Annotated in this window: 222 protein-coding genes, 2 tRNA genes, 1 other RNA gene, 2 pseudogenes and 1 other annotated feature (2 of these 228 cut by a window edge); of the genes and pseudogenes, 132 read left to right on the forward strand and 95 right to left on the reverse strand. The window is 55.7% G+C overall.

The window, feature by feature from the left end; genetic code table 11:
- The 4 genes from hupB to U9O48_RS05340 all read left to right on the forward strand — a co-directional run.
- Nucleotides 1-89, forward strand: partial view of a nucleoid-associated protein HU-beta gene (gene hupB, locus U9O48_RS05325; protein ID WP_010428111.1) — the 3' end only. 184 nt of this gene lie to the left of the window's left edge; only the last 89 of its 273 coding nucleotides appear in the window; its start codon lies off the left edge, out of view; its stop codon occupies nucleotides 87-89.
- A 212-nt stretch (nucleotides 90-301) separates the two neighbouring features.
- Nucleotides 302-2176, forward strand: coding sequence for a peptidylprolyl isomerase (ppiD, locus tag U9O48_RS05330; protein ID WP_324723734.1), 1875 nt, complete (start codon nucleotides 302-304; stop codon nucleotides 2174-2176).
- 148 nt (nucleotides 2177-2324) lie between these two features.
- The gene (locus U9O48_RS05335) at nucleotides 2325-2711 is read left to right on the forward strand and encodes a helix-hairpin-helix domain-containing protein (protein WP_324723735.1); all 387 of its coding nucleotides are present in this window, start codon (nucleotides 2325-2327) and stop codon (nucleotides 2709-2711) included.
- Between the two features lie 98 nt (nucleotides 2712-2809).
- Nucleotides 2810-3208 carry a YbgC/FadM family acyl-CoA thioesterase gene (locus U9O48_RS05340; RefSeq protein WP_095281007.1) on the forward strand — a complete coding sequence of 133 codons (399 nt, stop codon included), beginning with the start codon at nucleotides 2810-2812 and terminating at the stop codon, nucleotides 3206-3208.
- A gap of 42 nt (nucleotides 3209-3250) precedes the next feature.
- On the opposite strand, the gene queC is transcribed toward U9O48_RS05340, so the two are convergent.
- The 3 genes from queC to U9O48_RS05355 all read right to left on the reverse strand — a co-directional run bounded on the left by queC (nucleotide 3251) and on the right by U9O48_RS05355 (nucleotide 6644).
- Entirely contained in the window at nucleotides 3251-3946 is a 696-nt protein-coding gene (gene queC / locus U9O48_RS05345) for a 7-cyano-7-deazaguanine synthase QueC (protein WP_282492621.1), read from the reverse strand.
- 67 nt (nucleotides 3947-4013) lie between these two features.
- Nucleotides 4014-5714, reverse strand: a complete 1701-nt coding sequence (locus tag U9O48_RS05350; RefSeq protein ID WP_324723736.1) for an SgrR family transcriptional regulator — start codon at nucleotides 5712-5714, stop codon at nucleotides 4014-4016.
- 24 nt (nucleotides 5715-5738) lie between these two features.
- On the reverse strand, nucleotides 5739-6644 hold the full coding sequence (locus U9O48_RS05355; RefSeq protein ID WP_282492619.1) for a LysR substrate-binding domain-containing protein: 906 nt from the start codon (nucleotides 6642-6644) through the stop codon (nucleotides 5739-5741).
- Between the two features lie 191 nt (nucleotides 6645-6835).
- Here U9O48_RS05355 and U9O48_RS05360 point away from each other — a divergent pair, with 191 nt between their 5' ends.
- The 3 genes from U9O48_RS05360 to cof all read left to right on the forward strand — a co-directional run bounded on the left by U9O48_RS05360 (nucleotide 6836) and on the right by cof (nucleotide 10172).
- On the forward strand, nucleotides 6836-8038 hold the full coding sequence (locus tag U9O48_RS05360) for an MFS transporter (RefSeq protein WP_282492618.1): 1203 nt from the start codon (nucleotides 6836-6838) through the stop codon (nucleotides 8036-8038).
- Entirely contained in the window at nucleotides 8028-9212 is a 1185-nt protein-coding gene (locus U9O48_RS05365; protein WP_324723738.1) for an amidohydrolase, read from the forward strand. The genes U9O48_RS05360 and U9O48_RS05365 overlap by 11 nt, the downstream gene beginning before the upstream one ends.
- Nucleotides 9213-9353: 141 nt before the next feature.
- The gene (gene cof / locus U9O48_RS05370) at nucleotides 9354-10172 is read left to right on the forward strand and encodes an HMP-PP phosphatase (protein WP_285158304.1); all 819 of its coding nucleotides are present in this window, start codon (nucleotides 9354-9356) and stop codon (nucleotides 10170-10172) included.
- A gap of 42 nt (nucleotides 10173-10214) precedes the next feature.
- Here cof and U9O48_RS05375 read toward each other — a convergent pair whose 3' ends face one another.
- Complete coding sequence (locus U9O48_RS05375) at nucleotides 10215-11261, reverse strand: PLP-dependent cysteine synthase family protein (RefSeq protein WP_282492615.1); 1047 nt, start codon at nucleotides 11259-11261, stop codon at nucleotides 10215-10217.
- A 116-nt stretch (nucleotides 11262-11377) separates the two neighbouring features.
- On the opposite strand from U9O48_RS05375, the gene U9O48_RS05380 reads away from it, so the two are divergent.
- The 5 genes from U9O48_RS05380 to amtB all read left to right on the forward strand — a co-directional run bounded on the left by U9O48_RS05380 (nucleotide 11378) and on the right by amtB (nucleotide 17291).
- Nucleotides 11378-11836, forward strand: a complete 459-nt coding sequence (locus U9O48_RS05380; RefSeq protein WP_012016320.1) for an Lrp/AsnC family transcriptional regulator — start codon at nucleotides 11378-11380, stop codon at nucleotides 11834-11836.
- Between the two features lie 29 nt (nucleotides 11837-11865).
- Nucleotides 11866-13638: a SmdA family multidrug ABC transporter permease/ATP-binding protein gene (locus tag U9O48_RS05385; protein ID WP_285158303.1), complete on the forward strand. Its 1773-nt coding sequence runs from the start codon at nucleotides 11866-11868 to the stop codon at nucleotides 13636-13638.
- A complete protein-coding gene (locus U9O48_RS05390) occupies nucleotides 13631-15412 on the forward strand; it encodes a SmdB family multidrug efflux ABC transporter permease/ATP-binding protein (protein WP_285145201.1) in 1782 nt (593 codons plus the stop codon). Before U9O48_RS05385 ends, U9O48_RS05390 begins: the two co-directional genes overlap by 8 nt.
- Nucleotides 15413-15630: 218 nt before the next feature.
- Nucleotides 15631-15969 carry a P-II family nitrogen regulator gene (glnK, locus tag U9O48_RS05395; RefSeq protein WP_006809867.1) on the forward strand — a complete coding sequence of 113 codons (339 nt, stop codon included), beginning with the start codon at nucleotides 15631-15633 and terminating at the stop codon, nucleotides 15967-15969.
- Nucleotides 15970-16004: 35 nt separating this feature from the next.
- A complete protein-coding gene (gene amtB, locus U9O48_RS05400) occupies nucleotides 16005-17291 on the forward strand; it encodes an ammonium transporter AmtB (RefSeq protein ID WP_324723742.1) in 1287 nt (428 codons plus the stop codon).
- Nucleotides 17292-17374: 83 nt separating this feature from the next.
- Here amtB and tesB read toward each other — a convergent pair whose 3' ends face one another.
- Complete coding sequence (gene tesB, locus U9O48_RS05405; RefSeq protein ID WP_282492611.1) at nucleotides 17375-18235, reverse strand: acyl-CoA thioesterase II; 861 nt, start codon at nucleotides 18233-18235, stop codon at nucleotides 17375-17377.
- A gap of 206 nt (nucleotides 18236-18441) precedes the next feature.
- Between tesB and U9O48_RS05410 the strand changes: the two genes are divergently transcribed.
- The gene (locus tag U9O48_RS05410; protein ID WP_282492610.1) at nucleotides 18442-19011 is read left to right on the forward strand and encodes a YbaY family lipoprotein; all 570 of its coding nucleotides are present in this window, start codon (nucleotides 18442-18444) and stop codon (nucleotides 19009-19011) included.
- 36 nt (nucleotides 19012-19047) lie between these two features.
- On the opposite strand, the gene U9O48_RS05415 is transcribed toward U9O48_RS05410, so the two are convergent.
- Complete coding sequence (locus U9O48_RS05415; protein WP_285145198.1) at nucleotides 19048-19359, reverse strand: MGMT family protein; 312 nt, start codon at nucleotides 19357-19359, stop codon at nucleotides 19048-19050.
- A 208-nt stretch (nucleotides 19360-19567) separates the two neighbouring features.
- Here U9O48_RS05415 and ffs point away from each other — a divergent pair.
- The 3 genes from ffs (at nucleotide 19568) to U9O48_RS05430 (ending at nucleotide 20375) form a co-directional block, all read left to right on the forward strand.
- Nucleotides 19568-19664, forward strand: an RNA gene (gene ffs, locus U9O48_RS05420) — signal recognition particle sRNA small type.
- Between the two features lie 247 nt (nucleotides 19665-19911).
- Entirely contained in the window at nucleotides 19912-20163 is a 252-nt protein-coding gene (locus tag U9O48_RS05425) for a hypothetical protein (RefSeq protein ID WP_014830890.1), read from the forward strand.
- The gene (locus tag U9O48_RS05430) at nucleotides 20160-20375 is read left to right on the forward strand and encodes a hypothetical protein (protein WP_014069144.1); all 216 of its coding nucleotides are present in this window, start codon (nucleotides 20160-20162) and stop codon (nucleotides 20373-20375) included. The genes U9O48_RS05425 and U9O48_RS05430 overlap by 4 nt, the downstream gene beginning before the upstream one ends.
- 63 nt (nucleotides 20376-20438) lie before the next feature.
- On the opposite strand, the gene U9O48_RS05435 is transcribed toward U9O48_RS05430, so the two are convergent.
- Complete coding sequence (locus tag U9O48_RS05435; protein ID WP_324723744.1) at nucleotides 20439-21860, reverse strand: PLP-dependent aminotransferase family protein; 1422 nt, start codon at nucleotides 21858-21860, stop codon at nucleotides 20439-20441.
- 84 nt (nucleotides 21861-21944) lie between these two features.
- Here U9O48_RS05435 and U9O48_RS05440 point away from each other — a divergent pair, with 84 nt between their 5' ends.
- The 4 genes from U9O48_RS05440 (at nucleotide 21945) to U9O48_RS05455 (ending at nucleotide 27305) form a co-directional block, all read left to right on the forward strand.
- The gene (locus U9O48_RS05440; protein WP_324723745.1) at nucleotides 21945-22556 is read left to right on the forward strand and encodes a hypothetical protein; all 612 of its coding nucleotides are present in this window, start codon (nucleotides 21945-21947) and stop codon (nucleotides 22554-22556) included.
- 75 nt (nucleotides 22557-22631) lie between these two features.
- The gene (locus U9O48_RS05445) at nucleotides 22632-23699 is read left to right on the forward strand and encodes a LacI family DNA-binding transcriptional regulator (protein ID WP_324723746.1); all 1068 of its coding nucleotides are present in this window, start codon (nucleotides 22632-22634) and stop codon (nucleotides 23697-23699) included.
- A gap of 104 nt (nucleotides 23700-23803) precedes the next feature.
- Nucleotides 23804-26890, forward strand: coding sequence for a beta-galactosidase (locus tag U9O48_RS05450; RefSeq protein ID WP_324723747.1), 3087 nt, complete (start codon nucleotides 23804-23806; stop codon nucleotides 26888-26890).
- 61 nt (nucleotides 26891-26951) lie between these two features.
- Nucleotides 26952-27305 (forward strand): DUF1428 domain-containing protein, encoded by a 354-nt coding sequence (locus U9O48_RS05455; RefSeq protein ID WP_282492604.1) that lies wholly within the window; start codon nucleotides 26952-26954, stop codon nucleotides 27303-27305.
- A 30-nt stretch (nucleotides 27306-27335) separates the two neighbouring features.
- On the opposite strand, the gene U9O48_RS05460 is transcribed toward U9O48_RS05455, so the two are convergent.
- Entirely contained in the window at nucleotides 27336-28895 is a 1560-nt protein-coding gene (locus U9O48_RS05460) for an EAL domain-containing protein (protein WP_285153367.1), read from the reverse strand.
- A 94-nt stretch (nucleotides 28896-28989) separates the two neighbouring features.
- Here U9O48_RS05460 and U9O48_RS05465 point away from each other — a divergent pair, with 94 nt between their 5' ends.
- Nucleotides 28990-29709, forward strand: a complete 720-nt coding sequence (locus U9O48_RS05465; protein WP_324723748.1) for a GntR family transcriptional regulator — start codon at nucleotides 28990-28992, stop codon at nucleotides 29707-29709.
- Here the strand turns inward: U9O48_RS05465 and U9O48_RS05470 are convergent.
- Nucleotides 29697-30896: an enolase C-terminal domain-like protein gene (locus U9O48_RS05470; protein ID WP_324723749.1), complete on the reverse strand. Its 1200-nt coding sequence runs from the start codon at nucleotides 30894-30896 to the stop codon at nucleotides 29697-29699. The two genes, U9O48_RS05465 and U9O48_RS05470, sit on opposite strands and share 13 nt — an antisense overlap.
- Before the next feature lie 278 nt (nucleotides 30897-31174).
- Here U9O48_RS05470 and U9O48_RS05475 point away from each other — a divergent pair, with 278 nt between their 5' ends.
- The 3 genes from U9O48_RS05475 (at nucleotide 31175) to ykgO (ending at nucleotide 33045) form a co-directional block, all read left to right on the forward strand.
- On the forward strand, nucleotides 31175-32551 hold the full coding sequence (locus U9O48_RS05475; RefSeq protein WP_285145190.1) for a PTS transporter subunit EIIC: 1377 nt from the start codon (nucleotides 31175-31177) through the stop codon (nucleotides 32549-32551).
- 90 nt (nucleotides 32552-32641) lie between these two features.
- Entirely contained in the window at nucleotides 32642-32902 is a 261-nt protein-coding gene (locus U9O48_RS05480; RefSeq protein WP_095281030.1) for a type B 50S ribosomal protein L31, read from the forward strand.
- A gap of 2 nt (nucleotides 32903-32904) precedes the next feature.
- The gene (gene ykgO / locus U9O48_RS05485) at nucleotides 32905-33045 is read left to right on the forward strand and encodes a type B 50S ribosomal protein L36 (protein ID WP_003859006.1); all 141 of its coding nucleotides are present in this window, start codon (nucleotides 32905-32907) and stop codon (nucleotides 33043-33045) included.
- On the opposite strand, the gene U9O48_RS05490 is transcribed toward ykgO, so the two are convergent.
- Nucleotides 33042-33752 carry a GNAT family protein gene (locus U9O48_RS05490; RefSeq protein WP_324723752.1) on the reverse strand — a complete coding sequence of 237 codons (711 nt, stop codon included), beginning with the start codon at nucleotides 33750-33752 and terminating at the stop codon, nucleotides 33042-33044. The two genes, ykgO and U9O48_RS05490, sit on opposite strands and share 4 nt — an antisense overlap.
- A 100-nt stretch (nucleotides 33753-33852) precedes the next feature.
- On the opposite strand from U9O48_RS05490, the gene U9O48_RS05495 reads away from it, so the two are divergent.
- Nucleotides 33853-35310, forward strand: coding sequence for a PLP-dependent aminotransferase family protein (locus tag U9O48_RS05495; protein ID WP_324723754.1), 1458 nt, complete (start codon nucleotides 33853-33855; stop codon nucleotides 35308-35310).
- On the opposite strand, the gene U9O48_RS05500 is transcribed toward U9O48_RS05495, so the two are convergent.
- From U9O48_RS05500 to acrA, 6 genes are all read right to left on the reverse strand, one after another.
- Nucleotides 35282-35749, reverse strand: coding sequence for a YlaC family protein (locus tag U9O48_RS05500; protein WP_324723756.1), 468 nt, complete (start codon nucleotides 35747-35749; stop codon nucleotides 35282-35284). The two genes, U9O48_RS05495 and U9O48_RS05500, sit on opposite strands and share 29 nt — an antisense overlap.
- A 117-nt stretch (nucleotides 35750-35866) precedes the next feature.
- Nucleotides 35867-36418, reverse strand: a complete 552-nt coding sequence (gene maa / locus U9O48_RS05505; RefSeq protein ID WP_285145187.1) for a maltose O-acetyltransferase — start codon at nucleotides 36416-36418, stop codon at nucleotides 35867-35869.
- A gap of 215 nt (nucleotides 36419-36633) precedes the next feature.
- Nucleotides 36634-36852, reverse strand: coding sequence for an HHA domain-containing protein (locus U9O48_RS05510; RefSeq protein WP_012016344.1), 219 nt, complete (start codon nucleotides 36850-36852; stop codon nucleotides 36634-36636).
- A 27-nt stretch (nucleotides 36853-36879) separates the two neighbouring features.
- Nucleotides 36880-37254, reverse strand: coding sequence for an Hha toxicity modulator TomB (tomB, locus tag U9O48_RS05515; protein ID WP_282492595.1), 375 nt, complete (start codon nucleotides 37252-37254; stop codon nucleotides 36880-36882).
- A 514-nt stretch (nucleotides 37255-37768) separates the two neighbouring features.
- On the reverse strand, nucleotides 37769-40918 hold the full coding sequence (acrB, locus tag U9O48_RS05520) for a multidrug efflux RND transporter permease subunit AcrB (protein ID WP_282492594.1): 3150 nt from the start codon (nucleotides 40916-40918) through the stop codon (nucleotides 37769-37771).
- 22 nt (nucleotides 40919-40940) lie between these two features.
- Nucleotides 40941-42134, reverse strand: coding sequence for a multidrug efflux RND transporter periplasmic adaptor subunit AcrA (gene acrA, locus U9O48_RS05525; protein ID WP_282492593.1), 1194 nt, complete (start codon nucleotides 42132-42134; stop codon nucleotides 40941-40943).
- Between the two features lie 142 nt (nucleotides 42135-42276).
- On the opposite strand from acrA, the gene acrR reads away from it, so the two are divergent.
- Both acrR and mscK read left to right on the forward strand, forming a co-directional pair.
- Complete coding sequence (gene acrR, locus U9O48_RS05530; protein WP_285145186.1) at nucleotides 42277-42930, forward strand: multidrug efflux transporter transcriptional repressor AcrR; 654 nt, start codon at nucleotides 42277-42279, stop codon at nucleotides 42928-42930.
- A gap of 107 nt (nucleotides 42931-43037) precedes the next feature.
- Nucleotides 43038-46391 (forward strand): mechanosensitive channel MscK, encoded by a 3354-nt coding sequence (mscK, locus tag U9O48_RS05535; RefSeq protein ID WP_324724379.1) that lies wholly within the window; start codon nucleotides 43038-43040, stop codon nucleotides 46389-46391.
- Nucleotides 46392-46436: 45 nt separating this feature from the next.
- Here the strand turns inward: mscK and rsmS are convergent, their stop codons facing one another.
- Entirely contained in the window at nucleotides 46437-46592 is a 156-nt protein-coding gene (gene rsmS, locus U9O48_RS05540; RefSeq protein ID WP_285145185.1) for a pleiotropic regulatory protein RsmS, read from the reverse strand.
- 12 nt (nucleotides 46593-46604) lie between these two features.
- The gene (gene priC / locus U9O48_RS05545) at nucleotides 46605-47132 is read right to left on the reverse strand and encodes a primosomal replication protein N'' (protein ID WP_282492590.1); all 528 of its coding nucleotides are present in this window, start codon (nucleotides 47130-47132) and stop codon (nucleotides 46605-46607) included.
- A 50-nt stretch (nucleotides 47133-47182) separates the two neighbouring features.
- Between priC and U9O48_RS05550 the strand changes: the two genes are divergently transcribed.
- From U9O48_RS05550 to U9O48_RS05590, 9 genes are all read left to right on the forward strand, one after another.
- The gene (locus U9O48_RS05550; protein ID WP_100777368.1) at nucleotides 47183-47560 is read left to right on the forward strand and encodes a DUF454 family protein; all 378 of its coding nucleotides are present in this window, start codon (nucleotides 47183-47185) and stop codon (nucleotides 47558-47560) included.
- 153 nt (nucleotides 47561-47713) lie between these two features.
- Nucleotides 47714-48265, forward strand: a complete 552-nt coding sequence (apt, locus tag U9O48_RS05555; protein WP_285158294.1) for an adenine phosphoribosyltransferase — start codon at nucleotides 47714-47716, stop codon at nucleotides 48263-48265.
- Between the two features lie 89 nt (nucleotides 48266-48354).
- Nucleotides 48355-50283, forward strand: coding sequence for a DNA polymerase III subunit gamma/tau (gene dnaX / locus U9O48_RS05560; protein WP_282492588.1), 1929 nt, complete (start codon nucleotides 48355-48357; stop codon nucleotides 50281-50283).
- Nucleotides 49613-49677 (forward strand) — a sequence feature (DnaX frameshifting element). It overlaps the preceding gene by 65 nt.
- Before the next feature lie 56 nt (nucleotides 50284-50339).
- Nucleotides 50340-50672 carry a YbaB/EbfC family nucleoid-associated protein gene (locus tag U9O48_RS05565; RefSeq protein WP_052283815.1) on the forward strand — a complete coding sequence of 111 codons (333 nt, stop codon included), beginning with the start codon at nucleotides 50340-50342 and terminating at the stop codon, nucleotides 50670-50672.
- A complete protein-coding gene (gene recR, locus U9O48_RS05570) occupies nucleotides 50672-51277 on the forward strand; it encodes a recombination mediator RecR (RefSeq protein ID WP_282492587.1) in 606 nt (201 codons plus the stop codon). Before U9O48_RS05565 ends, recR begins: the two co-directional genes overlap by 1 nt.
- 110 nt (nucleotides 51278-51387) lie before the next feature.
- Entirely contained in the window at nucleotides 51388-53262 is a 1875-nt protein-coding gene (gene htpG / locus U9O48_RS05575) for a molecular chaperone HtpG (protein WP_282492586.1), read from the forward strand.
- Nucleotides 53263-53455: 193 nt separating this feature from the next.
- Nucleotides 53456-54100 carry an adenylate kinase gene (gene adk, locus U9O48_RS05580; protein ID WP_100777364.1) on the forward strand — a complete coding sequence of 215 codons (645 nt, stop codon included), beginning with the start codon at nucleotides 53456-53458 and terminating at the stop codon, nucleotides 54098-54100.
- Nucleotides 54101-54257: 157 nt separating this feature from the next.
- A complete protein-coding gene (gene hemH / locus U9O48_RS05585) occupies nucleotides 54258-55220 on the forward strand; it encodes a ferrochelatase (protein WP_285145182.1) in 963 nt (320 codons plus the stop codon).
- A gap of 62 nt (nucleotides 55221-55282) precedes the next feature.
- Nucleotides 55283-56587, forward strand: coding sequence for an inosine/guanosine kinase (locus U9O48_RS05590; RefSeq protein ID WP_285145181.1), 1305 nt, complete (start codon nucleotides 55283-55285; stop codon nucleotides 56585-56587).
- 76 nt (nucleotides 56588-56663) lie between these two features.
- Here the strand turns inward: U9O48_RS05590 and ybaL are convergent, their stop codons facing one another.
- Nucleotides 56664-58340, reverse strand: a complete 1677-nt coding sequence (ybaL, locus tag U9O48_RS05595; protein WP_282492583.1) for a YbaL family putative K(+) efflux transporter — start codon at nucleotides 58338-58340, stop codon at nucleotides 56664-56666.
- Nucleotides 58341-58572: 232 nt separating this feature from the next.
- The gene (locus U9O48_RS05600) at nucleotides 58573-59793 is read right to left on the reverse strand and encodes an MFS transporter (protein WP_324723761.1); all 1221 of its coding nucleotides are present in this window, start codon (nucleotides 59791-59793) and stop codon (nucleotides 58573-58575) included.
- Nucleotides 59794-59956: 163 nt separating this feature from the next.
- Between U9O48_RS05600 and ushA the strand changes: the two genes are divergently transcribed.
- Both ushA and U9O48_RS05610 read left to right on the forward strand, forming a co-directional pair.
- Entirely contained in the window at nucleotides 59957-61609 is a 1653-nt protein-coding gene (gene ushA / locus U9O48_RS05605; protein ID WP_282492581.1) for a bifunctional UDP-sugar hydrolase/5'-nucleotidase UshA, read from the forward strand.
- Between the two features lie 108 nt (nucleotides 61610-61717).
- Entirely contained in the window at nucleotides 61718-62875 is a 1158-nt protein-coding gene (locus U9O48_RS05610; RefSeq protein ID WP_324723013.1) for a DDE-type integrase/transposase/recombinase, read from the forward strand.
- Between the two features lie 120 nt (nucleotides 62876-62995).
- Here the strand turns inward: U9O48_RS05610 and ybaK are convergent, their stop codons facing one another.
- From ybaK to copA, 3 genes are all read right to left on the reverse strand, one after another.
- Nucleotides 62996-63475: a Cys-tRNA(Pro)/Cys-tRNA(Cys) deacylase YbaK gene (gene ybaK / locus U9O48_RS05615; RefSeq protein ID WP_285146751.1), complete on the reverse strand. Its 480-nt coding sequence runs from the start codon at nucleotides 63473-63475 to the stop codon at nucleotides 62996-62998.
- A 201-nt stretch (nucleotides 63476-63676) separates the two neighbouring features.
- Nucleotides 63677-64471, reverse strand: coding sequence for a TraB/GumN family protein (locus U9O48_RS05620; RefSeq protein ID WP_324723763.1), 795 nt, complete (start codon nucleotides 64469-64471; stop codon nucleotides 63677-63679).
- A gap of 145 nt (nucleotides 64472-64616) precedes the next feature.
- Nucleotides 64617-67115: a copper-exporting P-type ATPase CopA gene (gene copA / locus U9O48_RS05625; RefSeq protein WP_324723765.1), complete on the reverse strand. Its 2499-nt coding sequence runs from the start codon at nucleotides 67113-67115 to the stop codon at nucleotides 64617-64619.
- A gap of 108 nt (nucleotides 67116-67223) precedes the next feature.
- Between copA and cueR the strand changes: the two genes are divergently transcribed.
- Complete coding sequence (gene cueR, locus U9O48_RS05630) at nucleotides 67224-67634, forward strand: Cu(I)-responsive transcriptional regulator (RefSeq protein WP_324723767.1); 411 nt, start codon at nucleotides 67224-67226, stop codon at nucleotides 67632-67634.
- Here cueR and U9O48_RS05635 read toward each other — a convergent pair.
- Together U9O48_RS05635 and U9O48_RS05640 are read right to left on the reverse strand one after the other, a co-directional pair.
- A complete protein-coding gene (locus tag U9O48_RS05635; RefSeq protein WP_282492576.1) occupies nucleotides 67631-68083 on the reverse strand; it encodes an NfeD family protein in 453 nt (150 codons plus the stop codon). The genes cueR and U9O48_RS05635 overlap by 4 nt on opposite strands.
- Nucleotides 68080-68994: an SPFH domain-containing protein gene (locus tag U9O48_RS05640; protein ID WP_285150535.1), complete on the reverse strand. Its 915-nt coding sequence runs from the start codon at nucleotides 68992-68994 to the stop codon at nucleotides 68080-68082. Before U9O48_RS05640 ends, U9O48_RS05635 begins: the two co-directional genes overlap by 4 nt.
- Before the next feature lie 151 nt (nucleotides 68995-69145).
- On the opposite strand from U9O48_RS05640, the gene fetA reads away from it, so the two are divergent.
- Both fetA and fetB read left to right on the forward strand, forming a co-directional pair.
- Nucleotides 69146-69823 (forward strand): iron efflux ABC transporter ATP-binding subunit FetA, encoded by a 678-nt coding sequence (fetA, locus tag U9O48_RS05645; RefSeq protein ID WP_285146747.1) that lies wholly within the window; start codon nucleotides 69146-69148, stop codon nucleotides 69821-69823.
- Nucleotides 69810-70592 carry an iron efflux ABC transporter permease subunit FetB gene (fetB, locus tag U9O48_RS05650; protein ID WP_324723769.1) on the forward strand — a complete coding sequence of 261 codons (783 nt, stop codon included), beginning with the start codon at nucleotides 69810-69812 and terminating at the stop codon, nucleotides 70590-70592. The genes fetA and fetB overlap by 14 nt, the downstream gene beginning before the upstream one ends.
- A 166-nt stretch (nucleotides 70593-70758) precedes the next feature.
- Here the strand turns inward: fetB and U9O48_RS05655 are convergent, their stop codons facing one another.
- From U9O48_RS05655 to tesA, 3 genes are read right to left on the reverse strand one after another with little or no spacing between them, the layout of a single operon-like run.
- Nucleotides 70759-71613, reverse strand: a complete 855-nt coding sequence (locus U9O48_RS05655) for a co-chaperone YbbN (protein WP_324723770.1) — start codon at nucleotides 71611-71613, stop codon at nucleotides 70759-70761.
- A gap of 59 nt (nucleotides 71614-71672) precedes the next feature.
- Complete coding sequence (locus U9O48_RS05660; RefSeq protein ID WP_282492571.1) at nucleotides 71673-72482, reverse strand: SDR family oxidoreductase; 810 nt, start codon at nucleotides 72480-72482, stop codon at nucleotides 71673-71675.
- Nucleotides 72472-73098 (reverse strand): multifunctional acyl-CoA thioesterase I/protease I/lysophospholipase L1, encoded by a 627-nt coding sequence (gene tesA, locus U9O48_RS05665; RefSeq protein WP_100780759.1) that lies wholly within the window; start codon nucleotides 73096-73098, stop codon nucleotides 72472-72474. The genes U9O48_RS05660 and tesA overlap by 11 nt, the downstream gene beginning before the upstream one ends.
- On the opposite strand from tesA, the gene ybbA reads away from it, so the two are divergent.
- From ybbA to U9O48_RS05695, 6 genes are all read left to right on the forward strand, one after another.
- The gene (gene ybbA, locus U9O48_RS05670) at nucleotides 73066-73752 is read left to right on the forward strand and encodes a putative ABC transporter ATP-binding protein YbbA (protein ID WP_285158263.1); all 687 of its coding nucleotides are present in this window, start codon (nucleotides 73066-73068) and stop codon (nucleotides 73750-73752) included. The genes tesA and ybbA overlap by 33 nt on opposite strands.
- Nucleotides 73749-76163, forward strand: coding sequence for a putative ABC transporter permease subunit YbbP (ybbP, locus tag U9O48_RS05675; RefSeq protein ID WP_324723771.1), 2415 nt, complete (start codon nucleotides 73749-73751; stop codon nucleotides 76161-76163). The genes ybbA and ybbP overlap by 4 nt, the downstream gene beginning before the upstream one ends.
- A 176-nt stretch (nucleotides 76164-76339) precedes the next feature.
- Nucleotides 76340-77491 carry a porin gene (locus U9O48_RS05680; RefSeq protein WP_282492772.1) on the forward strand — a complete coding sequence of 384 codons (1152 nt, stop codon included), beginning with the start codon at nucleotides 76340-76342 and terminating at the stop codon, nucleotides 77489-77491.
- Between the two features lie 283 nt (nucleotides 77492-77774).
- Nucleotides 77775-78608: a MetQ/NlpA family ABC transporter substrate-binding protein gene (locus U9O48_RS05685; RefSeq protein ID WP_285158261.1), complete on the forward strand. Its 834-nt coding sequence runs from the start codon at nucleotides 77775-77777 to the stop codon at nucleotides 78606-78608.
- Between the two features lie 58 nt (nucleotides 78609-78666).
- Nucleotides 78667-79680 carry a virulence-associated ABC transporter ATP-binding protein SfbB gene (gene sfbB / locus U9O48_RS05690; protein ID WP_285158260.1) on the forward strand — a complete coding sequence of 338 codons (1014 nt, stop codon included), beginning with the start codon at nucleotides 78667-78669 and terminating at the stop codon, nucleotides 79678-79680.
- Complete coding sequence (locus U9O48_RS05695; protein WP_282492566.1) at nucleotides 79673-80332, forward strand: methionine ABC transporter permease; 660 nt, start codon at nucleotides 79673-79675, stop codon at nucleotides 80330-80332. Before sfbB ends, U9O48_RS05695 begins: the two co-directional genes overlap by 8 nt.
- Nucleotides 80333-80336: 4 nt before the next feature.
- Here the strand turns inward: U9O48_RS05695 and mnmH are convergent, their stop codons facing one another.
- The 3 genes from mnmH to purE form a co-directional block, all read right to left on the reverse strand.
- Nucleotides 80337-81407, reverse strand: a complete 1071-nt coding sequence (gene mnmH, locus U9O48_RS05700) for a tRNA 2-selenouridine(34) synthase MnmH (RefSeq protein WP_324723772.1) — start codon at nucleotides 81405-81407, stop codon at nucleotides 80337-80339.
- Nucleotides 81408-81505: 98 nt separating this feature from the next.
- Complete coding sequence (purK, locus tag U9O48_RS05705; RefSeq protein WP_324723773.1) at nucleotides 81506-82573, reverse strand: 5-(carboxyamino)imidazole ribonucleotide synthase; 1068 nt, start codon at nucleotides 82571-82573, stop codon at nucleotides 81506-81508.
- Nucleotides 82570-83079: a 5-(carboxyamino)imidazole ribonucleotide mutase gene (purE, locus tag U9O48_RS05710; protein ID WP_324723774.1), complete on the reverse strand. Its 510-nt coding sequence runs from the start codon at nucleotides 83077-83079 to the stop codon at nucleotides 82570-82572. The genes purK and purE overlap by 4 nt, the downstream gene beginning before the upstream one ends.
- Nucleotides 83080-83268: 189 nt before the next feature.
- Between purE and U9O48_RS05715 the strand changes: the two genes are divergently transcribed.
- On the forward strand, nucleotides 83269-83508 hold the full coding sequence (locus U9O48_RS05715; protein WP_324723775.1) for a type II toxin-antitoxin system RelB/DinJ family antitoxin: 240 nt from the start codon (nucleotides 83269-83271) through the stop codon (nucleotides 83506-83508).
- The gene (locus U9O48_RS05720; protein ID WP_324723777.1) at nucleotides 83508-83795 is read left to right on the forward strand and encodes a type II toxin-antitoxin system RelE/ParE family toxin; all 288 of its coding nucleotides are present in this window, start codon (nucleotides 83508-83510) and stop codon (nucleotides 83793-83795) included. Before U9O48_RS05715 ends, U9O48_RS05720 begins: the two co-directional genes overlap by 1 nt.
- A 10-nt stretch (nucleotides 83796-83805) precedes the next feature.
- Here the strand turns inward: U9O48_RS05720 and lpxH are convergent, their stop codons facing one another.
- Entirely contained in the window at nucleotides 83806-84528 is a 723-nt protein-coding gene (gene lpxH / locus U9O48_RS05725) for a UDP-2,3-diacylglucosamine diphosphatase (RefSeq protein ID WP_324723778.1), read from the reverse strand.
- A 3-nt stretch (nucleotides 84529-84531) separates the two neighbouring features.
- Entirely contained in the window at nucleotides 84532-85026 is a 495-nt protein-coding gene (gene ppiB, locus U9O48_RS05730; protein ID WP_095281072.1) for a peptidylprolyl isomerase B, read from the reverse strand.
- Between the two features lie 173 nt (nucleotides 85027-85199).
- On the opposite strand from ppiB, the gene cysS reads away from it, so the two are divergent.
- The 3 genes from cysS to U9O48_RS05745 all read left to right on the forward strand — a co-directional run bounded on the left by cysS (nucleotide 85200) and on the right by U9O48_RS05745 (nucleotide 88791).
- Nucleotides 85200-86585 (forward strand): cysteine--tRNA ligase, encoded by a 1386-nt coding sequence (cysS, locus tag U9O48_RS05735; RefSeq protein WP_285158256.1) that lies wholly within the window; start codon nucleotides 85200-85202, stop codon nucleotides 86583-86585.
- Between the two features lie 365 nt (nucleotides 86586-86950).
- Entirely contained in the window at nucleotides 86951-87415 is a 465-nt protein-coding gene (locus U9O48_RS05740) for a hypothetical protein (protein ID WP_282492543.1), read from the forward strand.
- Complete coding sequence (locus U9O48_RS05745) at nucleotides 87412-88791, forward strand: FKBP-type peptidyl-prolyl cis-trans isomerase (RefSeq protein WP_324723779.1); 1380 nt, start codon at nucleotides 87412-87414, stop codon at nucleotides 88789-88791. Before U9O48_RS05740 ends, U9O48_RS05745 begins: the two co-directional genes overlap by 4 nt.
- 46 nt (nucleotides 88792-88837) lie before the next feature.
- On the opposite strand, the gene malI is transcribed toward U9O48_RS05745, so the two are convergent.
- From malI to folD, 4 genes are all read right to left on the reverse strand, one after another.
- Entirely contained in the window at nucleotides 88838-89854 is a 1017-nt protein-coding gene (malI, locus tag U9O48_RS05750; protein WP_324723780.1) for a Mal regulon transcriptional regulator MalI, read from the reverse strand.
- Nucleotides 89855-89937: 83 nt separating this feature from the next.
- Complete coding sequence (locus U9O48_RS05755) at nucleotides 89938-91437, reverse strand: PTS transporter subunit EIIC (protein WP_324723781.1); 1500 nt, start codon at nucleotides 91435-91437, stop codon at nucleotides 89938-89940.
- 285 nt (nucleotides 91438-91722) lie between these two features.
- Complete coding sequence (ybcJ, locus tag U9O48_RS05760) at nucleotides 91723-91935, reverse strand: ribosome-associated protein YbcJ (protein ID WP_324723782.1); 213 nt, start codon at nucleotides 91933-91935, stop codon at nucleotides 91723-91725.
- 3 nt (nucleotides 91936-91938) lie between these two features.
- Nucleotides 91939-92805, reverse strand: a complete 867-nt coding sequence (gene folD, locus U9O48_RS05765; RefSeq protein ID WP_282492538.1) for a bifunctional methylenetetrahydrofolate dehydrogenase/methenyltetrahydrofolate cyclohydrolase FolD — start codon at nucleotides 92803-92805, stop codon at nucleotides 91939-91941.
- Between the two features lie 306 nt (nucleotides 92806-93111).
- Here folD and fimA point away from each other — a divergent pair, with 306 nt between their 5' ends.
- The 6 genes from fimA (at nucleotide 93112) to sfmF (ending at nucleotide 99130) form a co-directional block, all read left to right on the forward strand.
- The gene (fimA, locus tag U9O48_RS05770; protein WP_282492537.1) at nucleotides 93112-93666 is read left to right on the forward strand and encodes a type 1 fimbrial major subunit FimA; all 555 of its coding nucleotides are present in this window, start codon (nucleotides 93112-93114) and stop codon (nucleotides 93664-93666) included.
- Between the two features lie 65 nt (nucleotides 93667-93731).
- Nucleotides 93732-94277, forward strand: coding sequence for a type 1 fimbrial protein subunit FimI (gene fimI, locus U9O48_RS05775; protein ID WP_324723784.1), 546 nt, complete (start codon nucleotides 93732-93734; stop codon nucleotides 94275-94277).
- A gap of 43 nt (nucleotides 94278-94320) precedes the next feature.
- On the forward strand, nucleotides 94321-95013 hold the full coding sequence (gene fimC / locus U9O48_RS05780) for a type 1 fimbria chaperone FimC (protein ID WP_282492535.1): 693 nt from the start codon (nucleotides 94321-94323) through the stop codon (nucleotides 95011-95013).
- Nucleotides 95014-95027: 14 nt separating this feature from the next.
- Complete coding sequence (locus U9O48_RS05785) at nucleotides 95028-97595, forward strand: fimbrial biogenesis usher protein (RefSeq protein ID WP_324723785.1); 2568 nt, start codon at nucleotides 95028-95030, stop codon at nucleotides 97593-97595.
- A 1-nt stretch (nucleotide 97596) separates the two neighbouring features.
- Entirely contained in the window at nucleotides 97597-98595 is a 999-nt protein-coding gene (gene fimH, locus U9O48_RS05790) for a type 1 fimbria D-mannose specific adhesin FimH (protein WP_390888239.1), read from the forward strand.
- A 10-nt stretch (nucleotides 98596-98605) separates the two neighbouring features.
- Complete coding sequence (gene sfmF, locus U9O48_RS05795; protein WP_416382172.1) at nucleotides 98606-99130, forward strand: fimbria assembly protein; 525 nt, start codon at nucleotides 98606-98608, stop codon at nucleotides 99128-99130.
- 51 nt (nucleotides 99131-99181) lie between these two features.
- Here the strand turns inward: sfmF and fimZ are convergent, their stop codons facing one another.
- From fimZ to U9O48_RS05810, 3 genes are all read right to left on the reverse strand, one after another.
- On the reverse strand, nucleotides 99182-99814 hold the full coding sequence (gene fimZ, locus U9O48_RS05800) for a fimbria biosynthesis transcriptional regulator FimZ (protein WP_324723787.1): 633 nt from the start codon (nucleotides 99812-99814) through the stop codon (nucleotides 99182-99184).
- A 797-nt stretch (nucleotides 99815-100611) separates the two neighbouring features.
- Nucleotides 100612-101121 carry a DNA-binding response regulator gene (locus U9O48_RS05805; RefSeq protein ID WP_324723788.1) on the reverse strand — a complete coding sequence of 170 codons (510 nt, stop codon included), beginning with the start codon at nucleotides 101119-101121 and terminating at the stop codon, nucleotides 100612-100614.
- Nucleotides 101122-101341: 220 nt separating this feature from the next.
- Nucleotides 101342-102076, reverse strand: coding sequence for an EAL domain-containing protein (locus U9O48_RS05810; protein WP_324723789.1), 735 nt, complete (start codon nucleotides 102074-102076; stop codon nucleotides 101342-101344).
- Between the two features lie 285 nt (nucleotides 102077-102361).
- On the opposite strand from U9O48_RS05810, the gene U9O48_RS05815 reads away from it, so the two are divergent.
- Nucleotides 102362-102438, forward strand: a tRNA-Arg gene (locus U9O48_RS05815).
- Nucleotides 102439-102453: 15 nt separating this feature from the next.
- Here the strand turns inward: U9O48_RS05815 and U9O48_RS05820 are convergent.
- The 18 genes and pseudogenes from U9O48_RS05820 to U9O48_RS05910 form a co-directional block, all read right to left on the reverse strand.
- Entirely contained in the window at nucleotides 102454-103611 is a 1158-nt protein-coding gene (locus tag U9O48_RS05820) for a site-specific integrase (RefSeq protein WP_324724381.1), read from the reverse strand.
- Nucleotides 103494-103829, reverse strand: a complete 336-nt coding sequence (locus U9O48_RS05825) for a helix-turn-helix domain-containing protein (RefSeq protein WP_324723791.1) — start codon at nucleotides 103827-103829, stop codon at nucleotides 103494-103496. The genes U9O48_RS05820 and U9O48_RS05825 overlap by 118 nt, the downstream gene beginning before the upstream one ends.
- 642 nt (nucleotides 103830-104471) lie before the next feature.
- A complete protein-coding gene (locus tag U9O48_RS05830) occupies nucleotides 104472-104657 on the reverse strand; it encodes a hypothetical protein (RefSeq protein WP_324723792.1) in 186 nt (61 codons plus the stop codon).
- Nucleotides 104658-104666: 9 nt separating this feature from the next.
- On the reverse strand, nucleotides 104667-104909 hold the full coding sequence (locus U9O48_RS05835; protein WP_282493757.1) for a DUF4222 domain-containing protein: 243 nt from the start codon (nucleotides 104907-104909) through the stop codon (nucleotides 104667-104669).
- Nucleotides 104887-105300 carry an SAM-dependent methyltransferase gene (locus U9O48_RS05840; RefSeq protein WP_324724382.1) on the reverse strand — a complete coding sequence of 138 codons (414 nt, stop codon included), beginning with the start codon at nucleotides 105298-105300 and terminating at the stop codon, nucleotides 104887-104889. Before U9O48_RS05840 ends, U9O48_RS05835 begins: the two co-directional genes overlap by 23 nt.
- A 337-nt stretch (nucleotides 105301-105637) precedes the next feature.
- Entirely contained in the window at nucleotides 105638-105910 is a 273-nt protein-coding gene (locus U9O48_RS05850; RefSeq protein WP_324723793.1) for a DUF5405 family protein, read from the reverse strand.
- A 2-nt stretch (nucleotides 105911-105912) separates the two neighbouring features.
- Nucleotides 105913-106128 (reverse strand): hypothetical protein, encoded by a 216-nt coding sequence (locus tag U9O48_RS05855; RefSeq protein WP_324723794.1) that lies wholly within the window; start codon nucleotides 106126-106128, stop codon nucleotides 105913-105915.
- A gap of 2 nt (nucleotides 106129-106130) precedes the next feature.
- Entirely contained in the window at nucleotides 106131-106280 is a 150-nt protein-coding gene (locus tag U9O48_RS05860) for a DUF1317 family protein (RefSeq protein WP_285158243.1), read from the reverse strand.
- A gap of 18 nt (nucleotides 106281-106298) precedes the next feature.
- Nucleotides 106299-106919 carry a YqaJ viral recombinase family protein gene (locus tag U9O48_RS05865; RefSeq protein WP_324723795.1) on the reverse strand — a complete coding sequence of 207 codons (621 nt, stop codon included), beginning with the start codon at nucleotides 106917-106919 and terminating at the stop codon, nucleotides 106299-106301.
- Nucleotides 106916-107224, reverse strand: coding sequence for a hypothetical protein (locus U9O48_RS05870; RefSeq protein ID WP_251844018.1), 309 nt, complete (start codon nucleotides 107222-107224; stop codon nucleotides 106916-106918). The genes U9O48_RS05865 and U9O48_RS05870 overlap by 4 nt, the downstream gene beginning before the upstream one ends.
- A 5-nt stretch (nucleotides 107225-107229) precedes the next feature.
- A pseudogene (locus tag U9O48_RS05875) lies at nucleotides 107230-107419 on the reverse strand (hypothetical protein).
- Between the two features lie 9 nt (nucleotides 107420-107428).
- Nucleotides 107429-107707 (reverse strand): host nuclease inhibitor GamL, encoded by a 279-nt coding sequence (gene gamL / locus U9O48_RS05880; RefSeq protein WP_324723796.1) that lies wholly within the window; start codon nucleotides 107705-107707, stop codon nucleotides 107429-107431.
- 7 nt (nucleotides 107708-107714) lie between these two features.
- Nucleotides 107715-108719: a hypothetical protein gene (locus tag U9O48_RS05885; protein WP_324723797.1), complete on the reverse strand. Its 1005-nt coding sequence runs from the start codon at nucleotides 108717-108719 to the stop codon at nucleotides 107715-107717.
- 76 nt (nucleotides 108720-108795) lie between these two features.
- Nucleotides 108796-109059, reverse strand: a complete 264-nt coding sequence (locus U9O48_RS05890; RefSeq protein WP_324723799.1) for a hypothetical protein — start codon at nucleotides 109057-109059, stop codon at nucleotides 108796-108798.
- Nucleotides 109059-109364: a hypothetical protein gene (locus U9O48_RS05895; RefSeq protein WP_324723800.1), complete on the reverse strand. Its 306-nt coding sequence runs from the start codon at nucleotides 109362-109364 to the stop codon at nucleotides 109059-109061. Before U9O48_RS05895 ends, U9O48_RS05890 begins: the two co-directional genes overlap by 1 nt.
- Nucleotides 109361-109663, reverse strand: a complete 303-nt coding sequence (locus U9O48_RS05900; RefSeq protein WP_324723801.1) for a superinfection exclusion protein — start codon at nucleotides 109661-109663, stop codon at nucleotides 109361-109363. The genes U9O48_RS05895 and U9O48_RS05900 overlap by 4 nt, the downstream gene beginning before the upstream one ends.
- 337 nt (nucleotides 109664-110000) lie before the next feature.
- Nucleotides 110001-110207: a hypothetical protein gene (locus U9O48_RS05905; protein WP_324723802.1), complete on the reverse strand. Its 207-nt coding sequence runs from the start codon at nucleotides 110205-110207 to the stop codon at nucleotides 110001-110003.
- Nucleotides 110208-110218: 11 nt separating this feature from the next.
- Complete coding sequence (locus U9O48_RS05910) at nucleotides 110219-110473, reverse strand: hypothetical protein (protein WP_324723803.1); 255 nt, start codon at nucleotides 110471-110473, stop codon at nucleotides 110219-110221.
- Between the two features lie 376 nt (nucleotides 110474-110849).
- Between U9O48_RS05910 and U9O48_RS05915 the strand changes: the two genes are divergently transcribed.
- Nucleotides 110850-111056: a hypothetical protein gene (locus U9O48_RS05915; RefSeq protein ID WP_324723804.1), complete on the forward strand. Its 207-nt coding sequence runs from the start codon at nucleotides 110850-110852 to the stop codon at nucleotides 111054-111056.
- Between the two features lie 32 nt (nucleotides 111057-111088).
- On the opposite strand, the gene U9O48_RS05920 is transcribed toward U9O48_RS05915, so the two are convergent.
- Nucleotides 111089-111796, reverse strand: a complete 708-nt coding sequence (locus U9O48_RS05920; RefSeq protein ID WP_324723805.1) for a LexA family transcriptional regulator — start codon at nucleotides 111794-111796, stop codon at nucleotides 111089-111091.
- 118 nt (nucleotides 111797-111914) lie between these two features.
- Between U9O48_RS05920 and U9O48_RS05925 the strand changes: the two genes are divergently transcribed.
- The 23 genes from U9O48_RS05925 to U9O48_RS06030 all read left to right on the forward strand — a co-directional run bounded on the left by U9O48_RS05925 (nucleotide 111915) and on the right by U9O48_RS06030 (nucleotide 122993).
- The gene (locus U9O48_RS05925; protein ID WP_324723806.1) at nucleotides 111915-112133 is read left to right on the forward strand and encodes a helix-turn-helix domain-containing protein; all 219 of its coding nucleotides are present in this window, start codon (nucleotides 111915-111917) and stop codon (nucleotides 112131-112133) included.
- Between the two features lie 109 nt (nucleotides 112134-112242).
- A complete protein-coding gene (locus U9O48_RS05930) occupies nucleotides 112243-112527 on the forward strand; it encodes a CII family transcriptional regulator (protein WP_324723809.1) in 285 nt (94 codons plus the stop codon).
- A 33-nt stretch (nucleotides 112528-112560) separates the two neighbouring features.
- Nucleotides 112561-112809, forward strand: coding sequence for a hypothetical protein (locus U9O48_RS05935; RefSeq protein WP_324723810.1), 249 nt, complete (start codon nucleotides 112561-112563; stop codon nucleotides 112807-112809).
- On the forward strand, nucleotides 112748-113299 hold the full coding sequence (locus U9O48_RS05940; RefSeq protein WP_324723812.1) for a GIY-YIG nuclease family protein: 552 nt from the start codon (nucleotides 112748-112750) through the stop codon (nucleotides 113297-113299). Before U9O48_RS05935 ends, U9O48_RS05940 begins: the two co-directional genes overlap by 62 nt.
- Entirely contained in the window at nucleotides 113299-114198 is a 900-nt protein-coding gene (locus tag U9O48_RS05945) for a hypothetical protein (protein ID WP_324723813.1), read from the forward strand. Before U9O48_RS05940 ends, U9O48_RS05945 begins: the two co-directional genes overlap by 1 nt.
- Nucleotides 114199-114200: 2 nt before the next feature.
- A complete protein-coding gene (locus U9O48_RS05950) occupies nucleotides 114201-115046 on the forward strand; it encodes an ATP-binding protein (protein ID WP_324723814.1) in 846 nt (281 codons plus the stop codon).
- Nucleotides 115043-115342: a protein ren gene (locus U9O48_RS05955; RefSeq protein ID WP_285150090.1), complete on the forward strand. Its 300-nt coding sequence runs from the start codon at nucleotides 115043-115045 to the stop codon at nucleotides 115340-115342. Before U9O48_RS05950 ends, U9O48_RS05955 begins: the two co-directional genes overlap by 4 nt.
- A gap of 310 nt (nucleotides 115343-115652) precedes the next feature.
- Entirely contained in the window at nucleotides 115653-116216 is a 564-nt protein-coding gene (locus U9O48_RS05960) for a hypothetical protein (RefSeq protein ID WP_324723815.1), read from the forward strand.
- Entirely contained in the window at nucleotides 116213-116479 is a 267-nt protein-coding gene (locus tag U9O48_RS05965; RefSeq protein ID WP_324723816.1) for a hypothetical protein, read from the forward strand. Before U9O48_RS05960 ends, U9O48_RS05965 begins: the two co-directional genes overlap by 4 nt.
- Nucleotides 116476-116655 carry a hypothetical protein gene (locus U9O48_RS05970; protein WP_324723817.1) on the forward strand — a complete coding sequence of 60 codons (180 nt, stop codon included), beginning with the start codon at nucleotides 116476-116478 and terminating at the stop codon, nucleotides 116653-116655. The genes U9O48_RS05965 and U9O48_RS05970 overlap by 4 nt, the downstream gene beginning before the upstream one ends.
- The gene (locus U9O48_RS05975; protein WP_324723818.1) at nucleotides 116652-117167 is read left to right on the forward strand and encodes a hypothetical protein; all 516 of its coding nucleotides are present in this window, start codon (nucleotides 116652-116654) and stop codon (nucleotides 117165-117167) included. The genes U9O48_RS05970 and U9O48_RS05975 overlap by 4 nt, the downstream gene beginning before the upstream one ends.
- The gene (locus tag U9O48_RS05980) at nucleotides 117164-117841 is read left to right on the forward strand and encodes a hypothetical protein (RefSeq protein WP_324723819.1); all 678 of its coding nucleotides are present in this window, start codon (nucleotides 117164-117166) and stop codon (nucleotides 117839-117841) included. The genes U9O48_RS05975 and U9O48_RS05980 overlap by 4 nt, the downstream gene beginning before the upstream one ends.
- Before the next feature lie 381 nt (nucleotides 117842-118222).
- Nucleotides 118223-118672 (forward strand): recombination protein NinB, encoded by a 450-nt coding sequence (locus U9O48_RS05985; RefSeq protein ID WP_324723820.1) that lies wholly within the window; start codon nucleotides 118223-118225, stop codon nucleotides 118670-118672.
- Nucleotides 118665-118832, forward strand: coding sequence for a NinE family protein (locus tag U9O48_RS05990; RefSeq protein WP_324723822.1), 168 nt, complete (start codon nucleotides 118665-118667; stop codon nucleotides 118830-118832). The genes U9O48_RS05985 and U9O48_RS05990 overlap by 8 nt, the downstream gene beginning before the upstream one ends.
- A complete protein-coding gene (locus U9O48_RS05995) occupies nucleotides 118825-119412 on the forward strand; it encodes a recombination protein NinG (RefSeq protein ID WP_324723823.1) in 588 nt (195 codons plus the stop codon). The genes U9O48_RS05990 and U9O48_RS05995 overlap by 8 nt, the downstream gene beginning before the upstream one ends.
- Entirely contained in the window at nucleotides 119409-119606 is a 198-nt protein-coding gene (locus tag U9O48_RS23330; RefSeq protein ID WP_350318572.1) for a Lar family restriction alleviation protein, read from the forward strand. The genes U9O48_RS05995 and U9O48_RS23330 overlap by 4 nt, the downstream gene beginning before the upstream one ends.
- Nucleotides 119607-119715: 109 nt before the next feature.
- A complete protein-coding gene (locus U9O48_RS06000) occupies nucleotides 119716-120405 on the forward strand; it encodes a bacteriophage antitermination protein Q (protein WP_324723824.1) in 690 nt (229 codons plus the stop codon).
- Between the two features lie 102 nt (nucleotides 120406-120507).
- Nucleotides 120508-120582: transfer RNA gene (locus tag U9O48_RS06005), tRNA-Asn, on the forward strand.
- A gap of 262 nt (nucleotides 120583-120844) precedes the next feature.
- Nucleotides 120845-121162, forward strand: coding sequence for a phage holin family protein (locus tag U9O48_RS06010; RefSeq protein ID WP_324723825.1), 318 nt, complete (start codon nucleotides 120845-120847; stop codon nucleotides 121160-121162).
- Nucleotides 121149-121625, forward strand: coding sequence for a glycoside hydrolase family 104 protein (locus U9O48_RS06015; RefSeq protein WP_324723827.1), 477 nt, complete (start codon nucleotides 121149-121151; stop codon nucleotides 121623-121625). The genes U9O48_RS06010 and U9O48_RS06015 overlap by 14 nt, the downstream gene beginning before the upstream one ends.
- Nucleotides 121622-121999, forward strand: coding sequence for a DUF2570 domain-containing protein (locus U9O48_RS06020; RefSeq protein ID WP_324723829.1), 378 nt, complete (start codon nucleotides 121622-121624; stop codon nucleotides 121997-121999). Before U9O48_RS06015 ends, U9O48_RS06020 begins: the two co-directional genes overlap by 4 nt.
- Before the next feature lie 218 nt (nucleotides 122000-122217).
- Nucleotides 122218-122673 carry a hypothetical protein gene (locus U9O48_RS06025; protein ID WP_324723830.1) on the forward strand — a complete coding sequence of 152 codons (456 nt, stop codon included), beginning with the start codon at nucleotides 122218-122220 and terminating at the stop codon, nucleotides 122671-122673.
- A gap of 116 nt (nucleotides 122674-122789) precedes the next feature.
- Nucleotides 122790-122993 (forward strand): hypothetical protein, encoded by a 204-nt coding sequence (locus tag U9O48_RS06030; protein WP_324723831.1) that lies wholly within the window; start codon nucleotides 122790-122792, stop codon nucleotides 122991-122993.
- 12 nt (nucleotides 122994-123005) lie between these two features.
- On the opposite strand, the gene U9O48_RS06035 is transcribed toward U9O48_RS06030, so the two are convergent.
- Together U9O48_RS06035 and U9O48_RS06040 are read right to left on the reverse strand one after the other, a co-directional pair.
- Nucleotides 123006-123266 carry a DUF6953 family protein gene (locus tag U9O48_RS06035; RefSeq protein ID WP_416382210.1) on the reverse strand — a complete coding sequence of 87 codons (261 nt, stop codon included), beginning with the start codon at nucleotides 123264-123266 and terminating at the stop codon, nucleotides 123006-123008.
- 23 nt (nucleotides 123267-123289) lie between these two features.
- Nucleotides 123290-123502 carry a YodC family protein gene (locus U9O48_RS06040; protein WP_075262093.1) on the reverse strand — a complete coding sequence of 71 codons (213 nt, stop codon included), beginning with the start codon at nucleotides 123500-123502 and terminating at the stop codon, nucleotides 123290-123292.
- A 27-nt stretch (nucleotides 123503-123529) separates the two neighbouring features.
- On the opposite strand from U9O48_RS06040, the gene U9O48_RS06045 reads away from it, so the two are divergent.
- The 27 genes from U9O48_RS06045 to U9O48_RS06175 all read left to right on the forward strand — a co-directional run bounded on the left by U9O48_RS06045 (nucleotide 123530) and on the right by U9O48_RS06175 (nucleotide 148049).
- Nucleotides 123530-124072: a terminase small subunit gene (locus U9O48_RS06045; RefSeq protein WP_324723834.1), complete on the forward strand. Its 543-nt coding sequence runs from the start codon at nucleotides 123530-123532 to the stop codon at nucleotides 124070-124072.
- Nucleotides 124073-124075: 3 nt separating this feature from the next.
- Nucleotides 124076-125683, forward strand: a complete 1608-nt coding sequence (locus tag U9O48_RS06050) for a TerL protein (protein WP_324723835.1) — start codon at nucleotides 124076-124078, stop codon at nucleotides 125681-125683.
- Nucleotides 125680-127152, forward strand: a complete 1473-nt coding sequence (locus tag U9O48_RS06055; protein WP_324723836.1) for a DUF1073 domain-containing protein — start codon at nucleotides 125680-125682, stop codon at nucleotides 127150-127152. Before U9O48_RS06050 ends, U9O48_RS06055 begins: the two co-directional genes overlap by 4 nt.
- Nucleotide 127153: 1 nt before the next feature.
- Nucleotides 127154-127861, forward strand: a complete 708-nt coding sequence (locus tag U9O48_RS06060; protein WP_324723837.1) for a phage minor head protein — start codon at nucleotides 127154-127156, stop codon at nucleotides 127859-127861.
- A 63-nt stretch (nucleotides 127862-127924) separates the two neighbouring features.
- Nucleotides 127925-129796 (forward strand): DUF2213 domain-containing protein, encoded by a 1872-nt coding sequence (locus tag U9O48_RS06065; RefSeq protein WP_324723838.1) that lies wholly within the window; start codon nucleotides 127925-127927, stop codon nucleotides 129794-129796.
- Between the two features lie 2 nt (nucleotides 129797-129798).
- Nucleotides 129799-130287: a structural cement protein Gp24 gene (locus tag U9O48_RS06070; RefSeq protein ID WP_324723839.1), complete on the forward strand. Its 489-nt coding sequence runs from the start codon at nucleotides 129799-129801 to the stop codon at nucleotides 130285-130287.
- The gene (locus tag U9O48_RS06075; protein WP_324723840.1) at nucleotides 130287-131312 is read left to right on the forward strand and encodes a hypothetical protein; all 1026 of its coding nucleotides are present in this window, start codon (nucleotides 130287-130289) and stop codon (nucleotides 131310-131312) included. The genes U9O48_RS06070 and U9O48_RS06075 overlap by 1 nt, the downstream gene beginning before the upstream one ends.
- A gap of 50 nt (nucleotides 131313-131362) precedes the next feature.
- Entirely contained in the window at nucleotides 131363-131803 is a 441-nt protein-coding gene (locus U9O48_RS06080; RefSeq protein WP_324723841.1) for a hypothetical protein, read from the forward strand.
- 3 nt (nucleotides 131804-131806) lie between these two features.
- Nucleotides 131807-132211: a DUF4054 domain-containing protein gene (locus U9O48_RS06085; protein WP_324723842.1), complete on the forward strand. Its 405-nt coding sequence runs from the start codon at nucleotides 131807-131809 to the stop codon at nucleotides 132209-132211.
- Nucleotides 132204-132650 (forward strand): hypothetical protein, encoded by a 447-nt coding sequence (locus tag U9O48_RS06090; protein WP_324723843.1) that lies wholly within the window; start codon nucleotides 132204-132206, stop codon nucleotides 132648-132650. The genes U9O48_RS06085 and U9O48_RS06090 overlap by 8 nt, the downstream gene beginning before the upstream one ends.
- A complete protein-coding gene (locus U9O48_RS06095) occupies nucleotides 132650-133018 on the forward strand; it encodes a hypothetical protein (RefSeq protein WP_324723844.1) in 369 nt (122 codons plus the stop codon). The genes U9O48_RS06090 and U9O48_RS06095 overlap by 1 nt, the downstream gene beginning before the upstream one ends.
- The gene (locus tag U9O48_RS06100; RefSeq protein ID WP_416382211.1) at nucleotides 133015-133566 is read left to right on the forward strand and encodes an LIC_12616 family protein; all 552 of its coding nucleotides are present in this window, start codon (nucleotides 133015-133017) and stop codon (nucleotides 133564-133566) included. The genes U9O48_RS06095 and U9O48_RS06100 overlap by 4 nt, the downstream gene beginning before the upstream one ends.
- Nucleotides 133567-135045, forward strand: coding sequence for a DUF3383 domain-containing protein (locus tag U9O48_RS06105; RefSeq protein ID WP_324723846.1), 1479 nt, complete (start codon nucleotides 133567-133569; stop codon nucleotides 135043-135045).
- Nucleotides 135046-135695: 650 nt separating this feature from the next.
- A complete protein-coding gene (locus U9O48_RS06110) occupies nucleotides 135696-136136 on the forward strand; it encodes a phage tail fiber protein (RefSeq protein ID WP_227658622.1) in 441 nt (146 codons plus the stop codon).
- A gap of 8 nt (nucleotides 136137-136144) precedes the next feature.
- Nucleotides 136145-136549, forward strand: a complete 405-nt coding sequence (locus tag U9O48_RS06115; protein WP_324723849.1) for a hypothetical protein — start codon at nucleotides 136145-136147, stop codon at nucleotides 136547-136549.
- A gap of 53 nt (nucleotides 136550-136602) precedes the next feature.
- Nucleotides 136603-136761: a transglycosylase gene (locus U9O48_RS06120; RefSeq protein WP_371683003.1), complete on the forward strand. Its 159-nt coding sequence runs from the start codon at nucleotides 136603-136605 to the stop codon at nucleotides 136759-136761.
- A complete protein-coding gene (locus U9O48_RS06125; RefSeq protein ID WP_324723850.1) occupies nucleotides 136761-138524 on the forward strand; it encodes a hypothetical protein in 1764 nt (587 codons plus the stop codon). Before U9O48_RS06120 ends, U9O48_RS06125 begins: the two co-directional genes overlap by 1 nt.
- Before the next feature lies 1 nt (nucleotide 138525).
- Nucleotides 138526-139329: a hypothetical protein gene (locus U9O48_RS06130; RefSeq protein ID WP_324723852.1), complete on the forward strand. Its 804-nt coding sequence runs from the start codon at nucleotides 138526-138528 to the stop codon at nucleotides 139327-139329.
- Nucleotides 139329-139634, forward strand: coding sequence for a phage baseplate plug family protein (locus tag U9O48_RS06135; RefSeq protein ID WP_219346988.1), 306 nt, complete (start codon nucleotides 139329-139331; stop codon nucleotides 139632-139634). Before U9O48_RS06130 ends, U9O48_RS06135 begins: the two co-directional genes overlap by 1 nt.
- Complete coding sequence (locus U9O48_RS06140; RefSeq protein WP_324723854.1) at nucleotides 139631-140485, forward strand: hypothetical protein; 855 nt, start codon at nucleotides 139631-139633, stop codon at nucleotides 140483-140485. Before U9O48_RS06135 ends, U9O48_RS06140 begins: the two co-directional genes overlap by 4 nt.
- Nucleotides 140434-141183 (forward strand): Gp138 family membrane-puncturing spike protein, encoded by a 750-nt coding sequence (locus U9O48_RS06145; RefSeq protein WP_324723856.1) that lies wholly within the window; start codon nucleotides 140434-140436, stop codon nucleotides 141181-141183. The genes U9O48_RS06140 and U9O48_RS06145 overlap by 52 nt, the downstream gene beginning before the upstream one ends.
- 38 nt (nucleotides 141184-141221) lie before the next feature.
- Complete coding sequence (locus U9O48_RS06150) at nucleotides 141222-141548, forward strand: hypothetical protein (protein ID WP_324723858.1); 327 nt, start codon at nucleotides 141222-141224, stop codon at nucleotides 141546-141548.
- A 56-nt stretch (nucleotides 141549-141604) separates the two neighbouring features.
- Complete coding sequence (locus tag U9O48_RS06155; protein ID WP_324723859.1) at nucleotides 141605-141964, forward strand: hypothetical protein; 360 nt, start codon at nucleotides 141605-141607, stop codon at nucleotides 141962-141964.
- An 8-nt stretch (nucleotides 141965-141972) separates the two neighbouring features.
- Nucleotides 141973-143205: a baseplate J/gp47 family protein gene (locus tag U9O48_RS06160; protein ID WP_324723861.1), complete on the forward strand. Its 1233-nt coding sequence runs from the start codon at nucleotides 141973-141975 to the stop codon at nucleotides 143203-143205.
- Nucleotides 143202-143789 carry a DUF2612 domain-containing protein gene (locus tag U9O48_RS06165; RefSeq protein WP_324723862.1) on the forward strand — a complete coding sequence of 196 codons (588 nt, stop codon included), beginning with the start codon at nucleotides 143202-143204 and terminating at the stop codon, nucleotides 143787-143789. Before U9O48_RS06160 ends, U9O48_RS06165 begins: the two co-directional genes overlap by 4 nt.
- 1 nt (nucleotide 143790) lies before the next feature.
- On the forward strand, nucleotides 143791-144963 hold the full coding sequence (locus U9O48_RS06170; RefSeq protein ID WP_324723864.1) for a phage tail protein: 1173 nt from the start codon (nucleotides 143791-143793) through the stop codon (nucleotides 144961-144963).
- Nucleotides 144964-144977: 14 nt separating this feature from the next.
- A complete protein-coding gene (locus tag U9O48_RS06175; RefSeq protein WP_324723865.1) occupies nucleotides 144978-148049 on the forward strand; it encodes a hypothetical protein in 3072 nt (1023 codons plus the stop codon).
- 34 nt (nucleotides 148050-148083) lie between these two features.
- Here the strand turns inward: U9O48_RS06175 and U9O48_RS06180 are convergent, their stop codons facing one another.
- On the reverse strand, nucleotides 148084-149940 hold the full coding sequence (locus tag U9O48_RS06180) for an acyltransferase family protein (protein WP_324723866.1): 1857 nt from the start codon (nucleotides 149938-149940) through the stop codon (nucleotides 148084-148086).
- A 116-nt stretch (nucleotides 149941-150056) separates the two neighbouring features.
- Between U9O48_RS06180 and U9O48_RS06185 the strand changes: the two are divergent.
- Nucleotides 150057-150290, forward strand: a pseudogene (locus tag U9O48_RS06185) (S24 family peptidase); the annotation flags it as partial.
- Nucleotides 150291-150809: 519 nt separating this feature from the next.
- Here U9O48_RS06185 and U9O48_RS06190 read toward each other — a convergent pair.
- The 8 genes from U9O48_RS06190 to U9O48_RS06225 form a co-directional block, all read right to left on the reverse strand.
- On the reverse strand, nucleotides 150810-154613 hold the full coding sequence (locus tag U9O48_RS06190) for an autotransporter outer membrane beta-barrel domain-containing protein (RefSeq protein ID WP_324723868.1): 3804 nt from the start codon (nucleotides 154611-154613) through the stop codon (nucleotides 150810-150812).
- A gap of 1088 nt (nucleotides 154614-155701) precedes the next feature.
- Complete coding sequence (locus tag U9O48_RS06195; protein WP_324723869.1) at nucleotides 155702-159460, reverse strand: autotransporter outer membrane beta-barrel domain-containing protein; 3759 nt, start codon at nucleotides 159458-159460, stop codon at nucleotides 155702-155704.
- Nucleotides 159461-160579: 1119 nt separating this feature from the next.
- On the reverse strand, nucleotides 160580-164086 hold the full coding sequence (locus tag U9O48_RS06200) for an autotransporter outer membrane beta-barrel domain-containing protein (RefSeq protein WP_324723871.1): 3507 nt from the start codon (nucleotides 164084-164086) through the stop codon (nucleotides 160580-160582).
- 1089 nt (nucleotides 164087-165175) lie between these two features.
- The gene (locus tag U9O48_RS06205) at nucleotides 165176-169072 is read right to left on the reverse strand and encodes an autotransporter outer membrane beta-barrel domain-containing protein (RefSeq protein WP_324723872.1); all 3897 of its coding nucleotides are present in this window, start codon (nucleotides 169070-169072) and stop codon (nucleotides 165176-165178) included.
- Between the two features lie 1101 nt (nucleotides 169073-170173).
- Nucleotides 170174-171130 (reverse strand): LysR family transcriptional regulator, encoded by a 957-nt coding sequence (locus tag U9O48_RS06210; protein ID WP_324723874.1) that lies wholly within the window; start codon nucleotides 171128-171130, stop codon nucleotides 170174-170176.
- A 267-nt stretch (nucleotides 171131-171397) separates the two neighbouring features.
- Complete coding sequence (locus tag U9O48_RS06215; protein WP_285153413.1) at nucleotides 171398-172285, reverse strand: EAL domain-containing protein; 888 nt, start codon at nucleotides 172283-172285, stop codon at nucleotides 171398-171400.
- Nucleotides 172286-172366: 81 nt separating this feature from the next.
- On the reverse strand, nucleotides 172367-174304 hold the full coding sequence (locus U9O48_RS06220; protein WP_285149974.1) for a methyl-accepting chemotaxis protein: 1938 nt from the start codon (nucleotides 174302-174304) through the stop codon (nucleotides 172367-172369).
- Nucleotides 174305-174449: 145 nt separating this feature from the next.
- On the reverse strand, nucleotides 174450-174890 hold the full coding sequence (locus tag U9O48_RS06225; RefSeq protein ID WP_282493878.1) for a winged helix-turn-helix domain-containing protein: 441 nt from the start codon (nucleotides 174888-174890) through the stop codon (nucleotides 174450-174452).
- 533 nt (nucleotides 174891-175423) lie between these two features.
- On the opposite strand from U9O48_RS06225, the gene U9O48_RS06230 reads away from it, so the two are divergent.
- The 4 genes from U9O48_RS06230 (at nucleotide 175424) to U9O48_RS06245 (ending at nucleotide 180303) form a co-directional block, all read left to right on the forward strand.
- On the forward strand, nucleotides 175424-176233 hold the full coding sequence (locus U9O48_RS06230) for a transcriptional regulator (RefSeq protein ID WP_324723878.1): 810 nt from the start codon (nucleotides 175424-175426) through the stop codon (nucleotides 176231-176233).
- Nucleotides 176220-176684 (forward strand): hypothetical protein, encoded by a 465-nt coding sequence (locus tag U9O48_RS06235; protein WP_324723879.1) that lies wholly within the window; start codon nucleotides 176220-176222, stop codon nucleotides 176682-176684. The genes U9O48_RS06230 and U9O48_RS06235 overlap by 14 nt, the downstream gene beginning before the upstream one ends.
- Before the next feature lie 290 nt (nucleotides 176685-176974).
- Complete coding sequence (locus U9O48_RS06240) at nucleotides 176975-178054, forward strand: YncE family protein (RefSeq protein ID WP_324723880.1); 1080 nt, start codon at nucleotides 176975-176977, stop codon at nucleotides 178052-178054.
- A gap of 62 nt (nucleotides 178055-178116) precedes the next feature.
- Nucleotides 178117-180303, forward strand: coding sequence for a TonB-dependent siderophore receptor (locus tag U9O48_RS06245; RefSeq protein WP_324723882.1), 2187 nt, complete (start codon nucleotides 178117-178119; stop codon nucleotides 180301-180303).
- A 42-nt stretch (nucleotides 180304-180345) separates the two neighbouring features.
- Here the strand turns inward: U9O48_RS06245 and U9O48_RS06250 are convergent, their stop codons facing one another.
- Nucleotides 180346-181266 (reverse strand): M14 family metallocarboxypeptidase, encoded by a 921-nt coding sequence (locus U9O48_RS06250; protein ID WP_324723884.1) that lies wholly within the window; start codon nucleotides 181264-181266, stop codon nucleotides 180346-180348.
- Nucleotides 181267-181415: 149 nt separating this feature from the next.
- On the opposite strand from U9O48_RS06250, the gene pheP reads away from it, so the two are divergent.
- From pheP to U9O48_RS06275, 5 genes are all read left to right on the forward strand, one after another.
- Entirely contained in the window at nucleotides 181416-182810 is a 1395-nt protein-coding gene (gene pheP, locus U9O48_RS06255) for a phenylalanine transporter (RefSeq protein ID WP_324723885.1), read from the forward strand.
- A 226-nt stretch (nucleotides 182811-183036) separates the two neighbouring features.
- Nucleotides 183037-184275: an MFS transporter gene (locus tag U9O48_RS06260; RefSeq protein WP_285149982.1), complete on the forward strand. Its 1239-nt coding sequence runs from the start codon at nucleotides 183037-183039 to the stop codon at nucleotides 184273-184275.
- Between the two features lie 15 nt (nucleotides 184276-184290).
- Nucleotides 184291-185316 (forward strand): sugar phosphate isomerase/epimerase family protein, encoded by a 1026-nt coding sequence (locus tag U9O48_RS06265; protein WP_285149984.1) that lies wholly within the window; start codon nucleotides 184291-184293, stop codon nucleotides 185314-185316.
- Nucleotides 185309-186451: a Gfo/Idh/MocA family protein gene (locus U9O48_RS06270; protein WP_285149985.1), complete on the forward strand. Its 1143-nt coding sequence runs from the start codon at nucleotides 185309-185311 to the stop codon at nucleotides 186449-186451. Before U9O48_RS06265 ends, U9O48_RS06270 begins: the two co-directional genes overlap by 8 nt.
- Before the next feature lie 75 nt (nucleotides 186452-186526).
- Complete coding sequence (locus tag U9O48_RS06275; protein ID WP_282493868.1) at nucleotides 186527-187504, forward strand: LacI family DNA-binding transcriptional regulator; 978 nt, start codon at nucleotides 186527-186529, stop codon at nucleotides 187502-187504.
- Between the two features lie 3 nt (nucleotides 187505-187507).
- On the opposite strand, the gene U9O48_RS06280 is transcribed toward U9O48_RS06275, so the two are convergent.
- Both U9O48_RS06280 and U9O48_RS06285 read right to left on the reverse strand, forming a co-directional pair.
- Nucleotides 187508-188752: a mechanosensitive ion channel family protein gene (locus tag U9O48_RS06280; RefSeq protein WP_285149989.1), complete on the reverse strand. Its 1245-nt coding sequence runs from the start codon at nucleotides 188750-188752 to the stop codon at nucleotides 187508-187510.
- Nucleotides 188753-188829: 77 nt separating this feature from the next.
- Entirely contained in the window at nucleotides 188830-190257 is a 1428-nt protein-coding gene (locus U9O48_RS06285) for an MFS transporter (protein WP_324723886.1), read from the reverse strand.
- 107 nt (nucleotides 190258-190364) lie between these two features.
- Between U9O48_RS06285 and U9O48_RS06290 the strand changes: the two genes are divergently transcribed.
- Nucleotides 190365-191243: a helix-turn-helix transcriptional regulator gene (locus U9O48_RS06290; protein ID WP_282493865.1), complete on the forward strand. Its 879-nt coding sequence runs from the start codon at nucleotides 190365-190367 to the stop codon at nucleotides 191241-191243.
- Between the two features lie 24 nt (nucleotides 191244-191267).
- Nucleotides 191268-192311 (forward strand): DUF2157 domain-containing protein, encoded by a 1044-nt coding sequence (locus tag U9O48_RS06295; protein WP_285149991.1) that lies wholly within the window; start codon nucleotides 191268-191270, stop codon nucleotides 192309-192311.
- Here U9O48_RS06295 and nfsB read toward each other — a convergent pair.
- The 3 genes from nfsB to U9O48_RS06310 form a co-directional block, all read right to left on the reverse strand.
- Complete coding sequence (gene nfsB, locus U9O48_RS06300; protein WP_285146702.1) at nucleotides 192308-192961, reverse strand: oxygen-insensitive NAD(P)H nitroreductase; 654 nt, start codon at nucleotides 192959-192961, stop codon at nucleotides 192308-192310. The two genes, U9O48_RS06295 and nfsB, sit on opposite strands and share 4 nt — an antisense overlap.
- Nucleotides 192962-193080: 119 nt before the next feature.
- Nucleotides 193081-193449: an MmcQ/YjbR family DNA-binding protein gene (locus tag U9O48_RS06305; protein WP_324723887.1), complete on the reverse strand. Its 369-nt coding sequence runs from the start codon at nucleotides 193447-193449 to the stop codon at nucleotides 193081-193083.
- On the reverse strand, nucleotides 193439-194029 hold the full coding sequence (locus U9O48_RS06310) for a TetR/AcrR family transcriptional regulator (RefSeq protein ID WP_282493860.1): 591 nt from the start codon (nucleotides 194027-194029) through the stop codon (nucleotides 193439-193441). Before U9O48_RS06310 ends, U9O48_RS06305 begins: the two co-directional genes overlap by 11 nt.
- A gap of 191 nt (nucleotides 194030-194220) precedes the next feature.
- On the opposite strand from U9O48_RS06310, the gene U9O48_RS06315 reads away from it, so the two are divergent.
- Complete coding sequence (locus U9O48_RS06315; RefSeq protein ID WP_324723888.1) at nucleotides 194221-195324, forward strand: MBL fold metallo-hydrolase; 1104 nt, start codon at nucleotides 194221-194223, stop codon at nucleotides 195322-195324.
- 35 nt (nucleotides 195325-195359) lie between these two features.
- The gene (locus U9O48_RS06320; RefSeq protein WP_095284206.1) at nucleotides 195360-195701 is read left to right on the forward strand and encodes a RamA family antibiotic efflux transcriptional regulator; all 342 of its coding nucleotides are present in this window, start codon (nucleotides 195360-195362) and stop codon (nucleotides 195699-195701) included.
- A 110-nt stretch (nucleotides 195702-195811) separates the two neighbouring features.
- Here U9O48_RS06320 and U9O48_RS06325 read toward each other — a convergent pair whose 3' ends face one another.
- Nucleotides 195812-197956 (reverse strand): TonB-dependent siderophore receptor, encoded by a 2145-nt coding sequence (locus U9O48_RS06325; protein ID WP_285149995.1) that lies wholly within the window; start codon nucleotides 197954-197956, stop codon nucleotides 195812-195814.
- Between the two features lie 123 nt (nucleotides 197957-198079).
- Here U9O48_RS06325 and U9O48_RS06330 point away from each other — a divergent pair, with 123 nt between their 5' ends.
- The gene (locus tag U9O48_RS06330) at nucleotides 198080-199648 is read left to right on the forward strand and encodes an alpha/beta hydrolase-fold protein (protein WP_285149997.1); all 1569 of its coding nucleotides are present in this window, start codon (nucleotides 198080-198082) and stop codon (nucleotides 199646-199648) included.
- Here U9O48_RS06330 and U9O48_RS06335 read toward each other — a convergent pair.
- Complete coding sequence (locus U9O48_RS06335; RefSeq protein WP_102104226.1) at nucleotides 199634-199882, reverse strand: DUF1158 domain-containing protein; 249 nt, start codon at nucleotides 199880-199882, stop codon at nucleotides 199634-199636. The two genes, U9O48_RS06330 and U9O48_RS06335, sit on opposite strands and share 15 nt — an antisense overlap.
- Before the next feature lie 499 nt (nucleotides 199883-200381).
- On the opposite strand from U9O48_RS06335, the gene U9O48_RS06340 reads away from it, so the two are divergent.
- The 3 genes from U9O48_RS06340 to U9O48_RS06350 all read left to right on the forward strand — a co-directional run bounded on the left by U9O48_RS06340 (nucleotide 200382) and on the right by U9O48_RS06350 (nucleotide 207393).
- On the forward strand, nucleotides 200382-203075 hold the full coding sequence (locus U9O48_RS06340) for a cation-transporting P-type ATPase (protein WP_285149999.1): 2694 nt from the start codon (nucleotides 200382-200384) through the stop codon (nucleotides 203073-203075).
- 130 nt (nucleotides 203076-203205) lie between these two features.
- Nucleotides 203206-204285: an efflux RND transporter periplasmic adaptor subunit gene (locus U9O48_RS06345; RefSeq protein WP_416382175.1), complete on the forward strand. Its 1080-nt coding sequence runs from the start codon at nucleotides 203206-203208 to the stop codon at nucleotides 204283-204285.
- Nucleotides 204286-204294: 9 nt separating this feature from the next.
- Nucleotides 204295-207393, forward strand: a complete 3099-nt coding sequence (locus tag U9O48_RS06350; protein WP_285150000.1) for an efflux RND transporter permease subunit — start codon at nucleotides 204295-204297, stop codon at nucleotides 207391-207393.
- Here U9O48_RS06350 and U9O48_RS06355 read toward each other — a convergent pair.
- On the reverse strand, nucleotides 207380-208501 hold the full coding sequence (locus U9O48_RS06355; RefSeq protein WP_285150002.1) for a YbdK family carboxylate-amine ligase: 1122 nt from the start codon (nucleotides 208499-208501) through the stop codon (nucleotides 207380-207382). The two genes, U9O48_RS06350 and U9O48_RS06355, sit on opposite strands and share 14 nt — an antisense overlap.
- Before the next feature lie 257 nt (nucleotides 208502-208758).
- Between U9O48_RS06355 and U9O48_RS06360 the strand changes: the two genes are divergently transcribed.
- A complete protein-coding gene (locus U9O48_RS06360; protein ID WP_282493853.1) occupies nucleotides 208759-209238 on the forward strand; it encodes a cold-shock protein in 480 nt (159 codons plus the stop codon).
- 54 nt (nucleotides 209239-209292) lie between these two features.
- Here the strand turns inward: U9O48_RS06360 and U9O48_RS06365 are convergent, their stop codons facing one another.
- The 13 genes from U9O48_RS06365 to U9O48_RS06425 form a co-directional block, all read right to left on the reverse strand.
- On the reverse strand, nucleotides 209293-209748 hold the full coding sequence (locus tag U9O48_RS06365) for a hypothetical protein (protein WP_285150004.1): 456 nt from the start codon (nucleotides 209746-209748) through the stop codon (nucleotides 209293-209295).
- A 380-nt stretch (nucleotides 209749-210128) separates the two neighbouring features.
- Nucleotides 210129-210833, reverse strand: coding sequence for an ABC transporter ATP-binding protein (locus tag U9O48_RS06370; protein WP_285146692.1), 705 nt, complete (start codon nucleotides 210831-210833; stop codon nucleotides 210129-210131).
- A complete protein-coding gene (locus tag U9O48_RS06375; RefSeq protein ID WP_324723889.1) occupies nucleotides 210820-211644 on the reverse strand; it encodes an ABC transporter ATP-binding protein in 825 nt (274 codons plus the stop codon). The genes U9O48_RS06370 and U9O48_RS06375 overlap by 14 nt, the downstream gene beginning before the upstream one ends.
- The gene (locus U9O48_RS06380) at nucleotides 211637-212470 is read right to left on the reverse strand and encodes an ABC transporter permease (protein WP_324723891.1); all 834 of its coding nucleotides are present in this window, start codon (nucleotides 212468-212470) and stop codon (nucleotides 211637-211639) included. The genes U9O48_RS06375 and U9O48_RS06380 overlap by 8 nt, the downstream gene beginning before the upstream one ends.
- A complete protein-coding gene (locus U9O48_RS06385) occupies nucleotides 212470-213492 on the reverse strand; it encodes an ABC transporter permease (RefSeq protein WP_324723893.1) in 1023 nt (340 codons plus the stop codon). The genes U9O48_RS06380 and U9O48_RS06385 overlap by 1 nt, the downstream gene beginning before the upstream one ends.
- Nucleotides 213493-213611: 119 nt before the next feature.
- Nucleotides 213612-215180 carry an ABC transporter substrate-binding protein gene (locus U9O48_RS06390; protein WP_324723894.1) on the reverse strand — a complete coding sequence of 523 codons (1569 nt, stop codon included), beginning with the start codon at nucleotides 215178-215180 and terminating at the stop codon, nucleotides 213612-213614.
- 183 nt (nucleotides 215181-215363) lie between these two features.
- A complete protein-coding gene (locus U9O48_RS06395) occupies nucleotides 215364-216011 on the reverse strand; it encodes an anti-sigma factor (protein WP_324723895.1) in 648 nt (215 codons plus the stop codon).
- Nucleotides 216008-216562, reverse strand: a complete 555-nt coding sequence (locus U9O48_RS06400) for a sigma-70 family RNA polymerase sigma factor (RefSeq protein WP_282493845.1) — start codon at nucleotides 216560-216562, stop codon at nucleotides 216008-216010. The genes U9O48_RS06395 and U9O48_RS06400 overlap by 4 nt, the downstream gene beginning before the upstream one ends.
- 42 nt (nucleotides 216563-216604) lie before the next feature.
- On the reverse strand, nucleotides 216605-217168 hold the full coding sequence (locus U9O48_RS06405; protein ID WP_285146684.1) for a fasciclin domain-containing protein: 564 nt from the start codon (nucleotides 217166-217168) through the stop codon (nucleotides 216605-216607).
- A 168-nt stretch (nucleotides 217169-217336) separates the two neighbouring features.
- A complete protein-coding gene (locus U9O48_RS06410; protein WP_285146682.1) occupies nucleotides 217337-217705 on the reverse strand; it encodes a hypothetical protein in 369 nt (122 codons plus the stop codon).
- 14 nt (nucleotides 217706-217719) lie between these two features.
- Nucleotides 217720-217920, reverse strand: coding sequence for a hypothetical protein (locus U9O48_RS06415; RefSeq protein ID WP_285146681.1), 201 nt, complete (start codon nucleotides 217918-217920; stop codon nucleotides 217720-217722).
- A 415-nt stretch (nucleotides 217921-218335) separates the two neighbouring features.
- The gene (gene entD, locus U9O48_RS06420) at nucleotides 218336-218992 is read right to left on the reverse strand and encodes an enterobactin synthase subunit EntD (RefSeq protein ID WP_324723896.1); all 657 of its coding nucleotides are present in this window, start codon (nucleotides 218990-218992) and stop codon (nucleotides 218336-218338) included.
- A 53-nt stretch (nucleotides 218993-219045) separates the two neighbouring features.
- Nucleotides 219046-221298, reverse strand: coding sequence for a TonB-dependent siderophore receptor (locus U9O48_RS06425; RefSeq protein WP_324723897.1), 2253 nt, complete (start codon nucleotides 221296-221298; stop codon nucleotides 219046-219048).
- A 217-nt stretch (nucleotides 221299-221515) separates the two neighbouring features.
- Between U9O48_RS06425 and fes the strand changes: the two genes are divergently transcribed.
- The 3 genes from fes to entF are packed head-to-tail and all read left to right on the forward strand — an operon-like array spanning nucleotide 221516 to nucleotide 226881.
- A complete protein-coding gene (gene fes / locus U9O48_RS06430; RefSeq protein ID WP_324723898.1) occupies nucleotides 221516-222760 on the forward strand; it encodes an enterochelin esterase in 1245 nt (414 codons plus the stop codon).
- Between the two features lie 36 nt (nucleotides 222761-222796).
- Entirely contained in the window at nucleotides 222797-223009 is a 213-nt protein-coding gene (locus U9O48_RS06435; RefSeq protein WP_324723900.1) for an MbtH family protein, read from the forward strand.
- Nucleotides 223006-226881, forward strand: a complete 3876-nt coding sequence (entF, locus tag U9O48_RS06440) for an enterobactin non-ribosomal peptide synthetase EntF (protein WP_324723901.1) — start codon at nucleotides 223006-223008, stop codon at nucleotides 226879-226881. The genes U9O48_RS06435 and entF overlap by 4 nt, the downstream gene beginning before the upstream one ends.
- A gap of 84 nt (nucleotides 226882-226965) precedes the next feature.
- On the opposite strand, the gene fepC is transcribed toward entF, so the two are convergent.
- The 3 genes in view from fepC to fepD are tightly spaced (each overlapping or abutting the next) and all read right to left on the reverse strand, a layout consistent with a single transcriptional unit that may run on beyond the window.
- The gene (fepC, locus tag U9O48_RS06445; protein ID WP_285153462.1) at nucleotides 226966-227760 is read right to left on the reverse strand and encodes an iron-enterobactin ABC transporter ATP-binding protein; all 795 of its coding nucleotides are present in this window, start codon (nucleotides 227758-227760) and stop codon (nucleotides 226966-226968) included.
- A complete protein-coding gene (fepG, locus tag U9O48_RS06450; RefSeq protein ID WP_324723902.1) occupies nucleotides 227757-228746 on the reverse strand; it encodes an iron-enterobactin ABC transporter permease in 990 nt (329 codons plus the stop codon). Before fepG ends, fepC begins: the two co-directional genes overlap by 4 nt.
- Nucleotides 228746-229644, reverse strand: partial view of a Fe(3+)-siderophore ABC transporter permease gene (gene fepD, locus U9O48_RS06455; protein ID WP_282493834.1) — the 3' portion only. Its footprint extends 106 nt past the window's final position; the window shows 899 of its 1005 coding nt (coding positions 107-1005); its start codon lies off the right edge, out of view; it ends in the stop codon at nucleotides 228746-228748. Before fepD ends, fepG begins: the two co-directional genes overlap by 1 nt.

Below are 229644 nucleotides of genomic sequence, written 5' to 3' on the forward strand. Positions count from 1 at the left end.
ACCCTCAGACCGGTAAAGAGATCACCATCGCTGCCGCTAAAGTGCCAGGTTTCCGTGCAGGTAAAGCACTGAAAGACGCAGTAAACTGATCGCTTTCTCGTTCAAGGGAAGTTGAAAAGTACAAGGGCGCATCATTTGATGTGCCTTTTTTGTTTGTCCCGGGCGACTTTATGCGACTTTATGCGAGTTGTGGGCTGACATTTACCCCGGTTTCTTGTCACAATACGACCCTTACGCGCTGCGGTCAGGATATTTCCCAGCGTGAGGTCACAAGTCACCTACAGCGGAGTGTGGTTTCACCATGATGGACAACTTACGCACGGCTGCTAACAGTCTCGTGCTCAAGATTATTTTCGGTATCATTATCGTGTCGTTCATTCTGACCGGCGTGAGTGGATACCTGATTGGCGGAAGCAGCAACTACGCCGCCAAAGTAAATGGCCAGGAAATCAGCCGCGGGCAGTTTGAAAATGCCTTTGCCGGGGAACGTAATCGCATGCAGCAACAGCTGGGCGATCAGTTCTCTGAGCTTGCAGCGAACGAAGGCTACATGAAAACCTTACGTCAGAAGACCGTAAACCGTCTTATCGACGAAGCGCTGCTGGACCAGTATGCCAGACACCTGGGCCTCGGCATCAGCGACGATCAGGTTAAGAAAGCCATCTTTGCGACTCAGGCTTTCCAGAACAACGGCAAATTCGACAACACGCGCTACACCTCTATCGTCAATCAGATGGGCATGACCCCGGATCAGTACGCTCAGGCGCTGCGCAACCAGCTGACGACACAGCAGCTGATCAACGCGGTCGTCGGTACCGATTTCATGCTGAAAGGCGAGACTGACGAGCTGGCAGCCCTGGTGGCGCAGCAGCGTGTGGTTCGCACGGCCACGATTGACGTCAACGCCCTGGCGGCAAAACAGTCGGTCAGCGACGACGAAATCAAAGCCTACTACGAGCAGAACAAAAACAACTTCACCGCTCCTGAGCAGTTCCGCGTCAGCTACATCAAGCTGGATGCCGCTGCGATGCAGGAAAACGCGTCTGACAGCGAAATCCAGTCTTACTTCGACCAGCATCAGGATCAGTTCACTCAGGCTCAGCGTAACCGCTACAGCGTGATTCAGACCAAAACCGAGGCGGATGCTAAGGCGATTGTTGACGAGCTGGCCAAAGGCGCTGATTTTGCGGCGCTGGCGAAAGAAAAATCCACCGACATCATCTCTGCGAAAAACGGCGGGGATATGGGCTGGCTGGAAGATGCTACTACTCCAGATGAGCTGAAAAACGCGGGCCTGAAAGAGAAAGGTCAATTGTCCGGTGTGATCAAATCTTCCGTTGGCTTCCTGGTGGCGCGTCTGGATGATGTCCAGCCTGCCAAAACCAAACCGCTGGCTGACGTTCGCGATGATATCGCAGCGAAAGTGAAACAGGAAAAAGCGCTGGATGCTTACTACGCTCTACAGCAGAAAGTGAGTGACGCGGCAAGCAATGACAACGAATCCCTGGCGGGCGCAGAACAGGCCGCTGGCGTGAAAGCCGTTGAAACAGGCTGGTTCGGCCACGATAACCTGCCAGAAGAGCTGAACTTCAAGCCGGTTGCTGACGCTATCTTCAACGGTGGCCTGGTGGGTGAGAACGGCACGCCGGGCAGCAACTCTGACATCATTACCGTGGACGGCGATCGTGCATTTGTGGTGCGCGTAGCAGAACACAAACCAGAAGCGATCAAGCCGCTGGACGCTGTGAAAGATCAGATTGCAACGCTGGTGAAACACACCAAAGCAGAACAGCAGGCGAAGCTGGATGCAGAAAAACTGCTGGCTGAGCTGAAAGCAGGCAAAGGTGACGCGGCGCTGAAAGCGGCAGGTCTGAGCTTCGGTGAGGCGAAAACCCTGAGCCGTACTGGTCAGGATCCGGTGAGCCAGGCGGCGTTTGGTCTGAGCCTGCCTGCGAAAGACAAACCGAGCTTTGGTACGGCGTCTGATATGCAGGGCAACATTGTTCTGCTGGCGCTGGACGAAGTGAAAGCAGGCACCATGCCGGAAGAGCAGAAAAAGGCGATGGTTCAGGGGATCACCCAGAACAACGCCCAGATCGCTTTCGAAGCACTGATGAGCAACCTGCGTAAAGACGCCAAAATTAAGCTGGGCGATATCATCACGCAGCAGCAATAATTACGGCGCTGCTCGCAGATTTTCGCAACGCTCTGCAACATTCAAAGGCCGCTTTCGCGGCCTTTTCCATTTCTGAAATCTGCTATTTGTGCTTGTTTTGCCGGGGCGATATCGTTCCCTCGCTGTCAACAAACAAGGAGAAAACAGCATGAAACGTGGAATCAAAGCACTCTTTATTACTCTTGCGATTGCCACTACGGGAATGAGTTGTAGCGCACTGGCGGCGACACCGGCGGCGAAGGCCCATACCGTTGCGACAACGGCGGAAGTCGCCAGTCCGGACGCTACCGCTTCACAGCCGAAGGCAACGGTGAGCAACAAAGCGGCCGATGACGAAAGTACCCGGGTCAGCATCAACTCGGCGTCGGCAGAAGATCTGGCGCGCGCCATGAACGGCGTGGGGCTTAAAAAGGCGCAGGCCATTGTCGGCTATCGCGACGAATACGGCCCGTTCAAAACGCTCGACGATCTCAAGCAGGTGCCGGGGATTGGCAGCGCACTGGTTGAGCGCAACCTCGCACACCTGACACTCTAATCACACAATAACTTGCACAGTGGCAAAATTTTGCCAGGATTAAGAGGTCATACCAGTTATGACCTCTTACCCTATAACAACTTCAAGGCTTGTGCGCTATGCAGACTCAGATCAAAGTACGCGGTTACCATCTCGACGTTTACCAGCACGTGAACAATGCTCGTTATCTCGAATTCCTCGAAGAGGCTCGCTGGGACGGGCTGGAAAACAGCGAAAGCTTCCAGTGGCTCACGGCGCACAACATCGCTTTTGTGGTTGCCAATATCAACATCAACTACCGCCGTCCGGCCGTGCTCGGCGATCGCCTGACGGTGACAAGCCAGTTGCAACAGCTAAACGGGAAAAGCGGCGTGTTGAGCCAGGTGGTAACGCTCGACCCGGAAGGGCAGGTTGTCGCTGATGCGCTGATTACCTTTGTCTGTATCGATTTGAAAACGCAGAAAGCGCTGCCGCTGGAAGGGGAATTACGCGAGAAGCTTGATCTGTTAATTGAATAATTTGCGACCGGGTGAAGGTCGTTCACCCGGTCAAACAGCGGCTTACTTCAGCCCGGTCTTTTTCTTCATCAGTGCCATCACCCCAGGCTTATCGGCCAGGTAGTGATTCAGGCCGTTGGCGCGCAGGTTACAGGCGGCGCATTGACCACAGCCATCACCTTTGATGCCGTTGTAGCAGGTCAGGGTTTCGTTGCGAACCAGGTCCAGTTTGCCCCAGTAATCGGCCAGCGCCCAGGTCTCAGCTTTATCGAGCCACATCAGCGGCGTTTCAAAGCGGGTCTCTTTTGCCATACCCAGATCGACGGCGTGATTGAGCGCTTTCACAAACTCGTCGCGGCAGTCCGGGTAGCCGGAGAAATCCGTTTCACACACGCCGGTGATCACCGCTTCGGCTTTCACCTGGTAGGCGTAAATGGCGGTCAGCGTCAGGAACAGAATATTGCGGCCAGGCACGAAGGTATTCGGAATGCCGCTCGAATCCGGCTCATAGTCGGGAACGGGAATACTGTCGCGCGTCAGGCTGCTGACGGCCAGTTCGTTTAACAGCGTGACGTCCAGCACCTTGTGCGCGCGGGCGCCAAGTTTCAGCGCCAGTTCGCGGGCAACGTCGATTTCAGCGCGGTGGCGCTGACCATAATCAAACGTCACGCAATGCACTTCATCATACTGATGCAGGGCCTGAACCAGACAGGTGGTGGAGTCCTGTCCTCCGCTGAACACGACGACGGCACGTTTCATAAATAAGTCTCAACAGTATCGGTAAAAACAATATGGTAACGTCTGGCACGCGTGGCGACCAGCTTCTTCACGCGCTCGGGGCCGGAAGCCAGGCCTGCGAAAAATCAAACCAGCCGCGGGTATTGAGGCGAATGCCGTTCACCCCCGGCGGGGCGCTGATCTGATACTGATAGTTAAACAGCGGCGTCAGCACCGCGTTTTCCATCAGATGGGTGAAAATCGACTGCAGGCCCGAGTGCCTGGCCTGCTCGCTGATCTGCATCTGTACCGCATCCAGCGTCGCCTGCAGGTGCGCAAACTGCGGCGCACTCAGCAGATGCGGCCACAGCGTGTCGCAGCGCAGCCACTGCTCCAGCGTATACCCCGGCGCTTCACCGATCAGCCTGTCGCCCATCATCAGATCGGCTTGTGCAAAATAGCTACAGCCGTCCCAGGTTTTCGCGTCGTGGAAAATGACCGTCAGCGTGCAGCCCTCTTTTGCCAGGTACTGTTTGAGCTGCTCGGCCATGGTGTGTAACTCGACCGGCAGATGGTAGATCAGGGTCAGCGCTTCGGGGAGCGCGACATCTTTCAGCTCCGGCCAGTCAGGGATCGTCCAGCCCGGCAGCAACTCATGCGCAGGGGTGATCAGGTTTTCATCCAGCGGCAGCGTGTGCAGAAGCGTGGTGTGATGGATGATATTGATGAGGCGCTGCGCCTGCCGTTTACTCAGGCGTCCGCTCTGTTTCAGGGTGAGATAGCAAAACCCGAGGCTGGTACTGCTGCTGACCAGCCGCAGATTCGCCAGTTCATCAGGCTCGCCGATGGCGATCTGTACCGGATGGCGACAGCTGGTGCCTAAATCCTGCTCGAAAAGTTGCGGGGTGATCCAGAATTCGATGGCCTTGAGCAACGGGTGGCTGAGATGGTACTGCTCATGACACTCCAGCCGCACCAGATCGGGATCAAATACGGCGAGACGGAATGGGCCGCTGCCGATCAACGGCTGCTCGGGATGGGCCAGACGACTGCAGTAGCTTGCCAGGCGATGCGCCAGCCAGTAATCCGGCTGGTGCAACACGAAGGTCAGGCACTGCGGGTGGGTCACCTCAACGTGAAGCACGCTGCTAAACAGGCGTCGCAGGGCGGGAAGGGCAAAGAGTTCCAGCAGACTGGCGCGCAGTTGCGCTGTTTCGACCTTATCGCCGTTATGCCAGTGCAGCGTCGAGCGAATGTAAAAGTGCCAGCGCAAGCCATCCGCCGACACCTCCCAGTGATGGGCAAGATCGCCAGCCGGTTCGCGGCTGTCGCCGTCAAACCGCGTCAGCCCGGAGAAGACCTGGCCGACCAGGTGCTGCTCCGCGCGCCCCGGTAAAAAGCCCGAATGGAGCGGATCGAGGGAGCGATAGTAGGGGATGCGCAGCGTCGGCGTGTCGTTCTGCCACTGCCCGCCGAGGAAAGGGTGAAGCAACGCGCGCAGTTCCGGGGCGTCGAGCTGTGCCAGCTCTAAGGCATCGTGTTGCAGCCCACGCGTCAGCGCCTGCTCCATCATCTCATTGCGCAGGCTGTCGGGCGTGACGTGAAAAGTTAAGGTGCCGCGTTTGCCGCGTCCGGATTGCGCTTGCCAGCTCAGCCAGCCCGCCTCCTGCGCCTGGCGCAACAGCGTACGCACGTGCCGCTCGCTGCAAAAGCAGCGTTCCGCCAGTTCCGCCACGGTAATCTGCTGAGGCTCACCGGCAGAGGGCTGCCAGAGGCGTTGAAACTGATTCAGTCTGTTGAGTTGACGCATCGTCGCTGCCCTGAGGATGAAAAGTTAATGCCAGTGGTACGCCTGACAGTGTTGACGCAGCAGATCCAGCAGCCGCCGCGCAGCAAAGGTCAGCGGCGATTTTTGCGAATACAGCACGTGATATTCCGCCTGCGGCAGGCTGTCGATATTCAGCATACACAGCTGGTCCTGCAAACCAAACGGGGCCTGCATCGCGCGCGCCACGATGGTCAGATAATCCGACGCTAATACCAGACTCAGCCCGGAGATCATCGAGTCCGTGCGAAGGGGCGTTTGCGCCAGCGGCGGCAGAAGCTCATTCACCGCCAGCTGCTGGTAATACCCCATATCGGTCTCCGGCAGCACCCAGCGTGCATTTTGCAGCGCGTCGAAGGTGGTTGCCTCCGCCAGCGGATGTCCTTTGCGAGCAATAATCCCGAACGAGGCATTGAACAGCGGCTCGCGCACCAGATCGTCCAGCGGGAACCCTGGCCCGGCGGTACCGACGGCAAAATCCAGTCGTCCTTCACGCAGGGCTGGTAACAGCATCGACAGCTGTCCCTCTTTCACCAGCAGCGTGGACTGGGGAAACTGCGCTTTGAAGGCGTCGTTGAGCGCCGGAAAAACCGTTACCGCGAGGAGGGAGGAGAATCCCATCGCCACCGCGCCCTGCGAGAACTGGTCGATCTGACGGATCTCATCGGCCGCCCGCTCCAGCTCCTCAAGAATAAACTGCATGCGCTGGGAAAAGGCCCGCCCGGTTTCCGTTAACGTCATCCCCTGATTCCCGCGCACGATCAGCCGGGTCTCTAGCGTCTGCTCCAGTTCACGCAAGGTTCTGCTGACCGCCGGTTGAGATAGCCCGAGCGCCCTGGCCGCGCCGCGAATACTGCCGCTGCGGATAACCTGTTGAAACACTTTCAGTTGCTGCAACTTTGGCAAATAACGCAACGCCAGCCCCTATCAGTAAAAAGTATCACCTGTACAAAAATTGTATCTTATGGCGGGGTGGTAAAGCTGCTAACGTCGATGAAGATAAAACAAAAAACGTTGTTGTTCAGTCTGTTATGTGATGCATGTCGCATTTTACCTTCACCTGTCGATACCCCTCCGGCGAGGTGATAACAAAAGAGATATCGGCTATGAAGAATCGTTTCCTGATGATTTTCCTGCTCTTTGTCGGCTATGTGGTGGTGTATCTCGACAAAACGGTGATGGGCTTTGCGCTCCTGCCCATCGAACGTGAATTTGACCTCCGTCCTGAACAGCTCGGGTATATCACCGGGATATTTTTCCTCGCCTATTCGCTGTTTCAAATCCCCGCTGGCTGGCTAAACGATAAGTTCGGCTACAAGAAAGTGCTGAGCATGTCCCTGTGCCTGCTCGGCGGCTTCGCGCTCTGCTTCGGCATGCTGGGCTTCGGCCTGGGGCTGCTGGTCACGTTCCGCTTTTTATCCGGCGTCGGCCATTCCGGCTATCCGTGCTCCTGTGCCAAAGCCGTTGTCTCTAATTTTCCCCTTGAAAAGCGCACCTTTGCCCAGTCGATCCTGCTCTCGTCGGCTGGTCTGGCGATGACCGCCGGGCCGCTGGTTGCGGTGTATAGCCTGAATTCGCTGGGCTGGCGCGGCTCCTTTTCGATCCTCGGTCTGCTGGCCTTTGCGATTGCGATCGCGATTATGCTGTGGGTGCCGAATCCGGCGCCGGTGAAAGCGCGTGCCGGAGCCGTGACCGGCTATCGCACGTTGCTGAAAAATCCGATTGTGGTCCTGCTCTTTATCTCGATCTTCTGCATCAACATTCCGTCCTACGGCCTGATGGCGTGGCTGCCGAAATATCTGGTGCAGCAGCGCGGAATGACGCTCGACGTTTCCGGGCTGGTGGTCGCCGCGGGTGGCCTGGGTATCTGGATCTCGTCCCTCGCCACCGGCTGGCTGGTGGGGCGCTATATGCAGGGCAAAGAGCCGAAAGTGATTTTCTGCTGCGCGCTGCTCAGTGCGCTGTGCATCTGGCTGGTCTACACCTCCACGTCGGCGCTGACCGCCGGGCTGCTGCTGTTCCTCGGCTACGTTTTCCTGATGGCCGCTTTCGTGACGGTCTTCACCCTGCCCATGAAACGGCTGCCGCCAGAGGTGATGGGCGCGGCGATGGGGATTATCAATACCGGCGGGACGCTGGGCGGGTTTGTCGCCCCGATTGCGATGGGCTATCTGATCACCGTCAGCCAGGGCTACCTGTCGACGTTTGTTTTTCTGGCGCTGGCAATGGTGGTTGCCGGGCTTGCCATGTTGCCGCTGGCGCTGAAAACGCGCCACGCATTAACTGAGGAGAAGTGTGATGGCATTTAATTTTGAAGCGATGCTGGCTGAAGTCAAAAACGATGTTTTACGCTGGCGCAGACACATTCATGCTCATCCTGAACTCTCATTTCAGGAGCATAACACCGCGGATTATATTGCCGGGGAACTGTCCGGTTTTGGCGGTCTGACGCTGACGCGCCTGACGCCCAACAGCGTGATTGCCGATCTGAAAGGCGCACATGATGGGCCGCGCTACGCGCTGCGGGCCGATATTGACGCGCTGCCGATTCAGGAAGAGAACGACGAAGCCTTTTGCTCGACGGTGCCGGGCGTGATGCACGCCTGTGGCCATGACGCTCATGCCGCGATGCTGCTCGGCGCCGCGAAAGTGCTGAGCCAGTGTCAGTCGATGCTGCACGGTTCGGTGCGTTTTATCTTCCAGCATGCGGAAGAGGTCCCGCCAGGCGGTGCGCAGGAGCTGGTGGATCTCGGCGTACTCGACGGCGTGGAGAAAATCTTCGGCCTGCACGTGATGCCGAACTTCCCGACCGGCGAAGTGGCGCTGAAAGAGGGCGTGTTCTGCGCATCGACGGATAACTTCGATATCACCATTGAGGGCAAAGGCGGCCACGGCTCGATGCCGCATCTGTGTATCGATCCGGTGACCATCGGCGCGGAAGTGGTGATGGCCCTGCAAAACGTGGTTTCACGCCGCACCGATCCGCTGCAGGTGCCGGTCCTGACCATCGCCACCTTCCAGAGCGGAGAGAGCTATAACGTCATTCCGGAGCGCGTCAAACTGGCGGGAACCCTGCGCACCCATCACGCCAGCGTGCGCCAGCAGGTGCCGCAGCAGATGGAGCAGATGATCGCCGGGATCACCGCCGCGCACGGGGCACGCTTTACCCTGACCTGGACGCGAGGCTACGCCAGCGGCAACAACCACGCGGACGCCTGTGCGATAGCCCGTAAAGTGGTGAGCGATGCGCTGGGGGAACAGGCGCTACGCGAGATGGCTCACCCGCTGTTCGGTGGGGAAGATTTTTCCTCATACCAGCAAAAAGTACCCGGCTGCTTCCTGTTCATCGGCAGCGGGAATGAAAGCATCGGCGCGACTTACGGGGTCCACAATCCACGATTCCGCCTGGATGAGGCGGCGCTGCAGATTGGCGTCAAACTCCATGTCGGTTTTATTCAGCACCTGTTAATTAATCAGGCCTGATTTTCACTCCTTTAAAAACGCTGCCCCGGCAGCGTTTTTGTATAAACCCGGAACAATAATCCTCATCTATTCACTATTACTTCCGTATATTGCGGGCAATACTGATCCCCAGATTAACCCCACCACCTTTTTGGAGTCATCATGGCGCGGCTTGCAGCATTTGATATGGACGGCACGCTCTTAATGCCGGATCACCGCTTGGGAGACAAAACCCTGAGTACGCTGAAGCGGCTGCATGAGCGTGATATCACCCTGACGTTTGCCACCGGCCGTCACGTGCTGGAGATGTGTCACCTGCTCGGCAAACTGTCGATGGATGCGTTTCTGATCACCGGCAACGGGACGCGCATTCACTCTGTCGAAGGCGACGTCTTACACCGTCAGGATCTCGACCCGGAAGTGGCGGACCTGGTCCTGCACAGCACCTGGGATACCCAGGCCAGCATTCATGTTTTCAATGATACCGGCTGGCTCACGGGCGAAGAGATCCCGGAACTGCTGAAAGCCCACGTCTACAGCGGCTTTCGCTACCAGCTCACGGATCTGCGCCGTCTTCCTGCGCACTCGGTGACCAAGATCTGTTTCTGCGGCGATCACGACGATCTGTGCCGTCTGCGTATTCAGCTCAATGACGTATTGGGCGACCGGGCGCATCTGACGTTTTCGGCGGTAGAGTGCCTCGAAGTGCTGCCGGTGGGATGTAACAAAGGTTCCGCGCTGGCGGTGCTGAGCGACCACTTAGGTCTGACGATGCAGGATTGTATGGCATTTGGCGATGCCATGAACGACCGCGAGATGCTGGGCAGCGTCGGCCGCGGTGTGATTATGGGAAATGCGATGCCACAGCTGAAGGCTGAGCTTTCGCATCTCCCGGTTATTGGGCATTGCCGTAACGAAGCGGTGTCCCACTTTTTGACTCATTGGCTGGATAAACCAAACCTCCCGTATTCCCCCGAATAGTGAGACCCTTCCAGCAAGCCAGGCACATAGCCTGGCTTTTTTTTATTTTGTCATCTGCGCAATCTGCGCTTTCCACGGCTCAATATCGCCGATATTCGCTCTGACCCATTCTGCATTGTAATAGGTGTCCAGATAGCGCTCGCCGCTGTCGCACAGCAGGGTGACGATAGAACCGGTCCGGCCCTCTTCGCGCATCCGCACCGCCAGCTGTAACGCGCCCCACATATTGGTGCCCGTAGATGCGCCCACTTTGCGGCCCAGCTGCGTTTCCAGCCAGTGCGCCGTGGCAACGCTGGCCGCATCCGGCACGCGCAGCATCTCATCGACCACATCGGGAATGAAGGACGGCTCCACACGGGGGCGTCCAATCCCTTCGATTTTACTGCCCACCGGGCTGCGCAGGCTGGCGTCGCGGTGTTGCCAGTAGTCGAGGAATACCGAGTTCTGCGGATCCACGACCATCAGTTTGGTGTCGTAACCCTGGCAGCGAATATAGCGGCCAATGGTGGCGGACGTCCCGCCGGTCCCCGCACTCATCACGATGTACGACGGCTCCGGGTGCGGTTCATTGTTCATCTGGCGGAAAATGCTGTCGGCGATGTTGTTATTCCCGCGCCAGTCGGTTGCGCGTTCGGCGAAGGTAAACTGGTCCATATAATGGCCGTTCAGCTCGCGAGCGAGCATCTCCGAAGCGGCGTAGATTTCGCAGGCGCTCTCAACGAAGTGGCAGCGTCCGCCGTAAAACTCGATCTGCTCGATTTTGCGTTTCGCGGTGCAGGAGGGCATGACGGCGATAAACGGCAGGCCAAGCAGACGGGCGAAATAGGCCTCGGAGACGGCGGTTGAACCCGACGAGGATTCAATGATGGTGGTGCCTTCTTTGATCCAGCCGTTGCACAACCCGTACAGGAACAGGGAGCGCGCCAGACGGTGCTTCAGGCTGCCGGTCGGATGGGTGCTTTCATCTTTGAGGTACAGCTGAATGCCGGGAAAACCCGGCAGCGCCAGGCGGATGAGGTGCGTGTCCGCCGAGCGTTGATAGTCGGCATTGATTTCGCTGATCGCGTGTTTGACCCAGGTGCTATTCATCGTGTCTATCCGTTTGTCATTTTGTGCCCAGCATAGCGAAAAGCACAGAAAAAATTGTTGCTATCTGGCCTTTAAAATAGAATGTCAGGAGAAAATTATTCTCTGAGAGGTGGGGTATGTTAGATAAAATTGACCGCAAGCTGCTCTCCTTACTGCAAAAGGACTGCACCCTCTCTTTGCAGGCACTCGCCGATGCCGTTAATCTGACCACCACGCCGTGCTGGAAACGCCTTAAAAGACTGGAAGACGACGGGGTTTTGCTCGGGCGCGTGGCGCTGCTCGATCCCGAAAAACTGGGGCTTGGATTGACCGCGTTTGTTCTGATAAAAACGCAGCACCACAGCAGCGACTGGTACTGCCGGTTTGTCACCGAAGTCTCCGAGATGCCCGAAGTGCTTGGCTTCTGGCGCATGGCCGGGGAATACGACTATCTGATGCGCGTCCAGGTGGCGGACATGAAACGCTACGACGACTTCTACAAGCGGCTGGTGAACAGCGTGCCGGGTCTGTCGGACGTCACCTCCAGTTTCGCCATGGAACAGATTAAATACACCACAGCGTTACCCATTGAATAACTCAAACAATACCTTCAGGAATTGACCGCGTGCGATTATTTGCTCAGTTAAGCTGGTACTTCCGCCGGGAGTGGCGACGCTATCTCGGCGCAGTGGCCCTGCTTATTATCATTGCCATCCTCCAGCTGATCCCGCCGAAAGTGGTGGGCTATGTGGTGGACGGCGTCACGGAACAACATTACACCACCGCACGGGTGATGATGTGGGTAGGCACGCTGGTCCTGACCGCGGTGATTGTCTATCTGCTGCGCTACGTCTGGCGCGTGCTGCTGTTCGGAGCGTCCTATCAGCTCGCCGTCGAACTGCGCGAAGATTTTTACCGCCAGCTCAGCCGCCAGCATCCTGAATTCTACTTGCGCCACCGCACGGGCGATCTGATCGCGCGCGCCACCAACGACGTGGATCGCGTGGTGTTCGCCGCCGGGGAAGGGGTGTTAACTCTGGTCGATTCGCTGGTGATGGGCTGCGCGGTGCTGATCGTGATGTCGACGCAGATCAGCTGGCAGTTAACCCTGCTGGCGCTGCTGCCTATGCCGCTGATGGCGCTGGCGATCAACCGCTTTGGCGAGCAGCTGCACGAGCGTTTCAAGCTGGCTCAGGCGGCGTTCTCCTCCCTGAACGACAGAACCCAGGAGAGCATGACCAGTATCCGCATGATCAAAGCCTTCGGTCTGGAAGATCGCCAGTCGGCGCAGTTCGCCGCCGACGCCGCCGATACGGGAGCCAAAAACCTGCGCGTGGCGCGCATCGACGCGCGCTTCGACCCGACGATTTACATCGCCATTGGCACCGCCAACCTGCTCGCCATCGGCGGCGGGAGCTGGATGGTAGTCAATGGCTCCATGACTCTTGGGCAACTGACCAGTTTCGCCATGTACCTTGGGCTGATGATCTGGCCGATGCTGGCCCTGGCCTGGATGTTTAACATCGTCGAGCGCGGCAGCGCGGCGTACAGCCGTATTCGCTCGATGCTGGCGGAAGCGCCGGTGGTGAACGACGGCACCGAATCCGTGCCGGAAGGGCGCGGGGTGCTGAAGGTGGCGGTGACTGAATTTTCCTATCCGCAAACCGAGCGCCCGACGCTGGAAAACGTCAATTTTGAACTGCTTCCGGGGCAGATGCTCGGTATCTGCGGCCCGACGGGCGCGGGCAAGAGCACGGTACTGTCACTGATTCAGCGTCACTTTGATGTCACCAAAGGCGATATCCGTTTCCACGACATTCCCCTGACCCGCTTACAGCTGGACGCCTGGCGCAGCCGCCTGGCGGTGGTCAGCCAGACGCCGTTCCTGTTCTCCGATACGGTCGCCAATAACATCGCGCTGGGCCATCCGGCGGCGACGCAGGAAGAGATCGAGCACGTGGCGCGTCTGGCCAGCGTTCATGACGATATTCTGCGTCTGCCGCAGGGTTACGCCACCGAAGTGGGCGAGCGCGGCGTGATGCTCTCGGGCGGACAGAAACAGCGTATCTCCATTGCCCGCGCGCTGCTGCTCAACGCCGAAATTCTGATCCTTGACGACGCGCTCTCCGCCGTCGACGGGCGTACCGAGCACCAGATCCTGCACAACCTGCGCCAGTGGGGCGAGGGACGCACGGTCATTATCAGCGCCCACCGTCTGTCGGCCCTGACGGAAGCGAATGAAATTCTGGTGATGCAGCACGGGCATGTTGCCCAGCGCGGGCATCACGACCAGCTGGCGGAACAGTCCGGGTGGTATCGCGACATGTATCGCTATCAACAGCTGGAGGCGGCGCTGGATGACGCGCCGGACCTGAACGAGGAGGCCACCCATGCGTAAGTTTACCCAGCTGTGGCCGACCCTGAAACGCCTGCTGGCCTACGGTTCGCCGTGGCGCAAACCGCTGTCGATTGCGGTGGTGATGCTGTGGGTGGCGGCGATCGCAGAAGTCAGCGGCCCGCTGCTGATCAGCTATTTCATCGACAACATGGTGGCGAAAAGCTATCTTCCGCTCGGCCTGGTGGCCGGGCTGGGCGCGGCCTATGTCGGGCTTCAGCTACTGGCGGCGTCTCTGCATTACGCTCAGTCGCTGCTGTTTAACCAGGCGGCGGTCGGCGTGGTGCAGCAGCTGCGCACCGACGTGATGGATGCGGCCCTGCGTCAGCCGTTGAGCGAATTTGATACCCAGCCTGTCGGCCAGGTGATCTCTCGCGTCACCAACGATACGGAAGTGATCCGCGATCTGTACGTCACCGTGGTGGCGACGGTGCTGCGCAGTGCGGCGCTGGTCGGCGCGATGCTGGTGGCGATGTTCAGCCTCGACTGGCGGATGGCGCTGGTGGCGATCACCATTTTCCCGGCGGTGATGATCGTGATGATCATTTACCAGCGCTACAGCACGCCGATTGTGCGTCGGGTTCGCGGTTATCTGGCGGATATCAACGACGGCTTTAACGAAGTCATCAACGGCATGAGCGTTATCCAGCAGTTCCGCCAGCAGGCACGGTTTGGTGAACGCATGGGCGAGGCGAGCCGCTCGCACTATATGGCGCGCATGCAAACCCTGCGTCTGGATGGTTTCCTGCTGCGTCCGCTGCTGAGCCTGTTCTCGGCGCTGGTGCTGTGCGGTCTGCTGATGCTGTTTGGTTTCGGTTCGGGCGGCACGATGGAAGTGGGCGTGCTGTATGCGTTTATCAGCTACCTCGGGCGTCTGAACGAGCCGCTGATCGAACTGACGACCCAGCAGTCGATGCTGCAACAGGCGGTGGTCGCTGGTGAGCGCGTCTTCGAGCTGATGGACAGGCCGCGCCAGACCTACGGCAACGATGAGCGCGAACTGCAGAGCGGGTCAATCGCGATCGATCATGTCTCCTTTGCCTATCGCGAAGATCGCCTGGTGCTGCAGGATATTGATCTTGATATTCCGTCGCGCAGTTTTGTCGCCCTGGTCGGGCACACGGGGAGCGGGAAAAGTACTCTCGCCAGTCTGCTGATGGGTTACTACCCGCTGACGCAGGGTGAAATCCGCCTCGACGGGCGTCCGCTCTCGACGTTGAGCCACGGCGTGCTGCGCAAAGGGGTTGCGATGGTCCAGCAGGATCCTGTCGTCATGGCCGACTCCTTCTTTGCCAACGTCACGCTGGGCCGTCCGTTCAGCGAGGCGCAGGTCTGGGACGTGCTGGAGAAAGTCCAGCTCGCGGAACTGGCGCGTGAAATGAGCGACGGGATCTACACCAAACTCGGCGAGCAGGGGAACAATCTCTCCGTCGGGCAGAAGCAGCTGCTGGCGCTGGCGCGCGTTCTGATTGAAACGCCGCAGGTGCTGATCCTTGATGAAGCCACGGCCAGCATCGACTCCGGCACGGAGCAGGCCATCCAGCAGGCACTGGCGGAGGTGCGCGAGCACACGACGCTGGTAGTGATCGCTCACCGCCTGTCGACAATCGTCGAAGCCGATACCATCCTGGTGCTGCATCGCGGGCAGGCCGTCGAGCGCGGCACGCACCGTGAGCTGCTGGAAGCGAAAGGTCGCTACTGGCAGATGTATCAGCTGCAGCTGGCCGGAGAAGAGCTGGCCGCCAGCACGCGCGAAGAGGAGTCCCTCAGCGCCTGATGCACCAAAATACCGCAAGCCGCTAACAGGGATTTCTGTTGGTGCAAAAATGAAACGCACCCTGCACTGTCATGGTGCGTTTTTTTTATCCATTTCTGCGCAATCGCCATTTTCTGCCTTTCCCGCCTGATTTCCCGCCGGTTTTAAACTCTGGCACATCCCTTGCAATACCTCTGTTGTAAACGCGGGCCATTATGAATTCTGACTGGAGAGGAACTATGAAGCTGGTTACGGTTGTCATTAAACCATTCAAACTCGAAGACGTTCGTGAAGCACTGTCTTCAATGGGGATTCAGGGACTGACGGTTACCGAAGTGAAAGGCTTTGGGCGTCAGAAGGGCCATGCGGAGCTGTATCGCGGGGCCGAATACAGCGTCAACTTCCTGCCGAAAGTGAAGATTGATGTGGCTATCGCTGACGACCAGCTCGACGAGGTGATCGATGTCGTGAGCAAAGCGGCTTACACCGGAAAAATTGGCGACGGCAAAATTTTCGTTGCCGAATTGCAGCGCGTCATTCGCATCCGTACGGGCGAATCTGACGAAGCGGCACTGTAAGTAACTCCTGGCACACAGTGATAGGGATCGAGAAAATGAACAAATCAACAATCAAAACAGCTCTGGGGTCTCTGGCACTGCTGCCGGGGCTGGCGATGGCGGCTCCTGCGGTGGCCGACAAAGCAGACAACGCCTTTATGATGATCTGCACCGCGCTGGTGCTGTTCATGACCATTCCGGGCATCGCGCTGTTTTACGGCGGCCTGATCCGCGGTAAGAACGTGCTGTCCATGCTGACGCAGGTCGCGGTGACCTTCGCGCTGGTGTGCGTCCTGTGGGTGGTGTATGGCTACTCGCTGGCCTTCGGCGAGGGCAACGCCTTCTTCGGCAACTTTAACTGGGCGATGCTGAAAAATATTCAGCTGACCGCACTGATGGGCAGCTTCTATCAGTACATTCACGTCGCGTTCCAGGGCTCGTTCGCCTGTATCACCGTCGGTCTGATTGTCGGTGCGCTGGCAGAACGTATTCGCTTCTCCGCGGTGCTGATTTTTGTGGTGGTGTGGCTGACGCTCTCCTATGTGCCCATCGCGCACATGGTCTGGGGCGGTGGTCTGCTGGCGTCACACGGCGCGCTGGACTTCGCGGGCGGTACTGTGGTGCACATTAACGCGGCTGTCGCGGGCCTGGTCGGGGCATACCTGATTGGCAAACGCGTGGGCTTTGGTAAAGAGGCGTTCAAACCGCACAACCTGCCGATGGTCTTCACCGGTACGGCAATCCTTTACTTTGGCTGGTTCGGCTTCAACGCTGGTTCCGCGAGTGCCGCTAACGAAATCGCAGCGCTGGCCTTTGTGAACACCGTGGTGGCAACCGCTGGCGCAATCCTCTCCTGGGTGTTTGGTGAGTGGGTGGTGCGCGGTAAGCCTTCTCTGCTGGGTGCCTGTTCCGGCGCGATTGCCGGTCTGGTTGGCATCACCCCGGCGTGCGGTTACGTCGGTGTGGGCGGCGCGCTGCTGATTGGTCTCGTCTCCGGTCTCGCGGGTCTGTGGGGCGTCACGGCGCTGAAACGTATTCTGCGCGTGGATGACCCTTGCGATGTGTTCGGTGTCCACGGCGTGTGCGGGATCGTAGGCTGCATCATGACCGGTATCTTTGCGGCCACGTCGCTCGGCGGTGTGGGCTACGCAGAAGGCGTGACCATGGGTCATCAGCTGCTGGTTCAGCTGGAAAGCATCGGCCTCACCATCGTCTGGTCGGGTGTCGTGGCCTTCATCGGCTACAAACTGGCTGACCTGACCGTGGGCCTGCGCGTACCGGAAGAGCAGGAGCGCGAAGGTCTGGATGTGAACAGCCACGGCGAGAATGCGTATAACGCCTAAGGTAAAAGCAAAACGGCAACGAGAGTTGCCGTTTTTAGTGTTTTCTCCCTCTCCCAGTTGGAGAGGGCATCAGACCGCACAAATCACCCCCGATTGCGCATCACCCCTTCCTGCACCGTCGACGCCACCAATACGCCATCCTGAGTATAAAACTCCCCGCGCACAAACCCGCGCGCACTCGACGCCGAGGTGCTTTCCACGCTGTACAGCAGCCACTCGTTCATGTCGAACGGACGGTGGAACCACATGGAATGATCGATGGTCGCGACCTGCATCCCTTTTTCAAGGAAGCCGACGCCGTGCGGCTGCAGCGCCACCGGCAGGAAGTTGAAATCGGACGCGTAGCCCAGCAAATACTGATGGACGCGAAGATCCTGCGGCATCGTACCATTAGCACGGATCCACACCTGACGTTTTGGCTCGGCGATGTGACCCTTCATCGGGTTATGGAACTCCACCGGGCGGATCTCAAGCGGTTTATCGCAGAGGAATTTTTCTTTCACCTGCGGCGGCAACAGATGCGCCAGCGCGCGGGCGATATCGGTTTCGGATTTCAGATCGTCCGGTGCCGGGGCGGGCGGCATCGTTTTTTGATGCTCATACCCGCTTTCCGGTGCCTGGAACGAGGCCGTCATATAAAAAATCGGCTTACCGTTCTGAATGGCCGCCACGCGACGGGCGCTAAAGCTGTTGCCGTCGCGCAGTACTTCGACGTCATAGATAATGGGTTTCGCGCTGTCGCCAGGGCGTAAAAAATAGCTGTGAAACGAATGCACCAGACGGTCTGCGGGCACGGTCTCTTTGGCGGCATACAGCGCCTGGCCGACCACCTGACCGCCGAAAACCTGGCGTAAGCCGAGGTCTTCGCTCTGTCCGCGGAAGAGTCCTTCTTCAATTTTTTCCAGATTCAGTAATGTCAGCAGATTGTTCAGTGCTTGACTCATAGTCGTCCTCAATAAAGCGCCACAGCGAAAGATAGAGTCATTATAACGTAAAAAGGAAAGTGGTCCGATGGGTGCAATAATCTGAATAATCGGTGGAATCCAGGCATATATAAGTGATTTGTGCCACACTTAGTCACGTTATGTTTTTGTTAACGACCCCCTGGCGGGATCGATCCCGCTGGTGCATTGATGATAAGGAGAACTCAATGAAACTCGTGCACATGTTAAGTGGTTTAGCGGTAGCCGTTGCTCTGTCTGCCTGCGCGGATAAAAGTGCAGATATCCAGACGCCAGCGCCAAACCCAAATGCCGCTGGGGCGACGACACAGCCAACCATGCAGCAACCTAACGTTTCCGGTACCGTTTGGATCCGCCAGAAAGTGGCCCTGCCGCCGGATGCGGTGTTAACCGTGACGCTGTCTGATGCCTCACTGGCGGATGCGCCGTCTAAAGTGCTGTCGCAGAAAGCGGTCCGTACCGAAGGGAAACAGTCACCGTTCAGCTTCGTGCTGCCGTTTAACCCGGCAGATATCCAGCCTAAGGCGCGCATCTTGCTGAGTGCGGCGATTACCGTGAATGACAAACTGGTGTTTATCACCGATACGGTACAGCCGGTGATCAACGAAGGTGGGACCAAAGCCGATCTGACGCTGGTTCCGGTACAGCAGACTGCCGTGCCGATGCAGCAGGGCGGTGGTGCCGCGACGACGGTTCCGTCAACCTCGCCAACTCAGGTTAACCCGTCTTCTGCCGTTCCGGCTCCGACGAAATACTAAGCCTGACCTTTGCCCTCTCCTCACCGGGGAGGGCAGTTAATAAATCCAGCGATACTTCTGCATATCAATCTTGCCCTTTCCCGACACCTGAACGCCTTCTGAGAGTAATGCCTGCCGCTGACGCTGCAAGTCAGGTCCCGTCAGAGAAATCTCGCCATGACGATTCACCACCCGATACCAGGGCAGGGAGCTGCCTTCCGGCAGACGTTTCAGCACGCCGCCCACCTGTCGCGCTGCGCGCGGAGAACCTGCCAGACGGGCCACATCGCCGTAGGTGGTGACATAGCCTTCCGGAATCGAGGCGATAATCTGCCATACCCGCTGGGGGAAAGAGTCGTGTTCATCCATGGGAGAACTCCTGTTGAAGAGATCGCGACTGAACGTTAAGGAACATGCGCGGGAATGTCGGGTCTAAAAGGAGAGGTATAATACCTGATTATTTTCACGGTTTGCGCAATAAACCAGCATCCGGTCGCGGTTAACTTGCAATTGCGATCCTGTGCAGTGATAATGCGCCAGCGCGTTGGGGAACAGCCAACGCTCTCAATGGGGGCTCTGTTGGTTCTCCCGCAACACTACTCTGTTTACCAGGTCAGATCCGGAAGGAAGCAGCCAAGGCAGATGACGTGTGTGCCGGGATGTAGCTGGCAGGGCCCCCACCCATTTCTGCCTCCCTGAAAAAATTCTCTCCCTCAAAAAAATATTATCCCTGAATTTAAAAGGGATATGTAATATATCCTTCATTGCACTGAAATAATATTGTCATAAACCTGTAATAATAGACTGGCAAATTAATGTCGGGGTGTTTTTATTGTGTCATAAGCAAAAAATATATCAGTGGATTGCATCCCTAACTTCGTGTATTAAATAAATAACTTATTCCGAAGGGAAGTCACAAACATGGCAACTGCAGTCTTAAACGTAAAAATTGATGAAGCGCTAAAAGAAAGACTTCGCCATTATGCTGAAGTGAATAATGAGAATTTAAGCGTCACGACAGAAAAACTGCTGCTGCTGGCGTTTGAAGCAGCAGAAGAGGCGGGAGTATCGGAAGAGGATATTGATAATCAGCATACGGAAGAAGAGAGTGTATCTCCTTTTACTCCTAAAGAAATCAAAGCTCTACGCAAACTTCTGAAGAAGAGAAAATGAAACAACAACTGTCTACCGCCAATGACTACAAAGAGGCCTGCGACCTGCTGCGTTCAGGCTATGTGAAACACGTACGTCTTGGCTGGAATGTTGGAAGTGATGAGTTCTTTCGCATAGCGTCTGACTGGTGTGATACGGGCGCAAAAATAAAGAAAGAAGGAGAAAATTTCGTTATTTCTCTGAAAGGTTTCCCGATCCCTCCTCAGCACTGATGACAAACCTGTGAAAACTGCTGACTGCAATGTTGCAGCCAGCAGTTTTTATTTCTCACCTGGTTATATAACGCCGCGTTTTAAAAAAATGTCGCTTTTATTCAATGTGGTCCATAAGGGTTTAATTCGCAGCAGCGCATTTTCCAGCTCGGCCGAATCCATTGAGAAAGGCATCCGCAGATAGCGGTCAAAGGCCCCTGAAAGACCAAATCGCGTTCCGGTTCCCAGATGAATCCCCAGCGTCTCCGCTCGTGCGCCAAACTGTGTGGCGACCCTGCCCGGCAGCTCCACCCAATACGACAGTCCCCCTTGTGGCTCATGAAAACGCCATTCAGGAAAATGCTCGCGCATTAACGCGCCGCAGCGGTCGCGGCGTTCCGTCAGCATCTGTCTTCTTGCGGGCAGAAACGCGTCGGAGTGTTCAATCAACCACAGCGTCGCCAGCTGTTCCAGCATCGGCGAGCCCAAATCCAGGGTATCGCGCGTCTGGGCAAGCGTCGCAATGGTGCGCGACGAGGCGCGGATCCACCCCAGCCGCAAACCACCCCAAAAACTTTTCCCCGCCGAACCGAGCGTAATGATATTGGCCTGCGGGTTAAACGCCGCCAGCGGCGGGGGCGGGGGCGCATCAAACCACAGATCGACCATGGTTTCGTCCACCACCAGCGTAGTACGAGTTTGCGCGGCGATATCCGCGATGGTCTGGCGGGTGGCAACGTCCATGCAGCGCCCGGTCGGATTATGAAAATCTGGCATCAGATAGGCCAGACGCGGTGCGGTTTGCGCCAGCGTGGCGGCAAATCCGTCCGTGTCCCAGCCCGATTCCGGGAGCGCCACGCCGACGGGGCGGCAGGACGCGCCCTGGATCGCCGCAATCGCCAGCGGGTAAGTGGGATGATCCACCACCACCCGATCGCCCGGCCCGGTCAACATTCGCAGCACCAGCGCCAGCCCGCTGACGGCGCCGTTGACCACCATGATTTCATCCGCCCGCGTCGGCAGCCCGCGCGAACAGTAGCGTGCGGCGATGGTTTCACGCAGCTCCGGCAAGCCCAACTGGTCATAGCCTGTCTGCGAGAGATGCTGGGTCATGGCGGTGAGCGCGTGGGTGTAGGCCTGGTGAATTTCCGGCCCGGCGCTGAGGGCGGCGGTGGAGAGATCCAGCGCTACGCTTGCCGCCGCCCGCGTCGGGACGGCATGGCTGTCCGGGAGAATAATGCGCGAACCGCTGCCGTGGCGGCTCTCCAGATACCCGGCGTCGCGCAGATGCGCCAGCGCGCTACTGACGGTCGTGCGACTCACCGCAAGCGCTGCCGCCAGTTCACGTTCGCCGGGCAGACGCGTATCCAGGGCCAGCCGTCCATCAAGGATCAGCAGGCGCAGCGCGTCCGCCAGCTGACGCCAGAGCGTAGTGCGGGAAGAGGGCTGTTGCCAGTGGCCTAACAGGCGCACCAGAGACTGACTACCGAAACGACGGGATGACATATGCAGTCCACTATTTGAAAACTGGACATTAATCATAGAGCCATTTTCCGCCAGGATGAAAGCATAACCTGCTGGAGAAAAATAATGCTGCGTCGCTTACTGCAACTTTACGTCGGACTGGGATTTTACGGGCTTTCTACCGCGATGTTCGTCCGCGCCGATCTGGGTGCTGATCCGTGGAACGTGTTTCACCTGGGCGTCGCCCGCCTGCTGGCGATGGACATCGGCACGGTGATGATTTTGACCGGCGCGCTGGTGCTGCTGTTCTGGATCCCCCTGCGCCAGCGTCCGGGGCTGGGTACCATCAGTAACGTGATTGTCATTGGTCTGGCCGCCGATGCATCGCTGTCGCTGCTGCCTGAGATGAGTTCGCTGGTGGCCCGCAGCGCGCTGCTGATCTCCGCCGTGGTGGTGAACGCCCTGGCGACCGGAATGTACATTGGCGCCGGCTTTGGCTCCGGGCCGCGCGACGGCCTGATGACCGGGATCAACGCCCGTACCGGCTGGTCGGTGCGCAGCGTGCGTACCGCGATTGAAGTGTCCGTCCTGCTGATTGGCTGCGTGCTCGGCGGTACCTTCGGCGTCGGAACCGTGCTCTACGCCCTGGCCATCGGGCCACTGATCCAGATCTGCCTGCCGTGGTTTCGTCAGAAGCCACAGGTGATTATCGCGCCAGAGCCGGAGCGAATTGTTTAATTTGCGAAGCGCTCACATGCTTTAACAGCCGCCCTGTGCCAGAATACCGGCATCTCCCGTTGCGATACTGAAAGCATGAAAGCCATCACTCTCTATGACGTTGCCCGCCTGGCGGGCGTTTCCTATCAGACCGTTTCCCGCGTGATTAACGATGCGGAGCACGTCTCCGCCCGCACCCGGGAAAAGGTGCAGCAGGCGATGGCGGAACTGCACTACGTCCCCAACCGTGGCGCACAGCAGCTCGCCGGGAAACGCACCCGCACGCTGGGGCTGATCACTACCGATCTGGCGCTGCATGCGCCGTCGCAAATTGCCTCGGCGGTGAAATCTCGCGCGGGCGAGTGCGGGGCCAGCGTGCTGATTTCGATGGTGGAGCATCCCGAACGTTGTCAGGCGGCCCTTCAAGAACTGCTGGCCCAGCGCGTGGAAGGGTTGCTGGTCAACGTTCCGCTCGACGATCCGCAAGCTGAGCACATTCGTCAGCTGGCCGCGCCGGTGCCGGTTTTATTCTTTGATGTCTCCCCCGAAGCGAAAGTGCATCGCCTGGCGTTTGATGCGGAGCAGGGCGCGACGCTCGGCGCGGAGCATCTGCTTTCGCTCGGGCACCGGCGAATAGCTTTGCTCAGCGGGCCAGAAAGCTCGGTCTCGTCGCGCGCGCGTCTCGCGGGCTGGCAGGCGCGGCTGGCGCAGGATGAAATCGTGCCGTGCGCGATTGCTCATGGCGACTGGAGCGCGGCGTCCGGGTATGAAAAAGGCCATCAGCTGCTGGCGGGTAGCACGCTTCCTGATGCCATTCTGGTGGCGAACGATCAGATGGCGCTCGGCGTGATGCGCGCCTGCGCGGAAAAAGGGGTGGCGGTTCCGGGGCAGATTTCGGTCGTGGGGTTTGATGATACGGCCGACAGCGCCTGGTTCTCTCCGCCGCTGACCACCGTCCGCCAGGCGTTTCGTGTTGCCGGAGAGCGCAGCGTCGAGTGGCTGCTGTCGGGATCAACGGATGCTCTCTGGCAAACGCAGCTCCCGGTTACGCTGGTGGAGCGCCACTCCAGCGCCCGTCACGCCCCGCAGCAGGCCGACCGCGAAGCGCTGGCCCGGCAGCTGAAATCCCTGGCGCTGATGGCCGAGCAGCTGGCCCGGCAATAATCCTTTTGTGATCTGGCTCGCTTTGCCGCCGTCAGATCCTTTACCCGATCTTTCCTCCAGGGCATTGTGACTAAAATTGTGAGCGCTTCGCAAAAGAGGTCATTATGTCTGTCGCATCCCCGTACTCTCTGAAATCTGTTTTAGCTCGTCGCGACTGGGAAAACCCCGGCGTCACCCAATGGCACCGTCTGCCTGCCCATGCGCCGTTTCATAGCTGGCGCGATGAAAATCAGGCCCGCGAGGAGGAGGATCCTTCGCACAAGAAAGTGCTGAACGGCGACTGGCAGTTCCGCTTTTTCAGCGCGCCGGAGCAGGTTCCCGAGAGCTGGATAACCCAGGAGTGTACGGATGCGGTCGTCACGCCGGTGCCATCCAACTGGCAGATGCAGGGCTTCGATACGCCGATCTACACCAACGTCACCTACCCGATTATGGTTAACCCGCCGTTTGTGCCAGCCGAGAACCCAACGGGTTGTTACTCGCTCACATTTGAGGTGGATGAACAGTGGCTGGAGAGCGGGCAGACGCGCATCGTTTTCGACGGGGTAAACTCGGCGTTTTATCTCTGGTGTAACGGGGAGTGGATCGGGTATTCCCAGGACAGTCGCCTGCCTGCGGAGTTTGATCTCACCGCGGTGCTGAAACCGGGCAGTAACCGTCTGGCCGTTTTGGTACTGCGCTGGTGCGACGGCAGCTATCTCGAAGATCAGGATATGTGGCGCATGAGCGGGATTTTCCGCGACGTGTCGCTTCAGCATAAACCCGCCACGCACATCGCTGACTACCACTACGTCACCGAGCTGAATGCGGATTACGATCGTGCAAAATTGCAGGTGGAAGTGGCCCTTGGCGGCGAGGCGTTTGCCGAGTGCGAAGTGGCGCTGACTCTCTGGCAGGGCGACGAATCGATTGCCACCGCGACGGCTCGTCCGGGCTCGGCGGTGGTGGACGAACGCGGCAACTGGGCTGAACGGTTAAACGTCACACTTGCCGTCGAGCGCCCGGCGCTGTGGAGTGCCGAAACGCCCACGCTGTACCGCCTAACCCTCGCCCTGCACGACGGGCAGGGAAACCTGCTGGAAGCGGAAGCCTGCGACGTTGGGTTCCGCCGCGTCGAAATCAGCAACGGCCTGCTGAAAGTGAACGGTCAGCCGCTGCTGATCCGTGGGGTGAATCGTCACGAGCATCACCCTGAAAACGGACAGGTGATGGACGAAGCCACCATGCGTCGCGATATCGAGCTGATGAAGCAGCATAACTTTAACGCCGTGCGCTGCTCGCACTACCCGAACCATCCCCTGTGGTATCGCCTGTGCGACCGTTACGGCCTGTACGTGGTGGACGAGGCGAATATCGAAACCCACGGCATGGTGCCGATGAGCCGTCTGGCGGACGATCCGCGCTGGCTCCCGGCCATGAGCGAGCGCGTGACGCGTATGGTGCAGCGCGACCGCAATCATCCGTCGATCATTATCTGGTCGCTCGGCAACGAGTCCGGCCACGGGGCGAACCACGATGCGCTTTATCGCTGGATCAAAACCACCGATCCGACGCGCCCCGTGCAGTACGAAGGCGGCGGGGCCAACACGGCGGCGACGGATATCGTCTGCCCGATGTACGCCCGCGTCGATCAGGATCAGCCCTTCCCGGCGGTGCCTAAATGGTCGATTAAAAAGTGGATCGGCATGCCGGACGAAACGCGCCCGCTGATCCTCTGCGAGTATGCCCACGCGATGGGCAACAGCTTCGGCGGGTTTGCCAAATACTGGCAGGCGTTCCGCAGCCATCCGCGTCTGCAGGGCGGGTTCGTCTGGGACTGGGTCGATCAGGCGCTGACCAAAAAAGACGACAACGGCCAGCCATTCTGGGCCTACGGCGGTGATTTTGGCGATAAACCCAACGATCGCCAGTTCTGCCTGAACGGGCTGGTGTTCCCGGATCGCACGCCGCATCCGGCGCTGTTTGAAGCCCAGCGCGCTCAGCAGTTTTTCACCTTTACGCTGGTGAGCACTTCGCCGCTGGTGGTGGAGGTTCATAGCGATTACCTGTTCCGCCACAGCGACAACGAATCCCTGCGCTGGAATATCCTGCGCGACGGCGAGGCGCTGGCGAGCGGTGAGGTGGTGCTGTCGATTGCGCCGCAGGGCTCGCAGCGTATCGAGATCGCCCTGCCGGAAATCACCGCCGCTCCGGGGGAGGTCTGGATGAATCTCGACGTCTTCCAGACGGCGGCCACCCGTTGGTCGCCAGCCCATCATCGCTGCGCCTGGGATCAGTTCCCGCTGCCTGCGCCGCTTTACGTGGCAACGCCGGTTGTCGGCCCGGCGAAACCGGCGCTGACCGTCAAAGAGGCGGTTCTGGAAGTGAGCCATCAGGGGCAGCGCTGGCAGTTCGATCGAACCAGCGGGGATCTCGCCCAGTGGTGGAATAACGGCATCGAAACCCTGCGCTCGCCGCTGACCGACAACTTTACCCGCGCGCCGCTCGATAACGACATTGGCGTTAGCGAGGCGACGCGCATCGATCCGAACGCGTGGGTGGAACGCTGGAAAGCGGCGGGTATGTATAGCCTGACGCCGCGCCTGCTGCACTGCGAAGGCGAGCAGCGCACGCACGAAGTCGCCATCACTACGCGTCATGCCTGGGAATTCAACGGCAAAACCCTGTTCCTGAGCCACAAGGTCTGGACTATCGACAGTCACGGCGCGCTGCACGGCGATGTGCAGATTCAGGTGGCGAGCGATATTCCGGAGCCTGCGCGTATCGGCCTGAGCTGCCAGCTGGCAGACGCGCCTGATTCGGCAAGCTGGCTTGGTCTCGGGCCGGATGAGAACTACCCGGACAGAAAATTGGCCGCGCGCCAGGGCCGCTGGACGCTGCCGCTCGATGCGCTGCATACGCCGTACATCTTCCCGACGGAAAACGGCCTGCGCTGCGACACCCGCGAGCTGGCGTTTGGCACACACCTGCTGCAGGGGCAGTTTCACTTCTCCCTCAGCCGCTACGGTCAGCAGCAGCTGCGCGACACTACCCATCATCACCTGCTGGAAGCGGAGCCGGGCTGCTGGCTGAGTATCGACGCCTTCCATATGGGCGTCGGCGGCGATGATTCGTGGAGCCCGAGCGTGTCGCCGGAGTTTATCCTGCCTCATCGCGCTCTGCGTTACGCGTTTAGCTGGCGACAGGACTAAACTTAACCTCGTTATATGCGGTCACACCGGTGGCCGCATCATCACTTCGGAGGTTTGACTCATGAAGTATGTCGATGGTTTTGTGGTCGCTGTTCCCGCGGAAAATAAGGAGGCTTATCGCGAGATGGCAGCAAAAGCGGCCCCGTTGTTCAAAGAGTTTGGTGCGTTACGGATCGTGGAGTGCTGGGCTGACGATGTCCCCGACGGGAAACAGACCGATTTTCGCATGGCGGTGAAAGCCGAAGAGGGCGAAGAGGTGGTCTTTAGCTGGATTGAATATCCCTCGAAAGCCGTTCGCGATGAGGCGAATAAAAAGCTGATGTCCGACCCGCGCATGAAAGAGTTCGGCGAGTCGATGCCCTTTGACGGCAAACGGATGATCTACGGCGGATTCGCGCCGCTGCTGGACGAGTAATCGCTGCGCCCGGCGAGACTGGCCGGGCTTTTACTCGGGATCGAGATTGTTTTCCGCCCACATGATGAATTCCACTTTTGGCATCGCTTTACTGTAGAGCCACCCTTGTCCGTACTGCACGCCGTGACGGCGCAGCCACTCCAGCTGACCTTCCGTTTCAATCCCTTCGGCGACCATCGCCATCTTCAGTGACTTCGCCATCTCGATAATGTGCGGGGTCACGTTTTTGTACTCCAGCGCATCGACGAAGGACTTGTCGATTTTGAGGGTGTCCACGTCCAGATCCTGCAAATAGCTGAGGCTCGAATAACCTGTACCAAAGTCGTCGATATAGACCGGATGGCCGGAACGGCGCAGGCTGGCCACGGCTGGAGCGCTGATTTTCGGGTCGGCAAAGCCGCGTTCAGTCAGTTCCAGCGCGATCTGCTGCGGTTTGATTTGCCACTGGTTCAGGAGACGGCTCAGCAGCGACGGCAGTTCGCCGCAGAACAGATCCGCAGGCGAGAGGTTGATGGAGATATGCTGATCCGGATAGTGGCGCAGCCATTCCCCCATGTCTTCAAACACTTTCTCGATCACCAGCCGGGTGAGGCGGGTGGTGAGCCCGGTCTGCTCGGCCAGTGGGATAAAGATGTTTGGCGACAGCATGCTGCCGTCCGGCTGCGGCCAGCGCACGAGGGCTTCGGCCCCGGTGATTTTGCCGGTATCCAGCGCCACAATCGGCTGATAGTGCACCACCAGCTCGCGGGCGTTGATCGCATCCAGCAGGCGATAGCGCGGGGATTGCAGGCGGCGCAACACGCGCATGATAAACGCGGCGGCCACAATGCTGATTAACGCGCCAAAGGGCAGCCAGAACAGCAGCTGCTGGTGCCAGCTCTCTTTTAACGGGACAAGAGAAGCCCAGGCGACCACGGCATAGCGCAGCTCCGGCACATCTTTCACCACATACATGGACCCTTTATGCTGAAGTTGTGTGAGATGCTGGCCATGGAGTTGACTCCAGACGTCCTGATTCAGTGGATTACTGCTCGCGAAAACCACTCCGCTGTCCTCACCGACCAGGGCCGCTTCAATCGGCCAGGAGCCAAAGGGGATCACATCAATCAGGGAGGCCGGGTCGATCACCACCATGTAGTGACCCTTTCCCAGCACCAGCATAAAACGCTTAAAGCCCAGATCGTTTTGTTGCGTCAGCCAGGCGCTGTAGCCGTCGACGGTGACGCGCGCCGGTGGCGGGAAGCGGGCGGCGTTGCTGACTTGCTCGAGGGACGAGCAGACGGGTTTTTGATCATCGACATACATCACTTCCTGCACATAGCGCAGGGAGTATGCCACCCGGCGCATCTGTAACAGATGTTCGTGGCTGCAGGGGACATCCTGGAATTCGTTAAGCTGGTTGAGGGCTGTTTTACCTTGGCCCACCACGCGCTCTGCGCGGATCAGCACGCGCTCGGAGTAGCGGTCAAGGGCGGCGACAAAAGTATCTTCCGCCTGGCGATGGGCCAGCCAGACGCTCAGGCAGATGGGGATCAGCACGGCAATGATCAGAACACCGGTCACCAGGCTGACCAGTTGGCGAGTTGTCATGCTTGGGTTTCCTTTCTGATCCGCTGATTTAGATTACCGCCGAATAATAATCTTATAGTATGCGGCAGAGTTTGATTTCATTCAGGTAAGGCCAATGAAAAAAAAAGAGTTTGTGACGCAAGACCTGCTGAGCAAAATTTACCAGGATACGACTCCCGGACCCCGAAAATTGTCTCCGGAAAGGCAGCTCGCCGAGGAGTACGGCGTGTCGCGCTTCACCATTCGTCAGGCGCTGGAAAAGCTGGTCAGCATCGGGGTGGTGCGGATTGTGCAGGGTTCGGGGATCTGGATCAACGAGCAAGCGCGTAATAATCCTCTGGTTTATAACTCGATCACCGAGAAACGCTTCGATCAGATCCGATACCGGATGATCAGCCTGCATAAAACGCGGCCCGATCGCGCGGCGCAGCAGATTTTTGGCATCGACGAGGAGAGCTTTATCTGGCACTTCTGCCGCCTGCGCTACGTGGATGACGCGCCGGTACAGCTTGAAGTGTCCAGCATGCCGGTGGCGGATTTTCCCGATCTTAATCAGCAGGCGATTGAGCGTTCCATCCAGCAGTACGTTCTGAGCAAAGGTTTCACCATTTCCCACATGCTGACCACCTATCGCGCGGTGAGCGTCAGCCGTGAACAGGCGATGATGCTGGGCTGCAAGAAGGGCAGCCCGGCGATGCACATCAACAACCGCGGCATTCTGGACGGGGGACGCGTGTTTGAGGTGAGCGATATTATCGACATCAACTACACCTGTACCTACGTCATCCCCTGGAACCGCGACAACCTGGCCTGGCGGCAGAATCAGGGCGTGTGAATCGCGCCGTCGGGCAGGCGGCTTTGCGTCCACTCGTGTGGGCGATAGACCACCGGATGGGCCAGCGCCAGCTCCTCAACGAAGCCCACGCCGATTCCCGCTGCTTCTGGCGGATAGACAAATCCCTCTTTCGCGACGGGGGCACCCGGGAAAACCGCGTCCGTGGTGGCGGATCGGGGAATAAATTCCTGAATCGCCGCATTGTGCAGATGAATATTCAGATGGGTATTCACCGCCACGCCGATCGGGGTCATATCGCCCGGCCCGTGCCACGCCAGACGCACACCAAAAGCCTGACACAGATGCGCCAGCTTGATGGCCGGGGTGATGCCGCCGATTTGCGAGACGTGGCAGCGGATGAAGTCGATGCGGCGATTGACGATCAGGTCGTGCCATTCCGCCGGGTTATTGAATAGCTCGCCCAACGCCAGCGGGACGCAGCTTTGCTGGCGGATCTGCTCCAGCCAGGCGGTTTGCTGCGGCGGTAAAATATCTTCGATGAAATAGGGCTGGAACGGCTCAAGCTGTTTCGCCAGCTGAACGGCCTGCTGCGGGAATAAGCGTTCGTGAACGTCGTGGAGAATATGCAACTTCCAGCCGTATTTTTCCCGCAGCGCGCGGAACATCTCGACGGTATTCGCCATGTACTCCTGCTGATCGAACCAGGCGCCGGGCGTCGGGTTCTCCGGGGCGTGCAACGCCGACGGCGTGCCGCCGTAAAAGCCGAGCTGGCAGCGAATATGGCGATAGCCCTGGGCCAGCAGTTTATCCACCGAAGCGAATAGTTCTTCCAGCGTTTCGCCGCTGGCGTGGCTGTAGGCGGGGATGGCATCACGGGATTTGCCGCCGAGCAGCTGATAGAGCGGCATGTCCGCCAGCTGGCCTTTGATATCCCACAGCGCCATATCGACGCCCGAAATCGCGTTGTTCATTAGCGGGCCGTTACGCCAGTAGGCGTTGACGTTCATCATCTGCCACAGATCTTCGATGTTGTTCGCATCGCGCCCAATGAGCAGCGGCTTCAGGTACTCATCCACCAGGGTTTTGACCGCCAGCGGGCGCTGTTGAAAGGTGGCACAGCCGTGCCCGATAACGCCCTTGTCGGTGGTCACGCGCACCATCACCAGATTATGCCGGTCCGGTCGGGTAATAAAACATTCGATATTTTTAATCATCACAGGCGTCACGAAATAACTCCTTGGGGGCTCTGTGGGAATAGGTTATGGGGAATATCATCACCCTAAAAATGTTGGCGGGTAAACCGTTTTTTTGACTATTTATTTTGGTCAGGTATTTAACGGTAAAGTAATTAAAAACCAGACCAATTTTGGACTTTCATGGTGTTGGTATCTTTTTAAATGGCTAACTGTGAGCGATATCAAATTTTATTGGTTTGTTTTGTTGTGAGGGTTTAATTATCCTCGTGGCAACATTAAAACGACAACAACATCCGGCAGGAGTTTTTATGGGGACGCAAGAAGCCATCAATAATATTATTCGTCTGGTCGGCGGCCAGGGGAATATCAATAAAGTCTGGCACTGCATGACGCGCCTGCGCTTTGATCTGATTGACGATAATAAAGTGGATCAAACGGAGATTAAAAAACTGCCCGGCGTGCTGGGCGCGCAGCTGCAAAGCGATCAGTTTCAGGTGATTATCGGGCCGAAGGTGAACAGCTGGTACGAGCAAATGCTGAACGTACTGGGAAATCACGAGGAGGCGGCTCCGGCGGCGACCAAAGGGCGTAAGAGTCTGGTATCGCTGTTTATGGATACGGTCTCGGGTGTGTTTGGCCCAATCGTACCGGCGATTGCCGGGGCGGGGATGATCAAAGGGCTGCTGGCCGGGCTTATCGCCCTGAAAGTGGTTTCGGCGAAAAGCGACACGGTGATGGTGATCGATCTTATCGCCAGCGGCGTGTTCTACTTCCTGCCGTTTTTCCTCGCGGTCTCGGCGGCGAAGATCTTCAAAACTAACGAATATCTGGCGGCAGCCGTCGCGGCCTGTCTGATGTATCCATCGCTGATCGAGGCGGCGAAAGCGCTGGCGACTCATCAGGAGGGCGCAGTCAGCGCCATCTGGCTGCTGGATGTGATCCCGGTGTCGGTCTTTAACTATGCCTCGAGCGTCATTCCGGTGATCTTCTCTATTCTGGCGCTGAGTTACATTCACCGCTGGGTGGACAGCATCATGCCCGACGTGCTGAAAACGGTCTTCACCCCAACGCTGACGCTGTTCCTCGGCGCGCTGGCGGCGCTGGTGGTGATCGGGCCGATTGGCATCTGGCTGGGTAAAGGGCTGGCGCTGTTTATCGAGGGGCTGTTTGGCGTATCGGCGAGCTTCGCGGGGCTGGTGGTCGGCGCGATTCGTCCGGTGGCGATCCTCACCGGGATGCACCACGCGATGACGCCGATTGCGCTGCAAAACTTTAGCGATCGCGGGTACGACATGCTGATGCCGATGATGTTTATGGCCAACATGGCGATTGCCGGGGCGACCTTTGCGATCTGGCGTTTGAGCCGCGATCGCCAGGAGAGAACGGTCACTCTGTCAGCGGCGATCTCTGCCCTGCTCGGGATCACGGAACCGGCGCTGTTTGGGGTTCTTACGCGCTACAAAAAAGCCTTTATCGCGGCGACGATCGCCAGCTCGCTGGCCTCGGCGTTCATCGCCTTCTTCGGCGTGCGTCTTTACGGCTACATCCTGTCGAGTATTTTCAGTCTGCCTGCCTATATCGGGCCGTACTTTGTCTTTGCCCTGGCGGGGGTGGTGATGGCGCTGGTGCTGTCGTTTGTCCTCACGACCATGCTGGTGGGAAAAGAACAGGCGCAAGAAAAGTAAGCAAAACCCTCGCCTCGCGGCGGGGGTTGTTTTTTGTTCTGGACTCGGATACGATTCTGTTATGTTATAACAAAACATGACGAGTTGACCATGAAAGCAGATATCCATCCGTACTACCGCACCGTCGTTTTTCACGACACCAGTGCCAACGAATATTTTAAAGTAGGCTCGACGATTAAGACCGATCGCGAAATCGAACTCGACGGCGAGACGTTCCCGTACATCACCATCGAGGTCTCGTCGAAATCGCATCCGTATTACACCGGTAAGCAGAAAACCTTCTCGACCGAAGGCAGCGCGGCCCGTTTCCGTCAGCGTTTTGGCGGTTTCATTAATGCGAAGCGAGGTTAATCATGCAGGTACTTAACTCGCTGCGCAGTGCCAAACAGCGCCACCCGGACTGTCAGATTGTGAAACGCAAAGGCCGCCTGTACGTGATCTGCAAATCTAACCCGCGCTTTAAAGCGGTGCAGGGACGTAAGAAAAGACGTTAACTGAACTCCTTTCGCCAATTTTCCAGGGATCTTAACTGCTTGCCGTCGACGCTGAAATTGTCGGCGGCAAGCCAGTTCTGGAAGGCGCGATCCAGGGCTTTCCACTCCGTATCAATAATTGAAAACCAGTCGGTGTCGCGGTTGTGGCCTTTGACCACCAGCGCCTGACGAAAACGCCCTTCATACTGGAACCCTAAACGCAGCGCCGCCCGGCGCGACGGCTCATTCAGGCTGTTACATTTCCACTCAAAGCGACGATAGCCCAGCTCATCAAACACGTAGCACATCAGCAGATACTGCGCCTCCGTGGACATCGGTGTGCGGCTCAGCAGCGGGGAAAAATGCACATGGCCAACCTCAATCACGCCATTTTTCGGGTCGATTCGCATCAGCGCCAGCGTGCCGACTGGGGCATTGGTGCGGTTGTCGATCACCGTGAAATGCATCGGATCGGCGAGCTCGCAAACGCTCTCGACCCAGGCGGTAAACGCTTCTGCGTTCGCATCCGGTTCGCGCAGCAGCCACGTCCAGCTCCGGGTATCTTCCGCCAGCTGGTAGGCGGCAAACAGCGCGGCGGCGTGCTCCGGGCGTAACGGCGTCAACGAGCAATAGTGCCCCTTAAGTTCCACGCGCGCCGGATGCTGTCGCGGCTGCCAGTCGAGTAGTTCCTCGCCCACGGGCTGCCCAAACTGATTGAATTGGTTCATGTTGATTCTCGTTGGCTTAAGTTGAAGCTTAGAGTAAGGAAATTGTGGTCCTGCAAAAAGGTCCACCTGAGTGTGTTATGGTGGTACCACGGAGGACTAAATGAACATTCCAGGCGACGACTTTTACGCATTAATCACTCAGGCGCTGCAAAGCCGCGGGTCCGGGACGCTCCAGCGAGCGCTGTATCGCGCCTTGCGCGAGGCGATTTTGAGCGGCAGATTGCAGGCTGACAGCCGCCTGCCGGGCTCGCGGCTGATCGCCTCCCAGCTGGCGGTTTCCCGCAATACGGTCAACGCCGCGCTGGAACAGCTGACGCTCGAAGGCTATTTGCTTCGCAGTCGCCAGGGGACGCGGGTGGCGCATCTGGGGCATCGCGAGGCAGGGCAGTCGCCGCCCGCACTGGATGTGACGCTCGCCAGCCGGATGGCCTCTCTTCCCGCACCGACACCGCGCGGGACGCCAGTTCCTGCGTTCACGCCCGGTACACCGGCGATTAACTATTTCCCGCTGCCGCTCTGGCGACGACTGTACGATCGCGTGCTGCGGGAAGAGGGCAGCGCGCTGCTGGGGTATGGATCGCCGGCGGGGGAGTTATCTTTGCGCGAGGCGATTGCGCGGCATCTTGCCCTGTCGCGCGGGATTCAGTGCGATGCCAGCCAGATTGTGATCACCGAAGGGGCGCTCGAAGGGGTGAGCCTCTGTACGCAGCTGTTGAGCGAGGCGGGGGATATCGCCTGGACCGAAGATCCGGGTTATGCCGGGGCGAAAAGCGTGTTTGCCAAATCGGGCCTGACGATGGTCGGGATGCCGGTCGACGAAGAGGGTATGCGCCTGGAGACGCAGGAGCACTCGCCGAAACTGATCTTCACTTCGCCCTCGCATCAGTTCCCCTATGGAAGCGTGCTGAGCATCAACCGTCGCCTGGCGCTGCTGGAGTTTGCCCGTCAGCATAACGCGTGGATTATCGAAGATGATTACGACAGCGAGTTCCGCTACAGCGGCGAGCTGGTTCCGGCGATGATGGGCATGCAGGATAACCCGCCGGTGGTCTATCTGGGAACGTTCAGCAAGACGCTGTTTCCGTCACTGCGCACCGGATTTATGGTGCTGCCGAAGGCGCTGGCCCACGCCGCAAACCCGGCGATCGGTTCGCTGCTGCGCGGCGGGCATCGGGCTGAGCAGCGGACGCTGGCGCTGTTTATCGAAGAGGGGCATTACGCGCGACATCTGGCGGCGATGCGTCGGCTGTATCGCAAGCGTTACCGACAGTTACGCGAGGCGCTGGCCGCAGAACTGCACACTCCGCACCGGGTGCTGGCCGGAGAGGGCGGGATGCATCTGACCGTTGCTATTGATGGCGTGGATGATACGGCGATTGTGCAGCAGGCAAAACAGTATCAGCTGGGCCCGGCTGCCCTGAGTGGCTATTACCTGGATACGCAGCGGGGGCAAACCGGTCTGGTACTGGGATACGGCAATACGTCGGCGTCGCAATTTGCGCCTGGGATCAGGCGCTTGCAGAGACTGATTACGCAGTGGCAGGACGAGAAAGGGTAAACACGTCGTAGAACGACAGTTCGCCTTTGGTGGAGATCATCTTCTGCAGTTTGGCCTTTTGCGCTTCTTCCACGTTCGGCGAATGCAAAATATTGCTGATCAGCTCCGACGGCACATAGCGCGTGTTGTACCATTCGCCGTTGTAGCAGACGCGGAAGTCCAGCACGTCGATATCTTCGTAGCGATAGCGAGGATTGACGTCGAAGAAGAAAAAGGCGTTGAAGACGATGAATAACACCACCAGCAGCCAGACCGAGTCGATCAGCGTTTCAGACTGCAGCATGACGACCAGCGTCGCCAGCAGCGCGGCATACATCGCTAAAAACAGGCCAGGGTGTTTACGGATAAAGCTGATGCTAAAGCGCGGGCGATTATCGCGCTTTTCGCGGGAGTTCAGATCGTCGATGGTTTCAGTAAGCAGGCGCTGTATCTCTGTCATTTATAACCTTCATGAATTTTGCAAAATACAGGGGATCTGCCCATTTTAGGGGAGCGGCGGAGGTGAAAGAAGTAACAGTTATGGGCATAAAAACCATAACAGTTACCGATTTCAGGCTTAAAGCGTTTTGATGATCTTAGCCGGGTTTCCGCCGACGACGACGTTCGCCGGAACGTCTTTCGTGACCACGGCACCGGATGCCACGACCACGTTATCACCGATAGTTACGCCGGGATTAATGACCGCGCGGCCACCAATCCAGACATTATGACCGATAGTCACCGGTTTACCCAATTCAGCGCCGCTATTGCGTTCCGTCGCATCGAGCGGATGGGTGGCGGTATAAATATGCACGCCTGGCGCCAGCATACAATTATCACCGATATGAATCGGGCAGACGTCCAGCATCACGCAGTCGAAATTCGCGTAGAACGCTTTGCCGAGGAAAATGTTATAGCCGTAATCGCAGCGAAAACTTGGCTCAATATACGCGCCTTCGGCCTGGCCGAGGAGTTCAGTCAGCAGGGTGCTGCGTTCTGCTTTGGCATCGGGGCCGGTGTGGTTGTAGCGGTGAACCAGATGGCGAGCGCGCAGACGATCTGCCCGCAATGTTTCGTCAGAGGGGCGATATAGCTCACCGGCAATCATCTTTTGTTTTTCTTCACTCATGGGACACCTCACTGGAATACTCTTTGCGCCATAGCGTAAAGAACCTCACCGTGAAAGGGAACGTTCCCATTGGGCTGATGTGATGATAGTCACAACATTGTTGCCGACGTGCACATTTAGAACGATGGGTCTGTCTGTCACACAGGGATCGTAAATCGAAAGGTGAATTCAGCGTAAGAAGGTAACAATACAATCTTAAAAACAGAGTTCTGGAATTAACGGACAAATTTCCACACAGAAACAGGGATTTTGTCATACAGCTTATTCATGGTTAACTCGGCCAGACGGTGGTCGGCGGCTGAATAAAATACAGCCAGTTCATGATCGGGCAGCTCGTATTTATTTTTTTCAATAACACGTTCCAGGGTGTCCAGTGACTGGCAACGTCGCAAGCGCATCAAATAATCTGTCTTTGTTAATGGTTTATCAGACATAAATTCACCTTAGTATTTGTAATAATTTTAACAGGAGTGACTGACCGGGTTAGCTCTGCTCGCGTTGACGAAACAACGGAATAGGCGATTTCCCGATTTACGCCATTTTTGTAAATCCTGTGTGTTAATGCCATAACTGCTGAACAACATAAAGGTGTCGTCCAGATATTCATCAATTTGCTCAATCAATTTATTATCTTCATTGTACTTAATTTTATAATTAAGTGCGAAGGTTGCTATATGCTCAATGAGTTCATTGAGCTGCAAATTGATAGCGGAGGTCGGATCATTAACCCAGCCATGGTTACTTTCATCAAGATTGGCAAGGCAGTCATGGTACAAGGATTCGCAGAGAAATTTCAACTGCGCGATATCATGCCTTTTTGGCGAGTACTCGTCCATAGCGCATCCCCTTTTGAGTGATTCTTTACTCACCGAACATCAACGTCGGGATGGATACAACTAGCTTACCTTAACGGGTGCTTTTTCCTGATGTCTTTAACTATAAACCAGCCTGATCAAGATTTCACCGCGCTATTACGAAAAATTACAATTAAAACTTAAGCCACCAAACGTTGAGCGATTGTCCATCATTAATGGGGCCATTTTTAGCCTAATCAAGGCTGGCAATTTGGCTGCTACCTTAGGATTCATCAAGTTACCTTAAACTTTCGCATGAAATCAGGATTCGGACTTGTTGATTACACGACAAAATTAGCCAGGAATAATCCTAATATTCTTCCGCAGGAGATGAAATTAAAATTCGGCGTTTCATTGATTCACGATTTCATTAAACAACATACGCGTAATGAGGCTGACGTAAAATAAATAAACCAACAATAAGCGTAATTTATGATTTTGTTCAGACAAAGAAAAAGGCCGCAAATTGCGGCCTTTTTAGCATGTGAAACCGGTATCAGTGATGATCTACTGAGTGACTGTGTTCCACGTCTTCATTCTTACGGCTGAAGCGGCGGCGGACCACCACGAAGAACACCGGAACGAAGAAGATAGCCAGTACGGTTGCGGTAATCATCCCGCCCATGACACCGGTACCGACGGCGTTCTGCGCGCCGGAGCCTGCACCGGAGCTAATAACCAGCGGCATTACCCCGAGGATAAACGCCAGGGAGGTCATCAGAATTGGACGCAGACGCATACGTACGGCTTCAAGCGTTGCCTCAATCAGGCCCTTACCTTCTTTATCCATCAGATCTTTGGCGAATTCGACGATAAGTATCGCGTTCTTCGCCGACAAGCCAATGGTTGTCAGCAGGCCCACCTGGAAGTAAACGTCGTTGGTCAGGCCACGGAATGTCGCGGCCAGCAACGCACCGATAACCCCCAATGGCACCACCAGCATGACCGAGAACGGAATCGACCAGCTCTCGTACAAGGCTGCCAGACACAAGAACACCACAATCAGCGAGATGGCGTACAGGGCAGGGGCCTGGTTACCGGACAGACGTTCCTGGTAGGACATCCCCGTCCAGTCGTAGCCGATGCCGGAAGGCAGTTTCGCCGCCAGCTCTTCCATCAGGTTCATCGCTTCACCGGTACTTCTGCCTGGTGCCGCCTGACCGAGGATTTCCATCGACGGCAAGCCGTTGTAACGCTCCAGACGCGGTGAACCGTATTCCCAACGTGAGGTGGAGAAAGCGGAGAACGGAACCATCTGACCTTCGCTGCCGCGCACGTACCAGTTGTTGATATCGTTCGGCAACATACGGTATTGCGCTTCGGACATCACGTACACTTTCTTCACACGACCGCGGTCGATGAAGTCGTTGACGTAGCTACCGCCCCAGGCTGCGCCCAGCGTGGTATTGATGTCGCTAATAGAAACGCCCAGCGCCTGTGCTTTTTCCTGGTCGATATCGATCTTGTACTGCGGGGTATCTTCCAGGCCGTTAGGACGTACGCCGACCAGCAGGTCAGGGTGTTTCGCTACTTCACCAAACAGCTGGTTACGCGCCTGAGTCAGTTTTTCGTGACCCAAACCGCCCTGGTCGATCAGCTGGAAGTCGAAGCCGGTCGCGGTACCCAGTTCCACGATCGCTGGCAGGTTAAAGGCGAACACCATCGCATCTTTAATCTTCGAGAAGGTGCCCATCGCACGACCGGTGATCGCTTCGACTTTGTTCTCTTCGCCTGGACGCTCGCTCCAGTCTTTCAGAGAGACGAAGGCAATACCGGTGTTCTGACCACGACCCGCAAAGCCAAAGCCGTTAACCGCAAACACGGATTCAACGTTCGCTTTCTCTTTGGTGAGGTAGTAATCGGTCACTTCATCCAGCACTTTCTGGGTACGCTCTTGCGATGCACCCGCCGGAAGCTGCGCCATAGTCAGGAACACGCCCTGGTCTTCGTCTGGCAGGAAGGAGCTTGGCAGACGAACGAACAGGAACGCCATGCCGACCACGATGATGATATAGAGCAGCAGATAACGACCGGTGCTGCGCAGGATGTTGCCCACGCTGTCGGTGTAGTGGTGCGTGCTCTTATCAAACATGCGGTTGAACCAGCCGAAGAAGCCTTTCTTGTTGTCGCCGTGATCGCCTTTCGCGACGGGCTTCAGCATGGTGGCACACAGAGCTGGCGTCAAGATCAATGCCACGAGAACCGACAGGGCCATCGCCGACACAATGGTGATGGAGAACTGACGGTAAATCGCACCGGTTGACCCGCCGAAGAAGGCCATTGGGATAAATACCGCCGACAGAACCATCGCGATACCGACCAGTGCGCCCTGAATCTGGCCCATTGATTTACGCGTCGCTTCCTTCGGCGGGAGCCCCTCTTCGGCCATCACACGCTCGACGTTTTCGACCACCACGATGGCGTCATCCACGAGCAAGCCGATGGCGAGCACCATCCCGAACATCGTCAGGGTGTTTATCGAGAAGCCGAATATCGCCAGTATGGCAAAGGTCCCCAACAGAACGACCGGTACCGCGATGGTTGGAATCAACGTCGCGCGGAAGTTTTGCAGGAACAGATACATCACCAGGAACACCAGGATGATCGCTTCAACCAGCGTTTTCACCACTTCGTGAATCGAGATCTTAACGAACGGGGTGGTGTCGTATGGGTAAACAATTTTCAGACCTGACGGGAAGAACGGCTCCATTTTCGCCAGTTCTGCACGGATCGCGGTTGCGGTATCCAGCGCGTTCGCGCCGGTCGCCAGTTTAATCCCCAGACCGGAAGCCGGCTGGCCGTTAAACTTCGCCACGATGTCGTAGTTTTCACCGCCCAGTTCGACCTTCGCCACGTCGCGCAGGCGAACCTGTGAACCATCCTGATTCACTTTCAGCAGAATTTTACTGAACTCATCGGCGGAGGTCAGACGGGTCTGCGCGATGATCGAGGCGTTCAACTGCTGCCCTTTCACCGGCGGCGTGCCGCCTAACTGACCGGCTGCCACCTGGGCGTTCTGCGCTTTGATCGCGCTGATCACGTCCACCGGGGTCAGCTGGAAGTTGTTCAGTTTGTTCGGGTCCATCCAGATACGCATCGCGTACTGCGAACCAAACAGCTGCACGTCACCCACACCAGAAGTACGGCTGATGGCGTCCTTCATGTTGGCGCCCACGTAGTCGGAAATATCCTCCTGCGTCATGGTGCCGTTGGTGTTGATAACGCCGACAACCATCAGGAAGCTACTGGATGATTTCTCCACGCTCACGCCCTGCTGCTGGACTTCTTGCGGCAGTAACGGCATCGCCAGCTGCAGTTTGTTCTGCACCTGAACCTGCGCGATATCCGCATCGGTACCAGACTGGAAGGTCAGCGTGATCTGAACCGTACCGGTTGAGTCACTGTTGGAGGACATGTACATCAGGTTATCGATACCGTTCATGTTCTGTTCGATAACCTGTGTCACGGTGTCCTGCACCGTTTTTGCATCAGCCCCAGGGTAGGTCGCGGTGATCGAAACGGCCGGTGGCGCAATCGTTGGATATTGCGCTACGGGCAGCTTCAGGATCGCCAGTCCCCCTGCAAGCATGATGATGATGGCGATCACCCATGCGAATATGGGGCGATCGATAAAGAAATTAGGCATGTCTTAACGGCTCCTGTTTAAGTTAAGACTTGGTTTGTTCTGACTGGCCACCGGCTGCGGCTTGTTGTTTATCGTCAGATTTGACTTCCTGGGCTTTCACCTGCGCGCCAGGACGTACTTTTTGCAAACCAGAGACAATCACGCGATCGCCATCTTTCAAACCGTCCGTCACCAGCCATTTGTCGCCAATCGCCTGCGTAGCAGTGATTTGACGCGTTTCGACTTTGTCATCCTTACCCACTACCAGCGCGCTGGCATCACCGCGCGGCGTACGTGTTACGCCCTGCTGTGGAACCAGAAGTGCGGTTGGGTTGGTGCCTTCTTCCAGACGGGCACGCACGAACATACCTGGCAACAGCGTGTGGTCAGGGTTCGGGAAGATAGCGCGTAAGGTGATAGAACCGGTGGTTTGATCGACGGTCACGTCAGAGAATTCCAGCGCGCCAGCCTGTGGGAACTTGATACCATCATTGGTGACCAGCTCCACTTTGGCTTTGCCGTTTTCTTGTTTCAGCGCACCGCTTGCCAGCTCTTGTTTCAGACGCAGGAAATCGTTACTGGACTGCGTGACATCCACATAGATCGGATCAAGCTGCTGAACGGTAGCCAGCGCAGTGGCCTGTCCGTTCTGAACCAGCGCACCTTCTGTGACGGAAGATTTGCCAATGCGACCGCTGATAGGGGAGGTCACTTTGGTGTACGCCAGGTTAATGCGCGCCGTTTCAACGGCTGCTTTTGCCGCGAGTACCGCAGCGTTCGCCTGTTGAGAATCGGCCAGCGCCGTGTCGTAATCCTGTTGGCTGATGTACTGCGTGCCGAGGAGTTTTTTATAACGGTTCAGCGTCAGCTGGGAGATTTTGGCAGCCGCTTCGGCCTTCGCCAGATCGCCTTTCGCACTTTCGTACGCGGCCTGATAGGTTGCCGGATCAATCTGATACAGAGACACACCCGCTTCGATATCACCACCCTCGGTGAAGTTACGTTTCAGGATGATCCCGCTAACCTGAGGACGAACTTCCGCAACGCGGTAAGCGCTTGTACGGCCTGGTAATTCTGTGGTGATTTGAAGAGGTTCAGTTTTCAGCGTAACGACACCGACTTCTGGCATCTGCTGTGCTCCCTGTTGAGCCTGTTTCTCATCACATCCTGTAAGCGCTAAGCCGCCTGAGAGCATCAGAACGATCGCCAGAGGCGTTAACCCTCTGTTTTTGTTCATATGTAAACCTCGAGTGTCCGATTTCAAATTGATCAATGGATCAAAAGTCCGCAAACCCATTGCTGCGTTTATATTATCGTCGTGCTATGGTACATACATTCATAAATGTATGTAAATCTGACTCCTGTAAATTCATTGACGTATGGCACGAAAAACCAAACAACAAGCGCTCGAGACACGTCAACACATTCTGGATGTGGCATTACGTCTGTTTTCGCAGCAGGGGGTCTCTTCGACCTCTCTGGCGCAGATTGCTCAGGCCGCTGGCGTCACACGGGGAGCGATTTACTGGCATTTCAAAAACAAGTCAGATTTGTTCAGTGAAATTTGGGAGTTATCAGAATCCAGTATTGCCGATCTTGAGACTGAGTATCGGGCAAAATTCCCTGACGATCCACTCTCAGTATTGAGAGAAATTTTGGTTCATGTTCTTGAGGCGACAGTGATTGAGGAACGACGCCGCCTGATGATGGAGATCATCTTCCACAAATGCGAGTTTGTCGGCGAAATGGCCGTTGTACAACAGGCGCAGCGCAGCCTGTGCCTCGAAAGCTACGATCGCATCGAATATACGCTAAATCAATGTATTCAGGCTAACATGCTCCCGGCAAATTTGCTGACTCGTCGTACCGCTATTTTGATGCGCAGCTATATTTCCGGGCTGATGGAAAACTGGCTCTTCGCCCCCGAGTCGTTCGACCTGAGACAGGAAGCGCGCAACTACGTCGCCATTTTGCTGGAGATGTGCCAGTTCTGCCCGACGCTGCGCGGCGACCCTGATTCCCTTCCGGCCTGACTGGCGCCAGGAATTTTCCTGGACGCTGGCCTTCGCGCTATTCTGCCTGCACCTGCCGTGATATTCTTCGCGCCAGACTATTTCCGGTCATTTCTGACATCAAAATCATCACTATGCTGCACTACACACGCTCGCAAAACCCCGTTTTTGTCCTGATTTTCGCCGTGCTGTTTTTCTTCGCCACGGCTCCCGCCGTCCATGCCCGCGCTGACAACAACAGCGATGGTCCGACGCGGGCGGATATTCAGTCTCAGCTGGACACCCTGAACAAACAAAAAGAGCTGACGCCGCAGGAAAAGCTGGTGCAGGCCGATCTGGCCGAGACCATTGAGACGCTGGATAAAATCGAGCGCGTGAAAACAGAAACCACGCAGCTGCGCCAGAAAGTGACCGAAGCGCCGGACAAAATGCGTCAGGCGACGGCGGCGCTGAACGCCCTGAGCGACGTCGATAACGACGACGAAACCCGTAAGACTCTGGCGACGCTCTCCCTGCGCCAGCTGGAATCCCGCATGACCCAGGTGCTCGACGATCTGCAAACCGGGCAGAGCGATCTCGCCACCTACAACAGCCAGCTCGTCTCCCTGCAAACTCAGCCGGAACGCGTGCAGAACGCCATGTATTCGGCCTCGCAGCAGCTACAGCAGATCCGTAACCGCCTGAATGGCACCACGGTGGGCGAAGGCGCGCTTCGTCCGACGCAGCAAACGCTGCTCCTGGCCCAGCAAACCTTGCTCAATGCGCAGATCGACCAGCAGCGTAAGAGCCTCGAAGGCAACACCATTTTGCAGGATACGCTGCAAAAACAGCGGGATTATGTCACCGCCAATATTAATCGCCTGGAGCATCAGCTCCAGCTGCTGCAGGAGGCGGTTAACAGCAAACGCCTGACCCTGACGGAGAAAACGGCACAGGAAGCCGTCTCGCCGGACGAAACCACCCGCATCCAGAGTAACCCGCTGGTGAAGCAGGAGCTGGATATCAACCATCAGCTTAGCCAGCGTCTGATTCAGGCCACCGAAAGCGGTAACTCACTGGTTCAGCAAAATATCAAAGTGAAGAACTGGCTGGATCGTGCCCTGCAGGCCGAACGCAATATCAAAGAACAGATTGCGGTCCTGAAGGGCAGCCTGCTGCTGTCGCGCATTCTGTATCAACAGCAGCAGACGCTGCCGTCCGCCGACGAGCTGGAAGACATGACCAACCGCATCGCGGACCTGCGTCTGGAGCAGTTTGAGATCAACCAGCAGCGCGACGCGCTTTTCCAGAGCGACGCCTTTGTCGCCAAAGTGGAAGAGGGCCATACCAGCGAAGTGAACGACGAAGTCCACGATGCGCTGCTGCAGGTGGTGGATATGCGCCGCGAGCTGCTGGATCAGCTCAACAAACAGCTGGGTAATCAGCTGATGATGGCGATCAACCTGCAAATCAACCAGCAGCAGCTGGTGAGCGTTTCGAAAAGCCTGAAAGAAATTCTGACCCAGCAAATCTTCTGGGTGAACAGCAACAAACCGATGGACTGGGACTGGATTAAATCCTTCCCGGAGACGCTGAAATCCCAGATCAAGAGCATGAAAATCACCGTCAACTGGGAGAAAGCCTGGCCTGCGGTGATGATTGCGTTTCTCGCCGGTCTGCCGTTGTTGCTGATTGCGGGACTGATCCGCTGGCGTCTGGGCTGGCTTAAAAAATATCAGGCTAAGCTCGCCCATGAAGTGGGACAGCTGCGCAATGACAGCCAGCTGCATACGCCGAAAGCAATATTGATCGATCTCATCCGCGCGCTGCCGGTGTGTCTGCTGATTCTGGCGGCGGGGCTGATCCTGCTGACCATGCAGCTCAACATCAGCGATCTGCTGTGGGCGTTCAGCAAAAAGCTGGCGCTGTTCTGGCTGGTGTTTGGCCTGTGCTGGAAAGTGCTGGAAAAAGACGGCGTGGCGGTACGTCACTTCAATATGCCGGAGCAGCTCACCAGCCACTGGCGCCGCCAGATTGTGCGCGTGAGCCTGGCGCTGCTGCCGCTGCACTTCTGGTCGGTCGTGGCCGAACTTTCCCCGCTGCATCTGATGGATGACGTCCTCGGCCAGCTGGCGATCTTCCTCAACCTGCTGCTGATTGCCGTGCTGATGTGGCCGATGTGCCGCGACAGCTGGCGGGATAAAGAGTCGCATAACATTCGGCTGATCACCGTCACCGTGCTGGCGATTATTCCGCTGGCGCTGATGGTGCTCACCGCCACGGGCTACTTCTATACCACGCTGCGCCTGTCGGGCCGCTGGATTGAAACCGTCTATCTGGTCATTCTCTGGAACCTGCTGTATCAGACGGTGCTGCGCGGTCTGAGCGTCGCGGCGCGCCGCATCGCCTACCGTCGTGCGCTGGCTCGTCGTCAGAATATGGTGAAAGAGGGCGCGGAAGGGGCGGAGCCGCAGGAAGAGCCGACCATCGCGCTGGAGCAGGTCAACCAGCAAACGCTACGTATTACCATGCTGGTGATGGTGGCGCTGTTCGGCGTGATGTTCTGGGCGATCTGGTCTGATTTGATCACCGTGTTTGCCTATCTCGACAGCATCACGCTCTGGCAGTACAACGGCACCGAAGCCGGTGCGGCGGTGATGAAAAGCGTCACCATGGGCAGCCTGCTGTTTGCGCTGGTCTCCACCGTGGTGGCCTGGGCGCTGATCCGCAACCTGCCGGGTCTGCTGGAAGTGCTGATCCTCTCACGCCTCAATATGCGTCAGGGCTCGTCTTACGCCATCACCACCATTCTGAACTATGTGATTCTGGTGGTCGGGGCGATGACCGTCTTCGGCTCGCTGGGCGTCTCGTGGGATAAACTCCAGTGGCTGGCAGCCGCCCTGTCGGTCGGTCTCGGTTTTGGCTTGCAGGAGATCTTCGGGAACTTCGTCTCTGGCCTGATCATTCTGTTCGAACGCCCGGTGCGTATCGGCGATACGGTCACCATCGGTACCTTCTCCGGGACGGTCAGCAAGATCCGTATCCGCGCAACGACAATCACCGACTTTGATCGCAAAGAGGTGATCATCCCGAACAAAGCCTTCGTCACCGAACGTCTGATCAACTGGTCGCTCTCCGACACCATCACCCGCGTGGTGATCCGCCTCGGCGTGGCGTACGGATCGGATCTGGACAAAGTGAAAGCGGTACTGTTGCAGGCCGCGACGGAGCATCCAAAAGTGATGCACGATCCGGCGCCGTCGGTGTTCTTCACCACCTTCGGGGCAAGCACCCTGGATCATGAGCTGCGTTTATACGTGCGTGAGTTGCGGGATCGCAGTTACGCGGTGGACGAACTGAACCGCACCATCGATCGTCTGTGCCGTGAGAACAATATCAATATCGCTTTCAACCAGCTGGAAGTTCACCTGCGAAATGAGAAGGGTGATGAGCATACGGAAGTGAAGCGTGAAGTGAAGGGCGATGACCCGACACCAGCTTGATCTTATTCCCTCTCCCTGTGGGAGAGGGTTAGGGTGAGGGGGAAACTACGGCGCTGAGTCAGGACGTAACTTCCCCTCAAAATCCCGCCGCACAATTTCCAGCGCTTTCAACACCGTCTCAGGCGCAAGGTCATGATTTTCCAGCAGCATAATCAGATCGACGGCCAGTTTGACTTCGTCGGGTGCGTTTTCCAGCGACATGTTTAGCTCCATTTAGCGGGTCATACGCGCAATCACGCGCTCTATCTCATCCAGCGCCTGACGGCAGCGGGTGAGTCGTCCTTCCAGGGCGGAAATTTCCCGCATCAAACGCTGCTGCTCTTCCAGGGTTTCGCTCCCTTTGAGCTGCTGTTCGCGCTCGTTTTTCATCGCGTACAGGCGACGTTCAAAATCCTGATGCTCCAGCCGTTTGCGCTGCCATTTCGCGGCACCGGGCGAGGGCGTGTCCCACGCGCGCAGCGGCCAGGCGGTCATCTCCCGGTGCAGGGCGGTGATCTGCTCTACCAGATGTTCCGCCAGCCACGCCACCTGCTCGGTTTGCTGGCTCTCGACGGCGTGACGAAGCTCATCAAGGTTATGCTGGGCTTCATCAAGATAATCTTTTATCAGCGTACTGCGGGTACGAAACAACTGCCGGTCAAAGCGTGGCTTCAGCGTCGCATGCTGCAACAGAGGTGATGCCTGCGCGCGCAGGGCGATCAACTGATTTTGCAGAGTCTCTAAAAGCAAGGCTGTTTTCAATACGCTCTCCAGTGGTAAAGTAGCCGTTCAGTTTGATAACGATTCGCATTATGAAGCGTACTATTTTAATCATCATTGGCTGGCTCGCGGTAGTGCTGGGTACGCTTGGCGTGGTTTTGCCGCTGCTGCCCACCACGCCCTTTATTCTGCTGGCGGCCTGGTGCTTTGCCCGCTCATCGCCGCGTTTTCACCAGTGGCTGCTTTATCGCTCCTGGTTTGGCGGCTATCTGCGCCACTGGCAACAATACCGGGCGATGCCGCCCGGCGCAAAGCCTCGCGCGATTGCGGTGATCCTCGTGACCTTCGCCATTTCATTATGGCTGGTGAAGATGATGTGGGTGCGTATCCTGCTGCTGGTGATCCTCTCCTGTCTGCTTTTCTTCATGTGGCGAATCCCCGTCGTTGATGAAAAGCAACAAAAGCACTGATGGGCAATGATGGCTGTTGCAATTATCCCCCGCAGCCAGTAAATTCGACCGTTTTCGAGCACAGGTGCGCCTGGTCAAAAGTTAATCAATTGTTACTTTGACCACATGTTATGCGCGCCGTGAGTAACACCGTTTTTAACCAGGCATACATTTATGACCGCGACTGCGCAGCAGCTTGAATTTCTGAAAAACAGCATCAAAAGCATCCAGGACTATCCAAAACCTGGCATTCTTTTCCGTGATGTCACCAGCTTGCTGGAAGACCCGAAAGCGTACGCACTCAGCATTGAACTGCTGGTTCAGCGCTATAAAAACGCCGGGATCACCAAAGTAGTAGGCACGGAAGCGCGTGGCTTCCTGTTCGGCGCACCGGTTGCGCTGGCGATGGGCGTGGGCTTTGTGCCGGTACGTAAACCGCGCAAACTGCCGCGTGAAACCATTGCCGAGAGCTATGAGCTGGAATACGGCACCGATCAGCTGGAAATTCACGTTGATGCCATCAAACCGGGCGACAAAGTGCTGGTGGTGGACGATCTGCTGGCGACCGGCGGTACGATTGAAGCGACCGTGAAGCTGATCCGTCGTCTGGGTGGAGAAGTGACCGACGCGGCCTTCATCATCAATCTGTTCGATCTCGGCGGCGAACAGCGCCTGGAAAAACAGGGTATCACCAGCTACAGCCTGGTCCCTTTCCCGGGTCATTAATCCCTCTTCCCGCAACCTCGCCCAATGGGTGAGGTTGTGTTAGCATTACCCCCCTGAATATCCACCTTCCAGCGTTGCAGAGCCTGCCCATGAGTTATCAGGTGTTAGCCCGAAAGTGGCGACCCCAAACCTTCGCTGACGTCGTCGGCCAGGAACATGTGCTGACCGCCCTGGCGAACGGTTTATCGCTAGGACGCATCCATCACGCGTATCTTTTCTCCGGCACGCGCGGCGTCGGTAAAACCTCTATTGCCCGTTTGCTGGCTAAAGGCCTGAACTGCGAAACCGGGATCACCGCCACGCCATGCGGCGTCTGTGATAACTGCCGGGAAATCGAGCAGGGGCGTTTTGTCGATCTGATCGAAATCGATGCCGCCTCGCGCACTAAGGTCGAAGATACCCGCGATCTGCTGGATAACGTGCAGTACGCCCCGGCGCGTGGCCGCTTCAAGGTCTATCTGATCGATGAAGTCCACATGCTGTCGCGCCACAGTTTTAACGCCCTGCTGAAAACGCTGGAAGAGCCGCCATCGCACGTCAAATTCCTGCTGGCGACCACCGATCCGCAAAAGCTGCCGGTGACGATCCTGTCGCGCTGTCTGCAGTTCCATCTGAAGGCGCTGGACGTCGATCAGATCCGCACTCAGCTCGAACACATTCTTGATGAAGAGAAGATCGCCCACGAACCGCGCGCCCTGCAGCTGCTGGCGCGTGCGGCGGACGGCAGTCTGCGTGACGCTTTAAGCCTGACGGATCAGGCCATCGCCAGCGGTGACGGCCAGCTGTCGACCGAGGCGGTGAGCACCATGCTCGGCACCCTCGACGACGATCAGGCCCTGTCGCTGATTGAAGCCATTATTGAAGCCAACGGCGAACGCGCCATGTCGCTGGTGAACGTCGCGGCCTCCCGCGGCGTGGAGTGGGAAGCGCTGCTGGTCGAAATGCTGGCCCTGCTGCACCGCGTGGCGATGCTCCAGCTCTCCCCATCTGCCATTGGCGCAGACATGGCGATGATCGAACAGCGCATGCGTGAACTTGCGCGCACCGTTCCACCGGCTGATGTGCAGCTCTATTACCAGACGCTGCTGATTGGCCGCAAAGAATTGCCGTTCGCACCGGATCGTCGGATGGGCGTCGAAATGACGCTTCTGCGCGCGCTGGCGTTCCATCCCCGGATGCCGCTGCCCGAGCCTGAAGTGCCGCGCCAGTCCTATGCCCCTGTCGCACCGACCGCGGTGATGACGCCTACGGCGATGCCGCAGCACGCTGCGCCACCGCCTGGGCCGGACGTCCCGCTGCCGGATGCCACCAGTTCGGTGCTCGCCGCGCGCAGTCAGCTACAGCGTGCGCAGGGAGCAACCAAACCAAAAAAGAGTGAACCGGCAGCGCCAGGAAGAGCGCGGCCGGTTAACAACGCCGCACTCGAACGACTGGCATCGGTAACGGAGCGCGTACAGTCGCGCCCGTCGCCGTCGGCGCTCGAACAGAAAGCCCCGGCGAAGAAAGAGGCTTACCGCTGGAAGTCGACCAACACCGCCGAAGAAGTGAAGGTGGAAGTGGCGACGCCGAAAGCGCTGAAAAAGGCGCTGGAGCACGATAAAACGCCGGAGCTTTCTGCGAAGCTCGCAGCAGAATCCCTCGAGCGTGACGCCTGGGCCGCTGAAGTCAGCCAGTTAAAGCTGCCGAAACTGGTCGAGCAGGTCGCGCTCAACGCCTGGAAAGAGCAGGACGGAAATCAGATCCGCCTGCATCTGCGCCCGGGTCAGCGTCATCTGAATTCCGCCAGCGCCCAACAGGTGCTGACGGAGGCGCTCTCCACATTACAGGGCGCGCCGGTTGAATTGACTATCATTGAAGATGATAATCCGGCGATGCGTACGCCGCTGGAGTGGCGTCAGGCAATTTATGAAGAGAAGCTCGCGCAGGCGCGCGAGTCGATTATTGCGGATAACAACATTCAGACCCTGCGCCGGTTCTTCGACGCCGATCTGGATGAAGAGAGTATCCGTCCCATTTGACCGTGAGTCTGACTCACAGTCGTTGTCCTTAACGTGACTACTTAAGAGAGAAGCCTATGTTTGGTGGTAAAGGCGGTCTGGGTAACCTGATGAAACAGGCCCAGCAGATGCAAGACAAAATGCAGAAAATGCAGGAAGAGATCGCACAGCTGGAAGTCACTGGCGAATCTGGTGCAGGTCTGGTCAAAGTGACCATCAACGGCGCGCATAACTGCCGTCGCGTGGAAATTGACCCAAGCCTGCTCGAAGACGACAAAGATATGCTGGAAGATCTGGTTGCCGCTGCGTTTAACGATGCTGCGCGCCGTATCGACGAAACCCAGAAAGAGAAAATGGCCTCTGTCTCCTCCGGGATGCAGCTGCCGCCAGGCTTTAAGATGCCGTTCTGATGCAAACCAGTCCGCTGCTCACGCAGTTAATGGAAGCGCTGCGCTGCCTGCCGGGCGTTGGCCCGAAGTCAGCCCAGCGCATGGCGTTTACGCTGTTACAGCGCGACCGCAGCGGCGGGATGCGCCTGGCGCAGGCACTGACCCGCGCCATGTCAGAAATCGGTCACTGTGAGGATTGCCGCACTTTTACCGAGCAGGACGTGTGTAACATCTGTTCGAATCCGCGTCGTCAGGAAAACGGTCAGATTTGCGTGGTGGAGAGTCCGGCGGACATCTACGCCATTGAGCAAACCGGGCAGTTTTCGGGCCGCTATTTCGTACTGATGGGCCATCTCTCTCCGCTGGATGGAATTGGCCCGGACGATATCGGTCTCGATCGCCTCGAGCAGCGTCTGGAGTCCGAGACGTTGACCGAAGTGATCCTCGCCACCAACCCGACGGTGGAAGGCGAAGCGACCGCGAACTACATCGGTGAACTGTGCGCGCAGTACGGCGTACAGGCGAGCCGCATCGCCCACGGCGTACCGGTCGGCGGCGAGCTGGAAATGGTCGACGGCACCACGCTGTCACACTCTCTGGCTGGACGCCACAAGCTTATTTTCTGACCAAACGGAGGCTGCAATCGTGGCCTCCGCTTGAAATTCTCTCCCGCTATCCCCATCTCACTCTCAACGTGTTCAAACCCCATTAAATGGCATTGTTGAGGTCGATCTAGATGAAAGGACAAGAAACCCGTGGTTTCCAGTCAGAAGTAAAACAGCTTCTGCACCTGATGATCCATTCCCTGTATTCCAATAAAGAAATCTTCCTGCGTGAGCTTATCTCCAACGCCTCGGATGCGGCGGACAAACTGCGTTTTCGCGCGCTGTCCAACCCGGATCTGTATGAAGGCGACGGTGAGCTGCGCGTGCGCGTCTCTTTTGACAAAGACAACCGCACCCTGACCATTGCCGATAACGGCATTGGTATGAACCGCGACGAGGTGATCGATCACCTCGGGACCATCGCGAAGTCCGGCACCAAATCCTTCCTCGAATCCATGGGCTCCGATCAGGCGAAAGACAGCCAGCTGATCGGCCAGTTCGGCGTAGGCTTCTACTCGGCCTTTATCGTGGCCGACAAAGTCACCGTACGCACCCGTGCGGCGGGCGACAGCGCGGAAAACGGCGTGTTCTGGGAGTCCCACGGTGAAGGTGAATACACCGTGGATGACATCACCAAAGCCGATCGCGGGACCGAGATCACCCTGCACCTGCGCGAAGGCGAAGACGATTTCCTGAATGACTGGCGCGTGCGCTCCATCATCAGCAAATACTCCGACCACATCGCCCTGCCAGTTGAAATTGAGAAAACCGAAGAAGTCGACGGTGAAACCGTGGTCTCCTGGGAGAAAATCAACAAGGCGCAGGCCCTGTGGACGCGTAACAAGTCTGAAATCAAAGACGACGAATACAACGAATTCTACAAGCACATCGCCCACGACTTTACCGATCCGTTGACCTGGAGCCACAACCGCGTGGAAGGGAAGCAGGAGTACACCAGCCTGCTGTACATCCCGGCCCAGGCGCCGTGGGACATGTGGAACCGCGATCATAAGCACGGTCTGAAGCTGTACGTGCAGCGCGTGTTCATCATGGACGATGCCGAGCAGTTCATGCCGAACTACCTGCGCTTCGTGCGTGGCCTGATAGATTCTAACGATCTGCCGCTGAATGTCTCCCGCGAAATCCTGCAGGACAGCACCGTCACGCGCAACCTGCGTAACGCCCTGACCAAGCGCTCCCTGCAGATGCTGGAGAAACTGGCGAAAGACGATGCTGAGAAATATCAGACCTTCTGGAAACAGTTTGGCCTGGTGCTGAAAGAGGGCCCGGCGGAAGATTCTTCAAACGTGGAAGCGATCGCTAAACTGCTGCGCTTCGCCTCGACGCACACCGACTCTTCCGAGCAGACCGTGTCTCTCGAAGAGTACGTGTCCCGTATGAAAGAAGGGCAGGAGAAGATCTACTACATCACCGCCGACAGCTATGCTGCCGCGAAGAGCAGCCCGCATCTGGAGCTGCTGCGTAAGAAAGGCATCGAAGTGCTGCTGCTTTCCGATCGCATCGATGAGTGGATGATGAACTACCTGACCGAATTCGACGGTAAATCTTTCCAGTCCGTGGCTAAAGCTGACGAGTCTATCGACAAGCTGGCTGACGAAGTGGACGAAACGGCAAAAGAAGCAGAAAAAGCGCTGGAGCCCTTCGTTGAGCGCGTGAAAACCCTGCTGGGCGATCGCGTGAAAGAGGTGCGCTTCACGCACCGTCTGACCGACACCCCGGCGATTGTCACCACCGACGCGGACGAAATGGGCACCCAGATGGCGAAACTGTTTGCCGCTGCCGGCCAGGCCATTCCGGAAGTGAAGTACATCTTTGAACTGAACCCGGATCACCCGCTGGTGAAACGCGCGGCGGACACTCAGGACGAAACCCAGTTTAACGAGTGGGTTGAGCTGCTGCTGGATCAGTCCCTGCTGGCCGAGCGCGGCACGCTGGAAGATCCGAACCTGTTCATCAAACGTGTGAATGCGCTGTTGATGGCGTAATCACCCGGCCTCCCCTGGTCTTCTCCCTCTCCCGTGGGAGAGGGCCGGGGTGAGGGCACCAGACCCCACTATCCCAAATAATCTCCCCCGTTAACCGTTTCAGCCGTCCCGCCTTCCTTGAGCGATACCCGTTCTGATGGTATTGTTTAGCGCTTTTTGAAATATTGAACCAACTTTTGAGGGGATTTTCGCAATGCGTATTATTCTGCTTGGCGCTCCGGGCGCGGGTAAAGGAACTCAGGCTCAGTTCATCATGGAGAAATACGGTATTCCGCAAATCTCTACGGGTGACATGCTGCGTGCCGCTGTTAAATCTGGCTCTGAGCTGGGTAAACAAGCGAAAGACATCATGGACGCAGGCAAACTGGTGACTGACGAACTGGTTATCGCGCTGGTAAAAGAACGCATCACTCAGGAAGATTGCCGCAACGGTTTCCTGCTGGACGGCTTCCCGCGTACCATTCCGCAGGCTGACGCCATGAAAGAAGCGGGTATCAACGTTGACTACGTTCTGGAATTCGACGTACCTGACGAACTGATCGTTGACCGTATCATCGGTCGTCGCGTACACGCTGCTTCTGGCCGCGTTTACCACATCAAATTCAATCCACCAAAAGTGGAAGGCAAAGACGACGTGACCGGCGAAGAGCTGACCACGCGTAAAGACGATCAGGAAGAGACCGTGCGTAAACGCCTGGTGGAATACCATCAGATGACCGCGCCACTGATCGGCTACTACTCGAAAGAAGCGCAGTCTGGCAACACCAAATACGCAAAAGTTGACGGCACCAAAGCTGTCGCTGACGTGCGCGCAGAGCTGGAAAAAATCCTCGGCTAATGTGTGGCACGTGTTTTATCCGGCCTTCAAAGCATTTTGTAGGCCGGATAAGCGAAGCGCCATCCGGCACCCCAACCCCCACCTATTTCTGCAATCTGTTCCGTTTCCCCGCTTTTCAGTTACAATCATTAGCTATTCAAATGGTTAAGAGGCGTGAATGAGTCAGGCGAAAACCGGCATCCTGCTTGCCAATCTGGGCACTCCAGAAGCACCAACCCCTGCGGCAGTGAAACGTTACCTGCGACAGTTTTTAAGCGACTCCCGCGTCGTGGATACCCCGAGATTGCTGTGGTGGCCGCTGCTGCGCGGTGTCATTCTGCCGATTCGTTCCCCCCGCGTGGCGAAACTCTACCAGTCCGTGTGGATGGAAGAGGGATCGCCGCTGATGGTCTACAGCCGTCGTCAGGAAAAAGCGCTGGCCGCCCGTTTACCGGATATGCCCGTCGCACTCGGAATGAGCTACGGCAAACCGTCGCTCGAGAGCGCGGTCGATGCGCTGCTCGCGCAGGACGTGGACCACATCGTAGTGCTGGCCCTTTACCCGCAATACTCCTGCTCGACGGTCGCTGCCGTCTGGGACGAACTGGCGCGCATTCTGGCGACGCGTCGCCGTATTCCGGGCGTGACCTTTATTCGTGACTATGCCGAAGACGAACTCTACATCTCCGCGCTGGTGAGCAGCGCGCGCGCCTCGTTTGCTAAACACGGCGAGCCGGATCTGCTCCTGCTCTCATATCACGGCATCCCGCAGCGTTACGCCGATGAAGGCGATGATTATCCGCAGCGCTGTCGCGACACTACTCGCGAGTTGGTTTCTGCCCTCGGCTTGCCGCCGGAGAAAGTGATGATGACCTTCCAGTCGCGCTTTGGCCGTGAACCCTGGCTGACGCCGTACACCGATGAAACCCTCAAGATGCTCGGCGAGAAGGGGGTGAAGCATGTTCAGGTGATGTCGCCGGGCTTCTCGGCGGACTGCCTTGAAACCCTGGAAGAGATCGCGGTGCAAAACCGGGAGTTCTTCCTCGAGGCGGGGGGAGAAAAGTATGAGTATATTCCGGCACTTAACGACTCGCCGGAGCATATCGAGATGATGGCGGCGCTGGTGACTGCAAGCCGCTAATCGCGCAGTGGGCCGGGTTTGTGCTACCATTTCCGGCCCAATAGTCACTCGCAGCCCTCAACATGAAATTTCCCGGTAAACGCAAATCAAAGCATTATTTCCCTGTCAACGCCCGCGATCCGCTGCTGCAACAAATTCAGCCGGTCAATGAAACCAACGCTGCGTGGGTGGTCGGCATCGACCAGACGCTGGTGGATATCGAAGCAAAAGTGGATGATGCGTTTGTCGCACGTTATGGGCTTAGTTCCGGGCATTCGCTGGTTATCGAAGACGATGTCGCCGAAGCGCTGTATCAGGAACTGGTGCGCGAAAACCTGATCACCCATCAGTTTGCGGGTGGCACTATCGGGAACACCATGCACAACTATTCGGTGCTCGCCGATGACCGCTCCGTGTTACTGGGCGTGATGTGCCGCAATATCGAAATCGGTGGCTACGCCTACCGTTACCTCTGCAACACCTCCAGCCGTACCGATCTGAACTACCTGCAGGGCGTCGACGGCGCGATTGGCCGCTGCTTTACGCTGATCAGCGACTCCGGCGAGCGCACCTTTGCCATCAGCCCTGGGCACATGAACAAGCTGCGCGCCGAGAGTATTCCGGAAGAGGTGATTGCCGGGGCATCCGCGCTGGTGCTGACTTCCTATCTGGTGCGCTGCAAGCCCGGCGAACCGATGCCCGAAGCGACCATGAAGGCGGTGGAGTACGCGAAGAAATACAACGTGCCGGTAGTGCTGACGCTGGGCACGAAGTTTGTCATCGCTGACAACCCGGAGTGGTGGCAGGCGTTCCTGAAAGAGCACGTCTCGATTCTGGCGATGAACGAAGAAGAAGCTGAAGCCCTGACAGAGGAAAGCGATCCGCTGCTGGCGTCCAACAAAGCGCTGGACTGGGTGGACCTGGTACTCTGTACCGCCGGACCGATTGGCCTGTTCATGGCCGGATTCACCGAAGAAGAGAACAAACGAAAAACTCAGCATCCGCTGCTGCCGGGTGCGATTGCCGAGTTCAACCAGTACGAATTCAGCCGCGCGATGCGTCATAAAGATTGCGTGAATCCGCTGCGGATTTTCTCCCACATTGCCCCGTACATGGGCGGTCCGGAGAAGATCATGAACACCAACGGCGCGGGCGACGGTGCGCTGGCCGCTCTGCTGCACGACATTACCGCCAACGCCTATCACCGGACCAACGTGCCGAACTCCAGCAAACATCAGCTCAGCTGGCTGACCTATTCGTCGCTGGCGCAGGTGTGTAAGTACGCGAACCGTGTGAGCTATCAGGTGCTGAATCAGCATTCCCCGCGCTTAACGCGTGGCCTGCCGGAGCGGGAAGACAGTCTGGAAGAGTCGTACTGGGATCGGTGAGGAATGCTCCCCGGTGGCGCTAGGCTAACCGGGGCTACAAAGTAGGCCTGCTAAGCGTAGCGCCAGCAGGCTTTTTTTAACCCGTCACTGCCTCTTCAATCGGCGGCTTTTCAATCAGCGTAATCATGGTATTCGCAATCTCGCGCTCGCCCATCACCACCTGATTCGCCCCGCGTTCGGTAATGTATTCCACTTCGTCGTCATAATGCGCGCGGGCAATGATCTCAATGCTCGGGCACTTCTCACGCGCGGTGGTCACGATTTCACCCGCCTCGTAACCGTTCGGGATGGTCAGCAGCAGCCAGCGCGCACAGTCCAGATGCGCCAGATTCATGATCTCTTCGTTCGCCGCATTGCCCAGCACTGCGCGGATCCCGCGGGCGCGGAGCTCATCCACCCGGGTGCGTGAGGTTTCAATCACCACCAGCGGAATCCCCTGAGCCATCAGCTTCTCGCCGAGCAGGCTCCCCACGCGGCCAAAGCCGACCAGCAGGGCGTGGTTACAAATATCCACCGGGATCTGCTTCTCTTCTTCGATAGCTTCTTCCAGGGTCTGTTCTTCCAGCGTTTCGGTTTTATCGAGGTATTTTTCGAGCACCGCAAACAGTACCGGGTTAAGCATGATGGAGAGGATCGCCCCCGCCAGCACCAGATTCTGCCCGGCCTGCGGCAGCAGGTTCAGCGCCATGCCAAGGCTTGCGAGGATAAAGGCAAATTCACCAATCTGTGCAAGGCTGGCGGCGATGGTCAGCGCCGTGCGCGGCGAGTGGCCGAACAAACGTACCAAACCAAATGCCACTACGGATTTACCGAAGATAATAATCGCCAGCGTCCCGAGCACGGCCAGCGGCTGTTCGATCAGGATTAACGGATCGAACAGCATACCGACGGAGACGAAGAACAGGACCGCGAACGCATCGCGCAGCGGCAAGGTATCGTGCGCCGCGCGGTGGCTCAGCTCAGATTCGTTCAGCACCATCCCGGCGAAGAATGCACCCAGCGCAAAGGAGACGTCAAACAGCTCAACAGCGCCGAAGGCGATACCCAGCGCCAGGGCCAGCACCGACAGGGTAAACAGCTCGCGAGAGCCGGTGGCGGCGCTGCGTGAGAGGATCCACGGCACCAGGCGGCGGCCCACCACCATCATAATGGCGATAAAGGCGATCACTTTGCCGATGGTAATGCTCATATCCAGCGCCAGCGAGGCAAAGCCGACGTTGTCTTTTTCCACCATCCCGGCGACGGCAGGCAACAGGACCAGCGTCAGGACCATCACCAGATCTTCAACAATCAGCCAGCCGATGGCGATCTGCCCGCGCTGGCTGTCTATCAGCTGTCTCTCCTCAAGCGCGCGCAGCAGCACCACGGTACTGGCGGTTGAGAGACACAGCCCGAATACAATACCGGTCATCAGCGACCAGCCAAGCAAAGCGGAAAGCGCCATCCCCAGCAACGTCGCCACGCCTATCTGGGCGATCGCGCCGGGTATGGCGATATGCTTTACCGCCATCAGATCCTTCAAGGAAAAGTGCAGACCGACGCCAAACATCAGCAGAATCACGCCTAATTCCGCCAGTTCAGGAGCCAGTTTGGTATCCGCCACAAAACCTGGCGTAAACGGACCCGCCAGCACACCCGCTAATAAATAGCCCACGAGAGGAGAAATACGTAATTTGTTGGCGATCATGCCAAGGATAAAGGCGAGCACAAGTCCACCTACAATGGTGGTGATAAGCGGTGTGGCGTGATGCATTCCGTCTCCTTTCGTCGTGAGGTGTTCCATTTTTGGCGTAAAAACCAAAAAGCCGATTAATAGTTTATGACAATTTCGGCCATTATGTTTATGAATAATTGTTGAAATTTGAATAAAACAGCAATAAGCGTTAAAAAAAGCAGATTAGGACAAATTACCGGAGGGATGAAGAGGAAAGCCTTATGGCACTAGGAGAGAGATGCGGCCAAAGTTTACTTTGACCGCAGGGAAACTACGCCTTATGGCGGTAATCAGGCAGGAATATGGTCAGTATCCCCAGAAGTGGCAGGAAAGCACAGATTTTATAGACCAGGAAAATGCTGGTGTGGTCCGCGACCAGCCCCAGCACAGCCGCTCCAAGGCCTCCCATCCCAAACGCAAAGCCGAAAAACAGCCCGGAAACCATACCAATTCGGCCCGGCATCAGCTCCTGGGCATACACCAGGATGGCTGAAAACGCGGAGGCGAGGATAAAGCCAATGATCACGGTTAAAATCCCCGTCCATTCAAGGCTTGCGTAGGGTAAAACAAGCGTAAAGGGCGCAACGCCGAGGATAGAGCCCCAAATCACATATTTACGACCAATTTTATCGCCAACAGGGCCGCCAATGACGGTTCCCGCTGCCACCGCGAACAGGAAGGCAAACAGGTGGAACTGGGCGTTTTGTACCGATAATCCGAATTTTTCCATCAGATAAAAGGTGTAATAGCTGCTGATGCTCGCCATATAGAAGTATTTCGAGAAAATCAGCACTAACAGGATGCCCACGGCCAGGATCACCTTATCGCGCGGCAGCGGATTGATAATCGCTGCTTTAGGTTTGCCCTTGTTTACACGATGCTGCGCCGCATACCAGCGGCTGATTTGAATCAGCACCACGATAGCCAGCAGCGCTGCCAGGACGAACCACGCAACGTTACCTTTTCCGTAAGGCGCAATGATGACAGCGGCCAGTAGCGGACCGAGGGAGCTGCCGAAGTTACCGCCAACCTGGAACAACGACTGCGCCAGACCGTGACGCCCGCCGGAGGCCATACGTGCCACGCGTGACGACTCAGGGTGGAACACCGACGAACCGGTCCCGACCAGCGCGGCGGCGATAAGCACCATCTCAAAGCTTCCCGCCAGCGCCAGCAGTACCAGGCCGCTCAGAGTGAAGCACATGCCGATGGGCAGCGACCAGGGCATCGGATACTTATCCGTCCAGTAACCGACGACCGGCTGGAGCAGGGACGACGCCATCTGGAAGGTCAGGGTGATCATCCCGATCTGTACGAAGGTTAATGAGAATTCTGACTGCAGCAGGGGATAGATCGCCAGAATCAGCGACTGAATCATATCATTAAGCAGATGCGACAGACTGATGGCGCCTAAAATACCAAATGCCGTGCGCGATTTTGGCTCAGACGCCGGGGTGCCCGTAACAGGCGGAGTTGATTCACTGATTGCCATAAATACCACGTCTTTTGTTAAGAGAAGTGCAGGGTGTCATTATTATCCCGCTAACATACCTGTGTGTGAGTTTTGAAGAAAGTCGCATTTCTGAAAACATATTTGTCTATTCTTCTTACTCATTGTAATTTTTGCGTTTGTCTTTTGGTCAGGGAGCGAGAATATGAAGTTGATGAAGCGAGGCGTCGCGTTGGCGCTGATAGCCGCATGGGCGCTGGCAAGCCAGCCTGCGCAGGCGTATGAAAAAGATAAAACATATAAAATCACCATTCTGCATACCAACGATCATCACGGCCATTTTTGGCGCAGCGAATACGGTGAATACGGCCTGGCGGCGCAAAAAACGCTGGTGGACGGCATTCGTAAAGAGGTGGCAGCCGAGGGCGGGAGCGTATTGCTGCTGTCAGGCGGCGACATCAACACCGGCGTGCCGGAGTCCGATTTGCAGGACGCCGAGCCGGATTTCCGCGGCATGAATTTAATCGGCTATGACGCCATGGCCGTCGGCAACCACGAGTTCGACAATCCGTTAACCGTGCTGCGTCAGCAGGAAAAGTGGTCCAAATTCCCGTTCCTCTCCGCCAATATTTATCAGAAGAGCACCGGCGAGCGCCTGTTTAAACCCTGGGCGTTATTCAAACGCGACGATCTGAAAATTGCCGTCATCGGTTTAACCACCGACGACACGGCCAAAATCGGCAATCCGGAGTATTTCACAGACATCGAATTCCGCAAACCGGCTGACGAAGCGAAGCTGGTGATTCAGGAGCTGAATCAAAACGAAAAGCCAGATGTGATTATCGCTACCACCCACATGGGACACTACGATAACGGCGAGCACGGCTCGAATGCACCGGGCGACGTGGAGATGGCGCGCAGCCTGCCCGCGGGCGCGCTGGCGATGATTGTGGGTGGTCACTCACAAGATCCGGTATGCATGGCATCCGAGAACAAAAAGCAGGTCGATTACGTACCGGGCACGCCGTGCGCGCCGGATCGCCAGAACGGGATCTGGATTGTTCAGGCCCACGAGTGGGGCAAATACGTCGGTCGCGCAGACTTTGAATTCCGCAACGGCGAAATGAAAATGGTGCGCTACCAGCTGATCCCGGTGAATCTGAAGAAGAAAGTCACCTATGACGACGGGAAAAGTGAGCGCGTACTTTACACTCCAGAAATCGCTGAAAACGCCCAGATGCTGTCGCTCCTGACGCCGTTCCAGAACAAAGGCAAAGCACAGCTCGACGTGAAAATCGGTACGGTGAATGGCCGCCTTGAAGGCGATCGCAGCAAGGTGCGCTTCGTGCAGACCAACATGGGACGCCTGCTGCTGGCTGCGCAAATGGCGCGCACTAACGCCGACTTTGCGGTAATGAGCGGCGGCGGTGTGCGTGACTCCATCGAAGCGGGGGATATCACCTACAAAAATGTGCTGAAGGTTCAGCCGTTCGGCAACATCGTGGTGTATGCGGATATGAGCGGGAAAGAGGTGATCGACTATCTCACCGCCGTTGCGCAAATGAAACCGGACTCGGGGGCCTATCCGCAGTTTGCGAACGTCAGTTTTGTGGCGAAAGACGGTAAGCTCAACGATCTGAAAATCAAAGGCGAGCCGGTTGACCCATCAAAAACCTACCGCATGGCGACTCTGAGCTTTAACGCCACGGGCGGCGATGGCTATCCGCATATCGACAACAAACCGGGCTACGTGAATACCGGCTTTATCGACGCCGAAGTGCTGAAGCAGTTTATTCAGCAGAATTCACCGCTGGATGTGAATGCGTACGAGCCGAAAGGTGAGGTGAGCTGGCAGTAGCGGGGGGTTGTGCCCGGTGGCGCTTCGGTATGAACCGGAAACATGGGTAACACTTTAGACCGGATACATGGGTAACAGTTATAACTGGCATAGAAGAGGAGACTCACTATGCCCTGGACTGAGACCCGACCTATGCAACGCCTTGAATTTATCCGTGCCTGCCATGCAGGCGCGGACTCCTTTTCTGCCCTTTGCCGTCTCTTCGGCATCAGCCGCAAAACCGGCTACAAGTGGCTTCAGCGCTTCGAACCTTCTGACCCTTCCTCGCTCTTCGACCGCTCGCGGGCACCCCACTCCTCGTCCCGCTCTGTCCCGGATGACATCGCCGGTTATCTGACGGCATTACGGCAAAAACACCCGGACTGGGGGCCTAAAAAACTGCGGATGTGGTGTCTCAACCACGCTGTCGATTTTACCGTGCCCGCGGCCAGCACCATCGGCGATATCCTCAAACGCGAAGGCCTCGTACCGGATAAAAAACGTAAGCGCAGGACACCGGGAAATCGTCAGCCGCTGACCAGGGTCAGTGAAAACAATCAGGTCTGGAGCGCTGATTTTAAAGGCAAGTTCAGACTGCTGAGCAGGGAGTACTGCCATCCCTTCACCCTGACCGATAACCACAGCCGGTATCTCCTGAGCTGTCGCGGAACAGACCGGGAGAGCGAGCCGTTCGTCCGACAGTGCCTGACGGAGGCGTTCCTGGAATACGGGCTCCCGGATGTGCTCAGAACCGACAACGGCCAGCCGTTCGCCGGGACGGGTATCGCCGGATTAAGCCGTCTTGCGGTCTGGCTGATAAAGCTGGGTGTCAGGCCGGAGCGTATCCGGCTGGGACATCCGGAGGAGAACGGACGTCATGAACGCATGCACCGTTCGCTGAAGAGCGCCCTGCGGCATGGCAATACCTTCATGACGATGGAAGAGCAGCAGCGCTGGTTCAGCCATTACCGGGAAGAGTTTAACTACGAAAGGCCGCATGAAGCCCTGGCGGGCGCAACGCCCGGAACGGTGTGGCAACCCTCAGGCCGGCAGTGGGATGGCAGGGTTCCTGAATACGCTTATCCGGCAGGGGGTATGGTGTACAGAGTCAAATCGAGGGGCACGCTGTATATGGGTAAAAAGGGGACGGTGTTCCTGAGTGAAGCCCTGACTGGCGAATGCATTATGCTGGAAGAACAGGATGATGGCCTGGAGGCCATCATCTTTAATGGAATAACGCTTGCGTACTACGACCGAAAAACCGAGAGTGTGGTCCGGATAGACTAGAAAGTGTTACCTATGTTCCCGGTCTGATCTGTCACCTATGTATCCGGTCATACACTTCGCTTACCGGGCCTACAAGTTCGAACGTAGGCCGGGTAAGGCGTAGCCGCCACCCGGCTTTATTTAATCCCGGCGCGCAATATCTGCGAATTTCGCATCCAGCATTTTCGCCAGATCGCCCGCCGCCAGCTCAATATCCAGCCCGCGCTTACCGCCGGAAATGTAGATGGTGTCAAAGGTCTGCGACGGCGCGTCAATCAGCGTCGGCAGGCGTTTTTTCTGCCCGAGAGGGCTAATCCCACCGACCAGATAGCCCGTCGTGCGTTGCGCAACCATCGGGTCTGCCATGTCGACCTTTTTCGCGCCCAGCGCTTTGGCGACTTTCTTTAAATCCAGCTGACCGGCCACAGGCGTCACCGCCACGGCCAGGTGCTTCATATCCCCGTTCACCGCGACCAGCAGAGTTTTATAGACCTGATCGGCGTTCAGGCCGAGTTTACGGACCACTTCGTCGCCAAAGTTGGTTTCGCTGGGGTCGTGATCGTAAGTATGGATCCGGAAGAATATTTTATTTTTTTCGAGTAATTTAACGGCGGGAGTCATAATGATCCTTCTTACCACAGACAATTTACACGCAGAGCATACGCCTGACAGTTGTCTAAAAAATAGCACCATCTTGCGCAATAGTATTGGCAGTGATGGTTACTTTGAGCGACAATCGGCTCTGACCGAAGGTCTCCTTCGGCATAATAATAACGATGAAATTCCTCTTTGACGGGCCAATAGAAATATTGGCCATTTTTTTTATTTCAACAGTGACGGCAAATTCCCTTCCCCGTACAGATGCAACGCTCCCACAGCCACCACGTAACGGCCAGCAGGCAGTCTGTGTAAGGTTTCTCGCCAGGCCTGATTGCGCTCATGCATCAACACATCGTACAGCGATTCGCTAAAGGTCGAGGGCAGCTCCAGCTTGCCGTTGGCGGGCGGCGTATCAAGCCACCAGCCGATCATCATCTGCAACAGCCTCGCGTTGGTGTGCCAGTGGGTGAGGGTGTCATCCAGCAGCAGCAGACCGTCCTCGGGGAGCTGGCGCAAAAGGGCAACCTGACTGTCGGCGCCCTCCAGTTCGATAATAGAAAGATGGCGCGCGCGAGCCGCGTTCAGCAACTGATAATCGATACCGAATTCCCCGCGCAAACCCAGACGCTGGGCCTGCGTGGCCTGCAATACCATCGCGATTTGCCACAGGGGCTGAGTTTCCAGCATGGAAAGGGAGAGCCCCAGCTCATCGGCCACACGCTCAAGCTCGGCAAGCTGCGATTCGTTGAGGCGCTCGCTCAGCGGAGGGGGAATATCAAGGTTCGCAAAGGGGGATTCGCTGCCGGAAATATCCGCTTCGACGATCAGCGCATCGGCTTTGCGCAACAGCTGGAGCAGGGCAGGAGGCAACGGCGACATATCGCGCGTGCCCATGTGGATGCTGCCGACCAGATGCAGATGCTGACCGCCCGGCAGGGAAATATCCAGCCCCGGCCAGGGATAGCGGCGGGGAAACAGAGCGCGGAAGGTGGTTTTTATACGACGAAACAGACTCATACGCGCTCCATTCATGGAAAAGTTCATGCTAGCGCGTGGGGATTGAAGGTGCAACTGATGCATTTGTAGGCCTGATAAGGCGAAGCCGCCATCAGGCAAAAAATGCCGGGTGGCGGCTTCGCCTTACCCGGCCTACAAGGTCAGATTACGCTTTTGGTTTAAAGCGCAACAACCGGTTGGCGTTACTCACTACGGTAATGGACGACAGCGCCATCGCAGCCCCCGCAACCACAGGGTTAAGCAGAGTCCCGGTCAGCGGCCACAGGATCCCCGCGGCAATCGGAATACCCAGCGAGTTATAGATAAACGCCCCAAGCAGGTTTTGCTTCATGTTGCGCAGCGTCGCTTTCGAGATCGCCAGCGCATCGGCCACGCCCATCAGGCTGTGACGCATCAGCGTAATCGCCGCGGTCTCAATCGCCACATCGCTCCCGCCGCCCATCGCGATCCCGACATCCGCCTGTGCCAGCGCGGGCGCATCGTTAATGCCGTCACCGACCATCGCCACCTGACGGCCCTGGCTTTGCAGTTTAATAATCGCATCGGCTTTGCCATCGGGCAGCACGCCCGCGATCACTTCGTCGATGCCCGCTTCCTTCGCAATGGCATTGGCGGTGGTCGGGTTATCGCCGGTCAACATCACCAGACGATAGCCCGCCTGATGCAGCCGCTTCAGCGCGGCCACGCTGTCGGCGCGCAGCGGATCGCGAATGGCGAACAGCGCCGCCGCTTTGCCATCGACCGCCAACAGCACCGGCGTGGCCCCCAGGGAAGCCTGCGCGGTTAATTCATCATCCAGCGCGCTGGTATCAATTCCGTTCTCGGTAAGCAGCGCTTTGTTACCGAGCAGCAACCTTTGTCCATCCACCTCACCGCTGACCCCCAGACCGCGCAGGGTGCGGAAGTTGTTCACCTGCGGCAAAGTAGTATTTCCGGCTTTCTCAAGAATGGCTCGTGCCAGCGGATGGCTGGAGCCTTGTTCCAGCGCCGCCGCGAGACGCAACGCATCCTCTTCAGAGTGCGCGACGGTTCTCACCGCCACCACCTGCGGTTTCCCTTCGGTCAGGGTACCGGTTTTATCAAACACCAGCGTATCCAGCGTGCTGGCACGCTGGAGGGCATCGGCGTCGCGAACCAGCACACCAAACTCAGCCGCGCGGCCCACGCCGGAAATGATCGACATCGGCGTCGCCAGCCCTAAGGCACACGGACAGGCAATGATCAGCACCGTGGTCGCAATCACCAGCGTATAGACAATCTGCGGCGCCGGGCCAAAGAAGTACCAGATGGCGGCGCTGAACAGGGCGATCCCCACCACGACCGGCACAAAAATGGCGGAGATTTTATCAGCAAGCTGGCCGATCTCGGGCTTGCTGCTTTGCGCCTGACGCACCATGCGGATGATGCGCGACAGCGTCGTGTGGCTGCCAACCGCACTGGCGCGGAACAGCACGCTGCCGTCCTGCACCACCGTCCCGGCGTGAACGGCATCACCGGCGGATTTTTGCTGCGGCACCGGCTCGCCCGTCAGCATGGCTTCATCCAGCCAGGCTTCACCTTGCGTGATTTCACCGTCGACCGGGACGCGATCGCCGGTGGTTAAGCGCAGCGTCATGCCTGGCTGCACTTCGGCGAGCTGCAGGCTGATTTCGCCTTCATCCGTCACCACGCGGGCCGACGGCGGGGTGAGATCGAGCAGTCGCTCCAGCGCTTTGGATGAACGCTGTCGGGCGCGGGCTTCGAGCATATGGCCTAAGTTGATCAGACCAATAATCATCGCGCTCGCTTCGTAATAAAGATGCCGCGCTTCCATCGGGAACCACTGGGGCCAGACGTTCACGCTCATCGAATAGAGCCACGCCGCGCCGGTGCCGAGAGCGACCAGCGTATCCATGGTCGCAGTGCGATTTTTCAGGCTCTTCCAGGCGCTGGTATAGAAATGTCCACCCGCGAAGACCATTACGCCCAGCGTGATGACACCAATCACCAGCCACAGCGTGCGGTTGTCGTCGGTGACCATCATGTTGTCGCCGAGCATGCCCCACACCATCACCGGAATACCGACCAGCAGGGCGACAATCGCCTGCCAACGGAAGCGTTTCATGGTGGCGATGGCGGTCTCTTGCTGGCGTTCGCGGCGTTTCACATCATCTTCGATGGCCTCCGCGCCGTAGCCTGCTTTTTCCACCGCCTGCACTAATTCTGCGGCGGACGCACTGCCCATAATCAGCGCCGTGCGTTCCGCCAGATTCACCCGCGCCTGTGAGACGCCCGGTACGGCCTGCAACGCATTTTGTACGCGAGAGACGCAGCTGGCGCAGCTCATGCCGTTGATCAGCAGCTGTTGGCTGTCGTCAATGTCATGGGCTGCCGGAAGCTCAGGGGTCGCCGCTGTCAGTGCTTCCGACGGGATTGATGACTCTGTCAGCGGTTTAGCCTTTGGGTGGCTGAGCTCCGCCCCATAACCGGCTTGTTTTACGGTATCGATCAGCGCTTCAGCGCTGGCGCTGCCGGTGACGACGGCGCTTTCGACGGTTACATCGGCACGTTCAACGTCGGGACGTTGTTCGAGACTTTCTTTCACGCGTTTGACGCAATGACCGCAGGAGAGGCCATCCAGGGTCAGGTTGATTGTGTGAGACATAGCAAAACTCCTGTATGATTATCCGGTCAACGATTGACCAACATAATGTGTTTAGCTGACTGTTATGAAGGTTAAACCTTCCATCAAGGGGAAGGTCAAGGGGGAAATGTGAATATCAGTGATGTGGCGAAAAAAACCGGGTTAACCAGCAAAGCGATTCGTTTTTATGAGGAGAAGGGGCTGGTGACGGCGCCGCTGCGCAGTGAGAACGGCTACCGGAGTTACACCCAGCTGCACCTCGATGAACTCACGCTACTGCGTCAGGCACGCCAGGTCGGGTTTAACCTCGAAGAGTGCGGCGAGCTGGTCCATCTGTTCAACGATCCCAAACGGCACAGCGCCGATGTGAAAAAACGCACCCTGGAAAAGGTGGCGGAGATTGAGCGCCATATCGTGGAGCTCCAGGCAATGCGCGACCAGCTGCTGTCGCTTGCGGAATCCTGCCCTGGGGATGACAGCGCTGACTGTCCGATTATCGATAATCTCTCCGGCTGCTGTCATCGTAAGACCAGCGTTTAGCTGGCTTTTACCCGCAGCGTAATCCCTTCGACCGCGATGACTTCGATGCGTGTCCCCGCGACGAGATCCTCATCGGCCACCACTGGCCAGGTGCTGTCCCCGACGCGGACGTGTCCGCGGCCATTGATGAGCGTGGTATCCAGCGTATAGCGCTGGCCGACCAGCTGCTGCCCGCGCCTGTTGAGTGCGCCATCAGCCGGTTTTTGCCTGCGCACCTGGCGTGACAGCCATTGATACCACAGCCAGGCGGCGATCAGCGTCAGCACGGCGAAGAGGGCACCTTGCCACTCCCAGCCGAACGGCGTGACCCAGACCAACAGCCCGGTGATCACAGCCGCGACACCGCTCCAGAGCAGATACCCGTTGCCGCCCAGCATCTCAGCCGCCAGCAGCAGCCCGCCAAGGCTCAGCCAGAAAACATGAGGGTGTGCTGCAATCATCTCAATCATTTTTTGCGCTCATCTCCGCTGTCCTTGATAAGCTCCGCGATCCCGGCGATAGAGCCCATCAGGCTGCTGGCTTCGAGCGGCATCATGACAACTTTGCTGTTATTGGCCGAGCCAATTTTCTGCAGCGCATCGGTATATTTCTGCGCCACAAAGTAGTTAATCGCCTGGATATCACCGGCCGCGATGGCTTCCGACACCATCTGCGTGGCTCGCGCTTCTGCTTCGGCGGAACGTTCACGGGCTTCTGCCTGCAGGAAGGCCGACTGACGTTCGCCTTCGGCTTTCAGGATCTGGGATTGTTTTTCCCCTTCGGCTTTCAGGATCTCTGCCTGACGCACCCCTTCGGCCTCAAGGATGTACGCACGCTTGGTTCGCTCGGCTTTCATCTGGGCGTTCATCGACGAAATCAGCTCTGCCGGTGGGCGCACGTCGCGGATTTCAATACGGGTGACTTTAATCCCCCACGGATTGGTGGCTTCATCGACGATATGCAGCAGGCGGGTGTTGATGTTGTCGCGCTGAGAGAGCATTTCATCCAGCTCCATCGAGCCCAGCACGGTACGGATGTTGGTCATCGTCAGGTTGATGATCGCCAGCTCAAGATTGCTCACCTCATAGGCGGCTTTCGGCGCGTCGATCACCTGAATAAAGCAGACGGCATCGATGGTGACGTTAGCGTTATCGCGCGAGATGATCTCCTGGGAAGGGATATCCAGCACCTGTTCCATCATGTTGATTTTACGCCCGATGCGGTCCATGAACGGGACGATGAGGCTCAGGCCTGGCTGGAGGGTGTTGGTGTAACGACCGAAGCGTTCGACCGTCCACTGATAGCCCTGTGGCACGATCTTCACGCCTGCGCCGACGATCACCAGCACCACAAAAATAAGGATAGGGATAACGATCAACATGAAAAAACCTCCTGTTCTGCATTCCGTGTAGTCACAAAAATTGCTCGTTTGTTGAACTTAAGTATATCGACTATTGAAGGGAAGTTCGCCTCTAATCCATTAACCTGTTTACAATATTGAGACGAAGCAGAATGAAAAAATGGGAAATGATATGAAGGATAATCACGCGCTTCTGGAACTCAGGAACGTCGGTTTTCGCGTGGGCGAAACCACGATATTGCAGGGGATTAATTTTCGCGTACAGCCTGGCGAGTTCAGGCTCATTACCGGGCCGTCGGGCTGTGGAAAGAGCACCTTGTTGAAGATTATTGCCTCGTTGCTCAGCCCGACCGAAGGGGACATTTTCTTTGAAGACAAGGATATCGCGACGCTTTCACCTGAGAGCTACCGCCAGCAGGTCTCGTACTGCGTGCAAACGCCTTCCCTGTTTGGGGAGACGGTTTACGACAATCTGATCTTCCCCTGGCAGATCCGCGATAAAGCGCCGGAACCGGAAAAATTCATCACCGATCTGGCGCGTTTTAATCTGCCAGAGGAAACCCTGACTAAGTCCGTAAACGAACTTTCCGGCGGCGAAAAACAGCGCGTCTCGCTGATTCGTAATCTGCAATTTCTGCCGAAAATTTTGCTGCTGGATGAAGTGACCAGTGCGCTGGACGAGAGCAACAAGCGCAACGTGAATGAGATCATTCATCGCTATGCCAAAGAGAACAACATTGCGGTGCTGTGGGTGACGCACGACGCGGGTGAGATTGCCCATGCCGACGAGGTGATCACCCTTCAGGCACACGGCGGAAAGATGCAGGAGGCAAACCGTGAACGAGCATAATATTACTAACGAATCGCTGGCCCTTTCGATGGTGCTGGTGCTGGTGGCGATCCTGGTCAGCCACCGGGAAAAGCTCGGTCTGGAAAAGGATATCGTGTGGAGCATTTGCCGCGCGGTGATCCAGTTGATTATCGTCGGCTATGTGCTGAAGTACATTTTCAACGTCAACCACGCGGTGCTGACGCTGCTGATGGTGCTGTTTATCTGCTTCAACGCGGCGTGGAATGCGCAAAAGCGCAGTAAATACATCGACAAAGCCTTTATCTCATCGTTTATCGCGATTACCACGGGCACGGCGCTGACGCTGACGGTGCTGGTCCTCTCGGGCTCGATCGAATTTGCGCCAATGCAGGTGATTCCCATCTCCGGGATGATTGCGGGGAACGCGATGGTGGCGGTGGGGCTGTGCTACAACAATCTCGGCCAGCGGTTTAGCAGCGAGCAGCAGCAGATCCAGGAGAAGCTGAGCCTGGGAGCCACGCCGAAAACGGCATCAGCACGGCTGATCCGCGAGAGTATTCGATCCTCGCTGATCCCAACGGTGGATTCAGCGAAAACGGTCGGGCTGGTGAGTTTGCCGGGGATGATGTCCGGGCTGATTTTCGCCGGTATCGACCCGGTGAAAGCGATTAAGTATCAGATAATGGTGACCTTTATGCTGCTTTCGACCGCCAGTCTGTCGACCATTATTGCTTGCTATTTAATCTATCGGAAATTCTACAACTCGCGGCATCAGCTGGTGGTGACACAGTTGAAAAAGGCGGGGTGAGGTGAAGGTTTTTCGCGGTTTCGTAGGCCCGGTAAGCGCAGCGCCACCGGGCATTTTTGCCGGGCGGCACTGCGTTTGCCCGGCCTACAATTTTGCATATTGCGAATTTCGTAGGCCCGGTAAGCGTAGCGCCACCGGGCGTTTTACCGGGTGGCATCGCGTAGGGTTAATACAACAACGCGTAAAGCTGACGACGATACTTCGACGCCAGCGCATCGCCGGTGCCCAGCGCCGCGAGGATCTCCTGGAACATCTTGCGCGCCTGACCGTCGGCGGCAGCCAGATCCTTTTTCAGATGGCTGAACAGCAGCTCCAGCGCCTCTTCGTTACGCCCAACCTGATGCAGCTGTAACGCCAGCTGGCTGGCCAGCGCCGCATCGTCCGGGTTCTCCGCTACCTGCTGCTGCAACTGCTGGATTTCCGGGGTATCTGCCGCCTGTTTCAGCAGCTCAATCTGCGCCACCAGGCCCTGATAACGGGTATCCTGGTCCTGCAATGGAATGGTTTTCAGCACCGCTTCAGCGTCTTCCGAACGATGCAGTTCGATCTGCGTCTGCGCCAGCAGCAAACCAATCTGGCTGTCCTGATTCGATATCTGCCAGGCGTCTTTCAGCAGCGGCAGCGCTTCGTCGTGCTTGCCTTCCTGAATCAGTTCGAGCGCCTGCTGCGCTTTCAACTCTTCTTCACGCGGCAGCACTTTGTCGAGCAGGGCGCGGATCGCCTCTTCCGGCTGCGGGCCCTGGAAGCCATCGACCGGCTGACCGTTCTGGAACAGATACACCGTCGGAATGGCGCGCAGGCCAAACTGAGACGCCACCATCTGCTCGGCGTCGCAGTCCAGTTTTGCCAGCAGGAACTGACCGTTGTACTGCGCCGCGAGGCTCTCCAGCACCGGCGTCAGCTCCAGACAGTGCTGGCTGCGCTCGGACCAGAAATAGAACAGCACGGGTTTGGTCATCGACACTTCGAGTGTCTGATGCAGGTTCGCTTCAGTGATGTTGACAATATTCTGTACGGACATACGGCATTCTCTTTTATCAATTTGACAAATACATGGGGGATGAGGAGCCAGGCTTCAACTCATCCGCGTAAAATTTTATCCATCATCCGGCCCGGCAGCAGGCGCTTAAGCCAGCCCACGGCGTGCGTTACAAGGGTGACCGGATAACGGATTTTTGGCCGTTCGCTTTCAAAAGCATGGCGCACTTTGGCGACCACCGCCTCCGGCCCGAGGGTAAATCGTGCGGCGATGCCGGGGTTTTCAACCGGATGGTCGGACTGGGTTTGATTCACGTTTTCCGTGAAGCGGGTGCGAATCGGGCCAGGCTCAATCAGGCTGACCTTAATCCCGCTGTGGCGCAGCTCCATGCGTAACGCATCGGACCAGGCTTCCAGCGCATATTTGCTGGCGGCATAGGCCCCGCGGCCTGGTGTGGAGATCAATCCCATCACCGAGGAGGTCATCACAATGCGCCCTTCGCCATGCGGTAGCATCGCCGGGAGCAGCGCCATGGTGAGCTGGTGGATGCCAAAAAAGTTGGCGGAAAATTGCTGCTCAAGCTGCTCGCGTGAAATGGTTTGCAGCGGGCCGTACACGCCGAAACCGGCGTTATTAAACAGGCCGTACAGACGATTACCGGTCAGGGCGATCACCTCGGCGGCGGCGCGTTCTATGCTTTCTGGCGAGTCCAGATCCAGCAGCACGCCCTGAAAACCTTTGCTGTGCATGCGATCAACGTCTTCTTGTTTGCGGCATGCGGCTAATACCCAAAATCCCTGGCGCTTCAGTTCGAGCGCGCTCTCAAGGCCAATTCCGCTGGAACATCCTGTTATTAAGACCGATTTTTGCATAACTTTACCTGTCAGGATCTCCGCTGTATTACGAGTCATGTTTAACTAGAGGAGCCAGTCGCGTTGCCATCCAGTCGGCGATAAACGGCTGGGCGTCGCGATTGGGGTGAATACCGTCATCCTGCATCCATTGCGGTTTCAGATAGACCTCTTCCATGAAAAATGGCAGCAGCGGAATATCGAATTCTTTGGCAAGCTTGGGATAGATGGCGCTAAAGGCCTCATTATAACGGCGTCCGTAGTTCGCAGGCAGACGAATTTGCATTAATAGCGGCTGGGCGTTGGCCGCCTGAATATCCGTAATAATTTTGCGTAAGGTTTCTTCTGTTTGTTGCGGCTGGAAGCCGCGTAAACCGTCGTTACCGCCCAGTTCGACCAGCACCCAGCGCGGTTGATGTTGTTTGAGCAAAGCGGGCAGGCGCGCAAGCCCCTGCTGGGACGTATCCCCGCTGATGCTGGCATTCAGCACCGGCGTTTGGGTCTGCCACTTATCGTTAAGCAGCGCAGGCCAGGCGGCAGTGGCCGCCATCCGGTAGCCCGCACTCAGGCTGTCACCCAGCACCAGTAACGTGTCCGCCGCAGCGGCGCGAAAGGTCATCAGAATCAGAAACAGGAAGGGCAAATGCCAGCGGAAAACATTGTTGCAGTTCATCATCTTAAGAAGTCCGTCGGTCAGGGTGAGCACGAGTTATCCATCCTCACCGGAGTTGAACTCGTTGTCAAACGCGCTGAAACCATCGCGCTGATTGGTGAATCCGGTTCCGGTAAGTCTACGTTGCTGGCGATTCTGGCCGGGCTGGACGATGGCAGCAGCGGCGAGGTGAACCTTGTCGGCCAGCCGCTGCATAACCTCGACGAAGAGGCGCGCGCGGCGCTGCGGGCCAAACATATCGGCTTTGTATTTCAGTCTTTCATGCTCATTCCGACGCTCAACGCGCTGGAAAACGTCGAACTGCCGGGCCTGCTGCGCGGGGAAAACGCCAGCCAAAGCCGCAGCGGTGCGAAAGCCCTGCTGGAACAGCTGGGTCTTGGCAAGCGTCTGGACCATCTCCCGGCGCAGCTGTCCGGCGGGGAGCAGCAGCGCGTTGCGCTGGCCCGAGCCTTCAACGGTCGCCCCGAGGTGCTGTTTGCCGATGAACCGACCGGCAATCTGGACCGGCAGACGGGCGATAAAATTGCCGATTTGCTCTTCTCCCTCAACCGCGAGCACGGCACCACGCTGATTCTGGTCACGCACGACCTTGAGCTGGCGGCCCGCTGCGACCGCCGTCTGCGTCTGGTCAACGGGCAGTTGCAGGAGGAAGCATGATTGCCCGCTGGTTCTGGCGCGAATGGCGCTCGCCGTCGCTGCTGATTGTCTGGCTGGCACTGAGTCTGGCGGTGGCCTGCGTGCTGGCGCTAGGCAGCGTCAGCGACCGCATGGAAAAGGGGCTAAGCCAGCAGAGCCGCGAGTTTATGGCGGGCGACCGGACGCTCAGCAGTTCGCGCGACGTACCCCAGGCGTGGATCGAGGAGGCGCGTAAACAGGGGCTGAAAGTTGGTCAGCAGCTCAGCTTCCAGACCATGACCTTTGCCGCCGACACGCCGCAGCTGGCGAGCGTCAAAGCCGTCGACGACGTCTATCCGATGTACGGCGATCTGCAAACCAATCCGCCGGGCCTCAAACCGACGGCGGGCTCGGTGTTACTCGCGCCACGCCTGATGGCCCTGCTGAACCTGAAAACCGGCGACAGCATTGACGTCGGCGACGCCACGCTGAAAATCGCCGGGGAAGTGGTGCAGGAGCCGGACTCCGGCTTTAACCCGTTCCAGATGGCACCGCGTCTGCTGATGAACACGGCGGACGTGGCAAAAACCGGGGCCGTGCAGCCGGGCAGTCGCGTCACCTGGCGCTACAAATTCGGTGGCACACCCACACAGCTCGAAGCCTACGAAAACTGGCTGAAACCGCAGCTCAAGCCGGAGCATCGCTGGATCGGCATGGAGCAGGACGACGGCGCGCTGGGGAAATCCCTCGAGCGTTCGCAGCAGTTTTTACTTCTCTCCGCGCTGCTGACCATGCTGCTGGCCGTCGCTGCCGTGGCGGTGGCAATGGGGCACTATTGTCGCAGCCGCTACGATCTGGTGGCGATCCTGAAAACCCTCGGCGCGGGCAGGGCGCAGCTGCGTAAGCTGATCGTCGGCCAGTGGCTGATGGTGCTGATACTGTCCGCCATCACCGGCGGGATTATCGGCCTGCTGTTTGAAAAAGTGCTGATGGTGTTGCTGAAACCGGTGCTGCCTGCCGAACTGCCACCTGCCAGCCTGTGGCCGTGGCTGTGGGCCATCGGCGCGATGGTAGTGATTTCTTTGCTGGTCGGCCTGCGTCCATACCGTCTGCTGCTGGCGACGCAGCCGCTGCGGGTGTTGCGCCGTGATGTGGTCGCCAGCGTCTGGCCGCTGAAGTTTTATCTGCCGGTGGTGGTCGTGGTGGTGGTGATGTTGCTCGCCTGGCTGATGGGAGGAAGTATGCTCCTGTGGGCTGTGCTGGCCGGTGCCGTGGTGCTGGCGCTGCTGTGCGGCGTGCTCGGCTGGATGTTGCTGAACCTGCTGAAAGGGCTGACGCTGAAATCCCTGCCCGTACGTCTGGCGGTGAATCGCCTGCTGCGCCAGCCGTGGTCGACTCTGAGCCAGCTCTCGGCGTTTTCGCTCTCCTTCATGCTGTTGGCGATGCTGCTGGTACTGCGCGGCGATCTGCTCGATCGCTGGCAGCAGCAACTTCCGCCGGAAAGCCCGAACTATTTCCTCATCAACATCGCGCCGGAACAGGTTACGCCGCTGAAGGGCTTCCTCGCGGAACATCAGATTGTGCCCGAGTCGTTCTATCCCATCGTTCGCGCGCGCCTGACGCAAATTAACGGCAAGTCGACGGAAGGGAATCAGGATGAATCCCTGAACCGCGAGCTGAATCTGACCTGGCAGGACAAACGCCCGGACCACAATCCGATCACAGCCGGAAACTGGCCGCCAAAAGCGGGAGAAGTGTCGATGGAAGAGGGGCTGGCGGCGCGTCTGAACGTCGGCCTGGGCGACACGGTGACCTTCACCGGCGACACCCAGGACTTTAGCGCCAAAGTAACCAGCCTGCGTAAAGTGGACTGGGAAAGCCTGCGCCCGAACTTCTTCTTTATCTTCCCGTCCGGGGCGCTCGACGGTCAGCCGCAAAGCTGGCTGACCAGCTTCCGCTGGGAGAACGGCAACGGCATGCTGACGCAGCTGAACCGTGAGTTCCCGACGGTGAGCCTGCTGGATATCGGCGCGATCCTGAAACAGGTCGGCCAGGTGCTGGAGCAGGTCAGCCGTGCGCTGGAGGTGATGGTGGTGCTGGTGACCGCCTGCGGCGTGCTGTTGCTGCTTGCGCAGGTGCAGGTGGGTATGCGTCAGCGTCATCAGGAGCTGGTGGTGTATCGCACGCTCGGAGCGAGTAAAACCCTGCTGCGGACCACCCTGTGGTGTGAGTTTGCGCTGCTCGGGCTGGTCTCCGGCCTGGTGGCGGCGATAGGTGCGGAAACCGCGCTGGCCGTGCTGCAGACCAAGGTGTTCGACTTCCCGTGGGAGCCGGACTGGCGGCTGTGGCTGATCCTGCCGGTGTCGGGCGCGGTGCTGCTCTCCCTGTGCGGCGGCTGGCTGGGAACGCGGCTGTTAAAAGGTAAGGCGCTGTTCCGTCAGTTTGCCAGTTAATTTCCTCCTGTGATGATTACGCACCGGTTTATCGACTGGTGCGTAATCCTTTAGTAGCACAAAATGATAATACCCCCACATTTAGCAGCACAAATCATTAAAAACCCGACAACACGGTTCGTTTAATTCCAGATATTATCCCTGCGCTAAATAGTTAGCAGTATGTCTATCAAGGAATAATAATGACCATAAAAAAAACAGCGCTGGCGGCAACGATCGGCGCGGCAGTGGCACTGGCGTCTTTCGCAGCACAAGCGGAAATCACTTTACTGAAGCAAGACCCGCAGGCGGGCGATCCGCTGAGCCGTCTTAACTTCACCGTCGGCGGCAGTATTCGTCCTCAGTTCAACATGATGACGGGCGACGGCGACAAAGGTTCTTACAAACGTAACGGCTTCGACGGCGGCACCCGTTTCCGTTTCGCCTCAGATTACTACCTGTTCGATGATATCAGCTGGATCAGCTACTACGAGCTGGGTGTGAACATTCCGGCGCTGTTTGACTGGGATAACCACTACGCCGAAGGCGCGAACGATACTTCTCGCCGTATGCTTTACACCGGCCTGAAAAGCGCGACCTGGGGTACGCTGACCTTCGGTCAACAGAACAGCGTGTACTACGATGTGGTCGGCGCGAAAACCGATATCTGGGACTATGACATGATCGGTCAGGCTCCGGGTAACGGCATCAACGGCGACTACGACGGCTCTTATCGTTCACGCAAAATGCTGAAATATAAGAAAACCGTAGGTGATGCTGACATCTACGCATCTTACCTGTTCGAAGACGGTGAATACCTGCCGGGTAACGGCCTGCGTTACAAGCGTAAAGGCGGCGGCTCACTGGGTATTGATTACCACCTGACCACCGATCTGACCTGGGGTACGGCGTGGAACTACACCCGTGCGGATATGCGTAACCCGGATAACGGCGACAGCAAATCTTACGACCAGAACATCCTCGGTACAGCGCTGAGCTGGACCCCGGACAACTGGACCTTCTCCGCAGGCGGCGGCTGGTACCAGAACTTCATGACCACCAAAAAAGTGTCGGTGAACGACTACTTCGCCGGTGATGCCTGGGGTATTGAGTACTTCGCGGGTTACAAAATCCCGGTCGGTCAGTACGCGCTGAAATCTGTTCAGCCGTATGTGATGGGCGATCGTATTGAGTATGTGAATGGCCGCAACTATCAGCGCACCGACAACGGCGTGGGTGTGAGCTTCCAGCTGGATTACGGTTTCCGCGTGGATTATGAGCACGTGTTTACCTCCAGCACCGACGATCTGGGTGATATGAACCTGGTGCGTCTGCGCTACGACTTCTAAGTCGGAGCGGTCTGTCCCCGGTGGCGCTGCGCTTACCGGGGCTACGGACTGTGCGGTTTGTCCCCGGTGGCGCTGCGCTTACCGGGGCTACTAAACCCTCATCTGCTGTCTAACCTTTGCCGTAAATCGCATATCCCAATCTCCTGCACATTCAACGACATATTCCGCAACATCATGAAATAATTTCAAGGACAGCCGCTTGTGATCTGTGTCATGTTAAACAGACTCTGCGCCGCATCGCACGGTGCAACACAACGCCACACCGCTTTGAAATGGAGATCTCATGGGAATTCGTCACACGCTTCGCGCCGCTGCCGGTGCGCTTCTGCTGGTCTGCGGTTTGCAGGCTGCCCACGCTAACAGCGATCCGCACACCATCGTGTTTGGCGTCGCGCCTGGCCCGTACGGCGACATGGTCAAACAGGCCATCGCCCCTTCGCTTAAAGAGAAGGGCTACAAAGTCGTGGTGCGCGAATTCAGCGATTACGTACAGCCGAATATGGCGCTCTCCAACGGCAGCATCGACGCCAACCTGTTCCAGCACTCGCTCTATTTCACCAAGTTCACGGCGGATAAAGGGCTGAAACTGACCAAATTACTCACCGTGCCGACGGCGGGTATGGGCTTTTATTCTCACAAGATCAAAAGCCTGGACGAGCTGAAAAAGGGCGATATCATCACCCTTTCAAACGATCCGACCAACCTCGCGCGCGGCCTGCGTTTCCTGCAGTCCCTGAAACTCATCACCATCAAAGAGAACATCGATCCCACCAAAGCCTCCGAGCGTGATATCGCCAGCAACCCGAAAGGGCTGGTGTTCAAACCGCTGGAAGCCGCGCAGCTGCCGCGCACGCTGGATAGCGTGACCGCTTCGCTGGTTAACGGCAACTTCGCGATTGCCGCCGGTATGGATCTCTCCAGCGCACTGGCGCAGGAGCATCTCGACGAAAACCTGAAAAATATCATCGCCGTACGTACCGAAGATGCGGATAAACCTTTCGCCAAAGATATCGTGGCGGTGGTTGAGTCTCCGGCCTATCGCGCGGTGATTGACGACCCGAAAAACGTCTATACCGCGTTCCAGAAACCCGACTGGATGACAGCGGCAAAACCCTAATCGCGTACAGGTTTGACAGGGCAGCTGAGTCTGCCCTTTTCGCATTTCTGAGGTAGACATGATTGAGTTAGACAAGGTATGCGTCGACTTTCAGACCGGGCGCGGGCCTTCCACCCGCGCGGTCTCCGACGTCAGCCTGACCATTGCCGCCGGTGAGATTTTTGGCATCGTCGGCACCAGCGGCGCGGGGAAAAGCACTTTGCTGCGCACCCTGAACGCCCTTCAGCGCCCAAGCGCGGGCCGCGTCAACGTTAACGGCGTGGAGATCTCCGCTCTCGACGGCGTGGATTTACGCAAAGCCCGCCAGCGTATCGGCATGATTTTCCAGCATTTCAATTTGATGCACACCCGCACCGTGGCGCAGAACGTGGCGTTCAGCCTGAAAGCCGCCGGATGGGAACGCAATAAAATCGCCCCGCGCGTCACGGAGATCCTCGCCCTCGTTGGGCTGACGGACAAAGCGAATCGCTATCCGGTGCAGCTAAGCGGCGGGCAGAAACAGCGCGTCGGTATCGCCCGCGCCATTGCCAACCATCCTGACGTCCTGCTCTGTGATGAACCGACCTCTGCGCTGGATCTGGAAACCTCCGCCACCATTTTGGCGCTGCTCAAGCAGATCAACCAGCAGATGGGGATCACGATCGTGCTGATCACCCATGAGATGAACGTGATCAAATCTATCTGCGATCGCGTGGCGGTGATGTCCGGCGGCGAAGTGGTGGAACTGGGCGAGGTGTTTGACGTCTTTGCCCATCCGCAGCACCCGTTTACGCAGCAGCTGGTGTCACACACCCTGAACCTTACCCTGCCGGAGCGTTTGCAGCAGCACCTGCCGGGGCAACTGCTGAAAATTCTGTTTATCGGCGATTCTGCCAAGCAGCCGGTGCTTTCGGATGTGGCGATCAAATTTGGCGTGGCGGTGAATATTCTGCACGGCAAAATCGAGTACATCGGCGAGCGTGCCCTGGGGATTCTGGTGGTGCAGCTGACGGCGGATGATCCTGCCGTCGTGGAAACCGCTGTTGAACATATTCGTCATCGTACTGCGCAGGTGGAGGTGATCCGTGGATGATTTAGTGGCCGACCTCGGCCTGGCGTTTAACGAAACTTTCCAGATGCTGAGCATCTCCACGGTGCTGGCGATCATTGGCGGCCTGCCGCTGGGCTTTTTGATTTTTGTCACCGACCGGCATCTGTTCTGGCAGAACCGTTTTGTTTATCTGGTGAGTTCGGTGCTGGTGAACATCATTCGCTCGGTGCCCTTTGTGATCCTGCTGGTGCTGCTCCTGCCCCTGACGCAGCTTTTGCTCGGCAACACCATCGGCCCGATTGCGGCGTCGGTTCCGCTTTCCGTGGCGGCGATTGCGTTCTACGCCCGTCTGGTGGACAGCGCGTTGCGCGAAGTGGACAAAGGCATTATTGAAGCGGCAGAAGCATTTGGCGCGAGCCCGATGCGTATTATCTGCACCGTCCTGCTGCCGGAGGCGAGTGCTGGATTGCTGCGCGGTCTGACGATCACCCTGGTCAGCCTGATCGGTTACTCGGCGATGGCGGGGATCGTCGGCGGCGGCGGAGTAGGGGATCTGGCGATCCGCTACGGTTATTACCGCTATGAAACCCAGGTGATGGTCGTCACCGTGATCGCGCTGATCGTGCTGGTGCAGATCGTCCAGGTACTGGGCGACTGGCTGGCGAAACGCGCCGACAAGCGCGATCGCCGCTAGAGAATCAGGCCGCCAGCCAGGCGGCCACCGCGTTAAACGTGCCCCGAAAAACAATCTTGTCGGCTTTTTTCTCCAGCTGATAGCGGTACATCGGGTCGTAATAGTCATTGAGCAGTGGCGCAAGCCAGGAATAGTGCGCCTCGGTACGTCCTGTGCGCTGCTGCTCGATGAGCGCGGAATCCAGTAACGCGGTGAGTTCCGCAAAGCGCTGCAGTCCCAGACGACGGCGAATGGCAAACAGGCCGTGATGCAGATACTCCGCGTACGCCTGCCAGCCCGCTTCTTCGCCGTAGGCGGCAGAAAATTCATGCCACATGTGCGCGAAATACTCCTCGCGCAGGCGTTCCAGACGTACATCAAAAGGATCCTCCACCACCACGATGGGGGAGTCGACCATCCGTTCGCGCATACATTCCGGCAGATGGTTCGAGCCAATCATCCGACCCTCGTCCTCCAGCACCCAGCGCGGGGTGTCCTTTTTCAGCAGCTCGACGGCCAGGTGATTTTCAAAGCTGGCCTGCGACAGCTGAGCCTGTAGAGTGCGGCCAAACGAAGAGCCGCGATGATGCGCCAGCCCTTCCAGATCGATACCCTGCGCGTGCTCTTTGACCAGAATCGTTTTCCCGCTCCCGGTACAGCCGCCAATCAGCACCATCGGTTTTTGCACCTGCTCGGCGGTGGCCTGAATCGCCGTCTGACGCAGGGCCTTGTAACCACCCGGAATCAGCGGGTAATCGATGCCCGACTCTTTTAACCACGCCTGCGTAATATGCGAGCGCTGCCCGCCGCGCGCGCAGCAGAGATAGCCGTGCGGGTTGGCAAGACAAGTCTCGCGCCAGGCGTTAATCCGCTGCTCGCGCGTCTCGCCGTTGACCAGACGGTGGCCCAACGCCAGCGCTGCTTCTGGCCCCTGGCGTTTGTAGCAGGTGCCCACGGCGGCGCGCTCGTCGTCCGTCATCAGGGGGAGATTAAGGGCCGCAGGCATAGCGCCCTGGGCGAATTCGATCGGCGCGCGAACGTCGATTAAGGGTGTCGCAGTGGTGAGAATGGCGCGATAGTCCGTTCCATCGTTCATGTAAAATCCTGAAAAGTGCAAGACAGCAATGGTGTGGGATTTTACGCGCGTCAGATGAAGCCGGGGAAGGGGAAGATCAACTCCCCGGCATTTAGCACTTATTTGAGTTTGCTTTGCGCCCAGGCTATACCGCTCGCGTACTCCGGCGGCAGCAGGGGAATCATCGCTTCGAGGGTCGCGCTCAGGCGGCCCGTATCGTCATCGTTCAGATTGAGATGGCCGACTTTGCGCCCTTCGCGCACCTCTTTGTCGTACCAGTGCAGATGCACCAGCGGCAGTTTCAACCAGTTGTAGTTCAGATCGGTCCCGATAAGGTTGATCATCACCGACGGGCTGTTCACCACCGGCTGCGGCAGCGGCAGGTCGGTGATGGCGCGCAAGTGCAGCTCGAACTGGCTGATGGAGGCGCCGTTTTGCGTCCAGTGGCCGCTGTTGTGCACGCGCGGGGCCAGCTCGTTGATCAGCAGACCGGCTGGCGTAATAAAACACTCCATCGCCATCACGCCCACGTAACCCAGCTCATGCATGATCGCCGAGAGCATATCCTCGGCCTGCGCCTGCTGGGCAGCGTTCGCCTGCGGGAATACCACGCTGGTGCGCAGAATGCCGTCCTGATGCAGGTTATGGGTTAGCGGATAAAACACCGTGCTGCCGTCATGCGCGCGCGCGCCGACCAGCGACACTTCGCCGCTAAAATTGATGCCTTGCTCGACGATACACTCGCCGTAGCACTCGTCCGGCAGCTCAGCGGTATCGTTCGCACGCAGACGCCACTGACCGCGACCGTCGTACCCGCCGGTGCGGCGCTTGACGATCGCCAGCTCGCCGAGGGTTTCAAACACAGCAGGCCACTCGCTCTTATCCGCCAGCAGTTGCCACGGCGCGGTGACAAGACCCAGCTTGTCGAACAGCTGCTTTTGCGTCAGTCGATCGGCGATAATCGGGAACACATCGCGATTGACGAAGGCGTTGTGTCGCGCCAGCTCGCGGGTGAGGGCGGTTTCCGGCCAGCGCTCGATTTCAGCGGTGATCACGCTCTGCTGAAACGGCACGGCTTCCGGTTCGGCGTCCAGCCCGACGGGCCAGACGCTGATACCCAGCGGTTCACCCGCCTGGCGCAACATACGGCCTAACTGACCGTTTCCGAGGACGCAAACCTGCTTCATGCATCACCTCGCGGGTCGGGATTCTCCAGCACATCGTCGGTCTGGGCTTTACGCCACTCGACCAGACGCTGATGCAATTCTTTGTCGTGCGTCGCCAGAATCTGTGCGGCCAGCAGGGCAGCGTTCGCGGCACCCGCTTTGCCAATCGCCAGCGTACCAACCGGGATCCCGCGCGGCATCTGGACGATAGAGTAGAGGCTATCAACGCCGCTCAGAGCCGCGCTTTGCACCGGCACGCCGAGCACCGGCACCAGGGTTTTGGCGGCAATCATGCCCGGCAGATGTGCTGCACCACCCGCACCGGCAATGATCACCTGATAGCCATTCTCTTCTGCGCCTTCGGCGAAGCTGAACAGTTTATCGGGGGTACGGTGCGCGGAGACCACTTCAACGTGGTGTGGAACATTCAGGATTTCGAAGATTTCGGCGGCAAACTGCATGGTAGCCCAGTCGCTTTTGGACCCCATCACGATGGCGACTCGCGCCGGATTATTGCGGGAAGACATGCGTCTTAAAACTCCTGTGGTGCGGAACACACTGCTTTGAGGGCACAGAGAATAGCATTAAATTGTGCCAAGGAAAACGATTGCGTGGCGGTTGTTAACCCAACGTTCTTTGATGGCTGCTGGCTTGTATTCCCTTCAGGGCGGTGCAATACTTGTAATGACGTTTGTAATTACAAAAAGGGTTTTAATATGGGTAGCATCAATCTGCGCATCGATGACGAACTCAAAGCACGCTCTTATGCCGCGCTGGAGAGAATGGGCGTTACGCCTTCTGAAGCGCTGCGTCTTATGCTTGAGTATATTGCTGAAAATGAACGTCTGCCTTTTAGACAGACTCTGTTGAGTGACGAAGATGCTGAGCTGGTAGAAATCGTTAAAGAGCGTCTTCGTAACCCTAAGCCAGTGCGTGTGAAGCTGGATGACCTCTAATGACTTATCTCCTGGATTTTGACGAGCGTGCACTAAAGGAATGGCGAAAGCTGGGCTCGACGATACGTGAACAACTCAAAAAGAAGTTAGCGGAAGTGCTTGAGTCGCCCCGAATCGAAGCAAACAGACTTCGCGGAATGCCGGATTGCTACAAAATCAAGCTCAGAGCATCCGGCTATCGACTGGTATATCAGGTCATCGACGAAAAAGTCGTTGTCTTTGTGGTGTCGGTGGGAAGACGAGAGCACTCCGATGTCTATTCGGAAGCGATCAAGCGAATTCTCTAATCGAAGGGAATTAAAACGGACACTGAATCAGTTCAACGCCGTCCGGCGTGACTTTTACCATCGAGCCTTCCGTGTGCCAGGCACCCAGCACCACGCGGTGTGCGGGTTCGCCGTTGGCCGTCAGGGAGTGAACGTCCGGTCGATGGGTATGGCCGTGGATCAGCCACTGCACGCGGTGTTTTTCCATCACGTCGACAACCGCCTGCGGGTTGACGTCCATGATGGTCATGGATTTGCTGCTGTTGGCGGCTTTACTGCCGGCGCGCATTTTGGCGGCGATGCGGTTGCGGATGAACAGCGGCAGGGCGAGGAACAGCGTCTGGATCCACGGTGTGTGGACTTTGGCGCGAAACGCCAGGTAGCCGGTATCGTCGGTGCAGAGTGTGTCGCCGTGCATGATCAAGACTTTGCGTCCGTAGAGATCCAGCACCTTTTCTTCCGGCAGTAATGTCATGCCGCTTTCGCGGGCAAAACCTTTGCCAATCAGAAAATCGCGATTGCCGTGGATGAAGAAGCAGGGGACGCCGGAATCGACCAGCGCTTTGATAGCGGCGGCTATTTCGCGGTGCAGCGGGTTAGGATCGTCGTCGCCAATCCAGGCTTCAAAGAGATCGCCCAGAATGTAGAGCGCGTCGGCAGACAGCGCTTCACCGCGTAAAAAACGCAGAAAACCGGCGGTAATCGCCGGTTCTTCTGTTTGCAGATGGAGGTCTGCAATAAACAGTGTCGCCACCAATTACTCGCTAACGGTCACGCTAGTAATGATCACGTCTTCTTTTGGAACGTCCTGGTGCATACCGCTGCGGCCAGTCGACACGCCTTTGATTTTCTCAACCACGTCCATACCTTCAACCACTTCTGCGAACACGCAGTAGCCCCAGCCCTGCATGCTTTCGCCGGAGAAGTTCAGGAAGTCGTTGTCAGCCACGTTGATGAAGAACTGGGCAGTCGCAGAGTGTGGAGCCTGAGTACGCGCCATTGCCAGGGTACCACGGGTGTTTTTCAGACCGTTGTTGGCTTCGTTTTTGATCGCTTCTTTGGTCTCTTTCTGGTTCATGCCAGGTTCAAAACCGCCGCCCTGAATCATAAAGCCATTGATCACGCGGTGGAAAATGGTGTTGTTGTAGAAACCTTCGCGGCAGTAGTCCAGGAAGTTTTTGACTGTTTCAGGCGCTTTATCATCAAAGGTTTTGATAACGATATCGCCATGATTAGTGTGGAAAGTAACCATTTTTGCATCCTGTTCCGGTATTGTAGAGCGTCGACCCAACTCTGGGTCACAGATAGAGGGCTGTTATAGCATAACCCTTAGACGGGATCATCTTGCATTGTGTGCTGATTCCGGTCTGAATTATGGGTATTATACAGACTTTATTGTCCACACACGTCTACACGGAATCTTCGATGTTAAAAATCTTTAATACTTTGACGCGCCAAAAAGAGGAATTTAAACCTATCCATGCCGGGGAAGTCGGCATGTACGTGTGTGGTATCACTGTTTACGATCTCTGTCATATCGGTCACGGGCGTACGTTTGTCTCTTTCGACGTGGTCTCTCGCTACCTGCGATTCCTGGGCTATACGCTCAAGTACGTGCGTAACATCACCGATATCGATGACAAAATCATCAAACGCGCCAATGAAAATGGCGAAAGCTTTGTGGCGCTGGTGGATCGCATGATCGCCGAAATGCACAAAGATTTTGATGCACTGAACATTCTGCGCCCGGACAGCGAGCCGCGCGCCACGCATCACATCCACGAAATTATCGACATCACCGAGAAGCTGATCGCCCGCGGTCACGCCTATGTGGCGGACAACGGCGATGTGATGTTCTCAGTGCCGACCGATCCAAACTACGGTCAGCTTTCCCGTCAGGATCTGGACCAGTTGCAGGCCGGTGCGCGCGTTGACGTGGTTGACGTGAAGCGTAACCCGATGGACTTCGTGCTGTGGAAAATGTCCAAAGAAGGCGAGCCAAGCTGGCCATCTCCGTGGGGCGAAGGGCGTCCGGGCTGGCACATTGAGTGTTCGGCGATGAACTGCAAACAGCTCGGCAAACACTTCGATATTCACGGCGGCGGTTCGGACCTGATGTTCCCGCACCACGAAAACGAAATCGCCCAGTCCACCTGTGCGCACGGCGGCGAGTACGTCAACTACTGGATGCACTCCGGGATGGTGATGGTCGATCGCGAAAAGATGTCCAAATCTCTGGGCAACTTCTTTACCGTGCGCGACGTGCTGAAATATTACGACGCGGAAACCGTGCGTTACTTCCTGATGTCGGGCCACTACCGCAGCCAGCTGAACTACAGCGAAGAGAACCTGAAACAGGCTCGCTCGGCGCTGGAGCGTCTGTACACCGCGCTGCGCGGCACCGACAAATCCGTTGCACCGGCAGGTGGCGAGGCGTTCGAAGCGCGCTTTATCGAAGTGATGAATGACGACTTCAACACACCGGAAGCCTATTCCGTGCTGTTTGATATGGCGCGTGAAGTGAACCGTCTGAAGACAGAAGATATGGCGGCGGCAAACGCGCTGGCTTCTCATCTGCGTAAACTCTCTGCGGTGCTGGGCCTGCTGGAGCAAGAGCCAGAAGTGTTCCTGCAGAGCAGCGCGCAGGCGGACGATGGTGAAGTGGCGGAGATTGAAGCGTTGATTAAAGCGCGTCTGGAAGCACGCCAGGCGAAAGACTGGGCGGCGGCAGATGCGGCGCGTAATCGCCTGACCGAGATGGGGATCATTCTGGAAGATGGTCCGCAGGGGACGACCTGGCGTCGGAAGTAAGTTTGTGTTGCCCGGCGGCGCGATGCTTGCCGGGCCTACAAATGAGTGCGGTCTGGTGCCCTCACCCCAACCCTCTCCCACGGGGAGAGGGAGAAAATATTAAAAACGGCAACGGATGTTGCCGTTTTGCATTTATCCCGTAGGCCGGGTAAGCGAAGCGCCACCCGGCTTTTTTCTGCACCACACCCCGCCATATTTCCTCAATAAATGTCACCTGTTAAGCGGTCTCATTTTGGATAACTTAACGCCCCAATAAAATGGTTTTGCGCATTTATTCACCCTATAATCGCTCGTCTATTATTCCAACTGGCATGTGACGTTAATTCCTTGACGTGAACCAAAGTGGATATTTAAAGGATAAGCTCGTGATCGTTACTGATAAATTCCGCAAATATGCTGGAAGGCCGCTCTTTTCGTTGATGATTATCTCAACGCTATTGGTAACCGCCGGTTGCCAGCAAAATAAAACAGCGAATAAGAAGACAATGTCAGGCCCGACAACGTCTTACGTCCCGGCACCTGTGCTCACTCCAGCCGCCATGCCAGAGCCGCAGCCAGCCGCGGCGAGCGCAGAAGGCTCGGCATCGACCTGTCAGCGTGAACTGGTCGCATTGTCCAAAATTAGCCCGCGTCTGTATGCGCAGAAAAAATCGATATTTAATGAGTTATTAGCCAGTGCTTCCGTTTATACCGCCGTGCGCGAAGATATTACGGTGCAAACAAAAGATACCATGGACGCGTTTTATAAATTTAAAACGCAGAAAATATGCAGCGATATAGAACAAACGGTTCGACAGGCGTTGATTAGTCGAGTGGAGAATACCAATTGAATATATTCCGATTGAAACCTCTGGTTATCTCGATTCCGGTTTTACTGAGCTGCATCCTGGCTCAGACCTCGCAGGCCGGTGATAACGCCGCGGCGGTGAAATCGCTGGATTCGATTACCTCTCAGTCCAGTGAAATTCCCTCTTTGCTGATGGAAACGCCGGTCAACCTGCCGGATGCGGAAGAGATCGCGCCGTCGAAGCCAAAAGCGGCACCGATGCACAAGAGCGCGGGCTATCGTCTACAAACCTCGCAGGCGCAGACCGACGCACTCAATGCCCAGGTTGCGGCGCTGAAAGCCGAGCAGGAAAAGAAAATCGCGGAGCTGGCGAAGCAGTACGCCTCGTCACAGGATTCCACGACCAAAGCGCAGCAGCAGAAACTCGCCGACAGCGAGAAGCAGTTGGCAGACCTGCAAACGAAGCTGCAAACCACCGCGCAGCAGCTGGAAAGCGCCAACAAGCAGATCGCCGATCTTACCGCGACGCGTCTGGACGAAGGCGAAGAGACCGCCCAGCTTAAGCAGTCCCTGGCGGACAGCCAGAATGAAACGGCTGCGCTGACGACAAAGCTGGCGGCGCTCACCGCCGATCAGAGTGCGAAAGCCACCGAGCTTGCCTCTGTGAAGAAAGCCCTGGCGGACAGCAACGGGAAATCCACCGAGCTGCAGACCAAATGGCAGGAAACGACCGCGAAGCTCGATGCGCAGACCAAACAGATGGCGAGCCTCAAGACCACGCCGGAAACGCCTGCGCCTGTCAGCAAGGAAGACATTCGGGCCTATGCGCTGGGCGCCTTCTGGGGTCATGACGTGCTGAACGCGATGAAAAAGGTCGAGTCCGATGGCTTCAAGGTGTCCCAGCCTCAGGTCGTCAGCGGCGTGACGGATATGATGAGCGGCAAGTTTAAAATTCCGAAAGAGAAGATGCTGGCTGAGCTGCAGGAGATGGATGCCAGCGTGACCGCGAAATCGCAGCAGCCTGCGCCGACGGATGCCGCCAACAGTGATTTCATCACGAAGTACAGCAAAAAGCCGGGCGTCAAAAAGTCGGAGATGGGTTACTACTATCGCATCACCGAGAAAGGTCGCGGCGCGATTAAAAACAGCGATATCGTGGCGATTGCGGTGACCGAAAGCTTGTCGAATGGCAAAGTGATCAAGGACATGAACAAAACGGGTAAAGTGCTGGCGCTGCCGCTGGACAGATTCCCGCCGCTGTTCAAAACCGCGATCAGCATGATGAATAATCAGGGCAAACTGCAGATGGTCGTACCGCCGGAGCTGGCGTACGGTGAAGCGGGGAGTCCGCCGAATATTCCACCGAATGCGACGATGGTGTACGACGTGAAAGTCGTGAGTATCAGCCCCGCTAAGTAATGCTGTAAACCCTAAGCGCCCGACGGATTCGGGCGCTTTTTCATTTCTAGGCCGACTCACGGGCGATCAGCTGCCCGGACAGGGTGATGCGCTGCGTTTGCAGCTCTGGCTCTTTCAGCTTGCGAATCATCAATCCGGCCGCCTGACGGCCCGTCTCTTCGCTCGCCGACGACACATAGGTGAACGACGGCGAGGTGAGATTCACGTGCAGCATATCTTCAAACCCCACCAGCGCGACCTGCTGCGTCAGAAACACGTCTTTCCCGACCGTGCGGCCCACCTGATGAATGCCGGAAATCGAACCGATCATCGCATCCGGCGAATGGCAGAGCAGGGCGGTGATGGTGTTGTTTTTCTCCAGCAGCTGACGGGTGATAAACCCCGCCGCCTGAGTATCATCGCTACAGACCGGAGAGGACTCTTCGCGGTTCACCAGCCCGTACTGGGTCATCGCGCTGCGAAAACCTAACAGGCGCTGCTCGCGGATCAGGCAGCCTTCCCGCCCGCCGATGTAGGCGATATTGCGGTGGCCGCGTTCAATCAAATAGCGGGTGGCGAGATTCGCCGCCTGGCGATTATCGCGCATCACCAGATTGCAGGGATCATTGAGTAAGGACTGAGAAACCACGACCAGCGGCAGCGGGCATTCGCGGATCTGCGACGGAAGACTGGACGTTCGCGTATCGGACGACAAATAAATCACCCCCGCCACGCCCTGCTGTTTAAACGAAAGCAGGCAGCGCTCAAGATGTTCGTGATCGTTAAGCGGCTGCCCGAGGAAGACCATAAAGCCCTGTTTTTCCAGCTCCTGCACGATGCTCGCCATCACTTTGATGGAGAAGCTGTCGCTGAAATCGCGCAGGATCAGGCCGATAAGATTGGAGGTGTTGGCGCGAAGATTGGCGGCAGCGACGTTATGAATGTAGCCGAGCGTATTGATGGCAGCCTGGACTTTCTCAATGGTTGCCTCTGAGATTTTCCCTTTCTGGCGCAACACCAGCGAGACGGTGGAGACCGACACGCCAGCCTGTTTTGCCACATCAATAATGCCGACTTTCTTCAAACTCGCTCCCTGAAATTTCCTGATTATCAGCCGGATAAGACACGTCACCCAGAGTACAGGAGACGTGCCGGTCCGGCATCTTATTATTTACCGATCATGGTGGACATGGTCTGGGCGATAAACTGTGCTCTGGCACCGAAAATCACCTGAATACCGTTGTCGCCGACAAAGACCACGCCGCGCGCGCCGAGTCCGTTGAGTCCGTCTTTATCCACTTCATCACTCTTCGCCACTTCCAGACGCAGACGGGTGATGCATGACCCGACGGAGTCGATGTTCTTCGCGCCACCCAGCAGGCCGATGATTTCGGTCGCGATTTCGGTGTCGGTTTTGTCGTCCGTCGTTGCGGTCACTTCCGTACGCCCCGGCGTTTTGACATCGAAACGACGGATCACGAAGCGGAAGGTGAAGTAGTAAATCAGCGCCATCGGAATACCGATGATCACGGCGTTGAGGAAGTTGGTCTGGTAGCCGTTAAACGACGGCAGGATACCAAAGGAGATGTAGTCAATCAGGCCCGCAGAGAAGGATTTGGCAATGTGGGCGTGCAGCAGATACATCGTCATGTAGGCCAGGCCCGCCATGATGGCGTTAAAGACGTACAGGATTGGCGCGACGAAAATAAAGGTGAACTCAACCGGTTCGGTGATGCCCGTCAGGAAGCAGGTCAGTGCCGCCGAGAACAGAATACCGAAGGCGATTTTTTTGTTCTTGGTGTAGGCTTCGTGGTACATCGCCAGACAGGCCGCAGGGAGTGCGAACAGCATCAGCGGGAACTCGCCCTGCATGAATTTACCGGCGTTCTGGTAAGTGTCGCTGCTGAAGGATTTGGTGCCTTCTTCCAGCATTTTGAACCAGATAGTCTGATCGCCGTGGATCACCTGGCCCGCCTGAGTGGTGTAATCGCCAAACGAGTACCAGAACGACGGATACCAGATGTGGTGCAGGCCGAGCGGGATTAACGCACGTTCTACCAGACCGAAGATAAAGGTCGAGGCCGCCTGATTATCACCGTTAACAATCACCGACAGGGCGTCGATCCCCGCCTGAATGTGCTGCCAGACGTACGGCAACAGCAGGCCGAGAACGAACGACAGGAAAGCGGTGGCGATAGCGACGAAACGCTTGCCAGAGAAGAAGCCGAGGAATTCCGGCAGCTGCATAGTGTGGAAGCGGTTGTAGCACCAGGCCGCGAGAATACCGCAGATCAGGCCGCCGAAAACGCCCATCTGCAGCGTCGGAATGCCGACCACCATGGCGTATTTCCCGCCCTGAGAGGCCATTTCCGGCGTGATGCTCAGGACAGTGCCGATGGTGATGTTGGTGACAAAGACCGAGACCGCTGCCGACAGGGCCGCGATACCGGATTCTGACGCCAGACCCACGGCGGAACCGATGGCGAACAGCATCGGCAGGTTATCAAATATCACCCCGCCGGCGTTCATCATCAGCGGCATGTGGAATTTATCGCCGAAGGCTAACAGCAGGCCCGCAGCAGGAAGCAGTGAGATTGGCAGCATCAACGCGCGACCAATCATCGATAACTTAGACAACGATTTAACAAACCCTGATATCAGACCCATGCTGATTTCCCCCGAGAAGCGCTTTGAGAGGCGCTGTTATTGTAAGTAGAACGTTTTAGTAGAACGTTCTACTTATCGTGAGAGAAGCCAGAATTTCGCGCAACTTAATTTTCACATTTGAGCAAACGAAATAGTGATTCTTTGAAGTTGATCGAGAATTAATCGTTATAGGAGAGGGGGATTATGGGTGCGGTATGGTGTAAATGCCGGGTGGCGGCTGCGCCTTACCCGGCCTACAAAAACAAGTAGGCCCGGTAAGCGCAGCGCCACCGGGCATCAAGCGACTCAGGCGGTAACCGTAATGCTCTGGTTCTGGAAACTTACCGTCTGACCGGCGACAATCTTGCAGCGTTTGCGGGTTTCCACTTTGCCGTCCACTTTTACCAGCCCGTCAGCGATAAAAATCTTCGCCTGCGCGCCGCTTTCGCTCCAGCCTTCCAGTTTGAGCAGATCGCACAGTTCTACGTGCGGGTGTTTACCTAATGAAAATGTTGCCATCTTTTACGCTTCCTCTACGTCGTGATACTCAACGCATGCCTGCAATGTATTCTGAATCAGGGTCGCCACGGTCATCGGACCGACGCCGCCCGGTACGGGGGTAATGTAAGACGCGCGCGCTGCGGCATCTTCATAAACCACATCCCCCACCACTTTGCCGTTTTCCAGACGGTTAATGCCCACGTCCACGACGATCGCGCCTTCTTTGATCCACTCACCCGGAATAAAGCCCGGCTTACCGACGGCCACGATCAGCAGGTCGGCATTCTCGACGTGCTGGCGCAGGTTTTTGGTAAAGCGGTGGGTGACGGTGGTGGTGCAACCGGCCAGCAGCAGCTCCATGCTCATCGGACGGCCAACGATGTTGGACGCGCCAATCACCACGGCGTTCAGGCCATAGGTGTCGATGTTGTAGCGCTCGAGCAGGGTCACAATCCCGCGCGGCGTACAGGGACGCAGACGCGGCGCGCGCTGGCACAGACGACCGACGTTGTACGGATGGAAACCGTCCACGTCTTTGTCCGGCGCGATGCGCTCCAGCACCTTCACGTTGTCGATGCCCGCAGGCAGCGGCAACTGCACCAGAATCCCGTCGATCACCTCGTCGGCGTTCAGGGTATCAATCAGCTCAAGCAGTTCTGCTTCGCTGGTGGTTTCAGGCAGATCGTAGGAACGGGAGACGAAGCCCACCTCTTCACATGCTTTGCGTTTACTGCCGACATAAATTTGCGATGCCGGGTTGCTACCAACCAGCACAACGGCTAACCCTGGAGCGCGTTTTCCGGCCGCTGTACGCGCCTTCACTTTTTCCGCGACCTCAGAGCGCACCTGCTGCGCAATCGTTTTACCGTCAATAATCTTTGCTGCCATCAGAGAGAGGATTCCGTCTGTAACGTTTGAAAGGGGGATTGCCTATATTTTGTCAGAAGCGAGGCCCGCTGTCAGTCACCCATTGAGAGATTTCCACAATCAGGCGCTAAACCCTGTGCTTTGAATGGTCTTTTCCTAAGGCAAATTAGGATGTAGCCTGGATTAATGCCAGTGTTTTGACCTGTTTTAATATTCGTTACCAGGCTACTTTGATGCTTCCAAAATAAACATTCAATTGTGCAATTGATTGTGTTTTTAATTCCCGAATTAACGCGGGAAGGGCTTATTACATTCAAAGGAACAGATATGAAATTTAGCAATATTGCTTCTTCCGTCATCGCATCGCTGGTATTAGTTGCGGGTGCAGCACATGCAGCGGATCCCGTATCCGTAAATGGCGGTACCGTTCACTTTAAAGGTGAATTAGTTAACGCAGCTTGTGCGGTAAATACTGAATCTGCGGATCAGATTGTGACCCTGGGTCAATATCGTACGGCGAAATTCACCAAAGTGGGTGATACCACCTCCAATATTCCGTTCACCATTGAACTGAATGATTGTGACCCGACTGTCGCGGCAACCGCTTCCGTTGCGTTCACCGGCCAGATCGATGCTACCGATAAAACCCTGCTGGCAGTCACCGCAGGCGATAACGACAACACCGCGAAAGGTGTTGGTATCGAAATCCTCGACAGCTCTTCCAGCACCCTGACCCCAGACGGTGCCACCTTCTCCGCAGCGAAAACGCTGATTGAAGGCACTAACACCCTGAACTTTACCGCGCGTTACAAATCCACTGCGGCGACCACTGAACCTGGTCAGGCCAACGCGGACGCTACCTTCGTGATGAAATACGAATAATCCGCGCTTCAGGGATGACCCGGCCTCAGGGAAGAGGCCTGTTTGAAGCATATCGAGGGCTAAGGATGACCAGAAAATGGCTCCTGTTTTTGCTGTCCATCTTCGTAGCGATGCCAGCGCTGGCGCATACGGTGGTGGTAGACGGCGGGCGGGTACAGATGAAAGGCGAGCTGGTTAACGGCGGCTGTGCCGTGGCGCCTGAGAGCCAAAGCCTGCGCGTGGAAATGGGGCAATATCGCACAAACTCCTTTACCAGCGTCGGCAGTTTTTCAACGGTAGCAGTGCCCTTTACCTTACGGCTGGTGGATTGCAGCGTGGACGTGTCGCGCACGGTGGGGATGATGTTTGAGGGCGTCACGCCCGCAGAAGATCCGCAGGTTTTTCTGGCGACCTCCCGGCCCGGCGATAGTCGCGTCAGCAGCGGAATTGGGCTGGCGTTATTTGATTCGCAGCAGCGCCAGATTATCCCTAATGCCACCGCAACCACGATGTTGCCGATAGACACCCCTGATGTGACATTTCATTTCAGCGCTCGCTATCGGGCTATTTCAGAACACCTTGTGCCGGGCAATATTCAGTCGGATGTCTGGTTTACGTTGATTTATCCATAACGTCGTACACACCTGCGAACTTAATAGTAAAGGTATAGTTGTGATGAACACTCTAATAAAACCAGGACTGATTGTTTCGTTTATTTTAATGATGATTTCTCTGCCCGTTCAGGCATCCGGAGGGATTGCCCTGGGGGCCACGCGGGTTATTTATCCGGCGGAGGCTAAACAGACTTCGCTCGCCATTACGAACAGCAATAAACAAGAGCGCTATTTAGTCAACGCGTGGATCGAAAATGACCGCGGCCAAAAAGAAAAAACCTTTGCGGTGACGCCGCCGCTGTTTGTCAGCGAGCCGGACAGCGAAAACACGCTGCGTATTATCTACGCCGGTCCGCAGCTGCCTGCCGATCGCGAATCCCTTTTCTACATGAACGTCAAAGCCATTCCCTCCGTCAACAAAGACAATCTGGAAGGGAAAAACGTGCTGCAGCTGGCGATCCTGTCGCGCATCAAACTCTTTGTGCGACCGAAAAACCTGGCGATGCCGCCCGAAGAGGCGCTGTCCCAGCTCCGTTTTGAGCGGGCGGGAAACCACCTGAAAGTCAGCAACGCCTCGCCCTATTACGTGACGCTGGTGAACCTGTATCTGGGCGGGCAGAAGCTGGAAAATATCATGATTGCGCCGAAGAACTCCGCGCAGCAGACCCTGCCGACGGGGGCCAGCGGTGCGCTGTCCTGGCAGAGCGTGAATGACTACGGCGCTATCACTCCTGCGCGTCGCGTCAGTCTTTGAGCCGAGTCAGAGTGATGAATAATCCACGATGGCGCTTCCGCCCGTGTGCGCTCGCAGTGATGACGGTGCTCTGTCCGGCGATGGTGTGGGCGCAGAGCTATTTCAACCCCGCGTTTTTGTCGGAAGACACGGCAGGCGTGGCGGATTTATCACGCTTTGAGCAGGGGCATCAGCAGGCACCTGGCACCTATCGCGTGGATATCTGGCGTAACGATGAGTTTCTCGGCGCTCAGGATGTCCGCTTTGAGACGGCTGCAGAAGAGACCCCGCCCGTCGCTGGCGGGCTGTCGCCGTGTATCACGCGCGCGATGCTCGACCGCTTTGGCGTCAACATTAGTGCGTTTCCGGACTTGACGAAGGCCACCGGAGAGTCCTGCATTCCGCTGACGACGGCGATCCCCGGCACCGAAATCGCGTTCAACTTTGCCTCCCTGCGCCTTAACGTCAACCTGCCGCAGGTGGCGATGCAGAACAGCGCGCGTGGCTACATTCCGCCAGACCAGTGGGACGAGGGGATCCCGGCCCTGTTGCTCAACTACAGCTTTTCCGGCAACCGGGGCAATGACGATGACAACAGCTACTATCTGAACCTGCAAAGCGGCCTGAACTATGGCCCGTGGCGTCTGCGCAATAACGGCGCGTGGCGTTACTCGCAAAGCAACGGCCAAAGCCAGAACGAGTGGCAGAATATCAGCACCTCCGCGCAGCGCACGGTGATCCCGCTGAAAAGCGAGCTGGTGCTCGGTGACAGCAATACCGGCAACGATGTGTTCGACAGCCTCGGTTTTCGCGGTCTGCGCATGTATTCGTCCGACAGTATGTATCCGGACAGCATGCAGGGCTACGCGCCGACCGTACGCGGGATCGCCCGCACGCCAGCGAAAGTGGTGATTCGCCAGAACGGCTATGTCATCTACCAGAGCTACGTTCAGGCCGGGGCGTTTGCCATCAGCGATCTGAACCCGACCTCGTCGAGCGGTGACCTTGATGTGACCGTGGAAGAGAAAGACGGCAATCCGCAGCACTACACCGTGCCGTACTCCACCGTGCCGCTGTTACAGCGTGAAGGCCGTCTGAAATACGATCTGGTCGCCGGGGATTACCGCAGCGGCAACGACGATCAGGACACGCCGTTCTTCACCCAGGGAACGATGATTGCGGGCCTGGGCAACGGGTACACGCTGTATGGCGGTACCCAGCTCGCTTCGCGCTATACCTCTATCGCGCTCGGTGCGGGGAAAAACCTCGGTGACTGGGGGGCGGTCTCCCTCGATCTCACCCAGGCTCGCAGCCAACTGGCCGATGACAGCCGTCACGAAGGGCAATCCCTGCGTTTCCTGTACGCCAAATCACTCAACGGTTTCGGCACCAACTTCCAGCTCCTTGGCTATCGCTATTCGACGAAAGGGTTTTACACCCTCGATGACGTGGCGTGGAAAACCATGGAGGGCTACCAGTATAGCGACGACAAGAACGACGACGGTACGTCGGACGTGCAGAGCTATCACAACCTGACGTGGAACAAAAAAGGGCGCTTCCAGGTGAACATCTCCCAGTCGCTTGGGGATTACGGTTCGCTCTACGTCTCCGGCAGCGAGCAGACCTACTGGGGAACCAGCGATTCCAGCACCTGGTATCAGCTGGGTTACGCCGGAGGCTGGCAGGGCGTGAGCTATTCCGTCTCCTGGTCGTGGAACCAGGCGGTGGGCATCGGCGGCACCGACAAGCTGGCCTCGTTTAACGTCTCTGTGCCGTTCAGCCTCTTTACCCGCCACGGTTTCCGTCGCGACAGCGCCATCGACCGCGCCTACGCCACGGCCTCCGCCAGTCGCAACAGCGATGGCGATACCAGCTGGCAGACCGGGGTCAGCGGCACCTTGCTGGAAGACCGAAACCTGACCTACAGCGTCAGCCAGGGACACACCAGCACCAACGGGGCAAGCGGGAGCGCCAGCGCTAACTGGCAGGCGACCTACGGCACCTTCGGGGCCGGGTATAACTATTCCCGCGACCAGCATGACCTGAACTGGCAGATGTCCGGCGGCGTGGTGGGCCACGCGGACGGCGTGACGTTCAGCCAGCCGCTGGGCGATACCAACGTGCTGATTAAAGCGCCGGGCGCATCCGGGGTGAACATCGAAAACCAGACCGGGGTGAAAACCGACTGGCGCGGTTATGCCGTGATGCCTTACGCCACGGTCTATCGCTACAACCGCGTGGCGCTGGACACCAATACCATGAACAACAATACCGATATCGAAAACAACGTCAGCAGCGTGGTGCCGACTAACGGGGCGCTGGTTCGCGCGAGCTTTGACACGCGCATTGGCGTGCGTGCCCTGCTGACCCTGATGCGGGGCAATCAGCCGGTGCCATTCGGGGCCGTGGTCCGCGAAACCGAAAGCGGCGTCACCAGCATGGTGGGCGATGACGGGCAGGCCTATCTCAGCGGGTTGCCGCTGCGCGGAGAGTTACTGGTGCAGTGGGGCAATGGCGCGAACGCCCAGTGCCGCGCGTCCTATGACCTGCCAGAAAAGAGCCTGCAACAGGCGATCACGATGAAGGAGATCCGCTGTGATTAAGATGAGATACCTGATGGCGGCGCTGCTGCCCTGGTTTCCTGCCACGCAGGCGCTGGCTACGGTCTGCGCCAACCAAAACGGTGTCCCCACTGATATCTCTTACGATTTAACGAACACCTTTAACAGCTCCAACAACCAGGTCGGGCAGATCGTCACCCTGGCTGAAAAATCACAGTGGGTGGGGGTTAACGCGGTGTGTCCTTCGGGCACCTCGGGCAATACCACCAAACGTAGTTACGTCACCGATTTCCCGATCACCAGCACCATTGACGGCTACAAGTACCTGAAGCTGAATGATTATCTTGATGGGGCGATGAAGATCACCGACAGCTATGCCGGGGTGTTTTATCCGCCGCAAAACTTCATTCAGATGGGCAGCCACCCGAACGTGTCTAAACATCAGCCGTTCCCGGTGAATGACTCGAATCTGGTATTTCGCCTCAAGGTGACACGACGGTTTATCAATATGGTGGTGATCCCGCGTCAGGTGATGTTCCGCGTGTACGTCACCACCACCTCGTCGGACCCGCTCACCACGCCGGTTTACACCATTAGCTACAGCGGCACCATCCAGGTGCCGCAGAGCTGCGCGATTAACGCCGGGAAAGTGGTGGAGTTTGATTTTGGTGATATCGGCGCGTCGCTGTTCAGCCAGGCCGGGGCCGGGAATCGCCCGCAGGGGATCAACCCGAAAACCCAGACCGTTGCCATCAAGTGCACCAACGTGGAAGCGAATGCCTATCTCACGATGCGCGTCGAGGCGGAAAAAGTGTCCGGAAACGCACTGGTTTCCGATAACCCGGATTTAGGGTTTATCGTCGCCACGACCAGCGGCACGCCGCTCACGCCAAACAACCTCGCCAGCAAGATCCCATTCCGCCTGGATAACAATGCCTCGGCGGTGGTCGGCATCAGCGCCTGGCCGGTGAGTATCACCGGGAACAAACCGAGCGAAGGGCGCTTCACTTCCCGCGGCTATCTGCGCGTGGATTACGACTAAGGAGAGGGCGATGAAGAGACGGTTTTTACTCGCCGCAATGGCGCTTGCGGGTATGACATCGGGCAGCGCGCTGGCGGATACCCCGCTCGGGGAGATCAACATTGAGCTGTACGGCAACATTGTGGATTTCACCTGCGTGGCGGAAGGGAGCGACAGCGACAAATCAGTGACGCTGGGCACCTGGCCGACAAAACAGCTGAGTACCACCGGCAGCCGTACGCAGGCGATGCCCTTCACCTTAAAGCTGACGGGATGCCCGCCGGGGGCGGCGTCGATTACTTTTTCGGGAAAGACGGATCCGCAGGACCCGGAGCTGCTGGCGCTCAATGATGCCAGCCAGGCGAGCAATGTGGCGGTGGAGATCCGCGACCGGGATAAAACGCGTCTGCCGCTCCAGCAGGCGAGTCAGGACGTGGTGGTAGACGCGCAGGGTAATGCCGTTCTGGACTTTTATGCGAATTACATTGCCACAGCCAATAATCCACAGCCAGGTCGTGCCGATGCGGATGCGACCTTTATGATTAACTATAATTAAGACTAACTGCACTCCCTGAAACTCGCCTGAGCGGCAGGGAGTGCTTTCAGATTATAACAGCTCGTGGGCTTTGGCATAATCAATAAGCTCAACGATAGTCTGCACACCTAATTTCGAATAGATGTTTGACTTGTGTGCGCTAATTGTTTTGTTGCTAAGCAGTAATTGCTGGGCGATTTCCTTGTTGGATAATCCATTAGCCAGAAAACGTAAGACGGTGACTTCCCGGTTAGATAATGGCATGTCATTTATCGCTCCCCGGTGTGAGCCCTGATGGTTTATAAAACTCAGGGTTTCATAGGGGAAGAAAGAATACCCCGCCAGTAGCATCTCCACCGCGTTATAGATATCTCCCAAATCCTTTCGTTTGCTTACAAATCCATTTGCACCCGCACGCATGGCGCGCCCGGCGTAAAATGATTCTGATTTTGAGGACAAGAACAGGATTTTAATATTCTCGTTTAAGTTTTTGATTCTCTTGAGTAAAGAGAATCCATCCGTGCCCGGTAGTTCGATGTCGAGGATCACCAGATCGATAGGGTGATTGCGGATGTAGTCCAGCGCTTCGTGGCTGTCACCGGATTTGAGTTTAATCTCAATGTTCTTATTTTTCTGGAGCAGAACTTCGATTGACATTCTGACGATCGGGTGCTCGTCAATAATGATAACGGATGCCGGTTTCATTTTTTATGCCTCAGGTTGTGAAAGCGCAATTGAGATCGGTACAAAGGCGCCTGGTATGCCGGAAGGATAATTCTGCAGATCCTTATACGGGGTATTTCCCTGGAAAAAGCGAAAGCATCCTTGTTTACGTTGTGATGAAAATTGATTCGGCCTGTCTGCCAAATTTAAATTTCTTTGATGAGTAAAGGTATTTCTTATTCTCATTGAGAACATGCTTATTATACCGTGTAAGTTTTCTCCGAAAAGCCTGTAAATTAACTGCGGAGTGTTTCTTAATATGATCTTCTGAGGACGGAAAGCGATGATTTTAAATTTGGGCTAAATAACCAGTTATTGCTCTTAACATAGATTATCCTATTTATGTAATTGCAAAAAATAATAGAATCCCCTCAATGTTAATATAATGTTGCTATTTTAAGCGCTTTCAGCGGAAATTCCTGGGCCACAAAGTCGGAAAAAATCTTTCCTCACTGCGTGTGAGACCTTCATTTGAAAGTGCTGTGCACCTTTCAGCAAAAATTCCCTCAGACTGCAGCAGGATCTCCTGCCACCAGGGAGCGCCCGTTTTAGCGAGTCCTTGAATACTCACGTCTTTACATCCTTATCATCTTCTTAACGGATTAAATTAAATCTTAACTTCTGGATGAAAATCCTGGATTACCTGCGTTAGTCAGAGATTTGCATTGAGAGAAAGGCGGGATTAGGAATAGTTGTAATCTTTAACAGAATGTTAAAATGAAACATGTTTTTAATGCTTTGCGTAAGTAATTTCCTAAAGTTCTTTAGGAATTAAGGGGTTAATAAGACGGGGATACGGCGAGGCGATGCAGAAGATGCAGTAATTCCTGACGGTGATGTAATCCCAGTTTACTCAGGATCCGCCCAAGACGATAAACAATGCGGCTATAGGGGCGCTGGTGGAAGAGGGCGATATTTCGTAGCGACTCGCCCTGAGATAAAAATTGCAGGATGGTCCACTCTTCACGCGAAAAATAGACGCTGCGATGGTTAACCGGGGGAAGGGTGGTTGCCAGTGCGTGCTGCAGGGCCTGAGCAGGCAGCTGCCGCTCCAGCACCTCGAAAGGGCCGCTGGTTTTACACATGATTCGGGCGTCGTAGTCATCGGCGCGAACCAGCAGACTGACGGCGGTAAACGGCGGGTACAAGATGATGCGGCGCAGGGCATCGAGCATCTCTAATAGCGGCAGCGTCCGGCTTTCAATGTCGACGACCAGCCTTGCCGACGGCCAGTTCTCCAGCGCGCTGAAGGCTGATTCCAGGGTGTCGTATCCGCAGCAATGTTTCATAGGGGCAGGGCCGCACTGAATTCCCGTCTGCAGGAATTGATCGTGCGTGACGAGGAGCATAAAGGGTGCGTCGGGTCTGCGTGTCTGATTGATGGATTGACTCAGGTATACAAGACGGTCAAAAAAAGGGGCGCGGGAACGGACATCGGAAAAACCCAGCGAATCGCTCCCTTTTCGACGACGCCGGTAGCGGCGTACGGTCATGCGCATTGATTCTCTCTCAGGCTAATCTCTTTTTCTCCTCAGACCAGCCTACAGAGGGCCAGTAATATCCCTGACCGAATTCCGCCCCTGCCTGCAGCGCGTATTCCCGATCCCTTTTTGACTCGATGCCTTCAATCAACACATTGTTCGCCACCTGCGCGCAAAGATTCACCAGCTCAGCCAGCGCGGGCGTTGATCTTTTACGCCAGAACGCCATCTTATCGATCTTGACGCCGCATAACGGCAATTGCCGAGACAAAAATGGGCTGAGGGAGGCGGTGTTCACGTCGTCCAGCCAAATCCGACAGCCTCGATCGGCTAACATCCCCCAGTGTCGTGTCACCCGTTCGCGTAACTCCGCAGGCAGCTGGAAGAACAGACCCGGTTCGACGATTTCAATGTTCTGTCCGGCGTTAAGCAGCGGCAGGATCCGGGCGAAATAATCCGGCTCTATAAATACGGTTATCGGCAGGTTGATAAAAAGATGATTAGCGTAACCTGTGTTTTTGAGAGCCGCGAGCTGCACTTCCAGTAACCTAATGCACTGTTTCACCGACTGATGCTGGAAAAATGTTTCGCTTTGTTCGGGCGAAGCGAGCTGGCTGAGGAGCTCCATACCGACGACGCGGGAAGAGGAGAGGGCCACAATGGGTTCGAGTTTGATGCCGACAATCTCTGGCGAGACGCCTTTTAGCGGAGGAATGCGGCTTTCTGACGGATCAGAAGGAAAACGGGGGGCTGAGGCGGTCACAACACTGTCCTGTTATCTTCCGGCTCCTGGTGCCGGGATACCGCTGACGAGTGTGACGGTGATTGTCTTCTGAAAATAGCAGGCGTTACTTAAAGAGGGTTAAGGCTTTTCGCAGCGCGGGCAAGTGGCAGAAATATGAGAGGAATGGAGAAAAAACAGGCGTATTAATGGGGGATTGAGGCGGCTTAGGTGAGAAGCCAGGCGATCGCGCTAAAAGGCATTGACTCACTTGCCATTGACCGTATAATTCCAGGCGTTTCACACCGCAAGTGCACTTCTCTCAGTGCGCCCTTAGCTCAGTTGGATAGAGCAACGGCCTTCTAAGCCGTAGGTCGTAGGTTCGAATCCTACAGGGCGTACCATTAAGAAACAGTGATTTACGCCAGTTTCAATCCCGCCTGATTTCCCCCTTGTGTCATATCTGTGTCATGGTTGCCAAAAATGGCATCAATTTTCCTCGCGTGTTCCGTTAAATGGTTCGGCGCAAGGTGAGCATATCTACGCACCATTTCGATACTCTCCCAGCCGCCCATTTCCTGCAGAACCGATAAAGGCACTCCAGACTGAATTAACCAGCTTGCCCAGGTGTGTCTCAGATCGTGAAATCTGAAATCCTGAATACCTGCTTTTGCCAGGCCAATCTTCCACGCGCTGTTGTCATCGACACGCATTTTCCTCACTGCTGGCGTCTGAGTTCCATCAGGACGTGTGGCGGCCTTAGTGTGAGCAAATACCCATCGTGAACTCTTCCCTATCTGATCCCTTAACACCCTGCATGCGGTATCATTCAGAGCGACGCCGATAGCCTTGCCCGCTTTTGCGTTCTCTGGATTTACCCATGCAACCTTTCTCTGCATATCGACCTGCTGCCACTCCAGATCAATGATGTTGGAGCGGCGCAGGCCGGTAGCCAGTGCGAATATAACCACTGGCTTAATGCTCTTTGGCATGCACTCGATCAACCGTTCGGCCTCATCCCTGGTCAGCCACCGGATCCGCTTGCTTACCGGCTTCCTGGTTTTGATAGCCGGTGCCGACTTTATCCAGCCCCAGTCATCGGCAGCCGCCTTTAACAACGACCGCATGAATGACAGATGCTGGCTCTTTGTTGCCTGACTTACCGGTTTGTCTGCATATGCCGGAGGCTCCTTCCCGCGGCGAATAGCCGCATCCCTGCGCGACTCCCATATCTGGATATGCTTACGATTCACCATTTTCGAAACAGCGTCATGAACCTGCTCAGCCGTGATGGTCGAAACATCCCGACCGGTAAAGTGCCGCAGGAAATACTCAATCTTTGTTCTGTCGTCATCCAGCGATCGCTTATGGTCCTTTTCGCGAATCCACCGGATGCAACACTCCTCAAACGTCCTTGTCGGCAACTCTCCAATCTTATCTACCCGCCACGCTTCCGACTTCAGCCGGTCGTGCAATTCCTGTGCTTGTTTCTTGTCCCCCGTGCCAAGAGACCTTCTAATTCTTTGCCCTGACGGCGTAACGAAATGACAGTGCCATACTCCGCCTCTGAGGGTGATTGACATAAATTCTCTCCTTTATGCTCACCCGCGCTCGCGACAACAGGATCGCGCGGGTCATTTAAATACGCAATACAGGCTGCATCGGTAGTCCGATATTTGTTGCCCACCTTTTTACCGGCAAGTTCGCCAGAGTCGATAAGCCGGTATATGGTTCTGGGTGAGACGATCAGGAGTTCCGCCGCCTGTTGCGCGGTGATTGGCTTTGCTGAAACCATTGGTTATCTCCAGGCAATAAAAAACCGCCCTCAGGCGGCTAGTCGATGCGGATGATTATTGAAGTGATTTCATCATTCGAACGATAGCGGGGCGGACAGCCTCTTTAATCTCCTCTATCGTGAATTCATGAAAGTGGATTCTCATTTGAGACCATACGCCTGTGGAGTTCCTTTCATTTCTGCATATCCTGACTAGCGCCATCTGCATCTCTGCCGCTGTATCTTCATCGACGCTCATACCTTCTCCTAATCCATTCTCTTATACAGTTGCGGGCCGTCTACAGTGGCAGCCCGTAGTTCGTTTTCGTTGTGCACCTGGTAGCTTCCTGAATCCCATCGGCACCAGTATTTCGGATGCTCGCTATCTGGTTCGATCTGGCTCTCAACGTATCCATGTATTCCGCCGTTCTTAAGCTGGACTAACGCGCCCACAGCATACTTAGCCATTGCACACCTGCCGGTTCTTGTAGAAATGAGATAAAGGCCGCCAGAGCATTGAGAGCAATGACGGTCCAGATGATGGGATTCGATTGCATGATTAACTCCCAAAAAATGCCCGGCACTTGTCCGGGCTAAATAGGGATTTCGAGGCGGCGCTTTCGCACCCAATAGCCAGCTCACTGGGACCGGCTATAAGTTGCGTCATAACCGGTTGCGTATTTTCTCCAGATAATCAAGGTCAGGGGTGGGTTCATTACATACGTCAGACTCTTCTAAAGCGTCGCTGAAAGCCGCCGCTACAATCTTCCCACCCATAAACTCCATTCCTGCGTTGACTGGCGGCTCTTTACCGTCCTCGAACTCAAATACGAATGTCATCTTCCCCATAATCTCTCCTCATGCCACGCGCTGCATTGCACGTAGCGATTTAATATGTGCTGCCGTTTCGATGTCGTCCCATATCTGCTTTAACTCCGCACCATCGACATACTCAAAATCATGCTGAAACCGCATCATGCTGGCTATGCAGTTATGACCGTTTCGCTGATAGTGGACTGTGTCGGATTTGGTGCGGAGGATTTTGCAGAGGGATCCGTTGGTATCTACGTAGAATGAGTTAGGCTGGATTATCCTGAACATTGGATTCACCTTTAACGAATATCACCCAATGGGTTTTGTCTGACTTGCCCGTTCTCTGTCCGATGATTGGTTTCTCATCAGTAAGAGCCAGAATTTGGCTGACTGGTATCTGCGTTTCGTTCCATTTGAAGATGAGAACGCCGTGTGGCCACAACACCCTGAATGCTTCAGCAAAGCCGGCACGCAAATCTTCTCGCCATGTTTCTTTGTTGAGTCGCCCGTACTTTTTACCCATCCATGCGTTATCGCCGACGCGCTCGAGATGCGGCGGATCGAATACGACGACAGGGAAAGTGTTATCGGCAAAGGGAAGGGCGCGAAAATCTGCAATAAGGTCCGGACTGATAACCAACTGTCGACCATCACAAAGTGTGTGCTCCTCGGCGCGTATATCACTGCACGGGCTTCACTTCCGTCGACTTCCTCCCTCCGACGCAGTTTGATAATCTCACCCTTAACGAAAGCTAGGTTGGCGTCATTGTCATCATCAACTGTACTTTGCAGTTGCGGATCGAAGTAGCCTATCAGGTACTCGTTGCTGACTCGCTTAATGAAATCCTGAACGGAGTCGCCGCCCATCGCAAACCATGCTCCTGTCCACGCTTTTCCGTGGCAGGTGATTGTTATTCTTCCCTTTCCTGGTTCGTAGTTTTCAATCATTACCCTTACAGGATCTAATCGTTCTACCTCTGTCAGAGTGAAAGCTAGGACATCCATTTTCTGAATTTTCATAACCCGACCGCCTTACCCATCCTTTCGCTGAGCAGTTGAATGTGGTCGCGTAATTCCGTGAGTGTTTGCGCTTCGGATTCGAGAATCTCTTTGTGCATAAGTTCGCGCACCAGTTGCTCAAACTTGCTGAAGTATCCAACACGAGAAAGAACTTCCTGACCGGCTGCTTTACCTTCCTTGCCAATCTTCTTCTCGCTCAGGATGAGGTCGAATGCCGACCCGGTGACGACGTATTTTTCGCCAAGTTCAATGCGTAATTTTTCGCTCATAATCAGTGCTCCCGAAATTGCCCATTGATGCGCCCAATGGTGTAGACGAACAATAAAAAAGGGACACCAAGTCCCTTTATCTTCTCGAAGTGCTTAGCCAGTAACGGTCGACTTACGGCGTCAAACTTCGGCTTTGGCTTCTGCGCCATGGCTGCCTTTAGTTCTTCATTGCATCGCCGGGCAGTCGCACGTAATGCGTTGTTTTGCTCTTCGGTCATACCTACCCCTTAGCGTTCATCTCTTCTGCAATGCGCTGGGCCTTGAGAGGGTTTCTGATAACAGAGAGACCGGGATATACCCAGCCTCTTTGGATGACGGAATAGACAAGAGTTATCCGTCCGACACGGATTTTGTCGTGTACGTGTTTCATCGCCATTGCTCCGGGTGATTACGATTCCAGGATTCGAATCTTTGTTTCAGCTACCAGCTTGATGAAGTCAGACCGACGCGCTCTCAGGCGCTCAATTTCATCGGCACATTCATTAGTGTTGAGGCGGTAAACAATCAACTGCCTTCCGTCCGGGAAGTCTGAGCAGTAACTGATGAAGTCTACCCAGTCGCGCCCGGAGCAATCCAGATGGCCTATGAGCTGCCATTTATACGCAGGGTCGAACGAGCCGCGTGTGAGGGTAGAGTAGTGAGTTGCTGCAATGACCGATTTGATTTCGATTACGCCGTCATTGCCTACCAGGCCGTCCGGGCTATCACCATACGTTTCATGGTCAAAGAATCCTCCGTTATCCACATCGACGAAGTTCATTTCCTCGTATAGCATCCTTGCTATAGGCTCCTGCTCGTGTCCGCGCTCCATGTGCTCATTGGAGAAGCTGAATTCAGATTTGCATCCCTTAATCTGCTCAAGCGCAAGTTGAAGTGCGTAGCGCTTTGCCGGGTCGCCAAACGCTTTACCATCATTAGCCATGATGATTCCGTAGTTCGACGCTGTGGCCTTCCCTAGCCTCAGCGCATCCCACTCCTCGCCATTCTGCTCAACGTCATGCCAAATCATTGTGAGCACTCCTGAATAAGCTGCTGCCTGTGGGCTTCAGAGATATCCATTCTCGACATCACGGCATCCAGACTGCCGTCACGCTTAAACGCTGCCTTGGCGTTATTCCATGCCTGAGTTTTGTCTGGCGTCAAAGACGGCTTCGTTACCCGCGCCGGGCTAATCCGGAGTCCCTCCACCGACTCCTTGCCAAAGCGAACGTTTTTATCCACGAACACCGTAACTTTTACGCCTACCCAATCCTCAAGGAATGGCGAACCGGTAATGCCCTTCAGCATCTTGCTGTTGGTCGCGTTGAGAATCATCGGCTTCAGCTTTTCGCCAGGCCGCAACTCACGCTCTTCGAAATACGCCGTGTTGAAAACGTCTTTTGATTTTTTGGTCTTATCATTTTCGAGCACGGCGCGGGAGATAGTCAGAACAGTTGGCTCAACAATGTCGGCGCTGCTCAGGTAAGGGGAGTCGAATGCTTTTCGGTAATGAGTTTTTGAGTTAGTCATAAGTCACCTTTAAAACGGGCAGGGCGCTTTGCGCTCCCATTCCTCTTCGGCCCGGGCGTAAGCGCATGTGGAAATGAAATCGTTGTATGCCTCTTGAGCCTTATCACCCATAAGCGCATAACAGGCTTCTTCTGGCAGGAATAACGACCGGTTCATGATTGGAGTTTTCGGGAACATATCGATCAACTCCTTCGCCCGATCGTCAATCCACTTATCTTTCTCATCGACAAGCTGCTGAGATGCCCAGCGCCGATTCTCGATGCTGTCGTAAGCTCGGTATGCGTTCATGGTTGCCTCAGTAATGAATTTTCGCGCAGGGGATCAGGTCGTCCTTCAGTGCAGTTAGCACTTCTTTAGCCTGTTCACGGGTTAAATTGGTGTGGCTGGTGAGCGCGTTAACGATGTTGGTGCCGACCGTCTTGCGATGCTTCACGTCAGCTTCACGCTTGGCTTGCTCGTCGGCTTTGCGCTTCTCTTCTGCAAGTCGCGCAGCTTCTTTCGCATCAGCTTCTCGGCGCACCTTCTCGGCGGCCTCCTGCGCCTTGCGCTGCTCTTCAGCAATGGCTGCCTGTTTGTCACGCTCAGCCTGTTCTGCTGCTGCTTTCTTGTCGGCTTCTGCCTTCTGCTCAGCGGCGATACGGTCACGCTCTGCTTGCTCAGCTTTCAGCCTCAGCTCAGCTTCTCGACGAGCAGATTCAGCACGTTCACGCTCAGCTTTCTCTTCTGCTTCACGCTTGGCCTGTTCCGTTGCCTGACGCTTCAGTTCTTCTTCGTGAGCAATGCGCTGGCGTTCCGCTTCTTCCGCTTTAGCTTTGGCATCACGATCGAATGCTTCATTCATCAGCAGGGCCATTTCGTGATCGGCTTCTACCTGCTTCTTCAGTGCTTCGAGTGCTGACTTTTCCTCAGCTTCAATGCGAAGGCGCTCTTCTTCAGCCGCTTTCTCTGCCGCGATGCGCTCCTGTTCCGCTTCCCATTCTGTCAAAGGACGGCGCACTTCATCTTTCAGCAGGTCGAGACGCTCACGAACCAGTCGTCGGCTCTCGTCAATCTGCTTTGGCAGGGCTTTAAGCTCAGCGACAAGGTCTTTACCGGCATTGTCGATGTACGTCTTGGAGCGTGCCACCTTGTGCGCCATTGATGCTATGGCGTCGCGTCCTTTCTTGGTCGATACATCCGGCACCAGGCTGCGAGCTTCCTTCTCGATCGCCTCAATAATCGGGTCGAGTTGTTCCTTGGTGGTGAAAACCGCCATTGCGTTCGACTTCTCAATGACGACTAAATCTGTTGCTTCGCTCATGGTTTCTCCTGAAATTTGGTTGTGCGCTTCCCGTCTGCGATAGCCGGAAAGGGAGTGATGAAAGTAGGGGAGGGGATTACTTGCCGAGCGCTTTGGCGATTACGGCTTTTGATTCTTCAACGCAGATTGATTCCGAACTGCCCGATGGAGCATGGATATCAAGCCATTCAACGCACTGTTTGAGAGATTCAAGCAATTCAGGCGCAGCAGTGATGAGCGCTAAATTTTCTTTGCTCATCATTTCAAATGGATACTGCTTACTTAAAACTATATGCGTCATGTTGCCCAGCGCATCATCAGCAACGAACCACGGTCCTTTTGTTCCTCTAAATTCTTCCATCACACCCTCACTTCAAACGAGTTACGATTTACCCTGACTCCAAGCGCTTTACGCTGGGCCTCAATTGCCTGTTGCAGCATCACCGAGTCTTCCAGATAGCGAGCAATGGCTTTCTTGCTCAGAGATGCGCGGAGTGCTCTTGAATCGACGCACTGGCTAACGATGTGGCCTAGACCATTCTTGATGAGCTGATCACGGTTCATTCTGAGCTTGTGACGAACGTTGCCGACTTCTACCAGCTGCCACGTGTAGCCATCAGCCATTTTGGTTACGGTGTACTGCTTGCCGTTGTGAGTGACTGTCATGAGGCCTCCGGTTTCAGACTTTCAAGATATTCGCGCGGGTCGTCGTAATATTCGCTGTACCAGTCAACCCATCGGTCACTTAGCTCCATATCTACCATTTCTTCATCTGTCAGACTTTCATCCCAAATCTGGAGGCCGTTAGCGTTGCAATAATCAGGCTTGATGTTGTTGTCGTACTGGAAGGAATCATAATCAGCCAGGGCGTCCATCAACCGAACGCCTTCTTCGACGCTTTGCACTTCAACGACGAATGCCTTCATTGGTACTTGTGGGATGTGCCAAACTCGTAATTTGCTCATAATCATCTCCGCGCTTAAGCCGCGCCGCTGAACGTGAAAGACTCTGCATATGCAGACATTTAAGCGGTGGATAGCCGCCCTGATAACGGAGCACCCTCGTGAAGATGCTTTGGTATCAGCAATAAAAAACCCGCCGGAGCGAGTCTATTCGTCTTGCATGAGCGATTAACCTTCCTCGCCACCGATCTCTTCGTAAATCTCCTGCGGATCATCACCGTTGTTTTCGCAGAACGACTCCCAATTACTCCAGTTCTCGCTGAGAAACTCCGCAATTCTCATCAACTCGTATTCCATCGCCTTACCCTCTTGTATCGTGAGCTAATAAAAAGGCCGCCAGTTAGGCAGCCTGTTCACATTCTTTGTTAACCTGACTCCATATGAAGTCGGTAAAATCATCCTGTTCAGTTATGTGCTCATCAACATTTCCAAGATACAGAACCTTCATTTCGATGATGAAGCATATGAATCTGGCATTGCGGGATGATTTACTCTTCCACTCAATGCCTGCATTTGCTGCAAGGAATGCCAGGAATCGCTGATTCATATTTCACCTCGTTAACGTGCCGTAACCGAATCTTTGCTGTTGCGATATCCAGCTGCGTAGAGCCCAACATCAGGCAAGCAAGCCGATCCGCCTGTATTGCTGTCACGCAGACTACCGAGAGAGATAGCTACGTCTACGCGACTGAGTTTCTTGCGTGAGGTTTCCTGAGAAGTGTCAGGAGCTGCTTCAGCGCGTCGTTTAGCCATCAGCTCGCCACGTTTCAGATAGCGCCGTGTAACGCTGTTTGTTGCGATTAAATTGGTCATACATCCTCCAGTGGTTGCTTTGGTGATTGGATGGCCGGTGCTGATCTCCGGCTTGCGGCTACCCATCCTAGCCCGAAGCTAGGTGCTCACCGCTGAGCGTTAGCGAATCAGCCTTCGCATTCATCCAATCCCAAAGCAACTTCCGTTGGTCTCCCACAAGGGCGGGAGAAGTAACCCCATCAATGTTAAAGAGCTGAGACTTCGTTCCATGTCTCGGTAGTGCGTCCTACTGATGGACTAATTAAACATCATGTGGATTTAAAGGTCAACAGCATGTTGATTAAATTTGTGGATTTAATGCTTTCTTGTTGATTTTCATGTTGATTTATTTTTTGTTTGTTCGGGTGTAAGTTAGAAAAAAACAAAGGGGATGATTATGGGAAGTGATGAACTTGCTGATGACCGCATGGCATTTATGGCGGGCGAGGTTGGGTGTGTGGTGTTCGAGCTGGTTTATAATGGAATTGAGATAAACAGGGATAATATAGTTGGGATGCTACAGGGAAAACGGAAGGCGGTTGGAAATGTTATCCACAAGGGGATGCTCAGAGATGCCGCTGAAATGGTCAGGAAGGGTAAATAGAAACCCGGATAGGTGTCCGGGTTTGTCGGTGTTTAGTAGTCCAAGACGGACCACCAGAATACGCGACCTATAACCTCTATGTTGCCAAGGGGTTTTTCTTCTGGCGGATGCTCTGCATAGTTATAACTGCGGATACTGACAGTCTCAGGACCTGTTCTGTATAGAAGCTTGATTCGCTTCCATCCATCTTCACTGATCGCATACATTTTACCATCGACGATTTTCTTATCTTCCGTATTCACTGCCACGGTAGTACCGTCAGGGATATTTGGTTCCATGCTGTTACCACGAGCAGGGAAGCAAATTATGCTGTGTCCATCTGTGCTGGCACCGATGCGGCGCAGTGTTGATTTTGAGAATCTCAACTTGTACCCGTTATAGTCTTCGTCGCCAGTGCGCCCAGCGCCACATGCGAACTCTATGTCCTTGAAGAACGGAACTTCCACCTCATCGTCGCCTACTGGAGTGCTATCATCCCAGGATTCAACCTTTCCCCACTCAGACTCTGGTGGAATGCCATCATCGCTGCGTTTCTTTGGTTCACCCTGGCCATTCAAAAGCCAATCAAGAGAGTAACCGTACTTCTCCGCGATTAGCTGAGCAGCCTCTCGGCTTATAGAGTCGCGCTTAATCCAGTTATTTACAGTCTGTGCGCTAGTAGAAAGCTGCTCAGCTAAATCCTTCTGTTTCATTCCTTCTCTGGCAAGTAAATGCCTAATTCTTTCTGCAATTCCACTCATAAAACCCTCCGCTTCCTCCCATGATAAACACGATGTGTATTTTTTCCATCACCATGATGTTGATTTAATCCACACCATGGATTAACATAGTGTTGATTACAGTTAACTGGAGTAAGACATGATCAACAAACGGAAGACCGCTACTCCTCTTGACCTGGCTATTAGTGCTGTTGGTGGCTCTCAGAAAATCCTTGCCGAAAAGGTTGGGGTTACCCCTCAGGCCATCAACATGCTTAAAAAGCGAGGCGGAAGCCTCCCGGTTACCAAGATGCGTAAGTACGAAGAAGTAACCGGCCTGTCAAAGGAAGTTCTGTACCCTGGCATTTTTACTGCCTAAGAAACATCGCTCTTTAACATCGCTGCTCATCCTCTCCGCCCTTGTGGAGATAACAACAACGCATCACAGGATGCGCATTAACTATTTCAACACAAAGGAATTATCACAAATGGAAAGCACAACCTCACGAAACAAAGCTCAGGCTCGAAAAATCGAGTCCTGGATCCTGAATCAGATTGCTATGCGCGGCTCGACTAACGTCGCCAAGGCTCTGGGAATGGATAAATCAGGAATTACACGCTGGAAAGAGAACATGCTGCCGAAGCTGTCGATGCTCTTAGCGGTACTGGAATGGGGAGTCGTTGATGACGACATGGCCAGGCTTGCTAAGCAGGTTGCAGAAATTCTCACAAATGAAAAACCCCAAAAGAGCGGTAACTCCTTCGGGGCTTAGAAACACTGTGTCACGTCAGTAACAGGAGTAATTATGCCCTTAAGCGACGACTTTGTAAAAGAATGCAGATACGAATTTATCCGCGATGAAGTTTTAAGGCTTGAGTTTAAATATTCAATGCCTATCGACGTCAGCGGAAGCATACCCGAGACGATCAACTCCAAGGGAGTGGATTTACATTCTCTCCAATCCTTGCATGCCGGGCCTGCTGAAGATTGGGATGACTACGATATCCCCGCAAGCCAGAGCGAAAGAGCTTTCTTCATCGACTGGCGTTCCTGAAAAATTCACGATTGAAGCCTCATATTTTTCAGATGACCCTCGTGGAGATGAGTCTCGAATTCACGCAGCCATGAGTGATCATCGCCTTAATGATAGCCGTGAGTTCTTCACCTGCTCACTGGCAATTGCAGACGAAATATGTCGCTCCTATTGCCTATGCGATTCGAAATCCAGCCTGGAAGAGATCGCGAATGACTATCCCATTATCTGCACTGACAAACCTATCAAATTAGACCTTCATGAGTGGTTCCAAGAGTTTGGCATCCCTGTAGTTGGGAGCATGACAAACGCGCTAAAAGCCATCTTCATGCTTGGCAGCGAACGCCTTGATGAGATGGGGCACGATGGAATCTCCATCATTATTGAAAATGGTGAGGTCCGAGGAATCATGTCTGAATCCCATCAGAGTGGGCTTGCCTACCTGGAAGAAATTCATGAAAGGGAAACCCTTACGGGCATATATGGCCCACGAATGCCCGGAGGTTTTTAATGGCACGCTCACGCAACATCAAACCAGGCTTTTTCACCAATGATGAACTGGCCGAATGCTCTCCTTATGCTCGCTTACTCTTTGCCGGGCTGTGGACCATCGCGGATAAGGAAGGGCGACTTGATGATCGTCCTAAGAAAGTTAAAGCGATGGTTCTGCCGTTCGACGATGTTGATTGCAACGACTTACTGCAGCAGCTTCACAGTCACAAATTCATCAACCGATACCAGGTTAACGATGAGCAATTCATCCAGATAAATAACTGGAAGAAGCACCAGAACCCTCATTGCAAAGAAGCGGCTAGTGAGATACCAGAACCGGTAGAGAACGATAGCAGCACCGGACAAGAACAGTGCAAGGACGGTGAAGATGAAGATAAGAAGGATGCGGAACCACCTCAAGTTATTGAAATTAAAGAAGCACCAGATAAGCACTGTGCTAGTTCAGTGCAAGAACCAGTAGAGAACAATTTAAATCCTGCTGATTCCCTTAACCTGATTCCTGATTCCCTCATCCCTCATACTGATTCCCTAGTTAACACCCAAGCCGCTGACGCGACTTGCGATGATGGGGAAAATATCGAACAAGCTACCGTTCACCAGATGGCAAGCCGCTATGCGTTCGAAGGGAATATCGTTCGGTTGAACCACAAGGACTACGAAGCCTGGATGCGTCTCTACCCGAATATCGATCTGCAATACGAACTCAAGAAGCTGGATATCGAGTTCACTCACGAGAAGCCAAAAAACTGGTTTATCACTGCAAGCCAGAAGCTCAGCTACCAGAACAAACAGGCCAGCTCACGACCTGCCAAGAAAGTTTCGAACGGGCTGAGATCTGAAAACTTCGCCACCAAAGACTACGGTCAATCTGACATGCCTTCCTGGGCGCAGGAGTGAACATGACACTGGATGAAAAAATATCCCAACTTGAGAAGCAGCTCGTTGAGCTAGGCCAGCCGCCGCTTGATATCCCAAACAGCGAAGTGCTTTTTGAAAGCGCTAACTGCGATAAGCATGGAGAGTTCGAGCAGCGCCGCCGGGTTTCAACATCGCACATCAAGATTCCAACCATTCCGTCTCGCTGCCCGGGCTGTATCCGCGAAGAGCTTATTCAGCGCCAAGCTGAGAAGATTCAAATCGACGAGTCAGCACGAAAGCGGAACGTGGAAGACCTTCTGCGCAGGCTTGATATCCCAGATCGATTCAGTGGATGCACGCTGCAGAACTACGAAGCTGTTTCTGAGGATGCAGGGCGCGCGTTAAGAGTCTGCCAGGCCTACGCAAGCAAGTGGCCAGAGCGACTTCAGAAGGGCGGCGGCTTGGTGATGTGTGGTAAGCCCGGCACCGGAAAGAACCATCTGGCGCTGGCAATTGCCCGACATGCGATCACCGAACATCAAAGCTCCGCGGTATTCACGACAGCGCTGAAAATTGCCCGAGAGTACAAATCCACCTGGTCGAAAACGTCAACCCGCACCGAGGACGACGTGATCAAGCACTTCACTCATCCGGACCTGCTGATCATTGATGAGGTAGGCGTGCAGTTCGGCAGTGACGCTGAGAAGCTGATCATGTTCGAAATCATCAATACCCGCTACGAGCGCATGAAGCCAACCATCCTGATCAGCAACCAGAGCAAAGACGAGTTGTCAGCGTTCATTGGTGAGCGCGTGATTGACCGAATGAACGATGGCGGCGGATGCACACTGGCGTTTACCTGGGATAGTTACAGGAGCAAATCATGACCGGAAGAGAAGCCATCGAATGGTATCTGGAATGCTACGGGTCGTTCACTGCTGAACTGGTGTGCGAAGCCACGGGAGTTTCCAGATCACAAATCGCTGCAGCGTCTTTCAAGATGCGCGAGCGTGGTGAGATTGTCCTGCTGGAGCGTAACTGGCGAACCCATGTTTACGTAGCCGGTGAGGATGACGAGGACAAGCCGATTAATCGTGACGGTGAAAACACCATCTTCAGCGAGTGTCTGGCGAGCGATGCGATGAAGAGGGTCCTCACAGTTTACGGGAGGCTATCACCATGAAGGCCAACGGCCAGATAACCACTCTCACTCAGTACGTTTCAGAACACCCCGGCTGTTACCTCTCAGAAATACTACGCGACACCCAACTCCCTAAATGCTCAGTGACCTCAGCGCTAACCAAGCTGAACGCGGAAGGCATATTGCGCCGGGAAGGGTTCGACAAGCGATACCGGTATTACCCGGCAGCAACGGAAAACATCGAGGCGCACAAATGCAAGCGCCGACCTGAGATGACTGAAGCAGACCGGATTAACCCCCTCACCAACCTATTTAATCAGCGCCTGAAAGAAATCAGGAGCGGGAGATAAGCATGAGCAACGAAAACCAATTTGAGCAATGGTGCAAAACAGTCATGAGCGATGACGCCGACTTCTGCATGGAATATGGGGCTTATAAAAACCTAAACGTCAGAATTCGATGGGAGGCGTGGCACGCAGCGGATAAATCCATGCAATCAGCAGAACTCCAGCAGAAGCTCAACGAATCCGAGCGCTACGGTCGCCAGGCAGATATCACAATCGAGAATCTGGAGCGCCGGGTGGAGCAGCTGGCTGCGGAGAATGCGGCGCTGAAGCACGCAACAGGACAGTGCAAAGAATACTTTACTGCATTGGTTCTTAATCAGCTAACGCCCTATAACCCAGCCGTTATGAACGGAACCTGTGCCATTGCATTGAGCGAAACCCCAGCCACAGACGCAATCCTGGCTGAAGTGCGAGGGGCGGCGATCAGGAAAGCCTTGGATGATTGCTCTGAGTTTCTCGACCGGGATTGCATCATGGAGTCGAACGGAATCAGTTATGACGATGCCGCGCTGCGGGAAGTTGGCGCAATGGCTCTTCAGAAAGCGCTGCTTCGCCAGGAGGCCAAATGAGCATTGAACTTAAAGTTGGACGCTGCTACCGAGCAAAAAAAACGCGCCCGGCAGGTCAGTTCGCTTCGTATGCGAATGACCGCCAGATTACTCACATTGGCGTATCTACCGTACAGTTCGACGGACCAAGTGTACACGCTGGGCGACAGTACCCAAGCATCAGAAAAGAGAAGTTTATTGAGTGGGCGTCACACGATGTTACCGACGAACTGCCGCCAGGTGAGTGGCAGTTGTGGCCAATTCCAAAGGGAGACGCCAAATGAGCACAAACAAGCAGGCTCCGAAGAAAATTGCTGAGCGACTACTTAGCTCTCTCGCGCTGGTCTTAAAGCAATATGACGATTCCGGCCAAATTAATCTGGAGGTGATTGAGGAGGCTGAGGCGGAAATCCAAAACGCTATCGCCGCTGGCATCACAGTGAAAGGGGATAGCGAATGAGCCTTACGCACGATGATCTTTGCCAAATCGCTTACTCGTTCCTCAAGCGTAATGGCTTCAAAGTTTGCTTCCATGATCGCTTTGTTGCTGTAACACGAACCGGGGAGCAGCCGGACGCTATGGGATTCAGAAACTTTGCGTCATGCCTGATCGAAGTTAAGTGCTCCCGAGCTGACTTCCTCGCTGACAGAAAAAAACCATTCCGCAGAATGCCAAGTGAGGGCATGGGTGACTGGCGATTTTTCATGGCTGAGCCTGGGATTATTGAAGTGCATGAGCTTCCTGCTGGATGGGGTTTGCTGCACGTAGTGAATGGCAAAGTCAGAAAGGTGCATGGCTGGCCACAGGGGAATTGCTGCTGGGCCAATCCAGACGATAAGCCATTTACAGGGAACAAGCAGGTCGAATGCGATTACATGCTTTCTGCCCTGCGCCGCATGGAATTGCGTGGCCATCTCAAGGAAATCTACGACGGCGTGATAGTCAATAAACCAGAAGGAGTCTCAGCATGACATTCACCAAAGAGCAGTTAACCAGTGAAATTGAAACGCTGGAGCACTTCGCAACAAATCTGAAATGGACCAATGCCAAAGGCGCGCAAAGTCTATTATTCGCTGCTGAAGTAATGCGTCAGGCACTCGCGGGGATGGAAGCGGAGCCTCTCACCGACGTAGAGCGAGCAGAGCTTCAGGGATACCGGAACGCGCAGCAGGTAGTGCCGGAGGATTTCGATAGCGCATGGCAACGAATGAAAGACGAGCGATTCGGATGTAACGAGGAGTGGGCCAGGAAGTTCTGGGATGCCTGCCGCGCCGCCATGCAGTCTGGCGCAGTGCTTTCACCGATGCAGCCCATGGTTATTGACTCAGTCGGCACCCTGCGATTCAAGGAAAACCCACTGGTCCGCAAGCTGCTTGATGTCGCGACAGGTGCCGGATACGGCCTCAACGCCATGGCGCTGGAGGATCATTCCCCAGATGACCGCATGCAGCTGGCACAACTCATCGGCTACAGTCTGAGCGGCTACGGTGATTTATCCTACGTGTCCGACGAGTCATACAACCGGGCGGCAGCTGCAGCACCGCAGCAGGAGTGTAAACACGAGTTCGTTTACGGGTGGCATTCTTATGGCAGGGAGTCCGGCTACCAGTGCAGGCTCTGTGGGAAGTTGCAGGAGGCTAAGTGATATGGAGCTATTCATGTGGGCAATTTGCGTAGGATTTGTAGGGCTTACTGCGTGGTTGTCAAAAAAAAACTTAGAAATCCCTTGTGTAATGGCTGGGCTGATGGGAATCACGCTCGTTTGTTACACGGTCAAACACTTTTAGGGAGAAGCGCGATGCCTAACCCATTCGACGCCACAAATTCAACGTCAAGCAACGATTGATTAATTTATACATCCTGGCAAACTAGTCTTGCCGTCGGAGTTGAACGCCCGGCGGTAAGACCTCTGCATGTGATTGGGAAATCGCATGCTAAACACAAAGAACACATCAAATCACTCGTCACAGATGCTTATCGGCACCTGCGACTTTCTGCATTCATCGTTTCCTCACGGAGGTGGCGCATGAAGCAACAATTCCATCTCGTTAACGATTCAGTCAAACAGAACGCCATCAACTTCATCCGGGAATTGCCGGTGGATGCCAAGCGCCCACTGATTCTCGATATCAAGGAGATGACCCGCACTGCTGACCAGAATCGCAAGATGTGGCCGTTGCTGAAAGACCTTTCCGACCAGGTTCTCTGGTTCGGTAATAAATACGATTCCGACGACTGGAAGGACCTGATCACCGCAATGGTCGCCAAGTCCAAGAAGCAAGAGCAGCGCATGGCTCCTGGCATCGACGGCGGAATTGTTATGTTCGGCCAGCGTACCAGCAAGATGACCGTTCGCCAGATGGTGGAAGTCATTGAGGCCATCTACTGGTTCGGTACCCAGCAGAAGGTGAAATTCAGCGAGAAGTCCCGCATCGAAATTGAGTGGGCCAAGCAGTGGGGTGTCAACAATGGCTAGCCCTCTTGCTCGCGTTATGGAGCGCTCAATTTTTAAAGTCAGAGCCAAGCGTAAAAAGCCAGATCCTCTGCCAACCGAAATCCCAACCCTCAAGGGCTACACCGCCCGTTTAGTCGATCAGAAATGGCTGCGCCTTGCGGCTCGGAGGAATCATGCGTAAACCAGCACGCCGCACCTGCAAAATCTGCAAGACCAAATTCACCGCCACTTTCGACAACGTATGGTGGTGCTGTCCTGAGCATGGCTTCGAATACAGCCAGCAGTTACTCGCCAAAAAGAAGATTGAATCCGAGCGCAAAAGAAAGCAGGAAGCGCAGCAGGAGCGCCGTGAGCTGAAGATTCGCAAGAAAGCCTTGCAACCACTCAGTCAGTATCACAAACGCGCTCAGATAGCGTTTAACGCGTTCATTCGCCAGCGCGATGCAGGGCAGCCTTGCATCAGTTGCGGTCGTAACTCTGGCGCAAAGATGAATGCCGGTCACTTCCGAACAGTCGGCGCATCGCCAGAAACCCGCTACGACGAAACCAACTGCCATATCCAGTGTGAGGCGTGCAACTCGTACCTGTCCGGGAATATAGGTGAATACCGACCACGCCTGATCGCCAAGATTGGACAAGCCGCATTCGACCGACTTATGGGGCCGCACGAATCGAAGAAGTGGACGCGCGAAGAACTTGACGCACTGGCAGCGCACTACCGCGCAAAGCTCAAATCACTTAAGCAACAGGAGGCCGCATGATTTACGACCTCAAGCTCCCTCACTGGGCATCACTTCTCCCGTGTCCTTTCTGCGGCGGTGATGCGGAACTGGTTGCAGATGGTGAAGGTGTTTACGCCGGATGCGCTGCTAAGCAGTGCCTGATTAAGCCGATAACCGACACCTACCCAACAAAGCGAGACGCAATCCGCGCCTGGAATCGGAGGCCATCATGACCTTCTCCGACTTCCTCCGCTACCAGTATGAAAGCATCAGGCGATCCAGCCTGCCGCCGATAGCAAAGCACAGCCGGACCAAAACCAAACAGCCATTAGGAGCCGCAGCATGAACATTCAATATCTCCAGTTTGTCCGTGAGCAGCTCATTGTGGCAACCGCCGACCTGAGCGGAGCCACTAAAGGCCAACTGGTAGCCTTTGCTGAGAATGCGATGTTTGAGGCAACTCCACGCAGCCGTGGGCGCAAGAAGGTAGCCGACCCGGTAACAGGCCGCATGGTCAACCCGTCCAGCCCTCCGATCCCCGGCCATCAGTCTCGCGCCAAAGGTTCACATATTCCCCTGGTGAATCACGTTGAGTTCTGCACCGCGTCATGGCGTCGTGCTGTTCTGTCTCTGGATGAGCATCAGAAAGCATGGCTACTCTGGAACTACAGCGAGAACAACAGATTCGAGTATCAGGTGGCGATCACTCAGTGGGCGTGGTCAGAGTTCAAAACTCAGTTGGGGGCGAAGAAGATAGCTGGCAAGACGATGGACCGACTCAAGGCGCTTATCTGGCTGGCGGCCCAAGATGTCAAAGCGGAACTTGCAGGAAAGGAAGCGTATGAATACCAGAAGCTGGCCGAACTGGTAGGAGTCACTGCAAAGAACTGGTCTGAGACCTTCACCGATCGCTGGGTGGAGATGAAGCGAACATTCCTGCGACTGGATAGCGACGCTTTATTGCAGGTAACGCGATCACGTTCACAACAAAAGGCGACAAATTCGCAGCCAAGTATTGCAAAACTGGATTGAAAGGGCTATATTTCGTGTAAATCTGATATTGTGCCAATGTTGTATGCACTGGCGGTATCACAGAATTAAGAGCCTCGCCTAGTGCGGGGCTTTTTGCATTCTGGGTCAGAAGCACAGTGGTTGTGCGCTCGGCTGTTAACCGAGTGGTCGAAGGTTCGAATCCTTCCTGTCCCGCCAAATAAAGGCCTGACCTGATGACGGGCTCATAATCCAATCCATCAGGGGCGTTGTTGGCGCATCGCTACAGGCCGCCAAACCCCAGCCAGGGTATCTTCAGCCAAAGAGCTGACATTGCTTTACCCTCATCTTGCCAGCCTAACCGCTGGCTTTTTTTATTGCAGGCCGCAGACATTCAAACTCAGATGCCATGTAGCATTTTCGTCTGACGGCCTTTCCCTCTACTACCCACAGCTCCCGCCCATTATGCGAGGAGAGAGATATGCGTATGCCAAACAAAGACCCCGGATCCTATGGGTTACTCGTATGGGTTCTCATTGCGGCCATGTCTATTTATGGCGGATTCGTTAAATACATCATCGACACCAAGACAAACAAGACCGCATGGAGTTGGGTAGCCGCGTTCGCTCAAGTTGCCGTGTCTGGTTTCGCCGGTTTGATTGGCGGCCTTGTCAGCATCGAGTCAGGGCTGAGTATCTATTACGTCCTGGTTGTTTCTGGCATGTCCGGAACTATGGGCAGTGTCGCGCTGAGCTTCTTCTGGGAAAGAATTACGGGGTTGAAAAATGCAAGCAATTAACTCTCAGAGAAAAGCTTTCCTAGACATGCTGGCCTGGTCAGAAGGTACCGATAACGGAAAGCAGAAGACCAACAATCACGGCTACGACGTTATCGTTGGAGGCTCACTGTTTACCGATTTCTCAGATCACCCGCGTAAGCTAGTCACGCTAAATTCGAAGCTGAAATCCACAGCTGCCGGCCGATACCAGTTGCTGTCGAAATGGTGGGATGCGTACCGCAAGCAACTTGGCTTGAAAGACTTCTCCCCAGCAAGTCAGGATGCAGTCGCGTTACAGCAGATTAAAGAGCGTCGAGCTTTGGAGTTAATCGATTCTGGTGATATTCGCCAGGCGATCGACCGTTGCAGCAACATTTGGGCATCTCTCCCCGGTGCTGGTTACGGTCAGTTTGAGCATAAAGCTGATAATCTCATCGCCAAGTTCAAACAGGCTGGCGGAAAGGTTAACGAGCCGAAATCATGAGCCGGGTTTCAGCCATTATCTGCGCAGTCATCATCTGCCTGATGGTCTCAATGGCCTGGGCCATTAACCACTACCGCGAAAACGCCATCACCTACAAAGACCAACGTGATAAGGCGACGACCCGGGCTGAATCATCCGAAGCCGTCACCAATAACGTTATCACCGCCATGAACCTGATCCGCGATATCTCACAGGCTACCCAGAATGCTAAGAACCAACTGGCCCAGAAAGGCGAAACGCACATTGTCTACATCAGGCAGGCGCTTGAAGGCGATATGTGCGCTAAGCAGCTTGTTCCTGCTGCCGCTACTGACAGCCTGCGGGAATACGCAGACAGTTTACGTTCCGGCCCCCGTGGTGCCGATAAGCGCTGACCTGACAGCAGACACGCCGATCCCCGGTATGGTGGTTCCGTTCACGTGGCAGGCAAGTCTGGAGTTAAACGCTCAGCTCTATACGGCGCTAGGGCAGTGCAATCTGGATAAGGCGGGTATACGTAAAATCGAATCTAACCGTAGTGAGTTGAATTAACATCTCATATCAATGGATAATAGATATAAATACTATTATTTCATTGAGATGAGACAAGTAAATGGATACTGAGTCTATAAGAATTGCCGCTGAAACAGCACGCTGGACATATTGGTCAATGATTGCCGCTTCAATCTCAGCAGCATCTGCCTTAGCTACAGCCATCATTGCTTTTTTAGCCTCGCGAACATGGAGAAAGCAAGAGCGGCTGAACCAGTTAGTTCGATTGAAAAGGGCGGCATTTGAATATAGAACAATGGTGGAAAAGGCTGGGAGGATAAAGCAGTATGGTTTCGAGTTTAGAGAATATCTAAACAGCGACTTATCTGATGCTAGAGGGAGAGTACTCCATGAACTCGCATTAGCTGGTATGGAACATCAAGGTTGCGAACAAGGTAGGCTCTATGATCAGCTTTTTACTCTTCAAGAACTATACAAAGAAAAAGAAGCAAGTTGGGCGGATCTCCTTAAAGCATCTGTAGCATTACAAGAATCAATAAAGGTTAAAATCACATAACTTACCGCCTCCGGGCGGTTTTTGTTGCCATCTCCATGGGAAGACTCATTGTAATGGCACTATCCCCTTGCGGGGATAAATAAAAAATATCCCCGATCGCGGATAAAGAGGTGCTAATGCCCGATACCTACGAAATCACGATCACTACGACATCCAAAGAAACCTTCACCGGACTGATGAAGCGCAGCCAGCCCGAAATCACTAACGGGTTCGTAGCGCTGGCGACTGATACAGGAGAGTGGCTGTACTTCGCGACTGACGATGTGAAGCGCGTGCAGTTCACTCCGTTAGCTGATAGCGTTGAAGAAAAGGGCGAATAATCGCCCTAATTGTTAACCGCGAGCCTCTCGACCTTCTTCGTCTTCAGGAACTCGGTATCGCCAGTATTTATCTGGCTTAACCCAAACGACATTTTCTCCACTATCAACTCGGAATTTATTGATCAACTTTGTTGATAGCGCTTGGTTGCCATCCACATTTTCTTTCAGGTGTTGCTCATTACCACTCTTTATCAGGTAATCGACAACATCTTGCTGATAGAGGCATCCGTCGGTTGTTAATGTGGACAACATCCAAGCTGTAACATCGGGAATATTTAAATTAGACGCGCTTGGGTTTACGGCTTTGGGTTTGTGTTTGTCAAAGACTCTTCGGTAAAACGTCCTTTTTCAAGTTTTTTTCCTGCAAACCATTGGCAAGTGTAATCACCAGTAAAGGCGCCTCCAAATTTGTGTATTTCATATACTGACATCTCTGGACCGCCTGATTTCAAATACACAGAATCGCCAAGTTTGAAAAGCGCTTTTCTTTCAGTAGAAGAGTTACTCATAACTGATTTCCATATTAAAGAGAACATATGGCACTCACCGACAAACAAGAAATGTTCTGTCGCGAGTACCTCATCGATTTAAACGCCACGCAAGCGGCTATTCGGGCGGGGTACAGCGCAAAGACAGCTAACCGTACCGCGTCCGAAAACCTGTCAAAACCTGACGTGCAATCCAGAATTGCCGAACTTAAAGCGCAACGCAATGATCTGGTTGGCATAAATGCGACATACGTCCTGAATCGTCTCGTTGAGATAGACCAGATGGACGTGCTCGACATCCTGCTTGCTAACGGCGAGCTAAAGCCGATTAAAGACTGGCCCAAGGTCTGGCGCACAACTCTATCCGGGATGGATGTAACTGAGGTGGCGGGGGATGCTGCCGGACTTCTGAAGAAAATTAAATGGCCTGACAAGGTGAAGAACCTTGAGCTACTCGGCAAGCACGTAACTGTTCAGGCTTTCAAAGAGAACATTAAAACCGAAGTAACTGGTGCTAACGGCGGACCAATTGTTACCGCTGAAATGAGCGCCGAAGAGGCAGCTGAGAAATACAAAGACCTGATGGGCTAAATTATGCCAATACCTTTCCCGTTTGACTTCCGAAACCCGGATTATGTTCAGGTGTTCGAGTGGAGGCAGGAGAGGATCCTTCGCATTCGTAACAACCCAGATTCAGTATCAATACTGTCGGCATTCTACAAAGATAATCCCGCTCAATTCATAATTGATTGGGGCATGACATATGACCCGCGAAATCCTGAGAGGGGGCTGCCGTCATACATACCATTTCTTTTATTCCCTCGCCAAGAAGAGTGGATGGAATGGTTTATGGATCGGTGGAAATCGCAGCAGCCCGGAATCACTGAAAAGACGCGTGATATGGGCATGAGTTGGTTGACAGTCGCGCTAGCATGCACTGTATGCAACTTCAACAAGGGCATCAGCGTTGGAATAGGCAGCCGAAAAGAGGAATACGTCGATAAGATTGGCGTTCCTAAGTCTCTTCTCGAAAAAGCGCGCATGTTCATGTCGTTGCTGCCAGCCGAGTTCCGCAATGGATGGAGCAGGGATAAGGACGCTCCGCACATGCGCATCAAGTTCCCGAGAACAAACTCCATCATCTCAGGTGAGTGTGGTGATGGCATAGGACGTGGTGACCGTGCCAGTTTCTATATTGTGGATGAGGCAGCATTCCTTGAGCGGCCAACATTGGTTGACGCATCGCTTTCTGCAACAACGAACTGCCGTCAGGATATTTCCACACCTAACGGAAACGCTAACAGCTTCGCTATCCGTCGCCATGGCGGGAAGATACCGGTATTTACATTCCACTGGCGGGACGACCCGCGCAAAGATCAGGCGTGGTATGACAAGCAGGTTGAGTTGCTTGACCCGGTTACTGTCGCTCAGGAAATCGATATCGACTACAACGCATCTGTTGAAGGGGTGATCATCCCATCAGCATGGGTGCAGGCGGCTATAGACGCACATATAAAACTTGGTATTGAGCCATCTGGATCTCGTAAAGGTGCTCTAGATGTGGCTGATGAAGGCATAGATAAAAATGCCTTTGCATCAGGACATGGCATCATGATTGATGTTTGTGAAGAGTGGAGCGGTAAAGGGTCGGATATCTTCCAGACCGTTGTGAAGGCAACCAATCTGGCTGATGAGAATGGTTGTAGCGATGTTTTGTATGACGCAGACGGAATTGGCGCTGGGTGTCGCGGCGATTCGAAGCAGGTCAATGATGAGCGCAAAAAGTCCGGCAAGAAGGCGGTAACGTTCAGCGCCTACAAAGGTAGCGCGGGTGTATTAAACCCTGACAAGGTGCTGATGAAGGACGCTAACGGAAGGAATATCACCAATAAAGACTTCTTCTACAACTTCAAAGCTCAATCGTGGTGGCACCTCAGGACGTTATTCCTTAACACGTACCGCGCGGTTAACGGAATGAAATACGACAAAGACGAGATAATTTCTTTATCGTCAAAAATGGCGGCGTTGCCAAGGCTAACATCAGAGCTAAGTCAGCCAACATACAGCAAGAATTCAACCGGCAAAATCCTCGTCGACAAGAAACCAGATGGCGCACTTTCACCAAACTGCGCGGATAGCCTGGTGATTCTGAAATCGCCGGAGAGGAAGCCATTCCATATCCCTGACGAGATACTTCAATGACAAGACGTAAAGCCGCACAGGCAACTCGCCGGGAAGTGGCAAAAATCACACAGGCGCACCTCGATAATGCGTCTGGAGCAAATGACGAGAAGCCGTTCGCTGAATTTAAACGATATGAACCGCTGGCAGGGGTAATCCCAGAGGTGAAGAAAGAAGCCACTCTTGCGATGGATGCAACGCCGTACGATGTGCTTAACAGCATGTCTATCGGCACAGAGTATTCAGGCTTCCGTGGTTACCCAATTCTTGCCGCCATGTCTCAGCAAGTCGAGTATGCGAATATGCATACCGTCATGGCTGACGAGATGACGCGTAACTGGATTGAGGTTAAAAGCCGCAAAGATGGCGATCCTGATATCGACCCGATGGAGCAGGCGCTCGTTAAGTTCGACGTGAAGCGTTTAATCCATGAGGCCGTGAAGCAGGACTCCATGTTTGGCGTAGCGCACATCTACGTTGACACTGACGCTGATGAGAAAGAGCTTGAAAAGCCTCTCTTCCTCGACCCGCGCAAGATTCCAAAGGGATCGCTGAAAGGCCTGCGCTGCGTTGACCCTACCTGGATTTACCCGGCGATGTATAACACGCGCTGGCCGCTGGCTGATAACTACTACAAGCCAATGGCATGGTTTGTTATGGGGCAAACGGTTCACGAGTCGCGCTTCATCGACATCATCAGCCGACCGGTGCCGGACATCCTCAAACCTTCGTATTCGTTCGGCGGACTGTCACTGACGCAGTTGATGGAGGATTACGTCACAGACTGGCGCGATGCCAAGAAGAACGTCATCAAGATTCTCCGCACGCTGCGCATGAGAGCACTGAAAACAGATATGGATGCTCGCCTGGAAGTGCCTGGGCAATTCGACAAGCGTATTCAGATGTTCACGAAGTATCAGGACAACTTCGGCATCTGGGCATTAGACATGAGCGAGGATCTGCTTCACATGCAAACCTCTCTCAGTGAGCTATCAAACTTGCTGTCGAACTATCAGGACCAGATGTGTATCCCGGCTCGTATCACCAACCTGAAGCTCCTTGGTAACGCTCCCGCGGGACTTAACGCATCAGGCGACTCAGAGCTTGAGACATGGCACGAAACCATCTCAGGGATGCAGGAGCGCGATATCCGACGCGCCCTGGAAAACATCTTCAAGATTATCCAACTCTCCGAGTTTGGCGAAATCAAAGAGGATATCTATTTCGAGTTCCGTCCACTGGATGAGCTGAGCGAGAAAGAAAAAGCTGAGATTGCCAAGCTGAAGGTCGAAACGGTCGCTACAGCTTCTGACTCGCAACTGGTCGATTCTGAAGAGGCTCGTGATGCGCTGAAATGCATTGAAGGCGCTGGCTTCGAAAATCTGGATGGTGATTATGAACCGGAAGAAGACGAAGAGTCTGAGGCCAGTGAACTACAACGCGGGAAACATCAGGTGGTACCAGAGAGAGCTTCTCAGAACGATTCGTGAAATGAACGACGACGTTAAGGCAGAGATAGTCACCATCATGCGAGATAACCCTCTGGCGATGGATATGGCGATGGATGCTAACCCGGTTGACCTGGTGAAGCGCGCCATATCCTCACTGGCGAAGAAGTGGATAGACAACTTCATCAGCAAGGCGATTCCGGTTTCCGATGAGGTTGCCGATAAAACACTTGAGGCTGTCGACCGTGGCATTCTCGCATCTGCCCGCAAAGATTCCCTGGCTATTAACCTGCAATGGACTGACGCCATGCTACAAAAGCGTGACGCCATCATTGCTGAAAACGTGTCGCTGATACGCTCGATACCGGAGAAATACTTCACCGAAGTGGAGTCGATGGTGTTCCGGTCTATCGCGAAGGGTGGCGATCGCAAGCAACTGGCTGATGAGATTGAGCGTGAGTTTGGCAAGCGTCATGGCATAACCAGACGTCGCGCTGAGTTCATAGCTCGTGATCAGGTGCGTAAGGCTACCAGTGCGCTATCAAACGCACGTCAGCAGGCCGCAGGAATCAAGAAAGGCATTTGGTTGCATAGTGGTGGTGGTAATCAACCGCGACACAAGCATGTGAAGGCTAACGGCAAAGAGTTCGACCTCGATAAGGGGCTGCCGATTGGCGACAAAGCCCAGTATGTGCTGCCGGGTGAGGAGCCTAACTGCGGTTGCACGTGGAAGCCGGTTCTCCCGTTTTAATCCGGAACAAATCAACAAGGTCACTTCGGTGGCCTTTTTTATTGCCTGAAGAAAGGTAATCCAATGCCAGTACATCAAAAAGACGGCAAGTGGTATTGGGGTTCGAAAGGGCCATTCGATACACAGGAAAAAGCCGAAGAAGTAGAGCGAGCGGCATACGCGAACGGCTACGCAGGAGATGAGGCTGAAACATACACTCTCGCCAATGATGCAGATGAAAAAGATAAATGGATAACCATTAACGGCTCGCACGTAAAAGTTAATGGCAACGGTGATGTGGTTGCCGGTGCGGAAGGGAAAATCAAAAATGTATCTGCGAGTAAAGGCTCTGGTGGCGCAAAGCTCTCATCCAACGAAAAAACAGCCATTTCAAGTTACTCAGGGGACAACTTCCTCAAGCTAAATTCTGAACTAAGAAACGGAAACACATCCGATCCTGATATCTCACGTATTGACTCAGCAGTCTCAAAGGGGCAACTCAGCGGAGAAACTCTATACCGAGGAATCAGCAGAGAGGATGCAAAAAAACTATTCCCCAATGGTGAGATTAAAAAGGGAATGGTTGTTTCCGATAAGGCGTTTCTATCCACCTCAAAGGAAAAGAAAATCGCCGGGATGTTCAGCATTGGCGGTGTGATGCTTGAGATTGATGCTGAAGATGGGGCCACTGGTCTTGATGTAACTGGTATGTCCAGCAATAAACATGAGAGTGAAACTCTTCTCCCAAGGAATGCGAAGCTCGAAGTCTCAAGTATTCACCCTCCCAAGCAACCAGGTCAGCCAGTGGTTGTAAAAATGAAATATTCAAAACACGAGCCAGATATGGCAAGGGACTCTGCATTAGCATTCGACAGGGCGAGCGTGCGCACCTATGACGCTGACGGGAAGCTTCATGTTGAGCTAACCCCAATCAGTAAGGCCAATATCTGCGTCTACTACGGGCGTGAAATTCCAGGATGGGAAGAGTTAGGGTTAATCCCTGATAAAGCATATCGCCTCCTTCGCGACCCTGAAGAGCTGCGCAAAGCAGCACACACATTCAACAACCAGCCGCTGCTGAACACGCACATCGCCGTGTCAGTGCTTGACCCTCCGAAAGAGGCAATCATCGGATCAACCGGTGAGAGCGCCGAATTCGACGGCACCTACCTGAAAAACTCTCTCGTCATCTGGGATGTGAATTCCATCATCGGCGTGGAGAACAAACAGCAACGGGAAATTTCATCTTCATACCGCTACCGGCTCGATATGACCCCGGGCGAGTACGAGGGAGAGGCATACGATGGCGTCATGCGTGACATCGTTTGTAACCACGTGGCAATCGTGCCATCAGGCCGGGCAGGCCCGGATGTATTTGTATACGACTCACAACCGACAGGACTCAAACTGATGTCAAAAATCAAATCACTCATGACCTTCATTCGGCCACTGCTGGCTAATGATGAAAAGGCCGAAGAGGTAGAAAAGAAAGTCGAAGAAATCATCAAAGATGAAGACAACGACAAAAAGAAAACCGCTGATGACGAAATGACCGAGGAAGAGAAGAAAAAGCTCGCCGAGGACGAAGAAGCGGAGAAGGCCAAAAAACTGGCTGAAGACGAGGCCGAAAAAGAAAAAGAGAAAGAAAAAATGGCAAACGACAGCAAGCTCGCGATGGATGCCGCGGTTAAATCCGTTGAGCAGCGCTTTATCGATCTGCGCAAAGCTGAGCGTGATGTGCGTCCGGTTGTAGGCGAACTGGCCTGCGACAGTGCTGAAGATGTTTATCGCACCGCACTCAAACAACTGGGCTGCGATGAGCACGCGTCAATCCCTGCTTCCGCGCTGAGTTCAGTATTCAAAGCCTATGCGCGTCAGCCTTCAATGGCTCAGGACTCGGTGACTATCACCCCGTCGTCTCGCGATAACGTCAAAAACTACTTCGAGGGCAAATAACAATGGCTTTCCAGACAAGCGTATCTGTTTACTCTGGCGTTGGTCAGGCTGGTCAGCCTGCGTCTAACAGCCCAATCATTGCTGCTGCTGGCGGCCCCGGCGCGTATCAAGCTGGCGCAAGCGGTCTGGTCATGGCGCGGTTCGCATGGCGTGACGGCACCAATCCACTTCTGCTGAACAACACCGGTACCGGCAAGCCAGTTGGCTTCGTCTACAACAACGCAAATGCGACGATCACCTATCTGCAGAGTTCCAGCATGACTATCCCTGCTGGTCGCGAAGCATCTCCGGTGGTTGGTGGTGATTTCTGGGCTCTGTCTGCTACCGACGCGACTGTGGGCCAGAAAGTGTTTGCGGTACTGGCTGACGGCACCCTGAAGACCGGCGCAGCTGGCGCAACCATCTCCGGTGCAGTTGAAACCGACTGGTATGTGGCTAGCCCTGCAACAACCGGCAACCTGTTAATCATCTCTACCTGGAGCAAAGCATAATGCCTCAACTGACTCAGGCTGATTTCGCTGCCTTTAAAGCGGAAGCCGAATCTCGCGGCATTTTCCTGCCGCCTTCGGTGACTAAGTTTGCAATGGATGCCGACCCTCAGCCGGGTCTTGGCGCAAACGGTGGTATTCCTGCTGTGGTTTCAACCTTCATCGACCCTGAAATCGTTCGCACCATCTTCGCTAAGCAGAAAGCGACCGAGATTCTGGGCGAGAAGAAAAAAGGCTCATGGGCGCAGGACACCATGATGATCCAGCGCGTTGAGCAATCCGGTGACGTTGTGGCGTATGACGACTACAGCGAGCAGGGAGCTAACCAGGTAACTTCCCGTTGGGAAAACCGTCAGGTGTTCCGCTACCAGACCATGGTTACCTATGGCGAGCTGGAGCAGGAGCGTTATGGCCTGGCTATGCTGCCATACGTCGCAGAGAAACAGCGTGCTGCAGCGTGGACTCTGAACCAGGCGCAGAACAAGTTCTACTTCTACGGCGTTTCTGGTCTGCTGAACTACGGCATCCTGAACGACCCATCACTGCCGACTCCGATCACCCCGGCAACTGTTGGCGGCGTGACCCTGTGGAAAGATAAGCAGGTTATCGACATCTACAACGATATCCTGGCGCTGTACAACGACCTGATTACCCGCACCAATGGCGCGGTAGGCGATGGCGTTGACATGGCCTCTCCTCTGGTTCTGGCTATGTCTCCAACCGCATCAGTTTGGTTCAAAAAATCAAACGAAATCTTCGGTAACTCCGTCGAGAAGATGGTTAAAGAAACCTTCACCAATATCCGCATCGAAGTCGCTCCTCAGTACAGCACTGTTGGTGGTGAACTGGTGCAGATGTTTGTCGAAACCGCTCAGGGCCAGAATGCGGGGTACTGCGCATACAGTGAGAAACTGCGCGCTCATCCAGTCATCACCATGACCTCCAGCTGGAAGCAGAAACACTCCGGCACCACCTACGGCGCGGTAATTACTCAGCCGTTCCTGTTCGCTCAGATGTTGGGTGTTTAATTCAACGGGCTCGTAACTGGGCCCGAAATAAATATTTTGGAGATTCAAGAATGGCAGATGAAAAAGTTCTCACTGAGCAGCAGGTTGAGGCGCAGGTGCAGCAGAGCGAAGATAAAGAACAGAAAAACGAGTCAGCCGGCAGCAAAAACAAAAAGAATACAAAGGCTGGCAAGTCTGACTCCTATGTCATTGGGTGTAAGTTGCCTTGCGGTCTTAAGATCGGGCATGGCCCAGCTGCAGTAACCCTGAAAGGCGCAAACGACTCGATGCTTATTAATGGGTTTGGTATTACACAAAATGTCCCGGCTGATGTGTGGGAAGAATTTGAGAAAAATCACAAATCCTCTCCTCTCTTCCAGAACGGGATCATCTTCGCTGTAACTGATATGGAGTCAGTCGAAGACGCATCTCTTGAGCGCTCTCGCCAGAAAACCGGGTTTGAGCAAGTCAACGCCAAAGACGCAGGCGTAGAGGAAGACAAAGAGGAATAAGCCATGGCTGTCGTGACTCTGGATATTGCCAGTTTCCGCGCCATGTACCCTGAATTTTCCAATGTTCCAGATGCAATCCTTCCATTCCTGTTTGACCAGTCCACTGACTATCTGAATAACACCGATTACTCACTCGTCGATGACGTCGTGAAGCGAGAGCGTTTGCTCTACATGCTCATGGCGCACCTGGCGTATGTGCGTTACGGCGACAATCGGGGTCGTGGTGGCTCAGGAATGGTTGGGCGCATTGCATCAGCTACAGAGGGTAGTGTGTCAGTTTCATCTGACCTCGGCCCTATTGAGTTCAGGTATGCGTGGTATACGCAGAGCCCATATGGCATGGACTTCTGGCAGGCGACGAAAGTCTACCGGATGGCAAATTACTATCCTGGAGCCAACTATGTCTGACGGCCTCGATAAGTACCTGGAAGAAATGGCAGAAAAGCTCAATGCAACAGAGGTGAGAGCCGGTTTTCTCGGCGGGTCAACTTATCCAGACGGAACGAGTGTGGCGATGGTAGCCACCCGTAACGAATACGGAGATCCGGGGAATAATCAGCCACCTCGTCCGTTCTTCCGCAATGCGATTGCAGAAAAGCAGGGTGAGTGGAAGAAGACGATTGAGCGCGGCCTTGCCTCAGGGCTCGATTCCAGAACGGTACTTGAGGTCGTCGGCGCGCAGATCAAGGGTGACGTTCAGGAGTCGATCGCCATGCTCATTGAGCCCCCGCTCTCCGAGGTCACGCTTAAGCGACGCAAAAACAGGAAAGTAATGCCCAACCAGTCGGATAAGCCTCTCGTCGACACCAGGGTGATGATTGGCGATGTTAACTATGAGGTCACCTGATGAACCTGCATCAAATAGTTCGCGGTGCGATCACAACGGTGAACCCTGACGTGCCGGGAGTGTTTCAGGTTAACACCGGATTTACCACGCTACCCGGCGGGAAGAGAGTGCCTTCGTACAACAGCGTCGATGTGATCGTGCAACTGCAGGAGTTGTCATCAACAGACCTGCGGCAAGTGGACTCGGTCAACATTCAGGGGATTCTCCGTAGCGCCTATCTGAACGGCAATTTCAACGGTGTGAACCGGCCTGAACAAAAAGGCGGAGACATCCTGATGATTGGCGAAGAGAAATGGCTGGTCGTTAAGGTGCCAGAACTCTGGCCTGACTGGTGCCGGGTAATCATCAACCTTCAGAGGTCATCATAATGGCAACTCTCGATATCAAAGAGATTGACCTTCTTGTGCCGCTGCAGGCTTTTCTGATGGAAATCACCGGGCTGACTATTGATGACGTGCTGGACGGGCAGCAGAACCTTACTCCAATGCCGCTTGGCGACTTCATCGTGATGACTCCAATGAAACAGATTGGGCTGTCTACAAACCGAGTGAAGTACGTTGATAACGGCGTGTATGGCGACGGGTTGCAGCAGAACCAGCGCAGCACGCAATGGCCTTGCCAGATTGACTGTTACGGCGAGAGCGCGGCGGACAACGCAGCAGTTATTGGAACACTCATACGGTCAGATTTCGCTTGCGAATGGTTCCGACAGAATGGCAACACACTATCCCCTCTTTTCTGCTCAGACCCTCATCAAACCACGATGATTAACGGCGAGCAACAATACGAAAGCCGCTGGACGCTGGACTTCATCGGGCAATACAACCCGACGGTATCTACGCGACAGGACTTTATGGACAGCATCACCGTCGGCGTAATTGCCGCAGATTTAAAATACCCACCGGAGAGTGCATAAATGGCAATCCCATTACGCAAAGATATCCAGATTAACCCTGGCGTTTTGCCTGCGGGCGGTTCAGCGCTTGATCTGAATGGCCTTATCCTTACCGACAGCGGTTATGCTCCGGTAGGTACAGTAATTTCGTTTACCACCAAAGAAGATGTGGCGGCCTACTTCGGCAGTGCGTCTCCTGAGTTCAGCATGTCCGAGATTTATTTCCAGGGTTATGACAATTCAACAAAAACCCCTGGCGCTCTGTTGTTTGCCCGGTTCAACCCTGACCCGGCGGCGGCATGGCTTCGCTCAGGTTCAATGGCACCTGTTACGCTAGACCAGCTCAAGCTGCTGAGTGGCGTCCTGACTCTGTCAGTAGACGGTACATCGCACACTTCAGCCAGTATCGACCTGAGCACAGCAACCAGCTTTGCGCAGGCCGCAGACCTGATTGAAACCGGCATCGGATCCAGCGTAACCGTTGAGTTCGACACCACACAGAAGCGCTTCATCATCACCTCTGCAACAGCAGGTGATGCCAGCACCATCACTTACGCCACTGGCACATTATCGGCCGGACTGAAGCTGACTGCTGCGACCGGCGCGTCACTCTCACAAGGTGCTGATGCTGCGGTGGTTACTGATGCAATGCAGGCTGTGCTGGATGCCTCGCAGAACTGGGCAATCTTGACCACATCTTTCACACCGGATGAAGATCAGGCGCTGGCGTTTTCCGCATGGGTTAACGGGCAGAATTATCGCTTCGGCTACGTGCCATTCACCCTGGAAGAGTCGGCGCTGGTATCTGGTTCAACGGATACCCTGTCATACAAAATCATCACAACGTACGACTACTCTAACGTCATCCCGGTATACGGTGACCAAAGTCATGCGGCTAGCGTTCTCGGCTACGCTGCCTCTCTCGACTTTGACCGTCAGGAAGGGCGCGTGCCGTTTAAATTCCGCTCGCTGGGCGGGCTGCTTCCGGAAGTCACCACGTCAGCGAACTACGATGCGCTGATCGCCAACGGGTACAACTTCTACGGCGCGTACACGGCTAACAACTATGACACGCGCTACTGGGCCGATGGCACCGTAACCGGTGACTTCAAATGGTTCGACTCCTTCTGCTTCCAGATTTGGCTAAACGCCAACCTGATGCAGGATGCGATCGAGTTGTTCCAGTCTAACCGCAGCATTCCGGACAACGCGCGCGGCAAGGCAATTATCGAGGCTTCATTCGCTGACACCCTGAATCAGGGCATCACGTTTGGCGGAATTCGTACCGGGGTAAACCTTTCAAGCTCTCAGATTTCTGAGATTCAGAATGCAGTCGGCGCGGATATCTCCCCATCGCTGATCGCAAAAGGCTACTACCTGTATATCGCCGACGCTACGCCTACCCAGCGTCAGGAGCGCACAAGCCCAAGTATGACCCTCTGGTACTGCGACGGCGGTTGCGTGCAGAAAATCACTCTCGCTTCAATTGAAGTTCAGTGATGATTGGGGGTGTAAAGTATTGCAAGGATTGCTGCCAAACACTCCCAAAGGAAATGTTTTGCGCCAACAAGTCATCAAAAGATGGCTTGTGTGCGTATTGCAGAGAGTGCACAAAAAAAAGGTATTCTTCTTATTATAAAAAGAATGCTGAATCACTCAAAAAGAGGTCCGCTGATTACCGAAAAAATAATCACGAGCAAGTGAAAATAAAGCTAAAGGAATGGCATCAGGAAAATAAACAGCACTCTTTAAAATATAGGCAAAGCGCAAAGCAAAGAATCAATGAGAACGGCAAAAGATATCGAGAAAGACATCTTGGTAAGGTTCGCGCTCGCTATGCGGAAAGAAGAGCCCTCCTCAGCGCGCCAGTATGGGCCTGCAAGGAAAAGATGAAGGGGTTTTATGAAGACGCGGTTAGGTTGTCAAATGAAACAGGCATACCTCATGAGGTTGATCATATTGTCCCTATAAAATCGAAATATGTTTGCGGTCTACATTGCGAATTCAATCTTCAGGTTGTGCCACGAGAGGTTAATAGACGCAAGTCAAACCTATACTGGCCTGACATGTAAACACCTGGTAAGCATATGAAACACAATAAAGATATTTACCTATCTAAATACCCAAACTTATTGCGAGAGGTGCAATAAATGTCGAACACTATTACAAGCGCTGATGCAATCTTTGCCCTCACCGTTACCAACCTGTTCCCCAGTGCGCAGACTCTTGAGGGCTACGCTGCTGACGCGATGTTTGCGCTGGGCGATACAGAGATGGCCGTAGGGGTTCGTGGAGCCGACGGTAAGCTTTCCGGCGGGTTCGTGTTTGGTGAGTATCTTCAGACGATCACCATCATGCCAGACAGCCCATCGCGGGATATGTTCGAGACGTGGCAGCTAACCTCGCTGACGTCGAAAGCGATCTTCCGCTGCAACGCGACAATCATCCTCCCGGCGATCAGCCGTAAATTCACGCTCACTAACGGCATCCTGCAGCGCGTTAAGGCCATTCCTGACGCGCAGCGCGTACTTCAGGCGATGACCTTCCAGATCAACTGGGAAACCGTAGTGGGCGAAGCGTACAACGCATAAGGGATCACATGGCACGTAAAGAAATTTACTACACCGTCGAGGAAAAAGGCCGTGACCAGGGCAAGGTGTTCTTCATTCGCGAAATGTCTGCTTCACAGGCTGAATGGTGGGCTATCCGTGCCGGACTGGCGATGGCTAAGAACGGCGTTAATCTTCCGGATAACTTTTCAGATATGGGCATGGCAGGCATGGCAAAAGTCGGCCTCGAAATGGTGGCTCAGATTTCTCCAGACGAGGCACGGCCTTTACTGGATGAGCTGATGAAGTGCATCCAGTTTGTGCCAGACCCAACCAACCAGAGCATTAAGCGCGGGCTAATCGATGACGACACCGAAGAGGTGGTGACTCGACTGAAGCTACGCAGCGAGGTGTTCAAGCTTCACGTTGATTTTTTCGCCACCGTCGCAGGTTAGACATCCCGCCAGTAATGGGGAGTGATGTTGCCGGGCTGGTAAATTATGAAAACGTGCCAAGCACGATCGCAACCATCATCTCCTCAAAGCTTGCGACCCTCTATGAACTGGACACTGTCTACGGAACAGAGGATTTGTGGCGTTTGCTGGAAATTAACACCGTGGATAATTACAACCAGATGGTCATCAACAGGGCGCAGGAGAGTGGCTGATGGCGACGATTATTGATTCACTGGTCGTTACCCTCGGCCTCGACCCATCCGGCTTTAAAAAAGGTCAGGATGAGGTTAAGAAGGGCCTGAACGATACCAGAAAGAACGCGGACCAGACCGCAAAAGATATGGAGGCTGCCGGTAAAAGGGCGGCCTCTTTCTTTGGGTCAATTCGCACTGAGTTGCTTGCGCTTGTAGGCGTAACTCTTTCAGCCCAAGGAATCAAGACATTCATCACATCCATGACATCGGATCTGATGCGCCTCGGTATTGAGTCCCGTGCGCTGGACATCTCTGCCAAGTCTCTTGATGGGTGGGAAAGAGCGGCTACCGCTGCAGGTTCCAGTGCTGAGAAAATGGCTGGCACTCTGGGTTCATTCCAGAAAGTGCTGACCCAAATCAGGACTGGCGGCGGACAGGATGACCCTCTCTTCGGTGCGCTTGCTGCGTTCGGTGGAGCTACTGGTGCGAACTTCGATTATCAGAATGATAACTCCGAAGCGATAATGCGTAAGATTGCCGCCAACTGGGGCAAATTAAGCAAAGATGCACAGCGCAGATTCGGCGGCATGTTCGGGTTCGACAACGCGACCCAGCAAGGACTTGCTAATGGCAGTCTGGTTCAGGACGCCGACCGGTTTGCCAAGATATCCAAAGCGACTGATGAAGCAACCAAGAAGGCGCTGGAGTTTAACCGCCGCCTTGAGGAGATGAAGCAAAACTTTGCCGCTGCATCTCAGGTTCTGTACGAGGCCCTGATCCCCTATGTCGAAAAGCTAATTCCTCTCATAGAGAAGTTCGGCAACTGGATCGCCAGTCATGGTCCAGAAATCGAAAAGTTCTTCTCTGATTCCGCGGATGAAATCAACAAGGTTGTCGATGCAGTCGGCGGCCTGGAGAACGCGTTAGAGATTCTGCTGGCCTTTGTTGTGGGCAAGTGGGCGCTTGGGATGGTTGGCGCGATAGCTCGCGTCGGTGGCTATCTCGGTGGGCTTGCGGCAAACCTCGTTGGCATTGTTGCTAAAAACCCATGGCTGCTGATGCTTGTCCCTGCGAACAACACCCCTAACACCACAGAGGAGCTTTCCTCTATCGGTGGAGTTGGCAGCAACGTCCCGAAAACTGATATGGAAAAGCTTCAGGCCGGATGGAGCTACGATGACAGCAAAGGAGGCTGGATTGCTCCCAAATCTGCCCCGCGGGGAATCAGGAATAACAACCCTGGCAACCTCAACTTTGCAAATCAGGCAGGGGCCACGAAGGAAGGCGGTCAAGGCGGCCGGTTTGCTGTGTTCGAGTCGATGGAGCATGGAGTTGCGGCTCTCTATAAGCAGCTGCAGATTTACTTCAAGAAAGGGGTGAATACCCTTTCATCCATCGTCAAAACATACGCCCCAGCATCCGATGGGAACAATGTCGATGCATACGTGTCAGCCCTCTCAAAGGCAACCGGCAAGGGGGCCAATGAGGCGATTGATGCCGGAGACACTACCACCATTGCAAAACTGATGAAGGGGATCGTCGACCATGAGAACGGGAAAGGTTACATCAGCTCGTCCGATATCATGGGTGGCATTCAGTTGGGTGCTGGCTCATCAGCCGCTCGTAACTCCCCAGCTCAATCTGGCAACCAGACAACCATCAGTATTGGCAAAATCGACATGCAGACATCGGCTGGCAATGCCAATGCGCTGGGTGCTGACATCCAGAGAAACCTTCAGAGAAACCGCCTGGTGACACCGGCAATGACAGGGCAGGGTTAACATGGCCTTTTCACTGAACGAAACAACGCTACTCAGCGCGATAAACAGCGGCAATATCTTCTCGATCATCAACAGCACCCTCTCGCCCGGCTACGGAATTTATCTCAAGTCGGGATTGAGGGCGCTGTCGCCTTCATCATTTTTGGGTATTGAATACGGCGCGGATGCGTCAGTTGTGTCCGCCCCGATCGAGAAAGGTTCGTACAGCTCATTCAACAAGGTAAAGCGCCCGCCAGTTATTCGCGTTCTTTTCACGCTTGAAGGGTGGACCGGGTTTAGCGGAAGTATCCCGAATCTGACCAATTTCACCCTAACCAGCCGGTCGGACATGCTGGCGGCACTGGATGCGATGGTTGCAGACGCGCAGGTATACGACATTGAGACGCCGGATACGACGTATGAGGACTATGACCTCGTCCGTTATAACTACCGGACATCAGATCGTGATGTGACCCTTCTCACCGTCGAGGCTATTTTCCAGTCCGTGCTGGAAGAGGCGGAGGTCACACTGACCAGCACTACCGCCAATGGCAACACAACGGCCAATGCCACGAGCAAGGCTGCCAGTACAGTGACGGAAAAGGCGAACTCAACCGCGACAAACTCCACGCTTGAAGACGTGAAGGGCGCGCTAACCGGCCTGAAAGAGTCGGTATCAAGCGCATCAACCACTGTAGCGACATCGGTGAGTAACGCGGTGAGCAGCGCGACATCAGGTGCTACGAGCGCCATCAATGGGGCGGCTACATCTGCTATAAACAACCTCGCTACGACGGTTGATGAACTGGTTGCGGGGTTATCCTGATGCAGAACATATCCCTCAAGCCTTTAAAGGCTCAGGAAGTGAGCGTAAACCTTGCCGGGCAGTCAGTGACGCTGCGTATCGTGCAGCGGTCCACAGGTCTGTTTATGGACGTAGGCGTGGATAACCTCTGGATAGCGCAAGGCGTTCTCTGCCTGAACTGCAACAAGATTGTCCGATATCCCTATCTGAAGTTCAGTGGTGAGCTTTTCTTTGCAGACACGAAAGGAAGCCTTGACCCGGTTTACGATGAGCTAGGAACGCGATTCAAGCTCTTCTACGCCACAGCAGAAGAGATGGCGACATGACGTACAAAAAGAGAACGCTTAAATTTGAGTTCACGCTTAAAGACGGCGCGTTTGACGAATCTGGCAACAACATCCTCACCATTGACAACATCAAGGCCGAAATTGAGATTGGGGCGTATGGTGGCATTACTGGCACCACGCTTGAGGCTCGCGTGTATGGCCTGAGTATCGATAACATGGCTCTGCTCAGCTATAAGGGCATCCAGTTGAATGGTGCCAAGCAGAACATGATGAAGGTGTGGGCCGATGACCGACCGGTGTTCTTCGGGTCGATAACGAACTGTTTCGCGGACCTGAACCAGATGCCGGATGCTCCGCTTATTATCAGCGCGTTCTCAACCGGCTTTGACCAGTCGATTACCGCCGCGCCATTCTCAAAAGATGGTGTTGCCAGCGTCAACGAAATCATCACCACGATCGCCGCAAGTATCGGATACACAGTGGTCAATAATGGTGTTCTGGCAAAGCTTGAGAATCCGTACTTTGAAGGGAATACGATCTCCCAGATTCAACAGTGCGCCCAAGCTGCAGGTATCGAAATAGACTTCCGGCTTGGCGCTATCTACATCTGGCCGCAGGGCGGAAGCATTGACGACACCATCCCGCTTATTTCTCCGGAGCACGGGCTCATCGGATACCCAGTTTTCAGCAACTACGGCATTAACTTCCAGTGTCAGTACAGCGATCTGATATTGAGAGGGCGCAAGATTCAGCTGGAAACGTCATTGCCAAATGGCAGCGGTGTTTACACGGTTCAGTCTGCGGTCCACCACCTCTCGACATGGACCGAGGGTGGGCCATGGTCAACCATCGTCTGGGCGTCTATTGGTCAGCTTACTGTGAGGCAATGATGAATTTATTCACTAATCGCCCGCAGGACACATCGTCAGAAGCAAACGCGCAACAGTTCCTGATGCATCAGTTCCTCATGGGAAAAGCGTTCATCACTCTCGCGCTGGTGACTTCCGTCAATGACAGCGGAGAGGTGGTATCAGTGAAGCCAATGGTTGACGGTTTCACCGGCGGTGGAGATCGAATCCCTTCCGGCGTGATAAGTGGTGTTCCGGTGTGGAGACTGCAGCGCGGGGCCAGCGCCGTAATTATGCCGCCGGTTGTGGGTGATATTGGCCTGATCGCAATCTGCGACCGGGACATCACTGCGGTAAAAGCAACAAAAGACGCTGCTCTCCCCGGCTCAAACAGGACGCATAGTTACTCTGATGCTATTTATCTCGGCGGCGTGCTGAATTCTGAGCCAAGCCAGTACGTGAAGTTCGCCAATGATGGGATAGACATCGTTTCCCCTCTGGTCGTTCAGGTAAACGGGAATACCGTCGTCGTTAATGCCGATGAGAAAATATCTCTCAACGCACCAGTTATTGAAGCGAATGGGCAACTGACACAGGGTTCCGGAAGCTATGCCGGAAACGCAACGTTCGGTGGAACAATTACTGCAACTGGAGAGGTCACTGGCAACGGCATTCACCTCTCCACTCACCGGCATGGTGGTGTAGAATCTGGGAGTTCAACCACACAGGGACCGCAGTGATGAAAAGCATAATATTTGTATTGTCATGGGTAGCTCTTATGTCCTCACCTCTGGCCCTGGCCCAAGGTGATAAATTGGAAGATATTTGTTACCAAAGCATGAGGTACAACGTTTCTGTCCAGATGGCAGCCAACTCTCTTTCTGGGCAAGTCAGATCGCATTACGAAGATGAGGCCTTTGATTCTGGTAAATGGCAAGGAATCAGCCATGAAGAGACGGAAAGGATGATACGGATGGCAGAAACCAACCAATCTTCAATGCAATTCGCGATTCGTTATCAGGGGGATGACTCATTCGCGAATGCTTACAGAAGTGGATATATAAACGACTGCAAGCAGAACCCAGATAAATATATCTCAAATTAGCATCCGCTAATCCAAAGAAACCCGCTACGGCGGGTTTTTTATTGCCCGGAGTTTACATGCTCACTAAATCATTCCTACTGGTAACTGAAAAGTGGGACATCTCACTGGACGACACCGGCAGCATCGCTATCACCTCAAATCCCTACGCAGTGGCTCAGGACGTAGCCTGCGCGTGCTCAACCTTTCTCGGTGAGGCATGGTACGACACCACTCTGGGAATCCCGTATTACGAGCGCATTCTCGGTCACTGGCCCGGCACTCAATTAATCAATACCAAGATGTCTACTGAAGCCAAAAAGCTTTCATACGTCCAGTCAGCGTTCTGCACAACCACCGTTGGCAAAGTGGATCGCCTCGCATCTGGGGTCATGACAATCACCGATACGAACAACATCCAGACCACAATCCAATTCTGAGGTAACAAATGGCTGAAGTAACAGTTAGCACAGCCGTCCCCTCTGTCACGTTTTCCGATACCGGCATTGCCGTTCCTGATGAGATAGACATTCTCAATGGGCGTTTAACTGACCTTGATACCGCCATGGGCGGCGGGATGAGCAAGAGCCTTACCACGCCTCAGGGCCAGATCGCCATGAGCGACACGGCTATCATTGGCGACAAGAACGACAACCTGGCATGGCTGGTTAATCAGATTAACCCTGACTTTGCTGAAGGCCGCATGCAGGATGCGATCGGACAGATTTACTTCATTGACCGGATTGCGGCGATCGGAACAACGGTAACGGCCACGGCTACCGGCCTTGTGGGGACGGTGATCCCGGCTAACAGCATCGCGCAGGACGCCAGTGGCTATCTCTACTATTCGCTTGCTGATGCGGTTATCCCGGCATCCGGTGCTGTTGATATCGTTTTCCAGAATCAGGCATCAGGGCCAATCGCCTGTCCTATTGGCGCTCTTAACACTATTTACCGCGCCATCTCTGGCTGGTCTGGAATCACCAATGCAACCGCCGGCGTACTCGGTAACGAGGTGGAGAGCAGGGCCAACTTTGAATACCGACGCAAGCAGTCAGTGGCCGGTAACGCCAATAATCAGCTCGGAGCAGTGTATGCGAACGTCCTCGCGGTACCGGGGGTGACTGATGCATACGTGACGCAAAACAACACTGGCCTGACAGTGGAGAAGGGCTTCACAGACTTCGAGCTTGAGCCTCATTCCCTGTACGTGAGCGTGTACGGTGGGGCATCGGCAGACATTGCAAAGGCGATCTGGCAGAAGCTACCTCCTGGCCCGTCAATGGTCGGCAACACGAGCTATACCGTTGTCGATGACGTGAACTACGTTCAGCCCTACCCAGAGTACGAAATCAAATGGCAAACCCCTTCGGCGGTCAGCGTTTACTTCAAAGTTGAGCTTGCCAATAACAACGCACTGCCAGGCGATATCGTAAACAGAGTTCGCACCGCCGTTCTCAGCGCATTCAATGGCGAGGACGGCGGAACCCGGGCAAGGATTGGCTCGACTATCTACGCTGGTCGCTACTATGCCGGGGTTCAGGCTATCGACAGCGATAACGTGGACATCTTCAGCATCACGATCAGCAGAGACGGAACCACTTACCAGACTTCTGCGTCCTTTGGCATCGATGAGGTACCTACGCTCGATGCAACCAACATCTCGGTGACACTGGCATGATAAACGTCGCGGATACCATCCTGACGCAATATGCCGACAGCCCGAAGCTTAAATCCCTGATTTACTCGTTCAATGAAGCCGTAGGCATGGAAGGTTTTCTGGATGATTTCTACGACATCATCTGGAACATCCAGACCGCTGATACCTATGGGCTGGACGTGTGGGGGAAGATCGTGGTTGTCGGCCGGCAGCTGACGGTAACAGAGAACAAGATTTATTTCGGATTCAACGAGGCATCGTCAGACCCAGTTCTCGTTGATGATCCACAACCATTTAACCAGGCACCTTTCTATTCAGGCGAGCTTTTAACTTCAACCGTAACACTCACAAATGACATCTACCGCAAGCTGATCATGATGAAGGCAGCGGCCAATATCTCTGATTGCACCATCCCAAATCTGAATAAGTTGCTGATGTTTATGTTCGGCGCGAGTGGCAAATGCTACGTCAGAAATGATGGTGAGATGGTCATGAGTTACGTGTTTGAGTTCCCTCTGTCAATGGCTGAGTTAGCCATTGTTCAAAGCTCAGGCGCGCTTCCTGCCCCGATTGGGGTAACAGTTAATATCGTTCAGCAGGTATGACATGAACTCTTCTGATACCCCTTCACGAATCACAAAAGCATTTGGCGTCAACGGACTCAAAAATACCATCCCTGTAGATTCGAGCACAACAACGGATAACAACGGAGTGGCAACCTTTGACAAGGGTTTCCCACCGATCACCATGCAACCGCTTAGCGCGGGTGGTATTCCTCCATCTGGTAAGGATATGAACGGGGCCCTTTATTCCGTCACCCTTCAGCAGCAGTGGCAGAACGCCGGGATGACATATCCATTTAGTCAGGAATTCTCTGACGTTGTAAGCGGATATCCGAAGGGAGCAATTGTCCCAAGCTCTGTCTATACAGGGCAATGGCTAAACCTAAATGATGAAAATGGAACCCCTCCAGAATCTTCAACCGGAGCAAGCACAGGATGGGTGCCAATTAATAACTATGGCGTAACCCAGATCACCATGACATCAGGAAGCGTAGTGATGTCATCACTGCAGGCGGCCAAAGATAGAATTATCATTTCCGGAATTCTGACAGCCAACGTAAACCTGATATTTCCCGCATGGATTAAGTCATGGGTGGTCCATAACAACTGCACTGGTAATTTCACTATCACCTGTAAAACAGCAGCGGGTTCAGGAATAGTTGTAATACCCGGACTTGTTTCTCGGTTGTTCTGCGATGGCGTAAACATTAGTGATGAAACATACAACCAGAACAATGACATGGTTGGAGCGGTAATGGGGTTTGCAATGAACACAGCGCCAACAGGGTGGCTTATTGCAAATGGCATGGCTGTTAGCAGAGTGACCTACGCAAGGCTGTTTTCAAGAATAGGCACTCTGTATGGAGCAGGTGATGGTATATCCACATTCAACCTTCCAGATATGCGTGGTGAATTCACAAGATACCTCGACAATGGCAGAGGTGTCGATCAAGGAAGGACTATAGGTAGTAGCCAGAAAGGTACCCTGGTTGGAGGATATGATGACAATGCATTAGACCAGGACATTTCTGTACTACAAAACAGAGCAAGCAATAACTATGGTTCTGACGTTGCCAATGCGACTGATTATTCAATTTCGCAAGTTACCTATATTAGCGGCTCATCAATCTCCACATTCCCAGCATCTAGAGCTAATCAATGGTATTCAGTTACAAGGCCACGAAATGTAGCTCTTCTGGCTTGTATTAAATATTAAGATAAGGGCCTCACATGTCAATTTCAGATACTTCATTATCAAAAAAATATGCCTCTATTTCAGAGTCAGCAGCGGCCCAGGCAAAGCTATATGCAAATAAATTAGAAAATGCTCCTGATTACGCCGAGCAAGCCGCAGCATCGGCGGCGGCCGCGGAATCGTCAGCGCAAATGGCTATCAATGCAGAAATGATAGTAAACAATCTGGTTATTTCTGCTAGTGAATCAGCCACATCAGCATCAGCATCAGCAGCAGAGGCAGGTAATGCAGCTGCAGCAGCTGTATCACAATGTGTAAGAGTGCCTGAGGGAGAGTCGATAGCTGTTTTACCATCACATGAGGAAAGGTCGAATAGCTTTTTAACATTCGGTCCATCCGGGGATGTGCAAACTCTAGAGAAGTCCAAAGTAGCAGTAACTGGGGATGATGGGAAAATCCCAGGTTCGATGATACCGTCGATGGCAATATCCGAAACTTATGTAGTAAATAGTTTGGCGGAAATGCTGGCCCTTAATGCCAACGTTGGAGACGTTGCAAAGAGGGCGGACTTAGGAGTTTCATTCATACTGTCCCAGGAGCCATCATCATCAGAATCAAACTGGGTGCAATTAAATGATGATGTACTTAATCAATTAGCTCAATCAGACGGTGCTTCATTAATTGGTTTCAATTCAGAAACTTTATTCGAAGTTGCTGGCCGGGTTGATAAAAAACTAAATGGTAGTTACACATTTTCCTCAGGCGGGGCCTTACAGGACAAAAAAGACTTCATTTACAGCGATGATCTGAAATGCTGGTTTTACTGGTCAGGAGCATTCCCCAAAACTGTAGATGCGGGGACCAATCCTTATAGCACCGGTGGAATAGGATCTGGAGCATGGATTCCAGTAAGTGAAGTATCTCTTTCGCCACAGTTGTCGTTTGGTGGCACCAAATACTATAACAAGGGTGCTTTTTCACCAGGGGTGGTGATATATACGAAAAATGACGTAGTCACCGATCCGTCAACCGGGTGGTTTTATAGCTACCTGGGAACCATCCCGCACACAATTTCTTCAGGTGATATCATAGATGTCAACTGGAAAGCTCTGGGGAATATGAATGGATATCCCTATAACCACATCCAAAACTGGACAAACACCATCGTCACAACAGAGGTGGCCTTAACAGCTGCATTTAACACCGGGTTAGAGGTGGATGTTACAGGAGCTAGCGTTTCTACTGCAGCTGATTACACAGCGCCATCTGGAGCAAGAGGGTTGTATGGGCGAGGTAGCATCACTCTTGGTGGTAATTTCAGGCTGCAGTCCTTTGACTTTCCAACATTAACGACATTTAGTCAGCCAGCTTCGGCAGGGCACTCAGAAGTGTATCTTGATGGAGTAGACCATACCGGCTCATATGTCGTGATTGATAACGGCTATCCATTCTGCATTGATGAGGCTGAAAAGCCCTCAACACCCGCAGACAGTATTGATGGAATTGCATTAACGAAGAACCTTAACGGGTATCAATCTCAATTCATACAGATCACTGAAATCATTGGCCACACGACAGCAAACAAAGCAATTCTCGCGCAACCATTGGTTGTTAATCAGGTGTCAGGCACTGCAAAATACGGGTTTGCTTCAGGCAACCTGACATCGTTTAAAATCAGAGATGGTGTGACGATGAAAAGCAGCAATAATACTATGAGACGTTTTATGCTGTTGGCTCAAATAAAGCCAGAGGTTATCGGATGCATATTCCACAATATTCATGTTGAAATGCGTTATTATTGCTACTCTGGAAGATTTGAACGTAATAGGCTTACTGGAAACGTCCCTGAGTCTATGTTTAGCTTTGCTACATCAAGCTCAGTCTGTTCTGTTAAGGATAATTTTTGTAGCACGCTCGGGCTAAATGACTCAACAATAGGATTCTATAGGCAGGTATGTTACGTAAATTGCGTAGGGAACATTGTTAATGACCCTCTGATCTCAACAGCATACACAAATGACCACTGGGGCATCATGTTTCACTCAATGGTCTATCATAGCTTAATGGCTGATAACGTAGTTACTGCAAGGGCTGGTATAACCTCTCAGTTCTTTTGTGATGAGGTTATAATAACCGGTAACAAGGTTTCAAGCTTCCTTATCACGGCATCATATAATAATAATGTTACATATAATGGAAATGACTTTAGTTACATTTCCGACATGATTCTACAAGGAAATTCAAAGTTTACATCTAAAGGGAATCAATATCGCATCAGAGGGGGCGCAACTACAAACTGCATTTCTATTATATCTGGAGCTAAACCATTCGGTATGGCAGGGTTCAAGGTGATCAATAGTTCAGATCATGAGTTTTGTGCTGATGACTTTATGGCTACAGTAAGGAACACTTTTGTAAACCCCAAAACATTGATGTTAGACCCTACTACAGCTGGAACTAATTCCGTTTTCCCATTAAATAACTCGCATATGAATAATCAGACAGGTGGTTTATCTGTTTATGATGCAAGAGTAGCATCGGTCAGGGTTAACAGTTGCAATTTCACGGACCTAAATTATGGAGTAAACTGCTACAAAAACAATTCAGCTGTAAGTGCTACTTACCTCGATATTTCAGATTCATCATTCAATACCGATGTTGGTGTTTGCCTGCGAGGAATTTCTTCAGCTTCATTTTATACAGGGCAAATCAGAACTTGTATATTCCTTGGAACATTTGGAGCCATTAATGCAAACACTAATGGATATGCATTGATTTCCTCAAGCTTCAGAGGGTTGGGGATGAGTGCGATACTAGTTGCCTCTAATATCACGTATGCATTTGGATTAACAATGAGCTCTGACTGCTCTGTGGCAGGGAGTATATTGACTGGATTTAAATGGTACGATTTTAACGGATATCAATCTTCATACGACAGGACGGTAACTTATTCAAAGGCATCAACCCTTCCCGGAGGATATTGGTGGTATGCACCAGATGAAAATCTGGGTATATCGGCAAATATCCCATATGAGTACACAAAGGGCGCCACCAGTTCTGGCGGAGTGTTACTAAGAAAAGCTCTTACAGTAACTCAAGTGGTGTAGTTTTAGAGTGGGGCCTCCCCCACTCTAAACAATATTAGCGATTTTCAATTTCCTTCATGAGGTACCTAGTGTATTTTTCTGCGCCATATTTAGTCAAATGAGGCCTGACTATTACAGGCTCTCCATCTTCAATAATGGTACACGTGCCATCCTTGCACTGATCGTTCTTTATGGAGATGAACTTTATATTATTATGATCTTTAGAGACCAGATTCAGCAGTGCGTCAATATCCACTTTGGATTTTGTCAAATCCTTGTCAAAGCTTTCGGAGGTAGGACACTTATCCTTCTTCAATAGGCTTGTAAGGAAATTGGGATGCAGTCCATTGCTATTCAAGAGACACGTGTATGGGTTATAGCTAGGCTGATGATAGGTTCCAATGATGTAAATCATTCTGTCTGGGTTGATTGATGATAGCTCCGCCATGAATGACTCGACTTCATGCTTTGCGTCTTTATAATTGAGGTCTCCAAGATAGATATCCCATGACTGAGATACCAGTAAAGGAGTTTCATTATCTTCAATTAGTTTTTTGTTGAGTAAAGACTTCATGCGCTGACAAGATTTGCTACCTGCGTATTGGGAATTTAACATTGATGCATTGCATGATTCGTTAGCATAGACATCGACATGTAAACCTTTTTCTTCCATGGCCTTTACATACATCAACGCATAGCTATCACCTGTTAAAATGAAATCTGTACGACCAGATAACCCATTAATTACTATGGGGTTATTCTGCACTGTCCTATATTGCATCCATGGATTATAATACAAATTATAATTCTTAGAGCGCTCTTGCGTTTTCTTATCAACTCTAGAACCAACCCCGTCGATAGATATATATTGGCATGCAATTATACTAGCTATGAAAAATGGCAGTATGTGGGATACCTTTAATCGCCTCTTTTCTATTATCTGATATGAGGCAAGTGATAAAAGCAAAGTGATTGCCAGGAAAGTCAAAAGAGTAATGTTTTCATTTAACTTTCTTGCAAATACCAAAACTGGCCAATGGAAGAGATAGATTGAATAGGATAATTTACCTATTAATTGCGTAACTGGATTTCCAAGTATGGCCTCTTTTCCCTCTCTTATGGATAGGATAAGGGCGGTAGAAAGAACAGGAATGCCCGCAGCAGACCCAGGCCATGGAGTCTTGCTTGTGAATAACCAGATAGAAAAAATATTCAGTGCTAGAGCTGAGCAAAATACTACCCTTTTGGCATTTAGTGCCAAGGTCAATGGAAATAAATAAGCCAGCCCTCCAGCCATCATCTCCCATCCTCTGGAGTGTATCATGTAATATGATTGGCTTGGATTGGTTTTAGTTATGAAAACAGATATGAAAAATGAAATCAGGAACAAGAAAAGAACAACATATCTGATACTTGATTTACCCAATAAACTTGCTGAGCCAAGAATAATTAAAGGATAAATTATATAAAATTGCCACTCAACTGATAGCGACCACGTATGAAGCAAGAACTTCTCTAAAGAATCTACATCAAAATAGCCTGATTCATTTAAATATGTGATATTTGATATAAATAGTAATGAATCTCTAGCGTGAGACCCTATCTTCTGATAATCATGTGGCTCAATTAGAAAATAACCAAGAAATATCACTATGAATATCATTAAGATAAGGGCAGGGACTATCCTTTTGAATCTCGATGCATAGAATCCAAGGATTGAAAATCTGTCATCAGAAATACCTCTGCAAATTATAGAGGTCATTAAGTAACCTGATATAGCAAAGAATATATCAACACCAACAAACCCAGCAGGCATCCATTCCGGGTTGAAGTGAAAAATTATTACGGCAATTACGGCTATGGCGCGAAGGCCATTAATGTCATACCGGAAGCCACTGTTTATATTTTTCATTTATAATAAAATTAATAGGTTATGAGTAATAAGATAGTATCACGCTTCATAATGCTTGATCGACCCTCAATATCAGCGATACTGTATGCATGTACAGTAATCAATCGGAGGTCACCATGGGATTCCCGTCGCCAGCACAGGACTATGTAGAGGACAGGATTTCGCTTGATGCGAAGTTCATAGCTCACCCTCACGCCACGTACTTCATGAGGGCAGGCCTTACGCATTACCGAGAGGGAATAATCAAAGGTGCGTTACTGGTAGTAGATAGCTCGCTCAATGCGTGTGATGGTTCGCTGCTGGTTTGCTGCATGGATGGTGAGTTCAAGGTGAAGCGATACCGATCGCACCCGAGACCGCATCTGCTGAATCTGGAGAACGGAATGGTTGAGGCGATACCGGACGAAACCAACTGCGATTCGTCGCGTCCGATATTCGGAGTGATAACGTACATCATTAACGATGCGCGAGCCGGTGAGTTCGATGACTGTCCGGTGATGTGATGGGGAGAAAGCAAGGCGTTGCACGGATGCATGGCTTTGCGCTCTCTGTGTCATGATTGTGGCATGCATTGCTGAGCAGTGAAGGATGGTGATGTATTGCAACGACACGTAATGACACAAATCCGGCGCGAGCGCGAATAAACATATGCTATTACAGTCAGTTAAATAATGCTCTACGTTCTTCTAAGCCGTAGGTCGTAGGTTCGAATCCTACAGGGCGTACCATTGCTTTCTCCCCCTTGTTTTAAAATCCCAAACCACACCGTCGTACCCATTGCTTTTCGCGCCGATCCTGAAATAAAAAACGCGAACAACGGGACGTTTCCATCCCGTTGCCCGCGCTGGCGTGTTACTGCTGCTTAACGCTTACCAGGAGTACTTGCCGCCCACCTGGCCCTGAACGCTGGAGTAGTTGTCTTTCCCGGCTTCGACACCGGTGTTGACCCACAGGGTCCAGTTTTCACTGACCTTGGTCTGGGCACCGACTTTCGCTTCGTAACGGCTCACCGGTACAGACTGGTTCACGGTCACACTGTCCATTTGCACGCTGTTATCGCTCCCGCCGTGCCACCAGTTCAGCTCCACGTACGGCTGAGTGACGGCCTCAGTGCCGAGTTCCCCATACAGACGTGCGCCGAGACGGGTGGTGACGCCGCCGGAATCCTGGCTCTTAATACGTGTGCCGTTGGATTCCGTGTAGTCGCCCTGGCTGTAATCGGTGTACAGGGTCTGGAACTGCGGCTGGATAGTGAGTGCGCCGAGCGGCAGGTCGTAGCCCGCTTCGACAGAGGCCATCCAGTTGTGCGAATGATATTTCTCTTCCGCCAGGTCGTCGCCCTTCACGGTGTTATGGAAGGTGCCGTACTGCACCCAGGTGTCGACATACGGACCGCTTTTCTGATCTGCCGCGCCGCCATACCAGGTGCCGTACAGGCCCACGCTGTAGCCATCCAGTTTACCCGTCGCGCGGTTGCTGGCATTTTTTGCATCGCTGTCGGTGTCGACGTGGGCATAGCCCGTCATCACACCGGCATTGATACGCTGGTTGCCGAAGTCATGGCGGAAGATATCGCTGCCAATGCGCAGGATACTGGTGTTGGAGCCCATCGACAGGGCACCGTCTGCGCCTTTGCTGTTGGTGCGACCGGCGTCGAAGTGCGCCCAGGTGGCTGGCGCATCTTCGCCGCTCTGACGGTTTTCATCGCTGCGATCGTGCAGGGTGTTCATGAACACGCTGTTGGCCATGCTCTGGTTCGCCAGCCATGCCCCGGCTTCCGGACGCAGGGCGGAGGTGGACTGCAGATACCAGTCACCGTCGCTGGCCTTGTTGAGGGCGTAATCATACGCCCCGGCGACCGCACGGCCCTGAAGCACAAAGTTCCCGCCGGACTGGCCCTGTACGTCGACCAGTTTAATTCCGTTTTCGGTCCGGTCACCCAGACCGTGCATGTTGTTAACCGTCACAGCCGTGTTGCCGCTGGTGCTGCCTTTCACGGTCAACTGGTCGTGTGCGGAATCATCCCCGCCGAGCGTGCTGTTGACCCACAGCTGTCCGTCGTGGCTGCTGTAGTCGCCGTTCACCACCAGGTTGTTGCCCGGGGTGGCGCTGGTCAGGTCAATCACGCCGCTGTTGTCGACGCTTCCCGCCACGCTGCCGTTGCCTTTTAAGGCGGCGGCTTTCGCCACATAGACGGTCCCGGTGCTGCCAAAGTCGCCGTTCACGTTCAGGGCACCCTGAGAGATGTGAGTATCGCCGCTGTAGGTCTGATTTTTACCCACGGTGAGCATACCCGCGCCGGTTTTCTCCATGCCGCCTTTGCCGCTGATGGCATTGTTGAGCGTCGCGTCCGTCGCTGAATCGAGCACCAGATTACCGTTATCCACGACGTTCGCGGTGCCCAGCGTGCCAGCGCCCTGCGCCGTCAACTGAGTGCCGCTTGCAACGTCGATGCGACCGGCAAAGGTGGATGCCGTATTGTTCAGCGTCACATGAGAACTGTTTTTGAGTGACAGGTTGCCGTTGCCGGCGAGCGCATTGTTCATGACGCCGTTCGCGCCGACCAGGTTCAGGTTACCCGCCAGATCGACCGCGCCCGTGCCCAGGCCCTGCGTACTGTCGAGGGTGATAGTGGCCGGTCTGGCAATGTCTGTCTCAGCGCTTAACCCCTGGTTCGCGCCGTGAACGGTCAGTTCACCGCCATCCACATCCAACTGACCGCCGCCGCTGAGCGTGCCCAGGCTTTCGCCGCCCTGCGCGATAGTCAGCCTGCCGCCATTGAGGTTCAGGCTGCTGCCCGCGGCATTGTGCAGAGATGTGACGGCCTGCGCTTTCCCGTTCATATCCAGCCCGGTACTTTTCGCGAGGCTCAGGTCTGCCGTGTGGCCGAAGGCATTGTCGCTGCCCATCTGTACGCTGCCGCTGCTGATCGTGGTGTTGCCGGTGTAGTCGTTGTCTGTGTTACTCAGGACAACGTTGCCGCTGGCCTGAACATCGACGTTGCCCGCTCCGGTGAGCTGTGCGCCGAGGGCGTTGTCCTTGCCCGGCTCATTTTGCAGCACCAGCGTTTGTCCGGCATTGACGTCGAAGCGGGTCAGGTCATAGCCCGCCCAGATGCCATCGGCAGCCACGACGGCCGCATCGCCGTAGGTCGCGGTGCCGATCTGCTGACCGTTCTCACTGAAGTCCACGTTAACCGGGTTGTGGAGCGAATTCCCGTTTTGATCCAGCAGGGTCAGGTGAGTGCCGACACCGGTCACATCGCCTGTGGCTTTCACAACCTGCACGCCATGGACGTTATCCTGAGCGAACCAGGACGGGTTGGTGGAGATCACCGGCGGGGTGAGATCTGTCGAGATATTGGCCTGAATGGTACCGCCCGCGCTGCCATCGAGATTTTTAACGGTGAGAACATCCGGGTCGGTACGGGTGTTATCGACGATTAACGTCCCGCCGCCGGTCGTGAAGCCGCCAAGGGTACGGTCGTCGGACATAGTGGCGATACCGGTTTTGGTGAGGGCCAGGGTCGCGTTCGCCAGCGCTTTCTCCGCGGTGTCATCGAGCGTCAGATTGCCTTTCTGCATCTCAAGGGTGCCGGTAAAGGCGGTGCCCATAATGGCAGAGAGGTGGAACTCATCCGTGGTGTTGCTCTGATTAACCGCCAGCGTGCCGTTGCCGGTGAGGACATTGGTGAAGGTGTTGCTGAGGTTATTGAGGGTCAGTTTGCTCTGCGCGCCGTCGAGCTGAACGCCTGAATTTCCAAGCTGAGACTGCTGAGTCATGCTCGCGCTGCCGGTGATATCCCAGCCGCCGGTGAGGGTGGTGGCGTCTTCGTTCAGCACAACATTTTGACCGCTGACTTTCACTTTACCCGCACCCGTGACTTTATTGGTGAAGGAGGCATCACTGAACGCCAGATCGACATTCGCCCCTTGCTGGATAGTAATCTGGTCGCTGCTGACCGCATTATTTTTGGCCAGTGCAAGCGAGCCCTCCGCCACGTTAGTGTCACCCGTATAGGTATTACTCCCGGCAAGCGTCAGGGTACCCGCACCGCTTTTGGTGAGTGAGCCCGTACCGGAGATAACACCCGCGAAATTGTTCGCGCCAGCGTTATTCACTGTCAGGTTTGCCGTGCCCATCGTGACATTACCGGAACCCGTTAATCCCCTGAGGGTCTGAGAAAGGTTGTTGAGATTGAGCGTCGCGCCGCTGGCGATATCTACGCTACTGCTGTCATCCAGGGCGGTAGCCACACCTGTCGTCAGGGTACCCGCCTGGACAGAGGTCACGCCGGTATAGGTGTTGTCAGCCGACAGCGTCAGGTTACTGGCAGCTGCCTGAGTGAGCGAGCCTGTGCCAGATACGCCTTTGTTGTAAACAACATCTTTGGTGCTGTTAAAGACCAGGCTGCCGTTATCAGTGATAGTGCCGTCAACAACACCATTGGTACCCAGCGTGAGCACGCCGCTTTCAGCAATGGTCGTCCCACCGAGAGCATTATTTTGTTTCATATGCCCGGTGATGGTCAAATCACCAATGACATTAAGGGTATCGGCCGTAGCGCCCGAAAGGTCGATATCTCCCCCGAGTTGCCAGTGGCTTCCCGCCGTAGAGGTGAGTTGTTCAAAACCATATATGGGGTCGGTAGGCAGAAGGACGATAGCCAGCATGTTGCCATTTTCGACGGTGGTGGCATCGTCATCACTGGTGAGTGTGAGAGTGGCACCGGGTCGCGTTATATAAATAGCGTTATAGCTGTTATTATAACCGGCCTTTCTACCGCTTAAAACAGAGCCGGTGCCGAGGACAACGGAACTATTAGCATGTGGTAGTGATATAGCTGCGTTACTCGTGCTACTAATCGTGCCATGGTTGACTATCGTTGCATTGTCAGACTCGATGTCTAAGCCAGGCTCCATGCGAGTAGGGTCAGTGGACTTTATTATTCCATAGTTTGTGAAGGTCAAACCTTCTTTACCGTTAAAGGTCAGAGAGCTTGATGTGACCCCTTTTTCCATTATGTAGTCAGTATCATTGTCGAAAAAACGCGTTTCTGAGCCGTAACTGACGCTATCGATGTACGTTGTGGCCTGAGAGGAGCCTGAAATTGCCCCCAGAATGGCAAATGACAGCATACGCATCTTTAGCGTATTTTTGCTTTTATGATGAAGGCGGGTGTGAGGGTGTCTTGGCATGCTGCTGTTCTCCTTGAATTAACCCTCACGCTATTTCAGGCGAGCAGGGCCATTTCCATGTATGACGACTAAGTAATAACCCTGGGCGAACATATCCTGATCTCGTGGCTGTCTTGTCCATTAACGTCGCGATGATTAAATGGCGTTAATACGGGTTCCATTCCAGAAATAAATCAATAAACACAACGTGGACTGGCTTAATATTATGAGTGGTAAATGAGATTATTATTGTCCCGTGTGTAAAGATATTAAATCTTCGGTAATATACAAATGGCAAATGTAAGAGGATAGTGTTTTATTAAATAAGTTTTGATAAACAATGGGGTGTGGTTGTGTAACGCTATGATTTTTATGCTGATAACTTCATGTGCAGTGGTTTTACTTAATGTATATATTTATTGGTCTCTTTATTTTAAATAATTCTTATCAGGTTCAATTATATTATTGAATCGTTTATTACGAGTGTTTTTAATAAACATAACGATATATTGTCGAATTTAAAACGCGAACAACGGGACGTCTCCATCCCGTTGTTCGCGCTGGGTTTTACTGCTGTTGACGTCTTACCAGGCGTATTTGCCGCCCACCTGGCCCTGAACGCTGGAGTAGTTGTCTTTTCCGGCTTCGACACCGGTGTTGACCCACAGGGTCCAGTTTTCGCTGACCTTGGTCTGGGCACCGACTTTCGCTTCGTAACGGCTCACCGGCACAGACTGGTTCACGGTCACACTGTCCATTTGCACGCTGTTATCGCGCCCGCCGTGCCACCAGTTCAGCTCCACGTACGGCTGAGTGACGGCCTCAGTACCGAGTTCGCCATACAGACGCGCGCCGAGACGGGTGGTGACGCCGCCGGAATCCTTGCTCTTAATACGTGTGCCGTTGGATTCCGTGTAGTCGCCCTGGCTGTAATCAGTGTACAGGGTCTGGAACTGCGGCTGAATGGTGAGTGCGCCGAGCGGCAGGTCGTAGCCCGCTTCGACAGACGCCATCCAGTTGTGCGAGTGGTATTTCTCTTCCGCCAGATCGTCGCCCTTCACGGTGTTATGGAAGGTGCCGTACTGCACCCAGGTGTCGACATACGGACCACTTTTCTGATCCGCCGCGCCGCCGTACCAGGTGCCGTACAGGCCCACGCTGTAGCCATCCAGTTTACCCGTCGCACGGGTACTGGCATTTTTCGCATCGCTGTCGGTGTCGACGTGGGCATAGCCCGTCATCACACCGGCATTGATGCGCTGGTTGCCGAAGTCATGGCGGAACACATCGCTGCCAATGCGCAGGATACTGGTGTTGGAGCCCATCGACAGGGCACCGTCTGCGCCTTTGCTGTTGGTGCGACCGGCGTCGAAGTGCGCCCAGGTGGCCGGCGCATCTTCGCCGCTCTGACGGTTTTCATCGCTGCGATCGTGCAGGGTGTTCATGAACACGCTGTTAGCCATGCTCTGGTTCGCCAGCCATGCCCCGGCTTCCGGACGCAGGGCTGCGGTGGACTGCAGATACCAGTCCCCGTCGCTGGCCTTGTTGAGGGCGTAATCATACGCTCCGGCGACCGCGCGGCCCTGCAGCACAAAGTTCCCGCCGGACTGGCCCTGCACGTCGACCAGCTTGATCCCGTTTTCGGTCCGGTCACCCAGACCGTGCATGTTGTTGACCGTCACAGCCGTGTTGCCGCTGGTGCTGCCCTTGACCGTCAGCTGGTCGTGTGCGGAATCATCCCCGCCGAGCGCGCTGTTGACCCACAGCTGGCCGTCGTGGCTGCTGTAGTCGCCGTTGACCACCAGGTTGTTGCCCGGGGTGGCGCTGGTCAGGTCAATCACGCCGCTGTTATCCACAGAGCCCGCCACGCTGCCGTTGCCTTTTAAGGCGGCGGCTTTCGCCACATAGACGGTGCCGGTGCTGCCAAAATCGCCGTTCACGTTCAGGGCACCCTGAGTGATATGGGTATCGCCGCTGTAGGTCTGATTTTTACCCACGGTGAGCACACCCGTCCCGGTTTTTTCCATGCCGCCTGTGCCGCTGATGGCATTGTTGAGCGTCGCGTCCGTCGCAGAATCGAGCACCAGATTACCGTTATCCACGACGTTCGCGGTGCCCAGCGTGCCAGTACCCTGTGCCGTCAGCTGAGTGCCGCCTGCAACGTCGATGCGACCGGCAAAAGTGGATGCCGTATTGTTCAGCGTCACCTGAGAACTGTTTTTGAGTGACAGGGTGCCGTTACCGGCGAGTGCATTGTTCATGACGCCGTTCGCGCCGACCAGGTTCAGGTTACCGGCCAGATCGATCGCGCCCGTGCCCAGGCCCTGCGTACTGTCGAGGGTGACCGTGGCCGGTTTTGCAATGTTGGTCTCAGCGCTTAACCCCTGGTTCGCGCCGTGAACGGTCAGTTCACCGCCATCAAGGTTCAGCTGACCGCCGCCGCTGAGCGTACCCAGGCTTTCGCCGCCCTGCGCGATAGTCAGCCTGCCGCCGTTGAGGTTCAGGCTGCTGCCTGCGGCATTGTGCAGGGACGTGACGGCCTGCGCTTTCCCGTTCATATCCAGCCCGGTACTTTTCGCGAGGCTCAGGTCTGCGGTGTGGCCGAAGGCATTGTCGCTGCCCATCTGCACGCTGCCGCTGCTGATCGTGGTGTTGCCGGTGTAGTCGTTGTCTGTGTTACTCAGGACAACGTTGCCGCTGGCCTGAACATCGACATTGCCCGCCCCGGTGAGCTGTGCGCCCAGGGCGTTGTCCTTGCCCGGCTCATTTTGCAGGACCAGCGTTTGTCCGGCATTGACGTCGAAGCGGGTCAGGTCGTAGCCCGCCCAGATGCCATCGGCAGCGACGACGGCCGCATCGCCGTAGGTTGCGGTGCCGATCTGCTGACCGTTCTCACTGAAGTCCACGTTAACCGGGTTGTGGAGCGAATTACCGTTCTGATCCAGCAGGGTCAGGTGGGTCCCGACGCCGGTGACGTCGCCGGTGGCTTTCACAACCTGCACGCCATGCACGTTATCCTGAGCGAACCAGGACGGGTTTGTGGAGACCACCGGCGGCGTGAGATCGGTCGGGATATTGGCCTGAATGGTGCCGCCCGCGCTGGCATCGAGATTTTTGACGGTGAGCACATCCGGGTCGGTACGGGTGTTATCGACGATTAACGTCCCGCCGCCGGTCGTGAAGCCGCCAAGGGTACGATCGTCTTTCATCGTCGCGATGCCGGTTTTGGTCAGGGCCAGGGTCGCGTTCGCCAGCGCTTTCTCCGCGGTATCATCGAGCGTCAGATTACCTTTCTGCATCTCAAGGGTGCCGGTAAAGGCGGTGCCCATGCTGCCGGAGAGGTGGAACTCATCTGTTGTATTGCTCTGATTAACCGCCAGCGTGCCGTTGCCGGTGAGGACATTGGTGAAGGTGTTGCCGGGGTTGTTGAGGGTCAGTTTGCTCTGCGCGCCGTCGAGCTGAACGCCTGAATTTCCAAGCTGAGACTGCTGATTTGCGCTCGCGCTGCCGGTGATATCCCAGCCGCCGGTGAGGGTGGTGGCGTCTTCGTTCAGCACAACATTTTGACCGCTGACTTTCACTTTCCCCGCACCCGTGACTTTACTGGTGAAGGCAGCATCACTGAACGCCAGATCGAGATTAGCCCCTTGCTGGATAGTAATCTGGCCGCTGCTGACCGCATTATTTTTGGCCAGAGCAAGCGAGCCCTCCGCCACGTTAGTGTCACCCGTATAGGTATTGCTTCCGCCAAGCGTCAGGGTACCCGCACCGCTTTTAGTGAGTGAACCCGTACCGAAGATGACCCCCGCGAAATTGTTCGCGCCAGCGTTATTCACTGTCAGGTTTGCCGTGCCCATCGTGACATTACCGGCACCCGTTAATCCCCTGAGGGTCTGAGAAAGGTTGTTGAGGTTGAGCGTCGCGCCGCTGGCGATATCCACGCTACTGCTGTCATCCAGGGCGTTAGCCACACCTGTCGTCAGGGTGCCCGCCTGGACAGAGGTCACGCCGGTATAGGTGTTGTCAGCCGAGAGTGTCAGGTTACTGGCAGCTGCCTGAGTGAGCGACCCCGTGCCAGAAACGGCTTTGTTGTAAACAACATCTTTGGTGCTGTTAAAGACCAGGCTGCCGTTATCAGTGATAGTGCCGTCAAGAACACCATTCGTTCCCAGCGTGAGCACGCCTCCGCTGGCAATGGTCGTCCCACCGAGAGCATTATTTTGTTTCATATGCCCGGTGATGGTCAAATCACCAGCCACATTAAGGGTATCGGCCGTAGCGCCCGAAAGGTCGATATCTCCCCCTAGCTGCCAGTGGCTTCCCGCCGTAGAGGTGAGTTGCACAAAACCATATATTGGGGCTGTAGGTGAGGTGCCGTAACCAGCCATGTTGCCATTTTCGACGGTGGTGGCATCGTCATCACTGGTAAGTGTGAGAGTGGCACCGGGGGAAAATATGCCTAAAACGATGTTCAACTTACCGCTTAAAACAGAGCCTGTACCGAGAATAATGGAAGTATTATCGGTAAGTATTTCTATGGCAAAGTTCATAGTGTTAGTAATCGAGCCGTGGTTAATAATCGTTGCATTTTCTGTTGTTTTGATTGTAACGGCAGGAGCACGATAACTACCTAAATCGCTATCTATTATTCCATAGTTTGTGAAGGTCAAACCTGGTTTATCGAAAAAGGTCAGTGGACCTGATGTTGATCCTTTTTCAAGGATGTAGTCAGTATCATTGCTGTATGTACGTGTAGCTGCGCTCCAATCGAGGTTCTCAATGATCGTTGTGGACTGAGCGGAGCCTGAAATTGCCCCCAGAATGGCAAATGAGAGCATACGCATCTTTAACGTAGTTTTGCTTTTATCATGAAGGCGGGCGTGAGGGTGTCTTGGCATGCTGCTGTTCTCCTTGAATTAACCCTCACGCTATTTCAGGCGAGCAGGGCCATTTCCATGTGTGACGATTAAGTAATAACCCTGGGTGAACATATCCTGATCTCGTGGCTGTCTTGTCCATTAACGTCGCGATAAATAAGTGACGTTAATAAGGGTTCCATTCCCGAAATAAATCAATAAACACAACGATGACTGGCTTAATATTATGAGTGGCAAATGAGATTATTATTGTCCCGTGTGTAAAGATATTAAATCTGCGGTAATATACAAATGGCAAATGTAAGGGGATAGTGTTTTATTAAATAAGTATTGGTAATCAATGGGGTGTGATGGTGTAATGCTATGATTTTTATGCTGATAACTTCATGCGCAGTGGTTTTACTTAATATATGTATTTATTGGTCTCTTTATTCTAAATTAGTTTTATCAGGTTCAATTATATTATTGCATCGTTTATTGTGAATATTTTCAGTAAATATAATGACATATCGTCGGATTTAAAACGCGAACAACGGGACGTTTCCATTCCGTTGTTCGCGCTGGTGTTTTACTGCTTCTGACGTCTTACCAGGAGTATTTGCCGCCCACCTGGCCCTGAACGCTGGAGTAGTTGTCTTTTCCGGCTTCGACACCGGTGTTGACCCACAGAGTCCAGTTTTCGCTGACCTTCGTCTGGGCACCGACTTTCGCTTCGTAACGGCTCACCGGCACCGACTGGTTCACGGTCACACTGTCCATTTTCACGCTGTTATCGCTCCCGCCGTGCCACCAGTTCAGCTCCACGTACGGCTGAGTGACGGCCTCAGTACCGAGCTCGCCATACAGACGCGCGCCAAGACGGGTGGTAATGCCGCCAGAATCCTTGCTCTTAATACGTGTGCCGTTGGATTCCGTGTAGTCGCCCTGGCTGTAATCGGTATACAGGGTCTGGAACTGCGGCTGAACAGTCAGCGCGCCGAGCGGCAGGTCGTAGCCCGCTTCAACAGAGGCCATCCAGTTGTGCGAGTGGTATTTCTCTTCGGCCAGGTCGTCGCCCTTCACGGTGTTATGGAAGGTACCGTACTGCACCCAGGTGTCGACATACGGACCGCTTTTCTGATCCGCCGCGCCGCCATACCAGGTGCCATACAGGCCCACGCTGTAGCCATCCAGTTTACCCGTCGCGCGGTTGCCGGCATTTTTTGCATCGCTGTCGGTGTCGACGTGGGCATAGCCCGTCATCACACCGGCGTTGATACGCTGGTTGCCGAAGTCATGGCGGAACACATCGCTGCCAATGCGCAGGATGCTGGTGTTGGAGCCCATCGACAGGGCACCGTCTGCGCCTTTGCTGTTGGTGCGACCGGCGTCGAAGTGCGCCCAGGTGGCCGGCGCATCTTCGCCGCTCTGACGGTTTTCATCGCTGCGATCGTGCAGGGTGTTCATGAACACGCTGTTGGCCATGCTCTGGTTCGCCAGCCATGCCCCGGCTTCCGGACGCAGGGCGGCGGTGGACTGCAGATACCAGTCCCCGTCGCTGGCCTTGTTGAGGGCGTAATCATACGCCCCGGCCACCGCGCGGCCCTGAAGCACAAAGTTCCCGCCGGACTGGCCCTGCACGTCGACCAGTTTAATTCCGTTTTCGGTGCGGTCACCCAGACCATGCATGTTGTTAACCGTCACAGCCGTGTTGCCGCTGGTGCTGCCTTTCACGGTCAGCTGATCGTGTGCGGAGTTATCCCCGCCGAGCGCGCTGTTGACCCACAGCTGGCCGTCGTGGCTGCTGTAGTCGCCGTTCACCACCAGGTTGTTGCCCGGGGTGGCGCTGGTCAGGTCAATCACGCCGCTGTTATCCACAGAGCCCGCCACGCTGCCGTTGCCTTTTAAGGCGGCGCCCTTCGCCACATAGACGGTACCGGTGCTGCCAAAATCGCCGTTCACGTTCAGGGCACCCTGAGTGATATGGGTATCGCCGCTGTAGGTTTGATTTTTACCCACGGTGACCGTGCCCGCCCCGGTTTTCTCCATGCCGCCTTTGCCGCTGATGGCATTGTTGAGTGTCGCGTCCGTGGCTGAATCGAGCACCAGATTACCGTTATCCACGACGCTTGCGGTGCCCAGCGAGCCCGCACCCTGCGCCGTCAGCTGGGTGCCGCCTGCAACGTCGATGCGACCGGCAAAGGTGGATGCCGTATTGTTCAGCGTCACCTGAGAACTGTTTTTGAGTGACAGGTTGCCGTTGCCGGCAAGCGCATTGTTCATGACGCCGTTCGCGCCGACCAGGTTCAGGTTACCCGCCAGATCGACCGCGCCCGTGCCCAGGCCCTGCGTACTGTCGAGGGTGACCGTGGCCGGTCTGGCAATGTCTGTCTCAGCGCTTAACCCCTGGTTCGCGCCGTGAACGGTCAGTTCACCGCCATCCACATCCAGTTGGCCGCCGCCGCTGAGCGTACCCAGGCTTTCGCCGCCCTGGGCGAGAGTCAGTTTGCCGCCATTGAGGTTCAGGCTGCTGCCTGCGGCATTGTGCAGAGACGTGACGGCCTGCGCTTTCCCGTTCATGTCCAGCCCGGTACTGTTCGCGAGGCTCAGGTCTGCGGTGTGGCCGAAGGCATTGTCGCTGCCCATCTGCACGCTGCCGCTGCTGATCGTGGTGTTGCCGGTGTAGTCGTTGTCTGTGTTACTCAGGACAACGTTGCCGCTGGCCTGAACATCGACGTTGCCCGCTCCGGTGAGCTGTGCGCCCAGGGCGTTATCCGTGCCCGGCTCATTTTGCAGGACCAGGGTTTGTCCGGCATTGACGTCGAAGCGGGTCAGGTCGTAGCCTGCCCAGATACCGTCGTCCATGACCACCGCCGCATCGCCGTAGGTCGCGGTGCCGATCTGCTGACCGTTCTCACTGAAGTCGACGTTAACAGGGTTGTGCAGCGAGTTTCCGTTCTGATCCAGCAGGGTCAGGTGAGTGCCGACACCGGTCACTTCTCCGGTGGCTTTCACAACCTGCACACCGCGAACGTCATCCTGGACGAACCAGGACGGGTTGGTGGAGATCACCGGCGGCGTGAGATCCGTCGGGATATTGGCCTGAATTGCGCCGCCCGCGCTGGCATCGAGATTTTTGACGGTGAGAACATCCGGGTCGGTACGGGTGTTATCGACGATGAGGGTCCCGCCGCCGGTCGTGAAACCGTCAAGGGTACGATCGTCTTTCATCGTCACGATGCCGGTTTTGGTCAGGGCCAGCGTTGCGTTCGCCAGCGCTTTCTCTGCGGTGTCATCGAGCGTCAGATTACCTTTCTGCATCTCAAGGGTGCCGGTAAAGGCGGTGCCCATGCTGCCGGAGAGGTGGAACTCATCCGTGGTATTGCTTTGATTGACCGCCAGAGTACCGTTGCCGGTAAGGGCGTTGGTGAAGGTGTTGCCGGGGTTATTGAGGGTCAGTTTGCTCTGGGCGCCGTCGAGCTGAACGCCTGAATTTCCCAGCTGAGACTGCTGAGTCATGCTCGCGCTGCCGGTGATATCCCAGCCGCTGGCATAGTTTGTGGCGTCTTCGGCCAGGGCAATATTTTGACCACTGACTTTCACTTTACCCGGACCGTTCAGAGTGTTGACGAAAGAGCCATCGCTGAAGGCCAGGTCGAGGAGGGTGCCGGAATCGAGGGTGATCTGGCCGGTGCCTGCCCCCTGGCTGTTCTGCAGAGAGACGTCACCACTATGTACGTTGGTGCCGCCAGAAAAGGTACTGCTGCCGCCCAGAGTCAGATTACCCATACCCGTTTTCGTGAGTGAGCCCGTACCGGAAACATTGTTGTCGTAAACGACATCCGTGCTGCTGTTAAAGACCAGACTGCCGTTATCAATGATATTGCCGTCAACAATGCCATTTGTACCTAGCGTGAACACGCCACCTTCGGCAATCGTTGTGCCACCGTTAGGATCATACTGGATAATATGCCCGGTGACGGTCAAATCACCTTCGACGAGAAGGGTATCGGCGGTAGAGCCCCCCAGCTCTATATTTCCCCCAAGCTGCCAGTGGCTGTTAGTGGCAGATGTGAGTTGCTTGTATGCGTCTGAAGCGTTAAAACTCAACATATTGCCATTTTCAATGGTGGTTTCATTATTATCACTGGTGAGGGTTATCGTATTCCCTTTAGATTTACTGTAAATAGCGCTATCTGGTGTATCAATAACGGAGCCTGTTCCCAGAATGACATGGCAATTGGCAGCCTGTAGTACTATGGCATCAACCGGTCCGCTCAGCGTTCCATGGTTTGTAATCGTTGCGCCTCCAGCCCATACAGTGACAAGGCTGTTTGGTTCCTGGGTGTCCGGTACGTAATAGGCGATTACCTTGCCATAATTGGTAAAGTTTATATTAGCTCCCGTCGGTTTTGTCGCACTTCCGAAAGCGAGCGAACCGCTAGTATTACCCTTCGCCAGAATATAGTCAGTATTTTCCGTCGTATACGTTCTTAAGACGTTAGAAGAAGAAGGAATGTAGACCGTGTTAGCCTTTAAGGTTCCAGGGATCACCGCGAGTATAGCAACGGAGAGCAATGTCATTTTCATGGATTTTTGATTTGTAGATCTCTGGCCTGGGTGAAGACGTTGTGTCATTTGTAAATTCTCCTGAGTAAACCCTCCGCAGTGTCTTGCTGACAGGGGCATTTCCATTTTTTGATAAGCCAGTAATAATTCTGAGCGGACTCGTTCGGATCTTGTGGTTGCGATTGTTCATTAACGTCGCGATGAATAAGTGGCGTTAATAAGGGTTCCATTCCCGAAATAAATCAATAAACACAACGTGGACTGGCTTAATATTATGAGTGGCAAATGAGATTGTTATTGTCCCGTGTGTAAAGATATTAAATCTGCGGTAATATACAAATGACGAATGTAAGGGGGTAGTGTTTTATTAAATAAGTATTGGTAATCAATGGGGTGTGATGGTGTAACGCTATGATTTTTATGCTGATAACTTCATGCGCAGTGGTTTTACTTAATATATGTATTTATTGGTCTCTTTATTCTAAATTAGTTTTATCAGGTTCAATTATATTATTGCATCGTTTGTTGTGAATATTTCCAGTAAATATAATGACATATCGTCGGATTTAAAACGCGAATAACGGGACGTTTCCATCCCGTTGTTCGCGCTGGTGTTTTACTGCTGTTTAACGCTTACCAGGAGTACTTGCCGCCCACCTGGCCCTGAACGCTGGAGTAGTTGTCTTTCCCGGCTTCGACACCGGTGTTGACCCACAGGGTCCAGTTGTCGCTGACTTTCGTCTGGGCACCAACTTTCGCTTCGTAGCGGCTCACCGGCACCGACTGGTTCACGGTCACATTGTCCATTTGCACGCTGTTATCGCTTCCGCCGTGCCACCAGTTCAGCTCCACGTACGGCTGAGTGACGGCCTCAGTGCCGAGTTCCCCATACAGACGCGCGCCGAGACGGGTGGTGACGCCGCCGGAGTCCTTACTCTTAATACGTGTGCCGTTAGATTCCGTGTAGTCACCCTGGCTGTAATCGGTGTACAGGGTCTGGAACTGCGGCTGAACAGTCAGCGCGCCGAGCGGTATGTCGTAACCCGCTTCGACAGAGGCCATCCAGTTGTGCGAGTGGTACTTCTCTTCGGCCAGGTCGTCGCCCTTCACAGTGTTATGGAAGGTGCCGTACTGGACCCAGGTGTCGACATACGGACCACTTTTCTGATCCGCCGCGCCGCCGTACCAGGTGCCATACAGGCCCACGCTGTAGCCGTCCAGTTTACCCGTCGCGCGGGTGCTGGCATTTTTCGCATCGCTGTCGGTGTCGACGTGGGCATAGCCCGTCATCACACCGGCATTGATACGCTGGTTGCCGAAGTCATGGCGGAAGATATCGCTGCCAATGCGCAGGATGCTGGTGTTGGAGCCCATCGACAGGGCACCGTCCGCACCTTTGCTGTTGGTACGACCGGCGTCGAAGTGCGCCCAGGTGGCCGGCGCATCGTCGCCGCTCTGACGGTTTTCATCGCTGCGATCGTGCAGGGTGTTCATGAAGACTGAGTTGGCCATGCTCTGGTTCGCCAGCCATGCCCCGGCTTCCGGACGCAGGGCGGCGGTGGACTGCAGATACCAGTCCCCGTCGCTGGCCTTGTTGAGGGCGTAATCATAAGCCCCGGCCACCGCGCGGCCCTGAAGCACAAAGTTCCCGCCGGACTGGCCCTGCACGTCGACCAGTTTAATTCCGTTTTCGGTCCGGTCACCCAGACCGTGCATGTTGTTGACCGTCACAGCCGTGTTGCCGCTGGTGCTGCCTTTCACGGTCAGCTGATCGTGCGCGGAGTTATCACCGCCGAGTGCGCTGTTGACCCACAGCTGGCCGTCGTGGCTGCTGTAGTCGCCGTTCACCACCAGGTTATTGCCCGGGGTGGCGCTGGTCAGGTCAATCACGCCGCTGTTATCCACAGAGCCCGCCACGCTGCCGTTACCTTTTAAGGCGGCGGCTTTCGCCACATAGACGGTGCCGGTGCTGCCAAAGTCGCCGTTCACGTTCAGGGCACCCTGAGTGATATGGGTATCGCCGGTGTAAGTCTGTGCCTTGCCGACGGTGACCGTGCCCGCCCCGGTTTTCTCCATGCCGCCTGTGCCGCTGATGGCATTGCTGAGCGTCGCATCCGTCGCAGAACTGAGCACCAGATTGCCGTTATCCACGACGTTCGCGCTGCCCAGCGTGCCAGCGCCCTGTGCCGTCAGCCGGGTGCCGCTTGCAACGTCGATGCGACCGGCAAAGGTGGATGCCGTATTGTTCAGCGTTACCTGCGAGCTGTTTTTGAGTGACAGGGTGCCGTTGCCGGCGAGCGCATTGTTCATGACGCCGTTCGCCCCGACCAGGTTCAGGTTACCCGCCAGATCGACCGCGCCCGTGCCCAGGCCCTGCGTACTGTCGAGGGTGACAGTGGCCGGTCTGGCAATGTCTGTCTCAGCGCTTAACCCCTGGTTCGCGCCGTGAACGGTCAGTTCACCGCCATCAAGGTTCAACTGACCGCCGCCGCTGAGCGTGCCCAGGCTTTCGCCGCCCTGGGCGATAGTCAGCCTGCCGCCATTGAGGTTCAGGCTGCTGCCTGCGGCATTGTGCAGGGACGTGACGGCCTGCGCTTTCCCGTTCATATCCAGCCCGGTACTTTTCGCGAGGCTCAGGTCTGCCGTGTGGCCGAAGGCATTGTCGCTGCCCATCTGCACGCTGCCGCTGCTGATCGTCGTGTTGCCGGTGTAGTCATTGTCTGTGTTACTCAGGATCACGTTGCCGCTGGCCTGAATATCGACGTTGCCCGCCCCGGTCAGCTGTGCACCCAGGGCGTTGTCTTTGCCCGGCTCATTTTGCAGCACCAGCGTTTGTCCGGCATTGACGTCGAAGCGGGTCAGGTCGTAGCCCGCCCAGATGCCATCGGCAGCCACGACGGCCGCATCGCCGTAGGTCGCGGTGCCGATCTGCTGACCGTTCTCACTGAAGTCGACGTTAACCGGGTTGTGGAGCGAATTCCCGTTCTGATCCAGCAGGGTCAGGTGAGTGCCGACGCCGGTGACGTCGCCGGTGGCTTTCACAACCTGCACGCCATGGACGTTATCCTGAGCGAACCAGGACGGGTTGGTGGAGATCACCGGCGGGGTGAGATCGGTCGGGATATTGGCCTGAATGGTACCGCCCGCGCTGGCATCGAGATTTTTGACGGTGAGCACATCCGGGTCGGTACGGGTGTTATCGACGATGAGGGTACCGCCGCCGGTCGTGAAGCCGCCAAGGGTACGGTCGTCGGACATAGTGGCGATGCCGGTTTTGGTCAGGGCCAGGGTCGCGTTCGCCAACGCTTTCTCCGCGGTGTCATCCAGGGTCAGATTGCCTTTCTGCATCTCAAGGGTGCCGGTAAAGGCCGTGCCCATGCTGCCGGAAATATGGAATTCATCGGTGGTGTTGCTCTGATTAACCGCCAGCGTACCGTTGCCGGTGAGGGTATTGGTGAAGGTGTTGCTGAGGTTATTGAGGGTCAGTTTGCTCTGCGCGCCGTCGAGCTGAACGCCTGAATTTCCCAGCTGAGACTGCTGCGTCATGCTCGCGCTGCCGGTGATATCCCAGCCGCCGGTGAGGGTGGTGGCGTCTTCGTTCAGCACAACATTTTGACCACTGACTTTAACTTTACCCGGACCATTCAGAGTGTTAACGAAAGAGCCGTCGCTGAAGGCCAGGTCGAGAAGGGTGCCGGAATCGAGGGTGATCTGGCCGGTGCCTGCCCCCTGGCTGTTCTGCAGAGAGAGGGCACCCGTCTGTACGGTGGTGCCGCCAGAAAAGGTACTGTTGCCGCCCAGGGTGAGGGTACCCGCGCCGCCTTTTGTGAGTGAGCCCGTTCCGGACATAACACCCGCGAAATTGTCCGCGTCAGCGTTATTCACTGTCAGGTTTGCCGTGCCCATCGTGACATTACCGGCACCCGTTAATCCCTTGAGAGTCTGAGAAAGGTTGTTGAGGTTGAGCGTCGCACCGCTGGCGATATCTACGCTACTGCTGTCATCCAGGGCGTTAGCCACACCTGTCGTCAGGGTACCCGCCTGGACAGAGGTTGCGCCGGTATAGGTGTTGTCAGCCGACAGCGTCAGGTTACTGGCACCTTCCTGAGTGAGCGAGCCCGTGCCAGAAACGCCTTTATTGTAAACAACGTCTTTGCTGCTGTTAAAGACCAGGCTGCCGTTATCAGTGATATTGCCGTCAACAACGCCATTCGTCCCCAGAGTGAGCACGCCGCCTTCAGCGATGGTCGTTCCACCGTGAGGATCTAATTGTTTGATATGCCCGGTGATGGTTAAATCGCCAGCCACATTAAGGGTATCCGCAGTCGTGCCACCCAGGTCGACCTTTCCTCCTAACTGCCAGTGGCTGTTGGCGGTTGATGTGAGTTGCTTGAAAGCTATTGCAGCAAAACCGTACGACGTTAAATCACTATTTTCAATGGTCGTTGCATCATCGTCACTGGTAAGGGTTATCGTATTACCAGTGGATTGACTAATAATACCGACAATATTCGGGTTGTCAGAGTGCATGACGGAACCTGTTCCCAAAATAATTTGGTTATCGTGGCCCTGTATTAACACGGTGGATGGCGGATATGCTGCTTGACCCTCAAACCCAGTCTGGATTAGCGCGCCATGGTTTATGAACGTCGAGTTGTTATCGATGATAGCGAAGGGTCTGAGCGAAAGGCTTGTGTTGGTAATCGTACCATAATTAGTGAAGCTTGAATTATCTGAACCCTTTCTAATTTGTTGGTCACCGAGCACAGTTGGACCAGCAGTGCTCCCTTGTTCCAGCACATAGTCTGTGTTTTGTTTATCGAAATAGACCAGAGTCGTGGTGTTTGTAGTCGAGGGAACGATAACCGTTGTGGCCTCTGAAGTGCCCGATATTGCTGCTAATATGGCAATGGAGAGCATACGCATCTTTAGCGTATTTTTGCTTTTATGATGAAGGTCGGCGTGAGGGTGTTTTGGCATGCTGCTGTTCTCCTTGAATTAACCCTCACGCTATTTCAGGCGAGCAGGGCCATTTCCATTTGTGACGATCAAGTAATAACCCTGGGCGAACATATCCTGATCTCGTGGCTGTCTTGTCCATTAACGTCGCGATGAATAAATGGCGTTAATAAGGGTTTCATTCCAGAAATAAATCAATAAACACAACGATGACTGGCAAATGAGATTATTATTGTCCCGTGTGTAAAGATATTAAATCTGCGGTAATATACAAATGGCAAATGTAAGGTGATAGTGTTTTATTAAATAAGTATTTATAAGTAATTGGGTGTGATTTCGTAACGCTATGATTTTTAAGTTGATAACTTCATGTGGATAGATTTTGCTTAACTTATATGTTTATTGGTCTCTTTTTTGAAGTCATGTTTTTATTAGGTTAAATTATATTATTGGATCGTTTATTGTGAGTGTTTTTTTTATAAAAATAATGACATATTGTCAGATTGACGCTTTTTACAATGAAAAAACTGCTGAGATTATTAAAGGGCGGGGGTATATAAAGACAGGGAAGTAAAGGTGGAGTTTAATTTAAAGTCATTAAGAAAAGAGATCTGAAAATGTGACAGCGAAATGCCTGTCACTCTTTTCAGCACGGATAAATACCGTCACTATTTATTGACTGTTATCTTCCGCAGCCATTTTCGCCAGGAAATGATCTTCAATTTTCGTAATAATATTGGCGAAGTTATCGTTGCCCATCGCGCTTTTATTGTAGTTAAGATATAAATCTGCCGGTTCAATACTGAATTCCGGCTGCAATATTTTTAACCCCATCGCATCGGCAAAATTTTCGGCAAACCATTTTGGCACAAAGCTTAAGGCATCGGTTTTTGCAGAGATCGCTGCGTTGACTAAGACCGAACTGCTGTTAAAGGTAAAATTCCGCGCATCAAGGTTATTATCAATATCGCGCTGCACGCGTTTTAGCCCTTCGGTATTGACGTTCAGGAAGGTGGAAGTGACCTCTTTCATCCCTTCACGCGTGAGGTTTTGGTCCATGCGAGGATGATCTTTGCGGCAGACTGGCACGACATGCTCTTTCAGGCAGCGCTTGGAGATAACGGATGCGCTGTAATAAGGATGCGTGTCGATGACAATATCCGCTTTACGATAGGTAAGGATATCTTCCCCATTGTTCAGCAGTGAATCAGCCGATAAGTGCACGATTTCACAAGGGATTTCGCTTTGGTTAATTTCGGCACAGAGGTCGGGCAACATGCGCAGCGCCAGATAAGGTGACGCGTAAATGACAATACGATGCGGTGTGGTTTGCGTCGAGAAATTGATAATCGATTCAATGATACTGCCAAAATTTTTCCCGATTTGTTCGTGGAGTTTTATGGCAACCGTCGTCGGCTCAATTTTTTGCCCGGTGCGAACAAATAAGGGATCGGCAAAATGCAGTCGCAATTTACTCAAGGATTGACTGATCGCCGAACCGCTGGAGTTTAACGTTTCGGCTGCTTTTTTGACGCTGCCATGGGTAAAGACAGCTTCAAAAATTAATAATAAATTAAAGTCAAAGGTATGAATGCGTTCAAAATTTGATGTATTTTTGTCATTTGACATGATTCACATACTTCCCGAAGATATAATTGAACAAATTATCGACTACTGCTTAATTGTATATTCTTCATTAGACGATGCATTTAGATGAAGTCAGAATAATGCCCGCTAAAGAAATTAACAATTAATCAGTGATATAGCCATAATCAACAAGTATAGCGTAACGGGTACGATTGAGAATATAAATAACCATCAATTCTGTGCGGGTTACGTCGCTTTTTCAGCCCTCTGATTACGGACTTGTGTAGGACAGCCTTGTCACGCGTGCATTTATACCGATCTGTTCAGCGCCCCAGACGGGGGAATACGCCCGGCCATCACGACGTTGATCAACTCGGCGACCGGCATCGGTTTGCAAAAGTAGAACCCCTGCAGGAAGTCGATCTTTTTATCGCGCAAATATTCGGCCTGCGCCAGCGTTTCAACCCCTTCGGCGATGATCTTAAGGTGCATGTTTTTGGCCAGGGCAATCAGACTGTCAACGAGGCGCGTATCGGCGCTGACACCAATCTGGCTGACGAACATCTTATCGATCTTAATAAATTCCGGATTCAGGGCTGAAATGTAGGACAGATTGGAATAGCCGGTACCAAAGTCATCCAGCGCCACGGAGATGTTGGAGCGTCTCAGGGCGGCAAACCAGTTGCTCAGCTGCGGGGTGAAATGCAGCGGGTGTCTTTCCGTGATTTCCAGCACTACATGGCTTTCATTCACCAGAAATTTTTGTAAAAGCTCGCAGGTGTCTTTCTCAAAATGAGGATCGAGACAGTTCTGGGCGCTGATATTAATGCTGATGTATGCCCCTGGTGGGAAGCGATGGATCTGATGCTCAAGATCGGCAATCACCTGCTGAATCAGCAGATGGGTCAGCGGTACGATCAGATCGTGTTTTTCCGCCATGGGGATGAATACGTCAGGTGAAACATAGCCGTAGATCGGGTGACGCCAGCGGGCGAGGACCTCAACACCGGCAATTTGCCCCGTCTCTGCGTTGACAAAAGGCTGGTAAAAAGGGGTGATATGACGCTGAGCGATAGCCGCTTTCAGGGTTCTCACCGTCGGGTCGATCTTCGGGGTTTTGAGCCATGAAAGTGCGCGGGTCCACGGGGAACCCATATCGGTCAGGATCGCGTGTTCTTTTTTAAGGATGTTTTCCATCTTTCACTTTCATCGCAATGTCGTCAGGCGATCCGTAAGAGAGCGCCTGACGAGCGTGGGAATTAAATCAGTGGACCGGGATTAAAACTGTACCCAGTCGTTCTGATCCTGAGCGGCTTCTTTTTTGGCGGCGTTCAGGGCAACCACGTGGCCCTTCGTTGCCGGGCGAACCTCAACGCGCGGTTGCGGCGTTTTGCTCACACGGAAAATCGACACCACTTTTTCGAGCTGTACGGCCTGATCTTCCAGCGAGCTGGCTGCGGCAGACGATTCTTCGACCAGTGCCGCATTCTGCTGCGTGGTGGTATCCATCTCGGCCATCGCCTGAGCAATCTGGGAAATCCCGCGGCTCTGTTCGTCCGTCGCGCTGGCGATTTCGCTCATGATGTCGCGAACCTGCGCCACCGATTTCTCGATTTTGAACATCGCTTCGCCCGCGCCTTCCACCAGGTTAAACCCGGTATCGACGTGGACCGCTGATTCGCGGATCAGGTTTTCAATCTCTTTCGCGGATTGCGCACTGCGCTGGGCGAGGGTGCGAACTTCTGCGGCGACGACTGCAAAACCTTTGCCCTGGTCGCCCGCACGAGCGGCTTCCACGGCGGCGTTCAGCGCCAGAATGTTGGTCTGGAAAGCAATGCTGTTAATCACGGTGGTGATCTCAGAGATGCGATGCGAGCTGAGTCGCACGTTTCTCATGGTATCGATCACTTTCTGCGAAATCTGGCTGCCTTCGCTGGCATTAAGGGACGCCTCTTCAGCCAGCACACGGGCCTGGTTGGCGTTTTCCGCATTCAGCGCGACGGTAGAGGTCAGCTCTTCCATGCTGGCAGCCGTTTCTACCACGGCGGCAGATTGCTGCTCGGTACGTGCGGATAAATCCATGTTGCCTGCGGCAATTTCCGTGGAGGAGCGGGCGACGCTCTCCACGCCTTCGCGCACATCATTGATGATGTTTTTCAGGTTTTCGTTCATGGTCGAGACGGCCTGCATCAGCAGCCCTGGCTCGTCGCGACGATCGCTGGTCAGCGTGCTGGTCAGATCGCCTTTGGCGATCTGCTCGGCGACGCGCAGCGTTTCATTCAGCGGACGGGTAATTGATTTGGTGATGGCTAACGCCAGCATGATACCGAGGGCAATACCGATTGCCGCCACGATGGTCATCTGCAGCTGCACGCTATCCACGGTCTCGACCACTTTTTGCTGCTGACGGGCGAACATCGACTGGATAGTGTCGATCAATGTCACCGCTTTAGCCGTCATGGTATCTGACAACGTCGACTGTTCGGTCCAGAGCAGCTCGTAGTTATCCAGTTCGCCTGCAATCGTCTGCATATCTTTGATGCTGGAATTCAGCCAGGCTTTTTGATCTTCCGGAACCACCTGCAGCAGCCCTTCACATGCGGTTTCCGCGGTGTTCAGACGCGCCAACAGGCCGTGTTTGAGCTCGTCCGTTGGGTGTTGCTTGTACAGAGTGGCCTGACTGTCGATATCGCTCATGATGAAAGCCACCTGTGAAGCCACCAGGGCCTGCTGGGTCGTGAGCGTATTGCTGTGGCTTAACTGGGAGGCGATTTCTGAGTTGTTGCTGATATTTTGCGTGCTCAGTTTGCTTTCGCTTTCCTTTTTCTCGCCCACGGCTTTCACAAACGGCGTCAGGGAGGCCATGTAGTTCTTCACCGCGTTATCGGTGTTATCAACGGAGGTTTTACCCTCTGGCGTCCAGTTGTAGGTTTCCAGGTTGGCGATCATCTCCTGCATACGCTGGGCTGCCACATTGGTCTGATCCAAAAACTTCGGATCCTGGGTGTAGCCATAGTTTAAACGGGCCAGACGCACGGCAGAAAGGGCGTTAAACAACCCGGTAGTGTGTTCGTTTTTCTCGACGCGGTCCTGAATACTGTTAATTCCCAGCATCCCGGCAGTCAAAATGGCAAGGGTCACCAGGAGCACGGTGGCGAAACCGAAGAATAACTTCCTGCTGACTTTTAAATTTCCAAAGCTGTTCATTACACTCATTTATTTATCCAGTACCGGCCTGTGCCGATTAACAATATTTTACTGCTATGCGTTTCATCATTAAGGGGAAGAAAAAATTGATAACCAGGGAGATAAAAAAAAGCCCTTTGCACTCGGTGCTAAGGGCAAAACCGCTGAATTGACATCACTCATTCAGGGGATCAGACTTCTCCTTTTTTTTGTCAGAATGAGCAGGGAGTTCACTCATTCTATAATAAACAGGGACGACATCTTGATAGTTAATGATGTAACCGTGCCCTCTAATATTTCGAATAAAATCATCTGGCAGCCCAAGAAGATTGAGTTTGTTATTCAGGTTATGCAGTACCTGCCATAACCGCTGGGTCGAAGGACTTAAATTATTGTCCTCCCAGATTTTTTCAAACAACTCTTCTTTGGCGATAACTTTCTTACGACCATGTTCCAGCAGATAGAGAAAAAGCCGCAACATGGTTTCATTAAAATATATTGACGCAAACGCCACGCTTTTATCGGTATGGCTGCCGGTGAGCCGGTAAAGCCTGCGATTAGAAATATCAAAATGAATTTCTTCACCGATCATAAAGCCATATAGACGATAGCCCATCTCTTATATACCTACTTTAGAGTAAACCTGACATACGCCACTGGGAATAACGCTTTTTAGAGACCATACATTTTATAAGGTGGATTATATGGCTGCTATCAGGGCTTTCCAATACACAACCCCATGCGCTATAAGAAACCCTGTGTTTAAGCTTCGTTAATAGAGTTTCCATTCACATATGGCTAATTAGTAGTGTTAATGACTGCCTTTCATGATGTTTGTGGTTTTATGTGTCAAAAAATCGTTATCGATCAACCCATCAACATAAAGTTGTGAATTTCTAATGCCATTTAGCATTAATCGCTGATTGCGGGAACTCATGATAAAGATTTCTCCTGCTCGTGCTTTCGATACCGACAACTTTAAGAATTACCTGACAAAAAGAGGAGTGAAGTTATATGATTTATACTGAGTAAGGGAGGAGAGCGTGGCGCTGAAAGTGTCGATAAGAAGTGGAAGTGGTTTTTTCAACCTGCTGATATATAATAATTAAATTCTGAATCAGGTTTTTTATGACAACTTGCGAAAGTACTATGAAGAAAGTGTACCTTATCAACGATACCTTGCTCTTTGAACCTGATCTTCGTCGACTGGGACCCCTGGAAGGGTACCCATACCGGGCCACCACCCTGCACGGGCCGGTCAGTGAATGCCTGCTTTTGTTGTTAGAAAACAACGATCAGGTCGTGAAGCAGCGTACTTTCTTCGCCTCGGTGTGGGAGAAACAGGGCACTATTGTCAGCACCAATGCCCTTTACCAGACGATTTCTCAAATCCGTAAGGTTCTGAAATCCGCTGGCATGGAAGAAAACATCATTAAGACTCTGCCTAAGGAGGGTTTTAAGTCGATAGCGCAGGTGCGCGTGGGGGAGCTGGGTGAGTTTGTCTCTCCGCAGAAAACAGCCCCGGTTTTCGTTTCATCCGAGGAATCTGTTGAACCTGAGCCTGTCAGCATTATCACGCCTGAGGTTCGTCCTAAGCGGTCATTTTTTCACTCGCCGCTGGCATATGGGCTGGCCGGTTTACTGTTTATTATTTCATGCAGTGTGCTTTATTCCGTCATGAAAGTGGGAAAGCCCTGGCTGGTGGATTATCAGTCCGTCGGGCAGGTTAACGGCTGTGCGCTTTATTCCTCATGGCATGAAAATGAGAAAAGCAGTGAAATGTTTGACGCGCTTTCGAAGCGCTTTGCTATTCAGTGCAAACCCGGCGGTACGGCCTGGATGACGGTCAATTTCGCGCAGCAGGGGAATACGGTGATTGTTTGCGACCGCCAGCCTCAGGATATTGCTGCGCAGTGCGATTCTATTATTTACAGGCAGCAGAATCATGAAGATGAATAAAACCGCTCTGAGCTGGACGCTGATCGCGCTGGCGATCGTCACCCCGCTGCTTTATGCCTGGTACATTCACTATCAGCGCAATCACTTTAGCTGCGAGTCGCATCTGACCATTGTGGATGATAATTATATTCTTGATGTTGTCGCGGATTATTCTTTTAGCGGCGGCACAGGGAATTATGAAACCTCCGGGGATTATATTCAGCTGGGTCAGCCGCCGGTTGCTATTAGCAATAAAATTGAGTTTAACTACTGGCGGGAAGGGGACAGCGTCATTATGGTGTCCAGTGACACCAATGAGCGGCCGAAGAGAAGCCAGGCCTTCAGGCATAATATCCCCGATTTCTTTCAGGTTCGCGACCGGGGACTTAAGATGGAAATAATACCCGCGAACGCGTCCAGCTATTTATTTATCTACGGCAATGCGCCTGTGTTTTATTGTACTAAGGGATAAACACCCGCCGGGCTGAGCCCCTGTTTACCCACGCCATTTTCATCCTGTTGCCCATATTTACGCTTGATCATACAAAGATAATGAGTATAGTTCTCATTCTCTTTAGTGTTTGTGGGCAGCGACGGACGATTCCCGCATCAACAGTGAGCGCAGATCTCACACGGAACACTGAGTGTTAACGGTGGAATCTGCACTGGCCTCACAGCCTGTCAAAACAACCCTAATCGCACAGCAGCATGCGACGCAGTTTCCCGCCTGATTCTCTTTTTGAACGGTAAAGGATGTTCCTGATGACAAAAAAATTGTCCGCGCTGGCACTGCTGGTGGCTGCCTCTCTTTCCGGCTGTGCCGCGCAGCACGCCGCCAAACCTGCCCCTGAAGCTCAAACCACGGTCGCCGCTCCGGCAGAAACCGGCGTGGTAAAGCGTGAACTCGCTGACGGCCTGTACGAAATGGTGCTCAGCCCGAAAGGGGACGCACTGTATGTGGCGAGTTCGGAAGGCTTCAAGGATGTGCAGGGCGGGGTGATCTACAAACTCGACCCTACCACGCTGAAAACCATTGGCCGCAGTCACACCGACCTGAAAAACTTCGCGCTGGCGATCTCCCCGGACGGCAGTACCGTTTATGCGACCAACTCGCTGGACGGCGGCATCAGCGCCATCAGCACCGCCGACGGCAAAGTGAAAAACCGTCTGCTGTTTACCGAGCGTAACAAAGAGGGCTTCCCGTACGGCGCGCGTCAGGTGCTGCTCCATGACGGCACGCTCTATATTGGCGGCGTCGCCGATCCGGCGGTGGTTTGGGTGGTGGATGCCGAAACCCTGAAGCTGAAAAAAACCATCAAAAACGCCGGACAGTGGGTGACCGGGCTGCTGTGGTCTGAACAGACGCAGCGCATCTATGTTGCCAACGGCGGCGGCGAAATCCTGATCGTCAACCCGCGCACCAACCGCATCGAAAAACGCTGGAAGCCGCTCGGCGACAAACCGGCGCTGCTGCTGAACATGGCGGAAGACAAAGCCACGGGCCGCCTGTTCGTGACCGATAACTCCAAAGCGAAAACCACGCTGGTGCTGGATATCCACACGGGCGACGTGATTAAGCAGCTCGATGTGGGCGATTCGCTGGCGGTGAAATTCAACGCCAAACGCAACGAGCTCTACATCACCCAGCGCGAAAGCGGAAAACTGCTGAGCCTGGATGCCACCACCTACGCCGTCAAACAGACCTGGGATCTGCCGCCGAATCCCAACAGCCTGCTGCTGTCGGACGATGGCCAGACGCTGTTCGTCACCGTCAAACAGCCTTTCAACAAAGACCACTCGACCAATGGGCCGGACAGCGTGGTCAGAATTGCACTGAAATAAACCTCTTATAAAAATCAGGCCCGGCAACGGGCCATTTTGCGCGAAAATTGAACGAGTTAGTCATGACCAATACCAGAATGAACAAAAAGCTGCTGGCGCTCGCCATCGGCGCGGTAACGCACTCCGCCTTTGCGGCGGACACCCCAAAAGAAGAGACGCTCGTCGTCCAGGCTGCCCCGGCCAGCGATTTCAAACCGGGCGGCGACCAGATGGTTCCCGCGTTCCTCGATGGCCAGGTCGCCAACGGCGGCCGAATGGGCATGCTCGGCCAGCAGAACGCGATGGACGTGCCGTTCAACATCATCAGCTACACCTCGAAACTGGTGGAAGATCAGCAGGCCAAAACCATCGCCGACGTGGTCGCCAACGATGCGGGCGTGCAGTCGGTGCAGGGCTACGGCAACAGTGCGGAAAGCTATCGCATTCGCGGCCTGAAATTCGACGGGGATGACATGACCTTCGGCGGATTGTCCGGCGTGCTGCCGCGTCAGGTGGTGGATACGCAGATGGTCGATCGCATTGAGATCTTCAAAGGGGCCAACTCCCTGATGAACGGCGCGGCCAGCTCCGGCGTCGGCGGGATGATCAACCTCGAGCCGAAACACGCGGGCGACACGCCGCAGGCCAAAATCGGCGTGGATTACACCTCCGACTCACAGATCGGCACCACCCTGGATGCGGGCCGTCGCTTTGGCGAAGGCGATCAGTTTGGCGCGCGCGTCAACCTGGTCCACCGCGAAGGCGAAGCGCCGGTTGCCAACGACCGCCGCCGCACCACGCTGCTCTCCACAGGCCTCGATTACAAAGGCGACAACTTCCGCACCTCCGTGGATATGGGCTATCAGAAGAAAACCTTCCACGGCAGCGAAACGGGCGTGAATATTTCCGCCGTGGATTTCGTTCCGACGCCACCGAAAAACGATCGTAACTACTCGCAGAAATGGGCCTACAGCAACATCGAAAACGAATTCGGCATGTGGCGCAGCGAGTACGACATTACCGATAACTGGACCGCTTACACCGGGCTCGGCGCGCAGCACGCTCACGAGGAAGGTTTGTACAGCGGCGCGAAGCTGGTCGATAAGAGCGGCAAGGCGACGGCAACCCGTCTGGATACCAACCGCATCAGCGACTCTGTGAGCGGGATGGCGGGGATCCGCGGCAACTTCGATACCGGTTTTGTCTCGCACAAGGTCAACGTCGGCTACTCGGCGATGACCAAAAACGAAAAAATCGCGTGGAAGATGTCGGCGGCGGCGGATAACCCGGTCACCAACATCTATCACAACACCGGCGTCGATAAACCTGACAGCAGCAACTTCAATGGTTTGGGCGGTAATTACAGCGATCCGCTGACCAGCGGCCGCACCCGCACCCAGGGCTGGCTGCTGAGCGACACCCTCGGCGTGCTGGACGATAAACTGCTGTTCACCGCCGGCGCCCGTCATCAAAAAGTGGTGATCCGCGGATACAACAAAAAAACCGGCGCGGAAAACCCCGCCGATGGCTTTGACGGCAGCCGCTGGATGCCGACCTACGGCGTGGTTTACAAACCGTGGGAAGAAATTTCGCTCTACGCCAACCACACGGAAGCGCTGCAGCCGGGGAAAACTGCGCCGAATACGGCAACCAACTACGGCCAGAGCACCGGCATTGTTCACTCGAAGCAGAACGAAGTGGGGGTGAAAACGGACTTTGGACGCGTGGGCGGCTCGCTGGCGCTGTTTGAAATCAAAATGCCGTCGGCGATCCTCGACAGCGTGACCGGACATTATGGTCTGGACGCCGAGCAGCGTAACCGCGGCGTTGAGCTGAACGTGTTTGGCGAGCCGCTGCTGGGGATGCGTCTGAACGCCAGCGCCACCTGGCTGCAGGCGGAGATGACCAAAACCAATAACGGTCTCAACCAGGGCAATAAAGTTATCGGCGTGCCAAACTTCTATGCGGTGCTGGGGGCGGAATATGACATCAAACCGATCGACGGCCTGACGGCGACGGCGCGCGTGAATCACTCTGGCTCGCAGTACGCGGATCTGGCGAACAGCAAAAAGCTCGACAGCTACACCACGCTGGATCTGGGGATGCGCTATCGCTTCGCGGTCAACCACAACCAGAATCAGATGACCGTGCGGGCGGGTATCGACAACATCACAGACGAAAACTACTGGGCCAGCGTGGACGATTCCGGAACCTATCTGTTCCAGGGCGAACCGCGGACCTTCAAAGTCTCCGTCGGCTACGAGTTCTGAGTTTTACCCTCGTTATCAGGGGCACGGATGCCCCATCCATTCTTATGCGTGGGCTAACGCAAATTCTATCGCGGTATGAACTGTCACCACCTGTGCTCGCGTACAGGCTTCAGGCGTGGTGTCCGGGCTGTCGGGATAGACTTCCGTAGTGGTGGTAAACGGCGCGCCGGTCAGGGTGGCGCACAGGTGGTAGGCATTGTTGTCATACTCCACCACACCGTGGCTGACCACCGGGTAGTCCAGCATGTTACCGTTCTTATCCGCAGGGGCAATATGCGTCACTTTCTCCACGGCAGCAATAATGGCTGCCTGGAAATCGAGCCGTGAATTCTGCGTATCGCTCACCAGATAGTAGCCGTCGGGAATGGTTCCCGGCTCAAACGCTTCGCCGTCGCGCGCGGCTTTCGCCGGGCGGAACTCGCTCTCGTCGCTGTCGGTGGTTTCGTGCAGATCGACGTGCAGAAGGAATTTGCCTTTCAGCGGAGCGGCGAGCGCCATCAGCGCGCGGGCTTCTTCGCCTTCGCCTTGCGGGTAAAACTGGCGGTTGGTATCGACGGCATCATAAGTCCAGCGGGTAATGTGCTCGTAGGCCCAGGGGCTGACGCACGGCACCACCAGTATATTGATTTTCCCCGCGTACTCATTCTGATACTCCGAGAGGAAACTCAGCGCGCCCATCACGCCGCTGGTCTCATACCCGTGAACGCCGCCGGTGATCAGCGCGACCGGCAGGCTGTCGTCCCAGTTTTGGGTTTTCACGGCCATCAGCGGGAATGTCTGGTCGCCGTAGTGCAGTTCCCCGTACTGGCTCACGTCGTAGCGAGGTTTGAGTGCATCAATGGCTTGCAGTACGTCAGTCTCATAGCTTCTGAAACGCGTCTGGCTCTCGCGCCACTGCTGCTTTTCAGCCGCGGTCCATGGCTTGCCTGGGGTTCCGATAGGGTAGAACGGTTTCACAGTCATAGGTCACTCTGTCAGGTTGGGGTTTTCAACATCATACCCAGCCGCGATTTCGAATTCATCCCGGTCTTTGCGATCCGGCCTGCAACTTGCTCCTGCTGACCTGAAGTGTTAAAAGGTGCCCCTTCTATAAAAATACACAGGGGTCAGACGTGAAAGACGCGTCATCCGCTTCAGACAATGCGGTTTCTGAAGCCTCGTCGGAACAGACACCGACGCTGCAACGTGGTTTGCAAAATCGACATATTCAATTAATTGCCCTCGGCGGCGCGATTGGCACCGGGCTGTTTCTCGGCATCGGGCCTGCGATTCAGATGGCAGGTCCAGCGGTTCTGCTGGGATACGGCATTGCGGGGGTGATCGCCTTTCTGATCATGCGCCAGCTCGGCGAAATGGTCGTCGAAGAGCCGGTATCAGGCTCCTTTGCACACTTCGCTTATAAATACTGGGGTCCGTTTGCGGGCTTTCTTTCTGGCTGGAACTACTGGGTGATGTTCGTGCTGGTCGGCATGGCGGAGCTCACCGCCGCAGGCATCTACATGCAGTACTGGCTGCCTGACGTTCCGACGTGGATCTGGGCCGCGGGCTTCTTCATTATCATCAACGCCGTGAACCTGGTGAACGTGCGCCTGTACGGCGAAACGGAATTCTGGTTTGCGCTGATCAAAGTGCTGGCGATTATCGGCATGATTGGCTTCGGCCTGTGGCTGCTCTTCTCCGGCCACGGCGGCGAGCGCGCGAACATCGACAACCTGTGGAAACACGGCGGCTTCCTGGCGACCGGCTGGAACGGGCTGATTATGTCTCTGGCGGTGATCATGTTCTCCTTTGGCGGGCTGGAGCTGATCGGCATCACGGCGGCAGAAGCGCGCGATCCGCACAAAAGTATCCCGAAAGCGGTCAATCAGGTGGTGTACCGTATCCTGCTGTTTTATATCGGTTCGCTGGTAGTTCTGCTGGCGCTCTATCCGTGGGTGGAAGTGAAATCCGACAGCAGTCCGTTCGTGATGATTTTCCACGACATGAACAGCAATCTGGTGGCCTCGGCGCTGAACTTCGTCATTCTGGTGGCCTCGCTGTCGGTCTATAACAGCGGCGTGTACTCCAACAGCCGTATGCTGTTTGGCCTCTCCGTCCAGGGCAACGCGCCGAAGTTCCTGACCCGCGTCAGCCGTCGCGGCGTGCCGGTTAACTCGCTGCTGCTCTCCGGGGGCATTACCTCGCTGGTGGTACTGATCAACTATCTGCTGCCGAAAGAGGCCTTTGGCCTGCTGATGGCGCTGGTGGTGGCAACGCTGCTGCTGAACTGGATCATGATCTGCCTGGCGCACCTGCGATTCCGCGCGGCGATGCGTCGCAAAGGGCGCGAGACGCAGTTCAAAGCGCTGCTCTACCCGGCGGGTAACTACCTGTGTATCGCCTTCCTTGGGATGATCCTGGTGCTGATGTGCACCATCGATGACATGCGCTTGTCGGCGCTGTTGCTGCCGGTATGGGTGGTGTTCTTGTTTGCGGCGTTTAAGTTGTCGCGCGGCAAAGCGGCCTGATTAGCCTCAGCGGTACATTGTTTTCTCGGGCCTACAACACCCTGAATATTCTGGGTTTTGTAGGCCGGGTAAGCGCAGCGCCACCCGGCAACACTTCCACAGCAAATATTTAGTTCGTGACCCTTCTCCCACTTCTGTTTTGATCCACAGGATCTTTATTTTGTAATCGATTACTTTTTATTTGACGGTATTTGTAATCGATTACTTTTTAAGGGTGAGGCTCATCATGGTGTCAACAACTGAAAGTAGTGGAAAGGCGATAGGGCAGCACCGGCTGCTGGTTCCACGGCTGTCGCTGATGATGTTTTTACAGTTTTTTATCTGGGGTAGCTGGTCGGTCACGCTCGGGCTGGTGATGACTCAGCACAACATGTCGCTTCTGATTGGCGATGCGTTTTCCGCAGGGCCCATTGCGTCCATTCTCTCGCCGTTTGTGCTCGGGATGCTGGTGGACCGTTTCTTCCCTTCGCAAAAGGTGATGGCGGTGATGCACCTGGCCGGGGCGGCGATTCTGTGGTTCGTGCCGGGGGCGCTGATCGCTCAAAACGGCGCGCTGCTGATTGGCCTGCTGTTTGGCTACACGCTCTGCTACATGCCGACGCTGGCGCTGACCAACAACATCGCGTTTCACAGTCTGGCGAACGTCGACAAAACCTTCCCGGTAGTGCGCGTCTTTGGCACCATCGGCTGGATCGTCGCCGGGATTTTCATCGGTGTGACCGGCGTTTCCGCCAGTGTGACCATTTTCCAGGTGGCGGCGGTGAGCTCGGTGCTGCTGGCAATTTACAGTCTGACGCTGCCGCACACGCCAGCTCCGGCCAAAGGGCTGCCCGTCGCCGTGCGCGATCTGTTCTGCGCGGATGCTTTTGCGCTCCTCAAAACGCGCCACTTCTTTATCTTCTCTCTGTGCGCGATGCTGATCTCCGTGCCGCTCGGCACCTATTACGCCTACACCGCGTCGTATCTGGCAGATGCCGGGATTCAGGATGTCAGCACCGCCATGTCCTTCGGGCAGATGTCTGAGATCGTCTTTATGCTGGTCATCCCGCTGCTGTTCCGCCGCCTCGGTGTGAAATATATGCTGCTGATCGGCATGCTGGCGTGGTTCGTGCGTTACGCCTTCTTTGCGCTGGGCGTCAGCGAAGAGGGGCGCTTCCTGCTCTATCTCGGCATTTTGCTCCACGGCGTATGCTATGACTTCTTCTTTGTCGTCGGCTTTATCTACACCGACCGCGTGGCGGGCGAAAAGGTCAAAGGCCAGGCGCAGAGCATGATCGTGATGTTCACCTACGGCATCGGGATGCTGCTCGGCTCGCAAATTTCTGGCGCGTTGTACAACAGCCTGGTGGCGGGACAGACCGTGCCGCAGGCGTGGGTGACATTCTGGTGGATCCCGGCGGTCGCCGCCGCGGCGATCGCGCTGATTTTCCTGTTCTCGTTCAAGTATGACGACGACAAGGCGTAATTTTCTGGAGGTGTTATGAGGACGATTAAGGGACCGGGGATTTTTCTGTCGCAGTTTATTGGCGCACAAGCGCCGTTTAACTCCCTCGACGGGCTGGCGGGCTGGGCGGCGAGCAAAGGCTACAAAGCGCTGCAAATTCCGTGCAATCACCCGCAGATATTCGATCTGGAGCAGGCGGCTGTTAGCCAGACGTATTGCGACGAAATCAGCGGAAAACTGGCCGAGCACGGGCTGGTGATTAGCGAACTGTCGACCCATCTGGAAGGCCAGCTGGTGGCGGTGAATCCGGTGTACGGCGAGGCGTTTGACCACTTCGCGCCGCCCGACGTGCGCGGTAACGACGCGGCGCGCCAGGCGTGGGCGACCGCCAAAGTGAAGCAGGCCGCCGCGGCATCGGCGAAGCTTGGATTAACCGCCCACGCGACCTTTTCGGGCTCGTTGGCGTGGCCGTTTTTCTACCCCTGGCCGCCACATAACGAGACGCGTTTTCGCGAGGCGTTTGCAGAGCTCGCCAGGCGCTGGCGTCCGGTTCTTGATTGTTTCGACGAGCACGGGGTCGATCTCTGCTTTGAGCTGCATCCGGGCGAAGACCTGCACGACGGCGTGACCTTCGAGCGTTTCCTCGCGCTGGTCGACAACCATCCGCGCTGCAACATTCTCTACGATCCGAGCCATATGCTATTGCAACACATGGATTACCTGTCGTTTATCGATATTTATCACGCCCGAATCAAAGCGTTTCACGTCAAAGACGCTGAGTTTCGCCCCAACGGGCGCAGCGGCGTGTACGGCGGCTATCAGCCGTGGATCAACCGCGCCGGGCGTTTTCGCTCCCTGGGCGACGGGCAGATCGACTTCAAAGGGATCTTCAGCAAGCTCACGCAGTACGACTACGACGGCTGGGCGGTGCTGGAGTGGGAGTGCTGCATGAAGGACGGCGACGTGGGCGCGAGCGAGGGCAGCGAGTTTATCCGCCGCCACATCATTCCGGTTTCGGGCCGCGCCTTTGACGATTTTGCCGCAGGGGGCGCGAATGATTAACGTCGGGATCGTCGGGAGCGGATTTATCGGCCCGGCACACATCGAGGCGCTGCGTCGCCTCGGTTTCGTACAGGTCGTCGCCCTGTGCGACGGCACGCTCGACCAGGCGCAGGAAAAGGCGCGGGCGCTGAATGTGCCTCACGCCTACGGCAACGTCGAAGAACTGCTCGCCCATCCCGGTTTGCAGGTGGTTCACAACTGCACGCCGAATCATCTCCATGCCCAGATCAACCGGCAAATCCTGGCGGCGGGCAAACATCTGTTCTCGGAAAAACCGCTGTGCATGACGCCGGAAGAGGCAAGAGAGCTGGTGGCCCTGGCCGAACGGGCGGGCGTCATCCACGGCGTGAGCTTTGTCTATCGCCAGTTCGCGATGGTGCGCCAGGCGGCGAGCATGCTGCGCGCCGGAAGCGTCGGGCGACTGTTCGCCGCGCACGGCAGCTATTTGCAGGACTGGATGTTGCACGAGACCGACTACAACTGGCGCGTCGATGCCGCGCTGGGCGGGGCGTCGCGGGCGGTGGCAGATATCGGTTCGCACTGGTGCGACACGGTGCAGTTTGTCACCGGGCGGCGGATCGTCGAGGTGATGGCCGATCTTTCGGTCGTCTGGCCGACGCGCAAAGCTAACGTGGCGGGCAACCAGACCTTCACCCAGGAGTCCGCCGCAGTTTACGAGGACAAACCCGTCACCACCGAGGATTTCGGCTCGGTCCTGTTCCGTTTTGACGACGGCAGCAAAGGCAGCTTTAGCGTCTCGCAGGTCAGCGCCGGGCGCAAAAACCGCCTCAGCTTTGAGATCAACGGCAGCGAACGTTCGCTGGCCTGGGATCAGGAAGTCCCGCAGCAGCTGTGGATCGGCCATCGCGCGCAGGCGAATCAGATTCTGACGGACGATCCGGGCCTGATGAACAAAGATGCCGCCGACAGCGCCCACTTCCCCGGCGGGCATATCGAAGGCTGGCCCGACGCTTTTAAGAACATGATGGCGCAGTTTTATCGCGCCGTGCAGGCAAACGCCATGCCCGAGAAGCCCTTATTTGCCACCTTCCACGACGGGGCGAACGTGATGTATATCATTGATGCGATTGTCAAAAGCCATCAACAGCAGCGCTGGGTACGCGTTGAGGCTTGACCTGTTGCCCGGTTCGCCGGGCAGCAAATTTATGTTAGCCTGATAAAAACGCTAACTGCAGGATGTGTCGTCGTTATGTCAATTCAGAAAATCGCTCAGCTCGCCGGGGTTTCGGTGGCGACCGTGTCGCGCGTGCTTAATAACAGCGACTCGGTAAAAGCGAAGAACCGCGAGCGCGTCTTGCAGGCGATTAAAGAGAGTAATTACCAGCCCAATCTGCTGGCGCGCCAGCTCCGCACCGCGCGCAGCTACATGATCCTCGTGATGGTCTCTAACATTGCTAACCCGTTCTGCGGCGAAGTGGTGAAGGGCATCGAAGAGGAGGCCGAGAAAAACGGCTATCGCATCCTTCTCTGTAACTCCGGCTCGGATCTGGAACGTTCTCGCTCCGGCCTGAGCCTGCTGTCGGGCAAAATCGTCGACGGGATCATCACCATGGACGCCTTCTCGAAACTGCCGGAACTCTCGGCTCTGATCGGCAGCGCGCCCTGGGTGCAGTGCGCGGAATACGCCGATTCCGGGACGGTCTCCTGCGTGGGCATTAACGATGTGGACGCCTCGCAGCACGTGGTCAGCCAGCTGGCAGACGGCGGTCGTCAGCGCATCGCGCTCATCAACCACGATCTCAGCTACAAATATGCTCGCCTGCGCGAGCGCGGGTATAAAAGCGTGCTACATCTGCGCGATCTGGAGTATCAGGTGGTGGAGTACGCGAGCGATCTCAGCTCCGGCGCGGGCATGGCGGCGATGAAAAAACTGCTGGCGGATAACCCGCCGGACGCGGTGTTTGCGGTGTCGGACACCCTGGCGGCGGGCGCACTGCGCGCCATCGAGCAGGCCGGGCTGCGGGTGCCGCAGGATATCGCGGTGGTGGGTTTCGACGGTACAGAACTCTCGGAAATGGTCTCCCCACCGCTCAGCACCATCGAGCAGCCGTCGCGGGATATCGGGCGCAAAGCGGTCAATCTGCTGCTGAATAAGATCGATAACCCGGATGCGCCGACGGAGAGGGTGATGATGGACTGGCGCTACGTGGCGCGCGCCAGTACCTGAGGATTATTTCGCGAACGCGTCCGCCAGGGAGCGAATATCGTTCCCGGTGGGCGACTGGTGAATACGCAGACCAAATTCCTCGACCACCGCATAAATATGGTCGAAAATATCCGCCTGAATGGTTTCATATTCTGCCCAGACAACGGTGTTGGTAAACGCATATATCTCAATGGGCAGACCGTTCGCGTCCGGTGCCAGCTGACGCACCATCAGGGTCATATCTTTACGAATGCGCGGATGATTACGCAGATATTCGTTCAGGTACGCGCGAAACGTTCCAATATTGGTCATTTTGCGCAGATTTAATACCGATTCCCCTTCACCATTTTCCTGATTCCAGAGATGAATCTCTTCGTGACGCGCCGCCATATAAGGCTTGAGCAGTTTGGCCTGAATTAAGCGCTGCTGCTCGTTCTCATCGAGGAAATGAATGCTGGTGGTGTCAATGCTCAGGCTGCGCTTAATTCGCCGCCCGCCGGACGCCGACATCCCGCTCCAGTTTTTAAACGAATCCGACACCAGCGCCCAGGTGGGAATGGTGCTGATGGTATTGTCCCAGTTACGCACTTTGACGGTGGTTAAGCCGATGTCCGTCACCGCGCCATCCGCGCCGTATTTCGGCATCTCCAGCCAGTCGCCGAGCTTGAGCATATCGTTCGCCGAGAGCTGGATCCCGGCGACCAGTCCAAGAATGGGGTCTTTAAACACCAACATTAACACGGCGGCCATCGCGCCCAGGCCGCTGATCAGAATCGCCGGTGACTGCCCAATCAGCAACGAGATCATCAGGATCCCAACCAGAATCGCACTCACTAACTTCACGCCCTGGAATATTCCCTTAAGCGGAAGCTGAGAGGCGGTTGCCAGCTTTTGCGACAGATTAAAGATCACATCTAATAACGAGAAGAAGGAGAGAAGGGCATACACCATCACCCACAGTCGGGCACAGGTGGTTAATATTTCAGCCGCTTCGCTGCCTTTTTGTAGCCACAGCGCCGCCTGAACGTTGACGATAATCCCCTGCAGGGTAAAGGCCAGACGGTGAAATAATTTATTCTGGGTAATGATTTGCAGCCACAAATGGGAACTGGCCTGCGCCCGTTTTTCAAACAGACGCAGCACCACTTTGTGCAATATCAGATGGACAATAACGGCGGTGAGTAAAATGATGCCAAAGATTAACACCAGCGAGGTGGTGTGATTAATTTCGATTCCAAGCTCTTCAACCTGAGCAATTAATTCCTGCATAACGTCTCCTGAATATCCTCCTTTTATCATGCAGGCTGCGTGTTTATTATGCAACCCGCGACGCTATGCAGATGTTTTCAGGACGCGGCAGGCAGCGGACCGGCCTCCAGACGATGGCGCAGCCACAGGGCGATCCCGCCGAGCATCAGCATCATCACCACTTCAATGCTCAGAAAACCGATCATCGCCTGCGGATAATGTCCGCCGTTGTGACGCGCAAAGGTCAGGAACAGCGTGCCCAGTATCGCCGGGCCAAGTCCGAGCGTGGCCTGTTGCAGCGTGCTCAGAATGGCGCTGCCCGCACCCGCATCACAGCTGCTGATATCGCGCATCCCGATCCGGTAGAAACTGTTGACGATCAGCGCCTGGCCGTAGCCGATCAGAATGGTCGCCGGGGCGAGCGTCAGCGCCGTATTCGCCTGGCCGAAGCGCCAGAAGGTAGCGATCAACAGCAGCAGACCGGCAATTTGCACCGTCAGGCCGGTCATCAGAATGCGCCCCATGCTGTAGCGGGCGATCAGTTTCGGCGCATACCAGGCGGAGACAAAATAAGCCACGCCCAGGGCGATAAAGCTGTTCCCCGACTGCCACGGCGCCATCCCCAGCCCGGCCTGCATGGTCAGCGCCATGCAGAACATAAAGCCCGACCAGGCGCTGAAGAACAGCAGGGCGATCACCATCCCGAAGCGAATGCTGGTCAGTTTCAGCAAACGCGGTGGCAGCAGAGGATGCTCGCCGCGCTGCTGCTTACGCATTGCGCTGGCGCGCATCCCCAGCATCAGCGGGATCACTGCGATCAGCGCCAGCTGTAACCCCAGCGGCCAGTGGAGTTCCGGCCCGAGCGCCATCGGGAACAGCAGAGAGCAGAGGATCACCGCCAGCAGCGCGGTGCCCTGCCAGTCAATGCGCGACGGGGTCTCGCGGCGGGTTTCCGGCACGTAGCGACGGCTCAGGGCCAGTACCAGCAGGCAAATCGGGACGTTAATGAAGAATGCGTTTCGCCAGCCCAGCCCGGCGATATCCGCTGACACCAGCCAGCCGCCGCCCATCTGGCCGACGATAAAGGCAATCCCGCCGATCCCGCCAAACAGGCTGATGGCTTTGGCGTGCGCCGTCCCTTTCAGGGTGACGTGCAGCGTGGCGAGGATCTGCGGGACGATCAGCGCCGCGCCCGCACCCTGCAACACGCGAGCGCCGAGCAGTTGCTCCACGCTTCCCGCCATGCCGCACAGCAGCGACGCGATACCAAAGGCGGCCACGCCCCACATAAACAGACGACGGCGACCGAGGTTATCGCCGAGCTTACTTCCCAGGGCGAGACAAACGGCAAACGCCACGCCGTACAGGGCGACAATCAGCTCCAGCTCGGTGGCGGTGGCGTGCAGCGAATGGGTGATCGAATCCAGCGCCACGTTGGTGATTGAGGTATCAATCAGCGGCAGCATCTGGCCCGTAAGCAGCAATATCAGGCCTGCGCGACCCGGTGAAACAACAGACGTATTCATGGTGACTCCATTGCGTCATTCAGCAGATGGACGTAGCATCACTGATATCAAAAACGGGTACCAGTTCTTGCTTATACTGGTACTGGCACTACCACGCAGGGGGCCGTATGACGCTGATGACTGAACCCACTTCCTCCTTGCAGGACGACAACCGCAAGCAGCTCGGAGCCTTTTTACGCGCCCGCCGCGAAAGCCTCGACCCGCAGCGCCTCGGCCTGCCGCGCAGCGGTCGCCGCCGCACGCCGGGATTGCGTCGTGAAGAGGTGGCGATGCTGGCGGATGTCGGCGTGACCTGGTACACCTGGCTTGAGCAGGGGAGGGACGTGAACCCTTCCAGCGCAGTCATGGTCGCCGTGGCGAAAGCTCTGCAGTGCACCGCAACCGAAACCCGGCACCTGTTTGTGCTGGCGGGGCTGCCGCCGGGCGAAGCGCCGCAGCAGGTGGCGTGCGAGGGGATCAGCGAGGGGACGCGGCGTCTGCTGGATACGCTGATGCCGAAACCGGCCAGCATCCAGAAACCCAACTTCGATATCGTGGCGTGGAACGACAGTTTCGGCCATCTGATGGGCGTGGATTTTAATGCGATCCCGCCCGAAGATCGTAACTGCATCTACCTCTTCCTGACCCATCCGGCGTGGCGCAGTCGACTCGGCAAACGCGACGACGTGCTGCCGATTTTTGTCTCCTATTTCCGCGCGGCAATGGCGGAGCACCGCGGCGACCCGCAGTGGGAAGCGCAGCTCGCGCGCTTCTTTGCCGTCTCCGAAGAGTTCGAAGCCCTGTGGCATCAGCGCTATGACGTACGTGGCGTGGAAAATCAGCTGAAACTTTTTAGTCACCCCGAGCTGGGGGATTTCCAGCTCCAGCAGATGTACTGGTACTCCGCCCCACGTAACGGCTCGCGGCTACTGGTCTATCTCCCGGTGGACGACGCTGGCGAGCATGCGCTCAGCTGGCTGGCGCAACAGGCTGTTATACTCAGTTAAATTTCACTCATTCAGGGAAAGAACATGAACGTGACTCGCAAACAGGAGCGCCTGCTCAAACGCGCGCTCGCCGAATGGGAGCAGGAAGGCGCGCTCAGTGCCGACGAGCACCAGCGGCTGGCGGGCAGCTTAAAACGCGTGGCGATGGACTGGCAGCGGCTCAGCCGTTACGCCTTCTGGACCGCGCTGGCCTGCGTGATTATCGCCTTCGGCAGCCTGTTTGCCGACAGCGAGCTGATGGAACGCATCATCGCCTTTTTCTCTTTCTCATCCGTTGCTCGTATCGGCCTGCCTGCCGTGCTGGCCGTGGTCTTTTATCTCTGGGGATTCAGCCGTCAGCGGCGGGAAACCCAGTGGCATTACAGCACCGAAGCGATCCTGTTTCTGGGCGTGCTCTTCACCGCTATCGCCCTGTGGCAACTGGGTGAGCGGCTGGATAACGGCAGCGGACACATCGCGCCGCTGTTCCTTGCGGGCTGCGCGGTTTACGGGCTGGTGGGGTTCTTTGGGCGCTCGGGGCTGGTGTGGCTCTTTTTCCTGCTGTCGCTCGGCAACTGGTTTGGCGCTGAAACCGGGTATATGTCTGGCTGGGGTGCTTACTGGCTGGGAATGAACTACCCGGTGCGCTTTATCTTCTTCGGCGGGGCGCTGCTGGCGCTGTGCTGGTGGCTTCGCACCATGCTCATCAAACGCAACCTGTACACCACCAGTAAAGCGATGGGGCTGACCTACCTGTTTGTCGCCCTGTGGATCATGTCGATTTTTGGCAATTACGATATCGACAACTGGTACGGCGTCACCCGCGCCGCGCTGCTGCCGTGGGCGTTGCTTTTCGCGGTCGCCGCCATTGTCTGCATCTACATCAGCCTCAAAACCGACGACGGCATGCTGCGCGGTTTTGGCCTGACGTTCCTCGCCATCAACCTCTATACCCGCTATTTCGAATACTTCTGGGACGGCATGAATAAGGTGATCTTCTTCCTGATCCTGGCGGCGTCACTGGCAGTGATAGGGCGGTATGCGGAGAGGATTTGGCACGCTGGAACCCAGCGTGCCAGCGTCGATTAGCACTCAGTAATAATCGTGCTCAACGGCAGACGGGATTTTGGCAGGGACGCGTTGAAGTCTTCCACGCTGTGGTGTCCCACCGGCACCACCACCAGGCTGGTGAAGCCCTGTGCTTTCAGGCCGAACTCTTCGTCGAGGATCGCGGCGTCGAAGCCTTCGATCGGCACCGCATCCAGACCCAGCGCACCCACGCCGAGCAGGAAGTTACCGACGTTCAGGTAAACCTGTTTCGCCATCCACTGATCGTCATCTTTCAGATCGACGCGATGCATGTCGGCAAAGTAGCAGCGGCCTTTGTGGTTCGCGGCTTTCGCTTCTGGCGTTGCAAAACGGCCGTCGGCTTCTTCCTGATCCACCACGCGCTCCAGCCACGCATCGTCCATCGCGGTTTTTGCGCAGAACACCACCACGTGGGAGGCATCCAGCATTTTGCGCTCGTTGAAGACGTAAGTGCCTGACGCGGATTTCGCCACGCGCGCTTTGCCCTCTTCGGTGCTGGCCACGATGAAATGCCATGGCTGTGAGTTGGTGCTGGACGGGCTGAACTGCAGCAGGGTTTTGATCTTTTCGGCCTGCTCTGCGGTCAGTTTTTTAGCGGGATCGAATGCCTTGGTCGAGTGACGCTTCAGGGCAACTTCAATAATATCCATAACGACTCCTGGTGAATAAAATCGCCGTTCACAGGCGAGAAAGGGAAGCAGATTACAAGGGAGAATGGGAAAAGATAAGTGCCATTAATGCGCTTAAACCGTTCGGCTGAGACGAACAATCAGACCGGGCGGATACGCTTCTGATCTTTTTTCGGCAGCTTATCCACCACCAGATTCCACGAGTCGAGCACCAGATCGGCCACCAGTTCTGGCGTGATATCGTCGGCGGCGTAGAGGGAGATCCAGTGCTTCTTATTCAGGTGATAGCCCGGTTCGATGCCGCGATAGATCTGCTGATTGAGCAGCGATTTTTCCGGATCGGATTTCAGGCTGACGTGCGCCCGCCCGTGGGCGACCGCCATAATCATGAACATCTTACCGTTGACCTTAAACACGTCGTACTCCGGGCCAAACGGCCAGCAGTGTTCGGTGAAAGGCAACTCCAGCGCGACGCTTTTTGCGTGCTCCTGCAATGACTTACTGTCCATTCACGTCCTCGATGGCGAGCGCGCGCCACATGGATTCAAAGCCGAGAGATTTAAAATCCGCGGCGCGGGACGGATCGCGGGTGGCGAATTCCATCGTCGTTTCGGCCAGCGATAAGAAAATCGCATCGCCGAAGGTGCGAAACTCATCGGACATGAATACCTGACGCACGGATCGGCGGCACAGCTCGTGCAGTTCCGGGAACATCTCATGCACCGCCTGTTCGGTTTCGGCGTTGATCTTCTCGCTCACGCCGAGCTGGCGGATCGCGCCGTGGGCGACAGGGTTGCGAATGCCCCAGTCCACGTAGCTGTTCCAGATATTGCGGGTATGTTCTTTCGGGGTGCTAATGGCGCGGTCCAGGTTCGCCAGCATGGTCTGGCAAAGATCCTGTTTCAGGTGCAGATAGAGGGCGTTCAGCAGGTCGTCTTTGGTGGCAAAATAACGAAACAGGGTCCCTTCCGCGACGCCCGCGTTACGGGCGATCAACGCCGTCGATGCCGCAATCCCTGACTGCGCAAATGCAGCGGTTGCTGCTTCCAGTAACGCCTGTCTTTTATCTTCACTCTTCGGACGTGCCACTAAAATTCCCCTCCTGTCAATGTGTAAAACCCTGATTGAAACATGCTCTTTGCCACGCTGCAACGCGGAATGTCAAAGATCGAAAACGTCTTGACGACTTTATCATCATATCTATAATGAGTGCTTACTCACTCATAATCAAGTTCAACCCGCGCAAACCATCGGAAGGGGGCGCGTATTCGGGTCAGGATATGAAGAAGCCTCTTTTTCTTAGCGTGGTGTTTGTCATGATTATCGCAACAGCTGCCAGTTTGCCCTTTGTTTTAAACGCCGGTTTTGGCCAGCCGCCGCAGGGCGCGCAGCTCAGTGAAGTGGAGGCCTCTCCTCATTATCGTGACGGTCAGTTCCACAATACGCTGCCGACGCCGGGCTATAACGGCGACAAAAATATGCTGGTGGCGATGTGGGAGTTTCTGGTCAGCAAAACGGAAAATGCCCGCCCCGCTCAGCCCCTGCCGCTGGTGAAAACCGATCTGGCAGCGATTCCGCTGGAGCAGGACACGCTGGTCTGGCTCGGGCACTCGTCCTGGTATTTGCAGCTGGCGGGAAAACGCATTCTGATCGATCCGGTCTTCAGCAACTACGCTGCACCGTTTTCGTTTCTCAACAAAGCCTTTGCCGGGGAATACCCGTGGCGCGCGGCAACGATGCCGGAGATCGACCTGCTGATCGTTTCGCACGATCACTACGATCACCTCGATTACGCCACCATCAAAGCGCTGATGCCGAAAGTGAAACGCGTGGTGACGCCGCTCGGCGTCGGATCGCACCTGCGCTACTGGGGCATGAACCCGGAGATCATCGACGAACGCGACTGGAATCAGTCGGTGCGCATCAGCGATGACCTGACCGTGCATGTGTTACCGGCGCGTCATTTCTCGGGCCGGGGCCTGAAACGTAATCAGACCCTGTGGGGCAGTTTTATGTTCGTCACGCCGGAGCAGAAGGTCTACTACAGCGGTGATTCCGGCTATGGGCCGCACTTCAAAGCGATTGGCGAGCAGTTCGGCGAGGTGGATCTGGCGATCATGGAGAACGGTCAGTACGACCAGGACTGGAAATACATTCATATGTTGCCGGAAGAGACCGCGCAGGCCGCCGCGGATATCAATGCGAAAGCGGTGGTGCCGGGTCATTACGGACGTTTTGTGCTGGCGAAACACAGCTGGAATGACCCGGTGATACAGCTGACGCGCGCGAGTGCCGATAAAAATTATCGTCTGCTGACGCCGGAGCTGGGCGAGCCGGTCCGGGTGAATGACGCAACGCAGCAATTTCGTGAGTGGTGGAAATAATGTTTAACCGACAGGTATCAGAGGGGGAGAACAGCATGACTATTTCCGCTCAGGTCATCGACACCATCGTCGAGTGGATCGACGACAATCTTCATCAGCCGTTGCGCATCGAGGAGATCGCCCGTCACGCGGGGTACTCCAAATGGCATCTGCAGCGGTTGTTTATGCAGTACAAAGGAGAAAGTCTGGGGCGGTATATTCGCGAGCGCAAGCTGCTGCTGGCGGCGAAGGATCTGCGTGAGTCGGACGAGCGGGTGTATGACATTTGTCTGCGTTACGGTTTTGATTCCCAGCAGACCTTTACGCGGATTTTTACCCGCACGTTCAATCAGCCGCCGGGTGCGTACCGCAAAGAGAATCATAGTCGGACGCATTGATTTTTGCGGCCAGGGTGCGGCCTCATGCCCGGTGGCGCTGCGCTTACCGGGCCTACAACTGCCTGCATCGTAGGCCGGGTAAGGCGCAGCCGCCACCCGGCAATCACTCACTACCAGCGATAATTCACCGTCGCCGTCACCGTACGACCAATCCCGTAGAAGCACGCCGTATCGCTGGCGCAGGACGCCACATACTTGGTATCTGCCACGTTATTGACGTTGAACTGCACGCTCGCCCCTTTCAGGCTGCTGCTCAGTTCGCCCAGCTCATAGCTCATCATCGCGTCATACAGATCCACCGACGCCACCTTAAAGGTATTTTTCGCATCGCCATAGCTGGTGCCGATGTAGCGCATCCCCACGCCAGCGGTCAGGCTTTTCAGCGCGCCGCCCGGTACCGTATAGCTGGCGAAGGCCGACGCCATGTGCGCCGGAATGCGCGCCGGGGTCTTACCTTCGGTGCCCGCCACCGTGGTGCTCTGGGTTTCCGCGTCGGTGTAGGTATAAGAACCAATCAGGTTGATGCTCTCCATCAGCGTCGAATGAATCTCCGCCTCCACCCCTTTGGAGCGCACTTCGCCCGCGTTTTCGAACCAGCCCTGGGCGCTGTTGTAGGTCGCCACGTTGCTCTGGGTCAGATCGTACAGCGCCAGGGTCATCAGCGTCGAATCCACCGGCTGATACTTCAGGCCGATTTCGGTCTGTTTCCCGGTGGTCGGTTTAAACGGTGCCACGCCCGGCGCGCGGTTGGTTTGCAGGCTCGGCTCGAAAGAGGTGCTGTAGCTGACGTACGGCGACAGACCAAAATCGAACGCGTACAGCAGGCCGGTACGCCAGGTGAACTTATTATCGTTCTGCTGCGTTGGCGCGCCGCCGGTGAAATCAGTGGTACGCACTTCGGCCCAGTCGTAACGCCCGGACACCAGCCACTCCCAGTTATTCCAGCTCAGCTGATCCTGTAAATAGACGCCCATCTGGTCAAGGTTTTGCTGCTCGTCCGTCGCTTTACTGAAGGTACTCTCATCGACGTTGATGCCATACACCGGCTTCGTCCAGTCGAGGTCATACTGCGTCCCCATCCCGCGCTCCAGCAGCTGTTTGTCTTTGCTGGTCTTGTAATCCAGTCCGCCGAGCAGCGTGTGGTTCACCTCGCCGGTCGCAAACAGGGATTCCAGCTGGTTATCAATGCCAAACTCGTTGGTGGTGCGCTCTTCGTGCTGGGCGCGACGGGTCAGCACCGTGCTGTCAGCGGCGCTGTTGGCGTACACCAGATAACGATATTTCTGTTTAATAGAGGCGTAACGGGCGTTCTGGCGGAAGGTGAGGTTATCGGCAAGCTGATGCTCCAGCTCGTAGCCGATCATGGTCTGTTCGCGCCAGGACTGGTTGTAATTCGGGTCGCTGACGTTAAAGTCGCGCGGGATGTAACGCCCGTTGGCGCTGGTCACGGTGCCGTAGGCGGGCAGGAAGTTGCGATAGCCCGCGTCAGGATCTTTCTGGTAGCTGGTCAGCAGGGTGAAGCGCGTCTGATCGTTCGGATACCAGGTGATCGCCGGGGCAATCGCCATCCGCGTCTCTTTGTAATCTTCCACCTGGTTGTGCTGGGTGCGTGCAATCCCGTTCACGCGGTACAGCACGCGGCCGTCGTCGCTCAGCGGCCCGCCGAAATCAAATGCCCCTTCGGCCAAATCGTGATTCCCGGTGCGGAACTGCACGTTGTGAATCGGCTCGCTGGTCGGGCGCTTGCTGGTCATGCTGATCAATCCGCCAGGATTCACCTGACCAAACAGCACCGAGGCCGGGCCGCGCACCAGTTCGACGCGCTCCAGCAGCCAGGGATCGACCGTGCCGGTTTGCGAGGAGGCGGTCGCGCCGAAGCTCAGCCCGTCGAGGAATTTCGGCACGTAGCTAAAGCCGCGGACGAACACTTCATCGTTACGGTTCGACGACCCGCGGTATTCCGTAAACACCCCGGCGGAGTAGCGTAGCGCCTGTGACACGGACGTGACATCGAGCTGCTCCATCTGATCGCGGGTGATCACCGAAACCGACTGCGGCGTTTTCACGAGCTCGGCGCTGGTTTTGGTCGCGGAAAGGGTTTTCGTCGCCACGATCCCCTTCACCGGTGCGGTCGGTTCCTGACTGGCACTCGCCGTCACCACCACGGTTTCTTCTTTTGTTTCTGCCTGAGCCGCCACGCTGACGGTAGCAAGGCTCAGCAGCCAGAGTTGCATTATCTTATTCTTTTTAAACATTTTTATTAAAATCCCTTAATTGCTATCGCCATAAAAACACCCTAATAACGGCGTAGATGATATTGCAAATTATTACCATTTGCATTAGCGTTGTTAACAAATTTCGCAAGGGAACGAGTCGGCATGAAAAGGGCGTGGAGTGGGTTGCTGTTAGGGATAAGTACGCTGCCAGCGCTGGCGGCAACGTGCGAGCATCCTTCCATTCAGGGTGAACAGAACGGGAAATTTGATGCCAGCGGCGAGGTCTGTTTTGTCCTGCCTGCGCTCGATGAAAACTACGTCTCTGCGACGCTCAGCGGCGTAACGGATGCGAAGCTGCTGGACGGACAAAACCGCCGGATTCGCACGCTGATTGATAAGGGCCCCAGCGATGGCGAGCACTCACTGCTGTTTGCGCTCCCGGTGCAGCAAAGCACCTCGCTGGTGTTGCACGGGGAAGAGGGCAAACCGTGGCGCTTTACGTGGCGGATGAAAGAGACCTCGCCGCTCGCACGCACGCAGATGCTCGAGCCCGAAAGCCCGACGCTGCAAAAACTGGCTCAGACGATTGCTGCCGGTGGGAGTACTGATGCGTTCTGGCAGACGCAAATTCGGCAGGGAACGCCGATGGTGGAGCCGGTCGATGCTGGCCACAAGCGCGTCACTTTTTTGTGGCGCGGCGCGCGGGATAACGTCTTTCTTCTCGGCTCGCCCGCGGGCGATCACGATCCGCTGTTTCGCCTCGGCAAAACCGACGTCTGGTTCCGCAGCTACGTGGTGCCTGCGGACACGCTCATGCAGTACAAACTGGCCCCGGACGTGCCGCGCGTGGAAGGCAGCTCGCGCGATCAGCGCCGCGCCATTCTGGTGAGCGCCCAGGCCGATCCGCTCAATCCGCAAACCTACGGCAATCAACAGGCCGATCGCTGGAACCGCTATTCGCTGCTCGATCTCAGCCCGGCGCGCTATTGCATGGCCCAGGCCGCTGCGCAGCCGCTGACCCACGGTTCGCTCACGCGTCAGCCCTTTGCCAGCAAGATCCTCGGTAACTCCCGGGAAGTGATGATTTACAAACCGCGCGGCGCACAGCCCGCGCGCTGGACGCTGATCCTGTTTGACGGGCAGATTTATCAGGATGAGTACCATTTTGCCAACGTGCTCGACGGACTGATTGCCCGTCACCATCTTCCGCCGATCAACGTGGTGTTTATCGACAGCCTCGATCACCCCCGTCGCGGCAAAGAGCTGCCGCCGAACCCGGATTACGCCGATTTTATGGGGCAGGAATTATTGCCGTGGCTGCGCGGGCAGGGGATAGCGCTGCAGCGGAAAAAGACGGTGCTGGCGGGGTCGAGCTACGGCGGGATTGCGTCGTCGTGGGTGGCGCTGCGCTATCCGCACCTGTTCGGCAACGTGCTGAGTTTGTCGGGATCCTACTGGTGGGCACCGAAAGAGGAGGCGCCGGGCTGGCTCACGCGTCAGTATCAGCACTCGCCGTCGTATCCGATTCACTTCTGGCTACAGGCCGGTCGGTTCGAAACCTCCGGGCCGGGGGGCGGGATCTATCGCAACACCGAAACGTTCGAGCAGGTGTTACGCGAGAAAGGTTACCGCGTGAGCTTCCACCCGTGGTCGAGCGGCCACGATTACGCGGCCTGGTGCGAAGCGCTCATTCACGGGATGCGCGATTTCACGGGCTTACGCAGCAAGTGAGAACCAGCGGCGCCAGATGAAACGCAGGACGAAAAATTCAATGGCGCCGAGCAGGATAAACCACAGGCAGAACACCAGAGTGTAGAGCTGGTTCAGATCCATGAGGTGAAACAGCGCGACCAGTTTTTGCGCCAGCGCCAGTCCAAACGACGGCGCGGGCAGCAGCAGGCAGGAGAGCAGCGCCATCAGCAAAATGCCTCCTGCCGTCAACAGCGATTCCAGTGGGTGTTTCATATCAATGTTAATTGTCAGTTAAAAAAGTTATTGTCCGGCATCCTGCAACGTAAAGCAATATCATCCCGAAATAGACTTCCCGGAGAACAAAACAATAAATATTCCGGGAATATTCCGTGTTTAATTAAACCTGCAATGAATGAATTCAATTATTCTCTGGTTATGTAAATAACTGTCATCATCAGGCAAGTAATTTTACAAATGTATAAGTGCTATATCCAATTAACGTCGCAATAACAATGGCAACAACTATGTACAAAGCCAGGCGGCGCCCGCGATAAATCCCAAACATGCTCTCTCCTCGTTTAGATTGCGTTTAGAAATATTTTGTAAAAATCATCTCATCGAAATATTGAATATCTGTTTTGAATCACCCGGCGCTAATTATATTGCGGTAGAAATATTTCCACCGCAAGAATTAACACCAGCAAAAACGAATTTATTAAAGCCAGAAAGGAATTCAGGCTTCCGTCCACCGGAAATTGAAGGAAATGCCTCCATGACCAAAATGACTCACTCCCAGAACCGGCCATACCAGCAGACCGTCGAGCAGGTACTGGCGCAAAAAAAGAGCCAGGCTAACGGGCTGGACCGTGCCGAAGCGCAGGCCCGTTTGCAGCAGTATGGCCCCAACGCCCTTCCTGAGAAAAAAGGCAAACCGGCCTGGTTACGTTTTCTCGCCCATTTTAACGATGTGCTGATTTATGTTCTGCTCGCCGCCGCGGTATTAACCGCCGTGATGGGCCACTGGGTCGATACGCTGGTCATTCTCGGCGTGGCCGTTATCAATGCCTTAATTGGTCACGTTCAGGAAAGTAATGCGGAAAAATCACTGCAGAGTATTCGCAATATGCTCTCAAGCGATGCGCGCGTCATTCGTAACGGTGCCCATGAGACGATTCCAACGACGGATATTGTACCGGGCGATATTATTGTCCTGCGCGCCGGGGATCGTATTCCGGCGGATATGCGTCTGATTGAGGCACATAATTTACGCGTCGAAGAGGCGATTCTGACCGGTGAATCCACCGTCGTGGATAAACACACCAATCCGTTATCCGGCGACTTATCGCTGGGCGATCGCACCAACCTGGTGTTCTCAGGGACCACCGTGAGCGCCGGTAGTGGCGTGGGCGTGGTTATTGCCACCGGTCAGGATACGGAGCTGGGCCACATCAACCAGATGATGGCCGGGATTGAAAAGCACCGCACGCCGCTGCTGGTGCAGATGGACAAGCTCGGTAAAGCGATCTTCGCCATTATTCTGGCGATGATGGCGGCGCTGTTTATCTTCAGCCTGGTGTTCCGCGACATTCCGATGGGCGAGCTGTTGCTCTCCCTGATTAGCCTGGCGGTGGCCTCCGTGCCGGAAGGTCTGCCAGCGATTATCTCGATTATCCTGTCGCTGGGCGTTCAGGCGATGGCGCGCAAAAAAGCGATTATCCGCAAGCTGCCCACCGTTGAAACCCTGGGGGCGATGACCGTGGTCTGCTCGGATAAAACCGGCACCCTGACCATGAACGAAATGACGGTCAAAGCGATCATCACCGCCGACAGCTGCTACCGCGTGGAAGGCAACAGCTACGAGCCAGTGGGCCACATCTATCTGGAAGGCAGCGACGAGCCGGTGCACATTCAGCAGGGTACGGTGCTGGAGCACTACCTGCGCACCATCGACCTGTGCAACGACAGCCAGATTATTCAGGACGAGCGCGGCCTGTGGGGCATCACCGGCGGGCCGACGGAAGGGGCGCTGAAAGTGCTGGCCGCCAAAGCGAATCTCGCGCCGGTCATGACCACTCTGGTTAACAAGATCCCGTTCGACTCGCAGTACAAGTACATGAGCACCCACTATCAGATTGGCAGTGAGGAGCAGATCCTGGTCACCGGTGCGCCGGACGTGATTTTCGCCCTGTGCGACCAGCAGGAGACCCGCCACGGTACCGCCGCCTTTGACCGCGCGTACTGGGAAGCCGAGATGGAGCGCTATGCGCGTCAGGGCCTGCGCATGGTCGCTGCCGCCTTCAAACCTGCGGCTGCGGATCAGCAGGGTCTGAGCCACGACGACCTGAGCAGCGGGCTGATCTTCCTCGGTATCGCCGGGATGATGGACCCACCGCGTCCGGAGGCCATCGACGCCATCCACGCCTGTCAGCAGGCCGGGATCCGCGTGAAGATGATCACCGGGGATCACCCGCAGACCGCAATGAGCATCGGTCAGATGCTGGGCATCACTAACAGCGCCCAGGCCGTCACCGGCTATCAGCTGGAGAAGATGGACGACGCCGAGCTGGCAGAGGCGGCAGTCGAGTTCGACATCTTTGCCCGTACCAGCCCGGAGCATAAGCTGCGCCTGGTGAAAGCCTTGCAGGAGAAGGGCGAGATCGTCGGCATGACCGGCGACGGCGTGAACGACGCACCCGCGCTGCGTCAGGCGGATGTCGGGATCGCGATGGGCATCAAAGGCACGGAAGTAACCAAAGAAGCCGCCGATATGGTTCTGACGGACGACAACTTCGCCACTATCGCGAGTTCGGTGAAAGAGGGGCGTCGCGTCTACGACAACCTGAAGAAAACGATTCTGTTCATCATGCCAACCAACCTGGCGCAGGGTTTGCTGATTGTGATTGCGCTGCTGGCGGGGAACATTATTCCGCTGACGCCGGTGCTGATTCTGTGGATGAACATGGCGACCTCCGCCACGCTCTCCTTCGGCCTGGCCTTTGAAGCCGCCGAGCGCAACATCATGAAGCGTCCGCCGCGTCAGACCGGCCAGCACGTGATGGATGCCTTCGCCGTCTGGCGCGTGGCCTTCGTCGGCACCATGATTGCGATTGCGGCCTTTGCGCTGGAAGCCTGGCTCGCACCGCGCGGCCACAGCGCTGAGTTCATCCGTACCGTGCTGCTGCAGATGCTGGTGTGTGCGCAGTGGGTCTACATGATTAACTGCCGCAACAGCAACGGCTTCTCCCTGAACCGTGGTCTGCTGGCGAACAAAGGCATCTGGCTGGTAACGGGCGTGCTGTTCCTGCTCCAGGTGGCGATTATCTACCTGCCGTTTATGCAGATGCTGTTCGGCACCGAAGCCCTGCCGCTGCGCTACTGGGGGATTACCCTGGCGATGGCTGGCGTGATGTTCTTCATCGTCGAGATTGAGAAGCGACTGACCCGCAGGTTCCGTAAGGCTGCATAACATAGAACCTTACCCCTCACCCTAACCCTCTCCCCATAGGGGAGAGGGGATCGCACGGAGCCGTCTTTTCCCCCTCGCCCCTTTGGGGAGAGGGCCGGGGTGAGGGGCACAACCACCTGAGGTACTTCCCATGAAATTCACCTTCCTGCGCACCGCTCTGGCGGCAGCACTCCTTTCCTGCACCCTGCAAACCGCCATGGCTGCCGCTATTCCGGTGCGTGTCGCCGTGATTGAAGAGACCACCCACGCCGCCGAGCGCCAGATCCCTGGTCGCGTTGAGGCGATCCACACGGTAGAACTGCGGGCGCGCACGGAAGGGGCCATCGCCAAAATCCATTTCCGCGACGGGCAATATGTCAAACAGGGCGACCTGCTGTTCGAACTCGACGACGCCGAAGCGCGCGCGGCGGTGCGGCTGGCCGAGGCCGAAGTGAAAAGTGCCGAAGCCACCCTGCGTCAGGCGCAGCAGCAGCTCACGCGCTTTCAAAGCCTGAAAACCGGGAACGCCATCAGCCGCAACGACGTGGACAACGCCCAGATGCAACGCGACGTGGCCCGCGCCGCGCTGGCCCAGGCCAACGCCCGCCTCGAGGCGCGCAACGTCACACTCGGGTTTACCCGCATCACATCCCCCATCACGGGCCGCATGGGGCACAGCAACTTCCACGAAGGCAGCGTGGTGAATCCAGCGAGCGGCACGCTGGTGGAAGTGGTGCAGCTCGACCCCATCCGTATCGCCTTCGCTCTCGAAGAGCGGGCGTTTGCCGCCAAAGCCGGGCTGCATGCGGATATCACCTCCCTGAAACAGGCCTGGCTGCCGCAAATTCAGAACGGGGAACTGCGGGAAAACGGCACTCTGGTCTCGGTGGATAACCGCATCGATCCCCGCACCGCCAGCGTCATGCTGCGCGCCGAGTTTGCTAATCCGCAGCACCGCCTGCTGCCGGGCGGGAATGTAAATCTCTGGCTGCGTCCGCAGAGTGAACACGAGGCGCTGGTGATCCCGGCCGCGGCGGTTCAGCAAAATGGCTTCGGGTTTTTCACCTGGGTAGTGAATGACGACGGAAAAGCGGAAAAACGCACCCTGACGCTCGGCGGTCAGGTCGGCCAAATGCTGGCGGTAAAAAGCGGCATCAAAGCCAACGAGCGCGTGGTCACCGACGGTGCGCCACGCTTACAGCCCGGTGCGACTGTCCAGATCCTCAATTAAGGAGCCATCATGCTGACGTTGTTTATTAAACGCCCGCGCTTTGCGATGGTCATTGCCCTGGTGATCACTATGCTCGGGGCCATCGCCCTGAAGCTGATCCCGGTGGAGCAGTACCCGCAGATCACCCCCCCGGTGGTGAATGTGAGCGCCAGCTGGCCGGGTGCGAGCGCAGGTGACGTGGCGGAAGCCATCGCAACCCCGCTGGAAACGCAGCTCAACGGCGTGGACCACATGCTCTACATGGAATCCACCAGCTCCGATGAAGGGGCGTACAGCCTGAACATCACCTTTGCCGCCGGCACCGACGCGGATCTGGCGGCGATCGACGTGCAAAACCGCGTGGCGCAGGCCGTCGCCCAGCTGCCCGCCGAGGCGCAGCAGAATGGCGTCCAGGTACGCAAGCGCGCCACCAACCTGATGATGGGGGTAAGTCTTTACTCACCCGAAGGCACTCACTCGCCGCTGTTTGTCAGCAACTATGCGAGCACCCAGGTGCGCGAGGCGCTGGCGCGTCTGCCGGGCGTCGGGCAGGTCCAGCTGTTTGGCGCACGCGACTACAGCATGCGCATCTGGCTGCGACCGGATCGCATGAACGCCCTGAATGTGACCACGGACGATGTCGCCCAGGCGCTGCGCGAGCAAAACGTGCAGGGCGCGGCGGGCCAGGTCGGCACGCCGCCGGTCTTCAGCGGACAACAGCAAACGCTCACGATCAACGGACTGGGTCGTCTCAACGAGGCCGAAGCTTTCGGCGATATCATTATTCGCGCCGGGGAAATGGGGCAACTGGTGCGGCTGAAAGACGTGGCGACGATTGAGCTGGGTTCGCGCAGCTACAGTTCCGGCGCGCAGCTTAACGGTCACGATTCCGCCTACTTAGGGATCTACCCGACGCCATCCGCCAACGCCCTGCGCGTGGCCGACGCGGTGCGCGGCGAGCTTGAGCGCCTCTCCACCCGTTTCCCGGCGGACCTGACCTGGGAAGTGAAGTTCGACACCACCGAGTTCGTGGCGGCGACCATCAAAGAGATCGGCACCTCGCTGGCCCTGACGCTGCTCGCCGTCGTGGTGGTGGTGTCTCTGTTCCTGCAAAGCTGGCGCGCGACGCTGATCGTGGCGCTGGCGATCCCGGTGTCGTTGATCGGCACCTTTGCGGTGCTCTACACGCTGGGTTATTCCGCCAATACCCTGAGTCTGTTCGCCATTATTCTGGCGCTGACCATGGTAGTGGATGACGCGATCGTCGTGGTCGAAAGCGTCGAAACCCTGATGGCAGAAGGGCAGAGCCGCACCGAGGCGACGGCCAACGCCCTGCGCCAGATTGCCGGGCCGGTGATCGCCACCACCCTGGTGCTGCTGGCGGTGTTCGTGCCGGTGGCGCTGCTGCCGGGAATTGTCGGCGAGCTGTATCGCCAGTTTGCAGTAACACTTTCCACCGCCGTGACGCTCTCAAGCCTCGTGGCGCTGACGCTCACTCCCGCGCTGTGCGCCCTGTTGTTGCGCCCACGCGTGGGTCGCCCGGCGGCGATCTTCCGCGGATTTAACCGTGGGCTGGACGCCACGCGCAACGGCTATACAAAGCTGGTCGACGTCTTTAACCGCCGTCCGCTGGTGGCATTGCTGGCAACCGCGGGCGCGGCGGCTGTGGTCGCGCTGAGTTTTACCGCCATGCCGAAAGGCTTCCTGCCGCAGGAAGATCAGGGCTACTTCTTCGCCAGCGTCCAGCTGCCGGAGGCGGCTTCGCTGGAGCGCACCGAAGCGGTAATGACGACGGCGCGCGAGCTGATTGCCGCTAATCCGGCGGTGGCGGATGTGATTCAGGTCTCCGGGTTTAATATTCTCAACGGCACCAGCGCCTCGAACGGCGGGTTTATCTCGGTGATGCTGAAAGACTGGAGCGAGCGTCCCCCGCTGGATGAGGTGATGGGCGTGCTGCAACGCCAGCTTTTGGCCCTGCCGGAAGCGACCATCATGACCTTCGCGCCGCCGACGCTACCGGGCCTCGGCAACGCCTCCGGTTTCGATCTGCGCATTCAGGCGCAGGCGGGGCAAAGCCCGGCGGAGCTGGAGCGCGTTACCCGCGAGGTGCTGGCGAAAGCCAACCAGCATCCGCAGCTTAACCGCGTGTTTACTACCTGGAGCAGCAACGTGCCACAGCTGACGCTTGAGGTCGATCGCGAGCGCGCGGCAAGGCTGGACGTGCCCGTGAGCCGCATCTTCAGCAGCCTGCAAACCGCCTTTGGCGGCACGCGCGCCGGGGATTTCAGCATCAACAACCGCGTTTACCACGTGGTGATGCAAAACGAGATGCAGTGGCGTGAGCGCGCGGAGCAGATTTCAGAGCTGTACGTGCGCAGCAACAACGGGGAGCGCGTGCGCCTGAGCAATCTGGTGACCATCACCCCAACCGTCGGCGCGCCGTTTTTGCAGCAGTACAACCAGTTCCCGTCCGTGTCGGTCAGCGGATCGGCGGCACCGGGCGTGAGCAGCAGCACGGCGATGGCGGCGATGGGCGAACTGCTGAGCGAAAATCTGCCTGCCGGATATGACTACGCGTGGAGCGGCATGTCCTATCAGGAGCAGCAGACGGGCAACCAGGCGGTGTGGATCGTGCTGGCGGCGGTGGTGATGGCGTGGCTGTTCCTCGTGGCGCAGTACGAAAGCTGGACGCTGCCGGCGAGCGTGATGCTCTCGGTGCTGTTTGCCATCGGCGGCGCGCTGGTCTGGCTGTGGGTGGCGGGCTTCGCCAACGATGTGTATGTGCAGATCGGACTGGTGTTGCTCATCGCGCTGGCGGCCAAAAACGCCATTCTGATCGTCGAGTTTGCCCGCGCGCGGCGCATCGACGGAATGGAGATTATCGATGCCGCCCGTGAAGGCGCTTCGCGACGATTCCGGGCTGTGATGATGACCGCTGTCTCCTTTATTATCGGCGTCCTGCCGATGATGCTAGCCTCCGGTGCGGGGGCGCAGAGCCGTCGCATCATCGGGACCACGGTGTTCAGCGGGATGCTGGTCGCTACCGTGATTGGCATCGTGTTTATTCCGGCGCTGTTTGTGCTGTTCCAGCGTCTGCGCGAGTGGGGGCACTCACTTACGGGTGAGTAGTCCACAGTTCGCAGTGTTTTTGCACCAGCGAGGTCAGCGAACCGCCGTCGGCGATAAAATCCCGCATGCGCTGCGCCTCGCTTTTGCCCTGTTTCAACATCAGGCCAATTTCCACAATCGCGCTTTCTGCACCCAGTTTTTCCGCGGAGGGCGCAACCCGCTCAAGCAGCCACGCAAGATCCTCGGCAATGGTTTTTTGCTCTCCGGTGTTGACGTCGGTCAGCAGACCGTCCAGCCCGTAACGACACGCCTGAAAACGGTTGAAGTTGTACAGCAGCGTATCCTGCGGCTGGTGTTTGTAGGGTCGCTCGGTCAGCAGCCAGTGCGAAGTCGCCTGAATCAGCCCGGCGATATTAATCGCATGCGCGAGGGTCAGGGGCGTATCCATCACCCGCACCTCGACGGTGCCAAAATGCGGGCTCGGTCGAATATCCCAGTGCAGATCTTTGATGCTGTCGATGGTGCTGGTGTAGCTCAGGCGGCGAAACAGCCCTTCGAACTCCTGCCAGTTGCTCACCCACGGCATTTTGCCGTTATCCGGGAACGCCGAGAAAATATTGAGCCGCGAGGAGGCAAACTGGGTATCGCTGCCCTGCATGTAGGGCGACGAGGCGGAGAGGGCGATAAAGTGCGGGACAAAGCGCGACAGGCCGTGCAGAAGATAAATCGCCTCATCACCGTTGCGGCAGCCGACGTGCACGTGTTGGCCGAAGACCGTCGCCTGCAAAATCAGGTAGCCGAACATCTGCAGCGTGCGGTTGTAGCGCTCGTCGTCGCACACCTCCTGACGCTGCCACTTCTGAAACGGATGCGTGCCGCCGCCGCAGATCTGAATATGCTGATCCGCCGCCGCGTGCAGGATCGCCTGCTGCATCGCCGAAAACTGCGCTGCCGCCTGGTGGATGTCCTGACACACGCCAGTGGCGATTTCGAGCATGCTCTCGGTGATGTCGTGCTTCACCTCACCGGCTTTGATCTCGTTTTTGACCGCGGCAATCAGCGCCGAAGAGTCCTGGCTGAGATCGTACCCCGGCGGATTCACCACCTGCAGTTCGAGTTCAATACCCAGCGTGAAAGGGTCGGATACATGGAAGTCAGGTAGGGGCATGGCGCGCTCCGGTTGCGGGGATGTGTTGAGTATAGACATGCTGCGGAGTCTATGAGATTCCGGGTGGCGGCTGCGCCTTACCCGGCCTACGGTCAGGCTCTTTCCAGGACCGTGCAAGCGTTAGCGCCGCCGGGCGATGACCTCGCATCTGGCAAATTTATCGTCCAGACTTAACCCAAAGGCATAGTCTGCGCAGGGATTGTGATTTACACTGCGCGCTGCAAAATTTGAGTTGATAAACGATTAACCAGGCGGTAATGGCGATGAACGGAACGATCACAACGTGGTTTAAAGATAAAGGCTTTGGATTTATCAAAGATGAGAACGGCGATAACCGCTATTTTCATGTGATCAAGGTTGCTAATCCTGAGCTGATTAAGAAAGATGCGGCGGTCACTTTTGAACCGACGACCAACAACAAAGGCTTGTCCGCTTATGCGGTGAAAGTCGTGCCGGAAAGCAAGTATATCTATATCGCGGGCGAGCGCCTGAAGCTGACATCGATTAAATCTTTCCTGGTGTACAGCGAAGAAGTGCCTGCGGATGCCGGTATCGATAAAGAAAATGCCGTGCTGTCAGTGGGTGCTCTGCTGAGCAATATCCGTCCGAAATCCGCGACCAAACCGGGCGAAATGCGCTCGATGAAGAAACTGGCGATCACCACCTTCCAGGGGGCGACGCTGATCTTCACAGAAGACGAGATCGACATCGAGGCGACGGTTAAACTCCTCAAGTGATCTTGTGCCGAAATTCTGCGCCATCCTCAGCAGAATTTCGGCCTCTCGGCTGCCTCAGTGCGCCGTGATATACGGCTCCTTCACGAAATCCGCCAGCAACCAGACCATATCATGCAGCAGTCCCGTCAACTCTTTCGCTACAACTGGCGGGAGCGTTTCTCCCTGCACGGCTTGCGCCAGCGCCTGAGCATAGTCCACCAGCGTGGCGGTTTCCTGCCACAGATCCGGCACGTTTGAGCTGATTTTTTCGCCTTTTATCAGCTGCTCAATCAGGTACGGCGGAAGGTCTTTATCACAGAGCGCGCGCAACTGGTTGAGCGTTTGCAACAGGCGTTCACACAGGGCCGCGCGCGTTTTGCTGTCGTCGGTCTCGACCAGTACGCAGACAAAGGTCGCGCAGAGATCGGCCACCTGGAATAAATCCGCCTTTTGGGGGAGTGGGGCGTTAAGGAGTTGCTGAATAACGCTTTCTTCAGATTGCGCGTAAGACAGGGTAGGGATAGTAGCCATTTGGCATCCTCTTTATGCGATAAATGAATTAACCACCCTGTGAGTTCCTACGCTCAGGGGGGGTAGCGCTGACGGAGGTAGGAATACCGTGCACAAAGAAAACGGCCAGCTTTTCGGCTGCTCCGCCAGCGCCACCGTGATAGTAACGGGATATGCGCTGTCGCGACAAAAGTAATCGCTTTATGCCAACGGGTTCCTACGCCCGGTTGCGGATGTGCCGCAACGGACGCACTTTACGACTGAGAAATGGCAAATAAAAGTCTTAACCCTGAGTTTCACGAGGTTACTTTTCGTTTTGCGAGGCGCTTTCCAGAAAAGGCCCGCCGGGTGGCGGCTGCGCCTTACCCGGCCTACAAAAGCGATACCCATGCTGCAAAAAACTACCCCATCCGGTGTTCGCCGTGTTGCATCGCTTCCCGGTCAAACACCCGCTGAATCTGTCCGTGCGCCATAAACGCCGCGCGATCCGACATATGGGCTATCACGTCCGCGTCGTGGCTCACCAGCAGATAGGTCATCCCGTGCTGCTGTTTCAGGCGGTTGAGCAGGTTGAGGATCTCCGCCTGCACCGACATATCCAGCGCCGAGGTCGGCTCGTCGAGCAACAACAGCTGCGGGCGCAGCAGCAACGCGCGGGCAATCGCCACGCGCTGACGCTGGCCGCCGGAGAGCTGATGCGGATAGCGCTGGCCGGCGTCTGCCGACAATCCCACCTGCTGCAACGCATCGGCCACTTTCTGCGTGATCTGCGTTTCGCCGTGGATTTTAAGCGGCTCCGTGAGCGTGCGTGAGATGGTATGGTTCGGATGCAGGGACGCCCATGGATCCTGAAACACCATCTGCACGTTGCGCCGCAGCGCACCGGTGAATCGCTCCCCGGAGGAAAGATTTTCTCCCAGCAGCGTCACCTCGCCGCGCCACTGGCGCTGCAGCCCGGCCAGCACGCGCAGAATGGTCGATTTCCCGCAGCCGGATTCACCGATCAGGCTGAACGTTTCCCCTTTTTCGATGGCAAAGCTGGCCGCTGACACCGCCGTTTTTTCGCCAAATGCCACCTGTAGCTGACGAACTTCAACGAGGGCCATTGTGTAACTCCTTGCGATCCAGCGTCGGTAACATCTGCCCGTAAGTGCTGGCATTCGGGCGACAGGTCCAGAGCGTGCGGGTGTAGGGATGGGTGGCCTGCGGCAGATCGCGCGCGGCCATTTCATCGACTTTTTCGCCCTGATACATCACCAGCAAGCGGTCGCAATGCTCCGCCACCAGGGGCAAATCGTGGCTAATCAGTAACATCGCCATCTGACGCTCTTCGCACTGCTGCACCAGCAGTTCGAGGATTTGGTTGCGCAGACGGGCGTCGAGAGCCGACGTGGGTTCATCGGCAATCAGCACCTGCGGATTGTTAATCAGCGCAATGGCGATCATCACCCGCTGGCCCATCCCGCCGGAGAGTTCGCCGGGATAGCGCGTCAGCACGCTCTGCTCCAGCCCGACAGCGTGGATGATGTCGCGGATGCGCTCAGCGCGCTCCTTACGAGGAAGGGATTGATGCAGGGTGAGCGACTCCTCGAGCTGCGCGGAAACGCTTTTGACCGGATTGAGCGCATAGCGCGGATCCTGAAGCACCATCGCAATGCCGTTGCCGCGAAGCTGTTGCCAGCCGCGGTTGTTCATCGTCAGCAGATCGTTGCCCAGCACATTAAGCTGGCGGGCGCTCACCGCGCCGGGCTTGCGTACCAGGCCCATCAGAGCACGGGCGGACATGGATTTACCGGAGCCGGATTCGCCCACCAGCGCCAGCCGTTCGTTGCCGAGCGTAAAGCTTAGGTTGTTCACCACGCGCGCGGCGGGGTAGTCGATATTCAGCGCATCGACGACGACGCGAGGTTTAGTCATGCTGTGGCTCCAGAATGTCGCGCAGGCCGTCGCCCAGCAGGTTAAAGGCCAGGCTGGCGAACAGAATCGCCCCGCCGGGAATGGCGGCAATCCACCACTGATCGAAAATCACCTGCATGCCGTCGGCGATCATCGCGCCCCATTCGGCCATCGGCGGACGCGCCCCGAGACCGAGGAACCCCAGCCCGGCGGCGGCCAGAATAATCCCCGCCAGATCCAGCGCCAGGCGCACAATGGCTGACGGCAGACAGAGCGGCAGAATATGTCCGAGCAACAGCCGCTTGCCGCGAATGCCCATCATCTCGGCGGCAGCGAGATAATCGCTGTGGCGCAGACGCTGAATTTCACTCCGGGCCTGACGTGCATAGGCCGGCCAGGTGGTGAGCGCCAGGGCCAGCGCGCCGTTCACCAGTCCCGGACCGAGCATGGCGACAAAGGCAAAGGCGAGGATCAGGCGTGGCATCGACATCACCACGTCGGTAAAACGCATCAACACGCGCTCCAGCCAGCCGCCGTAATACCCGGATAAAATCCCGATCGCAAGCCCGGCGGGCAGCGTAATGACGGTGACTAATGCCACCAGCCCAAGGGCGGGGCGGCTGCCGTAGATCAGACGCGAGAGCAAGTCGCGCCCATAGCTGTCGGTGCCCAGCCAGTGTTCGGCGTTCGGGGCCTGCAAACGTGCCGCGGCGTTCTGCCAGTTCGGATCGAGCGGGGCGAGCCACGGGGCAAACAGGGCAATCAGCAGCAACAGGCTGATGGCGATAAGTCCGCAGAACGCAGCGGGCGAGCGGCGCAGTCGGCGCAGGAAAAGATAGAAAGGCATCAGCGCACCCTGGGGTCGGTGGCCCGCACAAGCAGGTCGGTCAGATTATTAATCAGCACAAAACAGACGCCAATCACCAGCGTGCCGCCCATAATGGCGGTGGTATCGCCCGCAAAAAGCGCGGTAGTGAGATAGCGGCCAATGCCCGGCCAGGAGAAGACGGTTTCGGTCAGTACCGCCCCTTCGAGCATGCTGGTGTAGGCCAGGGCTATCACCGTCAGTAGCGTGCTGCGAATGTTCGGCAGCACGTGGCGCAGCAGAATCGTCATCTCTCCGGCACCCTTGGCGCGGGCGAGCAGGATGTACTCTTTGTTCATTTCGCTCAGGCACGCCGAACGCGTCAGGCGGGTGATGCTCGCCAGCGAATAGTAGGCCAGCAGCAGCACCGGCAGCACCAGATGGCTGACGGCGTTTTTAAACGCCTCCCGGTCGCCGGAAAGCCAGGTGTCGATCAGCGCTAAACCGGTGCGCGGTTCAACGGTGTATTGCCAGATATCATCCAGCCGCCCAGGCCCGGCGCTCCACTGCAGCTTCGCGTAGAACAGCGCCAGCATTAACAGTCCGAGCCAGAAAATGGGCACCGAGTTACCGAGCAGGGTGAGAGTGCGGATGATCAGATCCAGCGGCGAACCGGCAAAGCGTGCGCAGAGTACGCCCGCGATCACCCCGAGTACGGAGCCGATAATCAGCGCCAGCGTGGCGAGTTCCAGTGTGGCCGGAAAGGCGTGCAGCAGATCCTGCAATACGGGCTGCCCGGTGGCGCTGGCGGTACCGAGATCGCCGTGGAACAGATTCAGCAGGTAGTGCCAGAACTGGACGGCGACAGGCTGATCCAGCCCGAGCTGGTGGCGGACCTGATCGTAGGTCGACTGGCTGGCGTGATCGCCGACGATCTGCAGGACGCGATCGACAGGGGAAAAAGCAGAGAGCGCAAAGGTGACGAGCAGGAGCCCGAACAGGGTGAGCAGCAGGGTGAAAAGCCCCTGTAAAACACGCATCACGTGGGTGGATAGATGTGGCATGGGGAGAGCGTTATTCCTGAGCTGGCCTTCAATGCCGGGTGGCGGCTACGCCTTACCCGGCCTACAAAACCGTGAACGTAGGCCGGGTAAGCGCAGCGCCACCCAGCAGTCAGGGTGAATTATTTCGTCACTTTATCGTACCAGACCATATCGGCGTTCAGCCCCTGCTGGTACCCCTTCACGTTATCGCGCACCACGATCTGGGTTTTGCCCTGGTCGACGAATACGTAAGGCGAATTGTGCTGCAACGCCTGCTGCATTTTGGTGTACAGATCCAGGCGTTTGGCCGGGTCTGGCTCGGCCACGGCGGCCAGCGTCGCTTTATTCAGCTCCGGGATTTTCCAGCCGTTAAGACCCGCCACCGTGCTGGATTTACCGTCGTTCCACGCAAAGGCGCTGGCGTTAGAGTGCGCGTCAAAGTAGTCCGGGATCCACAGGCGAATCGCCGCCTGATGCTGTTTGGCACGCACGCGAGCGTACACCTGGCTGCCCGCGGCTGGCAGCAGATCGACTTTCACGCCGCCCTGGGCGAAGCTTGCCTGCATCGACTGAGCGATGGTAATAAACGGCGGTTTGTTCTCCACGTCCAGCGTAAAGTGCGCGTCTTTAATGCCCGCTTTGGTGAGGATCTCTTTCGCTTTGGCCGGATCAAATTTAAACGGATTCTCTTCCAGCGCGCCCGGCAGACCGACCGGCAGGAAGCTCTGATGGACGAAATACTGGCCCTTCAGCAGATCTTTGGTAATGCCCTCGTAATCCACCAGCCAGCGCGATGCTTCCCAGAACGCCGGATTGTTCAGAAGCGGGTTGGCGCTGTTTCCGGCGTTAAACACCAGGTAGTTCTGTTCAGCCGAAGGAATGCTCAGCACTTTCACGCCCGCTTTACCTTCGAGGGCGCTGATTTGGTCCGCGCCCAGATCGCGGGCCACGTCGGCATCACCCTGCTGGATCAGCAGGCGACGAGAGGCCGGGTCCGGGACGTTTTTAATGATGATGCTTTTAAGCTTCGGCGCGCCGCCAGGGGCGCTGTCGTTGGCTTCCAGCACAATCGCCTGATGCGGCTGATAGACGCGCATTTTGTACGCGCCGCTGCCCGCCGAGTGCATTTTCAGCCAGGCGTTGCCGAAGTCGTTGTCTTTCACGTTCGCTGAAACCAGCTTTTCATCGACGATGGAGGCAATCGGCGTGGAGAGAATATTCAGCGCCACCGCCGGGCTGACGTCAGCGGTCCAGCGCAGTTCCAGCGTGTGGTCATCCACTTTTTTCAGCTGGCTGGCGATATTGCCCGGCTCCCAGCCCAGCACGTTGAGAATAAAGGCCGGGGATTTGTTGAGGGTGATGGCGCGGGTATAAGAGAAAATCACATCTTCCGGGCGCAGCGGATTGCCGGAGGCAAATTTGGCGTCAGGCTTGAGTTTGATAGTCAGGGTTTTGGCTGCTGCGTTGGCTTCCCAGCTTTCGGCCAGAATCGGAGAGATTTTGGCCGGGTTATCGCGGTCCGGCTGCACCAGGCGCTGGTACAGGCTCGGCACGGTCTGGATGCTGGAAAGCTCGTTGGCTTCGGCGGGATCGAGGCTCACGATATCATCCAGACCTTGAGCGACAACCAGCGTATTCGGCGGAGTAGTGGCGTTGGCGGCGGCGGACAGCACGGCCAATACCAGTAACGGCAGCAGTTTTTTCGTCATAGCGATCCCTGAAAATGAAATATGTTGTGATTGTTTTTGGCATCGCTACGTTAGGCCGGGCGGGAAAATCCTCAAAGTCTAAATTCTGCTTTGCTTATGCCCTCAGGATATAACGCATGCAGATTGGCTATTAAGCGGCGGCGCAAACAACCGCTTTTCGCCTGCAATCTTTCCGATAGCGCGCTAGATCTTGCCGCTGAACAGCACCGGCCCGGTCGGTTGTCCGGTTGGCGATCCACCTTTCGGTTCGAGGCTTATCGCAATCACGGCGTCGGCGGCGAGGGTCAGTTTGTTGAGCCTTACCTGAGTCGGCGCCTGGCTGTTGACCAGGCCCAGCGACACCGGCGTTTTCCCGACGGGGATCAGCCACAGCTGCAGGCTGTTGTTAGTGGTCAGCGCGGCAGGGCGCAGCGGGGAGATGCTCAGCTGCTGGCGCTGGCTGTCTGCACTCACCAGCCATTGTCCCTGCTGCTGTGCGTCGTTCAGCACCACCAGCGGAGAAAGTTCAGGTTCACGCGTGGCATACCAGGTCGTCAGCGTGATGGCCGCCAACCCTGCCGCCACCATCCAGCCGAGATAAGGCCGCGTGCGGCGCGCCGGGGTTTGCGCCGGGAGGTCGAGCAGGATTTTCTTCCACACTTTTTCGGGCGGCAGAATCGGGGCCAGATGGCTGTCGAGAGTACTGAACGTAGTTTCCCAGCGCGCAACCCGTTCGGCCAGAGAGCGGTCATGCACAAGCCTCTTCTGGAAACGGAGTCGCGCATTGCCCCGCAGCGTACCGAGGGCGTACTCTGCTGCCAGCGCATCATCGCGTTTTTCGTTATCGTTCATAGGCCTATACATTCCCGGAGATGTTCCATCGCGCGGCGGATCCAGCTTTTGACCGAGCCAACCGGCTGTTTGAGCCAGTCGGCGATATCGCTATGGGACATTCCCTGATAATACGCGAGCGTAATGCTCTGGCGCTGATCGTGGCTGAGATGGCCGAGGCAGTGGCGCAACCGCTCCGCCTGGTCTTCATCATGCCAGTTATTGCGATCGTCGCCGTCGGCAACCTGGAGTAAGTCGGTGTACTCCTCTTCACGGCTGGCCGCGCGGGCTTGCCCACCCCGGAGCCAGTCAATGCACCGGTTACGGACGATATGGGTCAGCCAGGTCATGGGGGAGCTGAGGGCAGGATCATAAGCGTCGGCCTTGCTCCAGACGGTAATGAAGCAGTCGTGCAGCACCTCTTCCGCCCAGGCGTGCTGGCGCAACATGCGCAGGGCAACGGCAAAAAGATGCGGTGACGTCAGTCGGTAGAGCTGCTCAAATGCGCGGCGATCGCCCGTGGCGACCGCCTGCATTAATCTAAGGTGCTGTTCTGCCAGCGCATTATCCATCTGTTTTCCGGATGCTTATTTTCCCATCCGAAGTATAGACAATTACTTAGGCATCAGAACGGTGTCGATCACGTCAATCACGCCGTTTTTCTGGTGGACGTCGTAGGTGCTGATGTTCGCCACGTTGCCTTTGCCGTCTTTAAGCTGAATGTTGTGCGGGCCATTGCTCATGATCCACAGGGGCTGGCCGTTGACGGTTTTGAGTTCCGCGTGGCCGCCGCCCTGTTTAATTTTCGCTTCCAGGGCTTTCATATCGTAATTCCCGGCCACCACGTGATAGGTCAGGATGCTGGTGAGCGTCGCTTTGTTCTCCGGTTTCACCAGGTTATCGACCGTTCCGGCAGGCAGTTTGGCGAACGCCGCATCGGTCGGGGCAAAGACGGTGAAAGGCCCTTTGCTCTGCAACGTATCCACCAGACCGGCAGCTTTAACGGCGGCGACCAGGGTGGTGTGATCTTTTGAGTTCATGGCATTTTCGACGATATTTTTTTGCGGGAACATCGCCGCTCCGCCGACCATGACCGAACCGGAATCCATGGCGGCAAATGAGCCTGCGGTGAAGAGTAAGGCGCTGGATACAAATGCAATCTTAATGAACTTTTTCATCATACATCCTCGTAGTAGGGAGCTCAGGATTTGCTCACGTACTGATATACGAGGGAGGGGGCGGAACTGGATGCAGGAAAAATAAAATTTTTTTTGCGCGCGCATCCGGCGCGCTGTTTTTGACCCGTGGGGGAGACATCCCTGTCTGCTGTCATCACTCCTTTATTATTAGCGGACCGACACGCCTTCCAGCTTGCCGGACGACGTCATGTCAAACTCGGCGGTGTAACCGTTTTTACGCCAGCGGGTGCGCTCGCCGTTGGTGGAGTGCCATCCTGCATCTTCCATATAATCAACGGCTTCACCCTGGTATTTGCCCGCGATGTTGGAATCGATTTCACGCGCTATGTTACCCGTAGACTCATCGTCCCGATGGTGATGCCGGGTATGCCCGACGTGGCACGTTCCGTTAGCTTCATCAACCTGTGTACAGCCCGATTGTTCCAGCTGTGCGCGATAGGCTTCGCTGATAGCAAACACAGGCTGAGAAAATATGCCGCCAATCACGGCGAGTAAGATCCAATAGTTTGTTTTCATGATCATCTGCTCTGTTAACGATACCAGCAGCGTGAGCCGTTATCGGCCTGGCTGGCGTCTGCTAAGGTTTCACAATCCGGCAGGGAAACGCCGTCGCGGGTGATCAGGTGATCTTTATTGTGGTGATGATGTTCATTGCTCGGCGGGGCAATAATACAGCCGGATAACATCAGCGTTGCGCCAGCAATAGTGAGTGCCATAAGAACTTTATTCATTCCGGTATTCCTGTCTTGGGGTTATGCATTTCATTAGCCGCATTATTATTCCGTTTTAATTCGTCGGGTTCCTTACTCAAGCGGCATTTTTAACGGGGGTTATCTGTCCGTGAAAGCATCATAGGGAGTTATGAAACTAAAATAAAGAGGTCTGACCTGGTGTTATCTGTTGTTTTATTTGCATGAATTTAAAGGATAAAAACTTGCGCTATCCGCGTTGTTATCCAGTTGTTGTTTTTTATCGATGGTTTTGACTTTGTCTACATTAATAATCGTGGGTGCTTTTTGGATAATTCAAAGTAATCGATTACAGATAATTAACGAAAATAAACGAAATAAATCATTAAAGAGCGAGAAAATAAAAGAGAGCGTTTTTTTAAGATTAATCCGCAGAGAAGCTTAATGGTATGACGATTTATTCGCAGAGCAGGGTTATTACGCTGTTGTTTTTTTGACACCAGTGAAGAATAAAAGCGTGATTTTGCGAAAAACCGGCCAGAGGACGGGTTAGAGAGAGGGTCAGCGTGCTGTCTGATATCGCCGTTACCCAGGCGCTGTCAAAGCCCATAAAGGCGTTCACGCGCGGGAAAAGGGCTTTGAACAGGCTCTCTTTGGCGCTGAAAGCCAGCGTCAGGGCGAGGGCAAACGGATATCCCGTGCTGAGCAGCACAGATTTTTCCTCTGCACAGATAATCCCGTCCTGAATCTCAACGGCTTCCTGCTCATCGATAAGCTGCTCGCCGTCGATGCCCACCAGCGCGTTATCGCCACGCACCGCCAGGGCGAATGCCTGGGTGCCGCTGTGAGAAATACTGCCCGCGACTCCTGCGGGCCACAGGGGTTCGCCGTTGGGGCCAATTCCCGGCACTGTCGCGATCGCCAAATCCTTAAGCGCATGAGCGGCGGCGATGCGTCCGGCCAGATGGTCGGCTTTACGTTTAGTGGCGGCATGGCTCAGGGCGGCGTAATGGGGTAGCCAGAGGAGATCGGCGTGGTCAAAAGTAGTGGGATCGAAATCAATGCGGTGAAGCGAGACGCCGCCGAGTGTCAGCAGGCTGTGAGTGGTTTGCATCGGTCCCCCTGATTGAACAAAGCCCCCTTCGGTGGAAGGGGGCTTACAGTCTATCAGAAGTGGGTGTTCACGCTCATGTACCAGGTACGTCCCGGTTCGTTGTAGGTGTAAGCACCTGCACCGTACATGTACGCGCCGGTGGTGGCGTTCCCGGTGGTCTGGGCATTACCCGCGCGCCACTGGCGTTTGTCGAAGACGTTGTCCACGCCGCTGGTCAGGCTGACGTACTTGGTCACGTCCCAGGTCGCGCTCAGGCCGACGATGCTGTACGGGCTGACTTCGTCTTTCTCAGACCCGGTCACCGGCTGACCTTTGTAGTTGTATTTCTTCGGCTGCTGCTTGCCGTACCAGGTGAAGGTCGACTGCACAGAAACATCCTGCTGTACCTGCCAGCTCAGGGTTGAGTTCAGCGTGTACTCCGGGATGATCGACAGACGGTCGCCGGTCTCTTTGTTCTTACTTTGCAGCATGTAGGTGATGTTGTTGGTCCAGTTGACCGCATCCGTCACCGGCACGTTCAGTGTCCCTTCCAGCCCCTCGACAACCGCTTTTGGCACGTTTTCCCACTGATAAATATCGGTGCGGACTTTGCCGGAAGAGGTCTGGCCGATTGGCGCATAGCCCGCTTCGATTTTGTCGCGGTAGTCGTTACGGAACCATGTGGCACCCGCCATCCAGCCGTCGCGTTTCCACTCAAGGCCAATCTCTTTGTTGATGCTGGTTTCGGCTTTCAGGTCGTCGTTACCCATCATGTAACAGCCGACGCCGTCACCGCTGGCGTAACAACCCTGGCCTTTGCTGTAGAGCAGATAGTTCGGGTTGGTCTGGTACAGGCTCGGCGCTTTGTACGCCCGGGCGATACCCATTTTCAGCGTGAAGTCATCACCCAGACCCTGGGACAGGTTCAGGGACGGGCTCCAGTTGTTGCCGACGATAGTGTGATGATCGAAGCGCAGCGCCGGGGTCAGCATGGTGCTGTCGGTCAGCTCCATGTTGTTTTCAGCGAACAGGGAGAAGATCTCTGCCTGAGAGTACGGGCTACGATCGTCGCTCATGCCTGGGATCGCGCCGCCCTGTTGGGTCTGGGAATTCGAGGCGTAATCCTTCATCCGCTGCTGGTTCCACTCGGTGCCCAGCGTCAGGTTCTGATTGACGAGGAAGTCGAACGGCAGGCTGACTTCGCTGTGCAGCGTGACGTCGGACAGATCCGTATCGGTAAACTTGTCGCTGTTGAACAGCCCTTCCAGACCGCCCGCCAGCCCTTCGCCGAGACGCGAGTTGCGAGTGTGCTCGTACTGCGCCCAGTTGCTGGTGGTCACGCCGTTATCCCAGCCGCCGTTCCAGGTCACCGCCCAGTTCTGGCGGTAGATACGGTTGGTCTCTTTGCCGTAATTCTTCTTCACCAGCCCGTTGGAGCTGTCGTCGTTGTTGGTGTTCTGCGTATCGCCCGCGTAGAGGTTGTTCTGGCGGCTGTAGCCCGCTTCAAACTCCAGGGACTGCATCGGGGCAAAGTCCCAGCGCACGACGCCGTTGATGTCTTTGTTTTCCACCCCCTCACGACCCGCAGGCAGGGTGCTGGAATACATCCCGGTACGCTCAGACTGATGACCCTGGTTGATGTCCCATGCGTCGGCCTGGGTTTTGTCCAGATTACCGAACATGCGGAAGCTGAAATCGCCGCCCAGCGGGCCGCTCAGGCTGAAGTTGGTGCGCTTGGTGGAGCCTTCGTCTTTATGCTCCGGCGCGTTCAGATAGGTGTTCCACGAACCATGCCACTGGTTGTCGAATTTTTTGGTGATGATGTTCACCACGCCGCCCGCCGCGCCGTTACCGTAGCGTGCCGCCGCCGGGCCACGAATGACTTCGATGCGCTCGATCATCTCTGGCGGCACCCAGCCGGTGTCGCCGCGGGTATCACGCTCGCCGCGCCAGCCCAGACGGATGGAGTTGCGGCTGGTGACCGGTTTACCGTCGATCAGAATCAGGGTGTTTTCCGGGCCCATGCCGCGAATGTCGATCTGGCGGTTGTTGCCGCGCTGGCCGCTGGTGGAGTTCCCGGTCAGGTTCACGCCCGGCATGGTACGAATGATTTCGGCCACGTCGCGAGCGGGAGGATTTTTACGGATTTCATCGGCAGTGATGGTGGAAACGCCCGGCGCCTGCAGGTTCTGCTCGGCGGCGGTGATCACCATGGTGTCTTCGTGCGCGGCGCTGCTGGTGGTTTTGTCCTCTGCCATCGCTGGCATGGCTACGCCGTAAATCCCCAGATTGACCAGCAAGGCCAGGGAGTGAATCTTCTTATTCATTGTACGTCCTGCTTTTCGTTGCCGCGTCCCCTTGGCTCCATTCCCTAACGGGAGAGGAGGCGGCATGACTTATCACCGGCACGTTGCGTAAGCAGCCCTGTCCTCGAGCGCACACAATGCGTGGCATGGTTATTTTATGAGCGCGCTTCCCACAGCGCGGGCACTACGCTATTGCAAATGCAAATAGTTATCAATAATATTATCAATAATTTTTACCGTGTATCAAAAAAGACGCGAAAAACATGAGGTTAAACGGGTGACGGCGCTAACAACGGGAAGTGAAGCCTGGTGGCAGTCCAAAACAGGTCCGGAATGGGTCCGCGAAGGCGAACAATATCGTGTCACGTTCTGGTGGCGCGATCCGGCAGGGACAGAGCGCACATCGCAAGTACAGCGGGTGTGGATCTACATCACCGGCGTGACCGACCACCATCAAAATGCCCGACCACAATCCTTAACCCGCCTTCCCGGCACCGATGTCTGGCAGTGGCAGGGGGAGTTCAGCCCCGAGTGGCGCGGCAGCTACTGTTTTATCCCCTCCGATAATCCTCAGGATTTCGACGAGATCGTCTTCACCGCCGACGCGCCGGACCGCGTGGCCCTGCGCGAGGGCTGGCGCAAACTGCTGCCGAAAGCGATTGCCGATCCGCTAAACCGCCAGAGCTGGCGCGGCGGACGCGGCCATCCGGTCTCCGCCCTTGAGATGCCGAATGCGCCGGTGCAGCCGGGCTGGAATCATCCCGATACGCCACATCTACCGCCGCATTGCATTGAGTGGCACAGCCCGCGGCTGGGGAATTCGCGCCGGGTATGGGTCTTTACCACCGGTGAGGAAAACCCGGCCGAGCGCCCGCTGGCGATCCTGCTCGACGGGCAGTTCTGGGCAGAAAGCATGCCCGTCTGGCCCGCCCTGACGGCGCTCACCAACGAGGGGCAGCTGCCGCCTGCGGTCTACGTACTCATCGATGTGATCGACACCGCCCATCGCAGCCGCGAGTTGCCCTGCAATCCCGATTTCTGGCAGGCGGTGCAGGAAGAGTTACTCCCCCAGATCCACGCCGTAACGCCTTTTAGCTCTCAGCCCGATCGCACGGTCGTCGCCGGGCAAAGCTTCGGCGGTCTGGCGTCTCTGTACGCCGGTCTCAACTGGCCGCAGCGTTTCGGCTGCGTGCTCAGTCAGTCGGGCTCCTACTGGTGGCCGCACCGCGGCGCGCAGCAGGACGGGCTGCTCATCGAACAACTCAAAGCGGGTGAAAAATCCGCCCAACACCTTCGCATCGTTCTTGAAGCGGGCCAGCGCGAGCCGCTGATTTTCCGGGCCAATCAGGCCATTTACGCCCAACTACAACACACACAGCAGTCGATTTTCTGGCGTCAGGTTGACGGCGGACATGATGCGCTTTGCTGGCGTGGCGGGCTGACGCAGGGGCTTATTACCCTCTGGCAGCCACTCATTCACTAACGCCAGGCAGGCGATTTTTTTCGACAGGAGTTAGGTATGGAATTCAGTAATCCCTTCGACAATCCGCAAGGGCTATTCGCCCTTTTGCAAAACGAAAACGGTCAGTACAGCCTGTGGCCCGCCCAGTGCGCGCAGCCTGCGGGCTGGCGACAGGTCTGCGAGCCGCAGTCCCAGGAAGCCTGCCAGCAGTGGCTTAGCGAAAACTGGCAGACGCTCATCCCGTCTCATTTTGCGGGGGAGAACGCATGAGCGCACATCTTCCTCTGGTCGCCGCCCAGCCGGGAATCTGGATGGCAGAACAGCTCTCTACCCTGCCAAACGCCTGGAGCGTGGCGCACTACGTTGAACTGAAAGGCGAAATCAACGCGCCGCTGCTGGCGAAAGCCATCGTCGAAGGCATGATGCAGGCCGACACGCTGCGCACCCGCTTTAGCGAAGACAACGGCGAGGTGTGGCAGTGGATCGACGAATCCATGACGCTCGCCGAGCCGAAGCGCGTCGATCTGCGCGACAGCGCCGATCCGCACGCCGCCGCCGTGGCGCTGATGGAGGCCGATCTTGCGCAAAACCTGCGCGTCGACAGCGGTCAGCCGCTGGCATTACAGCTCCTGATTCAGGTCGAAGACAATCGCTGGTACTGGTATCAGCGCTATCACCATTTAGTGGTCGATGGCTTTAGTTTCCCGGCCATTACCCGCCAGATCGCCGCCATTTACGCCGCATGGGCGAAAGGCGAACCGACACCCGCGTCGCCGTTTACGCCGTTTGCGGAAGTGGTAGAAGAGTATCAGCGCTATCGCGACAGCGAGGCGTATCAGCGCGACGGCGCGTTCTGGGCGGAACAGCGCAAACAGCTCCCGCCGCCGGTGTCGCTGTCACCCGCGCCGCTGCCGGGCCGCGCCGCGACTACCGATATTTTACGTCTCAAGCTGGTGGCCGATCGCCGCGCGTTTAGTCAGCTGACCGCCGCCTGCGCGCAGGTGCAACGCACGGATCTGGCCCTCGCGCTGGTGGCCCTGTGGCTGGGCCGCTTAACCGGTCGACTGGACTTCGCGGCGGGCTTTATCTTCATGCGTCGCATGGGATCGGCGGCGCTCACCGCCACCGGCCCGGTGCTGAACGTCCTGCCGATGGCGGTCAACATCAGCCCGCAGGAGACCTTGCCGGAGCTGGCCCTGCGCCTGGCGAATCAGCTGAAAAAGATGCGACGTCACCAGCGTTACGACGCCGAGCAGATTGTGCGTGACAGCGGCCGCGCAGCCGGAGACGAAGCGCTGTTTGGCCCGGTGCTGAACGTGAAGGTCTTTGATTATCAGCTGGATATCGACGGCGTCGAGGCCATTACGCATACCCTGGCGACCGGCCCGGTGAACGACCTCGAACTGGCGCTGTTCCCGGACGAGCAGGGCGGGCTGAGCATTGAAATTCTGGCGAACAAACAGCGCTACGATGAAGCGACGCTCACCCGTCACGTGGCGCGCCTGAACGCGCTGCTGGCGCAGTTTGCCGCCAATCCTGCGCTGCCGTGCGGCGAGGCGGAAACCGTCTCCGAAGCGGAGTATCACCAGCTGGCGCAGATCAACGACACCGGCGTGATGCTCGAAGCGACTACCCTGAGCGCGCTGGTGGCGGAGCAGGCGCACAAAACGCCGGACGCCCCGGCACTGGCGGATGCGCACACCGAACTGACCTATCGCCAGATGCGCGAGCAGGTAATCGCTCTGGCAAATCTTCTGCGCGAACGCGGCGTCAAACCCGGCGACAGCGTGGCGGTGGCACTGCCGCGCTCGGTGTTCCTGACCCTGGCGCTGCACGCGATTGTCGAAGCCGGAGCCGCCTGGCTGCCGCTCGATACGGGTTATCCTGACGATCGCCTGCACATGATGCTGGAAGATGCGCGTCCTTCTTTACTCATTACCACCGACGATCAGCTCCCGCGCTTTAGCGACGTGCCGGATCTTACGACCTTGTGCTACGGCGAACTGCTGCCTGCGCAGGGCAGCGAACCGCTGAATCTCAGCACGCCCGAGCAGACCGCCTACATCATCTTTACCTCCGGCTCGACCGGGCGCCCGAAAGGGGTGATGGTCGGACAAACCGCCATCGTCAACCGCCTGCTGTGGATGCAAAACCACTATCCGCTGGACGCGCGCGACGTGGTCGCACAGAAAACGCCGTGCAGTTTTGACGTCTCGGTGTGGGAGTTCTGGTGGCCGTTTATCGCCGGGGCAAAACTGGTGATGGCCGAGCCGGACGCCCATCGCGATCCGCTGGCGATGCAGCAGTTCTTCGCCCGCTACGGCGTCACCACCACCCACTTTGTCCCGTCGATGCTGGCGGCGTTTGTCGCCTCCTTAACGCCGGAAAACGCCCACTGCTGCACCAGCCTGAAACAGGTGTTTTGTAGCGGGGAAGCGCTGCCGACGGAGCTGTGCCGCGAGTGGGAAGTGCTCACTCACGCGCCGCTGCACAATTTATATGGCCCGACGGAAGCGGCGGTAGACGTGAGCTGGTATCCGGCCTTCGGCGACGCGCTGGCGGCGGTGTCCGGCAACAGCGTGCCGATTGGTTTCCCGGTGTGGAATACCGGCCTGCGCATTCTGGACGCAATGATGCGCCCGGTGCCGTTTGGCGTGGCGGGCGATCTCTATCTGACCGGCATTCAGCTGGCGCAGGGGTATCTGGGCCGACCGGATCTGACCGCCAGCCGCTTTATCGCCGATCCTTTTGCACCGGGCGAACGCATGTATCGCACCGGTGACGTCGCCCGCTGGCTGGACAACGGTGCGGTGGAGTATCTCGGGCGCAGCGACGATCAGCTGAAAATTCGCGGTCAGCGCATAGAGCTCGGCGAAATCGACCGCGCGATGCAGGGGCTGCCTGACGTGGCACAGGCGGTGGCACATGCCTGTGTCTTCAATCAGGCAGCAGCAACCGGCGGCGATGCGCGCCAGCTGGTGGGCTACGTGGTGTCGGACTCCGGTTTACCGCTGGATCGCGATGCGCTGCTCGACGCCCTGAAAGCGCAGCTTCCGCCGCATATGGTGCCGGTGGTGCTGCTGCAAATCAGCGAACTGCCGCTGAGCGCCAACGGCAAACTGGATCGCAAAGCGCTGCCGCTGCCTATACTTTCCAGCAAAGCCTCGGGCCGCGCGCCGGAGACGGAGACCGAAATCGCGGTGGCGCAGGCGTTCTCGGCGCTGCTCGGCTGCGAGGTGAACGACATCGAAGCGGATTTCTTCGCCCTCGGCGGCCACTCGCTGCTGGCGATGCGCCTCGCGGCGCAGCTTAGCCGCGCGTTCTCCCGCAAAGTCACGCCGGGGCAGATCATGGTCGCTTCGACGGTTAATCAGCTGAGCACGCTGCTGGAGTCTTCAATGAGCGACGAACAGGCGCAGCGTCTCGGCTACGAAGCGATCCTCCCCCTGCGTCAAAGCAACGGACCGACGCTGTTCTGCTTCCATCCGGCGTCCGGTTTTGCCTGGCAGTTCAGCGTGCTGGCGCGCTATCTCAGCCCGCGCTGGTCGATTACCGGGATTCAGTCTCCTCGCCCGCAAGGCCCGATGGCGCAGGGCGCGACGCTGGATGCGGTGATCGAGCATCATCTGCGCACCCTGCGCGCGCAGCAGGCGCAGGGGCCGTACTATCTGTTTGGCTATTCGCTTGGCGGGACCTTAGCGCAGGGCATCGCCGCGCGGCTGCGCGAGCAGGGTGAAGAGGTTGCGTTCCTCGGCCTGCTGGATACCTGGCCGCCGGAGACGCAAAACTGGGCGGAAAAAGAGGCCAACGGGCTGGACCCGGAAGTGCTGGCGGAGATCGAACGCGAGCGCGAAGCTTTTATGGCGGCCCAGCAGGGGCAGGCGTCAGGCGAACTGTTTACCGCCATCGAAGGGAACTACGCCGATGCGGTGCGCCTGCTGACCACGGCGCACAGCTCGCGGTTTGACGGCAAAGCGATGCTGTTCGTCGCCGAACGCACGCGAACCATGGACCCGCATCAGGCGTGGGCCCCGTGGGTGAGTGAGTTAGAGGTCTATTCTCAGGATTGTGCCCACGTGGACATTATTTCGCCGCAGGCGTTCGAGCAGATTGGGCCGGTGTTGAAGGGGATTTTGGGGTAACGTCAAAAGCGCCGGGTGGCGGCTACGCCTTACCCGGCCTACAGGTGTTTTCGTAGGCCCGGTAAGCGAAGCGCCACCGGGCAATTAGCGCCTGCCCAACGGCACCACCAGCGGCGTTCCCGCCACCGGATCGTCAATAATCATGCAGCGCATCCCGTAGATCCGCTCGATAAGCTCAGGCGTCACGATCTCCTTCGGCGCGCCTTCCGCCACAATCTTCCCGTCGCGCAGCGCGATCAGATGCGTGGCATATCGGCACGCCTGATTCAGATCGTGCAGCACCGCCGCCAGCGTATAGCCCTGGGTGCGGTTCAGATCGCTCAATAATTCCAGCAGATCAATCTGATGGCTGATATCCAGCCAGGTCGTCGGCTCGTCGAGCAGCATGATCGCTGTCTCCTGCGCCAGCACCATCGCAATCCACGCGCGCTGTCGCTGGCCGCCGGAGAGGGTATCGACGCTTTGCCTTGCCAGATCGGTGATCCCCGTGGCCTGCATCGCGCGGGCCACAGCCTCTTCGTCCTCTTTCCGCCAGCGGGTAAACAGCGGCTGATGCGGGTAACGCCCGCGCGCCACCAGCTCCTGCACGGTGATATCCCCCGGCGTGGTGGCGTTTTGCGCCAGCAGCCCAATCCGGCGCGCCACCTCTTTGCTGGCGTAACTCTGGATCTGCTCCCCGTCGAGAAACACGCTGCCGTGCTGGGGCGTCATCAGACGGCTCAGAGTGCGCAGCAGGGTCGATTTTCCGCAGCCGTTCGGGCCGATGATCGCCGTGAAATGGCCGTCGGGAATCGACACGGTCAGCTCGTCGACCACGATTTTTTTACCGTAGCCGAGGGTCAGTTTTTCGCCGCGCAAGCGGGACGTCATGGCATTCATTTCTTGCGGGACTCCTGGACTAACAAGACGATGAGGTAAATCCCGCCAAGGCTGACGGTCACCACACCCACCGGAAGTTGATAAGGCATAAAGAGCTGTTGAGCGCAGAGATCGGCGGCCAGCAAAAGCAGCGCGCCGCACAGGGCCGACTGGGTCAGGCCCCAGCGCGCGGTGCCGCTGATGCGTCGCGCGATGTGCGGCGCGACCAGGGCAATAAACGAAATCGGCCCGGCGATAGCGGTGGAGGCGGCGGTTAACACCACCGCGACCAGCATCAGCGTCAGGCGCGAACGCTCAACGCTCACGCCGAGCGCGCAGGCGCTGTCGTCGCCCATCTCCAGCAGGCGCATTCTGCGCACCAGCAGCCAGGCGCAGAGCATCATCAGAGCGATAATCGGCGTGGCGGGCAGGGTTTTGGCCCACGTCAGGCCGTTCAGTGAACCCGCATTCCACAGCCCGGCGGAAAGGGACGTCTCTAACGAGGCGTGCAGCAGAAGCCAGGTATTAAACGCCATCAGCATGGCGCGAATGCCGATGCCGATAATGATCAGGCGGAAGGTTTCGATGCCGTTGCGCCAGGCGAGCAGCCAGACGACGAGCGACGTCAAAATCCCGCCCGCCATCGCTGCAAAAGCAATCGCCGTGAGATGCTGGCCAAACAGCACCATCGCCACCAGCACGCCGCTCCACGCCCCGGTGTTGAAGCCCATCACGTCCGGGCTGCCGAGCGGGTTGCGCAGCAGTGACTGGAAAATCGCGCCGCTCACGCCGAGCGCCGCGCCGACCAGAATCGCCATCACCACGCGCGGCAAGCGCCACTCAGTCACCACCATGGTGATATTGCGCGGCGCGCTGCCGGTGAGGGCGTTAAAGACCTGGCTGAAATCGAGGGGCACCGCGCCGCTGCGCAGGCTCCAGACCGCAATCAGCAGACTGGCGGCGAGCAGCAGCAGGCAGGAGAAAACTAAGCGTCGGGACGGGGCCATCACAGGGCACCTCCGCGCTGGCGACGTACCAGGAAGATCAGCACCGGCGCGCCGATAAAGGCGCTAACCACCGAGACGCGCAGTTCACCCGGCACCAGCACGCGCCCGATGATATCGGCAAACAATAGCAGTGTTGGGGTGGCGAGCAGCGTGACCGGCAGGGACCAGCGGTGATCGGACCCGACAATCCAGCGCGCCATGTGCGGCATCATCAGGCCGATAAACGCAATCGGACCGACGACGGCGGTGGCGCTGCCGCACAGCACGGTGATCGCCAGTAAACCCATCAGCTGCGTGCGTGCGACGCGGCTGCCGAGCGCGGTGGCGGTGTCCGTTCCGAGGCTCAGGCTGTTCAGCGCCCGGCTGGAAAAGAGCGCCACGGCGGCGGCGATCAGCACCGGAATAGTGACGACTTTCAGGGTTTGCAGCGTGCGGATATCCAGCGAACCGGCCTGCCAGAAGCGCAGCTGATCCCAGACGTCCGGGTTGAGCAGGGCGATGCCGGAGGATAAGCCTTCGAGCACCGCGCCGAGCGCCACGCCCGCCAGGGTCAGACGCACGGGGCTGAGCTGTCCGCCGCCCTGGCTGCCGGTAAAGGCCACCAGCAGCGCCGCGGCCAGCGCGCCGCAGAAGGCCATCAGCAGTTGTTCCGTGGGGGAGGAAAAACCAAACAGCGCCGCGCCGAGAACAATGGCAAAACTGGCACCGGCGTTAACACCGAGAATACCGGGGTCGGCGAGGGGGTTGCGGGTCAGGGTTTGCATCAGCGCCCCGGCGAGGCCGAGCGCGGCACCGGCCAGCAGCCCGGCAAGGGTGCGCGGCAGTCGGGCGTCGAGCACAATAATGCAGTCTGCGCTCTGGCAGGTGCCGGACAGGGCATCGACGATCGTGGACGCGG

Origin of the sequence: Lelliottia sp. JS-SCA-14 (assembly GCF_035593345.1) — a bacterium.
Lineage (GTDB): Bacteria > Pseudomonadota > Gammaproteobacteria > Enterobacterales > Enterobacteriaceae > Enterobacter > Enterobacter wanjuensis.

Bases quoted from the DNA above. Each gene is read 5' to 3' on its own strand.
- U9O48_RS06205 (WP_324723872.1), bottom strand. From the start codon at position 169,072: ATGCACTCTGACAACCCGAATATTGTCGGTATTATTAGTCAATCCACT.
- U9O48_RS05870 (WP_251844018.1), bottom strand. From the start codon at position 107,224: ATGATTCTCAACGCGACCAACAGCAAGATGCTGAAGGGCATTACCGGT.
- amtB (WP_324723742.1), top strand. From the start codon at position 16,005: ATGAACAAATCAACAATCAAAACAGCTCTGGGGTCTCTGGCACTGCTG.
- U9O48_RS06125 (WP_324723850.1), top strand. From the start codon at position 136,761: ATGGCGACGATTATTGATTCACTGGTCGTTACCCTCGGCCTCGACCCA.
- U9O48_RS06330 (WP_285149997.1), top strand. From the start codon at position 198,080: ATGAAAAGGGCGTGGAGTGGGTTGCTGTTAGGGATAAGTACGCTGCCA.
- U9O48_RS05390 (WP_285145201.1), top strand. From the start codon at position 13,631: ATGCGTAAGTTTACCCAGCTGTGGCCGACCCTGAAACGCCTGCTGGCC.
- U9O48_RS06075 (WP_324723840.1), top strand. From the start codon at position 130,287: ATGCCTCAACTGACTCAGGCTGATTTCGCTGCCTTTAAAGCGGAAGCC.
- U9O48_RS05490 (WP_324723752.1), bottom strand. From the start codon at position 33,752: ATGAACCAATTCAATCAGTTTGGGCAGCCCGTGGGCGAGGAACTACTC.
- U9O48_RS06415 (WP_285146681.1), bottom strand. From the start codon at position 217,920: ATGAATAAAGTTCTTATGGCACTCACTATTGCTGGCGCAACGCTGATG.
- U9O48_RS05620 (WP_324723763.1), bottom strand. From the start codon at position 64,471: ATGAGTCTGTTTCGTCGTATAAAAACCACCTTCCGCGCTCTGTTTCCC.
- U9O48_RS05610 (WP_324723013.1), top strand. From the start codon at position 61,718: ATGCCCTGGACTGAGACCCGACCTATGCAACGCCTTGAATTTATCCGT.
- U9O48_RS06375 (WP_324723889.1), bottom strand. From the start codon at position 211,644: ATGACTAAACCTCGCGTCGTCGTCGATGCGCTGAATATCGACTACCCC.
- mnmH (WP_324723772.1), bottom strand. From the start codon at position 81,407: ATGAACGATGGAACGGACTATCGCGCCATTCTCACCACTGCGACACCC.
- U9O48_RS05805 (WP_324723788.1), bottom strand. From the start codon at position 101,121: ATGAAACATTGCTGCGGATACGACACCCTGGAATCAGCCTTCAGCGCG.
- purK (WP_324723773.1), bottom strand. From the start codon at position 82,573: ATGAAGCAGGTTTGCGTCCTCGGAAACGGTCAGTTAGGCCGTATGTTG.
- U9O48_RS06105 (WP_324723846.1), top strand. From the start codon at position 133,567: ATGGCAATCCCATTACGCAAAGATATCCAGATTAACCCTGGCGTTTTG.
- U9O48_RS06000 (WP_324723824.1), top strand. From the start codon at position 119,716: ATGAACATTCAATATCTCCAGTTTGTCCGTGAGCAGCTCATTGTGGCA.
- U9O48_RS06340 (WP_285149999.1), top strand. From the start codon at position 200,382: ATGACCAAAATGACTCACTCCCAGAACCGGCCATACCAGCAGACCGTC.
- U9O48_RS05945 (WP_324723813.1), top strand. From the start codon at position 113,299: ATGGCACGCTCACGCAACATCAAACCAGGCTTTTTCACCAATGATGAA.
- glnK (WP_006809867.1), top strand. From the start codon at position 15,631: ATGAAGCTGGTTACGGTTGTCATTAAACCATTCAAACTCGAAGACGTT.
- U9O48_RS06320 (WP_095284206.1), top strand. From the start codon at position 195,360: ATGACTATTTCCGCTCAGGTCATCGACACCATCGTCGAGTGGATCGAC.
- U9O48_RS06115 (WP_324723849.1), top strand. From the start codon at position 136,145: ATGGCACGTAAAGAAATTTACTACACCGTCGAGGAAAAAGGCCGTGAC.
- U9O48_RS05480 (WP_095281030.1), top strand. From the start codon at position 32,642: ATGAAAGCAGATATCCATCCGTACTACCGCACCGTCGTTTTTCACGAC.
- tomB (WP_282492595.1), bottom strand. From the start codon at position 37,254: ATGGACGAGTACTCGCCAAAAAGGCATGATATCGCGCAGTTGAAATTT.
- maa (WP_285145187.1), bottom strand. From the start codon at position 36,418: ATGAGTGAAGAAAAACAAAAGATGATTGCCGGTGAGCTATATCGCCCC.
- U9O48_RS05435 (WP_324723744.1), bottom strand. From the start codon at position 21,860: ATGTCATCCCGTCGTTTCGGTAGTCAGTCTCTGGTGCGCCTGTTAGGC.
- U9O48_RS06145 (WP_324723856.1), top strand. From the start codon at position 140,434: ATGGTCAACCATCGTCTGGGCGTCTATTGGTCAGCTTACTGTGAGGCA.
- U9O48_RS05475 (WP_285145190.1), top strand. From the start codon at position 31,175: ATGGGGACGCAAGAAGCCATCAATAATATTATTCGTCTGGTCGGCGGC.
- U9O48_RS06190 (WP_324723868.1), bottom strand. From the start codon at position 154,613: ATGCTGGCTATCGTCCTTCTGCCTACCGACCCCATATATGGTTTTGAA.
- U9O48_RS05980 (WP_324723819.1), top strand. From the start codon at position 117,164: ATGACATTCACCAAAGAGCAGTTAACCAGTGAAATTGAAACGCTGGAG.
- U9O48_RS05360 (WP_282492618.1), top strand. From the start codon at position 6,836: ATGAAGAATCGTTTCCTGATGATTTTCCTGCTCTTTGTCGGCTATGTG.
- U9O48_RS05510 (WP_012016344.1), bottom strand. From the start codon at position 36,852: ATGTCTGATAAACCATTAACAAAGACAGATTATTTGATGCGCTTGCGA.
- U9O48_RS06435 (WP_324723900.1), top strand. From the start codon at position 222,797: ATGGAATTCAGTAATCCCTTCGACAATCCGCAAGGGCTATTCGCCCTT.
- folD (WP_282492538.1), bottom strand. From the start codon at position 92,805: ATGGCAGCAAAGATTATTGACGGTAAAACGATTGCGCAGCAGGTGCGC.
- U9O48_RS05855 (WP_324723794.1), bottom strand. From the start codon at position 106,128: ATGACCGAAGAGCAAAACAACGCATTACGTGCGACTGCCCGGCGATGC.
- cysS (WP_285158256.1), top strand. From the start codon at position 85,200: ATGTTAAAAATCTTTAATACTTTGACGCGCCAAAAAGAGGAATTTAAA.
- U9O48_RS06270 (WP_285149985.1), top strand. From the start codon at position 185,309: ATGATTAACGTCGGGATCGTCGGGAGCGGATTTATCGGCCCGGCACAC.
- U9O48_RS05445 (WP_324723746.1), top strand. From the start codon at position 22,632: ATGAAAGCCATCACTCTCTATGACGTTGCCCGCCTGGCGGGCGTTTCC.
- U9O48_RS05915 (WP_324723804.1), top strand. From the start codon at position 110,850: ATGGGAAGTGATGAACTTGCTGATGACCGCATGGCATTTATGGCGGGC.
- U9O48_RS05950 (WP_324723814.1), top strand. From the start codon at position 114,201: ATGACACTGGATGAAAAAATATCCCAACTTGAGAAGCAGCTCGTTGAG.
- U9O48_RS06180 (WP_324723866.1), bottom strand. From the start codon at position 149,940: ATGAAAAATATAAACAGTGGCTTCCGGTATGACATTAATGGCCTTCGC.
- U9O48_RS06250 (WP_324723884.1), bottom strand. From the start codon at position 181,266: ATGACTGTGAAACCGTTCTACCCTATCGGAACCCCAGGCAAGCCATGG.
- U9O48_RS23330 (WP_350318572.1), top strand. From the start codon at position 119,409: ATGATTTACGACCTCAAGCTCCCTCACTGGGCATCACTTCTCCCGTGT.
- U9O48_RS05905 (WP_324723802.1), bottom strand. From the start codon at position 110,207: ATGAATCAGCGATTCCTGGCATTCCTTGCAGCAAATGCAGGCATTGAG.
- queC (WP_282492621.1), bottom strand. From the start codon at position 3,946: ATGAAACGTGCCGTCGTCGTGTTCAGCGGAGGACAGGACTCCACCACC.
- ykgO (WP_003859006.1), top strand. From the start codon at position 32,905: ATGCAGGTACTTAACTCGCTGCGCAGTGCCAAACAGCGCCACCCGGAC.
- purE (WP_324723774.1), bottom strand. From the start codon at position 83,079: ATGTCTTCCCGCAATAATCCGGCGCGAGTCGCCATCGTGATGGGGTCC.
- U9O48_RS06080 (WP_324723841.1), top strand. From the start codon at position 131,363: ATGGCAGATGAAAAAGTTCTCACTGAGCAGCAGGTTGAGGCGCAGGTG.
- U9O48_RS06175 (WP_324723865.1), top strand. From the start codon at position 144,978: ATGTCAATTTCAGATACTTCATTATCAAAAAAATATGCCTCTATTTCA.
- fimH (WP_390888239.1), top strand. From the start codon at position 97,597: ATGAGATACCTGATGGCGGCGCTGCTGCCCTGGTTTCCTGCCACGCAG.
- gamL (WP_324723796.1), bottom strand. From the start codon at position 107,707: ATGAACGCATACCGAGCTTACGACAGCATCGAGAATCGGCGCTGGGCA.
- U9O48_RS05885 (WP_324723797.1), bottom strand. From the start codon at position 108,719: ATGAGCGAAGCAACAGATTTAGTCGTCATTGAGAAGTCGAACGCAATG.
- U9O48_RS06220 (WP_285149974.1), bottom strand. From the start codon at position 174,304: ATGAGTGTAATGAACAGCTTTGGAAATTTAAAAGTCAGCAGGAAGTTA.
- sfmF (WP_416382172.1), top strand. From the start codon at position 98,606: ATGAAGAGACGGTTTTTACTCGCCGCAATGGCGCTTGCGGGTATGACA.
- U9O48_RS05450 (WP_324723747.1), top strand. From the start codon at position 23,804: ATGTCTGTCGCATCCCCGTACTCTCTGAAATCTGTTTTAGCTCGTCGC.
- U9O48_RS05375 (WP_282492615.1), bottom strand. From the start codon at position 11,261: ATGAATAGCACCTGGGTCAAACACGCGATCAGCGAAATCAATGCCGAC.
- U9O48_RS06235 (WP_324723879.1), top strand. From the start codon at position 176,220: ATGAAGATGAATAAAACCGCTCTGAGCTGGACGCTGATCGCGCTGGCG.
- U9O48_RS05975 (WP_324723818.1), top strand. From the start codon at position 116,652: ATGAGCCTTACGCACGATGATCTTTGCCAAATCGCTTACTCGTTCCTC.
- dnaX (WP_282492588.1), top strand. From the start codon at position 48,355: ATGAGTTATCAGGTGTTAGCCCGAAAGTGGCGACCCCAAACCTTCGCT.
- U9O48_RS06385 (WP_324723893.1), bottom strand. From the start codon at position 213,492: ATGCCACATCTATCCACCCACGTGATGCGTGTTTTACAGGGGCTTTTC.
- U9O48_RS05850 (WP_324723793.1), bottom strand. From the start codon at position 105,910: ATGAGCGAAAAATTACGCATTGAACTTGGCGAAAAATACGTCGTCACC.
- U9O48_RS05940 (WP_324723812.1), top strand. From the start codon at position 112,748: ATGACTACGATATCCCCGCAAGCCAGAGCGAAAGAGCTTTCTTCATCG.
- rsmS (WP_285145185.1), bottom strand. From the start codon at position 46,592: ATGTCGCTGGAAAACGCACCCGACGAAGTCAAACTGGCCGTCGATCTG.
- U9O48_RS06410 (WP_285146682.1), bottom strand. From the start codon at position 217,705: ATGAAAACAAACTATTGGATCTTACTCGCCGTGATTGGCGGCATATTT.
- U9O48_RS05500 (WP_324723756.1), bottom strand. From the start codon at position 35,749: ATGACAGAGATACAGCGCCTGCTTACTGAAACCATCGACGATCTGAAC.
- U9O48_RS05925 (WP_324723806.1), top strand. From the start codon at position 111,915: ATGATCAACAAACGGAAGACCGCTACTCCTCTTGACCTGGCTATTAGT.
- U9O48_RS06305 (WP_324723887.1), bottom strand. From the start codon at position 193,449: ATGGACAGTAAGTCATTGCAGGAGCACGCAAAAAGCGTCGCGCTGGAG.
- U9O48_RS05440 (WP_324723745.1), top strand. From the start codon at position 21,945: ATGCTGCGTCGCTTACTGCAACTTTACGTCGGACTGGGATTTTACGGG.
- U9O48_RS06150 (WP_324723858.1), top strand. From the start codon at position 141,222: ATGTCCTCACCTCTGGCCCTGGCCCAAGGTGATAAATTGGAAGATATT.
- tesB (WP_282492611.1), bottom strand. From the start codon at position 18,235: ATGAGTCAAGCACTGAACAATCTGCTGACATTACTGAATCTGGAAAAA.
- U9O48_RS06290 (WP_282493865.1), top strand. From the start codon at position 190,365: ATGACGCTGATGACTGAACCCACTTCCTCCTTGCAGGACGACAACCGC.
- U9O48_RS06065 (WP_324723838.1), top strand. From the start codon at position 127,925: ATGCCAGTACATCAAAAAGACGGCAAGTGGTATTGGGGTTCGAAAGGG.
- U9O48_RS06045 (WP_324723834.1), top strand. From the start codon at position 123,530: ATGGCACTCACCGACAAACAAGAAATGTTCTGTCGCGAGTACCTCATC.
- U9O48_RS05920 (WP_324723805.1), bottom strand. From the start codon at position 111,796: ATGAGTGGAATTGCAGAAAGAATTAGGCATTTACTTGCCAGAGAAGGA.
- fetA (WP_285146747.1), top strand. From the start codon at position 69,146: ATGAAGGATAATCACGCGCTTCTGGAACTCAGGAACGTCGGTTTTCGC.
- U9O48_RS05860 (WP_285158243.1), bottom strand. From the start codon at position 106,280: ATGAAACACGTACACGACAAAATCCGTGTCGGACGGATAACTCTTGTC.
- U9O48_RS05755 (WP_324723781.1), bottom strand. From the start codon at position 91,437: ATGGGTCTGATATCAGGGTTTGTTAAATCGTTGTCTAAGTTATCGATG.
- apt (WP_285158294.1), top strand. From the start codon at position 47,714: ATGACCGCGACTGCGCAGCAGCTTGAATTTCTGAAAAACAGCATCAAA.
- U9O48_RS05415 (WP_285145198.1), bottom strand. From the start codon at position 19,359: ATGGATGAACACGACTCTTTCCCCCAGCGGGTATGGCAGATTATCGCC.
- U9O48_RS06390 (WP_324723894.1), bottom strand. From the start codon at position 215,180: ATGACGAAAAAACTGCTGCCGTTACTGGTATTGGCCGTGCTGTCCGCC.
- U9O48_RS05640 (WP_285150535.1), bottom strand. From the start codon at position 68,994: ATGTTGATCGTTATCCCTATCCTTATTTTTGTGGTGCTGGTGATCGTC.
- U9O48_RS06200 (WP_324723871.1), bottom strand. From the start codon at position 164,086: ATGTTGAGTTTTAACGCTTCAGACGCATACAAGCAACTCACATCTGCC.
- tesA (WP_100780759.1), bottom strand. From the start codon at position 73,098: ATGATGAACTGCAACAATGTTTTCCGCTGGCATTTGCCCTTCCTGTTT.
- U9O48_RS05565 (WP_052283815.1), top strand. From the start codon at position 50,340: ATGTTTGGTGGTAAAGGCGGTCTGGGTAACCTGATGAAACAGGCCCAG.
- U9O48_RS05495 (WP_324723754.1), top strand. From the start codon at position 33,853: ATGAACATTCCAGGCGACGACTTTTACGCATTAATCACTCAGGCGCTG.
- U9O48_RS05365 (WP_324723738.1), top strand. From the start codon at position 8,028: ATGGCATTTAATTTTGAAGCGATGCTGGCTGAAGTCAAAAACGATGTT.
- U9O48_RS05835 (WP_282493757.1), bottom strand. From the start codon at position 104,909: ATGTTCAGGATAATCCAGCCTAACTCATTCTACGTAGATACCAACGGA.
- U9O48_RS05910 (WP_324723803.1), bottom strand. From the start codon at position 110,473: ATGACCAATTTAATCGCAACAAACAGCGTTACACGGCGCTATCTGAAA.
- U9O48_RS05600 (WP_324723761.1), bottom strand. From the start codon at position 59,793: ATGGCAATCAGTGAATCAACTCCGCCTGTTACGGGCACCCCGGCGTCT.
- U9O48_RS05965 (WP_324723816.1), top strand. From the start codon at position 116,213: ATGAGCATTGAACTTAAAGTTGGACGCTGCTACCGAGCAAAAAAAACG.
- U9O48_RS06395 (WP_324723895.1), bottom strand. From the start codon at position 216,011: ATGAACGATAACGAAAAACGCGATGATGCGCTGGCAGCAGAGTACGCC.
- U9O48_RS06160 (WP_324723861.1), top strand. From the start codon at position 141,973: ATGGCTGAAGTAACAGTTAGCACAGCCGTCCCCTCTGTCACGTTTTCC.
- U9O48_RS05895 (WP_324723800.1), bottom strand. From the start codon at position 109,364: ATGACAGTCACTCACAACGGCAAGCAGTACACCGTAACCAAAATGGCT.
- U9O48_RS06070 (WP_324723839.1), top strand. From the start codon at position 129,799: ATGGCTTTCCAGACAAGCGTATCTGTTTACTCTGGCGTTGGTCAGGCT.
- U9O48_RS05550 (WP_100777368.1), top strand. From the start codon at position 47,183: ATGAAGCGTACTATTTTAATCATCATTGGCTGGCTCGCGGTAGTGCTG.
- U9O48_RS05685 (WP_285158261.1), top strand. From the start codon at position 77,775: ATGGGAATTCGTCACACGCTTCGCGCCGCTGCCGGTGCGCTTCTGCTG.
- U9O48_RS05995 (WP_324723823.1), top strand. From the start codon at position 118,825: ATGCGTAAACCAGCACGCCGCACCTGCAAAATCTGCAAGACCAAATTC.
- U9O48_RS05380 (WP_012016320.1), top strand. From the start codon at position 11,378: ATGTTAGATAAAATTGACCGCAAGCTGCTCTCCTTACTGCAAAAGGAC.
- U9O48_RS06365 (WP_285150004.1), bottom strand. From the start codon at position 209,748: ATGGCTACTATCCCTACCCTGTCTTACGCGCAATCTGAAGAAAGCGTT.
- U9O48_RS05635 (WP_282492576.1), bottom strand. From the start codon at position 68,083: ATGATTGAGATGATTGCAGCACACCCTCATGTTTTCTGGCTGAGCCTT.
- fepG (WP_324723902.1), bottom strand. From the start codon at position 228,746: ATGGCCCCGTCCCGACGCTTAGTTTTCTCCTGCCTGCTGCTGCTCGCC.
- hemH (WP_285145182.1), top strand. From the start codon at position 54,258: ATGAGTCAGGCGAAAACCGGCATCCTGCTTGCCAATCTGGGCACTCCA.
- U9O48_RS06425 (WP_324723897.1), bottom strand. From the start codon at position 221,298: ATGAATAAGAAGATTCACTCCCTGGCCTTGCTGGTCAATCTGGGGATT.
- U9O48_RS06350 (WP_285150000.1), top strand. From the start codon at position 204,295: ATGCTGACGTTGTTTATTAAACGCCCGCGCTTTGCGATGGTCATTGCC.
- copA (WP_324723765.1), bottom strand. From the start codon at position 67,115: ATGTCTCACACAATCAACCTGACCCTGGATGGCCTCTCCTGCGGTCAT.
- ppiB (WP_095281072.1), bottom strand. From the start codon at position 85,026: ATGGTTACTTTCCACACTAATCATGGCGATATCGTTATCAAAACCTTT.
- U9O48_RS06280 (WP_285149989.1), bottom strand. From the start codon at position 188,752: ATGCAGGAATTAATTGCTCAGGTTGAAGAGCTTGGAATCGAAATTAAT.
- U9O48_RS05655 (WP_324723770.1), bottom strand. From the start codon at position 71,613: ATGTCCGTACAGAATATTGTCAACATCACTGAAGCGAACCTGCATCAG.
- U9O48_RS05990 (WP_324723822.1), top strand. From the start codon at position 118,665: ATGGCTAGCCCTCTTGCTCGCGTTATGGAGCGCTCAATTTTTAAAGTC.
- U9O48_RS06060 (WP_324723837.1), top strand. From the start codon at position 127,154: ATGAACGACGACGTTAAGGCAGAGATAGTCACCATCATGCGAGATAAC.
- entF (WP_324723901.1), top strand. From the start codon at position 223,006: ATGAGCGCACATCTTCCTCTGGTCGCCGCCCAGCCGGGAATCTGGATG.
- U9O48_RS05785 (WP_324723785.1), top strand. From the start codon at position 95,028: ATGAATAATCCACGATGGCGCTTCCGCCCGTGTGCGCTCGCAGTGATG.
- U9O48_RS05340 (WP_095281007.1), top strand. From the start codon at position 2,810: ATGCAGACTCAGATCAAAGTACGCGGTTACCATCTCGACGTTTACCAG.
- U9O48_RS06245 (WP_324723882.1), top strand. From the start codon at position 178,117: ATGACCAATACCAGAATGAACAAAAAGCTGCTGGCGCTCGCCATCGGC.
- U9O48_RS06230 (WP_324723878.1), top strand. From the start codon at position 175,424: ATGAAGAAAGTGTACCTTATCAACGATACCTTGCTCTTTGAACCTGAT.
- U9O48_RS06315 (WP_324723888.1), top strand. From the start codon at position 194,221: ATGAAGAAGCCTCTTTTTCTTAGCGTGGTGTTTGTCATGATTATCGCA.
- U9O48_RS05970 (WP_324723817.1), top strand. From the start codon at position 116,476: ATGAGCACAAACAAGCAGGCTCCGAAGAAAATTGCTGAGCGACTACTT.
- U9O48_RS05900 (WP_324723801.1), bottom strand. From the start codon at position 109,663: ATGAGCAAATTACGAGTTTGGCACATCCCACAAGTACCAATGAAGGCA.
- ybcJ (WP_324723782.1), bottom strand. From the start codon at position 91,935: ATGGCAACATTTTCATTAGGTAAACACCCGCACGTAGAACTGTGCGAT.
- U9O48_RS06095 (WP_324723844.1), top strand. From the start codon at position 132,650: ATGAACCTGCATCAAATAGTTCGCGGTGCGATCACAACGGTGAACCCT.
- U9O48_RS05890 (WP_324723799.1), bottom strand. From the start codon at position 109,059: ATGGAAGAATTTAGAGGAACAAAAGGACCGTGGTTCGTTGCTGATGAT.
- U9O48_RS06090 (WP_324723843.1), top strand. From the start codon at position 132,204: ATGTCTGACGGCCTCGATAAGTACCTGGAAGAAATGGCAGAAAAGCTC.
- U9O48_RS05590 (WP_285145181.1), top strand. From the start codon at position 55,283: ATGAAATTTCCCGGTAAACGCAAATCAAAGCATTATTTCCCTGTCAAC.
- ybaK (WP_285146751.1), bottom strand. From the start codon at position 63,475: ATGACTCCCGCCGTTAAATTACTCGAAAAAAATAAAATATTCTTCCGG.
- U9O48_RS05715 (WP_324723775.1), top strand. From the start codon at position 83,269: ATGGGTAGCATCAATCTGCGCATCGATGACGAACTCAAAGCACGCTCT.
- fepC (WP_285153462.1), bottom strand. From the start codon at position 227,760: ATGAATGCCATGACGTCCCGCTTGCGCGGCGAAAAACTGACCCTCGGC.
- recR (WP_282492587.1), top strand. From the start codon at position 50,672: ATGCAAACCAGTCCGCTGCTCACGCAGTTAATGGAAGCGCTGCGCTGC.
- U9O48_RS05465 (WP_324723748.1), top strand. From the start codon at position 28,990: ATGAAAAAAAAAGAGTTTGTGACGCAAGACCTGCTGAGCAAAATTTAC.
- adk (WP_100777364.1), top strand. From the start codon at position 53,456: ATGCGTATTATTCTGCTTGGCGCTCCGGGCGCGGGTAAAGGAACTCAG.
- U9O48_RS05455 (WP_282492604.1), top strand. From the start codon at position 26,952: ATGAAGTATGTCGATGGTTTTGTGGTCGCTGTTCCCGCGGAAAATAAG.
- U9O48_RS06275 (WP_282493868.1), top strand. From the start codon at position 186,527: ATGTCAATTCAGAAAATCGCTCAGCTCGCCGGGGTTTCGGTGGCGACC.
- fimZ (WP_324723787.1), bottom strand. From the start codon at position 99,814: ATGAAACCGGCATCCGTTATCATTATTGACGAGCACCCGATCGTCAGA.
- U9O48_RS06040 (WP_075262093.1), bottom strand. From the start codon at position 123,502: ATGAGTAACTCTTCTACTGAAAGAAAAGCGCTTTTCAAACTTGGCGAT.
- U9O48_RS05830 (WP_324723792.1), bottom strand. From the start codon at position 104,657: ATGGGGAAGATGACATTCGTATTTGAGTTCGAGGACGGTAAAGAGCCG.
- U9O48_RS06380 (WP_324723891.1), bottom strand. From the start codon at position 212,470: ATGCCTTTCTATCTTTTCCTGCGCCGACTGCGCCGCTCGCCCGCTGCG.
- U9O48_RS06370 (WP_285146692.1), bottom strand. From the start codon at position 210,833: ATGGCCCTCGTTGAAGTTCGTCAGCTACAGGTGGCATTTGGCGAAAAA.
- U9O48_RS06405 (WP_285146684.1), bottom strand. From the start codon at position 217,168: ATGAAAAAGTTCATTAAGATTGCATTTGTATCCAGCGCCTTACTCTTC.
- htpG (WP_282492586.1), top strand. From the start codon at position 51,388: ATGAAAGGACAAGAAACCCGTGGTTTCCAGTCAGAAGTAAAACAGCTT.
- acrR (WP_285145186.1), top strand. From the start codon at position 42,277: ATGGCACGAAAAACCAAACAACAAGCGCTCGAGACACGTCAACACATT.
- U9O48_RS06240 (WP_324723880.1), top strand. From the start codon at position 176,975: ATGACAAAAAAATTGTCCGCGCTGGCACTGCTGGTGGCTGCCTCTCTT.
- nfsB (WP_285146702.1), bottom strand. From the start codon at position 192,961: ATGGATATTATTGAAGTTGCCCTGAAGCGTCACTCGACCAAGGCATTC.
- fimC (WP_282492535.1), top strand. From the start codon at position 94,321: ATGAACACTCTAATAAAACCAGGACTGATTGTTTCGTTTATTTTAATG.
- ushA (WP_282492581.1), top strand. From the start codon at position 59,957: ATGAAGTTGATGAAGCGAGGCGTCGCGTTGGCGCTGATAGCCGCATGG.
- sfbB (WP_285158260.1), top strand. From the start codon at position 78,667: ATGATTGAGTTAGACAAGGTATGCGTCGACTTTCAGACCGGGCGCGGG.
- U9O48_RS05955 (WP_285150090.1), top strand. From the start codon at position 115,043: ATGACCGGAAGAGAAGCCATCGAATGGTATCTGGAATGCTACGGGTCG.
- ybbP (WP_324723771.1), top strand. From the start codon at position 73,749: ATGATTGCCCGCTGGTTCTGGCGCGAATGGCGCTCGCCGTCGCTGCTG.
- U9O48_RS05960 (WP_324723815.1), top strand. From the start codon at position 115,653: ATGAGCAACGAAAACCAATTTGAGCAATGGTGCAAAACAGTCATGAGC.
- U9O48_RS05935 (WP_324723810.1), top strand. From the start codon at position 112,561: ATGCCCTTAAGCGACGACTTTGTAAAAGAATGCAGATACGAATTTATC.
- U9O48_RS05430 (WP_014069144.1), top strand. From the start codon at position 20,160: ATGAAACAACAACTGTCTACCGCCAATGACTACAAAGAGGCCTGCGAC.
- U9O48_RS06030 (WP_324723831.1), top strand. From the start codon at position 122,790: ATGCCCGATACCTACGAAATCACGATCACTACGACATCCAAAGAAACC.
- U9O48_RS06135 (WP_219346988.1), top strand. From the start codon at position 139,329: ATGCAGAACATATCCCTCAAGCCTTTAAAGGCTCAGGAAGTGAGCGTA.
- acrA (WP_282492593.1), bottom strand. From the start codon at position 42,134: ATGAACAAAAACAGAGGGTTAACGCCTCTGGCGATCGTTCTGATGCTC.
- U9O48_RS06085 (WP_324723842.1), top strand. From the start codon at position 131,807: ATGGCTGTCGTGACTCTGGATATTGCCAGTTTCCGCGCCATGTACCCT.
- U9O48_RS06225 (WP_282493878.1), bottom strand. From the start codon at position 174,890: ATGGGCTATCGTCTATATGGCTTTATGATCGGTGAAGAAATTCATTTT.
- U9O48_RS06285 (WP_324723886.1), bottom strand. From the start codon at position 190,257: ATGAATACGTCTGTTGTTTCACCGGGTCGCGCAGGCCTGATATTGCTG.
- U9O48_RS06210 (WP_324723874.1), bottom strand. From the start codon at position 171,130: ATGTCAAATGACAAAAATACATCAAATTTTGAACGCATTCATACCTTT.
- U9O48_RS06055 (WP_324723836.1), top strand. From the start codon at position 125,680: ATGACAAGACGTAAAGCCGCACAGGCAACTCGCCGGGAAGTGGCAAAA.
- U9O48_RS05425 (WP_014830890.1), top strand. From the start codon at position 19,912: ATGGCAACTGCAGTCTTAAACGTAAAAATTGATGAAGCGCTAAAAGAA.
- U9O48_RS06130 (WP_324723852.1), top strand. From the start codon at position 138,526: ATGGCCTTTTCACTGAACGAAACAACGCTACTCAGCGCGATAAACAGC.
- U9O48_RS06025 (WP_324723830.1), top strand. From the start codon at position 122,218: ATGGATACTGAGTCTATAAGAATTGCCGCTGAAACAGCACGCTGGACA.
- U9O48_RS06335 (WP_102104226.1), bottom strand. From the start codon at position 199,882: ATGAAACACCCACTGGAATCGCTGTTGACGGCAGGAGGCATTTTGCTG.
- U9O48_RS06400 (WP_282493845.1), bottom strand. From the start codon at position 216,562: ATGGATAATGCGCTGGCAGAACAGCACCTTAGATTAATGCAGGCGGTC.
- U9O48_RS06260 (WP_285149982.1), top strand. From the start codon at position 183,037: ATGGTGTCAACAACTGAAAGTAGTGGAAAGGCGATAGGGCAGCACCGG.
- U9O48_RS05985 (WP_324723820.1), top strand. From the start codon at position 118,223: ATGAAGCAACAATTCCATCTCGTTAACGATTCAGTCAAACAGAACGCC.
- entD (WP_324723896.1), bottom strand. From the start codon at position 218,992: ATGCAAACCACTCACAGCCTGCTGACACTCGGCGGCGTCTCGCTTCAC.
- U9O48_RS06295 (WP_285149991.1), top strand. From the start codon at position 191,268: ATGAACGTGACTCGCAAACAGGAGCGCCTGCTCAAACGCGCGCTCGCC.
- U9O48_RS06015 (WP_324723827.1), top strand. From the start codon at position 121,149: ATGCAAGCAATTAACTCTCAGAGAAAAGCTTTCCTAGACATGCTGGCC.
- U9O48_RS06155 (WP_324723859.1), top strand. From the start codon at position 141,605: ATGCTCACTAAATCATTCCTACTGGTAACTGAAAAGTGGGACATCTCA.
- U9O48_RS06050 (WP_324723835.1), top strand. From the start codon at position 124,076: ATGCCAATACCTTTCCCGTTTGACTTCCGAAACCCGGATTATGTTCAG.
- U9O48_RS05460 (WP_285153367.1), bottom strand. From the start codon at position 28,895: ATGACAACTCGCCAACTGGTCAGCCTGGTGACCGGTGTTCTGATCATT.
- U9O48_RS06170 (WP_324723864.1), top strand. From the start codon at position 143,791: ATGAACTCTTCTGATACCCCTTCACGAATCACAAAAGCATTTGGCGTC.
- U9O48_RS05335 (WP_324723735.1), top strand. From the start codon at position 2,325: ATGAAACGTGGAATCAAAGCACTCTTTATTACTCTTGCGATTGCCACT.
- U9O48_RS06355 (WP_285150002.1), bottom strand. From the start codon at position 208,501: ATGCCCCTACCTGACTTCCATGTATCCGACCCTTTCACGCTGGGTATT.
- U9O48_RS06215 (WP_285153413.1), bottom strand. From the start codon at position 172,285: ATGGAAAACATCCTTAAAAAAGAACACGCGATCCTGACCGATATGGGT.
- U9O48_RS05350 (WP_324723736.1), bottom strand. From the start codon at position 5,714: ATGCGTCAACTCAACAGACTGAATCAGTTTCAACGCCTCTGGCAGCCC.
- U9O48_RS05865 (WP_324723795.1), bottom strand. From the start codon at position 106,919: ATGATTTGGCATGACGTTGAGCAGAATGGCGAGGAGTGGGATGCGCTG.
- U9O48_RS05410 (WP_282492610.1), top strand. From the start codon at position 18,442: ATGAAACTCGTGCACATGTTAAGTGGTTTAGCGGTAGCCGTTGCTCTG.
- U9O48_RS06325 (WP_285149995.1), bottom strand. From the start codon at position 197,956: ATGTTTAAAAAGAATAAGATAATGCAACTCTGGCTGCTGAGCCTTGCT.
- U9O48_RS06010 (WP_324723825.1), top strand. From the start codon at position 120,845: ATGCGTATGCCAAACAAAGACCCCGGATCCTATGGGTTACTCGTATGG.
- ybaL (WP_282492583.1), bottom strand. From the start codon at position 58,340: ATGCATCACGCCACACCGCTTATCACCACCATTGTAGGTGGACTTGTG.
- U9O48_RS05930 (WP_324723809.1), top strand. From the start codon at position 112,243: ATGGAAAGCACAACCTCACGAAACAAAGCTCAGGCTCGAAAAATCGAG.
- ybbA (WP_285158263.1), top strand. From the start codon at position 73,066: ATGCCAGCGGAAAACATTGTTGCAGTTCATCATCTTAAGAAGTCCGTC.
- cof (WP_285158304.1), top strand. From the start codon at position 9,354: ATGGCGCGGCTTGCAGCATTTGATATGGACGGCACGCTCTTAATGCCG.
- U9O48_RS06345 (WP_416382175.1), top strand. From the start codon at position 203,206: ATGAAATTCACCTTCCTGCGCACCGCTCTGGCGGCAGCACTCCTTTCC.
- fimI (WP_324723784.1), top strand. From the start codon at position 93,732: ATGACCAGAAAATGGCTCCTGTTTTTGCTGTCCATCTTCGTAGCGATG.
- U9O48_RS06140 (WP_324723854.1), top strand. From the start codon at position 139,631: ATGACGTACAAAAAGAGAACGCTTAAATTTGAGTTCACGCTTAAAGAC.
- U9O48_RS06360 (WP_282493853.1), top strand. From the start codon at position 208,759: ATGGCGATGAACGGAACGATCACAACGTGGTTTAAAGATAAAGGCTTT.
- U9O48_RS05660 (WP_282492571.1), bottom strand. From the start codon at position 72,482: ATGACTCGTAATACAGCGGAGATCCTGACAGGTAAAGTTATGCAAAAA.
- U9O48_RS06265 (WP_285149984.1), top strand. From the start codon at position 184,291: ATGAGGACGATTAAGGGACCGGGGATTTTTCTGTCGCAGTTTATTGGC.
- acrB (WP_282492594.1), bottom strand. From the start codon at position 40,918: ATGCCTAATTTCTTTATCGATCGCCCCATATTCGCATGGGTGATCGCC.
- U9O48_RS05825 (WP_324723791.1), bottom strand. From the start codon at position 103,829: ATGGTTTCAGCAAAGCCAATCACCGCGCAACAGGCGGCGGAACTCCTG.
- U9O48_RS06165 (WP_324723862.1), top strand. From the start codon at position 143,202: ATGATAAACGTCGCGGATACCATCCTGACGCAATATGCCGACAGCCCG.
- U9O48_RS06020 (WP_324723829.1), top strand. From the start codon at position 121,622: ATGAGCCGGGTTTCAGCCATTATCTGCGCAGTCATCATCTGCCTGATG.
- fimA (WP_282492537.1), top strand. From the start codon at position 93,112: ATGAAATTTAGCAATATTGCTTCTTCCGTCATCGCATCGCTGGTATTA.
- U9O48_RS05720 (WP_324723777.1), top strand. From the start codon at position 83,508: ATGACTTATCTCCTGGATTTTGACGAGCGTGCACTAAAGGAATGGCGA.
- ppiD (WP_324723734.1), top strand. From the start codon at position 302: ATGATGGACAACTTACGCACGGCTGCTAACAGTCTCGTGCTCAAGATT.
- U9O48_RS06110 (WP_227658622.1), top strand. From the start codon at position 135,696: ATGTCGAACACTATTACAAGCGCTGATGCAATCTTTGCCCTCACCGTT.